The 230,686-nt window shown below is 39.8% G+C and carries 221 protein-coding genes, 5 pseudogenes and 2 riboswitches (2 of these 228 cut by a window edge); of the genes and pseudogenes, 70 read left to right on the top strand and 156 right to left on the bottom strand.

What is annotated here, in order from left to right; genetic code table 11:
* Together CZ382_RS04590 and CZ382_RS04585 are read right to left on the bottom strand one after the other, a co-directional pair.
* Nucleotides 1-760, bottom strand: partial view of an inositol monophosphatase family protein gene (locus CZ382_RS04590; protein WP_088050038.1) — the 5' portion only. The gene continues 50 nt to the left of window position 1, outside the view; only the first 760 of its 810 coding nucleotides appear in the window; its start codon is at nucleotides 758-760; its stop codon lies off the left edge, out of view.
* A 153-nt stretch (nucleotides 761-913) separates the two neighbouring features.
* On the bottom strand, nucleotides 914-1,105 hold the full coding sequence (locus tag CZ382_RS04585) for a hypothetical protein (RefSeq protein WP_088050037.1): 192 nt from the start codon (nucleotides 1,103-1,105) through the stop codon (nucleotides 914-916).
* Nucleotides 1,106-1,315: 210 nt separating this feature from the next.
* On the opposite strand from CZ382_RS04585, the gene CZ382_RS04580 reads away from it, so the two are divergent.
* Nucleotides 1,316-1,936, top strand: a complete 621-nt coding sequence (locus CZ382_RS04580) for a DUF1054 domain-containing protein (protein ID WP_088050036.1) — start codon at nucleotides 1,316-1,318, stop codon at nucleotides 1,934-1,936.
* Between the two features lie 16 nt (nucleotides 1,937-1,952).
* Here CZ382_RS04580 and CZ382_RS04575 read toward each other — a convergent pair whose 3' ends face one another.
* The 5 genes from CZ382_RS04575 to CZ382_RS04555 all read right to left on the bottom strand — a co-directional run bounded on the left by CZ382_RS04575 (nucleotide 1,953) and on the right by CZ382_RS04555 (nucleotide 6,616).
* Nucleotides 1,953-2,231: a UPF0223 family protein gene (locus CZ382_RS04575; RefSeq protein WP_088050035.1), complete on the bottom strand. Its 279-nt coding sequence runs from the start codon at nucleotides 2,229-2,231 to the stop codon at nucleotides 1,953-1,955.
* 19 nt (nucleotides 2,232-2,250) lie between these two features.
* On the bottom strand, nucleotides 2,251-3,207 hold the full coding sequence (locus tag CZ382_RS04570) for an NAD(P)H-dependent flavin oxidoreductase (protein ID WP_088050034.1): 957 nt from the start codon (nucleotides 3,205-3,207) through the stop codon (nucleotides 2,251-2,253).
* Nucleotides 3,208-3,909: 702 nt separating this feature from the next.
* Complete coding sequence (locus CZ382_RS04565; RefSeq protein ID WP_088050033.1) at nucleotides 3,910-4,014, bottom strand: GapA-binding peptide SR1P; 105 nt, start codon at nucleotides 4,012-4,014, stop codon at nucleotides 3,910-3,912.
* 212 nt (nucleotides 4,015-4,226) lie between these two features.
* On the bottom strand, nucleotides 4,227-5,630 hold the full coding sequence (locus CZ382_RS04560) for an IS4 family transposase (RefSeq protein ID WP_230856030.1): 1,404 nt from the start codon (nucleotides 5,628-5,630) through the stop codon (nucleotides 4,227-4,229).
* A 134-nt stretch (nucleotides 5,631-5,764) separates the two neighbouring features.
* Complete coding sequence (locus CZ382_RS04555) at nucleotides 5,765-6,616, bottom strand: polysaccharide deacetylase family protein (RefSeq protein WP_088050976.1); 852 nt, start codon at nucleotides 6,614-6,616, stop codon at nucleotides 5,765-5,767.
* Between the two features lie 287 nt (nucleotides 6,617-6,903).
* Here CZ382_RS04555 and CZ382_RS04550 point away from each other — a divergent pair, with 287 nt between their 5' ends.
* Nucleotides 6,904-8,427: a glycine betaine uptake BCCT transporter gene (locus tag CZ382_RS04550; protein ID WP_088050031.1), complete on the top strand. Its 1,524-nt coding sequence runs from the start codon at nucleotides 6,904-6,906 to the stop codon at nucleotides 8,425-8,427.
* Between the two features lie 707 nt (nucleotides 8,428-9,134).
* On the opposite strand, the gene lpdA is transcribed toward CZ382_RS04550, so the two are convergent.
* From lpdA to CZ382_RS04525, 5 genes are all read right to left on the bottom strand, one after another.
* A complete protein-coding gene (lpdA, locus tag CZ382_RS04545; protein ID WP_088050030.1) occupies nucleotides 9,135-10,541 on the bottom strand; it encodes a dihydrolipoyl dehydrogenase in 1,407 nt (468 codons plus the stop codon).
* Between the two features lie 4 nt (nucleotides 10,542-10,545).
* Nucleotides 10,546-11,844, bottom strand: a complete 1,299-nt coding sequence (locus tag CZ382_RS04540) for a dihydrolipoamide acetyltransferase family protein (RefSeq protein WP_088050029.1) — start codon at nucleotides 11,842-11,844, stop codon at nucleotides 10,546-10,548.
* A gap of 24 nt (nucleotides 11,845-11,868) precedes the next feature.
* A complete protein-coding gene (locus tag CZ382_RS04535; RefSeq protein ID WP_088050028.1) occupies nucleotides 11,869-12,846 on the bottom strand; it encodes an alpha-ketoacid dehydrogenase subunit beta in 978 nt (325 codons plus the stop codon).
* A gap of 3 nt (nucleotides 12,847-12,849) precedes the next feature.
* A complete protein-coding gene (gene pdhA / locus CZ382_RS04530; protein ID WP_200809517.1) occupies nucleotides 12,850-13,893 on the bottom strand; it encodes a pyruvate dehydrogenase (acetyl-transferring) E1 component subunit alpha in 1,044 nt (347 codons plus the stop codon).
* A gap of 402 nt (nucleotides 13,894-14,295) precedes the next feature.
* On the bottom strand, nucleotides 14,296-15,000 hold the full coding sequence (locus CZ382_RS04525) for a YkyA family protein (RefSeq protein ID WP_230856049.1): 705 nt from the start codon (nucleotides 14,998-15,000) through the stop codon (nucleotides 14,296-14,298).
* A 232-nt stretch (nucleotides 15,001-15,232) separates the two neighbouring features.
* Here CZ382_RS04525 and def point away from each other — a divergent pair, with 232 nt between their 5' ends.
* Nucleotides 15,233-15,784, top strand: a complete 552-nt coding sequence (gene def, locus CZ382_RS04520; protein WP_088050026.1) for a peptide deformylase — start codon at nucleotides 15,233-15,235, stop codon at nucleotides 15,782-15,784.
* Nucleotides 15,785-15,836: 52 nt separating this feature from the next.
* On the opposite strand, the gene CZ382_RS04515 is transcribed toward def, so the two are convergent.
* Nucleotides 15,837-16,610, bottom strand: coding sequence for a Cof-type HAD-IIB family hydrolase (locus CZ382_RS04515; protein WP_088050025.1), 774 nt, complete (start codon nucleotides 16,608-16,610; stop codon nucleotides 15,837-15,839).
* A gap of 625 nt (nucleotides 16,611-17,235) precedes the next feature.
* Between CZ382_RS04515 and CZ382_RS04510 the strand changes: the two genes are divergently transcribed.
* Nucleotides 17,236-17,445, top strand: coding sequence for a DNA-dependent RNA polymerase subunit epsilon (locus CZ382_RS04510; protein ID WP_088050024.1), 210 nt, complete (start codon nucleotides 17,236-17,238; stop codon nucleotides 17,443-17,445).
* Nucleotides 17,446-17,449: 4 nt separating this feature from the next.
* Entirely contained in the window at nucleotides 17,450-19,117 is a 1,668-nt protein-coding gene (gene rnjA, locus CZ382_RS04505; RefSeq protein WP_088050023.1) for a ribonuclease J1, read from the top strand.
* Nucleotides 19,118-19,272: 155 nt separating this feature from the next.
* Here the strand turns inward: rnjA and CZ382_RS04500 are convergent, their stop codons facing one another.
* The 12 genes and pseudogenes from CZ382_RS04500 to cbpB form a co-directional block, all read right to left on the bottom strand.
* A complete protein-coding gene (locus CZ382_RS04500; protein ID WP_088050022.1) occupies nucleotides 19,273-20,994 on the bottom strand; it encodes a pyruvate oxidase in 1,722 nt (573 codons plus the stop codon).
* 86 nt (nucleotides 20,995-21,080) lie between these two features.
* Nucleotides 21,081-21,746, bottom strand: coding sequence for a potassium channel family protein (locus tag CZ382_RS04495; RefSeq protein WP_088050021.1), 666 nt, complete (start codon nucleotides 21,744-21,746; stop codon nucleotides 21,081-21,083).
* Between the two features lie 187 nt (nucleotides 21,747-21,933).
* Nucleotides 21,934-23,778, bottom strand: a complete 1,845-nt coding sequence (locus CZ382_RS04490) for an ABC transporter ATP-binding protein (RefSeq protein WP_088050020.1) — start codon at nucleotides 23,776-23,778, stop codon at nucleotides 21,934-21,936.
* 24 nt (nucleotides 23,779-23,802) lie between these two features.
* Nucleotides 23,803-24,690 carry an ABC transporter ATP-binding protein gene (locus CZ382_RS24755; RefSeq protein ID WP_371871381.1) on the bottom strand — a complete coding sequence of 296 codons (888 nt, stop codon included), beginning with the start codon at nucleotides 24,688-24,690 and terminating at the stop codon, nucleotides 23,803-23,805.
* A 12-nt stretch (nucleotides 24,691-24,702) separates the two neighbouring features.
* Nucleotides 24,703-25,575: pseudogene (locus CZ382_RS24750) on the bottom strand (ABC transporter transmembrane domain-containing protein); the annotation flags it as partial.
* 839 nt (nucleotides 25,576-26,414) lie between these two features.
* Nucleotides 26,415-26,870 carry a TlpA family protein disulfide reductase gene (locus CZ382_RS04480; RefSeq protein WP_088050018.1) on the bottom strand — a complete coding sequence of 152 codons (456 nt, stop codon included), beginning with the start codon at nucleotides 26,868-26,870 and terminating at the stop codon, nucleotides 26,415-26,417.
* 203 nt (nucleotides 26,871-27,073) lie between these two features.
* Complete coding sequence (locus tag CZ382_RS04475) at nucleotides 27,074-27,616, bottom strand: peroxiredoxin (RefSeq protein ID WP_088050017.1); 543 nt, start codon at nucleotides 27,614-27,616, stop codon at nucleotides 27,074-27,076.
* Between the two features lie 457 nt (nucleotides 27,617-28,073).
* The gene (locus tag CZ382_RS04470; RefSeq protein ID WP_088050016.1) at nucleotides 28,074-28,325 is read right to left on the bottom strand and encodes a YkuS family protein; all 252 of its coding nucleotides are present in this window, start codon (nucleotides 28,323-28,325) and stop codon (nucleotides 28,074-28,076) included.
* 112 nt (nucleotides 28,326-28,437) lie between these two features.
* Nucleotides 28,438-29,556 (bottom strand): N-acetyldiaminopimelate deacetylase, encoded by a 1,119-nt coding sequence (locus CZ382_RS04465; protein ID WP_088050015.1) that lies wholly within the window; start codon nucleotides 29,554-29,556, stop codon nucleotides 28,438-28,440.
* A gap of 14 nt (nucleotides 29,557-29,570) precedes the next feature.
* Entirely contained in the window at nucleotides 29,571-30,290 is a 720-nt protein-coding gene (dapD, locus tag CZ382_RS04460; RefSeq protein WP_088050014.1) for a 2,3,4,5-tetrahydropyridine-2,6-dicarboxylate N-acetyltransferase, read from the bottom strand.
* Between the two features lie 106 nt (nucleotides 30,291-30,396).
* Nucleotides 30,397-31,890 carry an MDR family MFS transporter gene (locus tag CZ382_RS04455; RefSeq protein WP_088050013.1) on the bottom strand — a complete coding sequence of 498 codons (1,494 nt, stop codon included), beginning with the start codon at nucleotides 31,888-31,890 and terminating at the stop codon, nucleotides 30,397-30,399.
* A 276-nt stretch (nucleotides 31,891-32,166) separates the two neighbouring features.
* Nucleotides 32,167-32,610 (bottom strand): cyclic-di-AMP-binding protein CbpB, encoded by a 444-nt coding sequence (gene cbpB / locus CZ382_RS04450; RefSeq protein ID WP_088050012.1) that lies wholly within the window; start codon nucleotides 32,608-32,610, stop codon nucleotides 32,167-32,169.
* A 206-nt stretch (nucleotides 32,611-32,816) separates the two neighbouring features.
* On the opposite strand from cbpB, the gene trhA reads away from it, so the two are divergent.
* On the top strand, nucleotides 32,817-33,452 hold the full coding sequence (trhA, locus tag CZ382_RS04445) for a PAQR family membrane homeostasis protein TrhA (protein WP_088050011.1): 636 nt from the start codon (nucleotides 32,817-32,819) through the stop codon (nucleotides 33,450-33,452).
* A 75-nt stretch (nucleotides 33,453-33,527) separates the two neighbouring features.
* Here the strand turns inward: trhA and fadH are convergent, their stop codons facing one another.
* Nucleotides 33,528-34,295 (bottom strand): 2,4-dienoyl-CoA reductase, encoded by a 768-nt coding sequence (gene fadH / locus CZ382_RS04440; RefSeq protein ID WP_088050010.1) that lies wholly within the window; start codon nucleotides 34,293-34,295, stop codon nucleotides 33,528-33,530.
* Between the two features lie 269 nt (nucleotides 34,296-34,564).
* Between fadH and CZ382_RS04435 the strand changes: the two genes are divergently transcribed.
* Nucleotides 34,565-35,416, top strand: a complete 852-nt coding sequence (locus CZ382_RS04435; protein WP_088050009.1) for a metallophosphoesterase — start codon at nucleotides 34,565-34,567, stop codon at nucleotides 35,414-35,416.
* 19 nt (nucleotides 35,417-35,435) lie between these two features.
* Here CZ382_RS04435 and CZ382_RS04430 read toward each other — a convergent pair whose 3' ends face one another.
* The 3 genes from CZ382_RS04430 to CZ382_RS24135 form a co-directional block, all read right to left on the bottom strand.
* The gene (locus tag CZ382_RS04430) at nucleotides 35,436-35,681 is read right to left on the bottom strand and encodes a hypothetical protein (protein WP_088050008.1); all 246 of its coding nucleotides are present in this window, start codon (nucleotides 35,679-35,681) and stop codon (nucleotides 35,436-35,438) included.
* A gap of 288 nt (nucleotides 35,682-35,969) precedes the next feature.
* Nucleotides 35,970-36,962, bottom strand: coding sequence for an IS4 family transposase (locus CZ382_RS04425; RefSeq protein WP_327365203.1), 993 nt, complete (start codon nucleotides 36,960-36,962; stop codon nucleotides 35,970-35,972).
* Nucleotides 36,955-37,221, bottom strand: a complete 267-nt coding sequence (locus CZ382_RS24135; RefSeq protein ID WP_088050006.1) for a DUF4372 domain-containing protein — start codon at nucleotides 37,219-37,221, stop codon at nucleotides 36,955-36,957. Before CZ382_RS24135 ends, CZ382_RS04425 begins: the two co-directional genes overlap by 8 nt.
* Before the next feature lie 515 nt (nucleotides 37,222-37,736).
* Here CZ382_RS24135 and CZ382_RS04415 point away from each other — a divergent pair.
* From CZ382_RS04415 to CZ382_RS04405, 3 genes are all read left to right on the top strand, one after another.
* Entirely contained in the window at nucleotides 37,737-38,318 is a 582-nt protein-coding gene (locus CZ382_RS04415; protein WP_088050005.1) for an SCO family protein, read from the top strand.
* A gap of 124 nt (nucleotides 38,319-38,442) precedes the next feature.
* Entirely contained in the window at nucleotides 38,443-38,922 is a 480-nt protein-coding gene (locus CZ382_RS04410) for a YkyB family protein (protein ID WP_088050004.1), read from the top strand.
* A gap of 100 nt (nucleotides 38,923-39,022) precedes the next feature.
* On the top strand, nucleotides 39,023-39,241 hold the full coding sequence (locus CZ382_RS04405) for a hypothetical protein (protein ID WP_088050003.1): 219 nt from the start codon (nucleotides 39,023-39,025) through the stop codon (nucleotides 39,239-39,241).
* Nucleotides 39,242-39,255: 14 nt separating this feature from the next.
* On the opposite strand, the gene CZ382_RS04400 is transcribed toward CZ382_RS04405, so the two are convergent.
* Nucleotides 39,256-39,609 (bottom strand): hypothetical protein, encoded by a 354-nt coding sequence (locus tag CZ382_RS04400; RefSeq protein WP_088050002.1) that lies wholly within the window; start codon nucleotides 39,607-39,609, stop codon nucleotides 39,256-39,258.
* Between the two features lie 564 nt (nucleotides 39,610-40,173).
* Nucleotides 40,174-40,608 (bottom strand): DJ-1/PfpI family protein, encoded by a 435-nt coding sequence (locus CZ382_RS04395; RefSeq protein ID WP_159457763.1) that lies wholly within the window; start codon nucleotides 40,606-40,608, stop codon nucleotides 40,174-40,176.
* A gap of 67 nt (nucleotides 40,609-40,675) precedes the next feature.
* On the opposite strand from CZ382_RS04395, the gene CZ382_RS04390 reads away from it, so the two are divergent.
* Entirely contained in the window at nucleotides 40,676-41,791 is a 1,116-nt protein-coding gene (locus CZ382_RS04390) for an IS4 family transposase (protein ID WP_088049901.1), read from the top strand.
* 147 nt (nucleotides 41,792-41,938) lie between these two features.
* Here CZ382_RS04390 and CZ382_RS04385 read toward each other — a convergent pair whose 3' ends face one another.
* The 3 genes from CZ382_RS04385 to CZ382_RS04375 all read right to left on the bottom strand — a co-directional run bounded on the left by CZ382_RS04385 (nucleotide 41,939) and on the right by CZ382_RS04375 (nucleotide 43,195).
* A complete protein-coding gene (locus CZ382_RS04385; RefSeq protein ID WP_088050000.1) occupies nucleotides 41,939-42,196 on the bottom strand; it encodes a type 1 glutamine amidotransferase family protein in 258 nt (85 codons plus the stop codon).
* Between the two features lie 278 nt (nucleotides 42,197-42,474).
* Entirely contained in the window at nucleotides 42,475-42,822 is a 348-nt protein-coding gene (locus CZ382_RS04380; RefSeq protein ID WP_088049999.1) for a hypothetical protein, read from the bottom strand.
* A 184-nt stretch (nucleotides 42,823-43,006) separates the two neighbouring features.
* Nucleotides 43,007-43,195, bottom strand: a complete 189-nt coding sequence (locus CZ382_RS04375) for a hypothetical protein (RefSeq protein WP_088049998.1) — start codon at nucleotides 43,193-43,195, stop codon at nucleotides 43,007-43,009.
* A 323-nt stretch (nucleotides 43,196-43,518) separates the two neighbouring features.
* On the opposite strand from CZ382_RS04375, the gene CZ382_RS04370 reads away from it, so the two are divergent.
* From CZ382_RS04370 to ric, 4 genes are all read left to right on the top strand, one after another.
* The gene (locus CZ382_RS04370; RefSeq protein ID WP_088049997.1) at nucleotides 43,519-44,610 is read left to right on the top strand and encodes an N-acetylmuramoyl-L-alanine amidase; all 1,092 of its coding nucleotides are present in this window, start codon (nucleotides 43,519-43,521) and stop codon (nucleotides 44,608-44,610) included.
* A 158-nt stretch (nucleotides 44,611-44,768) separates the two neighbouring features.
* Entirely contained in the window at nucleotides 44,769-45,695 is a 927-nt protein-coding gene (locus CZ382_RS04365; protein WP_088049996.1) for a DMT family transporter, read from the top strand.
* A 329-nt stretch (nucleotides 45,696-46,024) separates the two neighbouring features.
* Nucleotides 46,025-47,239 (top strand): MFS transporter, encoded by a 1,215-nt coding sequence (locus CZ382_RS04360; RefSeq protein WP_088049995.1) that lies wholly within the window; start codon nucleotides 46,025-46,027, stop codon nucleotides 47,237-47,239.
* 114 nt (nucleotides 47,240-47,353) lie between these two features.
* Nucleotides 47,354-48,052 carry an iron-sulfur cluster repair di-iron protein gene (ric, locus tag CZ382_RS04355; protein WP_371871339.1) on the top strand — a complete coding sequence of 233 codons (699 nt, stop codon included), beginning with the start codon at nucleotides 47,354-47,356 and terminating at the stop codon, nucleotides 48,050-48,052.
* 142 nt (nucleotides 48,053-48,194) lie between these two features.
* On the opposite strand, the gene CZ382_RS04350 is transcribed toward ric, so the two are convergent.
* Nucleotides 48,195-48,359 (bottom strand): FbpB family small basic protein, encoded by a 165-nt coding sequence (locus CZ382_RS04350; protein WP_088049993.1) that lies wholly within the window; start codon nucleotides 48,357-48,359, stop codon nucleotides 48,195-48,197.
* Nucleotides 48,360-48,468: 109 nt separating this feature from the next.
* On the opposite strand from CZ382_RS04350, the gene CZ382_RS04345 reads away from it, so the two are divergent.
* A complete protein-coding gene (locus CZ382_RS04345; protein WP_088049992.1) occupies nucleotides 48,469-49,629 on the top strand; it encodes an aminotransferase A in 1,161 nt (386 codons plus the stop codon).
* A gap of 58 nt (nucleotides 49,630-49,687) precedes the next feature.
* Here the strand turns inward: CZ382_RS04345 and CZ382_RS04340 are convergent, their stop codons facing one another.
* Nucleotides 49,688-49,861 (bottom strand): aspartyl-phosphate phosphatase Spo0E family protein, encoded by a 174-nt coding sequence (locus tag CZ382_RS04340; RefSeq protein WP_088049991.1) that lies wholly within the window; start codon nucleotides 49,859-49,861, stop codon nucleotides 49,688-49,690.
* A gap of 253 nt (nucleotides 49,862-50,114) precedes the next feature.
* On the opposite strand from CZ382_RS04340, the gene lepB reads away from it, so the two are divergent.
* Together lepB and CZ382_RS04330 are read left to right on the top strand one after the other, a co-directional pair.
* Entirely contained in the window at nucleotides 50,115-50,639 is a 525-nt protein-coding gene (gene lepB, locus CZ382_RS04335; protein ID WP_088049990.1) for a signal peptidase I, read from the top strand.
* A gap of 544 nt (nucleotides 50,640-51,183) precedes the next feature.
* A complete protein-coding gene (locus CZ382_RS04330) occupies nucleotides 51,184-51,336 on the top strand; it encodes a YjcZ family sporulation protein (protein ID WP_088049989.1) in 153 nt (50 codons plus the stop codon).
* 63 nt (nucleotides 51,337-51,399) lie between these two features.
* Here CZ382_RS04330 and rpoN read toward each other — a convergent pair whose 3' ends face one another.
* Both rpoN and CZ382_RS04320 read right to left on the bottom strand, forming a co-directional pair.
* Nucleotides 51,400-52,698 carry an RNA polymerase factor sigma-54 gene (gene rpoN, locus CZ382_RS04325; RefSeq protein ID WP_088049988.1) on the bottom strand — a complete coding sequence of 433 codons (1,299 nt, stop codon included), beginning with the start codon at nucleotides 52,696-52,698 and terminating at the stop codon, nucleotides 51,400-51,402.
* A 250-nt stretch (nucleotides 52,699-52,948) separates the two neighbouring features.
* Complete coding sequence (locus tag CZ382_RS04320) at nucleotides 52,949-54,211, bottom strand: transposase (protein ID WP_159457745.1); 1,263 nt, start codon at nucleotides 54,209-54,211, stop codon at nucleotides 52,949-52,951.
* Between the two features lie 645 nt (nucleotides 54,212-54,856).
* Between CZ382_RS04320 and CZ382_RS04315 the strand changes: the two genes are divergently transcribed.
* Nucleotides 54,857-55,834: a proline dehydrogenase family protein gene (locus CZ382_RS04315; protein ID WP_088049987.1), complete on the top strand. Its 978-nt coding sequence runs from the start codon at nucleotides 54,857-54,859 to the stop codon at nucleotides 55,832-55,834.
* Between the two features lie 151 nt (nucleotides 55,835-55,985).
* Here CZ382_RS04315 and CZ382_RS04310 read toward each other — a convergent pair whose 3' ends face one another.
* Entirely contained in the window at nucleotides 55,986-57,350 is a 1,365-nt protein-coding gene (locus tag CZ382_RS04310; RefSeq protein WP_088049986.1) for a TrkH family potassium uptake protein, read from the bottom strand.
* Nucleotides 57,351-57,603: 253 nt separating this feature from the next.
* Between CZ382_RS04310 and CZ382_RS04305 the strand changes: the two genes are divergently transcribed.
* Entirely contained in the window at nucleotides 57,604-59,337 is a 1,734-nt protein-coding gene (locus CZ382_RS04305; protein ID WP_088049985.1) for an ABC transporter ATP-binding protein, read from the top strand.
* Nucleotides 59,338-59,388: 51 nt separating this feature from the next.
* Here the strand turns inward: CZ382_RS04305 and clpP are convergent, their stop codons facing one another.
* Both clpP and CZ382_RS04295 read right to left on the bottom strand, forming a co-directional pair.
* Entirely contained in the window at nucleotides 59,389-59,964 is a 576-nt protein-coding gene (gene clpP, locus CZ382_RS04300; protein ID WP_088049984.1) for an ATP-dependent Clp endopeptidase proteolytic subunit ClpP, read from the bottom strand.
* A gap of 14 nt (nucleotides 59,965-59,978) precedes the next feature.
* Nucleotides 59,979-60,794, bottom strand: a complete 816-nt coding sequence (locus tag CZ382_RS04295; protein ID WP_088049983.1) for an RNA polymerase sigma factor — start codon at nucleotides 60,792-60,794, stop codon at nucleotides 59,979-59,981.
* Nucleotides 60,795-61,057: 263 nt separating this feature from the next.
* Between CZ382_RS04295 and CZ382_RS04290 the strand changes: the two genes are divergently transcribed.
* Nucleotides 61,058-61,684: a metal-dependent hydrolase gene (locus tag CZ382_RS04290; protein WP_088049982.1), complete on the top strand. Its 627-nt coding sequence runs from the start codon at nucleotides 61,058-61,060 to the stop codon at nucleotides 61,682-61,684.
* 47 nt (nucleotides 61,685-61,731) lie between these two features.
* On the opposite strand, the gene CZ382_RS04285 is transcribed toward CZ382_RS04290, so the two are convergent.
* Genes CZ382_RS04285 through CZ382_RS04275 form a run of 3 tightly spaced genes read right to left on the bottom strand, consistent with a single transcriptional unit; the run spans nucleotide 61,732 to nucleotide 64,471 of the window.
* On the bottom strand, nucleotides 61,732-62,142 hold the full coding sequence (locus tag CZ382_RS04285) for a YwpF family protein (RefSeq protein ID WP_088049981.1): 411 nt from the start codon (nucleotides 62,140-62,142) through the stop codon (nucleotides 61,732-61,734).
* A 29-nt stretch (nucleotides 62,143-62,171) separates the two neighbouring features.
* Nucleotides 62,172-63,194 (bottom strand): GTP 3',8-cyclase MoaA, encoded by a 1,023-nt coding sequence (gene moaA, locus CZ382_RS04280; RefSeq protein WP_088049980.1) that lies wholly within the window; start codon nucleotides 63,192-63,194, stop codon nucleotides 62,172-62,174.
* A 14-nt stretch (nucleotides 63,195-63,208) separates the two neighbouring features.
* A complete protein-coding gene (locus CZ382_RS04275) occupies nucleotides 63,209-64,471 on the bottom strand; it encodes a molybdopterin molybdotransferase MoeA (protein WP_088049979.1) in 1,263 nt (420 codons plus the stop codon).
* 295 nt (nucleotides 64,472-64,766) lie between these two features.
* Here CZ382_RS04275 and CZ382_RS04270 point away from each other — a divergent pair, with 295 nt between their 5' ends.
* Nucleotides 64,767-64,961 (top strand): hypothetical protein, encoded by a 195-nt coding sequence (locus CZ382_RS04270; protein ID WP_088049978.1) that lies wholly within the window; start codon nucleotides 64,767-64,769, stop codon nucleotides 64,959-64,961.
* Entirely contained in the window at nucleotides 64,949-65,482 is a 534-nt protein-coding gene (locus CZ382_RS04265; protein ID WP_088049977.1) for a hypothetical protein, read from the top strand. Before CZ382_RS04270 ends, CZ382_RS04265 begins: the two co-directional genes overlap by 13 nt.
* Nucleotides 65,483-65,608: 126 nt before the next feature.
* Here the strand turns inward: CZ382_RS04265 and CZ382_RS04260 are convergent, their stop codons facing one another.
* On the bottom strand, nucleotides 65,609-66,052 hold the full coding sequence (locus CZ382_RS04260) for a hypothetical protein (RefSeq protein ID WP_088049976.1): 444 nt from the start codon (nucleotides 66,050-66,052) through the stop codon (nucleotides 65,609-65,611).
* A gap of 166 nt (nucleotides 66,053-66,218) precedes the next feature.
* On the opposite strand from CZ382_RS04260, the gene CZ382_RS04255 reads away from it, so the two are divergent.
* The 8 genes from CZ382_RS04255 to CZ382_RS04215 all read left to right on the top strand — a co-directional run bounded on the left by CZ382_RS04255 (nucleotide 66,219) and on the right by CZ382_RS04215 (nucleotide 71,955).
* Nucleotides 66,219-66,422, top strand: coding sequence for a DUF1657 domain-containing protein (locus tag CZ382_RS04255; RefSeq protein WP_088049975.1), 204 nt, complete (start codon nucleotides 66,219-66,221; stop codon nucleotides 66,420-66,422).
* A gap of 106 nt (nucleotides 66,423-66,528) precedes the next feature.
* Nucleotides 66,529-66,999 carry a hypothetical protein gene (locus CZ382_RS04250; protein WP_088049974.1) on the top strand — a complete coding sequence of 157 codons (471 nt, stop codon included), beginning with the start codon at nucleotides 66,529-66,531 and terminating at the stop codon, nucleotides 66,997-66,999.
* Nucleotides 67,000-67,052: 53 nt separating this feature from the next.
* A complete protein-coding gene (gene spoVAC / locus CZ382_RS04245; RefSeq protein ID WP_088049973.1) occupies nucleotides 67,053-67,532 on the top strand; it encodes a stage V sporulation protein AC in 480 nt (159 codons plus the stop codon).
* Entirely contained in the window at nucleotides 67,532-68,548 is a 1,017-nt protein-coding gene (gene spoVAD, locus CZ382_RS04240; protein ID WP_088049972.1) for a stage V sporulation protein AD, read from the top strand. Before spoVAC ends, spoVAD begins: the two co-directional genes overlap by 1 nt.
* A complete protein-coding gene (spoVAE, locus tag CZ382_RS04235; protein WP_088049971.1) occupies nucleotides 68,545-68,895 on the top strand; it encodes a stage V sporulation protein AE in 351 nt (116 codons plus the stop codon). Before spoVAD ends, spoVAE begins: the two co-directional genes overlap by 4 nt.
* A 133-nt stretch (nucleotides 68,896-69,028) precedes the next feature.
* On the top strand, nucleotides 69,029-69,232 hold the full coding sequence (locus tag CZ382_RS04230) for a DUF1657 domain-containing protein (RefSeq protein ID WP_088049970.1): 204 nt from the start codon (nucleotides 69,029-69,031) through the stop codon (nucleotides 69,230-69,232).
* 539 nt (nucleotides 69,233-69,771) lie between these two features.
* Nucleotides 69,772-70,629, top strand: a complete 858-nt coding sequence (locus CZ382_RS04220; RefSeq protein ID WP_088049968.1) for a DUF421 domain-containing protein — start codon at nucleotides 69,772-69,774, stop codon at nucleotides 70,627-70,629.
* A 96-nt stretch (nucleotides 70,630-70,725) separates the two neighbouring features.
* A complete protein-coding gene (locus CZ382_RS04215; protein ID WP_088049967.1) occupies nucleotides 70,726-71,955 on the top strand; it encodes a dicarboxylate/amino acid:cation symporter in 1,230 nt (409 codons plus the stop codon).
* Between the two features lie 70 nt (nucleotides 71,956-72,025).
* Here the strand turns inward: CZ382_RS04215 and CZ382_RS04210 are convergent, their stop codons facing one another.
* Nucleotides 72,026-73,030 carry a DUF3231 family protein gene (locus CZ382_RS04210; protein ID WP_088049966.1) on the bottom strand — a complete coding sequence of 335 codons (1,005 nt, stop codon included), beginning with the start codon at nucleotides 73,028-73,030 and terminating at the stop codon, nucleotides 72,026-72,028.
* Nucleotides 73,031-73,262: 232 nt separating this feature from the next.
* Here CZ382_RS04210 and CZ382_RS23650 point away from each other — a divergent pair, with 232 nt between their 5' ends.
* Together CZ382_RS23650 and sda are read left to right on the top strand one after the other, a co-directional pair.
* Nucleotides 73,263-73,436: a hypothetical protein gene (locus tag CZ382_RS23650; protein ID WP_159457762.1), complete on the top strand. Its 174-nt coding sequence runs from the start codon at nucleotides 73,263-73,265 to the stop codon at nucleotides 73,434-73,436.
* A gap of 203 nt (nucleotides 73,437-73,639) precedes the next feature.
* Entirely contained in the window at nucleotides 73,640-73,795 is a 156-nt protein-coding gene (gene sda / locus CZ382_RS04205) for a sporulation histidine kinase inhibitor Sda (RefSeq protein WP_088049965.1), read from the top strand.
* 249 nt (nucleotides 73,796-74,044) lie between these two features.
* On the opposite strand, the gene CZ382_RS24505 is transcribed toward sda, so the two are convergent.
* The gene (locus tag CZ382_RS24505; RefSeq protein ID WP_268811310.1) at nucleotides 74,045-74,173 is read right to left on the bottom strand and encodes a hypothetical protein; all 129 of its coding nucleotides are present in this window, start codon (nucleotides 74,171-74,173) and stop codon (nucleotides 74,045-74,047) included.
* A gap of 711 nt (nucleotides 74,174-74,884) precedes the next feature.
* On the opposite strand from CZ382_RS24505, the gene CZ382_RS04200 reads away from it, so the two are divergent.
* Entirely contained in the window at nucleotides 74,885-75,400 is a 516-nt protein-coding gene (locus CZ382_RS04200) for a hypothetical protein (RefSeq protein WP_088049964.1), read from the top strand.
* A 204-nt stretch (nucleotides 75,401-75,604) separates the two neighbouring features.
* Here the strand turns inward: CZ382_RS04200 and CZ382_RS04195 are convergent, their stop codons facing one another.
* The 12 genes from CZ382_RS04195 to CZ382_RS04145 all read right to left on the bottom strand — a co-directional run bounded on the left by CZ382_RS04195 (nucleotide 75,605) and on the right by CZ382_RS04145 (nucleotide 87,587).
* Nucleotides 75,605-76,594 (bottom strand): zinc-binding dehydrogenase, encoded by a 990-nt coding sequence (locus CZ382_RS04195; protein ID WP_088049963.1) that lies wholly within the window; start codon nucleotides 76,592-76,594, stop codon nucleotides 75,605-75,607.
* 212 nt (nucleotides 76,595-76,806) lie between these two features.
* Entirely contained in the window at nucleotides 76,807-77,733 is a 927-nt protein-coding gene (locus tag CZ382_RS04190) for an ArsA family ATPase (RefSeq protein WP_088049962.1), read from the bottom strand.
* A gap of 135 nt (nucleotides 77,734-77,868) precedes the next feature.
* Nucleotides 77,869-78,126 carry a cory-CC-star protein gene (locus CZ382_RS04185; RefSeq protein ID WP_088049961.1) on the bottom strand — a complete coding sequence of 86 codons (258 nt, stop codon included), beginning with the start codon at nucleotides 78,124-78,126 and terminating at the stop codon, nucleotides 77,869-77,871.
* 81 nt (nucleotides 78,127-78,207) lie between these two features.
* Nucleotides 78,208-79,953, bottom strand: coding sequence for a carbon starvation CstA family protein (locus CZ382_RS04180; protein ID WP_088049960.1), 1,746 nt, complete (start codon nucleotides 79,951-79,953; stop codon nucleotides 78,208-78,210).
* A 326-nt stretch (nucleotides 79,954-80,279) separates the two neighbouring features.
* On the bottom strand, nucleotides 80,280-81,701 hold the full coding sequence (locus CZ382_RS04175) for a hypothetical protein (RefSeq protein ID WP_088049959.1): 1,422 nt from the start codon (nucleotides 81,699-81,701) through the stop codon (nucleotides 80,280-80,282).
* Nucleotides 81,702-81,853: 152 nt separating this feature from the next.
* Nucleotides 81,854-82,003, bottom strand: coding sequence for a hypothetical protein (locus CZ382_RS23930; RefSeq protein ID WP_188725560.1), 150 nt, complete (start codon nucleotides 82,001-82,003; stop codon nucleotides 81,854-81,856).
* Nucleotides 82,004-82,357: 354 nt separating this feature from the next.
* Nucleotides 82,358-82,930: an energy-coupled thiamine transporter ThiT gene (gene thiT / locus CZ382_RS04170; RefSeq protein ID WP_088050974.1), complete on the bottom strand. Its 573-nt coding sequence runs from the start codon at nucleotides 82,928-82,930 to the stop codon at nucleotides 82,358-82,360.
* Nucleotides 82,931-83,054: 124 nt separating this feature from the next.
* Nucleotides 83,055-83,159, bottom strand: a riboswitch (TPP riboswitch).
* Between the two features lie 75 nt (nucleotides 83,160-83,234).
* Nucleotides 83,235-85,019, bottom strand: coding sequence for a M3 family oligoendopeptidase (locus CZ382_RS04165; RefSeq protein ID WP_088049958.1), 1,785 nt, complete (start codon nucleotides 85,017-85,019; stop codon nucleotides 83,235-83,237).
* A 211-nt stretch (nucleotides 85,020-85,230) separates the two neighbouring features.
* Nucleotides 85,231-85,473, bottom strand: coding sequence for a phage holin (locus CZ382_RS04160; protein ID WP_088049957.1), 243 nt, complete (start codon nucleotides 85,471-85,473; stop codon nucleotides 85,231-85,233).
* Nucleotides 85,474-85,778: 305 nt separating this feature from the next.
* A complete protein-coding gene (locus CZ382_RS04155) occupies nucleotides 85,779-86,102 on the bottom strand; it encodes a hypothetical protein (RefSeq protein ID WP_088049956.1) in 324 nt (107 codons plus the stop codon).
* 22 nt (nucleotides 86,103-86,124) lie between these two features.
* On the bottom strand, nucleotides 86,125-86,580 hold the full coding sequence (locus CZ382_RS04150; protein ID WP_088049955.1) for a DUF6884 domain-containing protein: 456 nt from the start codon (nucleotides 86,578-86,580) through the stop codon (nucleotides 86,125-86,127).
* 23 nt (nucleotides 86,581-86,603) lie between these two features.
* Nucleotides 86,604-87,587, bottom strand: a complete 984-nt coding sequence (locus CZ382_RS04145; RefSeq protein ID WP_159457761.1) for a DUF2628 domain-containing protein — start codon at nucleotides 87,585-87,587, stop codon at nucleotides 86,604-86,606.
* Nucleotides 87,588-87,784: 197 nt separating this feature from the next.
* Between CZ382_RS04145 and CZ382_RS04140 the strand changes: the two genes are divergently transcribed.
* Entirely contained in the window at nucleotides 87,785-88,321 is a 537-nt protein-coding gene (locus tag CZ382_RS04140; protein ID WP_088049954.1) for a YceI family protein, read from the top strand.
* A 49-nt stretch (nucleotides 88,322-88,370) separates the two neighbouring features.
* Here the strand turns inward: CZ382_RS04140 and CZ382_RS04135 are convergent, their stop codons facing one another.
* From CZ382_RS04135 to CZ382_RS04125, 3 genes are all read right to left on the bottom strand, one after another.
* Nucleotides 88,371-90,395 carry an iron ABC transporter permease gene (locus tag CZ382_RS04135; RefSeq protein ID WP_088049953.1) on the bottom strand — a complete coding sequence of 675 codons (2,025 nt, stop codon included), beginning with the start codon at nucleotides 90,393-90,395 and terminating at the stop codon, nucleotides 88,371-88,373.
* A 4-nt stretch (nucleotides 90,396-90,399) separates the two neighbouring features.
* Nucleotides 90,400-91,395 carry an ABC transporter substrate-binding protein gene (locus CZ382_RS04130; protein WP_088049952.1) on the bottom strand — a complete coding sequence of 332 codons (996 nt, stop codon included), beginning with the start codon at nucleotides 91,393-91,395 and terminating at the stop codon, nucleotides 90,400-90,402.
* Between the two features lie 666 nt (nucleotides 91,396-92,061).
* Nucleotides 92,062-93,183 carry a tetratricopeptide repeat protein gene (locus tag CZ382_RS04125; RefSeq protein WP_159457760.1) on the bottom strand — a complete coding sequence of 374 codons (1,122 nt, stop codon included), beginning with the start codon at nucleotides 93,181-93,183 and terminating at the stop codon, nucleotides 92,062-92,064.
* A 150-nt stretch (nucleotides 93,184-93,333) separates the two neighbouring features.
* Here CZ382_RS04125 and CZ382_RS04120 point away from each other — a divergent pair, with 150 nt between their 5' ends.
* Nucleotides 93,334-93,690 carry a thiol-disulfide oxidoreductase DCC family protein gene (locus CZ382_RS04120; protein ID WP_088049950.1) on the top strand — a complete coding sequence of 119 codons (357 nt, stop codon included), beginning with the start codon at nucleotides 93,334-93,336 and terminating at the stop codon, nucleotides 93,688-93,690.
* On the opposite strand, the gene CZ382_RS04115 is transcribed toward CZ382_RS04120, so the two are convergent.
* From CZ382_RS04115 to CZ382_RS04105, 3 genes are all read right to left on the bottom strand, one after another.
* Nucleotides 93,691-94,551 (bottom strand): VanW family protein, encoded by an 861-nt coding sequence (locus tag CZ382_RS04115; RefSeq protein ID WP_088049949.1) that lies wholly within the window; start codon nucleotides 94,549-94,551, stop codon nucleotides 93,691-93,693.
* A 135-nt stretch (nucleotides 94,552-94,686) separates the two neighbouring features.
* Nucleotides 94,687-94,938, bottom strand: a complete 252-nt coding sequence (locus tag CZ382_RS04110; RefSeq protein ID WP_088049948.1) for a hypothetical protein — start codon at nucleotides 94,936-94,938, stop codon at nucleotides 94,687-94,689.
* A gap of 439 nt (nucleotides 94,939-95,377) precedes the next feature.
* On the bottom strand, nucleotides 95,378-96,586 hold the full coding sequence (locus tag CZ382_RS04105; protein ID WP_088049947.1) for an NAD(P)/FAD-dependent oxidoreductase: 1,209 nt from the start codon (nucleotides 96,584-96,586) through the stop codon (nucleotides 95,378-95,380).
* A 213-nt stretch (nucleotides 96,587-96,799) separates the two neighbouring features.
* Here CZ382_RS04105 and CZ382_RS04100 point away from each other — a divergent pair, with 213 nt between their 5' ends.
* Nucleotides 96,800-97,483: a DNA-3-methyladenine glycosylase family protein gene (locus CZ382_RS04100; RefSeq protein WP_159457759.1), complete on the top strand. Its 684-nt coding sequence runs from the start codon at nucleotides 96,800-96,802 to the stop codon at nucleotides 97,481-97,483.
* A 20-nt stretch (nucleotides 97,484-97,503) separates the two neighbouring features.
* Here the strand turns inward: CZ382_RS04100 and CZ382_RS04095 are convergent, their stop codons facing one another.
* On the bottom strand, nucleotides 97,504-98,205 hold the full coding sequence (locus CZ382_RS04095) for an SDR family oxidoreductase (protein ID WP_088049945.1): 702 nt from the start codon (nucleotides 98,203-98,205) through the stop codon (nucleotides 97,504-97,506).
* Between the two features lie 203 nt (nucleotides 98,206-98,408).
* Here CZ382_RS04095 and CZ382_RS04090 point away from each other — a divergent pair, with 203 nt between their 5' ends.
* Together CZ382_RS04090 and CZ382_RS04085 are read left to right on the top strand one after the other, a co-directional pair.
* On the top strand, nucleotides 98,409-98,714 hold the full coding sequence (locus tag CZ382_RS04090) for an ArsR/SmtB family transcription factor (RefSeq protein ID WP_088049944.1): 306 nt from the start codon (nucleotides 98,409-98,411) through the stop codon (nucleotides 98,712-98,714).
* Nucleotides 98,702-99,679: a cation diffusion facilitator family transporter gene (locus CZ382_RS04085; RefSeq protein WP_088049943.1), complete on the top strand. Its 978-nt coding sequence runs from the start codon at nucleotides 98,702-98,704 to the stop codon at nucleotides 99,677-99,679. Before CZ382_RS04090 ends, CZ382_RS04085 begins: the two co-directional genes overlap by 13 nt.
* A 28-nt stretch (nucleotides 99,680-99,707) precedes the next feature.
* On the opposite strand, the gene CZ382_RS04080 is transcribed toward CZ382_RS04085, so the two are convergent.
* On the bottom strand, nucleotides 99,708-100,082 hold the full coding sequence (locus CZ382_RS04080) for a VOC family protein (protein ID WP_088049942.1): 375 nt from the start codon (nucleotides 100,080-100,082) through the stop codon (nucleotides 99,708-99,710).
* A gap of 186 nt (nucleotides 100,083-100,268) precedes the next feature.
* On the opposite strand from CZ382_RS04080, the gene CZ382_RS04075 reads away from it, so the two are divergent.
* Nucleotides 100,269-100,769, top strand: coding sequence for a DinB family protein (locus tag CZ382_RS04075; protein ID WP_230856202.1), 501 nt, complete (start codon nucleotides 100,269-100,271; stop codon nucleotides 100,767-100,769).
* Nucleotides 100,770-101,295: 526 nt separating this feature from the next.
* On the opposite strand, the gene CZ382_RS04065 is transcribed toward CZ382_RS04075, so the two are convergent.
* Together CZ382_RS04065 and CZ382_RS04060 are read right to left on the bottom strand one after the other, a co-directional pair.
* Nucleotides 101,296-102,840, bottom strand: a complete 1,545-nt coding sequence (locus CZ382_RS04065; protein WP_088049939.1) for a flotillin family protein — start codon at nucleotides 102,838-102,840, stop codon at nucleotides 101,296-101,298.
* 59 nt (nucleotides 102,841-102,899) lie between these two features.
* Entirely contained in the window at nucleotides 102,900-103,427 is a 528-nt protein-coding gene (locus CZ382_RS04060) for an NfeD family protein (RefSeq protein WP_088049938.1), read from the bottom strand.
* 368 nt (nucleotides 103,428-103,795) lie between these two features.
* On the opposite strand from CZ382_RS04060, the gene uraA reads away from it, so the two are divergent.
* A complete protein-coding gene (gene uraA / locus CZ382_RS04055) occupies nucleotides 103,796-105,076 on the top strand; it encodes a uracil permease (protein ID WP_088049937.1) in 1,281 nt (426 codons plus the stop codon).
* Between the two features lie 191 nt (nucleotides 105,077-105,267).
* Here uraA and CZ382_RS04050 read toward each other — a convergent pair whose 3' ends face one another.
* Nucleotides 105,268-107,403 (bottom strand): type IA DNA topoisomerase, encoded by a 2,136-nt coding sequence (locus CZ382_RS04050; RefSeq protein WP_088049936.1) that lies wholly within the window; start codon nucleotides 107,401-107,403, stop codon nucleotides 105,268-105,270.
* A gap of 66 nt (nucleotides 107,404-107,469) precedes the next feature.
* On the opposite strand from CZ382_RS04050, the gene CZ382_RS23645 reads away from it, so the two are divergent.
* Together CZ382_RS23645 and CZ382_RS04045 are read left to right on the top strand one after the other, a co-directional pair.
* Nucleotides 107,470-107,637 carry a hypothetical protein gene (locus CZ382_RS23645; RefSeq protein ID WP_159457758.1) on the top strand — a complete coding sequence of 56 codons (168 nt, stop codon included), beginning with the start codon at nucleotides 107,470-107,472 and terminating at the stop codon, nucleotides 107,635-107,637.
* A 543-nt stretch (nucleotides 107,638-108,180) separates the two neighbouring features.
* Nucleotides 108,181-108,483 (top strand): hypothetical protein, encoded by a 303-nt coding sequence (locus tag CZ382_RS04045; RefSeq protein WP_088049935.1) that lies wholly within the window; start codon nucleotides 108,181-108,183, stop codon nucleotides 108,481-108,483.
* A gap of 111 nt (nucleotides 108,484-108,594) precedes the next feature.
* Here the strand turns inward: CZ382_RS04045 and dacB are convergent, their stop codons facing one another.
* From dacB to CZ382_RS04030, 3 genes are all read right to left on the bottom strand, one after another.
* Nucleotides 108,595-110,118 (bottom strand): D-alanyl-D-alanine carboxypeptidase/D-alanyl-D-alanine endopeptidase, encoded by a 1,524-nt coding sequence (gene dacB / locus CZ382_RS04040; protein ID WP_088050972.1) that lies wholly within the window; start codon nucleotides 110,116-110,118, stop codon nucleotides 108,595-108,597.
* Nucleotides 110,119-110,439: 321 nt separating this feature from the next.
* Nucleotides 110,440-112,155 carry a GMC family oxidoreductase gene (locus CZ382_RS04035; RefSeq protein ID WP_088049934.1) on the bottom strand — a complete coding sequence of 572 codons (1,716 nt, stop codon included), beginning with the start codon at nucleotides 112,153-112,155 and terminating at the stop codon, nucleotides 110,440-110,442.
* 322 nt (nucleotides 112,156-112,477) lie between these two features.
* Nucleotides 112,478-113,224 carry a gluconate 2-dehydrogenase subunit 3 family protein gene (locus tag CZ382_RS04030; RefSeq protein WP_235000390.1) on the bottom strand — a complete coding sequence of 249 codons (747 nt, stop codon included), beginning with the start codon at nucleotides 113,222-113,224 and terminating at the stop codon, nucleotides 112,478-112,480.
* A 200-nt stretch (nucleotides 113,225-113,424) separates the two neighbouring features.
* Here CZ382_RS04030 and CZ382_RS04025 point away from each other — a divergent pair, with 200 nt between their 5' ends.
* On the top strand, nucleotides 113,425-114,117 hold the full coding sequence (locus tag CZ382_RS04025; protein WP_088049933.1) for a hypothetical protein: 693 nt from the start codon (nucleotides 113,425-113,427) through the stop codon (nucleotides 114,115-114,117).
* A gap of 144 nt (nucleotides 114,118-114,261) precedes the next feature.
* Here the strand turns inward: CZ382_RS04025 and CZ382_RS04020 are convergent, their stop codons facing one another.
* The 3 genes from CZ382_RS04020 to CZ382_RS04010 all read right to left on the bottom strand — a co-directional run bounded on the left by CZ382_RS04020 (nucleotide 114,262) and on the right by CZ382_RS04010 (nucleotide 116,829).
* Nucleotides 114,262-115,413 (bottom strand): thiolase family protein, encoded by a 1,152-nt coding sequence (locus CZ382_RS04020; protein ID WP_088049932.1) that lies wholly within the window; start codon nucleotides 115,411-115,413, stop codon nucleotides 114,262-114,264.
* Between the two features lie 341 nt (nucleotides 115,414-115,754).
* Nucleotides 115,755-116,144: a spore coat protein gene (locus tag CZ382_RS04015; protein WP_230856209.1), complete on the bottom strand. Its 390-nt coding sequence runs from the start codon at nucleotides 116,142-116,144 to the stop codon at nucleotides 115,755-115,757.
* 466 nt (nucleotides 116,145-116,610) lie between these two features.
* The gene (locus CZ382_RS04010; protein ID WP_088049930.1) at nucleotides 116,611-116,829 is read right to left on the bottom strand and encodes a hypothetical protein; all 219 of its coding nucleotides are present in this window, start codon (nucleotides 116,827-116,829) and stop codon (nucleotides 116,611-116,613) included.
* A 311-nt stretch (nucleotides 116,830-117,140) separates the two neighbouring features.
* Here CZ382_RS04010 and CZ382_RS04005 point away from each other — a divergent pair, with 311 nt between their 5' ends.
* Nucleotides 117,141-117,533: a DUF2642 domain-containing protein gene (locus tag CZ382_RS04005; RefSeq protein WP_088049929.1), complete on the top strand. Its 393-nt coding sequence runs from the start codon at nucleotides 117,141-117,143 to the stop codon at nucleotides 117,531-117,533.
* Between the two features lie 12 nt (nucleotides 117,534-117,545).
* Nucleotides 117,546-117,755, top strand: a complete 210-nt coding sequence (locus CZ382_RS04000; RefSeq protein WP_088049928.1) for a hypothetical protein — start codon at nucleotides 117,546-117,548, stop codon at nucleotides 117,753-117,755.
* A gap of 218 nt (nucleotides 117,756-117,973) precedes the next feature.
* Here CZ382_RS04000 and CZ382_RS03995 read toward each other — a convergent pair whose 3' ends face one another.
* Nucleotides 117,974-118,915, bottom strand: coding sequence for a Gfo/Idh/MocA family protein (locus CZ382_RS03995; protein WP_088049927.1), 942 nt, complete (start codon nucleotides 118,913-118,915; stop codon nucleotides 117,974-117,976).
* 144 nt (nucleotides 118,916-119,059) lie between these two features.
* Between CZ382_RS03995 and CZ382_RS03990 the strand changes: the two genes are divergently transcribed.
* Genes CZ382_RS03990 through CZ382_RS03970 form a run of 5 tightly spaced genes read left to right on the top strand, consistent with a single transcriptional unit; the run spans nucleotide 119,060 to nucleotide 124,045 of the window.
* Nucleotides 119,060-119,983, top strand: a complete 924-nt coding sequence (locus CZ382_RS03990) for a glycosyltransferase family protein (RefSeq protein ID WP_088049926.1) — start codon at nucleotides 119,060-119,062, stop codon at nucleotides 119,981-119,983.
* Between the two features lie 16 nt (nucleotides 119,984-119,999).
* Nucleotides 120,000-120,680 carry an acyltransferase gene (locus CZ382_RS03985; protein WP_230856210.1) on the top strand — a complete coding sequence of 227 codons (681 nt, stop codon included), beginning with the start codon at nucleotides 120,000-120,002 and terminating at the stop codon, nucleotides 120,678-120,680.
* Between the two features lie 44 nt (nucleotides 120,681-120,724).
* Entirely contained in the window at nucleotides 120,725-121,945 is a 1,221-nt protein-coding gene (locus CZ382_RS03980; protein ID WP_235000389.1) for a glycosyltransferase, read from the top strand.
* Nucleotides 121,946-121,981: 36 nt separating this feature from the next.
* On the top strand, nucleotides 121,982-122,986 hold the full coding sequence (locus CZ382_RS03975) for a glycosyltransferase family 4 protein (protein WP_088049925.1): 1,005 nt from the start codon (nucleotides 121,982-121,984) through the stop codon (nucleotides 122,984-122,986).
* A 36-nt stretch (nucleotides 122,987-123,022) separates the two neighbouring features.
* Nucleotides 123,023-124,045 carry a D-glucuronyl C5-epimerase family protein gene (locus tag CZ382_RS03970; RefSeq protein WP_088049924.1) on the top strand — a complete coding sequence of 341 codons (1,023 nt, stop codon included), beginning with the start codon at nucleotides 123,023-123,025 and terminating at the stop codon, nucleotides 124,043-124,045.
* Between the two features lie 75 nt (nucleotides 124,046-124,120).
* On the opposite strand, the gene CZ382_RS03965 is transcribed toward CZ382_RS03970, so the two are convergent.
* Entirely contained in the window at nucleotides 124,121-125,101 is a 981-nt protein-coding gene (locus tag CZ382_RS03965) for a dTDP-glucose 4,6-dehydratase (RefSeq protein ID WP_088049923.1), read from the bottom strand.
* A 29-nt stretch (nucleotides 125,102-125,130) separates the two neighbouring features.
* Nucleotides 125,131-125,886 (bottom strand): SDR family NAD(P)-dependent oxidoreductase, encoded by a 756-nt coding sequence (locus CZ382_RS03960; RefSeq protein ID WP_088049922.1) that lies wholly within the window; start codon nucleotides 125,884-125,886, stop codon nucleotides 125,131-125,133.
* A 151-nt stretch (nucleotides 125,887-126,037) separates the two neighbouring features.
* Between CZ382_RS03960 and CZ382_RS03955 the strand changes: the two genes are divergently transcribed.
* Nucleotides 126,038-127,039, top strand: a complete 1,002-nt coding sequence (locus CZ382_RS03955; protein ID WP_088049921.1) for a glycosyltransferase family 4 protein — start codon at nucleotides 126,038-126,040, stop codon at nucleotides 127,037-127,039.
* A gap of 46 nt (nucleotides 127,040-127,085) precedes the next feature.
* Here CZ382_RS03955 and wecB read toward each other — a convergent pair whose 3' ends face one another.
* The gene (wecB, locus tag CZ382_RS03950) at nucleotides 127,086-128,168 is read right to left on the bottom strand and encodes a non-hydrolyzing UDP-N-acetylglucosamine 2-epimerase (RefSeq protein ID WP_088049920.1); all 1,083 of its coding nucleotides are present in this window, start codon (nucleotides 128,166-128,168) and stop codon (nucleotides 127,086-127,088) included.
* A gap of 405 nt (nucleotides 128,169-128,573) precedes the next feature.
* On the opposite strand from wecB, the gene CZ382_RS03945 reads away from it, so the two are divergent.
* The 3 genes from CZ382_RS03945 to CZ382_RS03935 all read left to right on the top strand — a co-directional run bounded on the left by CZ382_RS03945 (nucleotide 128,574) and on the right by CZ382_RS03935 (nucleotide 132,388).
* Nucleotides 128,574-129,794 (top strand): glycosyltransferase, encoded by a 1,221-nt coding sequence (locus CZ382_RS03945; protein WP_088049919.1) that lies wholly within the window; start codon nucleotides 128,574-128,576, stop codon nucleotides 129,792-129,794.
* 150 nt (nucleotides 129,795-129,944) lie between these two features.
* Nucleotides 129,945-131,261 carry a nucleotide sugar dehydrogenase gene (locus CZ382_RS03940; protein WP_088049918.1) on the top strand — a complete coding sequence of 439 codons (1,317 nt, stop codon included), beginning with the start codon at nucleotides 129,945-129,947 and terminating at the stop codon, nucleotides 131,259-131,261.
* A gap of 2 nt (nucleotides 131,262-131,263) precedes the next feature.
* Nucleotides 131,264-132,388 carry a DegT/DnrJ/EryC1/StrS family aminotransferase gene (locus CZ382_RS03935; RefSeq protein WP_088049917.1) on the top strand — a complete coding sequence of 375 codons (1,125 nt, stop codon included), beginning with the start codon at nucleotides 131,264-131,266 and terminating at the stop codon, nucleotides 132,386-132,388.
* A 21-nt stretch (nucleotides 132,389-132,409) separates the two neighbouring features.
* On the opposite strand, the gene CZ382_RS03930 is transcribed toward CZ382_RS03935, so the two are convergent.
* The 4 genes from CZ382_RS03930 to CZ382_RS03910 form a co-directional block, all read right to left on the bottom strand.
* On the bottom strand, nucleotides 132,410-133,693 hold the full coding sequence (locus CZ382_RS03930) for a glycosyltransferase family 2 protein (RefSeq protein WP_088049916.1): 1,284 nt from the start codon (nucleotides 133,691-133,693) through the stop codon (nucleotides 132,410-132,412).
* 357 nt (nucleotides 133,694-134,050) lie between these two features.
* Entirely contained in the window at nucleotides 134,051-134,566 is a 516-nt protein-coding gene (locus CZ382_RS03925; RefSeq protein WP_088049915.1) for a hypothetical protein, read from the bottom strand.
* 153 nt (nucleotides 134,567-134,719) lie between these two features.
* A complete protein-coding gene (locus CZ382_RS03920) occupies nucleotides 134,720-135,205 on the bottom strand; it encodes a CBO0543 family protein (protein WP_088049914.1) in 486 nt (161 codons plus the stop codon).
* Nucleotides 135,206-135,772: 567 nt separating this feature from the next.
* On the bottom strand, nucleotides 135,773-136,699 hold the full coding sequence (locus tag CZ382_RS03910) for a phosphotransferase (protein ID WP_088049912.1): 927 nt from the start codon (nucleotides 136,697-136,699) through the stop codon (nucleotides 135,773-135,775).
* A 320-nt stretch (nucleotides 136,700-137,019) separates the two neighbouring features.
* On the opposite strand from CZ382_RS03910, the gene CZ382_RS03905 reads away from it, so the two are divergent.
* Entirely contained in the window at nucleotides 137,020-138,324 is a 1,305-nt protein-coding gene (locus CZ382_RS03905) for a S8 family peptidase (RefSeq protein ID WP_088049911.1), read from the top strand.
* Between the two features lie 108 nt (nucleotides 138,325-138,432).
* Here the strand turns inward: CZ382_RS03905 and CZ382_RS03900 are convergent, their stop codons facing one another.
* The 6 genes and pseudogenes from CZ382_RS03900 to CZ382_RS24130 all read right to left on the bottom strand — a co-directional run.
* A complete protein-coding gene (locus CZ382_RS03900) occupies nucleotides 138,433-139,257 on the bottom strand; it encodes an HAD family hydrolase (protein WP_088049910.1) in 825 nt (274 codons plus the stop codon).
* A 279-nt stretch (nucleotides 139,258-139,536) separates the two neighbouring features.
* Entirely contained in the window at nucleotides 139,537-142,179 is a 2,643-nt protein-coding gene (locus CZ382_RS03895; RefSeq protein WP_088049909.1) for a YfhO family protein, read from the bottom strand.
* Between the two features lie 12 nt (nucleotides 142,180-142,191).
* Nucleotides 142,192-142,566: a GtrA family protein gene (locus tag CZ382_RS03890; protein ID WP_088049908.1), complete on the bottom strand. Its 375-nt coding sequence runs from the start codon at nucleotides 142,564-142,566 to the stop codon at nucleotides 142,192-142,194.
* Nucleotides 142,514-143,506: a glycosyltransferase family 2 protein gene (locus CZ382_RS03885; RefSeq protein ID WP_088049907.1), complete on the bottom strand. Its 993-nt coding sequence runs from the start codon at nucleotides 143,504-143,506 to the stop codon at nucleotides 142,514-142,516. Before CZ382_RS03885 ends, CZ382_RS03890 begins: the two co-directional genes overlap by 53 nt.
* A gap of 432 nt (nucleotides 143,507-143,938) precedes the next feature.
* The gene (locus tag CZ382_RS03880; RefSeq protein WP_088049906.1) at nucleotides 143,939-144,643 is read right to left on the bottom strand and encodes a DUF421 domain-containing protein; all 705 of its coding nucleotides are present in this window, start codon (nucleotides 144,641-144,643) and stop codon (nucleotides 143,939-143,941) included.
* Between the two features lie 217 nt (nucleotides 144,644-144,860).
* A pseudogene (locus CZ382_RS24130) lies at nucleotides 144,861-145,058 on the bottom strand (hypothetical protein); the annotation flags it as partial.
* A 123-nt stretch (nucleotides 145,059-145,181) separates the two neighbouring features.
* Between CZ382_RS24130 and CZ382_RS03870 the strand changes: the two are divergent.
* Complete coding sequence (locus tag CZ382_RS03870) at nucleotides 145,182-146,045, top strand: EamA family transporter (protein WP_088049904.1); 864 nt, start codon at nucleotides 145,182-145,184, stop codon at nucleotides 146,043-146,045.
* A 740-nt stretch (nucleotides 146,046-146,785) separates the two neighbouring features.
* Here CZ382_RS03870 and CZ382_RS03865 read toward each other — a convergent pair.
* Nucleotides 146,786-148,084, bottom strand: a complete 1,299-nt coding sequence (locus CZ382_RS03865; protein WP_088049903.1) for a M20 family metallo-hydrolase — start codon at nucleotides 148,082-148,084, stop codon at nucleotides 146,786-146,788.
* A 220-nt stretch (nucleotides 148,085-148,304) separates the two neighbouring features.
* Here CZ382_RS03865 and CZ382_RS03860 point away from each other — a divergent pair, with 220 nt between their 5' ends.
* Nucleotides 148,305-150,023: an IS1634 family transposase gene (locus CZ382_RS03860; RefSeq protein WP_088049902.1), complete on the top strand. Its 1,719-nt coding sequence runs from the start codon at nucleotides 148,305-148,307 to the stop codon at nucleotides 150,021-150,023.
* A 437-nt stretch (nucleotides 150,024-150,460) separates the two neighbouring features.
* Here CZ382_RS03860 and ltrA (CZ382_RS03855) read toward each other — a convergent pair whose 3' ends face one another.
* The 4 genes and pseudogenes from ltrA (CZ382_RS03855) to CZ382_RS03845 all read right to left on the bottom strand — a co-directional run.
* Nucleotides 150,461-151,759, bottom strand: a complete 1,299-nt coding sequence (gene ltrA / locus CZ382_RS03855) for a group II intron reverse transcriptase/maturase (protein WP_088049344.1) — start codon at nucleotides 151,757-151,759, stop codon at nucleotides 150,461-150,463.
* 822 nt (nucleotides 151,760-152,581) lie between these two features.
* Nucleotides 152,582-152,956, bottom strand: coding sequence for a transposase (locus CZ382_RS24125; protein ID WP_235000388.1), 375 nt, complete (start codon nucleotides 152,954-152,956; stop codon nucleotides 152,582-152,584).
* A gap of 4 nt (nucleotides 152,957-152,960) precedes the next feature.
* Entirely contained in the window at nucleotides 152,961-153,818 is an 858-nt protein-coding gene (locus CZ382_RS03850; protein WP_235000387.1) for an IS110 family RNA-guided transposase, read from the bottom strand.
* A 383-nt stretch (nucleotides 153,819-154,201) separates the two neighbouring features.
* Nucleotides 154,202-154,402: pseudogene (locus CZ382_RS03845) on the bottom strand (hypothetical protein); the annotation flags it as partial.
* Nucleotides 154,403-154,564: 162 nt separating this feature from the next.
* Here CZ382_RS03845 and CZ382_RS03840 point away from each other — a divergent pair.
* Nucleotides 154,565-155,680, top strand: coding sequence for an IS4 family transposase (locus CZ382_RS03840; RefSeq protein ID WP_088049901.1), 1,116 nt, complete (start codon nucleotides 154,565-154,567; stop codon nucleotides 155,678-155,680).
* Nucleotides 155,681-155,872: 192 nt separating this feature from the next.
* On the opposite strand, the gene CZ382_RS03835 is transcribed toward CZ382_RS03840, so the two are convergent.
* The 9 genes and pseudogenes from CZ382_RS03835 to CZ382_RS03790 form a co-directional block, all read right to left on the bottom strand.
* Nucleotides 155,873-156,613 carry an ABC transporter permease gene (locus CZ382_RS03835; RefSeq protein WP_088049900.1) on the bottom strand — a complete coding sequence of 247 codons (741 nt, stop codon included), beginning with the start codon at nucleotides 156,611-156,613 and terminating at the stop codon, nucleotides 155,873-155,875.
* A complete protein-coding gene (locus tag CZ382_RS03830; RefSeq protein WP_088049899.1) occupies nucleotides 156,610-157,524 on the bottom strand; it encodes an ABC transporter ATP-binding protein in 915 nt (304 codons plus the stop codon). The genes CZ382_RS03835 and CZ382_RS03830 overlap by 4 nt, the downstream gene beginning before the upstream one ends.
* 66 nt (nucleotides 157,525-157,590) lie before the next feature.
* Complete coding sequence (locus CZ382_RS03825) at nucleotides 157,591-158,208, bottom strand: response regulator transcription factor (protein ID WP_088049898.1); 618 nt, start codon at nucleotides 158,206-158,208, stop codon at nucleotides 157,591-157,593.
* Nucleotides 158,205-159,308 carry a sensor histidine kinase gene (locus CZ382_RS03820; RefSeq protein WP_088049897.1) on the bottom strand — a complete coding sequence of 368 codons (1,104 nt, stop codon included), beginning with the start codon at nucleotides 159,306-159,308 and terminating at the stop codon, nucleotides 158,205-158,207. Before CZ382_RS03820 ends, CZ382_RS03825 begins: the two co-directional genes overlap by 4 nt.
* 57 nt (nucleotides 159,309-159,365) lie before the next feature.
* Complete coding sequence (locus tag CZ382_RS03815; protein WP_088049896.1) at nucleotides 159,366-159,776, bottom strand: hypothetical protein; 411 nt, start codon at nucleotides 159,774-159,776, stop codon at nucleotides 159,366-159,368.
* Nucleotides 159,777-160,139: 363 nt separating this feature from the next.
* Nucleotides 160,140-160,258: pseudogene (locus CZ382_RS03810) on the bottom strand (DinB family protein); the annotation flags it as partial.
* 649 nt (nucleotides 160,259-160,907) lie between these two features.
* The gene (locus CZ382_RS03805) at nucleotides 160,908-162,146 is read right to left on the bottom strand and encodes a metal-dependent hydrolase family protein (RefSeq protein ID WP_088049895.1); all 1,239 of its coding nucleotides are present in this window, start codon (nucleotides 162,144-162,146) and stop codon (nucleotides 160,908-160,910) included.
* Nucleotides 162,147-162,162: 16 nt separating this feature from the next.
* Nucleotides 162,163-163,332, bottom strand: a complete 1,170-nt coding sequence (locus CZ382_RS03800; protein WP_088049894.1) for a hypothetical protein — start codon at nucleotides 163,330-163,332, stop codon at nucleotides 162,163-162,165.
* 580 nt (nucleotides 163,333-163,912) lie between these two features.
* Nucleotides 163,913-164,461, bottom strand: a complete 549-nt coding sequence (locus CZ382_RS03790) for a CBO0543 family protein (protein WP_088049892.1) — start codon at nucleotides 164,459-164,461, stop codon at nucleotides 163,913-163,915.
* Nucleotides 164,462-164,600: 139 nt separating this feature from the next.
* Here CZ382_RS03790 and CZ382_RS03785 point away from each other — a divergent pair, with 139 nt between their 5' ends.
* Both CZ382_RS03785 and CZ382_RS03780 read left to right on the top strand, forming a co-directional pair.
* Nucleotides 164,601-165,389: a hypothetical protein gene (locus CZ382_RS03785; protein ID WP_088049891.1), complete on the top strand. Its 789-nt coding sequence runs from the start codon at nucleotides 164,601-164,603 to the stop codon at nucleotides 165,387-165,389.
* A gap of 6 nt (nucleotides 165,390-165,395) precedes the next feature.
* Entirely contained in the window at nucleotides 165,396-165,854 is a 459-nt protein-coding gene (locus CZ382_RS03780) for a hypothetical protein (protein WP_088049890.1), read from the top strand.
* 49 nt (nucleotides 165,855-165,903) lie between these two features.
* Here CZ382_RS03780 and CZ382_RS03775 read toward each other — a convergent pair whose 3' ends face one another.
* The 9 genes from CZ382_RS03775 to CZ382_RS03735 form a co-directional block, all read right to left on the bottom strand.
* The gene (locus tag CZ382_RS03775) at nucleotides 165,904-167,583 is read right to left on the bottom strand and encodes a CocE/NonD family hydrolase (protein ID WP_235000386.1); all 1,680 of its coding nucleotides are present in this window, start codon (nucleotides 167,581-167,583) and stop codon (nucleotides 165,904-165,906) included.
* 312 nt (nucleotides 167,584-167,895) lie between these two features.
* Nucleotides 167,896-168,558: an ABC transporter permease gene (locus CZ382_RS03770; RefSeq protein ID WP_088049888.1), complete on the bottom strand. Its 663-nt coding sequence runs from the start codon at nucleotides 168,556-168,558 to the stop codon at nucleotides 167,896-167,898.
* Complete coding sequence (locus CZ382_RS03765; protein ID WP_230856123.1) at nucleotides 168,559-169,461, bottom strand: osmoprotectant ABC transporter substrate-binding protein; 903 nt, start codon at nucleotides 169,459-169,461, stop codon at nucleotides 168,559-168,561.
* Between the two features lie 36 nt (nucleotides 169,462-169,497).
* Complete coding sequence (locus CZ382_RS03760) at nucleotides 169,498-170,142, bottom strand: ABC transporter permease (RefSeq protein WP_088049886.1); 645 nt, start codon at nucleotides 170,140-170,142, stop codon at nucleotides 169,498-169,500.
* Between the two features lie 13 nt (nucleotides 170,143-170,155).
* The gene (locus CZ382_RS03755; RefSeq protein ID WP_088049885.1) at nucleotides 170,156-171,310 is read right to left on the bottom strand and encodes a betaine/proline/choline family ABC transporter ATP-binding protein; all 1,155 of its coding nucleotides are present in this window, start codon (nucleotides 171,308-171,310) and stop codon (nucleotides 170,156-170,158) included.
* A 242-nt stretch (nucleotides 171,311-171,552) separates the two neighbouring features.
* On the bottom strand, nucleotides 171,553-171,939 hold the full coding sequence (locus tag CZ382_RS03750) for an ectoine synthase (protein ID WP_088049884.1): 387 nt from the start codon (nucleotides 171,937-171,939) through the stop codon (nucleotides 171,553-171,555).
* 40 nt (nucleotides 171,940-171,979) lie between these two features.
* Nucleotides 171,980-173,227: a diaminobutyrate--2-oxoglutarate transaminase gene (gene ectB, locus CZ382_RS03745; RefSeq protein WP_088050969.1), complete on the bottom strand. Its 1,248-nt coding sequence runs from the start codon at nucleotides 173,225-173,227 to the stop codon at nucleotides 171,980-171,982.
* Between the two features lie 30 nt (nucleotides 173,228-173,257).
* The gene (gene ectA / locus CZ382_RS03740) at nucleotides 173,258-173,848 is read right to left on the bottom strand and encodes a diaminobutyrate acetyltransferase (protein ID WP_308778122.1); all 591 of its coding nucleotides are present in this window, start codon (nucleotides 173,846-173,848) and stop codon (nucleotides 173,258-173,260) included.
* A 226-nt stretch (nucleotides 173,849-174,074) separates the two neighbouring features.
* Entirely contained in the window at nucleotides 174,075-174,512 is a 438-nt protein-coding gene (locus CZ382_RS03735) for a GNAT family N-acetyltransferase (RefSeq protein ID WP_088049883.1), read from the bottom strand.
* Between the two features lie 155 nt (nucleotides 174,513-174,667).
* Here CZ382_RS03735 and CZ382_RS03730 point away from each other — a divergent pair, with 155 nt between their 5' ends.
* Nucleotides 174,668-175,132 carry an Hsp20/alpha crystallin family protein gene (locus CZ382_RS03730; protein WP_159457756.1) on the top strand — a complete coding sequence of 155 codons (465 nt, stop codon included), beginning with the start codon at nucleotides 174,668-174,670 and terminating at the stop codon, nucleotides 175,130-175,132.
* A gap of 140 nt (nucleotides 175,133-175,272) precedes the next feature.
* Here CZ382_RS03730 and CZ382_RS03725 read toward each other — a convergent pair whose 3' ends face one another.
* From CZ382_RS03725 to CZ382_RS03705, 5 genes are all read right to left on the bottom strand, one after another.
* Nucleotides 175,273-175,719 (bottom strand): GNAT family N-acetyltransferase, encoded by a 447-nt coding sequence (locus tag CZ382_RS03725; protein WP_088049881.1) that lies wholly within the window; start codon nucleotides 175,717-175,719, stop codon nucleotides 175,273-175,275.
* Between the two features lie 64 nt (nucleotides 175,720-175,783).
* Nucleotides 175,784-176,020: a YppG family protein gene (locus tag CZ382_RS03720; protein WP_088049880.1), complete on the bottom strand. Its 237-nt coding sequence runs from the start codon at nucleotides 176,018-176,020 to the stop codon at nucleotides 175,784-175,786.
* Nucleotides 176,021-176,281: 261 nt separating this feature from the next.
* Nucleotides 176,282-177,754 (bottom strand): nicotinate phosphoribosyltransferase, encoded by a 1,473-nt coding sequence (locus CZ382_RS03715; RefSeq protein ID WP_088049879.1) that lies wholly within the window; start codon nucleotides 177,752-177,754, stop codon nucleotides 176,282-176,284.
* Between the two features lie 424 nt (nucleotides 177,755-178,178).
* Entirely contained in the window at nucleotides 178,179-179,711 is a 1,533-nt protein-coding gene (locus tag CZ382_RS03710) for a solute symporter family protein (protein WP_088049878.1), read from the bottom strand.
* Nucleotides 179,708-180,064 carry a DUF485 domain-containing protein gene (locus CZ382_RS03705; protein WP_088049877.1) on the bottom strand — a complete coding sequence of 119 codons (357 nt, stop codon included), beginning with the start codon at nucleotides 180,062-180,064 and terminating at the stop codon, nucleotides 179,708-179,710. The genes CZ382_RS03710 and CZ382_RS03705 overlap by 4 nt, the downstream gene beginning before the upstream one ends.
* Before the next feature lie 463 nt (nucleotides 180,065-180,527).
* Here CZ382_RS03705 and CZ382_RS03700 point away from each other — a divergent pair, with 463 nt between their 5' ends.
* Both CZ382_RS03700 and CZ382_RS03695 read left to right on the top strand, forming a co-directional pair.
* Nucleotides 180,528-182,114, top strand: coding sequence for a peptide chain release factor 3 (locus CZ382_RS03700; protein WP_088049876.1), 1,587 nt, complete (start codon nucleotides 180,528-180,530; stop codon nucleotides 182,112-182,114).
* A 157-nt stretch (nucleotides 182,115-182,271) separates the two neighbouring features.
* Nucleotides 182,272-182,556 (top strand): hypothetical protein, encoded by a 285-nt coding sequence (locus tag CZ382_RS03695; protein ID WP_088049875.1) that lies wholly within the window; start codon nucleotides 182,272-182,274, stop codon nucleotides 182,554-182,556.
* 279 nt (nucleotides 182,557-182,835) lie between these two features.
* Here the strand turns inward: CZ382_RS03695 and qoxD are convergent, their stop codons facing one another.
* The 7 genes from qoxD to CZ382_RS03660 all read right to left on the bottom strand — a co-directional run bounded on the left by qoxD (nucleotide 182,836) and on the right by CZ382_RS03660 (nucleotide 188,598).
* Nucleotides 182,836-183,195 carry a cytochrome aa3 quinol oxidase subunit IV gene (gene qoxD, locus CZ382_RS03685; RefSeq protein WP_088049873.1) on the bottom strand — a complete coding sequence of 120 codons (360 nt, stop codon included), beginning with the start codon at nucleotides 183,193-183,195 and terminating at the stop codon, nucleotides 182,836-182,838.
* Between the two features lies 1 nt (nucleotide 183,196).
* Nucleotides 183,197-183,802 carry a cytochrome aa3 quinol oxidase subunit III gene (gene qoxC, locus CZ382_RS03680; protein ID WP_088049872.1) on the bottom strand — a complete coding sequence of 202 codons (606 nt, stop codon included), beginning with the start codon at nucleotides 183,800-183,802 and terminating at the stop codon, nucleotides 183,197-183,199.
* Nucleotides 183,795-185,738 carry a cytochrome aa3 quinol oxidase subunit I gene (gene qoxB, locus CZ382_RS03675; protein ID WP_088049871.1) on the bottom strand — a complete coding sequence of 648 codons (1,944 nt, stop codon included), beginning with the start codon at nucleotides 185,736-185,738 and terminating at the stop codon, nucleotides 183,795-183,797. Before qoxB ends, qoxC begins: the two co-directional genes overlap by 8 nt.
* 21 nt (nucleotides 185,739-185,759) lie before the next feature.
* The gene (qoxA, locus tag CZ382_RS03670) at nucleotides 185,760-186,716 is read right to left on the bottom strand and encodes a cytochrome aa3 quinol oxidase subunit II (RefSeq protein WP_235000385.1); all 957 of its coding nucleotides are present in this window, start codon (nucleotides 186,714-186,716) and stop codon (nucleotides 185,760-185,762) included.
* Between the two features lie 765 nt (nucleotides 186,717-187,481).
* Nucleotides 187,482-187,619 carry a hypothetical protein gene (locus CZ382_RS23920; protein ID WP_196406336.1) on the bottom strand — a complete coding sequence of 46 codons (138 nt, stop codon included), beginning with the start codon at nucleotides 187,617-187,619 and terminating at the stop codon, nucleotides 187,482-187,484.
* A 121-nt stretch (nucleotides 187,620-187,740) separates the two neighbouring features.
* A complete protein-coding gene (locus CZ382_RS03665) occupies nucleotides 187,741-188,004 on the bottom strand; it encodes a YciI family protein (protein ID WP_088049870.1) in 264 nt (87 codons plus the stop codon).
* Between the two features lie 81 nt (nucleotides 188,005-188,085).
* Nucleotides 188,086-188,598, bottom strand: coding sequence for a GNAT family N-acetyltransferase (locus CZ382_RS03660; RefSeq protein ID WP_088049869.1), 513 nt, complete (start codon nucleotides 188,596-188,598; stop codon nucleotides 188,086-188,088).
* Between the two features lie 123 nt (nucleotides 188,599-188,721).
* Between CZ382_RS03660 and CZ382_RS03655 the strand changes: the two genes are divergently transcribed.
* Nucleotides 188,722-189,198, top strand: a complete 477-nt coding sequence (locus tag CZ382_RS03655; protein WP_088049868.1) for a hypothetical protein — start codon at nucleotides 188,722-188,724, stop codon at nucleotides 189,196-189,198.
* 302 nt (nucleotides 189,199-189,500) lie between these two features.
* Here CZ382_RS03655 and CZ382_RS03650 read toward each other — a convergent pair whose 3' ends face one another.
* From CZ382_RS03650 to CZ382_RS03570, 16 genes are all read right to left on the bottom strand, one after another.
* The gene (locus tag CZ382_RS03650) at nucleotides 189,501-191,444 is read right to left on the bottom strand and encodes a BglG family transcription antiterminator (protein ID WP_088049867.1); all 1,944 of its coding nucleotides are present in this window, start codon (nucleotides 191,442-191,444) and stop codon (nucleotides 189,501-189,503) included.
* 183 nt (nucleotides 191,445-191,627) lie between these two features.
* Nucleotides 191,628-193,016 carry a glycoside hydrolase family 1 protein gene (locus CZ382_RS03645; protein ID WP_088049866.1) on the bottom strand — a complete coding sequence of 463 codons (1,389 nt, stop codon included), beginning with the start codon at nucleotides 193,014-193,016 and terminating at the stop codon, nucleotides 191,628-191,630.
* 35 nt (nucleotides 193,017-193,051) lie between these two features.
* Nucleotides 193,052-193,357 carry a PTS lactose/cellobiose transporter subunit IIA gene (locus CZ382_RS03640; RefSeq protein WP_088049865.1) on the bottom strand — a complete coding sequence of 102 codons (306 nt, stop codon included), beginning with the start codon at nucleotides 193,355-193,357 and terminating at the stop codon, nucleotides 193,052-193,054.
* A gap of 101 nt (nucleotides 193,358-193,458) precedes the next feature.
* Nucleotides 193,459-194,772 carry a PTS cellobiose transporter subunit IIC gene (gene celB, locus CZ382_RS03635; protein ID WP_088049864.1) on the bottom strand — a complete coding sequence of 438 codons (1,314 nt, stop codon included), beginning with the start codon at nucleotides 194,770-194,772 and terminating at the stop codon, nucleotides 193,459-193,461.
* Nucleotides 194,773-194,793: 21 nt separating this feature from the next.
* Complete coding sequence (locus CZ382_RS03630; protein WP_088049863.1) at nucleotides 194,794-195,102, bottom strand: PTS sugar transporter subunit IIB; 309 nt, start codon at nucleotides 195,100-195,102, stop codon at nucleotides 194,794-194,796.
* A 226-nt stretch (nucleotides 195,103-195,328) separates the two neighbouring features.
* Nucleotides 195,329-196,243, bottom strand: a complete 915-nt coding sequence (locus tag CZ382_RS03625; RefSeq protein ID WP_088049862.1) for a Gfo/Idh/MocA family protein — start codon at nucleotides 196,241-196,243, stop codon at nucleotides 195,329-195,331.
* A gap of 693 nt (nucleotides 196,244-196,936) precedes the next feature.
* Nucleotides 196,937-197,572 carry an adenylyl-sulfate kinase gene (cysC, locus tag CZ382_RS03615; RefSeq protein WP_088049860.1) on the bottom strand — a complete coding sequence of 212 codons (636 nt, stop codon included), beginning with the start codon at nucleotides 197,570-197,572 and terminating at the stop codon, nucleotides 196,937-196,939.
* Nucleotides 197,573-197,582: 10 nt separating this feature from the next.
* Nucleotides 197,583-199,361 carry an SLC13 family permease gene (locus CZ382_RS03610; protein WP_088049859.1) on the bottom strand — a complete coding sequence of 593 codons (1,779 nt, stop codon included), beginning with the start codon at nucleotides 199,359-199,361 and terminating at the stop codon, nucleotides 197,583-197,585.
* Between the two features lie 17 nt (nucleotides 199,362-199,378).
* Nucleotides 199,379-200,560, bottom strand: coding sequence for a sulfate adenylyltransferase (gene sat / locus CZ382_RS03605; RefSeq protein ID WP_088049858.1), 1,182 nt, complete (start codon nucleotides 200,558-200,560; stop codon nucleotides 199,379-199,381).
* 44 nt (nucleotides 200,561-200,604) lie between these two features.
* Nucleotides 200,605-201,423 carry a uroporphyrinogen-III synthase gene (locus CZ382_RS03600; RefSeq protein ID WP_235000384.1) on the bottom strand — a complete coding sequence of 273 codons (819 nt, stop codon included), beginning with the start codon at nucleotides 201,421-201,423 and terminating at the stop codon, nucleotides 200,605-200,607.
* Complete coding sequence (locus CZ382_RS03595) at nucleotides 201,401-202,045, bottom strand: NAD(P)-binding protein (RefSeq protein ID WP_088049856.1); 645 nt, start codon at nucleotides 202,043-202,045, stop codon at nucleotides 201,401-201,403. Before CZ382_RS03595 ends, CZ382_RS03600 begins: the two co-directional genes overlap by 23 nt.
* A gap of 31 nt (nucleotides 202,046-202,076) precedes the next feature.
* Nucleotides 202,077-202,808 (bottom strand): sirohydrochlorin chelatase, encoded by a 732-nt coding sequence (locus CZ382_RS03590; protein WP_088049855.1) that lies wholly within the window; start codon nucleotides 202,806-202,808, stop codon nucleotides 202,077-202,079.
* Nucleotides 202,809-202,822: 14 nt separating this feature from the next.
* Nucleotides 202,823-203,599, bottom strand: a complete 777-nt coding sequence (gene cobA / locus CZ382_RS03585) for a uroporphyrinogen-III C-methyltransferase (protein ID WP_088050966.1) — start codon at nucleotides 203,597-203,599, stop codon at nucleotides 202,823-202,825.
* 64 nt (nucleotides 203,600-203,663) lie between these two features.
* Nucleotides 203,664-205,397 carry an assimilatory sulfite reductase (NADPH) hemoprotein subunit gene (cysI, locus tag CZ382_RS03580; RefSeq protein ID WP_088049854.1) on the bottom strand — a complete coding sequence of 578 codons (1,734 nt, stop codon included), beginning with the start codon at nucleotides 205,395-205,397 and terminating at the stop codon, nucleotides 203,664-203,666.
* 39 nt (nucleotides 205,398-205,436) lie between these two features.
* The gene (locus tag CZ382_RS03575; RefSeq protein ID WP_088049853.1) at nucleotides 205,437-207,272 is read right to left on the bottom strand and encodes an assimilatory sulfite reductase (NADPH) flavoprotein subunit; all 1,836 of its coding nucleotides are present in this window, start codon (nucleotides 207,270-207,272) and stop codon (nucleotides 205,437-205,439) included.
* Between the two features lie 500 nt (nucleotides 207,273-207,772).
* Complete coding sequence (locus CZ382_RS03570; RefSeq protein WP_088049852.1) at nucleotides 207,773-208,507, bottom strand: phosphoadenylyl-sulfate reductase; 735 nt, start codon at nucleotides 208,505-208,507, stop codon at nucleotides 207,773-207,775.
* Nucleotides 208,508-208,615: 108 nt separating this feature from the next.
* Nucleotides 208,616-208,719, bottom strand: a riboswitch (SAM riboswitch).
* Between the two features lie 97 nt (nucleotides 208,720-208,816).
* On the opposite strand from CZ382_RS03570, the gene CZ382_RS23635 reads away from it, so the two are divergent.
* Nucleotides 208,817-208,975: a hypothetical protein gene (locus tag CZ382_RS23635; protein WP_155554966.1), complete on the top strand. Its 159-nt coding sequence runs from the start codon at nucleotides 208,817-208,819 to the stop codon at nucleotides 208,973-208,975.
* Nucleotides 208,976-209,017: 42 nt separating this feature from the next.
* On the opposite strand, the gene CZ382_RS03565 is transcribed toward CZ382_RS23635, so the two are convergent.
* The 4 genes from CZ382_RS03565 to CZ382_RS03555 form a co-directional block, all read right to left on the bottom strand.
* A complete protein-coding gene (locus CZ382_RS03565) occupies nucleotides 209,018-210,001 on the bottom strand; it encodes a Gfo/Idh/MocA family protein (protein ID WP_088049851.1) in 984 nt (327 codons plus the stop codon).
* 442 nt (nucleotides 210,002-210,443) lie between these two features.
* Complete coding sequence (locus tag CZ382_RS24645; RefSeq protein ID WP_327365022.1) at nucleotides 210,444-210,881, bottom strand: MFS transporter; 438 nt, start codon at nucleotides 210,879-210,881, stop codon at nucleotides 210,444-210,446.
* Nucleotides 210,817-211,653, bottom strand: a complete 837-nt coding sequence (locus tag CZ382_RS03560; protein WP_235000383.1) for an MFS transporter — start codon at nucleotides 211,651-211,653, stop codon at nucleotides 210,817-210,819. The genes CZ382_RS24645 and CZ382_RS03560 overlap by 65 nt, the downstream gene beginning before the upstream one ends.
* Nucleotide 211,654: 1 nt before the next feature.
* Complete coding sequence (locus tag CZ382_RS03555; protein WP_088049850.1) at nucleotides 211,655-212,233, bottom strand: flavodoxin family protein; 579 nt, start codon at nucleotides 212,231-212,233, stop codon at nucleotides 211,655-211,657.
* Between the two features lie 127 nt (nucleotides 212,234-212,360).
* Here CZ382_RS03555 and CZ382_RS03550 point away from each other — a divergent pair, with 127 nt between their 5' ends.
* Both CZ382_RS03550 and guaC read left to right on the top strand, forming a co-directional pair.
* Nucleotides 212,361-213,299, top strand: a complete 939-nt coding sequence (locus CZ382_RS03550) for a LysR family transcriptional regulator (RefSeq protein WP_088049849.1) — start codon at nucleotides 212,361-212,363, stop codon at nucleotides 213,297-213,299.
* A 347-nt stretch (nucleotides 213,300-213,646) separates the two neighbouring features.
* Complete coding sequence (gene guaC, locus CZ382_RS03545) at nucleotides 213,647-214,630, top strand: GMP reductase (RefSeq protein ID WP_088049848.1); 984 nt, start codon at nucleotides 213,647-213,649, stop codon at nucleotides 214,628-214,630.
* 101 nt (nucleotides 214,631-214,731) lie between these two features.
* On the opposite strand, the gene CZ382_RS03540 is transcribed toward guaC, so the two are convergent.
* Complete coding sequence (locus tag CZ382_RS03540; RefSeq protein WP_088049847.1) at nucleotides 214,732-215,718, bottom strand: ABC transporter substrate-binding protein; 987 nt, start codon at nucleotides 215,716-215,718, stop codon at nucleotides 214,732-214,734.
* Nucleotides 215,719-216,002: 284 nt separating this feature from the next.
* Here CZ382_RS03540 and CZ382_RS03535 point away from each other — a divergent pair, with 284 nt between their 5' ends.
* Nucleotides 216,003-217,055, top strand: a complete 1,053-nt coding sequence (locus CZ382_RS03535; protein WP_088049846.1) for an NAD(P)/FAD-dependent oxidoreductase — start codon at nucleotides 216,003-216,005, stop codon at nucleotides 217,053-217,055.
* A 157-nt stretch (nucleotides 217,056-217,212) separates the two neighbouring features.
* Here CZ382_RS03535 and celB (CZ382_RS03530) read toward each other — a convergent pair whose 3' ends face one another.
* The 10 genes and pseudogenes from celB (CZ382_RS03530) to CZ382_RS03490 form a co-directional block, all read right to left on the bottom strand.
* Nucleotides 217,213-218,502 (bottom strand): PTS cellobiose transporter subunit IIC, encoded by a 1,290-nt coding sequence (celB, locus tag CZ382_RS03530; RefSeq protein ID WP_088050965.1) that lies wholly within the window; start codon nucleotides 218,500-218,502, stop codon nucleotides 217,213-217,215.
* Nucleotides 218,503-218,518: 16 nt separating this feature from the next.
* Nucleotides 218,519-218,830: a PTS sugar transporter subunit IIB gene (locus tag CZ382_RS03525; protein ID WP_088049845.1), complete on the bottom strand. Its 312-nt coding sequence runs from the start codon at nucleotides 218,828-218,830 to the stop codon at nucleotides 218,519-218,521.
* A 465-nt stretch (nucleotides 218,831-219,295) separates the two neighbouring features.
* On the bottom strand, nucleotides 219,296-220,594 hold the full coding sequence (ltrA, locus tag CZ382_RS03520; RefSeq protein ID WP_088049344.1) for a group II intron reverse transcriptase/maturase: 1,299 nt from the start codon (nucleotides 220,592-220,594) through the stop codon (nucleotides 219,296-219,298).
* 790 nt (nucleotides 220,595-221,384) lie between these two features.
* Nucleotides 221,385-223,235, bottom strand: coding sequence for an exo-beta-N-acetylmuramidase NamZ family protein (locus CZ382_RS03515; RefSeq protein WP_088049844.1), 1,851 nt, complete (start codon nucleotides 223,233-223,235; stop codon nucleotides 221,385-221,387).
* Nucleotides 223,236-223,275: 40 nt separating this feature from the next.
* Entirely contained in the window at nucleotides 223,276-223,488 is a 213-nt protein-coding gene (locus CZ382_RS03510; protein ID WP_088049843.1) for a hypothetical protein, read from the bottom strand.
* Between the two features lie 61 nt (nucleotides 223,489-223,549).
* On the bottom strand, nucleotides 223,550-223,798 hold the full coding sequence (locus tag CZ382_RS24745; RefSeq protein WP_371871386.1) for an FIMAH domain-containing protein: 249 nt from the start codon (nucleotides 223,796-223,798) through the stop codon (nucleotides 223,550-223,552).
* 18 nt (nucleotides 223,799-223,816) lie between these two features.
* Nucleotides 223,817-225,079 (bottom strand): annotated as a pseudogene (locus CZ382_RS03505) (exo-beta-N-acetylmuramidase NamZ family protein); the annotation flags it as partial.
* A 124-nt stretch (nucleotides 225,080-225,203) separates the two neighbouring features.
* On the bottom strand, nucleotides 225,204-225,791 hold the full coding sequence (locus CZ382_RS03500; RefSeq protein WP_088049841.1) for a CalY family protein: 588 nt from the start codon (nucleotides 225,789-225,791) through the stop codon (nucleotides 225,204-225,206).
* An 18-nt stretch (nucleotides 225,792-225,809) separates the two neighbouring features.
* Complete coding sequence (locus tag CZ382_RS03495) at nucleotides 225,810-227,867, bottom strand: glycoside hydrolase family 3 protein (RefSeq protein ID WP_235000382.1); 2,058 nt, start codon at nucleotides 227,865-227,867, stop codon at nucleotides 225,810-225,812.
* 689 nt (nucleotides 227,868-228,556) lie between these two features.
* Nucleotides 228,557-229,066, bottom strand: a complete 510-nt coding sequence (locus CZ382_RS03490; protein ID WP_088049840.1) for a GNAT family N-acetyltransferase — start codon at nucleotides 229,064-229,066, stop codon at nucleotides 228,557-228,559.
* 274 nt (nucleotides 229,067-229,340) lie between these two features.
* On the opposite strand from CZ382_RS03490, the gene CZ382_RS03485 reads away from it, so the two are divergent.
* Nucleotides 229,341-230,686 carry the 5' portion of an ISLre2 family transposase gene (locus CZ382_RS03485; protein WP_088049839.1) on the top strand. 64 nt of this gene lie beyond the right edge of the window, so only the first 1,346 of its 1,410 coding nucleotides appear in the window; it begins with the start codon at nucleotides 229,341-229,343; its stop codon lies beyond the right edge, outside the window.

The raw sequence follows: 230,686 nt of genomic DNA, 5'->3' as shown, positions 1-230,686 counted from the left end.
CTGGATTGCCGGTAAATACGGAATTACGTCCCAGCATGTCAACTGGTTCTCCGGAAATAGTTGTGGTTACCCCGCCAACTTCATTCACGATCACAATTCCTGCCGCCACATCCCACGGAGCAAGACTTAACGTTAAATAGCCGTCCAGGATCCCTTCCGCCACATAAGCAAACTCCAATGCAGCGGATCCATAAGTTCTCGTTCCCCGGACTGTCTTAACCAGATGCTGCATTCTTGTTTCGTCAACTAAGCGGTTTTCACAAAGCCAAAAGTGATTCAAGCTCAATATTGCTTCATGCAGTTGCACATTTTCCCGTAAATGGGCTAACCTGTCATCATTCTTATATGCCCCTTCACCGCGTTTTGCACTATACAGAATATCATCCATCACATTATAAATAAGACCGATTTCCCCAATGCCATCATGATAAATACCAATTGAAATAGCAAAATTACGTTTTTGATGGACAAAATTCATCGTTCCGTCAATTGGATCAACTATCCAGACAGTGTCGACCAAAGACTGGAGATCGTCACCAAAACCCTCTTCACTCAATAATGAATGATCTGGATATGTTTCTTTTATTAACGATGCAAAAAACTGCTCCGTTTCTTTATCCATATGTGTTACGAGATCATTCGGGTTTGATTTTGTCTCCACTGTTAATGGATCATTAATTTTTTCCCTAATTATCGTACCAGCTTGAAGCACCCAGGCTCTTGCCTGATTGTAGATTTCTTCACGTGTTTCCACATTCATATGTACTCCTCCAATGCTCTGATTATTACTATACTATCAAACCCATAACCCATAGTCATTAAAAACGAACATCCCAAGGAACCAAAAAACAGACAAAAATGACCGCTATGTAAAGAATGTAAAACATAGGCGGTCAACTATACCTTACAGCTGTTATTCATTTTCAATCTCAAGTAATTGTTTTCGCAGTTGTTCTAATCGCTCTTTTGTCTTTATGATTTGAACAGTATCATTGGCTTTCAACGCATCGTGAAGTGTAACAAGCTCATAATCGATTTCCATGCGAATGACAGGAAGTTTTTCCTGAGCTTCTTTTCGCCTTAATGCTTCCATTACATACTTCATGTCCCTACATCCTTTCAGATGGCTTTTATTATATATATGATAAAACAGCAATTTCGTTCAACATTTTCCAATTATCTATATTCTTTATTATCAATACCCACTTCCATTCCTTTTTAAACGGTTTAACTTGACTGTATTTCATCTATACTTAATAATTATTATAATCTTAATAAATCCAATGTAGGTTACATAAAGAAAGGATGATGCATCATGACGTTTAACGGCTTTACTGCACAGGACTTTGCTACATTTTCAATTGACGGGTTAGAGGAAAGGATGGAGGCTATTCAAAACCGGATTCAGCCAAAATTCCAGGAAATCGGTAGCGAATTAGTCGATCATTTGCAATCGAAATTAGGGAATGAAATGTTTTTGCATATCGCCAAGCATGCAAGAAGATCCGTCAACCCACCAAAGGATACGTGGCTTGCCATCGCAAATAATAAACGGGGCTATAAAAAACATCCGCATTTCCAGGTCGGATTGTGGGACGATCGCGTTTTCGTATGGCTGGCATATATTTATGAACTACCGAACAAAAACGAAATGGCTGAAGTATTTCTGCAACACCTGGATCAGCTTGAACAAATACTGCCACAAGATTATGACCTCTCGCTGGATCATATGAAGAAGTCCAATGAGCAAATTAAAGATGTAGCCATAAAGGACGTTTTAGACCGCTTTAAAAATGTCAAAAGCTCCGAGTTATTAATCGGAAAACAATTTGAAGCAAGTGATCCAATTTTGACAGACGGCAGTAAATTTTTAAATGAAGTAAAATCTATCTATGATAAGTTGATCCCGATTTATCAAATGTCTCTTGAAAAATGATAAAAGAGCGGCTCATTTAGGAGCTGCTCTTTTTCATTCTGATTAGTCTATCATTTTCTTTCGCCTGCTTAACAACATGATAGCTTGAATAACCGGAAGCTTTTTCGAAATCGGAAAACAGCTTCTTCTCTTCACTTTTCGATGGGACAATCTGCTTGAATCGTTTGTAAGCAAGCATAATGTCATTACTTTTTGCATTTTTTTCGTATGCCCTCTCTATCATCGTAAAAAAATTTACGACATCAACAATTTCTTCTTTCGACCATGTTTCATCAATCGGATAATGATAATTCAAGGTGTTTTCCTCCTGTTGGTTACTTCCATTTATTGCGAATATCCGCTGCTTCTTTTATTAAATCAGTTATCAGTTCACTTACAGCTGGAACTGTATGAATCCTGGCAGCAATTTGTCCTGCCCAGCCAAAACCAGCCGCTGCTTCACCATCATAAATATATCGTTTATTTGCTTGCCCGCTAATGAAATCCTTCATCTCCTCATATGTAGCTTGCTTTTGTTCCATTTCAAGTATACGGTCTGTCCACTCATTTCTTAATGCCCTTGCTGGCGCTCCTAATGTTTGCTTAATCACTGTTGTGGCGTTTTCATCAGCGTCAAGTAATGCTTGCTTGTATGCAGGATGCGCATCAACACATTCCTTTGTCGCAATAAATCGCGTACCCATTTCAATTCCCTCAGCGCCGAGTGCAAGCGCAGCCATCAGCCCCCGGCCATCACCAATTCCACCTGATGCAATAACAGGAATAGAAACGTGATCAACTACTTGTGGGGTCAATACAAGTGTCCCGACATCCCCGCGTCCGAGATGCCCGCCACCTTCCTGACCAACCACCATAACTGCGTCAGCACCTAATTCTTCTGCCTTCTCCGCCTGTCTTCTTGCGGCTACTAACACAAGTTTTTTAATTGGATGTGGATTAACCATGTCGAGTACGCCCTTTGGATTCCCTCCAGTAACTGAAATAACTGGTACTTTTTCGTCTATTGCCATCTGGACCATATGCTCAAATGGCCGTCCATGCTGGCCAATCGCAAAATTTACGCCAAATGGTTTATCTGTTAGCGTTTTTACCCGACGTATTTCTTTCTGTAGTTCATCTGGGCTCCCTAAACTCATGGCTGTAATCTGCCCTAATCCGCCAGCGTTTGATACGGCTGCGGCTAAATCAGCATAAGCAAGATATGCCAAACCGCCCTGAATAATCGGATAATCAATGTGGAGTAATTCTGTTATTTTCGTCGCCCATTTCATAAAAAATCCCCTTAAATGATTATTAATCTTAGCCTATCATGTCCGATTGCTTCTGGCTAATACAACATACTACAGTAATAGGTAAAGGAACATCATAATGCTTTCTTAGAAAACTTGGCATTCGCCAAGCCTTTGGGCGAATGACTTAGTTGCACTTATGCAGGATAAGAAAGTTAATACTTTTGTATGAAAACACTTATCGAGAAAAGCCAATACAAAGCTAGACCCTTCATCATTCAATTTTTTGAAGGGGTTAAATTATCTACGGGCTTTATTTGTGATCTAAAGATAAAATACTATGTCCTTTCTTTGAACAAATTTAGCAATTTTGGTTAGGGTCTCCTTTATATTATAGTTAATGGAGGATGACCACATTACCAATATAACAATACAAATGACAGTAGTATTATTGAAAAACTTTTGTATACGTGTTCTAGTCACAATAGATGGTACTTCTATACTGTCACAACCCGTTTCTTATACAGGGTATCCCCTTTCAGGATCCACCAGAGTATTTTCGGCCTTGTTGTATTGTTATTAAACTGTATTGGCAATAAATGAATGTGATATACCTCCTATCCAGGCTAGAAATTCTTTTTCATCATAGATGGTGGCTGCGCGAATGCGGAGCCATGTTGGTTTCTTATCTGCCAAGCAAAAAGAGCTGTCATTCACCCCTGACAGCTCTTACTATCTGCATTATTATTTTTCGTTACAATTAGGACATGTTCCATAAAGGGTTGTTACTTTTTCATCATCAAAATGTTCAATAACCTGCTGACAGTCCTGACATATGATCGTGCCCATCTGGCCCAGCTCCTTTTCCATAATTGTAATATCTTATTTTCATTATAGTATGTCACAATCAGGATTTCAAGCTGTAATTAGTATAACATATTTATTTTAGGTTATAGGTTATTGGTTTTCTTTACGAATCATTTTATCATTATCTACTCAAGTATCGGACATGATAAATAAACCTCAACCTATGGTATAAATAGAACAGAGGTGATTTTATATCATGCTGCACCTGGATTAAGTAACGGGTTACGTAAGAATCCAGGTAATTTGTTAAAAAAGCGATCCAGAAATTCATTAATTTGTTCATCCGTTAGAAGACATTCTTCCGCAAGCATGGATCCTAATACTTCCAGTATGGTCATTAATGCTTCGGCAAAGCGAAGATCATCAAGCTCATCACAGCACATATAGAACAGCTGTCCAAGAGTTTTGGGATCTTCTTCCTCACGGGCGCTCAATGACAACATCATGTAACGCAGAAAGACAATCGTTGTATGTGCAGTCATGGAATCGTAGCTTTGACATTGAAACTCCTTGGCCAGTCGCAAATGAGATTTGACCACCTTGAAAAAGCACTCAATTTCCCAGCGCTTTCCATAAATTCGGATGGCATCTTCTTCCGTATGGGCGAGGTTGGTTGTTAAAAGTGCAAGCCACTTTTTGGAACGGTTTCGATCACGTACGAAAACAATCCGCGCCTGAATTTCATTGCCATTTTCGTCATCGTGACCAAGTCCAACTACGATGCTTGCAAGAATTTTGGCGCGACCACGCTTTTTGCGAACCTTTTTGTAAAGTTGGTTCAATGTGTAAGACTCTCCTTCATATGTATAGTGAATCTTTGGAGAACGTTTAATCATACAAACAACATGGAGAGGGTAGTTTTTCACGATTTTCGATATGATTGCCGGATAAGCAAACCAGCTATCAAAAAGAACGGTTTTCGCGCCAAGCTTTTTTGGATGAATGGAGTCCAAAAGATTGAACATTGTTTCGGTGCTCTTTTGTGTTGCCTCTTGGCGTCTATGATAACCGACTGTTCGCTTGTCTATTTTCGAGTCCATCTCTCGATAACGAGAGGCAACATTTTTGGAGCTTAAAAGCGAAAAAGCAAGTGGCATAAACGTAGCTCCATCAGACCAACCGAGTGTAAGCATACGGAAGCCTTTGAAATATCTCCCGGTTGTGTGATCTTTAACACGTGCAAGCAATTCAACGACCTTACTCCGATTGCGACTAAATAGAGAATCATCAAAGATCAGCACACGATCCCGGTCCTTGGACGTTAATGGGAGAATGTACTTTATAACGAGGTATGATCCAACACATGCAAGAAACTTACGCCAGTTATACGTAGGGTTTTTCAAAAGGTCGTATACAGTATCCTTTTGAAAATGCTTTGGAATTCGTTCGGATTCGAGTGCCCGGGAAAAGCCCATGCCATGAAGAACGAGTGCAAAAATGAATTGAACAATAATACGAGCAGAAACTCCCTTTTCCTTATGAATATTGGACTGATGCAGGAAAGTTCCAATTTTTGCTTGGGTGAAAAAACGCAGCATACGTGAATTTGATTTTTCATTTTCATTAGAATTTGGTAAAATAGTAGACAAGGAAAACATCCTTTCTTTGGTTGGTGTCGTTACCTATATTTTACCAAAGAATAGGGTGTTTTTTGTATTTTTTTGATTTGTTTTTGATAGTAAACCCTGATTTGATATGGGTTTGAACGGATTTTTTTACTCCGAAACTTGAGTTATCTAGTTTTAATCAACTTCGGATCGACCATTTCATATCCTTTATCACGTAAACCTGTAACGATGTCCTTTAGTGCAGCAGCTGTCCACTCCCGGTCATGCATTAATAAATTAACACCATTTGCTAATAAGTCCGTGTTAAGCATGATATCTGTAAGCGCCTCTTTGGACATGTATTCTTTATTCCAATCATAACCGTACGACCAATTCATCAGGATCATGCCTTGTTCTTCGGCAATCTTCTTTGTATAATCCGTATTTGCTCCATTCGGCGCCCGAAAAAATTCAGGCTTCTCACCGGTAATTTTTTCGACCATGTCGCTAACACGAACAATCTCTGCTCTTTGCTCTTGTTCCGGTAAATCTGGCAAATAAGCATGGCTGTATGTATGGTTGCCGATCATAAACCCCATATCGTGAATTTCCTTTAGCATTTCTTTTTTTTCGGGAGATTCAAGAAAATGACCGTTTACAAAGAAGATTGCACCTGCATCCAGACTCTTTAATGTTTTAGCCATTTCTAATGCATGCTCATCAGGCGCATCGTCAAATGTTAACAACACTACTTTTTCATTCGTATTTTGATCAATGGGAACGATCGAGAAAACATCGGATACTTTATATTTTGGTTCCAGCGTTTCTGCTTTCTTTTTTTCTTCCCCCCTCTTATCGTTCTTATCCTGCTTGTCTTTGTTTTCATTATCTTTCTTTTGCTCGTTGCTTGCTGCTTTTTCATTTGTCTGACTGTCCGCAGCGTTACCATCCTCTGTCTGCTGATTTACTGTCTGGTTACTGCATGCTGCCAACAATACACCCAATATAAATAAAGAAATCAGTATTATTTTTTTCATCGTTTGTCCATCCCTTTGCTGCAAAATTTTCCTCATTATCATTGTATCGAAGCAAATAAGGGCTTGTATATAGTTAAAAAGTAGATATTTTTGGTTTATGCTGAAATGTTATAGGGTATATAATTTAGAATCCACCCACTCGTATTTAAGGAATCATATCCTCTTTTTTGTAAATAGTAAGAGCATAAGAACATCAGATTATTTGAGATGATAACGAGAATATGTTTAAATACATAAATGTGCAAAATTTTTATCAACATTACATAGATTAGAAAGGAATTGTGATAATGAATAAAGTTACACGCGTCTTTTATATTTCTGCAGTTGTTGCTATTCTCTTTATCATATGGGGAATCATCCCCAAAGATGTTTTGCCTAATGGGAACCTTGATCATGTAACGACTATCATTCAAACTTTTTTAGTCGATAAATTTGGCTGGTTTTATTTATTAAGTATGACGGGGTTTGTAGTATTCGCGCTTTATCTCATTTTTTCAAAATATGGAAACATAAAACTTGGTAGACCCGGAGATAAACCCGAATATTCGTATATAACATGGTTTGCCATGCTTTTTAGTGCGGGTATGGGAATCGGTTTAGTGTTCTGGGGAGCCGCTGAACCGATCTCCCACTTTCACGAACCTCCGTACGGCGAACCAGGAACCGCGGAAACCGCAAAAACCGCCATGCAATACAGTTTATTTCATTGGGGACTGCATCCATGGGCTGTATATGCTACACTCGCTCTGGCACTCGCTTATTTTAAATTCCGTAAACAGGCACCAGGGGTTATTAGTGCCGTTTTACAGCCGATTTTCGGTGATAGGGTAAAGGGACCGCTTGGAACAGTAATTGATATTATTGTTGTATTTGCCACTGTGTTTGGGGTTGCGACCTCACTCGGATTTGGCGCAATTCAAATCAGCGGCGGTCTATCTTTTGTTTTTGGCTTTGACCAAACGATAATATTGCAATTTGTCATTATCATATTAGTGACAATCCTTTACTTAATTTCGGCCATGACCGGGCTGAATAAAGGGATTAAATACTTGAGTAATGCCAATATTATTCTGGCAATTGCACTGATGTTGTTTATGCTATTTGCAGGGCCAACGAAGTTTATTATGAATTTATTTACAAATTCTTTTGGTGCATACATTCAAAATCTGCCTGAAATGAGCTTCCGGATGACGCCATTTAATCCGGAAAATGGCTGGGCTAAACAATGGACATTTTTTTATTGGGCATGGTGGATTGCTTGGGCACCATTCGTAGGAACATTTATTGCGCGTGTTTCAAGAGGGAGAACCATACGGGAATTCGTATCAGGTGTGTTACTTGTGCCGACTATTTTCGGTGCATTATGGTTTTCCGTACTGGGAGGATCCGCACTTAATTTTGAGTTTTTCAAAGGTGTAAATATCTCTCATTTTATTAACGATATTGGTGAAGAAGTTGCGTTATTTGCTGTATTGGATCATTTCCCGCTAGGAACCTTTATATCCGCCATTGCCATTTTGTTAATATGTACCTTTTTTATTACATCTGCCGATTCAGCAACCTTTGTATTAGGTATGCAAACAACTGGAGGAAGTTTGTATCCGCCAAATGTCGTGAAGCTTGTCTGGGGGCTGATTCAATCCGGAGCGGCTGCAATTTTGTTATGGCAGGGCGGTTTACAGGCGTTACAGACGGCATCCATCATTGTCGCCTTTCCATTTGCCATCATTATGATATTGGTGGTATTCTCCCTAATAAAATCGTTTAAAGAAGAAGCAAGGCAATATGAATTGAAACGTAAAAAGACGTAAAAGTTTAAGCCGTACTATCCAATATGATGGTACGGCTTTTTACAGGTTATATTTTTTTGATATGACTGATCTAACAGGAACCGAATAATTATGTACTATGAACACCATTAAACATTAGAAAACTTGGCATTCGCCAAGCCTTTGGGCGAATGCCTTAGTTGCACTTATGCAGGATAAGAAAGTTTATACTTTTGTATGAAAACACTTATCGAGAAAAGCCAATACAAAGCTAGACCCTTCATCATTCAATTTTTTGAAGGGGTTAAATTATCTACGGGCTTTATTTGTGATCTAAAGATAAAATACTATGTCCTTTCTTTGAACAAATTTAGCAATTTTGGTTAGGGTCTCCTTTATATTATAGTTAATGGAGGATGACCACATTACCAATATAACAATACAAATGACAGTAGTATTATTGAAAAACTTTTGTATACGTGTTCTAGTCACAATAGATGGTACTTCTATACTGTCACAACCCGTTTCTTATACAGGGTACCCCCTTTCAGGATCCACCAGAGTATTTTCGGCCTTGTTGTATTGTTATTAAACTGTATTGGCAATAAATGAATGTGATATACCTCCTATCCAGGCTAGAAATTCTTTTTCATCATAGATGGTGGCTGCGCGAATGCGGAGCCATGTTGGTTTCTTATCTGCCAAAAAGAGAGCTGTATTTAAAACAGCTCCCTTTTCCCTATTCAAATTTACATTGTATGAATTGGCATTCCTAATGCTTTTTCTGCTGCTTCCATGGTGATTTCACCTAAGCTTGGATGTGCATGAACAGTAAGCGCAATATCCTCTGCTGTCATTCCTGCCTCGATCGCCAAGCCAATTTCGGCAATCATGTCACTAGCGTTTGGTCCAGCAATTTGTGCTCCAATTACAAGTCCATCTTCTTCCCTTGTAATCAGTTTTAGGAATCCATCACTATCATTAAGCGACAATGCACGGCCATTAGCCGCAAATGGGAATTTTGCTGCTTTTGCTTTATAGCCCGCTTCTTTGGCTGCTTTTTCCGTCAACCCAACAGTTGCCAATTCCGGATCCGAGAATACGACTGCCGGCATACCAATGTAATCAATTTCTGCCTTTTCACCACTGATCGCTTCCGCTGCAACCTTTCCTTCATAGGATGCTTTGTGAGCAAGCGGCATTCCTGGAACGATGTCGCCGATCGCATAAATGTTCGGTACATTTGTACGGCATTGTTTATCAATCTTAATAAGTCCTTTGTCATCAACTTCAATGCCAAGCTGCTCCAGACCAATTTCTTGCGTGTTTGGACGACGGCCAACGGTAACTAGTACGTAATCCGCTTCAATTGTTTCTTCCTTGCCTTTAGCTTCATATGTTACTTTAACACCGTCTTTTGACTCTTCTACCCCTTTAGCCATTGCTTCTGTAATAATGGTCACGGGTTTCTTTTTAAGGCGTTTTTTAACGACCTGGGTCATTTGTTTTTCGAACCCGCCAAGAATGTCTTTAGCACCTTCCAAGACCGTTACTTCTGTACCGAAGTTTGCATAGGCTGAACCTAATTCTGTTCCGATATAACCGCCGCCAATGACGACCATTTTTTTCGGAATCTCCTTAAGGTTCAATGCCCCGGTTGAATCAAGTACACGATCGGAAAACTTAAAGCTAGGAATTTCGATTGGAGCAGAACCAGTAGCAATAATACAATTATTAAATTTGTATGTTTGTGATTGCTTTTCATCCATGATTTTTGCCGTGTTCTGATCAACAAAATAAACCTCGCCTTTCACGATGTCCACTTTATTTCCCTTCAACAATCCTTCTACACCGGAAGTGAGTTTGTTTACTACTTTTCCTTTCCATTCCTGTACCTTGGAAAAATCGACTGAAACATTCTCTGTTTTAATCCCCAATTCTTCATTGCCATGTGCTTTTTCGGTTAAATGACCTGCTTGAATTAATGCTTTAGACGGGATACATCCAACATTTAAGCAAACGCCGCCCAAATTACCTTTATCAGCAATTGTTACCTTTTGACCGAGTTGAGCAGCCCGGATGGCAGCTACATAGCCACCAGGTCCGGCTCCAACTACCAATGTGTCAACCTCTACCGGAAAATCTCCTACTACCATCGTTTTACGCCTCCATCATGATTAATTGTGGATCATGCAGTAATCGTTTAATTTGATTTAGTGCCAATTGTGCGGTTGCACCATCAACGATACGATGATCAAAGCTTAATGATAACGCCAGTACTGGTGCAACAACGACCTCTCCATCACGTACTACGGCTTGTTCAGCGATACGGCCAATTCCTAATATTGCTGCTTCCGGATAGTTTAATACTGGTGTGAACCACTGACCACCCGCAGAACCAATATTTGTAATTGTACTTGATGCACCTTTCATTTCATCCGGTGCTAGTTTACCACTTCTAGCTTTGTCTGCCAATTCATTAATCTCCTGTGATATAGCAAAAATAGATTTTCGATCAGCATCTTTTACAACCGGTACGAGCAGACCTTTTTCAGTATCAGCAGCAATACCTATATTGTAATAATGTTTGTAAATGATTTCATCCGTATCATCGTCGACAGATGCATTCAATATTGGATAGTTTTTCAATGCCGATACAAGCGCTTTTGCAACATATGGCAAGTAGGTTAATTTAATATCCTGCTCAGCGGCAACGGCTTTAAATTTCTTGCGGTGTGCTACTAGTTCGGTAACGTCAATATCGTCCATTAATGTAACATGAGGAGCTTTTGTTTTCGAATTAACCATTGCCTTAGCGATTGATTTGCGGATTCCACTCATTTTTTCACGTGTTTCCGGATATTCAGCTTTTGGTGCTGCAGTTTCTTTTGGTGCTTGAGTTTTGCTCTCTTGTTTATCTGTTTGTTCTTCTCCCGTATCAGCTTGTTGCTGATCACCGCTTAAGTAATGGTCAACATCATCTTTTAGCACCCGTCCATTTTTACCTGAACCTGTTACTTTTTGAATGTTCACCTCATGATCACGTGCGTATTTTCGAACAGATGGCATCGCGATAACTCGTTTAGTATCTGCTGTATCGTCTTCTTGTGCTTTATTCTTTTCTTGTTTCTTCTCTTCCTTCGCCGGTTCAGCTTTTTCCTCATGTTTTGCTTCTTCCTGATTATCATTGTTGTCGGAACTGCTTTCTTCATCCTCATAGCCTTCCGCGTCAAACGTAATAATCGTATCTCCTACAACGGCAACCTCGCCTTCACCAACATGAACCTTTTTTACTGTTCCATCTACCGGAGACGGAATTTCGACAACAGCCTTATCGTTTTGTACTTCACAAAGTACGTCATCTTCTTTTACTTCGTCACCATCTTTCACGAACCATTTGGCAATTTCGCCTTCATGGATCCCTTCACCAATGTCAGGCAATTTAAATTCATATGCCATTTGTTACGACCTCCCATCCATTAATTAAAAATTGATTACCTCGTTAACTTTCTCTACGATGTCTTTATGATTTGGCAGCCATACTTCCTCAGCCTGTGAAAATGAATAAACAGTGTCTGGTGCTGTCACACGCAAAATCGGTGCTTCCAAATGCAGAATTGCCCGTTCTTGAATTTCCGAAATAACATGTGCAGCAACACCCGCTTGACGTTGTGCTTCCTGAACGAACACAACACGATTTGTTTTTTGTACCGATTCCAGTATTGTATCGATATCGATAGGTGAAACGGTGCGCAGATCAATAACCTCTGCCTCAACATTGTTTTTTTCCAGATCTTCTGCAGCTTTAAGTGCGGAATGAACCATTGCACCATAGGAAATAATCGTAACATCCTTGCCTTCCCGTTTTACATCTGCCTTACCTAGTTCAATTGTATATTCTTCTTCAGGTACTTCATCACGGAATGATCGGTAAAGTTTCATATGCTCTAAAAACATTACCGGGTCATTGTCACGAATAGCGGAAATTAATAACCCTTTAGCATCTTTTGGTGTAGACGGAATGACAACTTTAATACCCGGTTGTTGGGCAATTAGCCCTTCAAGTGAATCCGCATGCAATTCCGGTGTGTGCACGCCACCGCCAAATGGGGAACGAATTGTAATTGGCGCATGACGGGTATCTCCCGAGCGATAACGAATCCGTGCCATTTGCCCGTTAATCGAATCCATTGCCTCATATACGAAGCCGAAGAATTGAATTTCCGGCACAGGGCGGAACCCTTGTAAAGCCAGACCAATAGAAAGGCCGCCAATTGCCGATTCTGCGAGTGGTGTATCAAATACACGATCTTCGCCAAATTCCTTTTGCAATCCTTCTGTAGCACGGAACACGCCACCATTTTGACCGACATCTTCACCAAATACCAGTACATTTTCGTCATTTTTCAGTTCTGTACGCAGTGCGTCGGTGATTGCTTGAATCATAGTCATTTGTGCCATGATTTACTTCGACTCCTTCTCTTTATATTCTTCCATTTGTTCCTCAAGATTCATTGGAAGTTCTTCAAACATATGGGAAATAAGCTCTGTTACTTTTTGTTTTGGATAGCCATCCGCTTTTTTAATTGCCTGTTTAATATCATCTTTCGCCTCTTCAATGACTTTATTTTCCTCTTCTTCAGACCATAAGTTTTTGCCTTCCAAAAATTTGCGGAAGCGTACGAGCGGATCTTTCTTTTCCCACTCATTATCGAGCTCCTCCGTACGATAACGCGTCGGGTCATCACCTGCTGTCGTGTGTGGTCCATAACGGTAGGTCAGCGTCTCAATCAATGTTGGCCCCTCGCCATTTATTGCTCGTTCACGGGCATTTTTTGTTGCTGCATATACAGCAAGCACGTCCATGCCATCAACTTGAATACCTTCAATACCTGCAGCTACCGCTTTTTGTGCAAGTGTTTTTGCCTTTGTTTGTTTTTCCACTGGTACAGAAATTGCGAAATAGTTATTTTGTACTACGAAAATTGCCGGAGCACCAAATGCACCTGCAAAGTTGATTCCTTCGTAAAAATCTCCCTGTGATGTGCCACCGTCACCTGTATACGTTATCGCAACTGATTTCTTGCCGCGTTTTTTCATGCCAAGTGCAACACCTGCCGTCTGGGTATACTGAGCACCAATAATAATTTGTGGGCTTAAGGCATTGACCCCTTCTGGCATTTGGTTTCCATGGAAATGTCCCTTGGAGAATAAGAATGCCTGGTAAAGTGGGAGTCCATGCCAAATTAGCTGTGGTACGTCGCGATATCCAGGCAGTACAAAGTCTTCTGTTTCCAAAGCGAAGTGACTTCCCAGCTGTGATGCTTCTTGTCCTGCTGTTGGCGCATAGAAACCTAAGCGTCCTTGACGATTCAATGCCATTGAACGCTGATCCAAAATGCGGGTATAAACCATTCTGCGCATTAGTTCTTTTAAATTATCATCCGAAAGATCAGGCATTGCATCTTTATTTACAACTTTCCCATTTTCATCAAGAATCTGGAACATTTCGAACTGACTTTCAACACTTTCAAGTACGTGTTTCAAAATAGTTCACCTCTTCCTTTCTATTTCCGTTTAATATTTTCCTTTCTAGCCTTCCCAAAACTTGAAAAAATCTGTACCGATCTGCTTTTATTCTTGTACCCGTAATTGATTTTTATTAATCTTGCCCTTCCCTTTCTCAAAAACTGTTACATTAATAAAGCAAAAATAATTGGTACAATAATTTATCTAGTTCGAGTTTAGCTCATTTGCACCATTTTGGTCAATTACTTTGTTTTTATTTCTGTATTTTATTTATCATTCTTTCATTCAGGACAGAATACTGATGCATAAACTGTTATAGTTTTGCTTTAAAACTGTATTATTGTGTTATAGTGAAATATAAAAAGGACTGGCCACCTGAGCTCAGTCCTTTTTATCATCCTTTGTATCTTTTTTGTCAGCAGACGTATCATTGTCATATTCGACTTCTATTTCTGCCGCTTGATAAAATTCCTTTTTTAACGCATTGTACGTTGTTGTACACGTGTTAAACTTTTTATTTGCTTCTAATACGTTCTGATAGCTGTCATTAATTTTGGAAATATGATCGGTTAAAGTTTCTTGTTCTACATCTTCTTTTTGCAACATCGTATAAAGTTCTTTTTCCAATTTTAGCGAGTTTCTATAAGCTTTGTTCAGGCTGTCATAAGCTTTATACCGTTTCATCATGGCATCATACATTTCTTTTGCCTTATCCTTTACCTTTTTATCTTCAAGCTTATCAACCAGGTCCTCCATTTTAACAAATTCATCTTTAGATGCTTCAATACTTTCTTTTTCTTTCCCTATCTTATCTGAGCGTTTCTCAATTGTTTCAATAGCCTGCTGGGAAAGGTCTTTTATTTTATCAAAATCATCCATTCCCAAATCAATAATTTGTGCGTATAGCTCCTGTTCCTTTTTTTCCAAATCAACAATTGGCTTCTGCTGTTCTTCAAAAGCAGCTTCCAAAGTTACTGCTTCCTCCAGATGATCATAAATTTTTTCCTCCGTTGACGCTCCGTTGCATGCTGATAAAACGGCAATAACTGATAATGAGAACATAATCATCGTTTTTTTCAATGACACGTGAGTGTTTCCTCCTTAATAAGCGGCTGGTTATGTAGTAATACTTCCATTCATAAATAGTATAACACAAGAATTTTATATGTCAGAAAATAGCTTGTACTATAGGTAAATTTATGAACTAATACTGCCAATTATGTTAAAATAGGAAAATGAATTCAATCGTAACGGATGTTTAGTTCCGCTTTTAATGAATTAAATAATGGGGATTTTACAGATGAGGAGTGTAATACGAATGCTAACGATGAAGGATATTGTAAGGGAAGGACATCCGGCGTTAAGAGAAGTATCGGAAGAAGTTAACCTTCCTGCGAGCGAACAAGAGCATAAACTACTGGAAGATATGCTTGAATTTCTAAAAAATAGTCAGGATGAAAAAATTTGTGATAAATATAATTTGCGTCCGGGGGTAGGCTTAGCAGCTCCACAGCTCGGTCTTAATAAACGAATGATCGCCATTCATTTTCAGGATCTGAAAGGCAAATGGTATACGCATGGACTGTTTAACCCGCGGATTGTCAGTCATTCCGTTGAAAAAGCGTATTTGACCAGCGGGGAAGGATGTCTTTCCGTTGATCGGAATGTGGAAGGTTATGTCCCAAGGTATGCTCGTATCACCCTGAAGGCAACTGATTTGGAAGGTAATGAATTAAAACTGCGATTACGGGATTATGCGGCCATCGTTTTCCAGCATGAGATTGATCATCTAAACGGCATCATGTTCTATGACCATATTAATAAAGATAACCCTTATGCCATTCCGGAAAACGCCAAACCGATTGAGTAAACACTGTAAACACCATAAACAACCAGCTGCGAGGAACACAGCTGGTTGTTTTTTATATTAACTTATATCGCTTTAACCCCTTCATAATACCATCTCTGTCAACTGCATCTGTTACATGGTCCGCAACTTGCTTTAATTCCGGAACAGCATTTCCCATTGCAATACCCGTACCAATTTCAGTTAGCATCTCCATATCATTTAATCCATCCCCAAATGCATACGTCTCATCTATGTCCAAGCCACACGCACTAATCAGCTGCCGGATACCAATTGCTTTCGAACCACCTTCCGGCAATACATCACAAGAAAAATCATGCCAGCGAATGAAGCGGAATTCATCATATTCATCTTTCATCGCCTCCTCTTCGCCCTTCCCACAAAATAACAGAGCCTGATAAATCGTGTGATGTTTATAATATTCATCATCAATTTCCGGATAAGCAAATTTCAAACTGTTCAAGCTTTCTTTTATATAGGTACTCCCTTCTGTCGATGCACGCATTTCCTTGTTCCCCATAAAAACCATCGGATAATTGCACGACAAGGAATGGTTAAATAGCCGGCTTAATCCTTGTGCACTCAAGGGACTCTGATAAACGGTCTCCCCTTCAAAGACGACATATTGACCATTATAGCTGACAAATGATTCAATCTCCAGCTGCTTTCGGATAGCTTCAAACATAAATGGCGCTCGTCCTGTTGCAATTGCTACATAAACGCCATTCTCCTTTAATTGCCGGATAGCTTCTTTCGTGCTGGCTGGAACCTTCTTCTCATGATTAAGCAGCGTCCCATCAATATCAAAAAAAACCATTTTTTTACTCATTTTCCATACTCCCTTTTCTGTATTATCTATAATATGGCTTGCATAATAAATCACGTTCAGGCAAAAAATAGGATAAAGAACATACAGTAATTCAAACTTATATTATAGTATGAAAAAACTTTTTTCGCACAAATATAGTATTTTTATTTCATTATTGCCCGAACAATACTATACTATAAATAAGAGGGATTGGATCGGTAGAATGTTTTTGCTTTTCTTAACTATCTGAAAGGAGATGCAACTCATCATGTTGAAACGCCTAAAAGAAAAGCTCAAAAAACGCTGGAAGGATTTTTTAGGCCGAGGACGTGTACCAACTACTTGTGAAAAAGACTACCAATGATGGAACCAATCAAAACCATAATCTGAAACTTCAAATTGGAAGTTAATATTGAATTGAAAATCTGGGAAATACCATAAATGGAATCACCATGCTGCGGAATTTTAACAACAAATGCAGACAATCGGTTTAACACTTGCTTGCTATTATTTCATTTCGTGTGTGTTCAAAAAGAAGGATGCCACGCTTTTGAACATTCCTTTAATAGCCAGCTGTTCATCCTATTGTCCGCCTTATTAATTATTTCAACAAACAAAGACAACGGAAAAAGTTAGGAGAGATGTAATGATTTTTAAAGTTTTTTACCAGGAAGATCAAAGTGAAATTCCTGTACGGGAACGCACAAAAAGTCTATTTATCGAGGCTGAAACAGAACGGGAAGTACGCAATAAACTCGTTGATCGCAAATTAAATATTGAGTTTATCCAAAAATTAGATGATGCACATTTAGAATATGAAAAACAATCCGGAAATTTTGTATTGGAGACCGCATAAACATATGAAATTCGTAAAAAATGATCAAACAGCGGTTTTTGCATTAGGCGGACTGGGCGAAATCGGGAAAAACACGTATGGAGTGCAATTCCAGGACGAAATTATCTTAATTGATGCCGGGATCAAGTTTCCTGAAGATGAATTACTTGGTATCGATTATGTTATTCCTGACTACACCTACCTAGTCCAAAATCAGGACAAAATTAAAGGATTAGTTATAACTCACGGACATGAAGATCATATTGGAGGCATTCCTTTCCTTTTACGTGAGATAAATGTGCCAATTTACGCTGGTAAACTTGCGATCGGTTTAATCAGAAACAAATTAGACGAGCATGGTCTATTAAGGAATGCCAAATTAAACGTTATCGGAGAAGATGATGTCATTAAATTCCGCAAAACATCTGTAGCATTTTTCCGGACAACGCATAGCATTCCTGATTCTTATGGTATTGTAATAAAAACACCTCCAGGCAATATTGTTCATACAGGTGACTTTAAATTTGATTTTACACCAGTTGGCGAACCAGCCAATTTAACCAAAATGGCTGAAATTGGAGAAGAAGGCGTTCTTTGCTTGCTTTCCGATAGTACAAATAGCGAAGTTCCTGGATTTACAATGTCTGAACGGGTTGTTGGTGAGACCATCCATGATATCTTTGGTAAAACGGAAGGCCGGTTAATTTTTGCTACATTTGCATCCAATATTTACCGCCTCCAACAAGTAGTTGAAGCTGCCGTGAAGCATAATCGAAAAATAGCTGTTTTCGGTCGCAGTATGGAATCTTCCATCACTATCGGACAAGAATTAGGCTACATTAGTGCACCGAAGGATACATTCATTGATGCCAATCAACTTAACCGTCTTCCGGCAAATGAAGTAACAATTCTATGCACCGGTTCACAAGGCGAGGCGATGGCCGCATTGTCACGAATTGCCAATGGTACACACAGACAGATCCAAATCATACCTGGCGACACAGTTGTATTTTCGTCATCCCCAATCCCTGGGAATACAATTAGTGTAAGTCGAACGATTAATAAGTTATATCGAGCTGGTGCCGATGTTATTCACGGTAAGCTTACGAATATCCATACATCAGGCCACGGAAGTCGGGAAGAGCAAAAACTAATGCTCCGCCTGATTAAACCGAAATATTTCATGCCAATCCATGGCGAGTTTCGTATGCAGAAAGAACATGCCAAACTTGCTATAGCGTGTGGTATTGACCCAGCTTATACTTTCCTGATGGATAATGGTGATGTTCTTGCATTAGGAAACGACAATGCAATGATTGCCGGTAAAATCCCTTCTGGTTCCATATATGTTGATGGCAGCGGAATTGGTGATATTGGCAACATCGTATTACGTGACCGCCGTATTCTATCTGAAGAGGGACTTGTCATTGTTGTCGTAAGTATCAATATGAAAGAATTCAAAATTGCATCGGGGCCAGACATTATTTCGCGTGGTTTTGTTTACATGAGAGAATCTGAAGACCTGATTAATGAGGCGCAAAAGCTTGTTTCTGCTCATCTGGCAAAAGTGATGGAGCGTCGAACAACACAATGGTCGGAAATTAAAAATGAAATAACCGATTGCATCGCACCGTTTCTTTATGACAAAACAAAACGCAGACCAATGATACTGCCGATAATAATGGAAGTGTGAGTCAGAGGTCAGAGTCAAAGCAAAGGACTGACATGAAAGTCAGTCCTTTTTTCGTTATCTGAATGAGTTTGGGCACTCATTACCATGATGAGTACCCTTTTTTCGTTATCTGAACGTGTTTGAGCACTCATTACCATGATGAGTGATCTTTTTCACTACAGTAGCCTTGCAATGGATTTTTCAACATCAGGAAACTCAATCTTACCATTTGTGAAAAATTCTTTTATTAAATACTCCCCATAGTTTACCGCCTGGTCATATGTTATTTTTCCTGGCAGTGGCGCCTGATCATCAATTACGACATCAATAATCGCTGGTTTATTCGAAAGGAAAGCTTGTTTCATCATATCGGCCATCTCTTCCTGCTTTTCAATACGATAACCAACACCACCACAGCTTTTTGCAAATGCTGCAAAGTCTATTTCAGCTAATTCGGTTTCATAATTGAGATTTCCGAGCTCCTGCTGTTCATATTTAATCATCCCGATTTTGCTATTGTTTAATACAACGATTTTAATAGGCAAATCATATTTTACGGCTGTAACAAAATCTTGCATAACCATGGTAAGACCGCCATCCCCGCAAATCCCAACAACTTGTTTGTCCGGATAGGCAATTTGTGCGGCAATAGCCCCGGGAAGACCGGATCCCATCGTTGCGAGCCTTCCCGAAACAACAAACTTTTGCTGGGTAAACGGGAAAAAGCGGGTTGTCCATACCGTAACATTCCCCACATCGCAGGAAATAACAGCATCCTTATCCGTAACCTGCTCGAGGGCATACATGACTTGTGGAGCGTGAAGCGGATTTTTTTCCACTCTTTTCTCCTGTTGGACATGAATGTGCCAGTTTTTCATTTTTTCCTGGTATTTCTTGAGAAAATCACTGTCCTCCCGTTCTGTAACCATTGATGTTAGGGCTGGTAATACTTGTTTCACGTCACCACAAAGACCTTCCGAAATCGGATAAATGTTGCCTATTTTCGCCGGTTTTAATTCAATTTGAATGGCTTTTGTCTTTTTAGGTAAAAATTCACGGTATGGGAATGATGTTCCGATCAACAGCAGCAAATCCGTATCCATTATTGCCTCGTAAGCTGGCTTTGTCCCGATTTGTCCGTGCTGTCCAAGATTAAGCTCGTGATAATCAGGTATCGTTCCTTTTCCCAGCAGGCTTAAGACGATCGGTGCCTGTATGGTTTGTGCGAATTGAATCAGCTCACGCCGGGCATCGCTTGCCCCTCTACCCGCCAGGATCACTGGTTTTTCCGCGTGATTGATGAGATGAACCGCATTTTCCATTGCTCCTTGATCCGGTGTTATTGTCGGTTTAACAAATGCAGGAGCCGTCATAGGCTTATCATTTTTTTGTTTAACAGCGAATAAATCATCTGGAACGATCAGCACTGCTACACCACTTTTCGCGTAGGCAGTTCGAATGGCCATATTTAGCAAGTCAGGTAATTGTTCGGCTGACACTACCTGTTCATTAAAAACGGCGACATCCTCAAACATGCGAGCCAGATTGATTTCCTGAAACGCATTTGTACCTACTTTTGTACTTGACACTTGTCCTACCAGTGCAAGCACCGGTGCTCCATCCTGTTTTGCGTCATATAGTCCATTTAATAGATGAATGGCACCCGGTCCGGCAATCGATAAACAAACCCCAAGCTTTCCGGTTAACTTGGCATAGGCGCTTGCAGCAAGTGCCCCTGCTTCTTCATGTCGAATCTGGATAAAGTTGATCTCCGCTTGCTTTTTCCGTAAATCATCGACCAATTCATTAATCGAATCACCAGGCATTCCATAAATATGGTTAATTTTCCATTGTATCAGTAACTCGGTTATGATTTCTCCAGTTCGTTTTTCAAACATCCCATGCACCCTTTCCAAAAAAAATGTCTCTTTAATATATAACCTGCTATTCCATTAAAAAAACCTGTATCTGTCATGATACAGGTTCATTCATCTACTACCAGGTGTTTTTCAAAGCGGGAAATATCTTTATCCGCTCCGATAACAATCAAAATATCATCTTCCTTTAGCTTATCCTCAGCACTTGGGGAAACATTAATATCCTTTCCTTGCTTAATTGCCACAACATTACAGCCGTAATTTGCCCGGATATCCAAGTCAATCAGTGATTTACCAAGCATTTTTGCCCCGACCTTTACTTCGACAATACTATGATCGTCCGACAGCTCCAAATAATCCAGAATATTGTTCGAAATAATATTATGGGCAATCCGTTTCCCCATATCCCGTTCGGGGTGAACAACCTGATCCGCACCAATTTTATTTAGTATCTTTTCATGATAATCATTTTGGGCCTTAACTGTAATTTTCTTTATATTAAAATCCGTGAGTACAACGGTTGTTAAAATACTCGCTTGGATATTATCACCAATTGCTACAATGACATGGTCGATATTTTTTATCCCTAAATCCTTTAATGTAGCCTCATCAGTAGAATCAGCAATAACAGCATGGGAGGCAATATTTTTAAATTCATTTACTTTGTCCTCGTCAATATCAATTGCCAATACTTCCATACCTTCCATGCTTAGTTCACGGCAAATACTGCCTCCAAACCGCCCAAGACCAATTACTGCGAAATCACGTTTCATAATATATCCTCCATCATCCAAAATACGTCTTTTTAATCATCATACAGTATATTCGGTTTGATTACGATTATTTTTCTCTTTAATATATTTGCTACGCGGAAATATTGCGTATAAAAACAGCCTCCCCACGTATGAAAGAGACTGTATTCTTGCAGTAAAGAAGCTTACGCCAATTGCCGTTTTACCCTTAAATTGCGTCCAGCATCTGAAATTGTGATTTAACCAGCTCAAAATATTCACCACGGGACTTCATTAGCTGTTCGTGGTTTCCATATTCAAGAATTTTGCCCTGCTGTAGGACAAAAATCGTGTCGGATTCTCGGATCGTTGACAAACGGTGGGCGATAATAATGGCGGTGCGTCCTTTTAGCAACCTGCGTAAAGCGGCCTGGATTTTGACTTCTGTTTCCGTATCGATGCTGGCCGTTGCCTCATCAAGAATTAAAATCCTTGGATTAGCAAGCAATGCCCTGGCAAATGATAATAACTGCCGCTCCCCTGCTGACAAAATGTTTCCCCGCTCCTCCACCTCAGTTTCATACCCATTTGCCAGCCGCTGAATAAATTCATCAGCACCAACAACTTTTGCTGCCTCGATTACTTCCTCATCCGCAGCGTCCGGCCGGCCAAAGCGGATATTTTCCATAATTGTTCCTGAGAAAATAAACGTATCCTGCAGTACAACACTAATTTGCTGACGTAAGCTGTCTAGTTTGACATCGCGTAAATCATGACCATCGATCCGTACCGTACCCTTTGTAGGATCATAAAAACGGCTGATTAGGTTGGCAATGGTTGATTTCCCGCTTCCGGTATGCCCTACGAGTGCAATTGTTTCCCCAGCTTTGATATCAAGCGAAACTTCATGAAGCGCAATCCGTTCATCATCATAGGAGAACTGAACATGGTCAAATTCAATATGACCTTTCATATCTGCAAATTCAAATGCATTCGCTCTTTCTTCCACATTTGGCTGTTCATCCAAAAATTCAAAAATCCGTTCTGATGAAGCCATTGCCATCAACAACTGGTTATACATTTGTCCAAGTCTTGAAATTGGCTCCCAAAACATTCCCAGGAAAAAAGCAAACGATACAAACGTACCAATCTCAATTCCTCCATTTTCAGGTCCTTGCAAAATTAAATAGGCACCATACGTAATTAGGATAATCGTTCCAACCGCATTACTCAGATCAACAAACGGGCGAAACAATGCACTTTTCTTCGTTGCTATCTGCCAGCTTTCAAAGTTATCCGAATTGATCCCGTCAAAAAATTGTGCATTTTCCTTCTCCTGGGTAAATGATTGGGTAATCCGGATCCCCTGAATACTTTCATTTAAATGTGAATTCAAACGCGACTGCTGAATGCGGGTATTTTGCCATGCCCGGCGAATCGTTCGTCGCAATTTCGTTGAGATATAAAACATGATCGGAATGACAACCATAATCGCGAGGGCCAATTTTGGACTTAGTACTAGCAAAATGACAACAATTCCAGCCAGGGTGACAACGTCCATCAATAAATTAATGATTCCATTTGTGAAAAGCTCCTGCAACGAATTAATATCGTTCATAATACGGACAAGAATGGAGCCTGCAGAACGGGAATCGAAAAATCGATGTGATAACCGCTGGACATGGGAAAATAAATGTCTTCGCAAATCATAAATAACATTTTGCCCTAAAATATTCACCCATTTTATCCGAAATATGTTCCCGATATAGTTCAGCAAATAAAGAATACCAATTCCAATGACCAGATAGGTTAACAAGTTTGTATCTTTGTTGCTGATTGCGACATCAATAGCCACTTTACCGATTAATATCGGAACCACTAGCCGTACAGCCGTTGATACAAGCATGGCAATAATGGCACCCGGCAAATAGGTAGTAGCATATGGTTTTAAATAAACGAGCAGCCGCCACAGCTGCTGCCAGTTAAATGGTTTTTCAACCGCATGATCGACTGTGTAATAGAACCGTTTTAAATGGCGGTTTTTTGTTACTCGTTCTTCCTTTGACTTTGCCATTTTACTCCCCCCTTTGAAGATCCCTCAAGAACCTGCAGCCCTATTCATAATAGCTTCCCGATCCTGATACTGAATATCATAGATTCGTTGATATGGTCCGTGATTGGTGATTAATTCGTCATGTTTACCCCGTTCAACGATTTCACCATCCTCTAGAACCAGAATCTCATCGGCATGTTTTAATGAAGAAATTCGATGTGCAATAATAAATGTTGTTCTGCCGCGCATGACTTCTTTTAACGCTTTTTGAATCTTAAATTCTGTTTCCATATCAACAGCTGATGTTGCATCATCCAGCACGAGAATACTTGGGTTGATACAAATTGCCCGGGCGATGGCGATACGCTGTTTCTGTCCTCCAGACAATCCCATCCCCCGTTCGCCAAGCAACGTGTCATATCCTTTAGGCATTTCCATAATAAAGTCATGGGCTTGCGCTCGTTTTGCCGCATCAATAATTTGTTCCTCGCGAATATCCGGATTACCATAGGCAATATTTGCCCGAATAGTTGTCGAGAATAAAAATGACTCCTGCAAAACAAACCCGATATGCTTTCGTAATGCTTTTAATTTGTAGTCTGCAACAGGCCTGTTATCAACAAGCACCTCACCAGTTTCTGGCTCATAAAAACGGGTAATCAACTGGGTTATGCTAGTTTTTCCTGAACCGGTTGCCCCAATTAAGCCAATTACTTTCCCTGGTGGCGCATCAAAGCTAATATGCTTTAATGCTGTATCATCATTTTCTGTATACGTAAGTGTAACATCACGAAACGTAACATGTCCGTTAATCACAGTGTCAATGGCATCTTCCTGCTCTGCTATGTCCTCTTTTGCTTCCAATATCTCCAGTAATCGTTCACCAGATGCTTTTGACTGGGAAAAAAGATTGATAACAAATCCTAAGTTCATCAACGGTCCCAGGATGTACCAGACCAAACTGAAGAAAGCAACAAGCTCGCCCAGTCCAATTTTTTCATTGATTACGAGATACCCGCCAAACGCTAATAGTGCAACTGCACAAACATTTCCAATGAACTCCATAAGTGGAAAGAATTTCGCCCAAATTTCTGATGTCCTTATATAGTTTTGGCGGTAATTATCATTGTTCGTTGAGAATCGGCCAATTTCAAAATCTTCCCGGGATAACGATTTTACTGTATTCATCCCGCTGATATTCTCCTGAACCCTTGTATTTAATCGTCCGAATGATTTTCTGATCCCTTTAAAAGCGGGATGTGCCCGTTTTTCAAACTGAAACACTACGATTGCCAAAAAAGGCATAGCCGCCATCGTTACAAGTGCAAGCGGCGCCGAATAATAGAACATAACCGCCAAGCTAAAGACAATTAATAATGTGATGCGAAGCAGTTCAGCAAATCCGACAGAAAGGAAAAACCGGAATCCTTCCACGTCTGCCGTTAACCGAGACATTAAATCACCAGTCTTGGCATTATCATAGTATTTGAATGATAATACCTGGAGTTTTTCATATAATGCCTCCCTGAGTTTGTACACCGATATAATTCCAAATAATTCCCCTAAATATTGATGAAAAAAAGTCGCAAAGCCTTTTATTATCATGACAACCAAAAAGGCGACGGATAAGTAAGGGATTAAAGAATAACGATCTTTAAGTACAACTTCATCAATTGTCTTCTGCAATATGATTGGATACACAACCGTTATCGCCGTAACAAACAGCAAAAAGAACAGCGATATAAAAAAATACTTTTTATAAGGCCAATAAAACCGCTTTAATTTTTTAAATGTATCCAAATATTTCCCCCTCCTCATGTTTTCGTAATTACTAATATAACGGGTTCCGAAATAAATTGCCACTCTTTTTGCTCAATTTTTTAAAATTTTTTTGGATTCGACAGGGACAAAATATTTGGTTATTTTAGTATCACTCATTACGGGCTGTGACACCCTCAAGCTTGAGTACACCAAAAACGTAAAGGTGGGGGAGGAAGGAAAAGCCTCACTGAATGAAGTTTCACTTTATCAAATCGAGTAGGCGCTGATCAAGCTATGAGTGACCAAACTCGTTCGAATTTCAAGAAAAAAAGCACTCATCAAGCTTATGAGTGACCAAACTCGTTCGAATTTCAAGAAAAAAAGCACTCATCAAGCTTATGAGTGACCAAACTCGTTCGAATTTCAAGAGAAAAGGTACTCATCAAGCTTATGAGTGACCAAACTCATTCGGATTTCAAGAGAAAAGGCACTCATCAAGCTTATGAGTGACCAAACTCGTTCGAATTTCAAGAGAAAAGGTACTCATCAAGCTTATGAGTGACCAAACTCATTCGGATTTCAAGAAAAAAGGCACTCATCAAGCTTATGAGTGACCAAACTCGTTCGGATTTCAAGAGAAAAGGCACTCATCAAGCTTATGAGTGACCAAACTCGTTCGAATTTCAAGAAAAAAGGCACTCATCAAGCTTATGAGTGACCAAACTCGTTCGAATTTCAAGAAAAAAGGCACTCATCAAGCTTATGAGTGACCAAGATCGTTCGAATTTCAAGAAAAAAGGCACTCATTAAGCTTATGAGTGATCAAACTCGTCCGGATTACAAAAAAACCATACCATTAAAAAATGATACAGTTCTTATATCAAAATAACATATTCTTACTTCTTCTCTGTTATTCCCAATACACGGTTAACCCGTTTGCGCAGCATTTTCATGCCACCACCGCCAGCTTGAAAGTGTCTTAACTTCCCTTCCTCATCAAACACATAGTAGGCAGGTACGTATTTATTATCGAATGCATCGGTTAGCTTATGTTCATTGTCCACAAATATTGGTTGTGTTATGTCATGCTCGTCGGCAATTTCCTTAATTTGCCCAAGATCCAAATCTTTTTCCGAGCGCGGCATATGAACCGCAATGACATTCAGATCATCCTTATACTCATCTCTAAATTCATTTACATTTGGCATTGCTTCCTTGCAAAGCCCGCAGCTTACTGACCAAAAATGAATTAAAGTAGGTCTGTTGCCAATCAGATCACTTTTTTGGATCGGTTTACTATTAAACCATTCCGTTGCACCCTTGAGTTCTGGCATTTGGTCTCTTAATTTCATTTTGCTTCCTCCTCCGTTCACTTACTCAACTTCCTAAGTAAAAAGAAGCCAACCCAAAGAAAGACATATCTTATTTAAAGGGGCGGCTCCCATTTACTATTTATATGTTAAAAAATCCTATATGCGCGTTCAAAAGCCTACCAAATTAGAATAAGGTAACGAAGATTAGCCGCTTATCAATTGGTGACTTTTTGAACATCCTCTTATAGCGTTTCTTGGCCTGGTTTCCAGTTAGCCGGGCATAAACCGCCAGTTTGCAGCGCTTGTAAAACACGCAATGTTTCATCAACATCACGGCCAATGTTGTTATGGAAAACCGTTTGATATTGCAATTCGCCTTCTGGATTAATGATGAATAATCCGCGTAATGCAACACCTTCCTCTTCGATCAGCACACCATAGTCTTTCGAAACAGCATGATTATGGTCTGCTGCTAACGGATATTGCAGTTCGCCTAACCCATTATCTTCACGGGATGTATTGATCCATGCTTTATGTGTATGAATCGTATCGGTTGATACACCAATTACCTCTGCATCAAGGTCCTCAAACTCATCATAACGATCAGACATTGCGGTAATTTCTGTCGGACATACGAATGTAAAGTCCATTGGATAGAAGAAAAGAACTGTCCATTTATCTTCTTTCATAATTTCTTCCAAGTTCACTTTTCCGAATTCTTTATTTGGCATTACTGCTTCCATTTCAAAGCGTGGTGCTTGTTTTCCTACCATTCTTTCTGCCATATGTAATCCCTCCATTATGTTAGTTAGTTGATCCTCATTCACATTATAGATAATCAATTATTTCAAGTCAATATCACCTAATAATTGATCTAAAATAGACAATTATTTGTCATACAATCGACACAACATGTTACCATTCTATCCAATTGTTATCCAATCTAACCCTAACAATCCGCACATTTTCTACACATGAAGGACGATCCTTTACTATTTTTCACAACTATTACCATAACATTGCAAATGAATAATGTCCACTAATTGAGAATTAAATCGAGAAGAGCAATCCATGCTTGTCTATATTAAAGCAGGCTAAAACAAAAGTACTTTTGGAACATCGTCTTTAGAAGCATTTGACTAAGCAAATTTACAAGCACCATTTCCACAGCAAATTGTTATTGAGAAAAAGGCGTAAATGATGAACACCCAACTCGGGGGAACCTTGAGCTGGGTGTTATCTTTATGCCTCATAATTTAATTTTTGCTCGACCAGCTGACATATATCCTCTGCATTATATCCACGGGCATCGATAACCGGTCCTGCGATACTGGTAGTCGACATTCCCATCATATTTTCATCCTGCCCGGTAATCACACAGCAGTCACAGTAGGCAACATCGTCATTTGTTTTTAAGTCTACTACCTCGTGTCCCTTTTCCATTAGTGCTTCTTTAACATCCGTCAATGACTGTTCAACACCAATACGCGCCATAGCTACTTTCCTCCTCTACATGGAAAAAATATTCTCTCGTAGTTTTTCCCAAAAGAAGAAAGCTATGCAAAACAGATGTCAGAGGTCAGAAGTCGGAAGTAAGAGCAGTATGTTATGAAAGGTGACGAATAGTTCTGGTTACTGCTTGTACTCCTGTTTCTAATGCCGCCTCGTCCGGTTTTAGCTGGGCACTGTGCAGACCATGCGGGGAATCGACACCAAGCCAAAACATAAAACCAGGAATTTCTTTCAGCATATAACCAAAGTCTTCCCCAGTCATGGCGGGGCTCGCTTCCTTATATGTTATGCTGCTGTCTCGCAGTGCATCCTGGAAAAGGTTTACATATTTTTCCTGATTATAAACCTGATAGTAATTCGATCCGTAATCAATTGCAATTGAACAATCATGACTGATCTCGAATCCTTTTGCCATCATTGCAATTTTTTGTTTAATAACAGCGATGGTTGCTGCATGCAATGTCCGAATCGTTCCTTCCAGCCGTGCTGTTTCGGCAATCGCGTTTTGGACAACCCCACTTTCCATTTTACCGATTGTGACAACAGCACTTTCCAGCGGATCAATTCCACGAGCAACGATTTGCTGAAGCTGAATTACAAAGTTACTGGCGGCAACCGTCATATCCTTTGTCAAATGAGGGTAGGCTGCATGACCGCCAACCCCTTTAAAATCAAGAAATAATTCACTCGTATTCGCGAATAATAGACCCGGCCTGCTTGAAACTGTACCTACCGGAAGTTCGGGGGCAATGTGCAAAGCAAAAAGACAATTCGGTTTCCACTCCAAAAACTCAGAAGATCGGAGTAATGGCAGTGCGCCACCAGGCCCCTCCTCTGCAGGTTGAAAAATAAATAATACATGGTCATCAATCGGATTTTCAATAAGCTGCTTCAGCGCTCCTAAGGCAATTGTCATGTGAAAGTCATGGCCGCATGCATGCATTTTTCCCTGATGTACGGAGGCAAAACTAAAGCCTGTTTCCTCTGCAATAGGCAGGCCATCAATATCTGCGCGGAATCCAATCGTTTTTTCCGGTTTTTTCCCGGTCACCCGTACCAATATACCTGTCCGCCATGTTTTTATTTCAACACTGTCTGTTTGCATTTCCTTTATTTTGTCCAATAAAAATGCCCCGGTTTTCACCTCTTGAAAACCTAACTCAGGAATTTGATGTAATGTCCGTCTAATCTCTTTTAAAGCAGCTAAATTCATCTTGAATCCCCACTTTAATTTTCTAATTTACGAAGTTCTTGTTTGATTTCTGTTTTCGATTTTGTATTTTCATCTATTTCTTTTAAAACTTTCGCGGGTGTTCCAGCCACAAGTGTATTTGGTGCGACATCCTTCGTTACGACCGCACCAGCCGCAATAATCGCACCTCTTCCAACGGTTACACCTTCCAGCACAACGACATTCGCACCAATAACTACATCGTCCTCAATAACTACAGGTTTTGCTGATGGTGGCTCAATAACTCCAGCTAATACAGTACCCGCACCAATGTGACAGTTTTTACCAACTGTTGCACGTCCTCCCAATACAGCATTCATATCAATCATCGTGCCTTCCCCAACAACAGAACCAATATTGATCATGGAACCCATCATAATTACGGCACCATCCCCAATAGTCACTTGATCACGAATAACTGCACCAGGCTCAATTCTTGCATTTATCCCTTTTAAATCAAGCAGCGGAATGGCGGAATTACGGCGATCATTTTCTACAACAAAATCAGTAATAGAATCTTCATTGCTGATTAAAAACGGTTGAATTTCGCTCCATTCACCGAATAGAACACCACTTTGTTTTTCAGCAAATGCCTGAATGGATTCTGGATAATCTAATGTATCAAGTTCTAGTCCCTTTATGTACACTTTTACTGGTGTAGACTTTTTACTGTTCGAAATAAAATTAATAATCTCGTTCGCATCCATCATTTTCATTCGTTTAATTCCTCCTAATCATGTCCGTATAGCTGTCGCTTTTGAACATCCGTAATATGATATTGCATTTACTTTAGCAGACACAGCAACAATCCGCAACAATCAACTATTCCTCTTCCGCCTTCTTCGGCATAAAAAAGATGATTAATAGACTCAAGATAGCCAGAATTAGTAAACCGGTATAAACAAGATGGAGACCTGTCGTTAACCCCTCCTGTAACACTTTTCTTATTCCGGCAGACAACGAGGCGTTACGATTGGGATCAAGCAAGTTATTTGCTGTATCAACAGAAATTTTGCCAGATAAACCTTTCTGCTCAATGTATGCCTTTATTTGCCCATTTAGCAAACCGCCCAATAATGCGGCGCCCAGCGCACTGCCAAGCGATCGCATAAACATATTGGCTGCCGTTGCGATTCCGCGCATTTTCCAGCCAACTGCACTTTGAATCCCGACAATGAAGGAAGTATTGGTTAGCCCCATGCCGATACCAATAAAAAATGAGCCCATTCCAGCCCAAAAAGGACCCAGCTCTGGAGTTAATAGAAAGAAGAAAACACCTCCAATAATTAGAGAAGTCCCACCGATTAATGATGTGTTTCGATACCCGATGATCAATAAAAGTTTTCCTGCTATTGTGGAAGCGATTGGCCAGCCAATTGACATCGTTGTTAAGGTAAATCCCGCTACAGTTGCTGATTGACCCATTACCCCTTGAACAAAGGCTGGTAAATAACTGGATACTCCAATCATAATCATTCCGGTTGTTAGTGATGTTACATTAGCGGTAGTTATAATACGGTATTTCCAAATAGTAAACGGCATCATCGGATCGGCTGCCTGCCGCTCCTGATAGAAAAATAGGAAAAAGCCGAATGCTGAAACACAAATTAACCCGTACATCAGCATGGAATTCCACGCTATACTAATACCGCCTTCAACTAATATAAACATGAAAGAACTGACGGCCAGCACAATCCAAAACGATCCGGCATAATCAATGGACCGTTTTTGTTTTTCAATATCTTCATGTAAAAAGAAGATGATGCCCAGCATGGACAGGAGCCCAAGCGGAATGTTCATCCAAAACACATACCGCCAGCTTAATATATCAACAAAAAAGCCGCCTAAGAGCGGACCAGTTACAGCAGAAATTCCCCAGACGCTTGATAAGTAACCTTGTATTTTGGCACGTTCCTGTCTGTTGTAGATGTCCCCGACAATCGTTGTTGCAATCGGCATCAACGCACCAGCACCAAAGCCCTGAATGAATCTGGCAATAATCAGCATGATCATCGAACTACTAAAACCGGAAAGACTTGACCCAATTAAAAAAAGAGTAACTCCCGTAATAAATATTGGTTTCCTTCCAAATATATCAGCTAGTTTACCAAAGATTAATACCGTTGCAGCATTTGTCAGTAAATATGCCGAAAACACCCAGCTGTAGAGTGAAAAACCACCAAGGTCGGCAACAATACTCGGCATGGCAGTCGCGACAATTGTTGCTTCAATTGCCGCCAGAAACATACCAAGCATGACTGATGCCAATATAAGCGGCCGTTTCAGTTTTTTTGTTTTCTCATTGCGATGTTCCATACGTTACCCCCATGACACAGGACGGCTGTTTAACCTAACCTTTGACAATATGGAATCTGACTTAAGGAAAGATCCTTATTTTTTCGTAAGATAAGAAAGTATAAAATTTAGGCTCTATTCTGCTCTCAGCAGAGTAAGCCACGTCCGGCTCCAGCGCCCAGCGGCTAGTGTGCAACACCCGCCTCCGTACGATAAGTCAACATCGACTCCCTCCGGTCGTCGTGTTTCCTTTATCTCCTACGGCTCAGTCCAGCACATACGCCGCTAAACGGGCGCTTACGCCTTTGTTCTATATTGATCCCGTTTTAATTGCTTTAGTATCGCCCGTCTGGTAACAATGCCATCAAAATAACCTTCTTCATCTGCAACGCAAACAAATGGATAATTAATCACCGTGTTTAATCCATCCATAAACGTTTTTTCTTTAGTTAAACGCGGAATATCAACATTCATCACTTCGTGCACACGCATATCGGCAAGCTTTTCAAATTCAAAACGTTCCAGCCCTAAAATTTGATTTAATATAATCGTTTTCCCTATCGTACCAGCCAATTTATACTCCGCATCCAAAACAGGCACAGCAGAATAACCCGATTTAACCAGCACTAATAAGGCATGCTCCAATGGATTATTCACTTGCACATGTGCTACCTTTTCAGAAGGGATCATAACCTCTTCAATCATAATATCTGTTAATTGTTTATCCTGTATAGTACTCATAAAAAAACGCTCCTTTACATGGTAATAATAAGGAGAAAGCATTCATCTACAAATTCAGTTTACCATAATTTACGTATAGAAACATGGTTTACCGAATATCACTTACCGCTATTTGCTGATCATGTTTAAAAGACATTTATAATTTTGGCATATCGTAGTATACTTAAAATAAACTATGTCACAAAGAACGGGTTGAGGGAAAATTCATGACAACACACACGTATACAAAACAAGAAGAAATCGCCCACGCTATTACACACGGGATCGGTGCATTACTAAGTATTGCAGGATTGGTTTTGCTGATCATATATGCCTCGTTAAACGGAAGTCCATGGCAGATTGTTTCCGTAACGATCTTTGGTGTTACCATGCTATTCATGTATTCAACATCAACGATTGTGCACAGCCTGCCTGAGGGAAAATGGAAGGACATTTTTCAAATTTTTGATCATTCGTCCATATATCTGTTTATTGCTGGAACATATACACCCTTATTACTTGTACTGCTCAGAGGCGAAATAGGCTGGATTTTATTCGGTATCGTTTGGGGAATCGCGATCTGCGGAATCGTATTTAAAATATTTTTCGTAAAAAAATTCCTTGTTTTATCAACAATTTTTTATATTGCAATGGGCTGGCTCATTATCCTTGTCTGGGGGCCGCTAACATCGGTCATGCATGAAAATGGTATTCTTCTGTTAATTACAGGTGGCATTTTCTATACAGTTGGTGCAATATTTTACGTATGGCGCAGTTTTCCATATCACCATGCTGTATGGCATTTGTTCGTCATTGCTGGATCAGCTTTTCACTTCTTTTCAATATTTTATTACGTCATCTGAAAAAACGCGTGTTATCTTAGCCCAGTTAACACGCGTTTTTTCCACGTATTACGTGCGTCGGAAGCCCGAATCAATCTAAAAAGGAAACTTATTCAACCATTGTCCCCCATCCATTGTTACAACTTCACCGTTAATATAGGCCGCTTTGTCCGACAATAAAAAATGAGCTAAGTCGGCAATTTCCTCCGGCGTGCCAAGCCGCTTTAACGGAACAGAATGGATGGTACGGTTTGCCGCCTGCTCCGATTCAAATAATTTACCAGCACCACCCGTTCGTTCAATTGGACCCGGAGCAACCGCATTCACACGTATCCCGTACTTCATTCCCCATTCAACCGCCAGCGTTCGGGTCATATTTAGCACACCCGCTTTTGCTGCTGAGGAGTGAATAACCCCTGCACCGGCATTCCACGCGTAAGTTGCTACCATGTTTAAAATGGAACCTTTTTCGCCGTTATCAATCCAGTATTTGCCAACTGCACGACTGCAATAAAATGTACCATTTAGCACAATATCAATAACTGCATTCCATCCATTTACGGACAAATCCTCTGCTGGGCAAATAAAGTTTCCAGCAGCATTATTTACTAAATGATCAATGGTACCAAACTTCTCAATGGTTTCATTAACCATCCGTTCGACATCTTCCGGATTTCTTACATCCATATGTACAATAAGTACATCACCTGTTGCGCCGCCCATTATTTCTTCTCTCGCAGCATGCAGCCGTTCTTCATTTCTTCCCGTTAGTACAACATTTGCCCCATCTGAAGCAAATTTTTTTGCCATATGTTTTCCCATACCGCTGGAACTTCCTGTTACAATGACTGTCTGATTTTTCATAACGTCCCCCCTGTAAGCGTTTTATTCCCTTCCCACCTACAATATTATTCTTGTGACAACAATAAGTCAAAAAATTTGCAGATTACAATAGCCCAGCGATCAGAAAATTTTCATATAAAAATATGCCTTATACGTGCTATAATTTTAGAAAGATATTTTTTAAGTATACTAACCACTTGGCGCTGGACTGGACGTCGCATTTCTGTCAATGAATTAATATAGTTAAAATTTAAATCTTTTCTTTACCACCGTAGAAAGGTTTGACCTTGATGAATAGAAGATCGTTTTTGAAAAAAATGTTTGGCAGCATACTTGCTATCTTTGGTATTGGCGGCGGAACCTATTATTATGCCCGTGATATCGAACCAAAAATGCTTCATATCAATAATAAAACAATTACATCTGCAAAAATCCCAAATGCTTTTCACGGTTTTAAAATTGTCCAATTTTCCGATACCCATATCGGCTTTCATTATACACTTGATCAACTAAAAGATCTTGTAGCGCAAATAAACAAACAAAATCCGGATCTGATTGTTTTCACAGGTGATCTTGTTGATGAACCGAATACGTATAATTGGAATCATCAGCTGATTACTGTTTTACGAACTTTAACCGCGAAGCAAGGGAAATATTGGATATATGGAAATCATGATCATGGCGGTTATGGAACAAACGTTGTAAAGGATACGATGGAACAGGCAGACTTCCAGCTTTTGCAAAATCAGCATGTCACACTTAATAAGGATAATGACGGGATTATCCTGGCTGGCATTGATGACCTTATGCTCGGAAGACCTGACTTGACGAAAACGTTAAAACAGGCAAATCCTGATCTCTTTACGATCTTACTTGCCCATGAACCAGATTTTGCCGATACATCGGTCAAGTACCCTGTCAATATTCAGCTTTCGGGGCACAGTCATGGCGGACAAGTCAGATTTCCATTTATTGGTGACTTATATACACCAGCATACGCCGAAAAATATGTTCAAGGTAAGTATTCATTTAACAATGGCGATTTATTATTGTATGTCAGCAGAGGGATCGGTACAACACGGTTGCCTTATCGATTTTTATGCAAACCGGAATTCAATATCTATACATTAAAAAAAATATAACAAACCTTCATTGCCGGATTTACAGGATAAACACTAACGATACATGCTCTCTTCCCGGGGCATTCGCATATATTTTAATGAGAATGTTTAGAAAGGAAGATTCCATTGAATTATCCGGTGAATTACCAAGTTGGCCAACCATACCGTTATCCAGCCGAATCACACGATGACCAACGGCAGTTTCCTGTCCTGCCATTTCTGTCTGGTCTTGCCTTTGCACCATTTTTTTACGGAGCAATACACCCCGGCGGCTATTATTACCCATACCCGCCTTATCCCCCATATTACCCGTACGGATATGGTTATCCACGTGAAGGCTATTATTAAGGTGAAAGGTTTGATCCGGAAAGTTTGGATCAGACCTTTTATTATTGTCTAGGAAATTATCACTTGCGTTGCATAAAAAACTTTCTAGCTTGTCAACCATTTTAATTTTGGGGTAATTACCATTTATTCCCTATAAGGAATATTCAGACTTGAATTTCTTTGCTATTAAAGAAAAAAGGACAACAGGGTTTTTGAGGTAGTCCTTCATCCATTTTTTGTAAATTATTTAAATGATTGGATCGTAGGTTAGATCATCTAAATGATAAACATCTCCTGATTCATATTGTGCTAGGGTCTCTTCAAAAATACGCTGATGTTGCAGTTTTCGCCGACCATTGGATGATCGGTCGGGTTCCTTGAATATTTCTGAAATAAAGGTTGTTAGTTTTACTGAACAGAAATCGGAAATCCAGTTCAGCATTTCTAGTAAGGTACCTTTATAACCTAATTGATGATTCAATAATAGGGTTAAGCAAAATGTGATCATTGCGATGTAAATTTGATTGTATACAGCGTTCTCGCTTTGTCCATAAAGCTTTGTCAAAACTAAATGTTGTTTCACCCATTTAAAAAATAATTCAATTTGCCAACGTGTCCGGTATAGATCACCAATTTCTTGTGCACTTCGTTTTGCGTCATTGCACACAATAGAAATGTTGTTTCCTTCGTTATCCTGTGTTTCTACTAAACGTAGAGGATATTTCATTTTGCCGATTTTCACAATTGCCTCTCGAATAATGGGAGAGCAAGGGTTGACAGGTAATTCCTCTATCACATGTACAACGGTATTGGTTTTAATTCGAGTGACAAAGTGAATTCCTTCCGCACAGTAGGTATCGAATTTTTCAAAGTTGAAATAACCTCGATCGAATACGTGAAGTGTATTTTTGTCGGCTACGATTAACGAATCCAGTTGTGTTTCATCTGCAGGTCTTGCAGGAGTAACAATCACATCATTTGGGTAAGAAACGCCATCGCAAAAATGGATGGATGTATGTAGCTTTACCCCGGATTTAGTATCACGAAAATCCGCCCATTCATACTGACTAAGACACATGGAAATAGTAGAGGAATCAATCAAATGAATCTTCTCGAGGGCTTTATCAGCCTTTTGCGGACCCAGTGCCTGGTGCAACTTTTGAACCAAATGATGCATCATAACTTGGAATATTTCAGATGGTATAGCACCAAGCTTTCGGGAAAGTTGCGACTTACTGATATCTTCGATGCCGACCAGTCGTATCTTCGATGCCGACCAGTCGTTGTATACTTTTCTTGCGCTTTACTTTTTCACTTATACGCCCTAGACTAGGTAATCCTTGGAGCTGGGCATAGATGAAAAGATTAGTAAATGTTAGCACGTCAAGCTTTTTAACATACCTATCGATTTGGGCATGGTCAATCATCTTTTGAATAACTTTTGAATCTAATGGATGAATGTATTCCTTGAATACAGTTTTTATGGTATTATAGTCCATGGATGACTCCTTATAATTAGGGATTTGGACAGGACTACCATACTCTAATTATAAGGGTTTTTTTATGGTTTTTAAAGGTTAAATTGCAATTATTCCCAATTTTACATAAATTATATTTCTTGACTTTTTTATTTTATTTTCCTGCAACGCAAGTGGGAAATTATAAAATTTTGCGGCTGTGGATAACTTAATAACCGGATAAGCCACGTCCGGCTCCAGCGCCCAGCGGCTAGTGTGCAACACCCGCCTCCGTACGATAAGTCAACATCGACTCCCTCCGGTCGTCGTGTTTTCTTTATCTCCTACGGCTCAGTCCAGCACATACGCCGCTAAACGGGCGCTTCCACCTTTGTTCTTGGCACTTCGGACGATGTTCTTGATCCCCGAGTTGACGCTACCTGAGTTTCCACTCGATGCTTCCCTTACCCTCCTCATTTTCGTAACACTTTATCCATAGTATTTAAGTTGAAATCATGCTACACTAAGTACGATTTTACTGATATGGAGGATTACATATGATAAAAGGATTCAAGTTGCTTTTCCCCGTAGCCTTATTGGTCCTGTTTTTAAGCGCTTGCGGTGATAAATATGAAGGTGATTTTTCATACGAAATTAAGGATTTCACCTTTACTAATCAGGATGGGAAGGAAATTAGTAAAAGTGATTTGGAAGGGAAATTCTGGGTTGCAGACCTTGTTTTCACAAATTGTGAGACGGTATGCCCGCCTATGACCTCCAATATGGCAAAATTACAAAAGCAATTAAGTGATGCTGGTCTTGATGATGTTCAATTAGTTTCCTTTAGTGTCGATCCAAAAAGAGATACGCCAGATGCATTGAAAGAATATGCCATGTCAAGAGGTGCAGCAAACCTTGATAATTGGCATTTATTCACAGGATACGATTTCGATACGATTAAAGAGTTTTCTATAAAATCGTTTAAATCACCACTAGAAAAGGATCCCGACTCAGACCAGGTTTTACATGCAACAAGTTTTTTTCTCGTTTCTCCTGAAGGAAACGCCATCAAACGATATGACGGCAGAAAACCTGGTGACATGGAGAAAATAGTCCAGGACATAAAGGATATGCAATAGGCTGCAAACGGAGCAGAAATTTACTGCTTCGTTTTATTTTTTTGTACGATCGGATCTTGAAAATGGACAGGCTTTCCTGTACGATATAGACAAGCTACCCGAAAGACCGAAAGGAGGGAAAACGATGGATGATAAATCGATTTCATTAAGTGAACTGGCAAAAGCACTATATACCATTAATCGCCATGCTAAAACTGCACCTGATCCAAAACACCTATATTTTATTAAGAAGGAAACCATTAAACAGCTTTTACAGAAGAAACATGCAATAAAAGTTGGCCTTCACTTTTCCGATCATCCAAAACTCAGCAATCAGCATTCAACACTACTTGTTAAAGTGGATAATTACTATTTTCATATACCCCCGACGAAAGAAGACTTCAAAGAGCTTGAGCACCTTGGTACACTTGATCAGGACTTTCGAAATCCTCGAACAAAAATGTCACTTTCACAAGCAAAAAAAATAATCTATCGTTATATTGATTGGAAGCCAAAAAATGAGTCAAAGCAGACCCGGAGAAAACAGTATACCTCTTCCTACTATACTCCGTCATCTCTCGGGAAAATGGAGTGGCCTCCAAAAAAAGCACACCGTAATTACTAATGGAAATCAGGAAAAGAGCGCATGTAAATTAAATACATGCGTTTTTCATGTTTTAAACGGTTCTGAATAAGGAATTGGTATTATATGAGGAGAGGATAACATGCGGATAGAATTAAAAGATTTTTTGTATGAGCTTGGTAAATACGCTGACCAAACCCATATTTTAAAGGACAAATATGAAAAACTGGCAGATGATGAAAAGGTATTCGTTTTACAGCATTCCCCTGATAATCAGCTCTCACCAATCGTACAGGACAAACTGGCATTTGACTGGTTATCAACAATGCAGCAGGAAATTGGAGCAGCGGACGAAAAATAGCGTATGAACCGAAATCATACGCTTTTTTTCTTGCCCCTTTTTACGATTACTTCAAAAATCCGGACAATAAATAACATACAACCAAAAGCTGCCAAACTTTGCAAGGCTGTCCGAATCAGACTACTTATTACATCATCCGACTGATGGACACTAAAGCCCAGCATACATATTAAAACAAGCATGCTTGTAATCAGATAACTTATAACCTTAGTCGACTGTAACGCAACAAACCAATGAATAATTGGCTGTATTATATAATAACAGGTAAAAATTCCGATAAAAATGACAATAAAATAGAGTTGCTCTTTCGTTAAGCCTAGAGATAGCAGCTGCGTCAGACGAATCCAGCTGAAGCCGGTAAATATCATGACACTTGTCCCTCCCCGTTTTTATTAGTAACCAGCTTTAACGAATAGTTGCTGTTATATACAAGGACTTCCCACTTCTGTTAGCAAGGATGGATTGTGTGTTGTCTAACTCTATCAACGCTACCTTTCCGGCAAAGAGTGGACAGCATCATTCTTACAATTAATCATTAATCAATCTACATATAGATTGAACGATATGACTTTTCATATCGATTAAAACCAATTTTGAATGTAAATCACTTAAAATGCTTTGTTTCGCATCTCCCTTCCCCATCCAGCTCCCCCCTTCTAGTCATATAAACATGTTCAAATCATGAAAACAAAATCTGTACCAAACCGCTCTATTAAGGATGAGTCTATAATCAATTGAAGCTAAACAACACTTACCACTATTTTCCAATTCGTTCATATAGTATTTACAGTTATTTTAATATGGCAGGATGGCGGATCTTGTAACAGTATCTCTCTAATCTCGTCAATGTTCACTTCTTTAAAAATTTTGGGCTTGGTGAAATGAATAAAAAGTCGTTATACATTCGAGAAAATCTCCCATTAGTGAAATTATTAATGTACAAATTCAATATTTTTAGCTGTCCGTTTAGCAATAGATTTCCCCATTATTTGCTCAACAAGATAGAGAGTCATATTAATCCCCGAAGAAACCCTACTATCATGCACGACTTTGCTGTCTGAAACAACTCTAATATCAGGGTGTTTTTTTTGTAATATTTTCAATGCTAAATGATGAGTTGTTGCCTTCTTCCCATCTAACAAACCGGTTTTCCCCAATATAAATGCTCCTGTACAGATAGAGCATATGTATTCAATACTACTATGTTTAATAATCCAGTCTTGTATCTTTTGATTTTTAACCACAGATTGTACTGCCCTTAAGGGGCCACCTGGAATTATTAGTATATCTAATTCCACTAGCGTTGCATTAATTATAACTAATAATAAAAAATGTTGGTAATGTTCAATTTTTAACTGTCTAGACAACAAAAAATCCTTTATAATGAATAGGTCAGGTGGTTTCCTGTCCAAATCCAATATAAAGGACCATATCATGGACAAGAATACACTAAAATCAGCATTTGGTAAATGGATTGCACCTATAAATTCTAAAAAGCTTTTTGACCAAGTTAAAAATCTAAAACAAGATAGCTATACCAAAAAACTTACGACTGAAGCCTATATTAAACTGATGCTTTATGCACAAGTACATGAAACGGAAGGGCTTCAAGCACTAAGTGATGCTTTATTGGATGCGGACTTTCAGAGAGCTGTTGGTTTTGAATCGATTAGCGCATCTCAGCTCTCACGCAAGAATAGAGAAATAGATCCATCCATATTAGCAACCCTATTTTTAGATCTTGTTTACCAGATACGCGGATATCACAATAAAGCCTACAAGCATATGCCGTTAAAAATCATTGATTCGAGTACATTGCCTCTTAATTTAACCAATTATAAGTGGGCGAAATTCCGCAAAACAAAGGCTGGTGTCAAGTTACATTTGCGCCTTGTTTTCATGGATAAAGAAACGGTTTATCCTGAAAAGGCTGTCATTACAGTAGCGAAAGAACATGATCGTAATCAACTTGAAGTCCTTGTTGATGACAAGGAAGCCATGTATGTCTTTGATCGCGGCTATATGGACTACGAACGTTTTGATCGGATGACGGATGATGGATACTTCTTCGTATCCAGACTAAAGAAAAATGCCGTCATTCGTGAAGTATGTTCATTCTCGGTTCCAGCTGAATCAATGGTTTTAACCGATAGAATGGTTTACATAGGCTCCACACAAAAACGTTGTGAAAACGTTTTTCGTCTTCTCGAAGTGATGGATACGAAAGGAAATATCCTTCGATTGATTACCAATCGATTTGACTTGGAACCACAAGAAATTAGTGATATTTATCGATCACGCTGGGCAATTGAACTGTTTTTCAAATGGTTAAAGCAGCACGTGGAAATCAAACATTTTTACGGAATGAGTGAAACAGCTTTACAAAATCAAATCTATATAGCACTCATCACCTATTGTTTACATGTGCTTATCCAACTGGAAACGAAAAGCAAGAAATCGTTGCTTCGAATTACCCGTTGGTTAAAGGCTGCACTATGGAAGCCAGCTTACATTTGGCTTCACAGATTTGAAAACAAAACAGTTCCGTAATAAGTAACAGTGTTGTAGGTCGTATCAATTCGTATTAATTGTATAATTTTACCAAATGGACGGTGCCACCTTTGATTGGACTTTGACTTTTTGGCAAAAATTACGGGAATAGTAGTTACTGAACATTTTGACTATATTTATGCAATGCTAGTGATCTAATTCAGGGCTATTACCGATACTAAAATCAGGTTCTACTTTTATCCCTGAATGAGTTTTTATTTGCATTCCTGTGTCTGTAATTGTAAATACCTCAAATGGTCTCGTATGTAACAAATGCTTTTTGTAAAGGGTAAACGCTTCTTCAACTTTGCTATTGCTGGTTAAGGATAACACTTCTGCCGGACCAGCAAAGTCTAAAATATCTACAAAATCATAAAGTAAAATTCCCACTTTTCTTTTTTTCATATTATTTCTCCCCGTATCAAAACACTTTACTTAAGCGTATTATACAACCTATTCATGTCCCCGATTACTTAACCTCTTTTCTCTACAGATAAGGGTTTGAAGTTATCGCTCCCTTTTCCAAGCTCACACACTACTTACGACTTTTATCGTACACGGTGTTCCAACTAATCCAATCGATATGTATGGCCGGAACACCAACAGGTCACTTCAATGAGATAAACCCTAGACATTTTATCCAGCCTACTTTCAGCTATGCGGACAATTAGGGTTCACGTTTCTCATGAACCCAATTGAAACACAATATCCTCTACTTTAATGGCCATTATTTGCAAGTCATTATTCTTTTTTACCTTTGAAAAATTTTGCTTTTCGAAAAACCCGACCGATCTTTTCAAAGCCTCTAATACCACAAAATTGAAACCGACATAATTGGATATATAGATACAATCATCAAGGGCAAATAATAAAAGTAACTCAATTAATCCTTTATTTCTATATTTATCATCAATTCCTATGTAATGTAGCCTTATGGCGGGAAAATGTTGATTACCTAATAATGTTGAAACATCCCCCCAACCCTCACTATTTCTTTTTGACCTCGTCAAATTAACGTAATCCGTAAACAATGTATAATACCCTAGAAGATTATCCTTATAGTAATATAAATGTGTTTTGCAAGCATGGTGCTTTTCTAATCTGATCGCTTCTTTTTTAAAAACTGTTCTACTTTGGGCTCTGAACATTTAAAAAGGTCAACATCTCTCATATGTTCTTCGCCAAGAGATGTTGACCAAATAAATTCGGTACTTATTATTTTTTCGGCCATGATTTCGGCATCCTTTTTTTCATTTGACGGGCTTTTTTTATTTTTTTTCTCATTTCAATCATTCCATCTTCATCCACTGTACTTTTGTCATTCGCCCAACGAACAAATTCCTTATAATCTTCTTCATTATCGAATCTTATATCCATAGGCTTATACTCTGCTACCTTTGGCATATTTATTCGTCCCCCTTCGCAGCATAAGCTCACCTCCATTAAAGCCTATGCCAACTTATATCTTCATTATGCATGGATATAGTCATTGTTTCAATTTAAATTAATTTTTTTCAGAAAACTCGCCTTATATTATCGGATTTACCTGGGGCAACTATATTCCGGGAGTTACTCATGCCATTCATAAGAAAAATTTCCGCCAAAGCATCTGGTCTAGCACCTTCGCAAACTTTTAATCTAATTTTTTTGGACAATCATGTATATTACTAGATTTTCTTGGCAAGCCTTGCAATATAGCAATCTACCAATTCAGGAGGACGAACGATATGAAAAACAAACTTATTATTGGCATTGGTTTTTTTATTTGCCTATTTATCTTTATTCCAACAGTAAATGCGGAAAGTGGTCAATTGTACAAAGTCGAAACGTCAACAGCAGAACTGCGGGCCGAACCTGGGCAGGAGGCGGAGATCATTGCCGAATTGGAAGGTGGAGACGATATTACGGTGTTCCAGCAATCGTTTGGCTGGGGAAGGACCTTTTATAATGGCAAGGAAGCGTGGGTAGCATTATATAAACTCACCGAAATCAAAGAGGAGAAGGAGACTACGGATACAGAGAAGTCGGCGGAGAAAAAAGCGGATCACGAAAAAGTCCCCGGTGGAACGAAAATGAAACCCGAAGATTCAGACTCACCTTCAAGTCAAGTGAGCGTCGAAAATAATAAGCCAGTTAAAGAAACCAAAGTGGATCAAGACCAGTCTGATTCACCGGCTGCAGCTGAAGCGTGGGATGTTGCCAATGGAGCGGAAGGACGGCTTTTATCCCCCGTGCAAATAGAAAATAAAGACAAGCAGAAGGATCAACGTGATAATAAAGCACTGGCTGGTCATCATGTTGTGATCGATCCCGGCCACGGCGGAAAAGATTCGGGAGCAATTGCCCAAGACGTATATGAAAAAACACTGACACTGGCCACCGCAAAAGAAGTAGCAGATAAATTGCATGATGAAGGAGCGTCTGTTACCTTAACTAGAACAGATGATACTTTTATCTCCTTGGATGAACGGGTACAGATTAGCACTAACCATGATACCGATGCCTTTATCAGCCTGCATTACAACGCATTTACCAAACCGGCTGTCAAGGGGATCAGTTCCTATTATTATGCAGGTGATAACGACCAGAAACTTGCCCGCTCCATTCAATCATCATTGACCAAAAACGTCGGCCTTCATGATCGTGGAGTAAATCAAGCCAATTTTCAAGTATTGCGGGAAAACAGTGATCCTGCCGTACTAATCGAACTTGGGTTTATTAGTAACCCTGACGAACGAAAGACTATCCAAACGGCAGCCTATCAGAAAAAAGCAGCAGATGCCATTACATCCGGATTGGAGAATTATTTTACAGACTGATATTGAAATCGGCTAATAGCCGATTTCAATATCAGCCTTTTTTACAGATTTATATACCCCCTAGCGTTGATAAACGATTTTAATTTATGATTAAATACAGATTATTTGCTATACTCTAGAGGTAGACGTTGACTATTGATTGAAGGGAGCATAATAATTTGAATAAAGCGTTTATCTACATTATTCTCGGGGCGGCACTTTGGGGGACAATTGGCTGGTATGTAAAGCACTTATATACATTTGGTTTTACACCAATGGAGGTCGTCACATTACGCGCCTGGTCAACCGCCATTCTGATGCTGCTTTACATGATGATGACAACCCCAAAGAAATTAAAACTAAAATCGATTTCTGATATAAAATATTTTTTGGGTACCGGTATTTTAAGTATCATTTTTTTCAATTATTGTATGTTCACAGCAATTGAGCTATCGACAATTCCTGTTGCCACTGCCCTGCTCTATACAGCACCGGCGTTTGTAACCATTTTATCATTCCTATTATTTAAAGAACCATTAACAAAAGTAAAGCTGATGGCATTATTCATTACCCTGATCGGTACCTGTTTTGTTGTTGGCCTGATTCCGCTTCAATTAGCATCCCTTCAATTAGGTAGTTTATTATTCGGAATCGGCTCCGGGGTCGGCTATGCCCTGTATAGCATTTTCAGTAAGTTTGCACTAAAAAAATACTCCAGTTTGATCATTACGACTTACACATTTGTGGTCGCAGCCATTGTCTTATTGCCGTTTTTTCCATACAGCGAAATGGGGCATTTGCTGCTGGAGCCAGCGGTGCTTTTCTATGCATTTGGTCTGGGATTTCTCCCGACGGCGTTAGCTTATATTATTTATACATATGGATTAAACCAGACAGAGGCATCGAAAGCATCCATTTTAACAACGGTTGAACCGGTTGTCGCAACACTGATCGGTATCTTCATTTTTCATGAAGCATTTTCCTTTTTCCAAATGGTCGGGATGGTTTGTATTATTGGAGCAGTAATAATAATGCAAGTATATGCCAAGTCCCCAAAAATTGCTGCTGAAATAGAGGAACACTACTCAGCAAAGCAGCATTATTAAAAGTGAGTGTTCAAAAAGTCGCCGAATGAGCAGGCCGGCTAAGGTCTCAGGCGTCCTGTTACAACGCCGGCACTAGCACTTCCTGTGCGTCGCAAGAAGGTCGAGGCGGCGTAGCTCCCGGCACTGGGCTTGTACAGGAAGTGCTAACTTCTGCTGTTAGCGATTGTCGTGGGCGGTTTTAGCAGAAGATCCCCTAATGTCAACTCTAGAGTTAGCCGCTTATCATTTGATGAATTTTTGAACATCCTCTAAAAGTTTCTCGTCCACATGTATTTTCCCTCCTCGATTAGAGGATACTAATCGGAAAGTCAGGTATTGGGGGCATACGTATGGAAGAGAAAAAGAAACTGGATTTGCTTTCAATTGCTTCAGTTCCTTTGGTGATGACATTGGGGAATTCCATGCTAATCCCGGTATTGCCGATGATGGAGAAAGAATTGAAGATTACCTCGTTCGAGTCCAGTTTAATTATTACTGTTTATTCCATTATCGCAATTATTCTTATCCCAGTTACCGGTTATTTGTCAGACCGGTTTGGCAGGAAAAAAGTAATGATCCCAAGTCTGATTATTACTGCGATTGGCGGACTTATCAGTGGTCTGACTGCCATGCTGCTGGAAAATTCGTATTACTGGATTTTAATCGGCAGGTTTATCCAGGGAATTGGTGCGTCTGGCGCATTTCCAGTTGTACTTCCATTAATTGGTGATATGTTTAAAGATGACCGGAAAGTTAGCAGCAGCTTAGGGCTGGTGGAAACTTCAAATACGGCTGGAAAGGTACTAAGTCCCGTTATCGGTGCAATACTGGCAATGATTGTCTGGTATGTACCGCTCTTGGCTATTCCCGTTTTCAGCTTTATCTCGCTTATTCTTGTTTTCTTTTTACTAAAAGCACCAAAACAACAGGAAAATCCGGTTGCCTTCCGTGAATTTCTGAACACGACCAAAAAGCTGCTGGCCGAAAAAGGAAGATGGCTTTATGCAATCTTTGTAATCGGTGGAATTCTCATGTACGTCTTATTTGGCGTTTTATTTTATTTATCCACACTGCTTGAGGACACGTACAATATAACAGGAGTAATGAAGGGGCTTATTCTTGCTGTTCCCCTGCTTGCATTGTCTTCAGCCTCCTTTTTGACTGGAAAAAAGATTGGCAAGAACAAACAAGTGATGAAATGGCTTTCTTTTTCGGGTTGCTTATTATTATCGTGTTCCGTGTTTGTTATCAGTTTTTCAGAGCATATTGATCTGCTTATCGGTAGTTTAATTTTTAGTGGAATTGGGATTGGGATAACCCTTCCATGTCTTGATACTTTTATTACGGGCGGCATAGAAAAAGAACAAAGGGGAACAATCAGTTCCATCTACAGCAGCATGCGATTTATCGGTGTTGCACTAGGTCCCCCGCTATTTGCTGTCATTATAAAAACATCACATCAAATTCTTTTTCTATCAACTGCAGGTGTTTGTGTGGTTGCCTCGGTTCTTGCGCTTTTATCCATTAGACCAGCGAACCTGCAAAAGGCCAAGTCAAGCAAATAAGTTTTTAGGTACGTTACGATGTAAACAAACATTTCCTTGATACGTGTGATTTTGATCACGACATGAATCATTGAAAAGCATTATCATGTAAGCAAATCCACTAAGGAGGAAATGATAATGGGTACATTTACTGCTGAACATACACCAGCTGAGATTGTAAAGCTATTTCCAAAAGCAAGTGATTTATTCAAACGACGTCGTATCGATTTTTGCTGTGGTGGCGACAAACCGCTAAGTGAAACATTCACAAAAAGGAATTTGAATGAAACAGCTGTTTTAACCGAATTAAATGATGCATACGATACATGGCAAAACAGTGATCATGACGTAGTCGACTGGAGTGCTGTTCACCCATCAGAACTGATTGATCATATCGTTTCTACACACCATGCATACCTGAACGAAGAGCTTCCCGCTTTAGGGAAATTTGTAACGAAAATCCTGCGTGTTCACGGTGAAAAGCATAAACATTTACAAGAATTACATCGTCTGTATAACGAATTTAAAGTGGAAATGGAAGAACATATGATCAAGGAAGAAAATGAAGTATTCCCGCTTATTAAGGAATACGAAAAAAACCCAAGCGAGGAACTTCTGAATCATATTCGGAAGGCGAATGGCGGGTTGGGTGACGAACATGTAGCAGCTGGCAACTTTTTAAAGCGCATGAATGAAATTACAAATGGGTTTGAACCCCCAATAGACGCCTGCAATTCCTACCGCATTACCTATGCAAGGCTTGCCGATATGGAATCAGACACATACGAGCATGTTCATTTAGAGAATAACGTGTTATTTAAAAACTTGGCGTAAAGACTTTTCGCTCTCATGATAACAAAACTCCCCCCTTTTCCTTACAGGGGGGAGTTTTTATCTTTGTTCCTGCATATCATAGTACAGAAACATTTTGTGTCACTTTTTATTTATCTTTTTATCTTGTATCTTAAGTTACGTTTTAACCTATGTTATTATTGGATAAAGCTTTTTGTTTTGCTAGTACCAATTTTGCTTGTTTTTTTTCTAAGCGCATTTCAATTTGGTTGATACTTTTTTGATCTTGCAATAGTTCTTGTCTATTTTGCTTTACAAGTTGTTCAAAAGTTTGTGATTTCGGTCTCATTTTGCTACACTCCTTATTTATTGTTAACTCTATTATACCCTATTTTCTGCATTACAAATCGAAATTGTATGAACTTTTTGTTAACATTTTTTGAAAAGGTGGTAATAATTTGCAGCAGTTAATTAATCAGCAAGTAAAAAACATTGAAATATCCGGGATCAGAAAATTTTTTAACATGGTGGCAGATGAAACAGATGTTATATCCTTAACGATTGGGCAACCCGATTTTTATACTCCAGAACATATAAAGAAAGCAGCAACACATGCTATCGATCAAAACAGGACAACATATACACATAATGCAGGTATTTTAGAACTAAGAAAAGCAATTGCCGCCTTTAATGAGGCAAATTACGGGATCAGTTACAACCCCGAAACAGAAATCATCGTAACAACTGGTGCTTCCCAGGCGATTGACATAACCTTTCGTACGCTTCTGAACCCTGGTGATGAAGTTATTCTTCCTGGTCCGATTTATCCAGGCTATGAGCCTTTAATTACGTTGGCAGGTGCAAATGTGATTTATGCCGATACAACAAAAGATAATTTCAAGCTAACCAAGGATAACTTGAGCAACCATATTACAGATAAGACAAAATGTGTTGTACTGCCATATCCGTCAAATCCTACAGGGGCCTCTTTTACCAAAGATGAACTGCAGGAGCTGGTAACTGTTTTAAAACAGCATAACATTTTTATTGTCGCCGATGAAATATACAGTGAATTAGTTTATGATTACCGGCATGTTTCGATCGCAAGCTTCCCCGAAGTCCGTGATAAAACAATTGTTATCAATGGATTATCCAAATCACATGCCATGACAGGATTTCGGATTGGTTATGTCCTTGCGCCTTTTTGGCTCCGGGAACATATGCTGAAGGTTCATCAATATAATGTCTCCTGCGCATCATCCATTAGCCAGTATGCCGCACTTGAAGCATTAACCACTGGTGCAAACGACTCTGCTGCCATGCGTGATGAATATCGCAGGAGACGTGATTATGTTTATGAAAAATTAATCCATATGGGGTTACATGTAAATAGACCTGACGGGGCATTCTACTTCTTCCCGAAATTCCCGAATGCTGCGGTAAATTCATTTGAGTTGGGAATCCGTTTAGTTCGTCAAGGAAAAGTTGCGTTAGTACCCGGGGATTCGTTTTCCTACTTAGGTGAAGGATACATGCGGCTGTCATATGCGTACGATTTACCTACAATAAAAAAAGGATTAGCCAATCTTGAGACTTTTTTGAAAACGGGGAATTTATAGTTCAACGTGGGCACCTTTTGGGTAAAAGGTTGTCCAGGTTGGATATTCATCCATCGTTTCAATACTTAACCTTCTCTTTTTGTTTTATTTGTTCGTACAAATTTAAAAGTTTATCCAATTCCTGACTGGTTGTTATCGATTCCATACTAGTGAACCCTTTTGTCATAGCAACTTCAGTCATTTTTTTTCGTAAAAATTCGATGCGTTCCAGCAGATTCTCGATATCATTCATTTTTGCTCAAACGTACCTCCTTAATAAAGTTGATCAGCCATTTAACTTTAGCATAGTTATACAAATATTGACAAGTCTAAATAATTTTGTAACGGTTCATTCGAAAACAATGTTGCAAAAGGAGGTAGTCTAAAAGCAACAACACCACCTGTCATATGGATCTTTTGAACATTTTCACAAAGTTATTTCTCGTCCCTCCAGCAACGTTATGTTACCATATTATTAGGTGTGCAACAAAGAAAGGATGTTTCCATTGGTTGAGACAAAAAAGAAAAATGAATGGGTTGAATGGGGCAAAGCCATTTTTATTGCCATCCTACTTGCATTTTTTTTACGGACTTTTGTATTTGCTACTTCCATTGTCGAAGGAGAAAGCATGGAGCCTACTTTAGAAAATGGTGAGCGGGTAGTTTTTAATAAATTTATTTACCTTTTCGGTGAACCTGCACGTGGAGATATCGTCATTATTCAACGTCCAATCAAAAATTATGTAAAAAGGGTTATCGCATTACCAGGTGAGACAGTTAAAATGCAGGAACATCAGTTATATATCAATGGAGAGAAATACGAAGACACTTTTGTCAGCCAGGAAGCCATAAACCATACAGGCAACTTTGGACCTGTTCAGGTACCTGAAGATTGTTATTTCGTGATGGGAGATAACCGTGCAATAAGCAAAGACAGCCGAAATGGTTTGGGTTTTATTAATAAAGATACCATTATCGGGAAGTCTGAGTTTATCATCTATCCATTTGAGGAATGGTCAAGAACAAAATAAGAAAAAGTTTTAGCCTTTTTTAGCTTAAGGCGGGAAGCAGAAAACAGGGTCAGTCACAAAGCGTGGCTGACCCTTAATCCACGTATAGCTCCAGCGCCCAGAATCTTTTGTTTCTTCTTACTCATTATCAAAAATACAGTACCCGATATTCAGCAGTACGAGTACTAAGCATATAATTCCAAAGGCTGTTTCCCACATGAGCACGTACCCCCTCTATGTAATTTAAAACAAGCGGCAAAACATAACATAACAGCTTTTCATTATTAGCATACCAATAATTCAAGAAGAAATAAAGTGAAACTTCATTAAGTGACGGTTTCAACTAAATGCTAGTTGAACAACTCGGACTTTTACAGGTAGTTGTCCCCTACTCACCTTCCTATATTCTTTTACAGTCCGCAAGTGGGAATCTTACTGCCCGTTAAGGCGGGATAAAGCAGCATAATTGTATTGTTCCCTTTTTTTATGAACTAATGAAAACGTCCATACATTTTGTGTACATTTACATATAGTATAACTGTAAACGTCCAGGAGGTGAAATACGATGTCATTTGGTTATGGCGGCTTCGGCGGCGGTTGTGGCTGTGGCGGTGGCTACGGGTACGGTGGCTACGGATATGGCGGCGGTAATAACTTCGCGTTAATTGTAGTACTTTTCATTCTTCTAATCATAGTCGGAACAGCCTTCTATTGCTAACAAACAATTCCAGCTTGTGCTAATGCACTTAGCACAAGCGTTTTGTTATGATGAAATATGCCCTCATATATCAATCTCCTTCCGTTTGCTTGACGAAGGAATCTTCAGTTCTTCACGATATTTCGCAACTGTTCTTCTTGAAATAGTAATTCCTTTTTTTGTTTTGAAATAATCGGCTATCTTTTGATCGGAGAATGGCTTTTGTTTGCTCTCATTTTCAACGATATCCTTTAATAATAATTTAACCTTTGTCTGTGATGCCGAATTCCCATCACTTGTTGCCAGTTTGGAAGCAAATAATGATCGAATATCGTATGCGCCTTTTGGGGTTTGAATTACCTTATTCATGGTTGCTCTTGAAACAGTTGATTCATGCATATTAATTTCATCGGCTACCTCCTTCAAGGTTAGCGGCTGCAGGGCTTGAAATCCATTCATCAGAAAACGGTACTGCTTACGTACGATGACATTGACAATCTTTAAAATAGTTGATCGGCGCTGTTCCAAACTGTTAACCAGCCATTGGTAGCTTTTATAGTTTTCCTGAATGTAGCTGGATACCTCGTTTTTGCTTGTTAAAAAGTCTGCATACTGACTATTCAATCGAATTTGCGGTAAATACCCATCATTTAAATAAACGGAAAACCCGTTTCCTGCAGGCTCGACAATAATGTCCGGGTTTAAATAGTCAGCCTGAAAGTTGGATATACAACTACAAGGCTTTGGATCAAGATTCTGAAGACAATCGTTAACTATTTTCACCTCAGATAAAGATACGTCCAACTGTTTGGCAATCGTATTCCATTTTTTATTCGCCAATAGATCCAAATGCTCCCTAATCACACATTCCAGTAAAGGTTCTTCAGGATAATAATGGGTTGCCTGCAGCAGCAAGCATTCCTGTAAATTCCTTGCACCAACCCCAACCGGTTCCAACTGCTGTAACAGCTTAATCCCATTGTCTATTTCTTTTTTATCAATAGAACTATTTTCGGCGATTTCTTCTGTGTTTAATGGCAAATAACCATTTTCATCTAAATTCAGGATAAGATAATGGACTACTCTTCGTTCATCTTCCGTAATATCAAGCCACTGCATTTGTTCAATTAAGTTTTCCCGCATCCCTTTTTCCTGATTTGCAATATAATCAAATGTATCTGCGGTTTTATTGTTTCGATTGGGTTTATGATAAGGGACATCAGGGACTTTTTCCTCTAATTCGATTAAGGGATTTTCCAATTGCTGATCCTGCAGAAACTGATATAACTCATATGTGGAATACTGTAATAACTGTATAGCCTGTCGCAATTCAGTTGTCATTACTAGATTCAGTGTTTGTTTCTGTTGAAGTACAAGTTCCATTTTATTCTCCCCCCTGATAGCTTCATCAACATAGTGAATCCGCTTTCAATATATTATAATACTTTTTAGGGAAATAATCGATGGGTATGTAATTTAAGTTTACCTTTTTTCGCCGCATAAAACGGAATTATTTCACCTTAAGAGTCCTTTAGAAGGTTTTTTTTCGTTTTTATTGAAGGAAGCAAATTTTTAACCAGCACAAATAGACATACTTATCAGTATGTTTTTTCTTACTATTCAATTAATAAATTCAGAGTTGTAATGTTAGCTGCCGTGAACTTACTGGTTTCTCTATGTATTTAAAATGCCGAATGCCATGTTTGTCTTTTATCAATATGGCTTCCATCCCCGCTGAAAAACGATATAGAAACATCTTAATTTTATCCTTTGCTTTAATCCCTTTTGCCCGTTCAATCACGTCATGGAAAAATCCATTCTGCTTTTCTACTTTCAGCGTCATAAACGTTATCATAATGGAAACGAGTAAAAACATTCTTTTCAGTCTTGGCAATGTACGAACCCGAACATTTTCTAAGTCAAATTCCTGCTTTTGAACGCGAAACATTTCTTCGATACGCCATCTAGTAATATAAGCTTTCAAAATAGACAGGACCTCTTCCTTTTTTTGAACCCGTTTATTTGTAAGCAGCACCATCGGCTCTTTTCCGTATCCATACACCACAACCATAGTGAATTTTTGACCCTTTAGCGAAGGAATTTCCACAGTAAGATGAGAGACTTTCAAATCATATACGGTTCCCTTTATTTCAGAACGAAAATTGATTTTCCCTTTCCTTCTGATCGCTAAGTTGTGTACAGGGAATTTTTTATTCTGGTACAATAAATTCCGATTTTTCTTCAAACGAATGATAAAGTTATTTTTCTGCTTGAGGATCTTTTTCATGACTTCTATATTGTCATACCCACGATCCATCACAAAGGTTGCCTTCTTTGCCTCTACAAGTTGATTCACGTAATCCAAGCCCTTGTATGTTTCTTCATTTTCGCTGACAAATCCCTTTTCGGCGGCGGAGTACAGATGGGAATAAATTGAAATCGGGTGCTTTGTTTTCGGAGCCACGGCAATCATGTTGGTTGTCCAATATCCATTGCCTATCTTTCCTGTTGAACCATCTCTCACTTGTCCAAGTGCTTCCATTTTACTGGCAGTAGATTTCACAATCTCGGAATTATCGACTAAAACCAGATTATCTTCCTCTTGTAGAAAAGGTTTTACCATTTCCTCATAGTTCTCCAACAGCTCGGATGTTTCGTGAAATTCGTCCATGCGATTGGACAGTCGCTTGACGGTTTGTATCGCTTCAATGGGTTCTTCCAGAGCGCGTGCAATTTTAGTAAGCAAAACAGATCTGCCTTTTGCTAGTCCAAATAACATGTCCAGGATAAAGTTTTTGTTGGGTTTTTGCAGCCCTTGGGTTAATTTGGACGCAAAATGAAAAATGGAACGTTTTGTGGTATAAATTGATTGGTTAAATGTGTTATGATTAGACATAAAGAGTCTCCTTTTTGTGTTCATATATTTTGTTTTAACCCAATAAAATTTTAACACATTTAGGGAGGCTTTTTATTTTTCTTTTTCAATAAATGACGTACATTTTAAGCAAAAAACGTTAAAATAGGCATCAAAAAGTTCATTTATCACTAGAACTTTTCGATGCCTATTTTTTGTTGGAAGTCAATCATTATTTTTAGGTAAACTTAAAGTATGTAAAGTTTTTTAACAAAAAATCGAGTTTGGCAAGGTAATTTTCCAATTACATTCATAGCAGGTGTTCCGAATATTAATTAAAAAAATAGGTAGTCCCTGATCGCCGAACCACAACCCAGAAGTTGCATCGTTGCAAGGTTTTTTAGGGCTTTTTTTATTTAGAAACTCAAAGGATATTCACAAGGCGCAAATTTAGTTATAGTGCGTGTTCAAAAATTCGCCGGATGAGAAGGCCGTTTTTTTATTATCGTCTCCAACGACTTATGAATATCTACCTGGAAAATTTGAATAGCTAAAGGATTGCGCTTTCAAGTAAATCATTAAAACAGGAGGCAACACGTTTTAATTCCCCCATGGGGCGTTTAAAATATATCTAATTTTAATAGGTTTCTGCTATAATAAAAGAAAAAAGATAAAGAGGGATCAAGCATGTTGTTAAAAAATTTCTTCATTGGTCTATCACAAAACCAGCTTCTAAATAGTCTCGCCAAAAAATATGGTACCCGTCTCGGAGCACAATCTGTTGTTGCTGGAACCAATATGGAAGAGATGATCCAAAGTGTGAAAGAGCTAAATGCGCAAGGCATCTCTGCAACAATCGACAATCTGGGGGAATTTGTTTCAGAGAAAAAGGAAGCGACAGAAGCAAAGGAACAGATCATTGATGTAATTGAAGCAATCCATGAAAATAACGTTGATGCTCATATTTCCTTAAAACCGACACAGCTCGGACTTGATATTGATTACAATTTCTGTTTTGACAATTTAAAAGAGATTGTGACTAAGGCGGATCAATATGAGATATTTATCAATTTTGACATGGAGGATTATGACCATTTACAGCCATCCTTTGATCTTATCGATGAATTGTCGAAGGAGCACAACAATATTGGCACAGTCATTCAATCCTATTTCTTTGAGTCAGAAGCGAATATTAAAAAATATAAAGATTATCGTTTGCGTATTGTAAAAGGTGCATATAAAGAGTCCGAGAATTTGGCCTATCAGGACAAGCAAGATATTGATCATAACTTTATCCAATTGATTGAATATCACTTGTTAAACGGAAAATTCACGTCGATTGCAACTCATGATCATCATATTATTAATCATGTTAAGCAGTTTGTGAAAGATAACAATATTGCAAAAGACAAATTTGAATTTCAAATGCTGTATGGGTTTAGGAAAGATTTGCAGCTTCAACTAGCAAACGAAGGCTATAATTTTTGCACCTATGTACCGTTTGGCAGTGACTGGTACGGCTATTTCATGCGCCGCCTTGCCGAACGCCCGCAAAATATCAATCTGGTAGTCAGACAGGCATTCAACAAAAAAACCAACACTGTTATTGGTGTTGGGATTGGAGCGTTTTTACTTGGAAGGCTTAGTAAAAAAATAAATAGGTGATGATAGAAAGATGCGCCCCGCATCTTTCTTTCTTAATAAACACCGTTTTCGTGTACAATTAATATTGCTTCCCGCAAATGGACTAACACCTGATGATGTATAGGTTCTGTAAATTTAACCAGATAGATAACCCTCCTCCTAAGTCAAACCGCTATCCAATAATAATCCGCTCTTTTGGATAATGATATTTTCCTGACTTCTTATTTTTCTTGAACATAAGTAAAAATGTTATTATACCGACCCTGCCGATAAACATAAGGATCATGAGAATTATTTTGCTTAAAACGGTTAGTTCGCTTGTAATTCCGAGTGACAGACCGACCGTTCCGAATGCAGAAGTTACCTCAAATAAAAGCGCTGATAACGAAAACGGCTCCATGATCGACAACACAAGCAAAGAACTATAGACAAAGATGATAGCCATTAATGTGACGGTTACCGCCTTTAACAGATCTTCTTCGTGGACTTCCCGTCTGAATAAACGAATACTGTTACCGCCGCGGGCAAATGTGATCAGAAAGATAATCACCAGCGCGAAAGTGGTCGTACGTATCCCCCCACCAGCACTGCTTGGTGATGCACCGATAAACATTAAAAAAGACATAAAGAGATGATTTTGTTCCGTCAACTGGCTAACATCCATCGTTGCTAACCCGCCACTTCTCGTTGTTACAGATTGAAACAAAGAAAAGAAAAGAATTTCATGCCATGATTTATCGGCAAAAAAATGTCTGAAATCAAACAAGGTAATAAAAATAGTACCGATTACAATTAAAGCAAAAAAGGTGATTGTTGTGACTTTCGTAAACAGGGAAAATCGAAAGCGCTGATGATTTCCTGTTTTTGAAAACAAGTACTGCTTCACCTCTACCAAAACCGGATAGCCAATTGCACCAAATATGATGAGCAGCATATTGATAAACTGGACAAAATAATCATCCTGAAATCGAATCAGCGACTCACCGGTAATATCAAATCCTCCGTTTGTTGTCGCACTAATCGAACCAAAAAAACCATTCAAATATGCTTCGCCTGCTGTTGGGAAATATTGGAGAAAATACGTCCCCAAGATAATAAATCCAATAAATTCGATTGTTAAGATAACTAACAGAATTTGCTTGATTAATCGAACCATTCCTTCAAAAGTTGTCTGATTTTGGTCCGTCATAATTAGCCGACGTTCTTTCAAGCCAATTTTTTTCCCTAACAATAGCCAGATGAATGTGCCGATCGCCATTACGCCTACCCCACCTAATTGCAGAATCAGGGCAAGCAGAATAATTCCAGTTGTGCTAAACGTGTCTACTATGCTTATCGTACTAAGACCTGTAACACTCATTGCACTGACAGCGGTAAACAGAACATCTATCAGCGGGACATCAACCCCATCTTTATGCGCTACTGGTAATGCCAGCAGAATGGTTGAAATGACAACGGCAAGAAAATAAAACACCAGGATAAGCTGTACCGGTGATAATTTATTTACTAACTGGATTAATGGATGTTTCGAAAGCATGATGTAGTTACTCCTTATTACTTCAATTATTATATCAGTTGTTTCTTAAAAACTTAATCTCATTATAGCAGGCGTATTTCATTAATGCTTGCTTTTTCGGTAATTTTATATTTTTACCTGTTCCAAAAAAGGTGTCCAAGCGCAACTACTTTACCAATTCTATTTTAGCTGAAATGAAACCTTCCAATGATTTCAAACGTACCTATTTAAGGGAACAGTTCCAACATCGTATTATGGATAGGAGTAACGAAATATGAAAAATAAACAAAACAGCCTGAAAACCTTTATCTCACTCTTATTATCAACCAAGATTCCAAAACTGGCACTGACTATTGGTTTAATTGCAAGTGTTCTTACGACATTTGCGGGGTTAGCTGTTCCATTGCTCACAAAAAATTTGGTAGATGGCTTTTCGGTATCCTCGCTAAGTGCTCCACTTATCATCGCTATTGTTTCAGCTTTTATTATTCAAGCGGTTGTCAATGGGTTATCAATTTACCTTTTGACCGCTGTTGGACAAAAGATTGTTGCTAAGCTGCGTGAAAATATGTGGGTGAAGCTTATTCGATTACCTGTCAGTTATTTCGATAAAACGTCCAGTGGAGAAACGGTAAGTCGTGTTGTAAATGATACGAGTATCGTAAAAGACCTGATCTCGGACCATTTCCCACAATTTGTTACAGGAATTATTTCAATTATAGGTGCAATTACAATTTTACTAATTATGGACTGGAAAATGACATTGATGATGCTGCTTTCTGTTCCAGTAACCATTTTAATTATGATCCCATTGGGACACAAAATGGCGAAGATATCCCGTGGCCTTCAGGATGAGACGGCTTTATTTACAGGTCATATTCAACAAACACTAGGCGAAATTCGTTTAATGAAAGCATCTACCGCGGAACAAACCGAGAAAACGAAAGGTCTATCCGGAATTGAAAAACTACTAGGATTTGGATTAAAGGAGGCTCGTATCTTTGCGCTAATTGCTCCGATTATGTATCTAGTCATCATGGTCGTTATCGTCATGATTATTGGATATGGAGGAATGCGGGTTGCAAGTGGAACCATGTCAACAGGTTCACTCGTAGCCTTTTTACTCTATCTTTTCCAAATCATTATGCCAATAACTACATTTGCTATGTTTTTCACCCAATTACAAAAGGCAAAAGGAGCAACCGAACGTATTATTGATATTTTAGAATTACCATTAGAAGAAGGGAGAGATGGGTTGGACATCGATGTCGCAAACAAATCGATTTATGTTTCGAATGTGTCGTTTGCGTATAGTAAAGATGAACCTGTCTTGGAAAATGTGACTTTTACAGCCCAGCCTGGAGAAAAGATCGCTTTTGCGGGACCTAGTGGCGGTGGAAAAACAACATTATTCGGTTTACTAGAACGATTTTATAAGCCGACTACAGGAGAAATCCGAATCGGCAATACCTTTATCCAGGACTTATCCATGGAATCCTGGCGCAGTCAAATTGGTTATGTTTCTCAGGAAAGCGCCATGATGGCAGGTACGATTCGCGCCAATTTATGTTATGGTTTAAAGGATTGGGAAACGATACCGGACGAACGCTTGTGGGAAGTAGCTACAATGGCTTATGCAGATCAATTTATCAAGTCATTTTCAAATGGATTAGATACAGAAATTGGTGAACGCGGTGTCAAACTGTCAGGTGGACAAAGACAACGCATTGCCATTGCACGTGCCTTCTTGCGCGATCCCAAAATCCTTATGATGGATGAAGCAACCGCAAGTCTGGACAGCCAATCCGAAAGTGTTGTCCAGCAAGCATTAGCCCGGCTAATGGAAGGAAGAACCACATTTGTCATCGCTCACCGATTATCGACCATCGTGGATGCAGATAAAATTATATTTATTGAAAATGGGAAGGTAACTGGAAGCGGCACTCATCAGGAATTGACACAATCACATCCATTGTACCGCGAATTTGCCGAACAGCAGTTACAATAAATACAGGGAAGTTCCCGAGGTAATTGGGGACTTCCCTGTATTTATGATGCTTTATATAATTTTATCGATAACCCCGTAATCTTTAGCCTCTTGTGCTGACATGAAATAATCGCGGTCTGTATCTTTCTCAACCCTCTCTAATGGTTGCTCGGTACGTTCGGAGATGATTTCGTTCAGATGCTTCCTCAATCGGATAATACGCCTTGCATTGATTTCAAGATCACTTGCTTGCCCCTTTGCACCTCCAAGCGGTTGATGAATCATTACCTCACTATTTGGTAAAGCAAGTCGTTTCCCCCTCGCCCCCGCTAAAAGCAGCATCGCACCAAAAGAAGCAGCCATCCCCGTACAAATGGTTTGGACATCCGGCTTAATAAATTGCATCGTGTCGTAAATAGCAAAACCGGCTGAGGTTGATCCTCCTGGACTATTGATGTATAACGAGATCTCCTTATCAGAATCCTCCGCTGCAAGGAATAACAACTGTGCGACAATGCTGTTGGCTATCTCATCATTAATTTCTGAACCAAGCATAATAACTCGATCCTTTAACAAGCGTGAATAGATATCATACGACCGTTCTCCACGATTCGTTTGCTCCACTACGTATGGAATAACATTAGACATAATTAAACTCCCTCCTATGCCGCAAAGGAGATACCGCGTTTAAGCCCTTCCAGCCGTGATAATAATGCAGCTAGTTCTATCTGATAAAATGGAACCCACATCGTTTGCCCATCTTTCATTAAAATTGTGATCAGCACATAGGTTAAACTACTACCTGCAACAGGCTGAACAACAGGGCTTATCTCAGAACTCAGTCGCGAACTCGGATCTGCCATTTGCGGCTCCATCACTTCATTTTGATAAAGACGGACAATGGTGATTGGATCTCCATTGCGCAGTGCTGTCACATACGTTGACGTTTTATCTTCTTCCGGGTAAAAAACAGGACTATCATAGGTGATTGATTCTAACCTTTTCCGTGCACGATGGAGTGATGCTTTAACAGCACCCTCACTAGCATCGATCATAAATGCTATTTCCTTTGCAGTGTAACCAAACACGTCAGCGAGCAACAATGCTACTCGTTGTTTCGGTGTCAATTCACTCAGCGCAACCTCCATTGCCTTAAACGTGGCATCCGGCAAGACATTCTCTTCTTGCCCAACTTCAGTTAAATCCGGATTTATTTCTACATTTAATTTTCGTTTACGATACCCATCAATCCATGTATTGGAAGCAATACGAAACAAATATGCCTTGGAAATCGATTTTGGTTTTTTTAACAAATCTTTATACGCCTTCGCTAGGGTCTCCTGCATTAAATCATCGCCGTCCCATCTGGATTTTGTCAGTGAAGCGCAATAATTTCGCAGTACATGCATGTAAGGTTGAATCAAATCAGTAAATTCTTCATTCATTTCAATGGGAGTGCTCTTAACAAGCGGCCGCATGTTTTCCCTCCTCTAAAATCACCTTTCATTTATATAAACGAAAAAAGAATCATAAAAGATACGGGTATGTAAAATTTGTTTATATGCCTACATTATAATACAAATCTCATTTAATTACCTGGCACCCTGGGTTTTGATCATTACTATAAACTCCTCGTTCTGTTACAAATATTTTGCACTACCTCTAAACAGAACAGACATTTTGTTGTAAACTATAGCATAGTGTTTGGAAATACATAAAAATTTTTAGAGGAGAAATGAAAGTGAATGGTACCGCACACGCAGCAATTGGAGCAGCAACAGGATTTATTATCGCCAACACGTATCACACTACCCCTACTGAGACACTTTTTTTAGTTGGAATAGGGACTGTCTCAGCATTAATCCCTGATCTTGATATTGATGGGAAGCTTCGCGGCAAGATTACTTTATCGCATAAAATGATTCAGACTGTTGCGCAGCTGATCGGGATTCTAATGGTATTTTACAGTTTTTATGAGGGAGTCGATCAAGAAAGATATGTCGGTATCGGAATCGGGTTAGGAATGATCGTCATATCGTCCGCTATTAAACAAAAGCACATGTTAATCATTACCGGGATTGGTGTTTTAGCAGGCGGATATTCCCTGCAAGAAACGTGGTTGATGCTCCTTGGTATTTATATCTTAATCGCGTCCGTTGTTTCGCATCGCAGTTACACGCACTCGCTAGCAGGGATTATTTTTTTCGGGGTTATTGCCTCTAAATTGGAAGCATCATTTGGGATGGACGGTATTTTTTATACCTGTCTTGCCGGATATATCAGCCATTTGCTTACCGACAGTAAATTATTACCATTTAATAAACGAGGAATTAAGCTGTTTTTGCCGGTCTCGTCAAAAGAAATATAGTTTGGGACAGGCCCCCGGCGCTTCTACTTAAAGCGGCGAGGTCTGTCCTAAATCAATTCTTTAAATTTATTAATTAGCGACTCCCCCTGATACCCTTCCTCAACCAGTTCTTGCAGCATGTCTTTAATAATTCCTTTTTGCCGGTCGACAATTGTTCCCATAAATAACACATTGATATGTTCGCCAATCAAGTTTATGCCAATTATGGATGTAATAAACGTTGCAGGTGCATTGCTTTCTTTTGTAATTTTAACCTGAATCATAATTTGGTCTTTATTTTCCTGCAAACCCTCGAAAAATGTTTGATACGTATGATCCAAATAAGCTTCGATAACCCAACGATTCAGATCATCTTCCCGGTTAATAACCAAGCCGTCTAGTAAAGGGATCTCGTGCTGGATGATGTCTTCTTCAACGCTTTCAAGAATCTCCAATTTTTTTAATTTGAATGTTTTCATCCATCCACCACCTTCCCTTTGTGTACATTTTACCCGCCAATGTAGGACATTTCAATTTTTTTCCGATTCTCATTTTTCTTTTCTGCTCGTTCATCGGAATAACGATCTGTTCTGCGATGCCACAGAGAAGCCAAATTCCGTTCAAGTTGTTCTTCTGTAAGTCCTTCCCGTAATTTTCCCCGAATGTCATAACCACTTGATGCAAATAAACAAGTATATAATTTTCCATCCGCGGAAAGCCGGATTCGCGTACATGTACCACAGAACGAATCGGTAACCGATGAAATAACCCCTATTTCTCCCCCACCATCTTTATAACGGAACCTGGAGGCAACTTCACCATAATAATTTTCTTCAGCAGCTTCAAGTGGCATTTCCTCGTTAATTTGTTTGATAATCTGTTTTTTGGAAATAACGTTTTTCAAATCCCAACCATTGTGATTGCCCACATCCATAAATTCAATATAACGGAGGATAATGTCTTTCCCTTTAAAAAAACGAGCCATCGGTAAGATTTGACTTTCATTCATCCCCTTTTTGACAACCATATTGATTTTTACCTGCAACCCAGCCTTTTGTGCCGCTTCAATTCCCTTTAATACGGGACGAATTGGCACACCCCTTCCATTTATTTCAGTAAATACGTCATCATCAATTGCATCCAGGCTAATGTTTACTCGCTTTAGACCGGCCTCTTTTAATTTTACCGCTCGTTTCGGTAATAATATACCATTTGTTGTTAATGCAATATCCTTAATTCCTGGTATTTCGGTTAACGCCGCAATCAATTGATCGAGGTTTTTTCGCAGTAATGGTTCCCCACCGGTAATCCGAATTTTTTCGACCCCGAGCTTGGCAAAAGCATTGGTAATTCGGATAATTTCATCAAAACTTAATAATTCCGTTTCAGGTAAAAAGGCGTAATCATTGCCAAAAATCTCCTTAGGCATACAATAGGTACAGCGAAAATTGCACTTATCAATAACGGAAATCCGTAAATCCTTCAGTGATCTGCCAAGTGCATCAGTAGTCGGTGACGTTTTCTCTGGCATTTATCTTCACTCCTTTAAAAAGTAGCCTGGCCGTCCATATCCTCGACAAGCAGCACCTCTACAACTGCTCCTCTCTGATATCCTCTTGTTCCGCCCGGCAAAACCATTAACGCATTCGTATGTGCGAGTGATGTCACCACATTTGATTTATCGATTCCGGCCAGTTTTACCCCGATATTACCACCTTCATAGGTTAAATAACTGCGAACAAACCTGGTAAATGGATTAGGTTTCGGAAAATCCTCTTGTAGTGTTGCCTTGATTCGTTTTAAAAATGGCTGCTTGTTGAACAAATAGTGCTGGATGATCGGACGGGTGAACAATTCAAATCCAACATAGCACGCCGACGGGTTCCCTGATAAGCCAAATAATAGTTGGTTTCCCCTCACTGCAACTGTGGTTACACTTCCTGGGCGCATTGCTATTTTATTAAAAAGCACCTCTGCGCCCAATTTCTCATAGATCGCCGGCATTAAATCAAAATCGCCAACAGATACTCCACCTGTTGTAATTAATATATCCACTTTACCAAGTACGTGTAAAATTGTATCATAACTGGAAGCAAATTCATCAGCTAATTTTCCAAAATAAATACACTCGCCACCGGCACGTTTGATCTGTGACATAATCATGTAAGCATTTGAGTTACGAATCTTTCCTGGCTGCAGTTCGTCTTCAACATCCAATAATTCCGTACCTGTTGCAATTATACCGACAACAGGTTTTTTCGCGACACAAACGTTATTGTAGCCAAACGTTGCCAATAACGCCTTTACCCCTGGGTTTATCAATGTTCCTGCTTCTATTAATACTTCCTCTTCTGCGACTTCTGAAGCTTTGGAAACAATATTTTGCCCTTCCTTCATTTTGCGTTTGATCGACATATAGTTTTTTCCGTTCTTTTCATATACCTTACAAACCTCAAACATAGCAACACAGTCAGCCCCATCAGGTATTTTTGCCCCGGTCATGATTCGGGTTGCTTGCCCTTTCTTTAATGTTTTCATGGGAATCTGTCCTGCTCCAATATGCTCCACCACCTCAAATTCAACCGGATGATCGATTGCGCCCTGCTTTGTATCAATGGAACGCAATGCAAACCCGTCGTATGGCGATTTATCAAATGGAGGGACAGGATGCTTGGCAACAATGGCTTCTGCAAGTCTCCTGTTATCACAATCATCTATAGAAATGATTTCCGATTCACCAAGTTTGCTGTGTTTCATAACATTTGTTACGGCATCAATCACTGGAATTGGTTTTCGCCTTTCCACCATTATATACCAATCCTTTCTACCAGATTTATCTATGTTAAGTGTAACAAAAATATTCCCTAATGGACATTTATCTTTATTATAACGCTCTTTTCCGAAATGAAAATATGATAAACATCACACTTTACCTCAAGTTCATGATTTGAAGTGGTTTTCTTTACGAGAATAAAATAAAGTGAAACTTAGTTCAGTGGGGTTATTTCCGCCTGTTAATGCGTGATAAAATTACCTGGTTACCCAAAAGTTATGTATAATTGTATATATTCAAGATTCACAATTTTATATAGGAGCGTTTTGGATGGTTAAAAAAATAGTACTTCTATTAGTGGTTTTAGCGTTCGTCACTGCTTGTTCCAAACATGAGTCGGTTGTTGTAAAAAAAGAAGCAAACGATGATCCGAACGAAAATCCTGAGCTAGTCGAACAAAATAATGATGATGACGCGAATGAGTTCATTGAATTTGCCTTGCCAGAGGAAAAATGGTTAATTTGAAAATGGTGCCAATTTTAAATTCCTATTTGGAAGCTTCAGCTAATCGGGCAGAAGCGATTAAAACCATGACTATATTACCGATTCAAGCGGGTAATGCCAATTTATATTTGCTCGAATTCTCCTGCAGCAATGATTTATGCTCCTACATATTGCTTGATCAAAGCAAGGATAATCCAGCATTACTTGTGGCAGATTTGGCAAGAACTGTCCAGTCAAAGCTTTCACCGGATAATTCAAAAATCCTTCTGCAGTTTAACCGGGAAGCATCGCTGCCAATCCCGTTAACAAACTTGGTTGTGGTTGATTTAGTGGAATGGGAACAGATTTCCTTAACAAATGAAACAAATGATTTACAGGTATTAGCCTATCATTGGCCAATTATTACAGCTGAATGGACTGACGATCAAACAATCACAGTATCATTACCAGACGTAACAGAGCCTGTCAACAAGCTTCTTCAACAATGGCAGGAAGCCGGAAAGCCGATAACTACTATAGACTTGCAACTGTCAACTAAGTAAAGAAAGATTTTTACCACTTAAAGGAAACGACCCTAAGTGTGTTCAATACGACTGAATAATATAACAATGAACAGAATAAGGCAATTGAAAATAAACCAAAAAGCAGCATGTACAACATGCTGCTTTTTATTCAAATATAAGCTTTTCCGTATGGTCTATCACCACTTTTTCTCCCTCAACTGTAAATTTAGCTTTGCAATATAAGTTATAGCTCCCCTTTTTTGTTTGTTTTATAATAGCTGCATCCTGCGGGTGATAACTGCCTCCTTCCTTTAACACTTTTGTAACCGGGCTTCCTGTATAATCATGATTTTTATAAGCTAGTGAGACAGCTATCAATGGTGTGTTGTGTTGTATTTCAATTGGTTCTTTACCCACGTACTGAATGGAACGATAAACCTTTATACCTTTATCAGCACGCTCAACCCGTACGTGCAGGATAAAATCCCCAGCCCGTTTCGAACTACTTTTATCCGTCACTAATTGTGCATTGCCTCGGGAAAATGCCCAAAGGCTAAATCCGCTTAAGCAAATAATAAATACGATAAAAAACAGCACTTTCCTATTCACCACATATCCCCCTGATCTTTATTATTTATTATGACGAAACAAGTCGTAAAAAAGTTTCATTTTTAGGAAATAAGATTAGCATATTCAGGTAAAAAATAGAACGCATATTTTAAACGAAAAAAACAATTATAACTAGTGATGGTTGAAAAAAAAGGGAGGAATTCATGTGACTGTATCTTCACAGGTAAAACAAACAATTGCTGGATTAAAAAGTGCTCAAGCGAGCTTTGAACAATTTGCATTACAAACTGAAAATAAACAGGCAAAACAGTTGTATCAGAGTGCCGCTCAACAAACACAATCGCTTTTACAACAAGTTGAACCACGAGTACAACAAATCGAGCAGGAAGAACCACAGTATAAACAGTAGGAAAAAATGGAAGTATATGTGTTTGGCTGCACTTCGCAAAAGTGTTTCCAACATTTTTCCAGGGCTGGTTCTAGCCAGCCTCCTTCCTACATAAGGGGTGATCACAATGAAGGTTAAAAAATTAATCGTGTGGTTTGGTCTTATTCTCTTTTTAACTGGTTGTACGCAGGGTACAGATACCGATTCTGCAAACAATGATCAAAATGATGAATTCACCAAATTCACCAAGATTTCCTCCGATAATTTTATTGATCAGGATCCAGCAAATCAGGCTAAAAAGGTTCTGACTAAATACGAAGAAATTAAGACAATTAAAGCGGTGAATACATCCAAATACCTTGTTGTGGGGATTGAAGTGCACCACAACAAACGATTTCAATTAACCGATTTGCGTAAAAAATTCACCAAAGCGCTGAAGAAAAAGTTTCCAAAATTCAAGACAGAATTATCCACCGATAAAAAAATGCTAATCGAACTCGACCGTCTTGAAAATGACATTAACGGAAACAAAATTTCCAACAAACAGCTGGAAAAAGAAGTGAAACACATTATCAAACTATCCAAGGAACAGACCTGACACTGGTCGAATGGGGAACCATCTTCTAATTTTCAAGGAAAAGAGTGATTGGAATGGCAGATAAGAAAAAGAAAAATTTACCTCCACAAGCACAAAGATACCAAGCATTTCAGCAGCAGCGCGAAGTAAAAAGACCATTAGTAAAAAATTGTATCAAAGCATTTTTAGTAGGTGGATTTATCTGTTTTATCGGCCAGCTCATCTCAACGTTTTATATTTATTACTTTGATTTCACCGAGCAAACTGCCGGAAATCCCACTACTGCAACACTTATTTTTCTTACGATGCTGTTAACCGGATTTGGTATTTACGACCGGATTGGTCAATTCGCCGGAGCAGGATCTGCTGTACCGGTTACTGGTTTTGGAAATGCTGTTATCTCTGCCGCAATTGAGCATCGTACAGAAGGATTTGTTTTAGGTGTTGGTGGCAATATGTTCAAACTGGCTGGCTCAGTCATCCTTTTTGGTGTATTCTCCGCTTTTATCATTGCATTGATTAAAACCATTTTAGTTCAATGGGGTGGATTGTAATGTTAACGGGGCATAGAACCTGGATTTTTGAAAACAAGCCTGTCATCCTGTCCACTGGCACTGTTGGTGGCCCATTTGAAGCAAATGGAAACATCCCGAAAGATTTTGATTTGCTTCATGATGATATGTGGCTGAAACAATCCTCATTTGAGCAGGCACAACAAATGATGCTGGAAGAGGCATGCCAATTTGCTATAAAAAATAGCCCAATTGATAAAGGGCAAGTCGAATTTTTTTTTAGCGGGGATTTGATTAACCAAATTACACCGACTAGCTTTGCCGCCAAAACAATGGGGATTCCCTATTTTGGATTATTTAATGCATGTGCAACATCGATGGAAAGTTTAGCGTTAGCTGCATTTCTGATTAATGGAAATGGTGCAAATTATATTTTAAGTGGTTGTGCCAGCCATAATGCAGCAACGGAAAAACAGTTTCGCTACCCGACAGAATACGGTGGACAAAAACCACCAACTGCACAATGGACAGTAACTGGTGCAGGTGTTGCATTAGTTGCAAAAAACGGAACCGGTCCACAGATTACGGCAGCAACCATTGGTAAAGTAGTCGATTTGGGGATGACCGATCCATTTAACATGGGCGGTGCAATGGCTCCGGCAGCGGTTGATACGATTACCGCGCATTTTAAGGAACGGGATGTCGATCCATCCTATTACGACTTAATTATCACGGGTGATTTGGGTCATGTCGGCAGGGAAGTATCGTTTGACATGTTAAAAAAACAAGGCTTGCAATTGGAAGAAACAAAATATGTTGATTGCGGGCTCACGATTTACCGGGAAGACCAGCCCGTTCAATCAGGTGCAAGTGGTGCTGCATGTTCCTCGGTCGTCACCTATGGCCACTTTTTGAACCGTATGCGAAAAGGAGAACTTAATCGTATTCTTGTTGTTGCAACTGGAGCGCTGCATTCTACATTAAGTGTACAGCAAAAAAATCCAATTCCGAGTATTGCCCATGCAGTTTCGATCGAATCAGGGAGTGATCTATCATGATATTTTTCTGGGCATTTGTTATTGGTGGAGCAATTTGTGTAATCGGTCAAATCATGCTAGATGTTTTTAAACTGTCACCCGGTCATACATTAAGTATTCTTGTCGTTGTTGGCGCCGTATTAGACGGGGTTGGTTTATATGAACCGTTAATCGATTTTGCCGGTGCAGGGGCTACAGTGCCAATTACGAGCTTTGGTAATTCCCTTGTTCATGGAGCAATGGCTGAGGCCGAAGCACATGGCCTGATTGGCGTCGTAACTGGTATGTTTGAAGTGACCAGTTCCGGGATATCCGCTGCAATCGTATTCGGCATGATTGGTGCACTGATTTTTAAACCAAAGGGATAGCGGTAGATAAGCACCCGTTTGGTCTGAAATGCGGTTCGGATGATTGCCAGTGAAGTGTGAAAAGCGTTGGATAACAGCTAGCAAGCAAGAGCATTATTTATATTGGAACTCGTCTTCAGAAAGGATGAACGTAATGACTGTTGGATCACAAGTAAAAGGCTGTTTTTCTTCAATCAAGAGTGCAGAAGCTACATTAAGCTTATTAGCGAATAAAACACAGGATCAACAAACAAAAGAAGTATTTGAAAATACACAAAAAATCTTGTCAGAAGTAAAGGAAGACCTGCAGCAGCAAGTTATCTGGCTGGGAACAGAAGAATCACAATACAAATTCTGATCGGAAGTTTGCTGTCTCGGTGATAATAGCAGGTTATACGTTCCTTGTTAAGAAAAGCGCAAGCGCCCGGTTAGCGACGTATAAACTGGACTGAACCGCAGGAGATAAAGGAAACATGCCCCTGCAAAAGGGGTAGACGTGAGTTGGACGCAAAGTCCGCTTTTAGTCGGCCCTCCTTTGTCAAGCGAGCCGATGTTGACTTATCGTAGTGAAGGAGTGTGAAGTTTGCTTGGCTTTAGCGCTGGAGCTGGACGTCGCCAACTCTGACGTAAGCAGAATAGAGCCTAAATTTTATACTTTCTTTACTTCTCAAAAAGGATCGGGCCGGCCAGGTCTCAGGTGCCCTGTTGGAACGGCTGGCGCTAGCACGTCTTGTCGCGTCGAGGTACTGGACGACACAACTTCGCGAGAAGAGCTTACCCAGATGTACTGACTTCTGCATTTGCTATTGACGTGAGCGGGTTTTAGTAGAAAATCCCATACTGCCAACTGGAAACATCCAACTTTTTGAATAACCTCTCTAGAAAGGAATATGTACTATGCCAGAATGGGTAGAGATTATTATCAGAACACTTGCCACGATCGTTGCCCTTTTTCTCATTGCAAAAGGACTTGGCAAAAAACAGTTATCAGAAATGAACATATTTGAATATATCACAGGTATCGTTATTGGGGATATAATTGCCGTACATGCAACAGAACCGGAGTCCAATCTTCTTTATGGTGCTATTGCTGCTTTTTTGTGGTTTATCGTCCCATGGGGTGCAGAGTATCTATCGATGAAAAGTAAAACATTCCGTAATTTTATCGGCGGAAAGAGTACTGTTTTTATACAGAACGGAAAAATAATGGAAGATAACCTGAAAAAAGAACGATATACTGCCGACGAATTACAGGAAGCCTTGCGTGATAAAAATATCTTCAGAGCAGCAGATGTTGAATTTGCCGTTTTGGAGCCATCCGGTACATTAAGCGTTCTGCCTAAAAAGGAAAACCGCCCGCTAACAGCAAAGTATCTTGGAATAGAGGTTCCACCGGATAAACAGCCGGAAACGGTTATTATGGACGGTAAGGTTTTACATGAACCGCTGGCAAACCTGTCATTGAATGTTAACTGGTTAGAAACAGAGCTGGATAAACTGAACGTCAGTATCGAAAACGTTTTTGTTGGTGAAGTTGATAGCGATGGCCAATTAACGGTTGATTTATACGATGATAAAATTGCAGTACCTGGCCCGACAGAAAAACCATTGCTGCTAGCAACACTGAAAAAATGTCAGGCTGACCTGGAGCTTTTTGCCTTGGCTACGGAAAATGAACAAGCGAAACAGTTGTATCAGAAGAACAGTAAAAAACTGACGTCTGCGATTACACGCATTACGCCCTACCTCAAATGATAACGTTTGAAGTAGGGCTTTTCTTGCTCATCCTTCTGTTCAACATGTATGATAAAATATGTTATACATCTTGTTACATAAAGGAGCATAACCAGTATGAGAGAAAAACTGAAAGCTTATCGTTTCCCGTTAATTCTTCTTGTCTCCATCATTGTCGGATCGGTCATCGGGCTTATTTATGGTGATAAAGCAAACGTAATTAAACCACTAGGAGACATATTCCTTAATCTTTTGTTTATGGTGGTGATGCCCCTTGTTTTCTTTTCGATTGCTTCGGCGATTGCCAACATGAATAGTATGAAGCGACTTGGGAAAATAATGGGATCCATGATTACCATTTTTATTGTTACCGGAATTATCGCGTCAGTTGTAATGTTAGTTGCAACTGTACTGTTTCCACCAGGTTCAGGGGCGGATATTCCATTGGAAACACCAGATGACGTTGAACAATCATCATTAGCTGAACAGCTTGTTCATACATTTACCGTACCGGACTTTGTTGATCTATTTTCAAAAGATAATATGCTTGTCCTCATTATTTTCGCTGTACTGGTTGGGGTTGCGACCGGCTTATCAGGCGAGCAAGGGCGCCCGTTTGCCAAATTTTTATCAAGTGGATCAGAAATTTTTATGAAGCTTGTCCAATTAATTATGTACTATGCTCCAATTGGACTCGGGGCTTACTTTGCCTCCCTGATCGGTCAGTTTGGCACCGATTTGATTGGTGATTATGCAAAAGCTGTCCTGATTTATTATCCTGTTGCTGTATTGTATTTTGCGATTGGCTTTACCTTATATGCTTTTTTATCGGGGGGCAGAAAAGGGATTGCACGCTTTTGGAAGAACATACTAAACCCTGCTGTTACCGCGCTGGGGACAGGCAGCAGTATTGCTTCTTTACCTGTTAACCTTGAAGCAACAAAAAGAATGGGTGTCCCGAAAGATATCCGGGAAACCGTATTACCGCTCGGTGCCACCATTCATATGGACGGTTCATGTCTCTCTGCCATGTTGAAAATTGCATTTGTTTTTGGCGTGTTTGATATGGATTTCACCGGAATTGACACGTTTTTAACAGCAATTGGCATCTGCCTGCTCTCCGGGATTGTCATGAGCGGGATTCCGGGTGGTGGTTTTATGGGTGAATTGATGATTGTTACCTTATACGGCCTGCCAATAGAAGCATTGCCAATCATTTCGGCAATCGGGGTTGTAGTTGACCCACCAGCAACTATGATTAATGTTACAGGGGATTCCGTATCAAGTATGCTCGTTACCAGACAGCTGGAGGGAAAAGGCTGGATGGAAAAGGCCGAAGCCGAGTAAGGTTACCAGGAGATTCCAAAGCGCACCTTGCATTTGTAAAAAGGTGCGCTATTCAATAGTTCCGCTTTTCTTATCTATCCTTTGCAATTTCTTTTCTATTTGGCACAAGTGGCGGCTGCTCAAGCCATCTGTTTTTTGTCATCATATTAAACCATTCTTTGGTAACCATCAGATTTTTCAATATGATCTTTTCATAATTAACGACAAGGTCAGTTCGCATTGCTGCTGCAAGCCCTGCTCCATGATAAGCTTGGGAGGTTTGTAATAAAAAGCCAATATGATACAACATTAACTTATCGGAAAAGGGAGATTCTTGCGAAATTGTAACCTCTGTTTCCCAGGACGTTGGGACGGGTAAATTATCATTCTGCAATATCTTACTGAATGATTGGATTTGTTCTTCCGAGGTTTTCTGTGCTGAGTTTAAAAATTTCCTGATTTCTTTTGATTGTGTAACTTGGCTAAAGGCAACAGATAGTGTTTTCTCCAGTATCTTCTTTTTCAGATTAAAGGAGATACTGATAATTTCGGTTGCAGCTAATGGACGTTGGTTCCCAAAATATCCATCCGTAAATTGCTGACTTGAGATAAATTCGGGGTTCTTATCTGGATAAAGGTATGGGTCCCTTTGAAAATGACCCTTTTCTACCAGTAATTCAATCGTTTTGTGATACATTTTCTTACCATCATCATCACAGGAATCATAAAAATGGCGTAAATCTTTTCTGACGGAAGCACTAAGCGCTGTTGTATGTCCCAATAGCCCATGCAGCGTCATAATGTGTAAGTAATGTAAACAGAATATGTCTGAAAATAACCTTTTTGCCCCTTGATTAAGATCTGACTCGGTAAACCCGATCGGAATTGGAAAACCCTCGTTATCGATGAAGGTTGTAATTTGTTTTTTTTGCTTAGCAAACGTTTCGATCGCCTCTTCAAACACACAGCTTATTTTTTCATCTTCTATAATAGACAGCATATATTTATTCATTATATCAATTGCTGTTCCATTAACATACTCGTCCCACAGTGTGCCTATCTCAGAAGATGTTAATTTTAAATCATTTTTATCCACATCATCACCTCATATTTATGGTTCCCATTAATGATGGTTTTATTGATATGTTACAGATTAATTTCCATTTCCACTATCTTATTTCATCCATACCTCGCAATACAAACTTGGCGACGAAGGGGACGGAATCGATAGGTTTATATCATTTTTCTTCCCTCCGTTTAACTGCGGATGTTTACCAGTTGGTTGAATGTGGTAAAGGATTTAAGAGAATAATGGGGGGTATACGGAAATGAAATTTAACCGAATTGAAAATGGCAAGCTGCTCGTGGAGCTGGATAAAACTGAATTAAGCGACTTATTGGATGCCCTGGAATCGTCTCAAAATGAGAAATTACTACGGGACATGGATGAAATAATTTATACCTATTATCGTATCTTAGAAAAAAGACATTCTTCTAGTTAAGGGGATGTCTTAATTATTATTCTTCTCGTACCTGCTTTTGTCCCACCCGTAGACAATTTATACTGCATTTCATCGTTTCCTGTATTACTATTAACGTATGTCCATCTCCTAATCTTTCAATTTTTAGAAACATCTTGATGGCAACACTTTTCTTGCCAATTCGCCAAAAGCACCTGTGGAAGAGTTAGGAGGATGCAAACAAAATGAAGAGCCTGAAAAATGTGTCCAACGATTTATTAATTGAGGCTTTTATGAAGGCAATTGAATTAAAGCTGGACCAGGATTTTTGCGATTTAATAAAAGAAGAAATAAATGATCGCGGATTAATGATCCAATATCAAAAAAATTCACAAGCCTAAAAAACAATGAAAATATAGAACAGAAAGGTTGGGGTAAACCAAGTTAATATTACTTTTAGGAATATCTAAATTATCTGTATAGCAGCGAATAAAATTTTTGAAGGCGTTACAGGAGTGTTTCTGGAAAAAGGGATTAAGGGGGTGGGCAGTCAGATAAAAAATCCTTGGGAAAATCCCATCACTACTGCCCGTTTAAAATAATATGTATGATATAAATGCAATTTTGGAAACCATCTTAAAACGGAACCATCAGGAATTCCAACCCTTGCCCCTTTTTTCCTGATTGACAACCCATAACACCCACTTTAATTCTTTATCGGATAATTCCCGGCCTAATTTTTCTTTAAATTCCTCAACCAGTATGTCAAACCTGTTCAAGCTGTAATTCCTCCCTGTTGTGTATAATCTGTTCTCTACATTACACTATTTTACCAGTTTATTAGTTGGAAAAATACCGATAACATACCGACCACTCCCAGTGGAATAATATCTCCTCAAACCAAAAACGACCGAATCCTTGATGCAGCTTATGAAACTGGTCAAAAAAAATTCCTGCATTATCGATTATTTCATCGTTTTTCATTATATTTCATCCTCACGCTCTTTATATATTTTGGTATTTTCTCCTGTATGACCTATAATATTCAGATCTCTTGTATTACTTCTTTCAACTTGATGAAAGTTTCTTAATTTACAGTACTGTTGTGGTTAACTGTTATGAATTGTAACGAATTTGGCAACAATAATGGAACACAGATTGCTTTCGTATGAAAAGAGGCTTCTAAACATGGCGAAAGGAGGAAGGATTCCTTATGAGAACATAACAGACGCTCAGGAAGTACTTAGCAGATTGACGGTTGAATATTGGCCTGAACAATAATTTTCTAACGTTCAAATGGTGGTTATGGATAACGTTTTCATCAAGTCAACAACAGGAAGTGCTGACTTCTACTGTTGGCGATTGTCGTGGGCGGTTTAAGCAGAAGATCCCGTGCTGCCAATTCTAGAGTTCGCTGCTTATCATTTGGTGACTTTTTGAACATCCTCTAATAATACTCAATACCCATTAACAGAAAAAGAAGGATTAAGATGAAAAACAAAAACACTTATAAATCACCAATAGCAGCCATGCTGTGGTCACTTGCTTTACCGGGGTTTGGTCAATTATATAATGGGGATTTCCTTTTAGGAATAATTTTGATGGTATGGGAAGTTATATTAAACTTGCAATCACATTTAAATCTTGGAATCATGTATACATTTAAAGGAGATTTTGAAAAAGTTGACCAATTGCTGAACTTTGAGTGGGGACTATTTTACCCGTCCGTTTTCAGCTTCTCATTATGGCAAGCGTACAATCGTGCTAAGGCGATCAATCACCGGCATCAATATAATAAAGAATTGAAGCGGGTTTACTTGACTGGTTTTTTTATTGGCCTGGTAACCGGTATGAATATGGGGATAAACTGGCATGAGGGCTTTCTTTCAACTATTTCACCAATTTTTGAGACACCAGTTTTTAGCGGGATTGTTTACGGTCTGACTTGCGCGTTTGTTGGTCATCTGCTTGAACTGGGATTTAAACGATTTAGAAGATCAGACTAACAAGCATAATGATGTAACATCATGCATAAATAAAGAAATTTCTGAAACTGGTCAGTCATTCAGACATTGGTTTAGTATTTATTTCCGGTAAGTTTTTTAACTTGATTCAATTACATTCTATCCGAGTCAGCACTATGATTTCAAACCAACAAGTACAGAACCACCATGTAAGTGATCCTGCACTCATGGATAAACTTTCTTGTCCTAGCCTTTATTACTAATCCGAATCGCTACTTTCCCAAATTGCTTTCCTTTGTCAAGATAATCCATCGCTTCCTTGGCATCTTCCAATCCAAATGCCCTGTCAACCACCGGATGGATCTCATGGGTTTCCATAAACTGCAGCATTTCATAAAGCTCTTCCCTACTCCCCATGGTCGAACCGAATAACTGGTACTGCCCATAGAAAAAGTCGCGTAAATTAAGGTCAACCGTATCCTCTGTTGATGACCCGAAGACAACAATTCTGCCGCCTTTTTTCAAGACCTCAAGTGATCTGTTAAATGTTGCCCGTCCAACACTGTCAATAACGAGATCGACCGTTTCATCTTTTAATGCCTCTAGCCAGTCACTTGCCGTATCAAGAACGTGATCAGCACCTAATTTTTCTGCCGCTTGACGTTTTGCTTCACTGCGGGAGGTTACAATCACACGTGCACCTATATTTTTCGCGAATTGAATAAGGTATGTCGCAACACCACTGCCGGCGCCAGGGATAAATACCGTTTCCCCCGCTTTTAATTCACCTTTCGTAAACATCGCCCGATAACCTGTCAACGCAGACAATGTTAATACTCCTGCTTCATCCCACGTTACGTGTGCAGGCTTTTTCTCCAGTTGTTCAGCTGACAGGACAATTTTTTCAGCAAACGTACCATTATCAGGCATTCCTAAAATATCAAATTCCTTTGGTGGCGCAACACTATTTTTATTCCAGCGTAAACTAGGGTTAACGATCACTTCATCGCCAACCGACAACTGTGGGACATTACTACCGACAGATTCAATGACACCGGCGCCATCTGAACCGATCACAAGAGCTGGGACACCCTCCTCCCGGCGACTCGCGATGAACAGGTCACGATGATTAAGACCAGCAGCTTGAAGGGCAACAACTACCTCCCCATCACCTGCCTGTGGGTCAGCGATATCTTTTACTACCAGATTACCATATTCATGTACAAAAGCTTTCATCAGAATCATCCTTTCCAACTATGTATACTACTTGTTTAACTTTCATTTTACCGTTCACCTTTTGCAGCACCGAAAAACCAATTCAACCCCGATCAGCATTGTGTGCTCCGATGTTTGTACTTTCAAGTTTCCGCTCTGGAATTGTTTAACCAATGTATAAGCACCAATCATGCTAGAAAGTAGTAAGGAATAACTGTAAAGTATACTTACCGCTAACCAAACCTCCTGAGAAACGTCTCCAGCTGCTCCTGATTCGTAATATCATGGGATAACAACGGCACATAAAAGCGTTGCTTATCGGGAAATGTTGCTGCAATCATTTTTAGGTATTGCTTTTCATGCTCTTTCCGCCTCGAGAAAAAGTCCCCATCAACGTCATTGGGCAACACCTTGTTTACAATTAATGTTCGCACATGTAAATGATATTTATCAAGCAATTCAATGGCTTTTTTTGTTTCCAAAATGGGAAGCCGTTCGGGATTTAAAACAAACACAAATCCTGTCACGTTTCCATCCAATAAAAGATCCCTCGCCTGCGAAAAACGCTGCTGTCTCGTTTTTAATACATCGTAAATCGGATCCTCAACCGGTTCGCCATCATTCAGCAGCTGGGTATAATTGTCATTTGTCTTTTTCCGTTTTTCCAGCATACCTTCAATCCAAATACCCATCAGCTCAGGCAATGATAACAGGCGAATGGTGTGACCCGTTGGCGCCGTATCAAAAATAAGTTTATCAAAATGCTTGCTCTCTTCCAAAATGATTGTAATTAACTTATCAAATAACGCTGCTTCATCGGCACCCGGTGATGCTTTTGCGGTATCCAGCTGCCGATGAACCTCCGCAATCATTCCGGAATGAACTACACCTTTAATATTTTCCTTTACTCCTTTTATATAATTGTTTGTTTCGATCACGGGATCAATTTCTAATGCTTGGAGCCGGTCTGTTATCCTTGTTATTGTCCCACCGATTTTATGATTAAAAATATCCCCCAAATTGTGTGCTGGATCTGTCGAGACCAACAACGTTTTATACCCATCCTTGGCTGCTTTCCAAGCAATTGCAGCAGCGGATGTTGATTTCCCAACCCCTCCTTTACCACCGACGAAGATAATTTTTTTCGTGAATTCCTGCATGATAAAAACTCCTTTTTACGGGCCTTTCCCAATGTACTAACATAATAAAACGATTGAAAACAGACGCTGGATAGCCTTAAATCGTTCACAACCATGATGCTTACACGTTTAAGCAGCGGGTTTTTGTCCCTTTTTCTAGCAGCAGCGGATTCCGGTCAGCGGTGATTTTTCTATACCCATCCGCAAATGCCAATCATGGAATTTTTCGATCATATACGGATATAACTCCAGTGTATAATAATAGACTGGATTAGGGATACCAATCATCTCTGAATAAAGCAGCAATAAAAATAAATCATCCTGATCTCTTAATTCCCGGGCTATTTCCTGGCGGTGCGGCATACTTAAAACTTCTTCATAATAGGCAGCCAGTTTTTTTAATTTATCGATCATATTTTCACCCTCCTCTTTCTCGATACCGAAAAGGGATCATATCGTTCATGATCCCTTTCATCATCATTGGAATAAACCTCACTATTTCACATTGATATTATCACCCGGAATATCATCCCTTTTACCTGACAATGCCGCAAACGCTGTCAAGGTAATCCAGACGGCGAATACAAAAATGATTGCACCAAACACAAACAATAATGTGTTTGATTCAGTCCCGAACCATGACCATTGAAAGACAACCTGCTGAAACATGGCATATAGCGTCATAAACATTAAAAAAATCATTGGAATCAACGCGATTGCATAATTTCGGCCCAAACGTTTTAACCAAATTGCAATCATTAATAAGCTAATTCCTGCCAACAACTGGTTGGACGTTCCGAATAACGGCCAAAGGAGATATCCGCCTGAGCCAAACCCTTTTGGTCCCTCCGGTATAAGTACTAGCGCTGCACTCGATACAACCGAAATCGTTGTTGCAACATGCGTTTTTGTTAAAACCGGCATTTTGTATTCGGATCCTAGTTCAGCCACGATATACCGCATAAGCCGTACGGATGTATCCAGTGTTGTTGCTGCAAAGCTTACAACAATGATGGATACAATTGTTGTCGCAACCTCAGGCGGGATCATCAACCCTGCCGCAAGCTTACTCGCACCTTCAACAAAAACATTCAGTCCAGCCCCGTTTGCAGCTGTGAAACTACTGTAGGTGGCCAGGAATTCATCTGTATTGGCAAAGAATGTTACAACTGCAATAATCGCAACTAATGCCAAAGCTCCTTCACCGACTGCCCCTAAATAACCAACCATACGCGCATCTGTCTCTCTATTTAGCTGTTTAGAGGATGTTCCGGAAGACACAAGCCCATGAAAACCGGATATGGCTCCACAGGCAATCGTAATGAATAATAATGGGAACCAGGAAACGTCTGTACCTGTATGTGTCACCGGAGCCGTAATATCCGGATTTGTGAAAATAAGTCCTAAATACAAGATTGCCAGCCCAACGACGAGCTGATGGGAATTAATGAAGTCGCGCGGCTGCAATAACTTCCATACCGGTAATGTGGATGCAATGTATACGTAAACCATTAAAATAATGATCCAAATGAAAAACGCGGTCGAGATAGAACCCAAACCAAATAAACCGCTTCCATCTTCTCCGCCCATGTACTGTACCAAATCGATTTGCAGAAAATCTACCTTACTTGCGACGACCGCTGCAATATACATAATGGCTAGCGCTATTAACGACGGTACAAGCATTTTCTGTTTCCGCTTATAAACAGCATAACCAATCCACACAGCTAAAGGAATTTGGATAAATACAGGCAGCACACTAGCCGGGAATGAAATAAACAAATTGGCAATGACCCAGGCAAACACGGCGTTTACCATTAAAACGAGAATAAGAATAATAAACAAAAATAAGATCTTTGCCCGCTGCCCAATTAGTTTGTTGGCGAGCGTACCAATTGATTGCCCTTTATTGCGGACAGACAGTACCAATGTACCAAAATCGTGGACGCCAGCAGCAAAAACGGTGCCTAAAATAACCCATAAAAAAGCTGGCAGCCATCCCCAATATACTGCTATAGCTGGTCCAACAATCGGAGCTGCACCTGCAACAGATGTAAAGTGATGCCCCCAAAGCACAAACTTATTCGTAGGGACAAAGTCGACGCCATCTTCATATTTATGTGCAGGCGTCTGATAATTCGGATCCAAACGAAAAATCTTTTCCGCGACAAATTTTGAATAGTACCGATAGCCTAAAGCAAAAACAATAATTCCGATAATCGCAACCAAAATACCATTCACTTAACCTACCTCCCCATATTTTAGAAATTTAACCCCTGCATTTGAAAAAGGAGCTTATCCTATTAGAAGCTATGTAATAGGAACATATTTTAGTATCTATTTTAACTGATAATTATGGAAGTGTAAATATTTCGATTCTTAGTTCCTGTTAAAAGAGGAATACTTTTCTTGTGTAGATTTAGGGCGGGCCAATTTATTCATGGATCATTCCAATCATTTCGGTCACACTCCTGCTTATGGCATTGTTGATGTTCGAGTTTCCGGCTAACCGGAAACGGCGAACATCAATGATATCGGGGAATACTAAACCGGTATTTTCAGGCAAGTCACAGTATATACACTGCGAGTAGTGTAGAAATGACGAGTCCGAGGATAACTGGAATAAAGTTTTTGCGAACTAGATCCATCACGGAAACGCCGCAAAAGCCGGCAATCGCAATCAGAGAAGACCAGGCGACAATTGTGCCCCCTCCAGTCCAGATTGCCCCCAATTGACCAATTGCTGCAAGTGTTCCCGTATCAATTCCACTATTATCCAGAGATGCTGCCAGTGCTCCTGTTAACGGCAGCCCGGAAAATCCAGAACCATCCAATCCAGTAATGATACCAATAACCAGTACACTGAATGCAGCAAGCAGTGCACTTTGCGGTAAGAACTCCTGTGTCGATTGAACAATATCAAATAAAAAAGCAGGCGGATTTTCCTCGATTCCCAAAATACTTCCGGAAAAATCAGCACTGCCTAAAAAGAAAAACCCAGCAATCGGGATGACTGGCCCCATAGCCTTAAAGGCGAAGACAAATCCATTAGTTATGTGGTTGCTAATATAATCCAAAGCGTGCTGTCTGCCAAACGCAACAGTGGATAATAGCAGCAAAATAACGGCAACACCTCCGATAAACGCAGCACCGTCACCACCTTCCAGACCACTCATTCGTCCAGATGAAAGCTTTGTATAAATCATATAAATAACAACACATAACAATGCCGACGGAACTAGAATGGCAAATATCCTACTCCAGGTTGGCAAGTGATTAGCCCGAGGTTTATGGCTCGATTCTGTTTCTGTCTGCAGTGCTTGAAGATCCTCTTCAATTAATATGCTGTCTTTTGGCCGGATTGTTTTTCGATAAAGCAAATATGCAACAGTAATTGCTATTCCCCCTGCTATCAGTGATAATAATAAGGCTTGATCCGAAACAATCCCGACATCAATTCCGGCAGATTTGGCTGACAAGCTTGGAGCCACCTGTACTATATAATCAGATGAAAGTGCCATGCCCTGGCCAGAAAGTGCAATCGCAACTGCTGCAGTAACAGCTGGCAATCCTGCACGTACTGCTGCCGGAACAAGTAATGCACAAATTAACGGTACAGCTGGTGTTGGCCAGAAAAATAAGGAAATAACATACGTTACAACAACAAGGACGAAATACGAAACATGTCCATTGACCATTATCCTCTGAATCGGCTGAATCATCATCCGATCCGCACCAAGATCACGTAACGAATGCAATAAAGCCATCATAAATGTAATAATCAGGAAAATGCTGAAAAGCTCTTTCGCTGCAACCAAGTTGGCGTTAAAGATAGACGTAAATCCATCAACAATACTCCCGTTGTAAACCCAGGCAATCACAAACGTCCCCAGTAAGGTTGGCAGTACAACACCACGTTTAAAAATCATCGTCAAAATAATAATAAGTGTAAAGATCCCGTACAACCAATGCGATAATGTCAGCTCCACTTGAACCTTCCTTTCTTTCCTGCATGTGTTATAGCCTATGCATATTGTAAATACAGGTGAAAGAAAGATAGTGATAATGACAGATTTGCTAATGATTTGAACCAGCATATATTCTTGGAACACAGCCGATCATTAAAAAACGGGCAGATACATTACGTTTGCCCGTTCTCTTCAGTCGATTCGATTTTCTCGGCACAGCTGTTACATGTCAGTTTACCATTCATTTGTTCCCCGTCAAAAAAACCGTTCTCACAATAAACAGGTTTTCCACATAATTGGCATTCTCCTATTAATTCGCGCAAGACGATTACCTCCCTGTTTTTATTATATTGCAAGTATTAAGTGGATGCAAAACAGCTTCAGCTCGATCGGAGCGCTTGCCGTTCGATCGGGACTTTTGCTCGCTTGATCAATCGGAGTTTTTGCGCGTGTTCGATCGGAGCTCGTGTCTTCGGTCGGGAGGTAGACTTATGGAATCGGGTTACTACTCCTAAACACAGAAATTTCCCGTATGCTCTGGAAATCTGGCTGCTACACTCACCGTCGAGCAATACTCCATTATGTCCATTTCTTTTTATCCTCTTTCCCCGTTTGGCTCAATCCCTATACCAAAAAAACCGCACCATCAGGTACGGTTTTAAAAGATGCAAAATTACCTATGCAGCACTTAACAATGTCTTTGGCTGTTTGTTGAACAAGAAAAATATGCCAATGGTACAAATAACGAATGATGGTAAAATATATGAGCTGTTATAGAGTAAAGAATATATCCATACGTTCATTCCATCGATTGCCGATCCGAAGAATACAACCCCTGCAGCAAAGTGTGCGGCAAAACGTAATATTGAACCAAGAAACACACCTGCCATAATATAAGCTAACGAACGCTTCGTATTCCCTTCTTTTACAGCCCGTTGAATACGCTTAGCAAAAACACCGGCAAAACCGATTACAGTAAAGGCAACGCCATAATCAAGTACGCCTTGCCACGGAACCAAAATATAAGCGGATCCTACCGCAACCTGCAAAACACCCCAAAGGAATCCTGACAACAATCCGCCTTTCAACCCCCAGCGAAACGCAACAATAAAGATTGGAATCATGGCAAGTGAAATCGACCCGCCCTGCGCCCAAATTTTAAACGACAAAAATGGAACGAGATCAAGCATTAAAGCAAGTGCCGTAAAAATGGCCACCTCAATCAAAAATAATGTTCGTTTAGTCCGCATACGAAACTCCTCCCCTTTTCCAGCAGTAAAAAACAGCCGAAAGCGAATATTTTTTGCACACAAAAAAAGCAATGACAAAGGGGAAGCTTCCTGATGGGGAATCCGCTCACATTGCTTTTTATTCCATCAAAAAAGCCACCATCCCTACGCTAGTATTAACTAACAGGTTCAAAGGGTAAGAACTAAATTACTGTTCACTCTCAGCCATATGGCTCCCCCTGCAGACTTTTCTTTCTATGCTTTTTTCGTTACGTGTATTATAGCCTATTTATCATCTGGTGACAATGCCCTGATCCAGCAATTCCTACAGTGCTAAAAATTCCTCAACATCATTCACACACAATTGGATGGCACTTTCCCAGAAGTCCGGCTTCGTTAAATCAACTCCCAAATGAATCTCCGCCAATTCTTCCACGGTCATCCTACCTGTATCACGTAACAGTTCAATATATTCATCTTCAAAACTGCCGCCTTTTTCAAGGGCATATGCATAAATGCCCAGACTAAACAGATAGCCAAACGTATACGGAAAATTGTAAAACGGTGTACCTGTAATATGAAAATGCAGTTTTGACGCCCAAAAATTCGGATCATATTCTTCAAGCGCCCCGCAATAGGCTTCCTTTTGCGCCTCAACCATCAGTTCATTCAATCTCGGAACTGGTACCATCCCTTGTTTCCGCTCCTCATAAAACCGTTGTTCAAAAATAAACCGTGCATGAATATTCATAAAAAAGGCAACACTACGCTGAATTTTATCTTCCAGCACAGATAATTTTTCCTCTTTATTTCGAGCGTTTTTTACCGATGCATCGGCAATAATCATTTCTGCAAACGTTGACGCCGTTTCCGCAACATTCATTGCATACCGCTGATTTAGTCCATTCACATCATTCATCACGTGTTGATGATAGGCGTGGCCTAATTCATGTGCCAAGGTTGCAATATTCGAGGTTGTTCCCGAATAGGTCATAAAAATACGAGTTTGTCCACTATCTGGAAAGCTCGTGCAAAATCCACCCGGGCGTTTGCCAGCACGATCTTCTGCTTCGATCCAGCGTTTGTCAAAAGCCATTCGGGCAAAGCCTGCCATCTTCGGACTGAATTTACGAAAGTTCTCAACGATAAAGTTCGCTCCTTCAGTATAACTCGACGTTGTTACCGAATTCGTCAGTGGCGCCCCGATATCGTACATACTTAGTTTCTCTTGCCCTAATAATCCAGCTTTCTTTTGTAAATACTGAACAAATGGCTGTTTTTTGTTCGTTATGGCATTCCACATTGCATCCAATGTTGCTTTCTTCATCCGATTTATTGCCAGTGGCTCCTTTAATACACAGTTCCAATCACGATGTTTATATGTTTGCAGCCGGAAACCCGCTAAATGATTTAACGTTTGGCCAAACAGCGCAGCATTCCCAGTCCATGCTTCTCCCAACTTTTCAAATACATGTTTGCGAACAGAACGATCCGGATTACTTAATTTATTCGCTGCTTGTCCAACTGAATAGGACGTAATTCTCCCATTCTCTTCCAGATTAACATGCATATTCCCAACAACGGTTTCGTACATTTGTCCCCAGCCATGATAACCGTCGATTTGCAGGTCATTCATCAGTACTTCTTGTTCTGCTGGTAACAATTCTTTCGCCTTTTCCCTGTTTTCATTCAGGATAAAGGAAACTTCCCGCAGTCCAGGACGTTTAAGCAGCTCTTGCCAGGTTTGATCATCAATACTGATAAATTTTTGTTCCAAATTTGTTTTTATCGCACTCATTTTCGCTGATAATTCGCTGCGTTTACCAACTAAAACAGCCGCTTTTTCATCTTTGACATCCTGCGCACTTAAGCAACTGACAAAGGCAGATGCTTCCCGCAGTTTTTTCATCGTTCGTTCAAGTAATTCAACAATTCTTTCCAGTTTAACAGCGTCCACAGTTTCTTTCGCTGGATCAAAATCCGTTATCTCGGCAGCTAAATTTGCCATCTCTTCCTCTATCGTTGCTACATATGTATGAAACGCCGCTGACTCACTTCCACCGGAAAAAATAACATCCAAATCCCATGTAGGTTCATATGTTGTTTGCATCAAACCTCTCCTTTTTATAACAATTTCTACTCCTTTCATTATATCGATAAATGTGAATATTTTCATCCTATTTGTTCAAAAACGGAAAAAACTGGATTGTCAATTTTAACCACTTTTCCAAATTGTTGAGCAAATAGTCAACCCTTTTATTGCAAAACACCTTCCCACCTCTACCAGCAGGAAGGTTCTCTTCTCCAGGTTACCCAGGTGCCTATTTCCCTTTCTTTACCAGCCCATTGTCGAACAACACTTTCTTTTGCTGTTTTCCTCTCGTTGTAACGTAATTATTTTTAAACCATGCGATAATCGATGTCACGATGGTAAACAACAATGCAGCGAATTCCTTAACGATTTCAGAATCAATTGGCAAGGGGGATTTTCCAAATAGAACAAGAATCTGATTTGTTAATGCCAAAACCAATGCAGCAGTACGGATAATAGTTCCTTTATCCAACTAAACCACCTCCCCAAGTGGAATAAGCTTCCTACACTATTATTTTCAGTTAGTTAACATTATGTAACGGCTTATTAATTAGAACAAAAATGGACGGCCAATAGAAAAGCAAATAAAAACAACCCTGCCACGTATAAACGACGTGAACAGGGTTGCTGCTTATCTTGCATTAGCGGGAAATTAAGCACCCCCTCTTAAAGAATGAAAAACAATTGAAGAAAGAAAAGCGGCGGTAAACCGTATAGTCTAATTCATTCCAACCGATACATTCAGAGAGGAAAAGGCCTGATGAATGAAGTTTCCCTTTAGCTCGGGGGTCGTTTGACCGGCAAGACCCCATTGGTAATTTTAGAAACAATAATGTTAAAGACAACGACACCAAAAATAATGACAATTATTGCACTAATAAACTGCATCAAAATGCTGACAATTTCGTTTGGAATCGTATCCATCAAAAGGCGGGAACTATAGTATAAAAACGTGCCACCAATTCCCATCATAATCAAAAATGTCAGCAATACACCGATTATTTGTTTAAGCGTAAGTTTCCGCCACACTTCCTTATGTTTAAAAGCCGCATAAATTACATAGGCAAGTAAAACAATTACCATCATAACTGCACGATTCATATTATTTTCTCCTTATTTAAGTCTAGTGAATTGGTTTTCCCTGATTGACAGCTCTTTTCAGTACTTGCTGCATATACCCGATCCCGCTGCATTTAAGCAGGGGAAACGTGATCGGTATGGATTCACCAAAACTTCCATATACAACCCGCTTATATTTTTTACCTGTTAACACAATTATTTCATCGTATTTATCTAGTTGTTTCATCCTAACCTGTTCCCGCAGTTGCTCCATCGAAATGATTTCATCGCTTTTTTGATTAAACGTTACATCATATGGACCGTCCACGATATCTTCCGCAAACAGGAAACCATGCTTTGCCGATAAAATCACCCAATTATCTGTAAAAGTTTTTGCGTAATTTCGGCATAACGTATGAAATGTGCCAATATAAGCTTCCATTGCTGGCACTGCACCTAATTCTGGATACTTATCCCAGACTTTCTTAATCCCACACGGAATAATACCTAGTTGTTTCATGACAACACCCCCAATTTATTCTGTCACCACATATAGCTGTCTGATGGCCCACCGCCATCAAACGAATCATCTCCATGAAGTTGACCATTGCTGAAAACATATTCCAGAAAACTAGTTGTCTCACTCAACGACAACGCTTCATCATCAACAACAATACGCTGGATATCAAATGCCTCACTATCCTTTTCCTTATAAAATTCAATCCGAATATCATAATTGTGGTTATCAATCTGTTTTTCACCATGGTACGCCACAACAATGGATTTGCTATCATTGGTAACCTCTTGCCAATCTCCACGTGCAAAAAAATCATCAAATGTCTCGCCAACCGTTTTATCGGGGTATTGTTCAAATGTTCCATATTTGATCAGCTCCACCTGATCAACATTCATCGGAATAAACGACGCTGGGAGAATATATATAACTACTGAAATGAGGACTGAAAGCAATACACCAAGAAAACTTGCTTCCCCACGTTTTTTCAATTCCATTTGTTTTACCTCTTCCGTCAAACCCTGATTACGGATTAAGGATACTTTTTTCAGCGTATGTTTTTGATAGAAGTAATTGCCAAAAAGTCCCATCATGACTGCGACACCCATATTGATTGACCTGTCTACCGGATCCCATAGCGATTGGGCCGTGTATTGATAACCAACCAGATAAAGAATAAAATCAAATGCCAAGAAAATCAGTGCAAGAATAGCAACTTCCCGATACATCTTCCGGTACCCAAGCCAAAATATGCTTAAAAAGAAAGCCGGGAAATTTAGCGATGTCGGATTCCCCTTTTCCTTCATACGCTTCCATTTCGATTCATAGAAAGGATATTTCTCACCAACAAAATAACGCACATCCTCATCAAAAGAACTAGTTTCATAGGATGCATTCTGAACTGGCTCCGAATCCATGCTCGTTGCAGAAACAGGCTGCATCACCTTATGGCCGCAATTCATACAAAAGCTTGCATCTGCATCCAGTTCTGATCCACAATTGGCACAATACATAATAGTCCTCCCCACTTTTTTCATCTTAGCATCATTATAGCATTATCCAGGATCGATTTGCGATCCCTGACCTGATTGGTTTAAGGATGAATGACTACGGGAATGCTAAAAATTAACTTGACAATATTAATTTATGATTTTATACTTAGTATTGAAAAGTAACTAACATATAAAAAATACCTTATGGAGGGATTAAGATGGCAAAATCAACTTGGCTAATCGATCCAGTACACAGTTCACTAGAGTTTGTCGTAAAACACATGATGGTTTCAAAAGCAAAAGGAGTTTTCCAAGACTTTGAAGCCACTGTTGTTGCAGATCCAGAAGACTTAACGAATGCAGAAATAGAATTTGTAATTGATGTAAATAGTATTAACACGCGGAAAGAAGACCGGGACAATCATTTGCGCTCTGCTGACTTTTTCGACGTGGAAAATCATCCAAAAATGACATACAAAGTTACAGATATCACAAAAAAATCTGCGCATCATTATGATGTAACTGGAGACTTAACGATTCGCGGCACAACAAAACCCGTTACATTTGATGTGACTTTCGAAGGTCAGCACAAAGATCCGATGAGTGGTAATATAGTTGCCGGATTCAGCGGCACCGCGGAAATCAACCGTAAGGACTTTGGCTTAACATGGAATGCTGCCCTTGAAACCGGTGGCGTAGTTGTTGGTGAAAAGGTAAAACTCAATGTTGAAATTGAAGCACAAAAAGAAGCATAATTGCATTTTTGAAAGAGACTTTCCTGATGGAGAGTCTCTTTTCAAACGATCACGCCCGTTTCTTCATCAGCCATAAAAAGTAAGGAGCGCCAATGATTGCAACAAGAACCCCTGAAGGAATTTCATTTGGTGCGAGCAATGTCCGGCTGAACAAGTCCGCCACGACTAATAACGCTCCCCCAATCAAAATAGTAACCGGCAATAATCGCTGATTCGCTGGACCGACTAGCAATCTGGCAATATGCGGTGCGATAAGCCCGACAAACCCAATAGCCCCAACCGCTGCCACGCTTAGTGCCGCTAATAAAGTTGCCAAAAATGCCAATTGAAATCTGGCAGACATCACCCGCATTCCAAGTCCCTTAGCAGTATCGTCTCCTAAAGCTAATGTATCCAGTACCCGCATACGTATAACAAGCAAAGGAAAAATGATTACAACCGGCCAAACTAAATAGTTTACCAATTCTGACCAGCCTTTTGCATAGGTCGTACCAGATAACCATGTCAACGCTGATGCTACACCAATATCTGCACGAACGACCAATATCTGAACAATTGCTGAGCCAAAGGCGGAGACACCAATTCCTAACAACGCTAAAATTGTTGGTTTGAACTCCGCACGAATAGCAAAAATCATAACCATTAAAAAGAACACAAACGATCCGATAATTGCACCAACCGGAATCCAAGCTGCCGAAACACCAAAAACATACATCGTTAATAATGCACCTACTCCGGCACCGGAAGTGATTCCGATTACAGATGGGTCCGCCAGCGGATTCCGTAATACTCCTTGGAAAATCAACCCGCTTACAGCAAGCACCATGCCGCTTAACAACGCAACAAGCGCTCTTGGCAATCGCAGGTCGACAATTAAGCCCTTCATAAAGTCGTTTGATTCACCGAATAACGCCTGCAGTGTTACCATCGGCTCAAAACCGTAATTTCCAGATGCAAGGCTAATACAAAACACTAATACTATTAGTACAATTAGCATAGGAATAACAACTTTTAAGGACATATCCATCGTTGTTTTCCCAGCTGTAACCGACGTTACTTCATCGCCGTATTTTGCCCTTTTCAGCCGCAGTACTAACCAGATAAGCCATGGTGCCCCGATCAATGCAGTTATTGCACCGACCGGCAACTCGGAAAAGGACGGGTCAATTATTCGAGCCAGTATATCGGCAAAAAGCAGGACATTTCCACCCCAAATAAAGGATGCAATAATAAGTGGTAAATGCTTGCGATAGCCAATCAGTTTGATAATGTGCGGGGCAACTAGCCCGACAAACCCGATAGGACCAACAACACTTACCGTCACCGATGTCAGCATAACGGCGGCGATAACCGATATGAACTTGACGGTATTTACATTTTGTCCTAAAGCAATTGCGACATCATCACCTAATGATAATGTGTCAAGCCTAAAGGCCATGAATAATAGCACAATGAATCCAGCCAAAATAAATGGCCAAGAAAAATGTACACCACTCCAGTCATTTTGCACCAACGTTCCTGATCCCCATAAAAACAATCCAGCCGTTTCGTTTTCATAAAAAATCTGCAGGACACTAGTTAATGAAGAAAATAGGAAAGTAACAATCATACCAGCTAACACCATCCGTACAGGTGTCGCACTATTTCCTCCAGATAAGATAAAGACAATTAAAAACGTAATAATACCACCAAGAAATGCAGCGATGATCCCGTTTCCAACCAATACAGCAGGAAAAAAGACCGTCGTTGCTACTACTGCAAAATATGTCCCGGAATGAATCCCCAGTGTGCTTGCCGAGGCTAGCGGATTTTTTGTTACGGTTTGCAATACTACCCCTGCAACAGCAAGGGCTCCACCGGCCAGAATTCCCATTACCGCCCGGGGCAAGCGTAAAACACGCACTGTATGATGTGCAAGTGTATCTTCAGGTGCAAAAATTGCGTCCCTGACAGTAGAAACAGGAATAGAAACATTTCCTTGATTAATATGAATAAAAACGAATATGCACAAAAGCGCGATTCCACCTCCAAAGGTGAGAACCGCAACTAATGTCTTTTGAAAGGTATTCTCCATAACATCACTCTTTTACCATAGCATCGACTAATTGTTCTGTTAAAACTTCGGCAGATAAAACACCGCCAAATGGCCATGTATTGCCTGGAAGCTGATGTGTGTTACCTTTTTTCACAAAGCTCAGATTCTCCCAGACCGGATTTCCTTTCAGCTGGTTTGCAAAGATATTATCCTCATCCTGAACAATATATAAAAACTGTAAATTCCCTTCCTGGAAGTTTTGCAGCGCTTCAACCGTTACCTCACTGTATCCATACGTTTCAGTTTTGCCCGATTGATAGGCATTTTCAAATCCTAATTCACGCATTACCTGCGAAACAATGGAATTGTCCGTAAACAATCGTAATGTCGGTGTATCCTGTACTGTATACGCTTGTGTAGCAATATATTTCGATCCTTCAAGACCTGCATCAGTAACACGTTGCTTCTGATCCTTGATAAAACTGTCTAAGTCGGCCAAAGCATTATCTGCCTCTTGTTTCTTATTAACGATTTTTGCAATTGTTTTAAATTCGTCTTTCATATTTTGATAATGATCCCTTGCTGCTTCCTTACTATACGGATCAAATGTGACAGTTGGGGCGATTTCCTTCAAACTGTCCAAAATTTGCTCATGCCGGAATTTCACAGCAATGATTAAGTCCGGATTCAGACGAGAGATAGCTTCTAAATTAGGTTCTTGGCGTGTACCAACATCCTTTACACTATCAGCAAAATCTTTCTCAACATTAACAAATTGATGATAACCATCGAGGTCTGCAACACCGGCCGGCTGAATTCCAAGCGCTAATAAATCTTCAGCGTATGACCACTCAAGAACAACAATCTTCTTCGGAGTCCCTTTAATCGTCTGCTCTCCCATTGCGTCCTCAAACGTAACCTGGCGTCCATCGTCAGCTGACTTCGTATCATTTTCGTCATTTTTGTTATCCTCACTGCTACTGCATGCAGCCAATAATGAAAGCAATAAAATAAATACTGTTAGCCCTATTTTCTTCATGTTACATCTCCTCGTTTGTTTAGGTATCCAATCAAGCGAACTTTCCATTGGTGTCCGAGTTTTGCACGTGACGCTTTATTTAGACATCCAATCTGACAACCGCTATTAGTTGTGCTCAATCAGCGATAAACCAATATCGCGAATGAACGTACCAACCGCTGCAACGCTCTCATTATCTATGTAACCGCAGTCATCTTCCTTACCCAAATAAAGTAAAACTCCAATCAGAAGGGGTATTACAGCCCGTTAATGCGTAATAAAATAATGCATGAATGTGGTACAGAACTAAAAAATCGATCATAGGATTCCCTTGCCTATTGAAGCTTTTGTTCCTCAAATGACTTTAACTAACCTAATCGTAGATAACTGCCGGCAATTTTCTCCCCCAGAAAGGATCGTGCCTCATCCTCATTGATTCTCATTTCCCACGGCTCTCTCATGTGATGGTTTAGTACCTGCCAAATTCGGGATGATCAAACAACCTGGTTACCTCACCAGTCAATTTTCTCAGAGGTTATAATCAAGAATTGTTCGACACGTCTTGATTGCTTCAGCTAAGACGACTGTCATGACCTGTTTCCTGACCAAATTTTTAATTGAAAAAGATTCTCATTATCATTTGTAATGATAACGGAGCAGGATAATGCTGTCAATACTTTTTTAAATTTACCCATTCACCATTTTCACAAATTTATTTTCATACATACGTTTCTTTTTCGTATTATTTGTCGCATCGAAAAAAGCAATAACATCAGCGTATGCATTTTCCAGCAGCTCACGATCCTTTGTTTTCTCCAATTGTTCAATCGCCTTCTCATAACTAACCCCTGCCTGGTGCTTGTCCGCCTTTTTCTTATGCTCCAGGCAATAGGCATATTGCATGTATACCATTCCCACTTTACGATTATCTCTTCCAGGCAGTTTTTTATACAGATTAATTGCACGTTGATAATAAGGAGCAGCTTCGTCCAATTTTGCTTGATCAAAATGATAAAAAGCCATTTCGATCAAAGCCTCAGCGTGAATGAATGATTCAGACAGGCTTGATTCCTCCAGAAGCGAAAGTGACTCCTGTAAATAAGGGTATGCCTTTTCATTTTCACTCTTACTTCCGTAGATTTTTGCCAGACTAACCAGGCTGTTGATTTTCATCTCGAAATTTTCACCTGCAAGTTCAACCGCCTTTTCCAAATAATCGATCGCTTCTTCATGCTCATTTTTGGCAGAATAAAGCATGCCAATTTTAAAATGCAAATAAAGAATCATATACTTATCGCGGATATCGTCCTCCTGAAAATAGGTTAAACCTTGCTTATAATATTTAATCGCCCGGGTAAACTTCTCCAGTTTTTCCTCCGCTTCCCCTAACACCAAATATCCTCGGGCAAGTTTTATCCGGTCAGCCTCTGCTTCAGCTTCCATTCGTCTGACTGCATCCGATAAAATTTTGCGCGCGAGCTTATAATCGCTCATAAAAGCCAGTTCACCATATGTTACAAGCTCACTACCAGTCATACCCTCTGCTTTCGCATATAGCGTTTGTAAAATTGCAGAGGATTGCTTGTATTCCCCAATTTGCGCATGGCAAACCGCTTCCAGAAGCAATAACAGGTTGACAAGCTGTTTCTGATCACGATATTTTTTACGGTATTCCGCAGATTTTGTCAGCACATTAGGAAAATGATTACGTTTAAATTCTTTGACCAACAAGAGCAGATCTTCTTTGTTCGTCTCATCCTTCAATTGTTCGAATCGTTCTTCCAAGTTTAAAATATCCATATTTGGCATTGCATTATCCCCTATCCAGTCGTCTTTATTAATGATCCCAGCCTTATTGTAACTAAAAAACCAGGATTTTTCTCCCATTTTATCACAGTTTCATGAAATGATCATATTTTCACTTTCGTGTTATAATGACAATAAGGAGCGTGATCAAGCATGATTGTCTATTACGATAGTTTTTGCAAGATCTGCACGAATAGTTCCATTCTCTGGAAAAAATTCGACTGGAATAACCGGCTTACCTTTGCATCATTTCGTGACTTGGAAGATTATCCTAAGGCGATGGAAGAAAGTCTGCATGTTCATCAGAAAGGAAAATGGTATACAGGATATAACGCCTTGATGCAAATTACCAAACAACTGCCGTTACTATGGGTTATGGTTCCGTTCATGTATATTTTTAAAGCGATCGGTATAGGGGACTTCATTTATAAAAAGGTTGCCAAAAACAGAAAGCTCATCCCGGTTAACCAATGTCGTGATGGGGCATGTCAAATTTCTAAAAAAAGCTAATTATGATGATTTGTATTCCACTGTTTCAGAAGAATAAATATTGATCATCATTTTTCCATTACGAGCCTTTGCCCGAATTAAAATCGGCTGATTGTAATCATTTTTGAACACAAAATCCGGTCCATACCAGCTTACCGTCGCATCACGACCCGGTGGAACATATGGTACACTTCTGCTATGTGAGTAGCGTTCTACAATTTTGATTCCAACAAGATTTACAGCATTATACAATGTTGATGATACCTGACAAATTCCTCCACCAATATCCTCGGCCAACTCACCCTTTACGATAACCGGAGCGCGCATGTATCCTTTTTCTTTCGTCCGCTTTCCAACTACCTTATTAAAGGAAAATGTCTCCCCAGGAAATAGAACGTAATTATTGATTGCATCTGACGCTAGTTCAATGTTATGGGAACGCTCTTTGTTACCTGGTTTGAAATGGGTCACATAACTGCCAATTTTCTTTTCCCGTATATCCGCTAACAGTTCACTATCTATCCTTGGATATACCGGCTTTTTCGGCACTTCTATTTTTGTCGGTTCACCATGATAAAAGAATTTTCGAAACTGGACATTGAATTTTTGCCGATCAAGTGTAAATCCTGGTTCTTCTTTAATAATTTCCCCTTGATCATCCAGTTTGGCATTAACTGGCGATTTACTTATTTTTTGCTCAATGGTATCAAACATCAGGTTTAGTCTCTCCTTCCCGATAAATGGCCCATCCAAAAATGGCACAGCATAATGATCACGCGTAACGGTTGTAACAATTTTTCCTTGATCAGTCACGGTTAATTCATTGGGTATTATAGCTAGTGGGGAAATGGCTAACAGAAATGAAAAAATGATGGACTTCATCTATTCCAACCTCCTGCTAGTAGTATTGGTAAAAGAAGAAAATACATGAGAAAAACATACGCCGAAGATTTTCTGACGTATGTTTAAAATAAATTATAAAATCCGAAAAACATGCTGTAGAACCGTACTGTCGTTCTAAAAAAGATAAATAACAAACACCAGTAATGATAAAGTAATTGTTAATGCATAAATGGCAATTAGTAGCGGGATGTTTGATTTTAAAGAACTTGTTTCATATTCATGCGAACGCCTCAGTTGATCCTCTATACTGTCACCTACTTCTTCGTATTTCTTCATCTTATTTTCCTCTTGCTTGAAAACAAACATTGTTCCTATCAGTGCTGCAAGACACAATACAATTAAAAATACAATAAGTCCAATACTCATGTAATCTTCCTCCTAATATGTTGTAATTCTAACAAACACAAGAGCAAAACGATAAGTGCTTATTATCAATACAATCACCTACTTCTATCATGATACGAAACGAGGAGGAATTCCACTAGTAAATCTGAACTTTTTGTGAAATTTTCAGTGAATTTCGCCTTTGTAATCGACCCGCTGCTAGTACTGTTTATTACATTTAAAAAAGCACCAAAAAAAGCCCCTTGAAGACTCAAGGGAGCTTATTATTTTATCTATTAACGGAAGTCACGTGTATTTTCCATGCTCCGGCTAGCACATGCGTAACCGACAACCGTTGCCAGTGCCGCCAAAATAAAATATAATATTCCTTTTTTCATTCCATAAACCCTCCCCTTCGTTGTTTTAAAATAGTTAAAACGAAAACCGTCACGTTAGGAAAAGCATTCGTATACGGTCAGATTTAAAACGGGCGCACTTTTCCTTTTTTAAGAAGCAGTCTTGGGCCACCTTGCAAGAATAACGAACGATTGTCAATTACTTTTTTCATCGCCGCAGCTGATTTGCCATACAATTTTGTACCTGAGAATACAGTACCCATTGCATCTGTAACCCCAAGAGAGGCAACGGTACCTTTATCATCAAATACAAAGTTTGTTAATGGTTCATTATGAAGCAGCGCCTTGATATTATTTGCACAAGTTGTTGCGTGTTGCATTGCTGCCTGCGCTGTTGGCGGGAATGGACGTCCTTCCGCTTCGTTCATCACCCATGCACAGTCACCAAGAATGAAAATATTGTCCTCACCAGGTGCACGTAAATCACCGTTTACCGTAACTTTTCCTTTTGTCAATTCAAAACCGGATTTACTTAGGACTGGGCTGCCTGTTACACCACCCGTCCAAACAATGGTGCCTGCCTTAATTTCCTCATTGTCCTCACCAACAACGAAACAATCGGCTTTACACTCTTTAATCGCAGCACCTTCACGAAATTCCACACCGCGCTCCTGCAAAGACTTTTTAGCATAAGTAACCAAGTCTTTATCAAAGCCAGGCATAATCGATGGTGCAGCCTCCACATTGATGATGCGAACCTTGCTGCGGTCAATATCATATTTCTTGCATAACTGTGGTACTTTTTCAGCAAGTTCCCCAACAAATTCAATTCCTGTGAAACCACCACCACCAACTAGAATGGTTAAACTATCGTCGTCCTTTTCTTCACCGTTTTTGTATTGAGCGAATTGGTATTCGATATGCTCACGGATCAATTGACAGGAATCGATATCCTGAATAAAGAATGCATTTTCTTCCATCCCTTTAATGCCAAATGTGTTTGTCACAAAACCAAGTGAAATGACTAAATAATCATAGGAAATTTCACTGTTTTCCAGCACAACAAGATTTTCATCCCGTTTCACTTCTACAACAGAATCGTAAATTAAACGAACGCGATTTGGACTAATCACATCGCTAATCATAAAACGTGCCCTGTTATGATTAATGGTTCCTGCCGCTACCTCGTGCAACCAAGTCGTTTCATAATGGTAATTGTGTTTGTTGACAAGTACAATTTCCGCCTCATCAATACCAAGATTTTGTGTCAGTTTTTTCGTTGTCATCATTCCGGCATAGCCTGCACCAAGGACAACAATTTTTGGTTTGTTCATGATCAAATCCACCTTCCCATTTCATTCATTTGCAATAAATACTATAATTACAAACCAGTTATGTAACAATATATCCATAATAGCAAAGTTTTTATAAATAGGCTAATGAAATAATATTGTCATGGAATTGTCAGAATTTCTTTGATACTGATCACATGTATTCTTTGCAAATCTTACCCGGTTCATTCTAAACTTGGGATGAGGTGGCGAATTATGGAGAAGTTAATTATTCAAAAAAATGATCAAGCTGTTGTCGAGTTATCTAAGCAAGACCCGGTTATGGGAAAATTAATAACGATTGTCGGAAATATGGAAGTAGCTCTGAGACCGGACTTATTTAATTCGTTGATTAGATCAATGATTGGTCAGCAAATTTCTGTTGCAGCTGCAAACGCGATATATAACCGACTACAAACATTAATGGATAATCATATGACACCGGAAAAAATTATCGGTGCAAGTGATGAATCATTGCGCTCCATCGGATTGTCTGCAAGAAAAATACTGTATATACGCGACCTGGCAAATAAAGTGATAAGTTCCGAACTCAATTTGGAAACACTTTATGAATTGGATAACAAACAAATTATGAAGAAGCTCACTGGCATTAAGGGGATCGGAAAATGGACCGCTGAAATGTTTTTAATCTTTTCGCTTGGCAGAATGAATGTCCTGTCCCTGGATGATATCGGTCTGCAGCGCGGGGCAAGATGGCTATACAAGACAGATAAAGCACGCCGCAGGAAAGTATTGGAAGAAAAGCAACACATTTGGGATCCACATTTAACCATTGCCTCGTTTTATTTGTGGGAAGTGGTTCATTTGGATTTTGAAAGACGATATGAATCCATCGACGAGATGGATAGTATAATCAATATCCAACCCCCACAACGCTAAGGCATTCTGGGGGATTCCTGTTACACTGGTCTTACGGTTATCTCGTTCACGTTCACATAATCCGGCTGTGTTACTGCATAAACAACCGCCCGCGCAATATCTCCTGCCTCAAGTGGTTTCCGATCACTGGAATTGTTCGTCATAATGTCGGTATTGACCATTCCTGGTGAAATATTCGTTACACGGACACCAGTCCGGGCCAATTCCTTTTCCATGCTCATTGACAATGCCCTGACAGCAAATTTCGTTGCGCTGTAAACCGCTCCCGTTTTCGCAACTTCCTGACCAGATACAGAGGAAATGTTGACAATATGACCGCGAGATCGCTCCAGCATACTTGATAATACGGCATTGATTCCATAAAGTGTCCCTTTAATATTAACATCGATCATTGTGTCCCACTCGTCGACTTTACCTTCCTGCAGTTTGGAGTTAAGTACTGCGCCCGCATTGTTGACATAGATATCGATTTCACCAAAACTATTCAAGGCTTTTCGGATCAGCGCATCTATATCATTTCGTTTCGCAACATCCGTCACGACAGCTAACGCCTTACCATACCCTTGTTCATTAATTGACGCCGCAACTTCATCCAATTCAGCCTGTCTGCGAGCTGCTAAAACAACATTCGCCCCTTCACGTGCAAGATGCTTGGCAATCGCTGCCCCTATGCCACTGCTGGCTCCTGTTACAACTGCGTTTTTCCCAGTTAGTTTTTCCATTTCATTTCCCCCCCTTGTATATTATGTTTGAACCTAATTTTAATAGATTTTTTAGGAACAAACTTGAACCTTGAGTGTTTAGTTTAACACTGATAAGAGATAAAGGCTTTTTATCTGTTTTATTTTTGACAAAAATCCAATGTATGTATACAATATTAATATATGAAAATATACGCATATATTAACAAAGCGAGGGATTTCTTATGGATGAACAGCATAATGACCTTGACGAAGAAACATTATTCGTCGTGTCACAGACATTTAAAGCTTTATGCGACCCGACACGAATTCGGATTCTGTATTTATTATTTGACAAGGAGTATTCGGTAAATGATATTGCAGATAATTTGCATCTTAGACAATCAACCGTATCACATCAGCTGCGCTTTTTGAAAAATTTACGATTGGTGAAATATCGCCGGGAAGGAACAACCCTGTATTATTCGCACGATGATGAACATGTTATGGATATGTTGAAACAAACAATTGAACACGCATGTCACAATTAAGATGGAGGGAGGAACTGAGTTTGGGACACGACCACAGCCATGATCATACACATGGCGCAAACAAAAAAGCTTTAACAGTTAGTTTCATCATTACAACTACCTATATGGTCATAGAAGCAATCGGCGGGTTTCTCACCAACAGTCTTGCCTTGATATCCGACGCAGGGCACATGTTAAGTGACTCTATTTCCCTAGGTGTTGGGGTAATAGCCTTTATTATGGGTGAAAAAGTTGCTAATTACAGCAAGACATATGGTTACAAACGCTTTGAAATACTTGCAGCACTTTTTAATGGGGTTACCCTCATATTAATAGCATTGTATATTTTTTATGAAGCATACGAACGATTTATGGCCCCACCTCAAGTTGCATCAACAGGAATGTTAATCATAGCCTGTATTGGCCTTGCTGTTAATATCCTGGTTGCGTGGATTTTGATGCGTGGAGATACGGAAGAAAACCTTAATTTACGCGCAGCATTTCTTCACGTGCTAGGGGATCTCCTTGGTTCTGTAGGAGCAATTATCGCAGCATTGTTAATTATGTTCTTTGGCTGGAGCTTTGCGGATCCGCTTGCGAGTGTCATTGTAGCTGTTCTTGTTTTAATTAGCGGATGGCGAGTCGCAAAAGATGCTATCCACGTATTAATGGAAGGCACGCCGAAAAATATTGATTTAAATGATGTTATTGCAACGATTGAAAACGTTTCTGGCATCGCAAGCATACATGACTTACATGTATGGAGCATAACGAGTGGACAAAACGCTCTTTCATGTCATGCTGTCGTCGATGACAATTTGTCGATACAGGATAGTCAACAATTACTGAGATCCATTGAACATGAGCTAGAACACAGGGGTATAGGTCATGTAACCATTCAGTTAGAAAATAATGATCACCCACATGAAAATTCACTCATGTGTGAATCTAACCAAAAACCACAGCAGCATGGACATCATCATTGATATAGAGAGAGGCTGTTCGTCCAGCCTCTTAACCTGTGCAGATCATAATAATATTATCATCCGGATCTCTAACAGTAAAAAACGAAAAATCATTAAAATCAACTATTTCGGATTGAATCGAAAAACCCAATTCCTTTACATACGTATATGCCTTATGAATATCATCTGTATGAAAGTTAAACAAAGGATATGTGGAAGAACTTTTTTCTTTGACCACACCAACCGGTCCTGCATCCAGGGTTAATCCCGTATGATGATTAAGCTGGATATTATAAACCGGGTCGGACACCGCATTTATATCATATTCCTTCCCTAGTATTCTCGAATACCACTTTACTGAGTTTTTCAAATCGCTGACATGCACAAAAATAGTATTGACCTGATTCTCGATTGGACTAAGCAATTTTAATACTCCTTCAATTTTAAACTTATTATTCACATTATAGCATGGTTATATAAGAATATTCATTCCATTAAAAAAATCATTATCTACAATAGCTATCCCTTTAATGAAGTATTTTTAAAAGGATTATCTGGTTATTATGTCGAAATAATCTAGTAGAATATAAAAATATATGGAGGAATGATTTTGAATAATACAAAAGAACTGATTGATGAACTGGAACAATTTAACACATGGATTACTTCACTAAAAAATATGAAAGAGGATCTTTTCTTTACACCTATTAAGGAGGGGAAATGGTCTCCAGCGGAAATCATCAGCCATATTACATTCTGGGATCGATACATATTGGATGAAACGCTACCTCAAATGAAAACTGATGCTGACATTACAAGTATTGCATTCGAACCTTTAAACAAAAAAGCTGCAATCTATGCTTTATCCGGTGTTTCGATGAATCATTTACTAGAAACTCAAATCGAGACGAGAAAAGAACTTGTATCAGAACTAAGAAAAAAGGCAGAAGAAGAATTTTTTGCGACATTCACATTAAACGGGGAAACAATTGATGAGTACTCAGGCTATCCGCATACCATGTATAACTATTTCGCCAGTTTTGCCTGGCATGATAAACATCATAAGCAGCAAATAGAGAATTTTTTGGAAGTAAATAAAGTTCAACTATAGAAAAAAGTCACCTCTTGTGGTGACTTTTTCGTTAAGATTCAAGCAATCAACTTTCCAGCGTTTCTCCGTTTACCACTGACCATGAACCCAAACACAATAATAAAACTTAATGAGACCACCGGATACCGGCCGCTTATTGCCACGAGTACCAGAAACAAAAAACCTAACCATGAGTTTGCACCAATTTGGGGTTGTTTTGACAACTCGGAAATTGTTTTATCTATTTTCATTTGACAAGCGAACAAAAACGTTCCAGCATAGAAAAGCACGAAGACCATGATACGGATAGTATTTGGGCGATTCCGGTCGATATTCCTGCAATTCCGATTGATGTTTTGTGTCTCCGGTCGATGTTTCTACGATTCTAGTCGATGTTTCCAAATTTCGATCGATACCCGTCCCATTCTGGTTGATGTTCTATCCTCTCCGGTTGATACTCCAACCCTTTTACATGAAGCTAACCCGAAAATTACGAGAAGCTTTTCCGGGCTGGTTATAAATGCTCAGTATAAGGACTTTTTTTCACTTACTTACCTGATGACATTAATTCTTCTTCCTTACCTGACTCCAAACTAGTTTTTCCTTCAGTCATTTGCGGCAAATTTTCTCTAATATTCCCCTTCCCGGAGAAGTTTTCAATCAGTTCCTTCACATCAATTCCCGATGATGCTTTTAATGATTCTTGCAGTGTTGACATCAGATTAGTTGCATAGCCTGACACTTTGTTGGCACCGCCATTTTCACTGCTTGCGCCAGTGTCAACAACAGTAATTTTATCAATATTTGCCATTGGGCTTGCGACTTCTTTTGCATAATCAGGTAACATTTTCAAGATCATATCCAGAATTGCTGCTTGCCCATATTGGTCAAAGGCTTCAGCAACCTTTTGTTTTGCCTCCGCTTCGGCCAGACCCTTCAGACGAATAACTTCTGCCTCGGATTGACCCTGAGCTCTTTCTGCTTCGGCCTGTGCAAGACCATCGATGCGAACCTTCTCCGCTTCTGCTTTCGCCATTGCTTCTACATGATATTGATGGGCATCTGCTTCCGTAAGCTGTTTTCTCTTTTGTGCTTCAGCAGCCTGCTCGACTGCATAACGATCGGCATCCGCTTTTTTCTTAACTTCGGAATCATACTGTCGTTCACGGCGGGCGATTTCTTTTTCCTCCAGCTCAATTTGCTTCTGCCGCTCAATGATTTTAATTTGCATTTGCTGTTCCGTAACTTCCTGCTTCGAACGGGCTTCCTCAAGATGATACGCCTGATCGGCACGTGCTTTTGCCGTATCCTGCTCCCTTGTGTATTCAGCAATTTTTAGCTTGTTTGCCTTTTCTGCCTCGGCAATTTCTGTTTCCCGCTCCAACTCCGCTTTTGTTGCATCTTTATTTGCTTCCGCCTGTTTAATTCGTGTTTCTTTTACTGCTTCTGCTGTCGCTATATCCGCGTCCCGTTTTACTTGCGCAATGCGCGGCTTCCCAAGTGATTCCAGGTAACCATTTTTATCACGGACATCTTTAATCGTAAATGAGACAATAACAAGCCCCATTTTTGCTAAATCCTGCGTTGCTACACGCTGTACTTCCTGTGAAAATTTATCGCGATTTTTATAAATTTCCTCGACTGTCATCGACCCTAAAATCGACCGCAAATGGCCTTCAAGAACCTCTCTTGCTTCATTTTCGCGATCCTCTTTTGATTTTCCCAAAAATTGTTCTGCCGCTGTGGCAATTTCATTAATGGAACCACCAATTTTAATAATTGCTGTACCATCCGCCATGACGGGAACGCCTTGCTCGGTATATACCTCTGGGGTTTGCACATCAAGCTTGCTGGAAAGCAAACTTAATGGTTCAGCCTGTTGAAATACTGGCAGGATGAAGGTTCCCCCACCACGGACAATTTTTATTTTGTTTCCTGACTCATCCATATTTACGTTTTTTGACCCTAAATAACTTCCCGTCACAATCAATGCTTCATCAGGACCAGCAGTCCGGTATTTTGAAACGAATACTCCTATTAGAACAAGTAATAATACAAGAACAATTCCAATTACAATAAAGATTGGCGCCATACTACATCTCCCCCTGTTTTTCAAATGGTTAATTCACAAATTTGGCTGCATTTTAAGAGCTAATGCTCATAAACAGACACATAAACAACCCCTCCCTTAATATCAATAACCAATACCTCTGTCCCAACTGCTATCGGCTGTCCTTCAAAACTTTTAGCAGATTTCGCTATATTGCCGCCTTTTCCAGACAGCACAACCTCTCCATACCCTTCTTCTGGAATCGAAGTGATCACTTTGCCGACTCTTCCTATTAAATCTTCTTCTGTATATGCCAGAGATGCTTCTGCTGAAGAAAGCGGAATGAGTACAAATACATTCAATAACACGACGAGTACAAAGGCTAGGACAAGTGAAATAATAAATATGATTAAGCTGTGAAGCGAAGTAGAAATTTCCAGTATGTAACCGGCTGCACTCAAGATCGTAACGTAAGCCAGTATCAGCGTTGGGTTGAATATACTACTGGAAAGAAATTCGAACATACCTTCCAGGACATCCGATAACAAGATAAAAATAAAAACTAAGCCGCCGCCAATAATTAAACCAAACAGATAAACTGTTTCCAGCGGGTATCCAAGCACCTCCATTAATATCCCCCCTTGTCAATATACTATTTTCATAACGTTCCTTTCATTATTCAATACGAATTCAAAACAAAAAAGGTTTCAATTTTATGAAAAAATACGTTGAAAAAATGATTGACACATCACCAATATATTGTAATAATAGCTTATGAAAAGTTTATACGGTTACCTTTAATTCAGTCCTGTGAGGCTGGCAAGGTGGAACAGATGTAGGTCTGTTGATATCGGACAAAACCTGTAACTAGCAGTTTAGTAGTTTTTGTCTGTCCAGAAACACCTTGCGAAATTGCAGCAAGGTGTTTTTTTGTGGCATTTTTGATTTTCCAACTAGCGGTAACCGATAAACCAAATTTCATAAGGGAGAGAAAGATATGGCACATAATGAGATCCAGGTTCACGAGCGGTTACCATTTATCCAAAGCCTTCCATTAGGTATCCAGCATTTGTTTGCAATGTTTGGTTCCAATGTTTTGGTACCTGTATTATTTGGAATTGATCCAGCAACCATTCTCTTAATGAATGGGTTTGGAACATTATTATATATTTTTATAACAAAAGGTAAAATTCCTGCATTTCTCGGCTCCAGCTTTGCCTTCATATCCCCTGTCTTTGTCGTCTTAGGTCAACATGCAGGTGGATCCGGTTATAGTTATGTATTAGGCGGCTTCCTCATGGTTGGAATTGTTTTATCTATTGTGGCACTAATCGTCAAATTCGTTGGAACAGCATGGATTGACGTCATTTTCCCACCAGCCGCAATGGGGGCAATTGTTGCCGTCATCGGCCTTGAGCTTGTACCGACAGCGGCAGAAATGGCCGGGTGGATCGCCCCGGCAGATGCTGATGCAGCCTGGGCAATTGACCCAAAAGTTGCACTGGTTTCCTTTCTGACCCTAAGCATTACCGTTATTTGCTGGGTTACCCTTAGGGGCTTTTTGAAAATTATTCCTATCTTAATCGGTATTATTGCGGGATATATGATTGCCTATGCAGTCGGTTTAGTCGATTTAACAAAAGTGCAGGAAGCAGCCTGGATCTCGGCGCCAACCTTTTACCAAATGAAAATAGATTGGTCAGCGATTCTGGTTATACTGCCTGCAGCACTCGTTATCATACCTGAGCACATCGGCCATTTATTTGTAACAGGAAATATCGTGAAAAGTGATTTGACAAAAGACCCGGGACTTGATCGTTCGTTAGCCGGAAATGGTATTTCTACCATTATTTCCAGTTTTATTGGCTCAACACCAAATACAACATACGGAGAAAATATCGGTGTGCTTGCAATTACCCGCGTTTATTCAACCTGGATTATCGGTATGGCTGCTGTTATGGCTATTATCCTATCGTTTTGCGGAAAATTGGCAGCCTTGATTTCATCCATTCCAACACCGGTGATGGGCGGAGTTTCATTGTTATTGTTCGGTATTATTGCAGCAAGCGGGCTTAGGATGCTAGTAGAGTCAAAAGTCGATTACAATCGGTCGCAAAATTTAATCCTGACCTGTGTTGTTCTCGTTATCGGTATCAGTGGGGCAACTGTTCAAATTGGTTCCGTTGCTTTAACCGGAATGGGACTAGCAACAATTGTGGCGATCATTCTTGGCTTATTCTTTAAACTGCTTGATGTGTTAAGGTTATCGAACGAATAATTCATGTCTTTCAATCGATTTTGGTGGTGGGTAGAAGTAAGAATTAAATTGCAGGGTTTTTCAGCAGTGTTAACACAACTTTTGAACTTGTGTTCGGGAGCATTTAATGATTTCTCAGCAGTTCAGTTTTTCGGTAACCATAAATAGAGGTCGTTCACCAAGAACGATCTCTATTCATGTGTAAATCGTTGTCATTTCCCAAAATCCATCTTCCAGCTATAATATGCATTATCCGGATTTTTCTCATATTGCAAATAAGCGTTAAACTTTTTCCCTTTTTTGCTTGTTAATCCTTTTACATGCACTCGTTTATTTTTTAATAACTGCTTCACCATTGTTTTGGTAACTCGTTTTTTCATCGTCTGCAAGTATTTATCATTTTTCCAGATCACAAACTTGCAGCCATTTTTCCAATTACTGCAGCCGAAACCTTTCTTTCCTTCCATTACTTTACCGCCACAATTTGGACAAGAACCGAGCACTTCGATTGGTTTTGGTGTGGATGATACTTCATTAATAACTGCATCCTGCCCTGTTTTAATAGTTGCAACCGATTCGTTGGTAAACGTAAAAATGACATTTAGAAAATCCTGTCTCTTCACCTTGCCTTTCTGAATATCGGCCAACATTTTTTCAAGCCTGCCAGTAAACTCCAGATCAAACAATTCATTTACCGGAAAGGTTTCAACAAGCCTTCCGCCAAGACCTGTACACGAGAGATTTTTCCCTTTGCTGGTGATATACCCGATATCCTTTAACTTTTTAATCGTCTCTGCCCTTGTTGCAGGGGTACCAATGCTAAACCCTGTTAAAATCTGGTCCATTTCCTCTTCTTTATAATTCTTTCCACATGTCTCCATTACCCGCAATAATGTTTTTTCGGTATGTTTTTTTGGTGGCTTTGTAACATGAGAAGTAACCTTTGAATCTAGCAGACTTACAATATCGTTTATTTGCACACTTGGTAAAAGATTATCCTTTGATTGGATATTTTCAACCTTTTTCCACCCCTCTACAAGCTGTACTCTGCCCTTTGATAAAAAATAACCCTTAACCGTGTCGATTTTAGTCACAAGTTTTGTCTCTTCATATTCCGCAATCGGCATAAACTGCATAATGAAACGATTTTTAATTGCTGTATAAACAATTTGTTCATCGCTGGACAGACGTTTCGGTTTTTCATATGTAGGTATGATTGCACTGTGGCTTTCTACTTTGGCGTTGTTAAATACTCGCCTCGATTTCCGGAATATGATTTCATCTTTATATGGCAAATCCTCCGCCATTACTTTTAATACCTTGGCCGTTTTTCCAACAAGGCTTTCTTCTAATGCAACACTGGATGTCCGTGGATAGGTGATGTATTTCTTCTCGTATAAACTCTGAGCAATTTTTAATACTTTATCCGAAGTCCAGCCTTTAAATTTGTTCGTTACGTACCCTTGTAAATTGGAAAGGTTAAATAAAGGCGGGGCCAACTCCTTTTTCTTTTCCACTTGTTTGTTTATTATGGTGCCTTGCTTACCTTGCATCTGCTGCTGGACATTTTCAAGTTTTTCCTTATGCTTAAATTTTTCCTCTTTTTCTTCTACATATGTTCCTTCATATTCCTCGTTGTCTTTCGTGTGAAAAATTGCCGTTAATTTAAAATAATCCTCCGGCACGAAGGTTTCAATTTCCTTATCGCGATCATAAATAATTTTCAGTGTTGGTAATAACACCCGGCCGATATTGAGTGCTTTCCCCTTTCCTCGTTGATATTTCAAAGTAGCAACAGAAGTTAAATTAATGCCGATCACCCAATCAGCCCATTGTCTGGAAACACCGGCATCCTGCAATGGTCGCATGGAATCATTTGGTTTCATCGTTTCCATCCCCCGAATTACCTCATCCCGTGTCCATTCGTTCAGTAATAATCGATAGACAGGCTTATTAGGCTTTGCCCGATAAATAATACTATCCCCAATCAACTGCCCTTCCCTGTCATAGTCACAAGCCGAAATAATCATGTCAACATCATGTCGCTTCATTAAATTATGAATGGTTTTTAACTGCTTTGCCGCTCCTTTGTCTGTCTGCTGTCTATTTCTGGGATCACTTTTTACTTTATATTTAAAGTCTTCCGGGATAAATGGAAAATTGTCCAGCTTCCAACGGGACATTTTACTATCGTAATCTTTCGCATCGTATAGCTGAACAAGATGACCGAACGCCCAAGTAATAAGATAGTTATTTCCTTCAAAATATCCATCTCGTTTATGCGTACTATTTAATACATCCGCAATATTTTTCGCAACAGATGGCTTTTCGGCCAGTATTAATTGCATTCCTATCACCTATTTTCATAATTTATGTGGGTTTTGCAAAGAATAAAATGGACTGGAGGGATAATAGTGGATAAAAAAAGAAAAAAATCGGATGCCTACGATAATGTGATCGCACCTGGGATTGATCCAGATGATTCATTCGGAAAAGATGCCACAAAATCCGAAATCGAAAGCGGCGAATCAACAAAGGTTACGAAACTGACGTACGACGAGTATGACCCAAGTGAAAAATAGTTCACTCCTGTGCATAAAAGATGTTGTTAACTAGTGAAAAACGATTTTTATCCCATACGATAACTATAGCATATCATCTTGAAATTCACGAACATTTGTTTTAAAACCATCTGCTGTGGATGGTTTTTTCTTGTTCAATTTTGTGAGAGCGAAAGTAAAAAAACATATATTGCAGCCTTTGCAAATTGAACAAAAAGTGAGTCGATTTATTTACTCAGGTAAACGTTAAGGAGTGAAAAAACGGATAGCACGCGATAACCGCAACTTGGTTCACTTGTAATCAGCGTTACCGATTTATTGGAAACGACGATGGCCACCATTCGCCCCGAGTCACTGGAGCATCCATGCAACTGCTATCTTCCTTATGGTGTATGATACCGATATTGCTGCTGGTTCGTTTGTTTGGGTCTGGAAAACGCTATCCTTTTATTTGCTCTTAGAAGAGGGTGTTCAAAAAACAAAAATTATATACATAACAAGATACGAATAGCGGAACCTAATTAAAGAGCGTTATGCTCAAAAAATCGCGGGAGGTTATATTCTATGGCTCAACAAAATTCACAGCAACAATTACAACAGGCATTGCAGCAAGCGCAACAAGCTCAGCAAGCGGTTCAGCAGGCTCAAACAAGCGCGAATCCGCAAGCTGTCCAACAAGCACAACAGCAACTGCAGCAGGCTCAGCAAGGTTTGCAAAATGCTCAAGCCCAGGCTGGTGCTAGCGGACAACAAAACGCCCAGTTGCAGCAGGCACAGCAGCAATTACAGCAAGCGTACCAGCAAATGCAACAGGCACAGCAGTCCCAACAAGCACAAAGCAACCAGCAAAACAATAGCTTTCAGTAAGGACAAACTTACAAAAAAGGAATCTCAAAACGGGATTCCTTTTTTAAATGCTTCTCCATTTTTTTTGCCGATTTTGCACGGATTTCACTGCTATTCATACATTCCAAATTACTACTGCTCATATCCCTCAGCAATTATTTTGACAATCCGATCCTCGATATCAGGTCCTTCCTCTTCATCCAACAGGTTATTAAGCATAATGGAAAAGATCAGCATTTCTCCAACAGCTGTTTTGACATAGCCGGACAGCGTACTAACGCCGTGAATGGTCCCCGTTTTTGCTTGTACCTTTCCCTTCATATCCGCTAGCCGATTCCGCAATGTCCCGCCAACCATCCGGCCTTCTTCTCCGGAAACCGGCAATGCCTGCAGATATGAGGAAAACCAGTCTTCTTCCTGTATATTGTATAGTAATCTGGTGATCTGATTGGGTGGGATTAAATCAATGTGTGATATTCCCGAACCATCGCGAATCAGTAATGTGTCTGTATTCATTCCCATTTTCTCCAGTTCGGCTTCTGCCACTTCCAACCCCTTTTCCCAACTTCCTTCATCATGAACAACTTTGCCCATTTCTTTAACAAAAATTTCTGCATGTGTGTTGTTGCTTAATTTCATGAAAGGAACGAATATCGCTGACAACGGCATCGATTGATGAGAAATAAGTTTCTCTGCCTTGTCCGGTGTATCACCCGCCTGTATTTTTCCAGATAAGTAAATATCATTTTTATCCAATGACTGCCGAAAAAGATCCAAGGTATAACCAGTGGGCTCCCACACCGCCATCCATTCTTTTATAGTTGACGATTCGACCGGAATTTCCCCTTCTATTGTAAAAACATTCGTTCCGTGCTTGCGCTCAATCGTAATATCCTCTTCCTCACCAGACGCTACGGTTTTTGCATTATTCACAATGCGTACGTAATCTGTTTCAGGTGTCACGGTATAGTTTACTTCCTCCCCAGCCGAACTACCCGGGCTAGCCTCGATAATAACGGTCCCAGCATCATAATCCTCATTCGGCGAAACGGTTAATGCGGAAATTTGTGCCCCATAATAATAATGTTCATCACTCCAAATTAAATCAGGTGATAGCCGTACATCATCATACCATGTATCATCACCAATAAGATCTCCATCAATTGTTTTGATGCCACTTTCCCGCAGTTTCTGAGCAAACACATCAAAATCGCTTGGTAATAATGTCGGATCACCTTTTCCTTTCAGATAGAGGCTTCCCTTTAGCTTACTCCCTTTTACGGATCCATCCGTCAAAATATCCGTCGTAAATGTATAATCTTCACCTAAAACCGAAAGTGCGGATGCTGCAGTCAGTAATTTCATGTTGGAAGCAGGTCTTAAGCGTGTGTCACCCATATGTTCGTATACTATTTCACCAGTTATAGATGAACGAATACTTATTCCAATTAAAGCCCCCTGTAAAAAAGGCTCATTTTGGATAAATTTATCCAATTCGTGCTTTAGTTTAATCGTTTTAACCGGTTCTGTTTTCATAACGCTTGCCTCCTCCCCCTCGGGAACTGATTCCCTATCATTGTCAGAAGGTACAGAAGCTGTAACAAGGATGAGTAAAAGTATCATGAAACTGCATAACCCGATTTTTAAATAGTGCATTTTAGCACCCTTTCTGAGCAGCTTTCCCTTCCTAATCAGTAATTCCACATAGAGATGCCAGATTCCTTCATTTACGAGAAACAAAGTCACCCTTAAGGGTGACTTTGTTTGCGGTTTAACTGAATTATCTTCGTCGTTCATTCATGAATTCGTTGTCCGTTGTGTTGTTCCAAATGCTGAACAATTTCACGGATTTTTTTCGGGTCAAAAATTAACCTGAAAAAACCATACAAAAAACATACATTCCGACCGACACGCAGGATTTATATTATAACCGACGTTTGTAAGCATTTTCCTACCTTCTTCAGGATAATACAGTAGTTAAGCAAGCATACCGCCATTTTTATGGTATTTCATGATTCCTTCAGCAGCTCGATACGCTAAAGCACCAACAGTTCCGGTTGGATTGTAGCCGCCATTGTGCGGAAACGCCGTGGCACCAACAACAAACAGGTTATCCATATCCCACATTTGCGAATAATTATTAACGGCTGAAGTTTCCGGATCCGCACCCATAATAACCCCTCCTGTATTATGAGTGGACTGATAAACTGTTATATCATATGGACCTAATTCTTCCATTGCATCAATCTTATCTGCACCCATCTCCTTAAGGATTTCACTACACTTTTGGGCTGTGAATTTCGCAAGGCTTCGATCCTGATCTTCAAAATCAAAGGTCATACGAACAAGTGGATCGCCAAATGTATCCTTGTAGACGGGATCAAGGTCTAGATAATGGTGTTTATACGGCATACTGGCTCCTTGTACACCAATTGATAATGTTCGATTTATATAATTTAGCGAGTTTTCCTTAAATTCCTTGCCCCATGTTGGGGAACCTTTTGGAATGGGATTATTCGCTATTGGTCTTTTCCCTGTTTGAGTTAGAGAAAGATAACCACCATGAATAAAATCAAGATCAGTATGGTCAAAATTGTCGCCGTTAAAGTCATCGATAACCATACCAAGTGCCCCTGCCCCAGCAAAATTATTGAACTGTTTATCTTTGAAGTAACCAGAAGCTGCACCTTTTACAACTTGATAGGCATAGTTTTTACCGATAACGCCAGTTCCGGTTGAAGGGTCATACGGGCGTCCAATTTTGGAGTTTAATAAAGTCTTTACATTATTGAAGACGTAACTTGTCAAAACGACTACATCTGCAGGCTGCTCAATTTCTTCTCCAGTAGTAAGGTCCGTATAAAGGACACCGGTAGCTTTACCATCCTTATGTAAAACTCTGCGCACCCATGAATGTGTACGTAAATCAAATTTCCCTGTCTTATTGGCAACTGGAATGACGGTGACAACAGGATCAGCTTTCGCCCCATATTCACAACCAAACCGCTCACAAAATGCACAATACTGGCATGCCGCTCTTGCTATGCCATCCGGATTTGTGTAGTTTTCCGATAAATTGGCGGATGGTAAGGTGTATGGATGATATTTCAAATTCTCCGTTGCTTTCTTAAACAATTTCATTTGCGGGGAATGTTTCATTGGACCTGTCGGGTATTTATCGGAGCGTTTTCCACCCAGTGGATTTTCTTCCCCTGATATACCAGCCATTTTCTCAAATTGATCGTAGTACGGCTCCAGCTCATCATACGTAATCCCCCAATCCTGAATGGTCATATCGGCCGGAACTTTATTATTCCCATATTTTTCAATCGTTCTGCTGCGTATTTCGAAATCATAAGGCAAGAAACGAAATGTCATCCCATTCCAATGAACGCCTGCACCTCCAAGCCCTTCTCCTAAGAGAAATGATCCATATTGCCGCATTGGTAATGCCCGTATTTTTTCATTTCTGCGAAAGGTAAGCGTATCCTTTGACAAATCCTGCATTAATTCATAGCGAATCGCATAGCGCAATTCATCGTGGACCATGTAATAATCTTCCGTATGTCTTTCTTCCCCTTTTTCCAGCCCTACGACGTTAAGGCCTTTCTTTGTCAGTTCGGATGCAATAATACCACCACCCCAACCGACTCCAACAATTACGACATCCGTTTTCGGCAATTTTTTCGCCATTCTTTCATCCTCCTCATTTCATTTATGCTACGATAAGAAAATATAAATCAAGCACATATTCTACACGTCAGGGTAGGCCTCATCCGGCTCCAGCGCCCAGCGACTAGTGGACAACACCCGCTCGTACGATAAGCCAACATCGGTGAAAGGAGAAGTTCGACTAAGATCGCCACGTCAATAGCCAACGTCGAATGACCTGCATCCTGCAGTCCCCAAGCTCACCGTGTTTCCTTTATCTTCTACGGTTGTTTGTTCGCTTAAAACCGCCACTTTGCGCAGCAACACTGCGGGCGCAGTCCATAAGTCGCTAAACGGGCGTTTTTTACATATGATCACGTAAACTACTTGGCTCCATTTTCTTGAAATCTCCTTCAATAATGTCCGTGTAGCCCATCTGATCTCCCGGATAATTTCTCATCCTCCATCCTTCCATATCAATATTACCGCCATAAAGAGGATCACTATACAAACCTTCCAATGTCATACTTCGAAGCAAATCAAAAAAACCGCTTGGTGATATTGTGCTTAATTTAACCTTATCTTCCTGAAAGTCTTTTAGAATGTTATCTTGTTGGTCCTCTGTAATCTCTGTAAACCCCTTTTTATGTTTCTGATGGCTATAGTTTTGCATTTCCCGTAAGCCAACCCTGAAAATTTCCCGGCGTTTTAACCTGCCCTGATATCCTTGAACTTTTTCTCCATGGAAGAATGGAGGTTCCATGTAGTCCCTTGCATTAAACCCATAAGATCCGGCTAGCTGATGGTCAATATAATAGGCTACACCTAAGTCACCTGCTCCAGGACCGTGTTCATCCTTTGGAAAAATACGTTCTGTCGCGGCTTCCGTTGTTTTAAATTCAGCCTGGCTGAGATACATGAGTGCTTGATTATAGCTTTTGGTTTTTACGTTTTTAGTAGCCTTTTGTTCTTCTTTATCGCCAACGTCCCACGGAATCATGCTGCCAATTACTCCACCAACAGCAAGACCACCAACGGCTATCCCGGAATTTTTTAAAAATTTTCGACGTGATACATCTTCTCCGTGTTTACTCTGATTTTCGTCTGCCAATCCATAGACCTCCTTACGAATAGTATTTTTAGTCATTTTATCCTGAATTAACGGGCAGTAAGACCCCACTGAATGAAGTTTCATTTTATTATGTCACCAAAATTAGCCATTCATGCATAAAAAAACATAATTATCCACTCATGCCAAAAACTAAATTGGGTAAAATAAACAAGATCATAAAATGATGGAGGGAAAAAATAATGACAAGAATCAGCAAGGGAATAACAATGGCGTTATTGCTTAGTATTGCAATCATTGTTTCTGCCTGTAACAATCAAGATCAAGGAGCAGCAAATGCAAATCGGCTGGATGAAGAGAACACAACAAATGTTTCCGACCATTCCCATAACAACAACCAGGAGGGGTTAAATAATCCTGATGTTATCCCGAGTGAGATAGGTGATAAAACAAGCACAACTAATAAAGATGGGACTACATATTCTGGTATGGGAAATAGTATTTATGGCTCAATCGGTAGTTCCGGAATCCATGAAGGGGGCGTTTCTTCTTATTTTGAATCGATTTTGGAGGGTCAAGGAATTACAGGTGTAAAAGTATTTGTTATTGACGACTCTGTTGTATTAGCAAGAAATAAGGAGGAAACAACTAGCCATAGATACGATAATATCCAAAATGATTTATTAAGCGGCAATGAAGGAATGTCCGGAAAAGGCGAACCTGAGGGAGTAAAAGATGGGAAAGAGGAAAGCCTTGATAATTTGGAGCAGGCCAAAAAAGAGGTAAACGACATGTTTAATGGCAATGTCAAAATATTGACCGTTACCAATCCAGGAGCAGTGGATCTGATCGAAAGCATTAAAGATAATATTATGGCTTCCTCTTATCAAGATGCCTCAAAGGAAGTACTACAACTTTTGCAAATGGCGGAGTAATGAACATCCCCTGTTCAAGGACAGGGGATGCTCTCATTAGAGATGGAACGAAATATAAACAAAATCATTATAATTTTCCTTTTATATTCATTTGATGTTGATTTCTATAACGAAAACGGGCTAACGGGCTAATTAAGGAGCTGCTTACTCCAACCGCTCAATTATCGTTGCATTAGCCATACCATGGCCTTCGCACATGGTCTGCAATCCGTAACGTCCCCCCGTCCGTTCCAGTTCATGCATCATCGTTACCATTAACCGCCCACCGCTTGCTCCGAGCGGATGACCTAGTGCTATTGCTCCCCCATTTGGATTCAGTTTTTCCGGATCAGCACCGGTTTCGTCCAACCAAGCGAGCGGTACCGAAGCGAACGCCTCATTTACTTCAAAGATATCGATGTCGTTAATCGAGAGTCCTGCCTTTTTTAGCACCTTTTCCGTCGCTGGGATCGGGCCTGTCAGCATCAATGTCGGATCGGATCCAATCACAGAACGGGCGATCACACGAAATCTTGGTCTAAGTCCAAGTCCCTCCGCTTTTTCACGTGACATTAGGAGAATCGCAACCGCACCGTCACTAATTTGACTGGAATTTCCCGCTGTTATGCTTCCGTCTTCTTTAAACGCAGGTTTTAATGTCTCAAGCTTCTCCAATGTCGTATCAGCTCTTGGCCCTTCATCATCCTTCACAACCGTTTTTGTGCCATCTGGAAGGGGTATTTCCAGCGGCAATATTTCTTTTGCGAAACGCCCATCCTGACGTGCAGCAATTGCCTTTCTGTGGCTTTCCAGGGAAAATTCATCCATTTGCTCCCGACTGAACCCCCATTTCGTTGCAATACGGTCTGCAGATAAGCCCTGGTTAATGATTTCATACTTGGTTGTGAGCGACTCACTTAATTTAACCCCCTGCGTATTTGACCCCATTGGTACCCGCGACATGCTTTCGATCCCCCCAGCGACGACAACATCCATATCCCCACTGATGATCGCTTGCGCAGCAAAATGGACAGCTTGTTGACTTGAACCACATTGTCGATCAATCGTCGTTCCGGGAACCTCAATTGGATAATTCGCAATTAATGCAGCTTGCCTGGCGATATCAAATGCTTGCTCTCCTACCTGGGAAACGCAGCCAAAGATCACATCCTCCACCAATGACGGACTAATACCAGCTCTTTTCACGACCTCCTCCAATGGCTTCGCGGCCAGTTCCTCTGCTCTGATACCACTTAGAATTCCGTTTCGTTTTCCTACAGGTGTCCTAACCGCTTCAACAATTACTGCTTCATGCATAGCTAACTTCCTTTCATCATAAATCCTGAATTTAAATTCAGCTTTTCCGGAATGTATAGGTACTTACAAATATGATAATTTATTAGTTAACCGCTTACAAGAGTAATTTTATAATAATTAAATAAATATGCCGATACCGGTCTTTGGCTACGGCGTCACCATAGCATTAGTTCCCTATTAGCATCTGTTGGAAGCACTGTAAGAAGAATAAAAGAAAAACTCCTATACTGGCAACTATATCTTCTGCCTTCACAATAGGAGTTTTCTATGTTTCTAGTCTATTTTAAAAGGAGTAATTGGGTTGTTTGCGGAAATCTGCCTCTTGTACACCACTGTAAAAACTAAAGTACGTCTAGTCTAACAACTAATGCAATTAAAACTTGTAACAGGATTTGGGCATTAACGGCGATATCAGTGTCAGTTGTCGTTACATTTACACCACGTGAATTTTCAATATAAAGCTGTTGTTTGTTTACCTGGCTGGACTTTAATTTTGCAAAAAGATCTTGTGTGATCTCATCTCCAGCATTGGTATCAGCAATTGAAATGCTGATAACTAAAGCAATCGCAGCTTGCAGGGCAACTTGAATATTAACAGCAGCCTGGGTATCTGTTGATTGAACATCAACATCGCATGAATCTTTTATCACAATGCATTCACTAGACTGTTGAACATTTTTCAATTGTCCGCTCGCTTCCTGATTAATAGTACTATCATTATCAAAATGCATAGGATGATCCATTGTTGGGTCTAGTGCACTCCACTTGTGGCATGGATCCTTTTTGTCACACGGATCTTGCTTATGGCATGAATCCTCTTTGCAGTGCGATTCACAATGATGACACTGATTGTCACATAGATCTACCTTGCGACAATGACTCTTAGACCTTTCCCTTTCTAGTAAAAAGTTTCTTTGGTTGTGCATTAAATCTCTCCTCCTTCTTGCCGTTTACTTTATGTTATGTATAACGTTTTAATTAGTAAGGGTGATTGTCTTATCATAGTAACCTATTTTCTCATTTTCTAATGAAATAGTTGAAAATGATAAACTATCCCAATAATGATAGGCATATAATACCCCGGACACTTGACTGCCCGGGGTATTACAACTATTTTAATAGACATATAACTGAATGTGCTTCACCGATGTGGAAAGTGACGGAAAATGATATAGATTACTCAATTGTACAGAATAATTAACCTTTTTCTTTTTCCTGATTCTCTTCCTCCTTCCGAACCCGTGTTAAATCATCCACACTCTGTTTCAAGCTTTCCACTAAATTTCTAATTCTTTCTTTATCTTGGGAATCGAGTTTTTCTGGATCTAATTTTGTACCGTGCTTTTTTAATGTTGTATCCACAAGCATATCGATAATTTGAGTTGAAAAGTTTTCAAACCCATTATTATTACTCAAAAAATCCACCTCCAGCACTTATTTTTATATAGTATATTCATAAGAAGTGTCTGTGTTAGGAATAATAGTCTATTTCCATACATTTTGTGCACCTGTTTAGTGCAATATCCGTTAATCTATTAAAAATGTGCTTTCAACTAGGACAAGGGCCGTTTCTTTTCTTGCAATCTTCAACCTGGTTAACTAGCTGAGATAAGATTCTAGGATATTGGTGGAATTATCTATCTTTAGACTTAAACGCCCTTACAGAAAGTTTAGCTGAGAATATAGTAAATAGAGAAAAGATTATATTACAGAAAGGATGAGTACAATTGGCACTAACAAGTCGTCAGGCTAATTTATTAAGAGTTCTTAACCAATTGTCACAAAATATCGCAGCTAACAGCGGGTTAAACACTGATCTTTCAGTTGATTTACCAGGCTTAGACGTAGATTTGAATGTTGGAATAGGAGACGGTTCAGGTAATGGTTCAGGTAACGGTTCAGATAACGGTTCAGAAACCTGCCCACCTACCACACCTACGACAATTCGAGAAGTATTATGCAATGCATTAAATGAACAGGTACAAGTGACAACGCCTTTTGGTATGGTTTCAGGTCTACTAATCGCAGTAAGAAACGACTATATTGTTTTAATCGAAAGTGGTACCGGTGATCAAGTATTGGTTCGCATCGATAAAATTGAATTTATCAGTCAAATGTAAGGAGGGATACGAATGTTTGAAGATACGTTTGCAGCAGAACTAGCAACCAGGGTCGGTTCGAATGTAGAGGTCGCTACCGATAACAATTTGGTAGAAGGAATTCTTTCAACAGTAACCGATGAATTGGTTCTCGTTATTGATGTTACCAGCGGTTATGACAGTACCAGATTATATATCTCACTGGATGCGATAAACTTTATTCGCTTTCCTGTAGCAGCCTAACAAACAGAAAGCACCGGAAAATAGATTTTATATCTCATTTTCCGGTTTTTTTATGTTTCATATCAATAGATCATCCATCCCCTTAATACTTCTGCCCCCACTTATCTTAAAAGCTCACGAATAAATGCATAAAACATGGCATACAATCATTACAATAAAAAACAAAAAAAGAGTACATGAATGAATGTACTCTGAACTAGATAACGGTTATAAAACGATCACTGTTTCCCATTTCGGATTGTCTTGCTTATTTCATTGGTAATCATTAATACTTTCGCTCCGTCTTTCCCGGTAACGGAAGGCTCTGTATCGGACATAATACAATTCAGAAAATCCAACAACTGAATTTCTAATGGCTGGATGGAACTATCAATTTGAATATTTTCGGTTACAGTTATTGGAGCATGGCTTGTATGCTCAATCATAGGGTAGGTTCGCCTTATTTTATTGTTAAGGATATCGGCTTCAATAAAAGCATCTTCAGTCAAAATTTGCATGGTTCTGATTTTTCTTTTCGCCTTAAAACTGGCCGTCAGCTGGGCTGTAACCCCTTGTGATGATCTGGAAATGACTGCTGCGTGTTTTGGTGTATTTTCCATAATATTGCCAAGCGCATAAAATTCTACGATTTCATCATCAAGCAATTCAGGTAAAATATATAGATCATGAATCATTAAATCCTTTACCACATCAACATTTTTAATCCTCTCATCATACGGATTCATTCTTAGAAAATCAATACCAATAATAGACTCTTTCTTCAGTTCCTTGATCAGATATCGAATGAATGGGTTAAAAAGTTCGATGTGTCCTATCTGAAGTTTTATACCTGCTGCTGCAGCTTTATGGTGTAAATCTTCAGCCTGAACGGCTGTACTCGTAATTGGCTTTTCCATCAACATGTGTACCTTGTGCCTGATACAAGTTAGACCGATATCATAATGAAATTCAGTTGGTACAGCAATACTGACGGCATCAACTGACTGTAGCAGATCAGGCATGGATTGAAATTGTTTCACCTTATATTTCTTGGCAATTTGCTGTCCTTTTTTTTCATCACTATCGTATATACCAACAAGCTGGCAATGATCATGTAACGATAAGTATGTTCGTACATGATTTTCTCCCATATTACCTGTTCCAATTACGCCTACTTTCATAAAATATCTCCTCACTCTTTGTACTGCTCATAAATATCCTATGCACTAGCTTTTCGGTGAGGTAGACGTTCATAACGAAAAAATAAATTTGGCGCTTGTACGATGACCAAAATACTAGATTCTTGGAAAAAAGGAGGCGGGAAAATGTTAAATGTGTTGTTTGTTACAGAAGACACTTCACAGTTCATACATAGAATTTATTATGATCTGGAACAAGAGCTAAAGGAAAGAGCAAACGTAATGATATGGCGAAAATCTGGCCATATTGATTTTATTTTGAAGCAGCTCCCCACCAAACCGGACTTTATCTTATTATTAAATGACATAGACCAACAAATGTCCCCGATGATTAAGGGCCTGTCCCATTCCGGTATCCCCACTGGGTTATTCATAAATGATGTACACCGCTTCATCAATTTGCGGAGAAATTTCATCACCAAAAATAATATTAACCATTTATTTACAGTCATACGCGATAAATTTATCCAAACTTATCCCGAATTTGTTGATAAAATGGAATGGTTTCCACATTTTGTTCAAACAGAAATATTCCGTGATTACGGCATAGATAAGAATATCAACCTGTTGATGATGGGAGCAGTTAGCGATCATTACCCATTACGGCAAAAAATCATCAAGACATATAAAGGGAATCCAGATTTTATTTATCACAAGCATCCTGGATATCGGAACTTTAATAAAGATGAAAAAAACCAACATTTTATTGGTGAAAGATATGCAAGAGAAATAAACCAGGCGAAAATTGTATTCACCTGTCCATCCGTATTCCAATATCCTGTCATAAAATATTTTGAAGTGCTTGCTTGCAAAACCTTACTGTTAGCTCCAACCTTCAAAGAATTAGAGGATCTTGGCTTTGTCCCTGACTATCATTTCATACCAATTGATGAAAATAATTTTATGGATAAAGCAGCCTACTATTTGGCTAATGAAACCGAACGACAAACTATAGCGGAACAGGGTTACCGGTTTATCCGGAAAAGGCATTCCGTTAAACAACGATCAGACCAGCTTATTAAAAAAATCGAAAGCGTCATTCAAAAATAATAAAGGAGGTTTTCAGTTGTCTACTATTCCAAAAAGCGTCAAGCTAGGAAATCATGTGGCTATTGAACAAGATGTGATGATTGGTGAAAATGTTGTGATCGGACATCATACTACCATTTTAAGGGGGACAGAAATTGGTGATAACGTTACCATTGGCTGTAACTGTGTGCTAGGCATCGAACCTAGCGTTAATGAGCGAATGCGAAAGACTTTTAAAGCTAACAATGGGCTTGTTATACAATGTGGTACTCGTATTGGCCATTTGGTATCTATCTATTCCGGCACCTCTATTGGTGAAAATGTTTTTATTGGCGATCATGCTGGTATTAGGGAGAACGTTAGCATCGGTGCAGAATCAGTGATCGGAAGAGCTGCCATTGTGGAATTAAATACGACCATTGGTAAATCCTGTACCGTTCAAACAAATGCTTATATAACTGGTGATACAACACTAGAGGATCGCGTTTTCATTGGTCCTTGCGTCTCCATGTCTAATGATAAATATATGGGGGCAAAACCGTATTCCTTAAAAGGACCGTACATTAAAACGGGAGCCAAGATTGGCAATAACGCATCCCTGTTACCCGGCATTACAATTGGTGTGAACACTGTTATTGGGGCAGGAGCTGTTGTTACCAGGAATATGGAAGATGGTATTGTAGCAGCCGGTGTTCCCGCAAGGAAGATACCTTCGTAAGAATAGTGGGAGCAAACATCTTACTAGAGAAAGGATGAATAATTGTGTCAAAAAAGGTTTGCATGGTTGTTGCTTATCATCCATTTCTGGACGCAAGGATTTTTAAGAAGGAAGCAAAAAGCTTACAAAAAAAGGGATATAATGTGACAATGATAGTTCCGAGAAAAAATGGACATTTATTCGATATTGATGGTACCCCATTTACAAAAAGCTTCAGAAATAAAGTTTTCACCCATGAGGGAATTAAGATTGTCACTTATGATTCGGAGAGTTGCAGGAACCACTTAAATAAAGTCCTAAACACCGAAGACGTTTGGGAAAAACAGGGGTTTAACAATCCCTTAACCAAACTCGCTATCCAAGAAGACGCAGATATCTATCATACCCACGAATACCTTTCCCTCTTTGCAGGAATTGGTATAAAACGATTGATAAAGAAAAGAAAAGGAAAACATGTAAAGTTAATTTATGATAGCCATGAGTTGACACCTGACCCTTTAGACCCTCGCTATTCCGAGGAAAAAAGAAAGATTTTGGAACAAAAACTTCTTTACATGCTTGAAGAAGTAGATTATATCATTACTGTTTCTGATTCAATTAAATCATGGTATATAGCTCATAAACCGAACGTGCCTGTGGAAGTAATCTATAATTCCCCCCCACTTACCAAAGACTATGCACCTAAAAAGTTCGATAACGCCGAATTCATTACTTGTTATGTAGGGAACGTTGATGCTAAAAGAGGAAACAAAGATAAGGTTATAGGCATTTCTGAAATATGCTCAAAAGCAATCGATTTCCAATTCAAAATTATTGGAGGAACTCGATTTGGTGATTCCTTTTTAATACCGAAACACCTTCAAAATGTCATCCAGTTAACCGGATGGGTTGATTATCATTCTATTCCCAAGCATATGAAAGATGCTGATGTTGGCTGGATTGATATAGATGATGTTAATCAATCCCTTAATCGAGACTACTCATTGCCAAACAAATTTTTTAGCTATCTAAATAACGGGATACCCGTCTTAGTAAATAAATGTCATGAAATGGAAGACTTTATCCGTAAGCATCAATGTGGGTTTGTTGTCGACAAAACGCAGGCTACAGCTCAGGATTTCGCAGACGCTTTAATTTTTCTTCATAATAATAAAAGCAAATTAACACAAATGAGTCAAAATGCTCGCAAAGTAATGGAGCGTCTATATTCGTGGGAAAAGATGGAGGATCGATTATTTCAAATTTATCAACATCTGGGGAACTGACAACCGTAACTTGTCATGAAGGAAAGGGGGGAAAAGGTGCGCGTATTGCATATTCCTGAAGGCGGATTACCAATGATTAATTTATGTCGGGCATTAAGATCAACAGGTGTTACTGCTACCGCGTGTCACTTTTACGCAAATCATTTTAACTTCCAATCAGATGTTTGTCTAAACTTGCAAGACATACCAGAACATTTACGGGAAAAAAAAATTAACCAGTATTTTAAAAAAGTTATAAAGGAATATGATATCTTTCATTTTCATTTTGGCGGGACCTTTTTCCCTGATAAAAGGGATTTAAAAATATTGAAACGAGCGGGTAAGAAAATGGTTGTCCATCACCGCGGTTCCGATGTGCGTCTATTATCGGCAGCAAAAAGCCAAAATCAATTCGTCCGTGTTAAACCAGAATGGACAGAGGAAAAAATCAAAGAAAACTTAGCACAACTATCCAAATATATTGACCATGCTATTGTGCAGGATTATGAATTAGAAACCTATATTAATGATTATTATAAGGAAACGCACGTTATTCCACATATCATTGATCATAATGAGCTTCAACCAAATTATCCAAAAGGTAAGGCAACACCTCTTATTGTTCACGCTCCTACAAAACGTGATTTAAAAGGAACAGAATTTATTTTGGAAGCTGTGAAACAATTGAAAAATTCCGGAGTTTCCCTTGAATTTAAATTAATTGAAGGCATGGATCATCAGGAAACAATAAAACTTTTAGCAAAGGCTGATATCGTTATTGATCAGCTAAGAATTGGTTCCTATGGTTATCTCAGTACAGAGGCGATGGCATTGGGAAAACCGGTAATATGCTATATAAGGGAAGATCTAATAGATAAATATCCTGCAAAACTTCCAATTGTTAACGCAAACCCGGATAGCATTACCACTGTTTTGGGGAATTTGATCAATACCCCTAATCAATGGAAGAGTTTGGGTGTTAAAGGAAGAGCTTATGCTAAACAACATCATAGTGCACAGAAGGTAATTAATCAGTATATTGAGGTTTACAAAAAATTATAAGGAACTGTTTTTCAATATAAGGTGAGGTGAAATATTTTGGAATCAAAATCAATCAATAATTTTAAAGTAGTAATACATGATCGGTTTGAAGCTGTAGGGAAAAAGATTGAGGATGAATTATTTATACCGCTCTCATTAATAGAAAAGGGATTCAATATCGTAAAATTATGGAATGAAAAAGAGAAAATGTTAAAATTAAACGTGACCAACTCAAAGGTATCAGATATTGAATCCTATAATCATAACGGAAATTACTTGAGTTATGATAAAAACAGGGTTGAAAGCTGGAATGTAAAATTCACTTCTGAAGGAATACCGAAAACAGTTTATTCCCATGGTACACATTATAATCCATCTACTATCGCTCAATATGGTTTACAACATTATAGCCTATATTTAAAAAATAATGACCAGGATAGTAAAAACAAATTCTTAAAAGTGGCTAATTGGTTTGTAAATCACCAAGATTCCAGAGGCGGTTGGGCATATATATTTGATCATAACTTTTTTTCCAGCAGACTAAATAAACTAAAAGCCCCATGGTATTCAGCCATCGGTTTAGGTATGGCAATGTCGGTTTTATCTCGAGCAACTTTTCTAACAGAAGATAATAAATATAGTATTTGTGCATTAAAAGCTAAGACCCTTTTTAAAACGCCATCAACTAACAATGGTGTGCAAGCCAAATTTGAAAATAAATTTCTATTCTATGAGGAATGTCCAACAGATCCTCCAAGTTATATTTTAAACGGTTTCATGTTTGCCTTGATTGGCTTATATGATTTGTATAAAACAACAGGCGATAAGGAAGCAAAATGGTTATATAAAGAGGGAATCACTTCACTAAAAAGAATGCTTCCTTTGTATGATTTAGGGAATCGGTCAGCATATGACTTAACCCATTATACAACGGATGGAGGATTTCCAAATGTTGCAAAGTGGGGATATCATATTATGCATATTCATCAGCTATCTGCATTAAATTCAATCGAGAAAGACGCGAAAATCAATGCAACATTACTAAGATGGAAAGGGTATTTGCAAGGAGAAGTAAAATAAGGTCATATGTAAAATGAGGTGAGACTTAGTCACCTCATTTTCATTGTGATAAATTCTTTTTGTGTCTGAACAAATTTAATGATCAATGGGTATTCCCTTTACTTCTTTTAACCAATTTACAGTATTCACTATGCCATCTTTAAAGGAAGTTTTTTGAACCTTACCAACCATATCTTGCAGTTTTTTTACCGAACCTCGATGGCTTTGAACATCGGCCGTTCGGGCGGACCTTTTAAGAACAGTTCCTTGATAATTCATAACATCAATTATGGTTTCCACAACCGTCTTAATCGTGGTTTGCTGGTCTGTTGTAATGTTTACACATTCACCGGGAGGAATAATAGGAAAGACCTTTAACACGATATTAGCTGTATCTTCAACATAAATAAAGTCTCTTGTTTGCCTGCCGTCTCCATGAATCTCCGGAGCATCACCTTCAAGAATCTTTTTAATTGTAGTCGGGATTACCCCAGCCAGCTCTCCTTCAAAGTTTTGCCTCGGTCCATAGTTATTAAAAGGACGAACAATAAAGGCATCTAAATCGAACATTCTTACATAAGATTGCAACATCAAATCGGCCGAAGCCTTCCCTGCTGCATATGTGGTCAAAGGAACAAGCGGATGTCCTTCATCCATAGGTTGATATTGGGCTGAACCATATGCCTCTGAAGAAGAAAAATGACATAATGTTTGAAAGGCATTCTTTCTCTGCAGCTCCAATAAGTTTTTCATGACAATTACGTTTGTCAAAAAAGCATTGGAAGGATTAATAAAAGAATAATTTAATGGTTTGGTAGCACAGTTAAATACAATGTCAATATCATATTTTTCCATGATGTAGTCAAGCACTTCTTGATTCTCGGCATCATCCACATGAAAAATTGCTCCTTTATTTAAGGCGTGGTTTAAGTTTTCCTTTTTTCCAATAAAAAGATTATCAATAATTATTACTCTTTTTGCCCCCTCTGTTATTAGATTATCTACCAAATGACTACTAATAAAACCGGCGCCACCAACGACTAATACAGTGCTATTCTCAATTGATTGTCGCTTCAATCTTTGTCCATTCCTTTCTACTATTTTATCTAAAAGTTTAATCGAGATTGCCCGCCATCTACAGTTACCGTTGTTCCGACTACCCATGAAGCCTTATCGGAAGCTAAGAATACTGCAACATTTCCAATCTCTTCTGTTTTTCCAAGTCTTTCTGCTGGTATTTTATCGTGGGCGTATTTATCAAGAAAGTTGGAATCAAGTGCTAACCTCCGTTGCCATTCCTCATTTGGATGGTAAATGGCACCCGGAGAAATTCCAACTACCCGAACATTATTTTTTATTGCCTCCGAACTAAATGCTTTTGTAAAACTGATTAAAGCAGCTTTTGAAGCGTTATATGAAGGTAAACCTCCGGATTCTTTTCCATAAATTGAGGAAATATTTATAATAACCCCTCCCCCATTACCTATCATGTGTTTACTTGACAATTGGCATAAATGAACCCCAGCAATAAAATTTAGTTCCATCGCTTCCTCAAATATATATGGGGGTGTATTAAGAACCGTACTGCCATGGCTAGCCCCCATATTATTAACAAGAATGTCAATGCCATTAAACTCATTAATAAATTCCTTTATTAGCTGCTCTCTATTTTCATATTTTGAAAGGTCTTTTTGGTAGATTTCTACTCCTAATTCTTGCTTAGCTAGTAAAAGTTCTTTGTTATTTCTAGCTACAATTCCGACCTTTGCCCCCTCGTCAAGAAAAGCCTTAGCGATCCCCTTTCCAATCCCTCTTGATCCTCCAGTAATTAACACCTTTTTCCCTTTAAGATTTAAATCCACCTTTGTCTCCTCCTAAAATGGACATATCTATTTATATCTGTATGAATAATTCAATAAAGTTGTTAATACGTTAATACTATGTGGTGAAGAGAAAATAAGTTTTATCTGTACAGTGTTTCACCTTTATAATCAAAAGAAAGGACAGGTACATTTGAGAGTACTTCATATTTCTTATGGTTCTCCTATGATTGAATTGTCAAAGGCATTACGATCAATGGGAGTGCAGTCTACATCTTGTCATTTTAATGAACATCCTTTTAAATTCAAACCTGATATATGTTTGAAACTCAATTTACTTCCAGAAACGGAAAGGTATACCAAAATAAAACAGTTTTTACAAGAATCGATACAAACGTATGACATCTTTCACTTTCATTTTGGAGAAACATTTTTCCCCGATAAAAAGGACTTGGAAATTTTGAAACAAGCTGGCAAGAAAATGGTTGTCCATCATCACGGTTCAGACATTCGGCTTCTTTCGGTAGCCAAAAAAAACAACCCCTATGTTCGGGTAAAACCTGGGTGGACAGAAGGAAAAATAAATAATAGCTTAGCTGTTTTGTCCAAATATATTGATCATGCAATTGTCCAGGATCATGAGTTAGAGAGATATATCTCAGATTCATATAAGTATATCCATGTGATTCCACATATCATTGATCACAATGAACTACAACCAAATTATCCAAAAGGTAAGGCAACACCTCTTATTGTTCACGCTCCCACAAAACGTGATTTAAAAGGAACAGAATTTATTTTGGAAGCTGTGAAACAATTGAAAAATTCCGGAGTTTCCCTTGAATTTAAATTAATTGAAGGCATGGATCATCAGGAAACAATGAAACTTTTAGCAAAGGCTGATATCGTTATTGATCAGCTAAGAATTGGTTCCTACGGTTATCTCAGTACAGAGGCGATGGCATTGGGAAAACCGGTAATATGCTATATAAGGGAAGATCTAATAGATAAATATCCCGCAAAAATTCCAATTGTTAACGCAAACCCGGATACCATTACCACTGTTTTGGGCAATTTGATCAATACCCCTAACCAATGGAAGAGTTTGGGTGTTAAAGGAAGAGCTTATGCCAAACAACATCATAGTGCACAGAAGGTAATTAATCAGTATATCGAGGTTTATAAAAAATTATAAGCCCATAAATGATTTAGCAGAAAGGAGGTGAGTTTTTCTCACCCCATCAATTTTCTCCAAAGCTTTTCATGAGGATATCAACTATTTTTTTTGAAGTACTTCCATCCCCAAAAAGCGGTACATATTCCTTGGGGACTTGAAGTGCCTTTACTGTATTGACGATTTGCTGCGTATCTGTACCGACCAAGTGATTCCAGCCTGCCATTACAGTTTCTACCCACTCTGTCTCATCTCGTAGCGTAATACAAGGAACCTGAAGCATGTAGGCCTCTTTCTGTAATCCTCCAGAGTCCGTTAAAATAGCATTTGCCTGCGAAGCAACAGCTAACATGTCAAAATAGTGTAGCGGCTCTACGATTTTAATAGACGAAGACGAAATGAAATCGGTAAAATTGAATTGGTTTATTTTACTTTTGGTCCTGGGGTGTAGCGGGAGGACAACCTCCATGTTTACCTTTTGAAAAGCTTCAAGTATCGATTTTAAGCGTTCGGGGTCATCCGTGTTTTCACCCCGATGAATGGTTGCCAGATAGTAGTTATTTTTGGAAAGTGATAACTCGTTTAGTATGGACGATTGTTTTAAGGCATGATGTTTAAAATGCAGAACAGCATCATACATGATATCGCCCGTGAGATATACTCCCTTTTCGATCCCTTCCCTTTTTAAGTTCTCAATAGCAGTATTCGAAGGACAAAACAACCAATCAGAGAGATGATCCGTGACAATTCGATTAATCTCTTCAGGCATACTTTTATTAAAACTGCGCAATCCGGACTCTACATGCGCTATTGGAATATGAAGCTTTGAAGCTGTCAGGGATCCGGCTAGCGTTGAATTGGTATCGCCATATAGCAATACGATATCTGGTCTAACAAGGAGCATCACCTTCTCCAAATCCATTAACATTTTACCTGTTTGTTTTCCATGAGATCCAGACCCTACCCCTAAATAATAATCTGGTTTTGGCAGCTTTAATTGGTTAAAGAAAATGGCCGACATATTATCATCGTAATGTTGTCCAGTGTGTACGATAATTTCTTCCATTTTCGAATCAGATCTTATCATTCTAGACAACATACATGCCTTTATAAATTGCGGTCTTGCTCCGATAACCGTTAAAATTTTCATTTTTTTCTCCTTTCCATAAAACGTTTAATCCATTTTATTCGCCATTCTATTTGTGGTTCATTAACTTGAATTTGGTCTTACTTATTATCACTTTCCGAACATGATTTTACATGGACGCAAATATCATAGAGAGTAGGTAATGAATTACACATGAACAAAGGCGCAAGCGCCCGTTTAGCGACGTATGGACTGGACTGAGCCGTAGGAGATAAAGGAAACACGGTGAGCTGAAAGCGAACCGATGTTGACTTATCGTACGGAGGTGAGGGAAGTCCACTAGTCGCTGGGCGCTGGAGCCGGACGTGGCTTACCCTGCTGAGAGCAGAATAAAGCCAAAATTTATATACTTTCTTAGCTTTTAAAGAAAGTGCAGGAAAAACGTAAAGCGTGAGTTGGAGGATCATAATGCCTAAAAATGTTTGTATTCTTGTATCGGAACATCCTTTTTTAGACGCACGAATTTTTAAAAAGGAAGCCAAAAGTCTTAACAAACGAGGTTATCGGGTAACAATGATTGTGCCCAGAAAAGATGGTTACCTGTTTGACGTAGATGGAACTATCTTTCACGACCGTTTTCGCTCCCCTACGTTTTTTCATGAAGGTATTAAAGTGGTTACTTATGAACAGATAGATCCAGAAAAAAATATCAAAGGTCTGCATCACAATCTCCGTTCTGGAAGCGATTCACGTTTTAATGATCCGTTAACACAATTGGGAATAAAGCAACAGGCAGATATCTATCATGCTCATGAATTTTTCTCACTTTATTCTGGCGTCGGAATAAAGCGTGCCCTAACAGCAAAAGGGAAGAACTGCAAATTAATCTACGATAGCCATGAATTAGAACCAGACCCGCTGGTTAAACAGGCGCAAAGCACACAAAAGCTGAAACGTGAAATGCTTGCGTATATGTTAAAAGAGGTAGACTACGTGATTACGGTATCCGAATCGATTAAATCATGGTTTCATTCGATAAACCCCAAGACTCCGGTTGAAGTAATCTATAATTCCCCGCCATTAACATCCGAATATAACCCAGGTCAAGGCAAAGGAAAGGATCTGCTCATCGGATTTGAAGGTGTACTCAATGCGAAACGTGGGAGTTTTAAAAAGCTGATGAATATTGCCGAAACGTGTAACAAGGACTTTGACCTGAGAGTAAGGATTATAGGCGGACGAAAAAATCCAGCCAAAGATAAGGCCCATCCTGTTCCTTCTCGGTTAGAAAGCAAAGTGGAATTTACTGGATGGGTAAATTATGATGCCATTCCGAAAGCTATGCAAGACGTTGATATTGGGTGGATCGATCTGGATGCGGGATATTCCCTAAATAATCGCTATGCTATGCCAAATAAATTCTTCAGCTATTTGAATAATGGCATACCCGTACTGGTTAACCAATGCAAGGATATGGAAAATTTCATCCAAACCTATCATTGTGGCTATATAGTCAAAAAACAGCAGGCAACAGCTGCTGATTATGCTCATGCACTGAGCGAGCTTCACAGCAATCGCAGGGAAATTATCAAAATGAGTACAAATGCCCGCAAGATAATGGAAACACATTTCAGCTGGGGACATATGGAAAAAAAGCTGTTTTCCATTTACAGCCGATTTAAGCAATAACGTATACATATACTACCCGGCTCGTAAAACTTACTTGATATTGTCAATAAATCAAGCTACACCCCAACAAAACAGTCCAATCATTTTATTTTTCAACTACATAAACTGTTAATAAATTTGTTACGATCATAGAAATGAGGTTGAAATAGAATGATAGATCAAAGCCAGTCACTGTCGAATGTGGCAGTTATCGGGCTCGGCAAGATTGGGCTGCCATTAGCTGCTGTGTTTGCCAATCATGGATGCCATGTTTTTGGTGCAGATATTAACAATGACGTCGTAAATGCTGTCAATCAAGGCAGATCCCATATTAACAATGAGCCAGGATTAGATCAGCTAGTCGCAAATGCGCATAAAGATAAAACATTAACGGCTACGACCAAAAGCACAGAAGCCGTTTCCCAAGCAAATATAATTGTTGTGATTGTTCCCGTATTAATTGATCAGCAAAATAATACCGATTACCGCTTTATTGATCAAGCGGTTGAAGACATAGCCAGGGGGATCAAAAAAGGCTCGTTAGTCATTTTTGAAACAACACTTCCACCAGGGGATACACAAAATCGGTTCGGAAAAAAAATAGAGGAAGTTGCCGGATTGCGTTTAGGCGAGGACTTCTATCTTGCTTATAGTCCCGAAAGAGTTTACTCCAATCGAATTATTGAAGATTTACAGCACTATCCGAAAATCATTGGCGGAATTAACGAGAAAAGTGTTGAACTTGCTGCAAACTTTTACAAAAAAACACTTCGTGGCGAATTAATCAAAGTAAGTTCATTGGAAACGGCAGAATTCGCCAAGGTAGCAGAGTGTGTGTATCGTGATGTGAATATTGCACTCGCAAATGAACTTGCCCAGTTTGCCGATGAAAAAGGAGTGAATATCTCAGAAGTGATCGCAGCTAGCAATAGTCAACCCTATTCACATATACATTCCCCTGGTATTGGGGTTGGCGGACACTGTATCCCAATTTATCCCTACTTTTTTATCAACAAAGGCTTAGACCAGGGGCTAACGACTCTGTCACGACAAATCAATGATAACATGGCAAATGATGCAATTTTAAAAATTGAAAAAGAGCTCGGATCCCTGACGAATAAAAATGTGCTTATTTTAGGGTTATCCTATCGGGAAAATGTCAAGGAGCCAACCAAGTCTACCACATTGTTATTAATTGATTTACTGCAAGATAGAAATGCAAATCTTTTCGTAAATGATCCACAGTTTTCCGATCATGAAATTACCGAATTTGGTGTTCGTCCGTTATCATTGGATGATCCTGTTGTTTCCAAAATAGATGTAGTGATTCTCCAAGCCTTTCATTCAGAATACGCCGATCTTGGGTTTAGGCAATTTAGCAACTGTCAGCTGGTTTTTGATGGAAGAAATAAACTAAACAAAGAACAGATTACCACGTTGGGCATTGATTATCAAAGTATCGGAAATGCAAGTAAAGGGATGAATTAAACATGCAAAATAATAAATTTGAACAGATACCAATGGTTGATTTGAAAGAAGAGGCTAAATTGTTAAGAAATCCCCTCTTAACCGAATTAACCGAGGTTTTAAATAGTGGCGGATATATATTAGGGGAAAAGGGGAAAAAACTGGAAGAGGTAACCTCCAGCTATTTAGGAACATCTTATAGTCTTGGAGTAGGAAATGGTACCGATGCCCTTATATTAGCTTTAAAAGCATTAGATATTGGACCAGGAGATGAGGTCATCACCACCCCATTTACCTTCTTTGCGACTGCCGAGGCAATTGCACAAACTGGGGCAAAACCGGTGTTTGTTGATATTGAGGAAACCACTTACAACATTGACCCCGAAAAATTGGAAGAAAAAATAACCCATCATACAAAAGCAATTATGGTCGTTCATTTATTCGGGCAGGCGGCTAATATGCAGGAAATAAAGCGAATTGCAAGTGACAATAACTTGTATGTCATCGAGGATGCCTGTCAAGCCTTTGGAACCGAGTACCATGGAAAAAAAGCAGGCGCAATTGGGGACATCGGCTGTTTCTCCTTTTTTCCGTCCAAAAATTTCGGTGCATTTGGTGATGGCGGGCTTGTCACAACAAATCAGAAGGTATGGTATGAAAAAATAAATATACTCAGGAATCATGGGAGCGAACAGAAATATCATCATGCAGCAATTGGTATGAACAGCCGGCTTGATGAATTTCAGGCAGCAATTTTGCTTACCAAATTTATTTATTTAGACTCCTATTTGCATAAGCGAATAGAAATCGCCAGAAGATACACGCACAGCTTCAACAATCTTTTTAAAACACCAGCTATCCCGGAAAATCGAAGGCACACCTTCCATCAGTACTGTATCGAATTAGACAAACGGGATGAGCTTGCAAAGGAACTAAATAATAACGGCATCGCCTCCGCTATTTATTATCCGATTCCGCTGCATTTGCAAAAGGCTTTTCACTATCTTGACTATCAGAAGGGTGATTTCCCGATTGCCGAAAAAGCAGCTCAAAGAATATTAGCGTTGCCAATTTCCCCCACCCTTTCCGTTGAGAAACAGGACTATATTATTTCAGTAGTCAAAAAGTTTGCCGAGAACAATGGGTAAAACACATATCCATTGTTCTCCTCAGTCAATGACTATTGATTTTATAAAGTCATTCCACTTCTTATTGTTGATTTTCGTAATGCTATCCTGATGTTCCCGTATGTTGTACACGGTAAAGTCACGGTAGCTAAATCGGGAATCCTTTATTAAACGGCATAATACACTTACATCTTCATACAGCCTGCCATTTTCAAAAGTGATGACAGGAAATCCCCCTGCCTTTTGTAAAAACGATGTTCGGTATATTCGAGGACCAAGGGGAAAACGATACCCTAACAAATCGTTTAGGCCATTGACAGCTTTTCCTTTGGCAACACCTTTAAAAAGTACATCCACTTCATTTTTTAACTGTTTCCATCTCCGCAAATTGCCGTACAACACCGAAACATCGTTCGGAAGGTCTGATAAATTTTGCTTTATAACAGAAATGGCGTCAGGATCAAGCCAATCATCAGCATCAAGCTCCAATATAAAATCAGATGTAACATGCGGTAACAAATCGTTTAATGCCCTTGCTTTTCCCTCATTTGTTTTACGAAATACAAGCACTTGCTTTCCATTATCCCAGCGCTTTAGTTGTTCAAGTGAATTATCCGTTGATCCATCGTCCATGACTAGAACCTGTTGAGGTTGTTCACTTTGCATGAAACAGGAAGCAATAGCTGTTTCTACATATTTCCTCATATTATAATTTGCTAGCAAAACAGTAATGGCCGGGTGATCCGTTTTTATTTTTTGTTGCTGATATTTCTGGATAAATTGCTGCTTCTCTATTGTATTTGCAGCATTATTTTTCCTTGCTTGTTTGATGATACCTTCCTTCTTAATTATAAAGGCAGTGTCCATTTTGCTAAGCCAAGCAGGTAAAAGTGCCTCCTTAAAAGGCAGCTGATAGCTGGACATAAAACGTTCCTGTTTTAGCAACACTGTGGGGACTAATAATGGCCAATGGGTAACAATGTTGCGATGACAATGTAGTGTTGCTAAAATCGCTTTTTTGTTTGGGATGTGGAGGGATCCATCATTAATGTTAGCAGTCAGGTAGTCTGAATCATGAAGAAATAACACATATGGACTTGTTACCCCGTCAATAACCGTATTCAAGGTTTCCCCAAGGTCGTTATTTTTGATTGTAACAAGCTGAACTTGCTCAAACCAATTTTGTTGATTTTGGAAGGAACTATTTTGCGCTTGGACAATGATAATGGATTCCAACCTGGAGCGTATTTCTTTTAAAGAGACGAGCGCCTTTTGCAATAATGCCTGATCGGTATATTGAACAAGAATAGCAGTAATGTCTTTCAATTATAAAACTCCCTCTTCTACATCGTTTTAGCTAAACCGTATACATTTTATTGTATTCTCCTTATCAAAAGGCGTTCCGATAAGAGCCCCCTCTATATGGAAAAGTCGGTTTAACGTTTGGTGCGCAGGGATGGAACTACATGTCAGCCATAATCAGTTGAATCACTCAACATCTCAATCAAACTTGCAAACAGTTTTCATTGCTACCCCCTTTCCTAATTCTCTTCTACATCTGTCACCTAAAAAGACATCGCGGTTGCTTTTTGCTAGTATCACTTTTCCAAATTGGTCAAATCCACCTGCAACTTGTAACATGGGTAGGAAAATCTAATGTTGCTATAGTAACCTGTCTTTGATTTAATTCCATTTATGTTTTATGTACTTTTCCAAAAAGTGCCCAACGATACCGCAAATAATTCCAAAAAGAAGCCCATTGAATATAGGACTGGATAAGAATGTAAAAAACCGGATATGGACGAGGAAGTAGTGGTGATAATAAACGCCAACATTCATCCCAACGACAAATGCAATAAAAAAACCCGTTAAGTACGTCTCTTTAGGAGGATCTTTCTCCTCTTGCTGATAATTTATAATAATTGCTTTGTTATAAGCATGCCAAATTGAAAAAGCATACGTAGACGGATAAAATAACCCCCATTGATGATCGAAAATATCATGAGCCCTTTGTGCCTCTCCATGAAAAGAATGAAGAATAGACATATTTAAACTGGAAAAACCATTAAAAACAATTTCCAATATTAAAAGCAGTGTACCAAAAAAATACTGTCCGTTATAAAACTGGCCGAAACCAGCCATTATGATCGACCACAATAAAGCTGCCACAGGAGATTTATATTCTTTATTCGGTTTCATACAATCCCTTCTATCGCTATGCCTCATTCAAAGTAATGTCGCTATCCATAGTTCTGTGTTTAAGGATCGTTACATCAATAGAGATCATCTTTGGCTGTTGTCGGGGGAAGCTATATCTGCAGCTTCTTTACTAGCTTATTTAGGCTTACATGTCTAATCATCATCCTCTTTATTTAGTAAGTCCATTCCTGAATACGTATTGATACCCCCTATAAAGCCGCGTGCCCCAAGAAAATAAAGCGTAAGCGAAATGAGATTATGTACTACGGACCATCGAATCCATCGAATGAGACGCGTTTTTCGTTCCAACAACCATTCAAAAGCAGTCATCGGTACACTAAATAAAAATGCTTTACCAATAATGGAAGAACATTTCGACTTTGATGTTGCTTTTATAAAAAGCGTACAGGCAATGGGTAGCATTAAAAAATCAAACAAGATGCTTTTATCACTAAATCGTTTAAACAGCCGGACAGGATACTTTACTCGACGGGTTTTGACCATAAATTCATCAAGTAAATTCGCTAAAAACCCAGTCAAAAAGAAAGTGATCAGCAAATTCTTTGAAGGCTTCCTAAATAAAATAGGTAACAGACCGAGCCCCAATGCAAAAAATCCTCGTAAAATAATTTTTTCCATGATGACAATCCTTTCTTACTTGGATCATTTTTACTTGTTGATCATTCCATAATATGCCCAATAAGAAGGAACAGTATGAATAACATAGTGTTTGTATCGTTGTATGAAGTCAAAAGAATGGAATATGGATACGAAAGATAAGCGTAAATCTGTGGTGTGTACATCCTTAGATTATCATTTATAGTGGTGATTTCCTGAATAGCAATATCCTTTACAGCCATATCCTCCATAATGTAAAACAGCACCCTGTGATGTTTCTCCTGGGGTTAGTCTTATTTGTTTTCCCTGTTCCATCAAAAAACCTCCGTTAACTTTTTTGCTAGTTATCTTTGTAACCTGGGTTCCCGGAAAATTATACCTAGGATTCTTTAAAGCCGTATAAATAAAGGATCCTTGAATTATTTTCGTCAACACATAGGTTAATTTATACCTATGGAGCCAAATGAAGAATCCAGTGTTATTAAGGGTTTCAAGCGCCTAGGTATAAAAAACCGGGAATCCAGGTTGTAATTAAATGCAAATTATGCAGAAGGAGAATATCCTAGTATTGAACAATCTTATTCAATACTACATATCAAGTCCATAATCAACTGGATCCATCAACATCTTTATCAAACTTTCAAACAGTTTTCGCTGCTCCACTCTCTCCCAATCCTCCTCAACATCAGCCATCAGCCACATCACCTCATCTAAAAAGACATGCTCAATTGCTTCTTGCCAGAATTGCTTTTCTAAATTGGTCAACTGGACGTTTGCCTTATATCCATTCAGAAAAAGCTTCCATTGCCGAGGTGTAAAGATTGTATCCGGGGCAGTCGACAGTTCATTATGAAATAACAAAAGGGCTAATGCCAAGTCAAAAATACGGGGAATCCATATTGCATTATCGGGATCAATTAAATAGGGTTCTGGTGTATAAATCAGGTTATTTGCCTTGAAATCGTGTGGTGTTGCAATAGACGGCAAATTGCTGTTTTTAAAATTATTTTGTTGTCTGACGATTTCCAGCAGCTTTTGTTTTAATTCCATGCTGTCGATAATAATGTTATGTTGTTCGGCACTACGTTCAATATCTTGCATACTTTCTTCTACTTCGTCGTCCGTAAAATCAAAGACATCATATTCTGCCAAAGAAAACGTGTTTTCCTTTGGAGACAAAGAATGAATACGTCCCAGTAATTCACCTGCCTCTACAATTTCCTGGTCTTTACCGGAATAGGTAAACCCCTTGATGAACGGATAAACGACATATGTATCATTACCGATTTTTTGCGGATTTGCTGTAGCCAGCGGGACAGGGGTTACGACCTGAATCCCGTTTTCTTTTATTGAGGTGGTATAGTTTGTCAAACATTTTGCACGCCTTTGCGTTCGCTTAACAATGACATCTCCCTTTTGATAAGGGACACGAAAAACGGGCGAAAAAGGATAGATACTTACTGGTTCCTCTTTTATCTGCAAACCAAATCGTTTTACTATATCCTTTGCATTCATCTTAATCCCCCTTTTTATAAGTCTATAGTAATTATATTACTACAAGATTCAGACATTTCAACCTAACCACTTTACAAATTCTAGTTTTAAAGTAACATGATACTTTTCTAAAAAATTGATTAATTCGGCATATTGTTAACCTTGTCCAGGCCTGCTATGCTAGTATCAAATGAATCATCACCTATCAGATTGGCAAACTCTTAGAAAACGAACAAGATATGTGAATGGACAGCCCAGATGATGGTTAGCATACCTTGTTCAACATCATTGTTGTTTCGCAAGTAGATTTTAAAAATATAAAATCACAAGGAGGAAACAAAATGAGCAGTCGAAAAAGAGTATGGTATGATGAAGCCGGCCGGAAACTGGATCCTGGATTAGTGGAAGAACTACGGTACAAACGAAAAAAAGATCCTTATGAAACAGACGACGAGAACATCCCAGTTATTGTTTATTTTGCGAAGAGCATGGAAAGGAGCAAGGTGGATGATCTTATAAAAACCTGTCATCAGGAAGCGAACAACAAGATTGGCAATGATTTGGGAATGGACAATACGGTCTGTGGTCATCTTACACCAAAAATGATACGGAAAATCAAAGATCATGAAGCAATTGATCGGATCTTTTACGATCGTCAAGTTACAGCCCTGCTTGACATTGCTACGGAACAAATTGGTGCAATTAACGTACAGGAACAGTCCGGTTTTACTGGAAAAGACGTTGGCATTGCCATAATTGATACAGGAATTTTTCCTCATGATGATTTAACAAAGCAAGCGAATCGTATTGTTGCTTTTAAAGATTTTATTAATGATAATAAAGAAGCATATGATGATAATGGACATGGAACGCATTGCGCTGGCGATGCAGCGGGTGATGGCTATCAGTCAGACGGAAAATATACTGGTCCCGCACCAGAAGCATCGCTAATTGGGGTAAAAGTGCTGGATCAGAATGGAAGCGGCAGATTATCGACCATTATAAAAGGCATTTCCTGGTGTATACAACATAAAGAAGACTACAACATCCGGGTCATTTCTCTTTCTTTAGGTGCCGAGGCTTATGAATCCTATCGGGATGACCCGTTAGCCCAAGCAGCTCAAGAAGCATGGCATCAAGGAATTGTTGTTTGTGCTGCTGCCGGGAATGACGGACCAAAGCCTATGACAATCAGTACGCCAGCAATCGATCCGTTCATTATCACTGTTGGATCAGCAGTGGATCAAAATACCGAGTCACGTTCCGACGACGAAATTGCTGATTATTCCAGCCGAGGACCTACAATTGATTCACTGATTAAGCCTGATATTTATGCACCCGGGACCGATATAATTTCGCTGCTGGCACCAGATTCAGAGTTGGAAAAACAAGTGCCGGAACAAATTATCGACGACTATTATTTGCAGCTATCCGGTACGTCGATGGCAACCCCAATATGTGCAGGTGTTGTCGCATTGATGCTTGAGGCAAATCCTGCACTTAGCCCAAACGATGTAAAGAGCATTTTGCAAACTACTGCCCCACCAATGTTTGATGATCATTGGGGATATATTGAAGCAAAAAATGCAGTCGCAATGGCGCAAAATTATGCCCATAACCAGCTTGAGGTTAGTGAGGCGAAGTAAATTATGGTATTAGCGGCCTTCATTTAAATGGAGGCCGTTTTTTTCGTCATATAATTTCCTTGTTGCTGTGCCGAAATGGGTTTTCTTTTTAATACCTTTGCATATTGATCAGCATTGCCGCACCGAGTGCTTAGCCAATTTACCTGATTGCAAGCCCTCTACAATCGGCAAAAGCCCTTCCAAATCAGCTATTTCATAGGTCGGCATTACTTCCCCTTGTTTTAAGCCACCATTACGATTTACCCAGACAGAATCAACCCCTGCCCTTGATGCTCCAAGGATATCAGTCATAAGATTATCCCCTACCATGATCACTTCTTCTTTCTTCGCGGCAAGTCGTTTTAGGGCATAATTAAAAATGGCTGGATCCGGTTTGCCCTTACCAAAAGCACCGGAAACTACAATATGATCAAAATACGTTGCCAATTTTGGTGTCAAACCCAGCTTAGTTTGCTGTAAATCCGGAGAACCATTTGTCAACAGCAGCAACTGGTATTTACCTTTTAGTTGATCCAGTACAGTGTACGTATCTTCAAAAACAAATGGCATTTTCTTACGCATCGTTGGAAATGTTTCCGCGAGCCTAGCCCCGAAACTGGAATCATCAATCCCCATTGCTTTCAAGCCACAGGTCCATGATTCCCGCCGATATGTCGGAACAATTGCCTTTAATTTACGAAACGATTCTCCTTCATCAGCGAAATTTCCCCAAAGTCCTTCAAAAGGATTGATGCCAATATCCTTGGTAAAAGCATATGTATCATAAGAGGCGTACAATTCACGGGCATTTTCCCGCACTTTTTCCTCCAGCAGACCTGAGTCGATATGATATTTTGCTTTTGCCAGTTCACATGTAGCTTTAAACGCTTCTTTAATACTTTTCTTATCCCATAACAATGTATCGTCCAAATCAAATAAAATTGCCTTTACCATTTTCCAGCTCCCTTTCATACCCATTCTTACTTATATAATTCGCTATAAGCTGCGCTGTTTCCTGTTATGTTTACAAAAATAAGTATGGGAAAGGAAATATAGCCTTCATTATAATCACTATTTCCTTTCTTGTCGTCTAGGAAATTATAAAATTTTGCGGCTGTGGATAACTTAATAACCGGATAAGCCACGTCCGGCTCCAGCGCCCAGCGGCTAGTGTGCTTCCTTCACCTCCGTACGATAAGTCAACATCGACTCCCTCCGGTCGTCGTGTTTCCTTTATCTCCTACGGCTCAGTCCAGCACATACGCCGCTAATCGGGCGCTTGCGCCTTTGTTCTTTCTTACCCTTTCCTCGTCTTATAATTAAAAGGGTCAGCAGGATACTTATCAATGTCACCGCTAAAGAGATCTTGAAAAATGGCGGGTAATATACTAATTTAATCTCATTGATCCCATCTTTTATAGGAAACCCCAGGAACGCATAATTCACTTTTTTCAATGGTTGCTGTTCATCATTTATGCTTAACTCCCACCCTTTTTCAAATGGAATCGGCAGCATCATATAGCGATCATTGTTCTGGTTATTATAGGTTATCGTTAATTTATTATCGACCCAGTTCACCTGTGACTTTTTTGTTGCGGTTTTTTTTGCAGTTTCCAATGTATGATAATTTTCTTTATACAATGCAAGGTCTCGCAAAATGTACTTTCCTTTTGGTACACGGATCGAAATCTTATTTGCTTTTGGAACACGAATAACTAGATCATCTACAAAGGTTTTATAGATGGATTGATTATGCTTGCGGGTTGTCCTGTAGTCATTTACTTTTAACGCAAACCCTTGACTTTTGGCCAAACTTTCAAGATGAAAGCTGACGTAATAATCCCTTGTAGCCATATCAGGTTTATCGATAATAAGATCAATTCCTCCCTCTTTTTCATTGACGGACAGTTTATTGTTTTTAAATGATGCACCAACCGTTTCAATCGATGTCTTGTTTATGATGTTAGGTACATCACGCAGGTTAGCGTTTGTTCGGTCCAAATTTGCTACAATAACCCCTTCGAGCATGGCACGTTCTCTTTTTAAAACAGGAGTATTTTTCAGGTCCTTTTCAGAAAAGACTTGCTTTGTTGTGCGTACAAATGGCAATACATTTGAATTTTGATATACAGTATAGTGTTCCGATTCCATTAATTCTTTAAAACCATACGGAACACTCGCTGGGTTGCCTTTTTCCCGTATCATGTATTTGCCTTGAAACAGGCTGTACAAGTTTGCTCGATTTCCCAGTGTCGCATAACGGCTGACACTTTCCCGGCCCATGTCAATATTTAAATCATACAGGTAGAAAAACAGAATATCTTGGTTCAGAATACTTGAATAGGCGCTTATCCCATTAAAGTTTTGAACAATGGGGGTGTTATTTAAGTAACCGACCTTCCAATCAATCCGGTAAAAGGAACCAGCGTCCTGTTCTTTCACTTTTTGCAACAATTCACGTTGTTCTTTTCCATTATATCGATCACTGAGCAAATAGCTTTTGGTAACTTTCTGAACTGATCCCGCCTCTGAAATAGCGTATTGATAAACATTGGCGAGCAGAACACAGGTAAGTAAAACCCCAATGTGTAATAAGAGATACCTTGGCCTGTTTCGCTTCCAAATAAAAAGAAACAGTAGTGTAATGGTTGCAATTAGCAGACATAATATGGAGATGACCGGAAAAGAAGCGATGTGCAGTGACTCATCGAGATAACAAACAACAAGATAAAGGCTGATCACAATAATACTTGATAGCCCAATTCCTTTCTTGCTTATCTTGTTTACATATTGCAACCCTACCGCAACAGCTCCGCCCATCGTGAATGACAGCAGGTATTCCCAGCGATATTGAGGTGCAGAAAAACCATTAAATGCACTTGCCACGAACGGACTAAAGTGAAAAAGAATAAATACAGCACTCATGATGGCAAACAATCGGAAAGTTTTCATTTTATATAAGGAAAATGTAAAAAGAAAAAGTAAAACAAGGGCAGGCACAATAACATAAGCACTTAAAAATAAAATATTATCCGAAAAATCGAAGCTTTTAATGGCGTAAGGATAGGATGGTCGATAATTGTTTAAAAAACCATAAACAGCAGGAATAAATGCCACCGCACTTATACCAAAGCTGATCAGTCCACCACTGACATATAATTTTAATTGACTCCGTCTGCTTGTTTCATTCGACTCCAATTGAATAAGCCATCTAAATATAATATAAATGACAATAAAAATGATATTGACATAAGCAAAGTAAAAATTGTTAAAAAGCGTTATTGCCATAGCAACAATAAACCATCCGACCCGTCCCTCACGGATGATTTTTTCCACGCCAAACACAAGCAACGGAACCCAGAGAAACGCGTCAGAAAAAAACTCCCAATACGTTACGTGACGGTAATACATAATAGATAAACCATATACACCGGCCCCGATAAACGCAGACAGCCAATTACATTTCATATAGCGAAAAACATATGTCGTCATAAAAATAATGAGTGTTAACCGGCAGATGCTTATAAAAACAGCTGCCTTAGCCCAAAAAACAATATCCGGTGTTTCAATCAGGTGAATCCATTCCAATAAAAAAACAATAACTGCAGTGATGATGAATACAAATGACGTCGAGAAGTAAAAGGCTAATTGACTGTATGTCCCGCCACCTAAACCATATTGATACGCGTAAAAGAAATTTCCGCTTGTATATTGCTCATAAAGGAGCTTTTTGAATGTCATCATCTGCTGCAAGCCGTCATTTGGCCCTACCATGTATTGCCCTTGGGTCCATTCCTTCAAAAAAAACAGATGGGCAAGGATTGCAAGAACAAGGCTTGCTCCAAAAAGGATGGAAAGGTTACGTTTTTTTTTCATATCAAATCCCCGTTATTTTTTTAAGATTTTTCCCGTTATTATAAAAGTAAGTGGAGTAGTAATAAAAATAGACAGGATTGGCGCGATTGTACTATCCATTTGGAAATGCTCAACAAACACATACATAAATAAAGAGGAAACGGCTACATTAAAAGCTTGAGTCAAAGGAAATTGCAAAAACTTCGATAACGTTGGTTTCACCATAAACGTAAAATAGGAATTCAGGAAAAATGAAATGATGAAACTAATCAGGAAGCCACAGATATGAGCCATCATATAATTGATTTCCAAAATCGTAAGTAAAAATAAGTAGACGATATAATAATTAGCTGTATTAATGATCCCTACCAGGATAAATTTTATAAACTCTCTGCTGATTACTTTCATTGTTTTCTCCGTTATTTATATTTGTTTCCTGAATGAGATAATGAGGCCGTTTTTTTGTTTCATAATAAATTCTGCCGATATATTCACCGATCACACCAAGGCTGAGCAATTGAACCCCACCAAGGAAAAGCACCGCGGAAATGGTCGTAAAGTAGCCCGGTTCCGTAATGCCATCCCTGATAATCATGATTAAATTAACAAAGATATAAACTAGTGACAGTAATAAAATGAAAGCCCCTGTATAAAAACAAAGTCGAAGTGGTTTGTTATTAAATGAAATGACACCATCAATTCCATAATTAAATAATTTCGAAAATGACCATTTTGACTTGCCGTTTTGTCGTGCAACATTATCATAATAAATAATTTTTTGATTTAAACCAATCCAGGAAAATAACCCTTTGGAAAAACGATTTCCTTCGTTTAACATGAGAAGCGCCTCAACTGCTTTGCGGCTTAATAGTCTAAAATCACCAATTCCATCTCGCAGATCTACCTCGACAATTTTATTGATAATGCAATAGTAAAGAGAAGAGAGACAGGAACGGATTCGACCGTCGCCTTTCCTGTTCCGCTTTGCAATTACCTGGTGATACCCTTCCTCGAATCCTTTAATAAACGGTTTGATCAACGAACAGGGGTGCTGCAAATCTGCATCCATAACGATCGTTGCGTCACCATTAACATGTTGAAAACCGGCCAACAGCGCTACTTCTTTACCAAAATTTCTTGTAAACGAAATATATTTTACCCTTGGGTTATTGGATGCCAGCTTTTTAATATAATGTAACGTATCATCCGTACTGCCATCATTAATAAAAAGAACTTCATAATCATAATGGATGTTTGCAAATTCCTTATCCAACGCTTTATAAATAAGTTCAATGTTACTTGCTTCATTAAAAGAGGGAATGATGATCGAAATGAGACCAGATTTCATTACTGCACCTTCTTTTACTTGGTAAGATAAGAAAGCATATAAATTTAGGCTCTATTCTGCTCTCAGCAGAGTAAGCCACGTCCGGCTCCAGCACTAAAGCTGTAGTGGACTTCCCTCGCCTCCGTACGATAAGTCAACATCGACTCGGGTAAGAAGGAAGGCCGACTAAAAGCGGACTTTGCGTCCAACTCACGTCTACCCCTTTTGCAGGGGCATGTTTCCTTTATCTCCTACGGTAGGAATGTTCGGTTAAAACCGCCGCTTTGCGCGGCAACACCGAACCACCCTGCTTGGCAGGGCGCAGCATATACGCCGCTAAACGGGCGCTTGTGCCTTTGTTCGTAAAATATACTCAATTCTGTACATAAAAGAATTATATCTACAGTGTCTTACTATTCCCTGTTCCTTTTAACATATACAGGATGCGTCCTGCTATTTATGAAGAAATACATTAAGGTTTTCATTCTTATCAACGGTTGCAAGCAGAACATCTTTAACTTTTGCTTTATATGTTAGTGATAACTGATTCAGCAGCCATTCTTCATCCTTTCCAATACTTTGCAATTCTTGATAATCAATTTTTCGATCCTTAATAACTGGCTTAGGGATATGAAAAGGTTTTAATGGATTGGTAAGAGTAGAATGTGTTACAGGCTGGTACTGTGGATATAAAAATATGGAAATCGTTCCTCCAGGTTCCCACAATGCAAGTACTACATTTTGAATATCTTCCGTTTTTTCTTTCCGTAGCTCGGACAATAAAAAATCAATGGAAATACGTGCTTTTTTTAAATTAAGATAATTTATCTTGCCATTTTCGATCAGAGGCATTGGAGCGAGATCAAAAAAATTCCGCAGTGTTCCCCATTTCAAACTCAAAAACACCTCACCAAGATACAAGATAACCAATACGACAATAGTAATCATCGAGCCCTTTAATCCTAACCCTTCGTCCGATAAGGGATGTGCAATAATATTTCCGATTAATAATGCAATGACAAAATCCAAAAATCTTAATTGGGAAATGGACCGCTGTCCCATTAATTTTGCAATGATTACTAAGAAAAAGAACGCGACAACTGCTCTTAACCCCCATTGGACAGTGCTAAGCGACTCTTGGCTGCTAAAGAAGTCCATCAATCTCACACCTTTACCGTTTACTGTTATTATGTTGTGCGATTTCGATGCTATTATAAAATAATAAATAATTTTAACAACTTCTTAATTGAAACATGAATTCGGGTATAACGAGTAAAAAGTCTTGTTATGGAACGGGAAAAGGATGTGGTAAAATGATGGCAAGCAATATAGTCCTTGAAGAGCAGCCTCCATACTCAGCTAGTTCACTACCTGATTATGATGGGCTATGGAAAAAATTAATTGAAGAATTATTTGAAGAATTGATGGAATTTCTTGCTCCTGATTTATACAGGGAGATTGACTTTTCAATAGCACCTGCCAGGTAGATGGTATAGTCGGCGATTTCCTGTACATCAAGCAAGCGTTTTTGCGGTATCAGCGGATAAAGGACTTCTTCTAACACCTTCTCAACCTGTGGAGACTCTCGATCATTTTTACGCTGCGCTCGATCGAATTTTGGATGCACTCGATCGACTTTGCGCTGCTCTCGATCGTTTTTGCAATTAATCCTTCATTAAAAGGGAGTTTTTCAAACATGTCATTATTAGCATTTTCTTTGATCTTTCTGTCTGCGTGTATGCATGCCACATGGAATTACCTGGCTAAGAAATCGGATAGTGGCTCTACCTTTGTTTGGCTTTACCTAACCGTAAGTACTATCGTTTATGCACCTGTTATTATCATTTTCTCTTTCTTCCAGCATTTCAACATCGGCTGGACCGAAGTATTATTTATTATTGGCAGTGCGATCCTCCATTTGGTCTATTCGGTTACGCTGCAGAAAGGATACAAAGTTGGCGATCTTTCCGTCATATATCCCATCGCCCGGGGAACTGGACCGTTACTTGTCGCCATTTTTGCCATTTTTCTGTTTGATGAACAGCTCAATTGGATTGGCGTCGTTGGAGTAGCCTTAATTGTAATAAGTGTCTTTATTCTCTCCGGCGGGTTCCAAGTAATAAAAAAAGCAAATTCACTTCTCCCCATCGGGTATGGATTGTTGATTGGTATAATGATTGCCGGGTATACACTTCTGGATAAAGGTGCAGTCAGTATTGTCTTCGTTTCCCCGCTGCTATTAAATTATGCAAGCATTCTTGGGCAATTTTTGTTATTAAGCCCCGTCGCCAAAAAGCAGTGGAGCCAGGTCAAATCTGATTGGCAACAGCACCGTAAAGAAGCTATTGGCGTCGGCATCTTAAATCCATTGGCGTACATCCTGATTTTGACCACGATGATGTTTACACCAGTCAGTCATGTGGCTCCAGTCCGGGAAGTCAGCATTCTCATTGGTGCGATCATGGGTACCTATCTATTACGTGAAGGATTTGGCATACGCAGGGTCATCGCATCTGGCACGATGGTACTTGGTATCATTGCCTTGACATTGTCTGGCTGATCTTGATCTTTTTACTATCTAATCTGAAAAAAATACGTCTTTAAAATACATCACTTTTCAACAAATCTAATATACATTACATACAACAAATTTGGTTCATTACGATTCATAATGAGTAGGTGATAAAAGAATCATGGATAACGATAAACAGGGAAAGGCATCAAGCTCACAAGTGTGGAATTTTGTTTCGGCTCCCCACTTGCATCCGATGAAGGTTACGATAAATGTAAATCTGCCAATAACTTTTCCGTCTGACTGCAATGCATTTACTAACAAGGAAAGAGGCACTCATCATGGATATGAGTGACCAAACCTGCTCGCAATAACAAGAAAAAAGGAACTCATCATAGATATGAGTGACTAAAATCGTTCGGATCACAGCGAAAAGGCTTTCATTCACACAATTGAACTATCTAAAATAGAAATGGATTTTTACAAATTAGATCTATCACGCATCTGCCAGTCATTTAAATCTATTTTAACGTAGTAAATAGAAACATGGGAATAGTTGTTCTCACATTGCTATTACGTATGTATTTTCTAATGCAATTTGGAGACGATTACGCTGTAAACCTGATAAACCAATAAAAATAGCACGCGAAAATCTATACAATTTCACATGCTATTTAGTTTGTCAATTAGGGTTGCACTCATAAAGTGAACCCGTTAAGATCCTACGATGACCTTTTCCCCATAAATAAAAGTCGTTTTGAAAAACTTCATTTATTAACTGTGCTTTATTACTGCAATCTTTCCAGGAAATCCTTCAATACATGTACAGCCTGTACGCAGTCATTCAAATCCGACCATTCTGCCGGGTTGTGGCTTATCCCTGCTTTACTGCGTACAAATAGCATGGCAATTGGCAGCTTCTCTCCGATAATCATTGCGTCATGTCCAGCTCCGCTTGGCAATTTGTAAGGCTTGATCCTTTTTTCTTTTAACGATTGCTCTAATATATGCTGTGTTTCTTCATGAATTGGGACGGGCTCTACACGCATCTTTTCTGCGTATTCTACTTCAACATGGTGTTCCCCCGCAATTCTTTCACCTAATGTCAGTACACGATTAACAACTTCATCTCTTGTTTCACGGTGGATGTCACGGATATCAACGTAAAATTTGACCTGCCCCGGTATAACGTTAACGCCATTTGGTTCGACTAATTGTTTGCCCACTGTTGCAACAGCTGTTTCACTTATTTGACGAGGCAGCTTATTGATTTCAAAAATAAATTCACTTGCCGCAACCAGTGCATCCTGCCGATCATCCATTGGCGTGTTTCCAGCATGTCCTGCTTCACCTGTTATCGTAAATTCCAGCCAGCACGGGCCGGCAATTCCTGTAACGATACCACATGGCAAGTTTTCTTTCTCCAGACGCCTGCCTTGTTCAATGTGCACTTCAACAAATATATCAAGCTCATCCGGATTTCGCTTAGCCGACTTGTAGCTGTCCACGCTTAATTCCACATCCTGTAATACTTTAGCAAAACTCATACCATCTTTATCAATGAGCTCTAGCTTTGCTTGTAAATCGCCTTTGCCAATCATTGCTTCACTGCCATTTAACCCACCATTGAAACGCGACCCTTCTTCATCAGTAAAAACGACAACCTCAAATGGTTTCTTGGGCTGATAACCCGATTGTTTCCAAGCCTCTACAACTTCCAAGGCCGACAATACCCCAAGTGTTCCATCAAAATGCCCGCCATTTGGTACACTATCGACATGTGAACCACTCATGATGGCGGGTAATTCATTATTCTTCCCTGCTAATCTGCCAATAATATTTCCAGCACCATCTTCGCGTACGGAAAGACCCGCTTCCCGCATCCAGCCAGATACAAGCTCTCGTGCAGCCTTCTCCTCCTTGGAAAATCCGGGGCGATTTGAGCCATTATCATCCGTCAACCCGATTTGAGCTAATGCATCCAATCGCGATGCCAGCCGTTTTCCAGAAACGCCTTCATAATCATATCTATCATTGTAATCTTCCAATAATTTTTCCCGCAATAAAAACTGTTTTTCCTTTTGCATGTATAATCCTCCCCAAATTTCAATATCGCGGTAGTTTATACGATAGTATTTTCCCTAGTTTTGCAGAACCTCTAATCAATCGCTAACCCGTAATCATTGATTTTATTGATGATTACGGGTGTTTTTATTTTATTTTATTGTCATATTTATGTTGACTATGGTTGTATATAACGATATAATGGTAGTATACATAAGGAATCGACAAGAAGGAGGTGCGTGGATGTTTCTCAAAAAAGTGAAAAACAAAAGAACGGGTCGTACTTATTTGTCCATTGTTCATGGCTATCGTGACAAGGTTACCAAAAAATCAAAGTCCAAAACGATTGAATCCCTTGGGTATCTTGATGAATTGGAAAAAAAGTACGATGATCCAATTGCCTTTTTTGAAACAAAGGTAAAACAGATGAATCAACAACAAAATGAAGATAAGTTCACGATGACCTTTCGCGTCAGTAATGAGGATAGGCTCGAAAAGGATGAATCCAACCGAAAGAACTTTGGCTATGCCGCGTTAAGTAAGATCTATCACGAGCTTGGCATCCATACCTTTCTTACAAATCGTCAGCGCCATATCAAAAGTGGCTACGATGCGAACAGCATTATGAAACTTCTTGTATTTGCCCGATTACTTTATCCTGGCTCCAAAAAGAAAACATACGAAAACAAGGACACGTTCTTTGAAAATACTAATTTCTCGTTGGATGATGTCTATCGGTGCTTACCCTTCTTCAACAAACATAAAGATGCACTACAATTATGGATTCATGAACGGATAAAGGAACAATATGACCGAAATACAAGCCTTGTCTATTATGATGTGACAAATTATTACTTTGAAATTGATGATCCTGATGATTTACGAAAAAAGGGAGTTTCTAAAGAACACCGCCCCGATCCAATTGTTCAGATGGGATTATTTATAGACACGAACGGTATTCCCATTACATACGGTCTTCATCCAGGAAACATGCTTGACAAACAAACGTTAATCCCGATGCTTGGAAATATCCAACGTCATTTCTCACTTGGTCGGACAATTGTAGTGGCAGATAAAGGAATGACTACTGGTGACAATATTTGGTACACCCTTTCGGCCAAAAATGGATACGTCCTTAGTTATTCTGTCCGTGGTGCCAATAAGAAATTCAAAGATTATGTCCTTGATCAGAATAATTACCGCACTATTGGTAAAGGTTTCAAAATCAAATCAAGGCTCTATCCACGAGAGATTACCGTCACATCAAGAAATGGGAAGAAACTGAAGAAAAGAGTCGATGAAAAACAAGTTATTTTCTATAGCGAAAAATATGCACAGAAAGCAAAAGCAGATCGTGCTCCTGCGCTGAAAAAGGCGAAAGATCTTATCGATTCTCCTTCTAGGTTTAATAAGGCGACATCTGTTGGTGCTGCCAAATACGTGAAAAATTTGACCTTTGACAAGAAAACAGGCGAGATACTGAAAGATGCCAAAGAGGCACTGCTTCTTGATGAAGAAAAGCTAAGAAAGGAAGAAGCATTTGACGGTTATTATGCCATCATAACCAGTGAGTTTGAAGAATCGGATGAGCGAATCATTGAAATATATAGAGGTCTCTGGAAAATAGAAGAATCATTCAGAGTGACTAAAAGCGATTTGGAAAGCCGACCGGTATACCTATCAAGACCGGAACATATTGAAGCCCATTTCCTTACTTGTTTCGTATCACTCGTAATTGCACGGGTACTGGAACATCGCCTGAAAGGAAAACATTCCATTACAGCTATAATAGAAAGCCTGAAAAAGGCATCGTGTAGCCATATCCAGGAAAATTACTATCTGTTTGATCATTATGACGAAATACTTGCAGCTATTGGAAAAGAATTAAATTTAGATTTTGGGAAGAAATACATGTCTCTAGGGGAAATTAAAAAAATTTTAGGTGAGGTCAAAAAGGGGTAGAAAACACAACAACTTTATGACAAACAGAAACAGCCAAGAAACCAGTATTCACATAGATTCAAGGCTGTTTTTTCATCAATTCAACTGCAAAATTCAGGATACGATAGTATTTTCTTTTACTTTATCAAAAAGAGCCTTAATCCAACAAGAAAAGCAAATTGAATTAAGACCCCTTCGCCTTTAATATTATTCGACTAAATCTGGGAAGTAACAGGCACCACCCATGATTACCAAGACCTAAATCGTAAAAAGTCAGAAGTAGAGTAGAAAACAGGAGTTAGATATTGCCTTCTTGTCCTCGGGTTTCAGGGTTTTCCACCTTACTAAGCCAGACTTGAGGGCAATTCCTCTTCCTGTTCCCCCTCATCAAACCGTACATGAGGTTTTCCCTCATACGGCTTTCCGACGTTCTTCTTTCTTTGGCATTACGTACTTGTCTAACTCGCCAATTTCACTAATTTATATTTGGTCATTTCTATTACCTCGCCCATTTTACTGTGTTTGTGGCGTTTATTTCGTTTCCTGTTCCAAAATATTGTAAGTCGTTCAAGTACATACCAGTCGATACGATTAAGCCATTTCTTAGCTATCGGGGAAGTAAGATAGTAGTTCTTAAACCCTTGCAGCTTTCGATTCAGCCCTATTATGAGATCTTCTATGTCTAGGGACAATTTATTGTTCTTTCCCACATATTCCTTGATCTTCTCTCGCATTTTCTTCATTGCCTTTTTACTCGGTATGTGCGACATCACATGTATTTTGTAACCGCCTTTAATAAGAATAGGGAATTTTCTGTGATGAAGTCCCAAGAAGTCAAATCCATCTGTATTATCCCATATATTGACAAGCCTTGATTTCTCAGGACTAAGTGTAAGGTTCAGTTTCTTCATGATACCTCTTAATACCTGAATACTTTCCAACGCTTGTTGCTTCGTAGAGCACATAATAACAAAGTCGTCTGCATAGCGAACAATTTGCCCCAGGTGTGCAAACTTCTTATTCCAGAGTGAGTCCAATACATTTAGATAGATGTTCGATAATAGTGGCGAGATCACACCACCCTGCGGAACCCCGGTTACAGAATCACGAAAATGGCCATCTTCCATGATTCCTGCTCGCAACCATTTGCGAATGAGTTTTAGTACTCTTCTATCGCTAATTCTCATTTTCACTAGCCTCATCAGTTTATCTTGGTTGATGTTATCAAAATACCCTTTAATATCGGCATCTACCACCCAAGCAGACTTCTTACTGGCTTTCTTGATTTTCGCTATGGCTTGATGGGCATTGCGTTTTGGTCTGAATCCATACGAGCAATCTTGAAAATCTGTTTCGAATATGGGTTCTAGTACCAGTTTTGTTGCCATCTGTGCCACTCTGTCCTTAATGGTTGGGATTCCCAGTGGTCTTGTTTTCCCATTTCCTTTTGAAATATAGGTTCTTCTGACTGGATTTGGACGGAATTGATTTTCCTTTAGTTCAAGGTATAACTCATTTAAGAATTCCCTTTCCCCATAGTCATATACAATCTCATCGATTGTTTGCCTGTCGATTCCACCACTTCCATTCTTGGATTTGACTCTTTTCCATGCTTCCGCCAGTATATCAGGACGATAGATCTTATCATATAGTGCGTGAAATCGTCTCGTAGGACTTTCCTTGGCACAAAGATATAAAGTTGATCGGAGTCGTTGAGCTTTTCCATTGGTGTAGTTAGCCAGTTTTCCGGCATTCACTTACTCGTACCTCCTTTCAAACTTGTGAACGAAGTAGGGTATTGGCTTATGCCGTCCTTCCCTAGACAATGTTGTGTTGTCATCGTCATCATCGGTACTATGACCCCCTCCGACTCCCTCTCAGCCCTTCCACCACTTCACCATCGGCTTATAGGTTTCTGTTTTACTCCGTAGAGTGACCGAGGAGGGTATCCCCAGTTCCGTTAATTACTTTCCTAACATGTCGCTCCCCTTACCCCGAGAGATTCTTCAGTGCTGCTCTTCCAAGTTCTTGACACCTTCCATGGTCTTCTCCTTCCTTTGCCAGGATCGACTTCTCCTTGTCCACGTGTGGGTCTGCTGACGAGGCGGCAGGATTCACTTTTATGTTACGACCTGTTAGGTTGCTCGCACTACTGAGTGTGCTTTGTCACAAGGCTTCAACCTTAGGATTTCTCCACCAGTCACTTGTCAGCTACCAAGCGTCTTGGTACTTACTTGGGTTGGACTTTCACCAACTCGCAATTAACAGCGTGCTGGGCACGCCAAAGGCGTAAGCGCCCGTTTAGCGGCGTATGTGCTGGACTGAGCCGTAGGAGATAAAGGAAACACGACGACCTGAGGGAGTCGATGTTGACTTATCGTACGGAGGTGAAGGAAGCACACTAGCCGCTGGGCGCTGGAGCCGGACGTGGCTTACTCTGCTGAGAGCAGAATAGAGCCTAAATTTTATACTTTTGTATGAAAACAATTTTCCAAAGAAGACAACACCTAACTAGGCCCTTTCGTTACTCATTTTTTTGGAGGGCTTTATTTATTTTTTTATTAACTGTATGATGCCATTTAAGCCGTTTTTTGATCAGAGGGTGAAATATTATATCCCTTCCTTTTTAGGTATTCAATCATTTTTAATTCCTTATTTTTTTGTTCCTTCTTCATATAATTTGCACCTAGTTCTTGATATGGTTCTCCTGTTTTTAGTATATTGAATGCAATGGTTAAAATTAAATGAGCTGAAGCTATCGTTCCTTTTTTCTTGCCTTGTCGCTTGGTAATCCGTTTTCGGTGTGCATTTATTCGATTGTTTTGTCCTGAAGTTCCTAGTACACATTCTACTGCCATTGTTTTTAATGCTTTATTACCTTTTGTTGTTTTACTGGAGTTTTTTTTTCCAGCACTTTCGTTATTTCCCGGACTTACACCAACCCATGATGCCATACGCTTAGAAGAATTCTCCAAAGACAGACATATCAACCCCCAGTTCTGCAACGAAAACAGCTGCTGCATCCTTGTTTACACCAGGAATGGTATCCAGTAATTCAACCTCTTTGCGATAAGGAGTTAAGCATTGGTCAATTTGTTCTTCCAGTTCCTCTATTACTTGTTCTATATAAATCATGTGTTCCCAATGATAGCGCAACATATCGCGATGGTGACGACGTATCCGCCCGTTGACGGTTTCTGCTATTTCAGACAGGCTCGCCTTTACACGCCAATGCACCATCTTCTGAAGGTCCTTCTCTTCTATTTTTTCACCATTAATGATGGCTTCTAAAATTTGACGTCCAGATTGGCCAAAAATGTTGGATAGCACAGAAGTAAGTTTGATATTCGCATCTTGGAGAATTTTGTGGATGCGGTTTTGTTCGGCTGTACGATTATGAACCAACTTTTTTCGATACCGTGTTAGATCCCGCAAATCACGAATATCCTCTGGCGGTACAAAACTGCCTTCAATAAGCCCACACCGTAATAATTGGGCAAGCCATTCGGCATCTTTGAAATCTGTTTTCCTGCCCGGGACGTTTTTTACATGTTTGGCATTGGCAAGCACTAGTTGAAAATTACTTTCTAGAACATTCCACACCGGCTTCCAGTAAACACCGGTACTTTCCATCACAACGTCCGTTACCTGCATGGATGTCAGCCAATCGTTTAATTCTAATAAGCCTTTCGTTGTAGTTCGAAAAGTTTCAATGGACTTTTTTGGCTTTTTATCCAATGGACCGAATAAGACACAAGCGACTACTGTTTTTTGATGCACGTCTAGACCCGCACATCTTTCAATCATTGCTTCCATAGGAGACTCACCTCATCATTAAATTAACAATACAAATGACAGTAATTTTCTTGTAAAACTTTTGTATACGTGCTCGAGGCACAATAGATGGTGCTTCCGTACTGCCACAGCCCGTTTCTTACACAGGGTATCCCCTTTCAGGATCCACCAAAGTATTTTCGACCTGGTCGTATTGTCATTAACTGTATTGCCATAAATCAATGAGATAATCCTCCCATTTAGATTAGAAATTCTTTTTCATCATAGATGGTGGCTGCGCGAATGCGGAGCCATGGTGGTTTCTTATCTCATAAAAAATAAAAGGTGATACATATTGTACATGCACAATATGTATCACCTTCTACTGTTGGTTCATAAAAAATTTGATTATTTGTTTCAGAAAGAAGATCTATTCCATTAATCTCTAAAAAATCCTTGACAAATGTTGTTGTATCCCCCAATTCATTTATACTATCTTGGCCGTGTTCATGAGATTCTTGAATATGCTCTAAAAGTTGTTGTTTAATATCTTTTCTATTCTTTGAACTTATCTGATATTGCTTTAACTCTTCGAGAACTTCGTTTAAAAATTGTTTTTCTTCCATGGTCAATTTAATATAAAAAACGTCACTAGCGTTGCATTAATTATAACTAATAATAAAAAATGTTGGTAATGTTCAATTTTTAACTGTCTAGACAACAAAAAATCCTTTATAATGAATAGGTCAGGTGGTTTCCTGTCCAAATCCAATATAAAGGACCATATCATGGACAAGAATACACTAAAATCAGCATTTGGTAAATGGATTGCACCTATAAATTCTAAAAAGCTTTTTGACCAAGTTAAAAATCTAAAACAAGATAGCTATACCAAAAAACTTACGACTGAAGCCTATATTAAACTGATGCTTTATGCACAAGTACATGAAACGGAAGGGCTTCAAGCACTAAGTGATGCTTTATTGGATGCGGACTTTCAGAGAGCTGTTGGTTTTGAATCGATTAGCGCATCTCAGCTCTCACGCAAGAATAGAGAAATAGATCCATCCATATTAGCAACCCTATTTTTAGATCTTGTTTACCAGATACGCGGATATCACAATAAAGCCTACAAGCATATGCCGTTAAAAATCATTGATTCGAGTACATTGCCTCTTAATTTAACCAATTATAAGTGGGCGAAATTCCGCAAAACAAAGGCTGGTGTCAAGTTACATTTGCGCCTTGTTTTCATGGATAAAGAAACGGTTTATCCTGAAAAGGCTGTCATTACAGTAGCGAAAGAACATGATCGTAATCAACTTGAAGTCCTTGTTGATGACAAGGAAGCCATGTATGTCTTTGATCGCGGCTATATGGACTACGAACGTTTTGATCGGATGACGGATGATGGATACTTCTTCGTATCCAGACTAAAGAAAAATGCCGTCATTCGTGAAGTATGTTCATTCTCGGTTCCAGCTGAATCAATGGTTTTAACCGATAGAATGGTTTACATAGGCTCCACACAAAAACGTTGTGAAAACGTTTTTCGTCTTCTCGAAGTGATGGATACGAAAGGAAATATCCTTCGATTGATTACCAATCGATTTGACTTGGAACCACAAGAAATTAGTGATATTTATCGATCACGCTGGGCAATTGAACTGTTTTTCAAATGGTTAAAGCAGCACGTGGAAATCAAACATTTTTACGGAATGAGTGAAACAGCTTTACAAAATCAAATCTATATAGCACTCATCACCTATTGTTTACATGTGCTTATCCAACTGGAAACGAAAAGCAAGAAATCGTTGCTTCGAATTACCCGTTGGTTAAAGGCTGCACTATGGAAGCCAGCTTACATTTGGCTTCACAGATTTGAAAACAAAACAGTTCCGTAATAAGTAACAGTGTTGTAGGTCGTATCAATTCGTATTAATTGTATAATTTTACCAAATGGACGGTGCCACCTTTGATTGGACTTTGACTTTTTGGCAAAAATTACGGGAATAGTAGTTACTGAACATTTTGACTATATTTATGCAATGCTAGTGAAAAAACGTATTTTTGTAAATTTCTCAAACATGATCATCTTATTCCCCGCTCCAGCGGAAAAACCGTGAGGACAAAATGATCGATATAATGGCGACACCTACAAGAACCGCAACATCCACGCCATTCTCCCAAATCGGTGTAAAATTCCAGGTTTGCCTTGTTAAATCAATGACATAGTAAAGCGGAATGAGGTGAGCGATCATACGTAACACGTCTGGCATCCATTCAATCGGCATGGTCGCTCCCGATAGAAAAATCATCAAATTCAAGGCAAGTGAACTGATGGCTGAGGCAGTCCGAACGTTTTTGGCAATTGAATTGATCAACAGTCCGAACGGGAAGAAGGCAATCAGGCTTAATAGGATTGCCAACAAGGTACTTCCCAAATATTTCGGTACATGTAAATTGAAGACGAGGTATCCAAAAACGAGAATAATTACGGCGCTGATGGTAAAAATGACGGTTCCCTGCACGGTTTGCGCCGTTAACACCATCCAAGGCCTTACTGTTGTGACCTGATAGCGTCGCAAAATGCCTTTTTCACGATAGTTGGCCATCACCGTTCCGATTCCGAAAAACGCAGTGGTCAAGATGTTCACGGCAATCCAGGACGGGATGTAAGCATTGCTGTAAGTCATCCCACCGATTTTTGCGCTTCCGAACATCGCCCCGAATAGCCAGATCATCAGAACCGGAAACAAAAAGGTCCAGAACACGGCCATTTTTTCTCGAAAAAATAACTTTGTTTCCATTACCGACAGTTTCACAATTTTATTCATGCTGATCGCTCCTTTAACAGGTGGACAAACAAATCATCCAGCGTGCCTCGCTCGAAACGGAATGCGGTCACTTTCCAATCACGTTCTTCACATTCTTTTAAAACCAAATAGGCGGAACGCTGTAGATTCTCCGTTTGAATTCTCACCCGATTTCTGGATTTCTCCATGTGAATCACGCTGGGCAGGGCGATCAAAACATCGGGATCCACATCGAAACTCTCAAACGCTAGGTAGTTTGTCGCCAGGTCTTCGAGCAACACATTCGGTTTTCCAAGTGCCCGGATTCGGCCATCGTACACCATGGCGATCCGATCGCAAAGTTTTTCGGCTTCTTCCATATAATGCGTTGTCACCAGGATGGTGGTTCCTTGTTCCTTAAGGGTATGGATGACTTCCCACAACTTGCGGCGTGCTTGCGGATCAAGCCCCATGCTCGGTTCATCCAAAAACACGATTTCGGGTTGATGCAAAACAGATAAAGCGAGCGTTACCCGTTGCTTCCAGCCACCGGAAAGATCCTTGAAATACGAATTGAGTTTGTCTTCCAAATGTAACTGTTCAATGATGGCCTTCAGTTCTTGATGTGTGTTGTAAAAAGATGCAAACAGATTCAACGCTTCTTTGACCTTCATTAACTCCTGAATGGATGTGTCCTGGAACTGTACCCCAATTTTTTTATTTAATTGATAGCGGTCGGATTCCTTGCCGGGGTCAAGGTCGAGTACGTGTACCTTTCCGGAATCTCTTTTCCGCAGTCCTTCCAGAATCTCAATAGTTGTAGTTTTACCAGATCCGTTCGGACCAACAATCCCGAAAATTTCGCCTTTTTCGGCAGTAAAAGAAATCCCCTGTACCGCTCGAGTTTCCCCGTACTGTTTCATTAAGCCTTCAACTTCAATGACATGTGGCACTTTTTTCTCCTTCTCTCATAAATAAATTTTTACTCTTCAGACTTGCATCATAAAATCAGTTTTGTTTTACAAAAATGGTTCTTCCGGCAGCCACCCTTTGTTTTCAGCAATGGCGACGGCATCCATCCGGTTTCTCGCTTCCAGCTTCTGAATAATTTCGGAGATGTAGTTGCGGATCGTAGCTGGAGAGAGATAGAGAGTTTTACTGACTTCTTTGACCGAATCTCCCTTCTTCAGGTGCAACAAAATCTCGGATTCTCGTTTCGTGAGTGGGTTTATTTCTTCCATCATGGAAAAAGTAAGGTGCGGGCTAAAGACACGCTTGCCCGCGTGAATTTTTCGCAGTGCTTCCGCCAATTCGGACACGGGCATATCTTTTAGCAAATAACCCATTACTCCGGCCTTCACGGCACGTTGCAGGTACCCGCTTCGAGCGAAGGTAGTCACGATGGCGACCCGGCATTTACTGCCTTCATCCCTCAACTTTTCCGCTACCTCCAGCCCGCTTAACAGCGGCATCTCAATATCGAGAACGGAAATATCGGCGGTTTTTTCCCGAATCAGCCGGAGGGCCTGTTTACCATTGTCGGCTTCCCCGACAATTTCAATATCTTCTTCCAGGGCAAGCAACTGGCTGACCGCGCCCCGAAGCATTCCCTGATCTTCCGCAATGACAATTCTCATTGGATTCCCTCCTTCGTGATCGTCGGTTTCTTGACTTTCGGCACGATAATCGTGATTTTCGTTCCTTTTGTTTCCCCGGTTGTCATTTCGAGTTTTCCCTCGATCAGCAATAACCGTTCTTTCATGCCCAACAGGCCGCTGTGAAACTGGTCGTGATTTTCCTTCGCAATGCCGACCCCATCATCCTCCACCTGAAGAATGTATCTTCCAGGTTCTTCTTCAAGGCGGATTGTGCATCTGTGCGCGCCGCTGTGTTTCACGACATTGGTAACACATTCACGAAGACACAGGCTCAGGATATTCCGGATAATCGGCGGGGCTCCTGAAAGTTCATCATTCCGTTCCACTTTGAATGAAATCCCGGCAGACTCGCAAATTTGAGCCGCCTGTTGGCACTCCTCACCGAGATCGATGGACTGCATATCACTTATCAGTTCCCGCACCTGCAACAAAACGGATCTTGAAATATTCTGGATCTCACGGGCTTCTTTTGAGGCTTGATCGGGATTCTGGGGAATCAGCCGCTCCACCAATTCACCTTTCAACGTAAGCAGAGACAGGGTATGGCCCAGCGTGTCATGAAGATCACGGGCGATTCGCTGGCGCTCTTCATTTTTTATCAACCGGGAAATTTCATCATTGGCATATTGTAACCCCAATTTCATCTCATGTGATTTCCGGATCATTCTCACCATATAGGGCAACAGGAAAAGAATAAGAAGAATCGAATACCAGCCGAGGTACAATGGATTCGACTCTCGCAAGAAATAGAACCCAGTCGACCCGGCAAAGAGCACAGCCATGAGTACAGTCATCCCAGTAATTTTACGGAAGGATGAGTACTTGCCGATCACCAAAGCGGGATAAAAGCCGAAGCTCAATTCCCACGGGTTCAAGAAAGCCCCCCATAAAGCAATCGCGACCAGTTGAACAATGATGAAAAAGGTTCGGTGTTTCGCATTCAAAATGCTGATCAAATGAGCTGTTGCGATTATAAAAAACAAAAGATAGTTGTACCCAGTCTGTTGTGGAAAGATAATCAGAGAAATCAACGGGGGAAGCAACATCATCGTTTCCCACGGGAGTCTGATACGAGCCATTTTTTACCCCCTTCTTCATTTTGGTCTATCATACCATATGGTTTTGAGTCAGTGACCCTAACCTTTATTATTTGTTATCGGGGTTCCGGAAATTTGGGCTTGTTTCCCGCGTTTCAGCCACATCGGAACCAACCAGATCGAAAGTAAGAAGACCACCACATGGACCGGCTGTGCAATAACTCCGAATTTATCTGCCGGAGGATTGGCCAAAACATTGAGCGACGACAACAGAGTGACACCTCCGGTCAGCAGAACATAATAGACTGAAGGTCTTGCAGTTTTTTGAAACCACTTTACGAAAATCATTGCCCCGGCGATATTTGCGATGATCGAAGCAACCGCAATGGAGATCCAATTTAACTGGGAGAACCACAGGCCTGTTACAGCACCTAACAGGTAAGCCGTGGCAACACCGGCAGCTCCTGAAATAACTCCCACATATAAACCGACTAATAAACCTTTTTTCATTATTACTTGTGCCTCCTTGATTTATTGTATTAAAAGTATATCGAAAAGCCGACGGGGCCGGTAGTTATGTATATCACTTCTTTGAAATGATAAATATCATTTTTTTAGAAGGTTTTTCGGATGGATTCATGTTATTAAAAATGACTTTTTAAGGAAAAATGGCAGCAAAATCTACGGATGCTACCTTTTACCCCTTTAGTAGAGGGAAAACATTTTTGTGGATGGGATCAATTGTAGTCCCACTAGCCCGTTCGTTCCCCTCAGGCTTCCTCTGTTAAACCATTAAAAATGGCCAACCAGAAAATAAATTCCGATTGACCTCATTATACAAACGCGCCCTTTAATGAAATTGGCAAGGGCTATCTAATTGTCAAACAATCCTCTTCTAATCAAATTCGCAGTCACAGGTTTTTTCCTAATTCACGAGACCATATAGATAACTGACCTATATGATGTATTTCGTGAGCAATGATATGGCGCATACCTCTCCGTATAGGTAAGGGGTTGACGTTATCGCTCCCTTTTCCCTTCGTTCACACCGTACTTGAAACTTTCATCTCATACGGCGTTCCAACTAATCCAATTCATTCAATCCTATGTATCTAATGAAGTAAATTTGCAATTCTAAAATCAGATTACAGTATTTTTGCATTGTTTTCGCAGTTCATTGACCTTTTCTTTCTGTTTTTGATCAAGTTGGAAAGAATGAAGTAAGGTTTTAATTTTTTCAGTATCTTCTAAATGAACAAGTCGGCTTGTAGTACCTGTTCTTTCGTAAGTGTCTTTCATATTTTACCAGATTCCTTTATTTTTAGTATATTTCGAATAGAGGGCTTATCTTTGTTTACATGATATAAGAAATCTTTTATTACAGGAAGAACAGGTAAGCGGTAAGCCAGCATAATCTAAAAGTATGTAGCGTTTTGACTGGTTCTCTAATAATACTTCTTGAACCTTCATTTTTCGTTCCTCCTTTTAAATATATTAGCAGAATAAAGAAATATCTTATCTTATATTATACAATTAATACTAAATAGAAATCGTACATAAAACGAGTATAAAATAAAAAATAATAGTGGATAATCCATGTTATATTAAACATAGAGTCCACTATTATTATAGTATGGTTAACTAAAAGAGGGTTTTTTCGATTTTACCGTTTTTCATGACAATTTGGATAGTGTCGTTATTGGCTAGTGAATCAATATCTTCCAATGGGTTCCCTTTTACGACGATAATGTCTGCTAATTTTCCTTGTTCGATCGTACCAAGTTTATCATCCCAGCCTAGACATTCTGCTGCTGTCTTTGTTGAAGCAACAATTGTTTCCATTGGGGTCATACCACCATTGGCCATTAAGCCAAGCTCCCGTAAATTTGTGCCATGCTTCATCACACCAGCATCGGTGCCCATTGCAATTTTCACTCCTGCTTTATAAGCCTTTGTGAAGCTTTCCTTGTGTTGTTCAATAACTTCCTTGGACTTTTGCACAGCAGTTGACGGCATTCCAACTTGTTCAGCCGTTTCCAGCACGGCAACCGGCGCAAGTAAGGTCGGTACTAAATAGGTGCCATTTTCAAGCATTAATTCAATTGCCTCTTCATCGATAAAAATACCATGTTCAATCGAATGAACGCCTGCTTTTACTGCATTTTTAATTCCCTCAGCACCTTGCGCATGAGCCATTACTTTTACCCCTTTACGAAAACGGCCTTCCTCGACAATTGTTTTTAATTCTTCCAACGAAAATTGCGTGAATTCCGGATGGTCTGTTGCACTTAACACACCGCCTGTCGCATGGACTTTAATCACTTCGGCACCAGCACGTAGCATTTCGCGTGTTTTTTTGCGAACTTCCTCAACACCATCACATTTTCCATTTGGCATCCCTGGAAAGTCGGATGGCAAAATATCCATTACATTGCCAGAAACAGTATAGCCATCTCCATGTCCACCTGTAATCGTCAAGGCATTAATACTTAATTGCAATCGAGGTCCGGGGATTAGTCCCTCTTCAACTGCTTTTTTCACCCCTAGATCCGTTCCCAGGGCATCACGAACCGAAGTGATTCCGGCATGAAGTGTTGCCTTCAAATATTCAGCCGCCTTATAGTACATGAAGGAAAACGGTGTTGCCAGTTTTTCAGCGACCGGCTGATATTCCATCATCATATGCACATGTGAATCTATTAACCCTGGTAGAATAGTTCCACCCTGGGCGTCAATTATTGTTTCTTCACCAGTAGCGGCATAAGCCTTTTCCGGTCCTGCATAAGTAATTTTCTCCCCATCAACAACTACTACATGATCCTTCTTTACCTCTCCGCCATTTCCATCAATTAGCAATCCATTTTTTATAAGTTGTTTCATTTCACAGTCTCTCCCTCTACAATGTTTGAACTAGTATACCTGCTATCACAACCGACGCGACGGTAACCGTGGTAAAACCACCAACAAGCATCGGTGCCAATAATTCATCAAAAATCTGCTTTTCCTCTTGTTTATTTCTGGATACACTTCTTGCAACTTCTTCACAGAGAAGATAGTCACCAGGGAAACCAAAAAGCGCTGTTAATGCGACAGGCATGCCTTTATATGGATGCCATTTGAACAATTTTGATGTAATATATCCACCAAGGGCTATTCCGAATGTACCGATCACTAGGATTAAAATGATCTCAGGCAAATTATCCAGTACTTCTGATGGTGTTACTCCTGCCATTTGACCGATTACAACAAAAATGATACCAATCATCACAATCGTAAACGAATTTGCCTTTTCAAGTGATTTCGCTTCAAAGAATCCAAGTGTGTGACCAATAATCCCAAATACCAGGCACCACAAACTGTAATGTATCGGTGTTATTTCCCCAAGCGCAACACCGATCGCTGCTCCAACAAAAACAATGAATAATTTAAGTGTCATACTGGATTTTATCGGACTTGACTTTTTCGTTTCCGCGGGCTCTGTAGTCGCCGCAGCTTCATCAGCCATCGAAACAAATGTCCCATGATCCATTTCACCCTGAATGCGCAATGCATATTTCCGCATAAAATTCATCGCCAATGGCATCCCAAATACCCCCTGAAAAGCGACAACTAATGCTGGGATAATGATTAGCGACTGCAGGCCGATTTCCGTCAATTTTTCAGACGTAATAATTACCGCAATAATTCCTCCATTAATCGGCCCAACTCCAGCAACTGCAGTTGGATAATCAAAAATGAATGGAATAATTCCCAAAATTAATATCCCCGAAACAATAATGCCCCCTAAAGCAATCCCAACCGCTTTTATTTGTTGTTTCAGTAGAGAAAAGGGAATCATCGTACCCATATGCAAAATAGCGGGACCAATAAGAATGGCGCCCAAAGCAGGAAATTGTGATTTTTCGAGAATGTCATCAGGGAAGATGCCTGTCCAGACACAAACTAAAAACCCAACCATCGCGGTTAACAGCATTGGAATCCTGGCTCTGGAAATAATGGATAGCCACTCACCTAGTGCGATTAGAGAGAAGATCATAACTGTAGCAATTATCGGATTATTTAACATATTAGTCCCTCCTTTTTCTATAATGTTTGATAATATATCACATTGAAAATTGTTTGTCTACAAACTTTTTTGACATTTAAATAAAATTAATTGAATAGTTGAACGACAAAATTAAATTAAGATTTCAACATTATTGTTCTAACAATAAAGAAAGCGATTACCAGTGAGGATACTTCTTTGATGGGAATGGAATAAATTACAAATAAAAAATTTTGTAATACGTATATTACTGACCATGAGAACCATTAATAGCGACGTTAGAACCGCAAAAAAATATAACTGGTAAATATGGCACCAATAATGAACTAAGAATCATCACGATTCCAGCGGCCGTAATTGGAATTCCGTAAAAAGCACCATCAAACTCTTTAACATTGTAACGTGCTAATCGAACTGCAACACACAGAATAAAAGGATAGTCTTTTTGAATATCCTTCTGAACCAAAAAAGGATCTGCATCGAGCAAATCCTTTTTGATTGCGCCCCTGAAATAATAGGACAGTAGGACGGCCTTGAAATACTATATTTTTTCGCCCTTCTCTTTTCCAAGGTTCCCAGTTGTCATTCCAGAAATGTCCTTTTAAAAAGTATCATTATTTTTAACCAGCCTGTCAACCAGCCACTTAACAAAGATGCCTATCAACATATAAAAAGGGATGGAATATAAATGCTCCCATCGGATTAACATGTATATGTCCATTTTTGCGAATAGTGGCTCGGCTACTATAACCGCAAATAAAAGCAACAGCACAAGTGTCAGCAAGTACGATACCCACGTTGTTCTGTATTGGTATAAAAGCATATAAAACACTGGAATGATGGCAATATCAACGGAATACAATTGGTTTGTGAAAAAGGCAATCTGATAGGGATAGAACCAAAATACTAGCGAAAGCCCGATGTCATCCAAAACAACTGCGGTTAAACTGGTAAATAAGCCTACAAGCAGAATGCGATTCAAGTTTTTTTTGTCAACTAATATTGCCCAAACTATCCACACAAATACCGTTACAAAAATCAAAAACCACCACTGATATGAGAAAATCACATGTTCAAAAAAGTAAAGTTTTTTTAACTCAGCAAACTTTTCCTGCGTTTTAATCATTTCATCAACAATTGCAAACATCATTTCTGGTCAACACCTTCAACTGAAATGCATTATATGTATAATTTGTTTTTCGGCAATATATATACATAACACTTCTATCAGAATAAACTCCCCTTTTCGGGCAACCCTATGGATAAATTAGTAAATCGGAGTTTTCTAGATGGATAATTATACAAACGACAATACCGCGAGACGATATATAGCACATGTAAGTATATTTGGCACAACGCAAATCCACCTAAGAAATCCTTATATTATTGCCTGGTGGAGTGCAGCATTTCCCGGATTTGGTCATCTGCTTTTATCAAAGTATATTCGTGGATTTGTGTTATTCATTTGGGAAGTTATCGTAAATCTGAATGCAAATATAAATTTAGGTATCATTTATTCTTTTCAAGGTGATATTGAAAAAGTAATACAAGTATTGGATACGCGCTGGCTTCTGTTGTACATGCCGGTATATTTATTTGCCATTTGGGATAGTTACCGAACAACGGTTGACATGAACAAGGTTTTCATCCTCGCCGACCGTGAAAATCATCGTTTTAATACTTTTAGCATAGGGGCGTTGGAGATTAACTATTTAGATAAAAGGAATCCCTTGCTTGCAGTTGTCTGGTCCCTTTGTGTACCTGGGTTGGGACAGCTCTATATTCATCGAATAGGAGTTGCTTTCTATGTTATCATTTGGACGATAATCTTTTTCTACTTTTCCCATATACTGGAGGCTATCCCTTTTTTGTTTCTAGGTGAGATTGATAAAGCTACCTCTTTAGTAAAACCCGAATGGCTCCTGTTCTTGCCATCTGTTTACGGGTTTTCGCTCTTTGATTCGTATATGAATACCGTTGAAAATAATAAGCTTTTTGAAAAAGAACAACGTGATTTTTTACAAAAAAATTATCAGCATTCTAAGTTTACGCTTTTAAAAGGGAAAAAAGTGAAGTGATCAATCATGCAGCTGTATGCAACCTTCGAAAGTAACATTTTTCTGGAACTGGCTCTTTCTCAATTAGAGCAAAAAGGTATCCATAAGGAAAATATCTTTGCGGTTCCCCTTGACAACCGAACGGAAAAACGCCGAGTGTTTGATAGCATTCATCGAGCGGATGGAATTTCATTAATTGATATAGGAGTGGCACTTGCAACAGCTTTCTCCGTAGTAGGGATAAGCATCGGTTTTAAGTTGGCGTGGGGGCCGATATTCTGGGGTTTAATCAGTGCTTTTACCGGATTTGCCCTTGGATTTGCGATAAAATTATTTATTGTATTTTTTGTTGAGAAACGAAAACGGGTTCTAATCGGAAAGCATTCTGAAGTTATACTCATTATTGATTGTGAAGAAACACAGAGTGAACTTGTTGAAGAAATTCTGTGGAATCACTTTGCATTAGGTGTCGCAAAAATAAAATAGAGGTGGGTCCCAACCAATGGAACCCGTTTCGGTATATGTCCCGAGATTGTTACACCCCAACATTAGTCGAAAGTGGCAATGTAATTTTTGATGGAAGATTTCCACCTTGATAGACCTGTTGAAACTGCGGATTTCCCGACGATGCTGTTCTGGTTGTTTGCCCATTATTCAGGTTAACATCATAAAGGGGGGCATTACTTGCCGTTATATCAAGGCGCAATTGATGTCCCTTCTTTATTGTGTATGCCGTATGCCCGATCACCAATTCCACACAAAATGGCATGTCTAGCTCTGTCACCTTTTGGCGGTAGAATGTGTCGATAATGTTATAAACATCTCCAGTTGGCTCAACATCTGACAAACGGACAGCAAGATCAAGAAGCGGTGAAAAAGCAGAAACCCAGATACTTGCTTTAACGGTACCTAAAATATGGATATCTTTTTCTTGGAATGGATAATTGTAAACAAGTACATCCTCTCTGTCCTGGATATCCCCAATCTGAAACATGCCTGAATTATGTCCAGCAATTAAAACACCACCACCCCGTGTTGGCACGGGTTTACCGGGATCTAAACACAATTGACATTTCGTTTCCGAAGCTTCCGGAGTATCAAGCAATTTCCCATCCCCATTACGTGTTTGCGCATTTCCATTACTAGCGAGATACAGTTCTTTTTTACGAGAAACCGGTGACCATTCTACATAAGCCTCCCATCTCTTCTGTTGCATAAGGTAAAGATGAACCGGTTTTTCCATTGACAATGGTTTATCCTTTAACCATTTGTCAAACCAGTTAATATGAATCTCCGTTGGGTCTTCCAGCTTATCAACACCGATGTTTGTTTTAGCATTAGCAAAATATTTATCACCAGCCTGACCAGTCATTTGCTCGTGTGTCCAGGGCCCGATCCACAGCATTCTCGGTCCATGATATATTTGATATGCTTCTAATGTCGAACCGAGTAATGAATCAAACCAGCCACCCATAAATAAGGCTGGAATTTCTATATCAGCTAACTTCTCCTTCACTTGCATTTTTGCGATATGGTCAGAAGCAAGCTTTTCATTGATAACATCAAAATAAAATGAATCCGGATCAAGATCTTTCATCGGCGTCCAGTCTTTGGCTGGTTTTTCGTAAAGCCATTCAGTAAGTTTGTTGATATATTCCGGAGCCTTAGCTGCTCTCGGATCATTACGCCGTTTTAACTGATCGAATATGATAGAGCCAAGTGTCCATGTTTGCAAATTGGCTGAACTGCTTGCAGCTTCATATCCGCTCAACAAATCTTGCCAAGGATCTGCCATTGTCATAACAGGAGCGATGGCTTTCAAAGAAGGCGGCTTCTCCACCGCTGCGGCTAATTGTGTATAACCGTGATACGACATACCGAACAGTCCGACTTTCCCGTTGGCATATGGTAATTTTGCCGCCCATTCTACTGCATCATAGCCATCGTTTCTTTCATGGATAAACGGATAAAATTCCCCATCCGATGCAAAGCGGCCACGAACATCTTGTAAAATAACAATATATCCTGCTGCAACCATCCGTGGTACTTCCACATATTCATCGTAATAACGCTTTGTCTTTTTATCATAAGGTAGTCGCAACATTAAAACAGGATAGTACCCACCTTCATTCGGACGGTATATATCGGAACGCAAAATTGTACCGTCTCTTAATTCGCACGGAACATTTTCCTCTACAATCATTTTTTCATTCACAACATTAAGCCCCTTTCCTGTAAATGCAGCACTTAAAACTACCAAGTGCTGCATTTACATACTAAGTTGTTATCAAAAGGAGGATAAAAAAGGCCGAGGTCGGCTAAAGTCTCAGGCGTCCTGTTGCCACACCGACACTAGCACGTCCTGTGCGTTGAAGTTCGAGGCGCATAGATTCCAGCAGTACAGAAACAAGCCAACGAGCTTCACAGGGTGTGGTGACTTCGACGTTCGACACAGAACTTGTTGGTACTTAGTCGAAGATCCCCTATCCCGATGTGTCGTTTTACCGGACTTTTTGAACATTCTATATTAGGTTGTTTGTGGTTTGGATGATTTAACAGGGTGCAGCTTACGTTCAATCCATCCCATAAGCAGATCTGCAACAATCGCCATTAGCGCAGTAGGAATGGCACCTGCAAGAATAATTGCCGTTCCATCCGTGGCATTTGTCCCACGTAAAATAATCGCACCAAGTCCACCAGCTCCAACAAATGCGCCAATTGCAGCAATTCCGATTCCTACTACAAGAGCAGTTCTAAGTCCCGCCATAATAACACTAATGGCCAGTGGCAATTCAACCATTCGAAGCAGTTGAAAACGTGTCATGCCTGAAGCAAACCCAGCTTCTATTACTGTTTTGTCTACCTCTTTCATCCCGACATACGTATTTTGTGTAATTGGCAGTATAGAATAAAGCATCAAAGTCACGATAACTGTATTCGTACCAAGTCCCATCACAATCATAATTACTGCCAGTGCACCCAAGGCAGGGATTGTCTGAATAATACTGCCAAAAGCAAGTACCCAGCTGCTTAGTTTACTATATCTAGCAATCAAAATGCCTAGCGGTATCGAAAATAAAGCTGCAAAGAATACACCATATGCAGCCATCAGAAAATGCCGGTAAAATTGCTCCCAGATATACCCCGAGTTATTACCGACAAACGTGATAAGCTGATCCCATGTTTCCATTTACTTTCCCTCCCCTTCTGCTTCAAAATAATCGTTCTCTTCCAGGAATTCTTTTGCTACTTTCCTTGGATTCATTAATTTCACATCTGCTTTATAGTTCAATTCCTGCATCTTCTCAGTGGAAATCGTTCCAGCCAACCGTTTTGTAATATCTTTTATTTCCGGATATTTTTCTAAAATATCATTTTGAATAACAGGTGATGCATCATAAGGCGGAAAGAACTGCTTATCATCTTCCAGCACTTTTAAATCAAACTCTTGGATTCGGCCATCAGATGAATACGCTAAAACAACATCCATATGACCACTGGCAGCAGCCTGATAAACAAGGCCAATGTTCATCGGATACACTTCATTAAATGGAAAGTAGGTTTCTTTAAATCCTTCATAGCCGTCCCCTTTCCGATTGATCCAAGCATTATCAACACCAAAACGTAATTCATCCGCATAAGGTGCCAAGTCGGAAATAGTCTTAATATCGTTTTCTTCGGCAAATTCCTTTGTAACAGCTACTGAATAGCTATTTTCAAATCCATACGAATCCGTCCATGCTTGGTCAAAGCGCTTCGGAAATTCCCGTTTCACTATTTTCATCGCTTTTTCCGGATCTGTGATCGGATCCATTCCTAATGCACCTGAAATATCCGTTCCTGTATAACGTGTAGATGTGATATCAAGATCTCCTCTTGTCATGCCTTGATGCTGAACGATCGATGAACCAAGATGCGTGACAAGTTCTGTATCCAGATCGGTTTCCCGTTCAATCATAATCGATAAAACTTCCCCAAGGATTTCGGATTCTGATGTCCCAAGTGTGCCGATTGTAATCGTATGTTTCGTTGTACTGGCAAGGCCAGGAAGTGAACACCCTGATACCAGCAATACCATTACTGTACTAATCATTTTGATAATCGTTTTATTCACGTAGGTCACCTCCATTTACGTAGTTTGATATGTTTCTTTAAATCCGCTCGGTGTCAACTTCCTCTCGAGAAGTGCAAGCAGCCTGTCTGCAATTAAAGCAAGGATCGTTGCCGGAACCGTTCCAGCAACAATTAATGCAGGCTGATAAAGATTCAATCCATCAAAAATAAAATCTCCGAGTCCCCCACCGCCAATGAAAGCAGCAAGGGTCGCCCATCCGATCAGATAGACAGTTGATAACCGAATTCCTGCCATAATTACTGGAAGTGCCAATGGAAGTTCGATTTTAGAAATCGATTGCCAGTTACTCATGCCCATCCCTTTTCCAGCTTCACGCACTCCACTATCAACGCCGCGGACACCAATATACGTATTCCGCAATATCGGCAGCAAGGAATAAAAGAACAGGGCAATGATAGCAGGTAATTTACCAACCCCCATTATGGGAATAAAGAATGCGAGAATAGCAAGACTTGGTATAGTCTGCAGGATGCCAATGAATGATATAAGCCGATCAGCTATTTTAGGAATCCGGGAAAACAGGACCCCAAGGGGAACCGCAACAATGACACCTAACAAAATTGCAGCTAATGAAATATATAAATGTTCCCATGTCTTAATAACGAGCTCACTGCCATGCAATGATAAAAATTCAGCCATATTTTTCTACCTCCTATTCTGCCGATGCAGTAGTTTCCTCTATGTCAAATCCATCTCCCCAGATCGTATCGTAGACGAGGGTTGCTAGCGTTGCTCTCGTTACGATGCCTACAACCCGATGTTCCTTATCAACGACAGGCACGTATTTTACGCCTCGCCGCAGGATTTTATAAACTGTATCCCTTAACAGACTGTCTTTAGAAACGAACAGAAATTCTGTCTCCATTGCTTCTTCCACTTTATCCGCTTTTTTGTATGCCAGATTAATAATTTCAATATCAATATAGCCTTTTAAGACATGCTCGGAATCTATTACAAGCAAGGAATCGACATGTTTATCACGCATCGTAGAAATGGCCGATTTAAGGGATTCACCTACCTGAACAGTAACTGGGGATGTCTCCATAATCTGTCCGACGGTTGTCACATCAGGACGGCCTTGAATCAATCGTTCTTTACCAAGAAATTCTTCCACAAAATCGTTGGCGGGATGGCGCAGAATTTCATCCGGGGTATCCACCTGAACGATTTCCCCATCTCGCATAATGACAACACGATCCGCCAATTTCAATGCTTCATCCATGTCATGTGTAACGAATACAATCGTTTTATCCAATTCCTTTTGCAGCTTTTTAAATTCATCCTGTAATGAGTCGCGGGTAATTGGGTCAAGTGCACCAAATGGCTCGTCCATTAATATTAACGGCGGATTGACAGCAAGTGCCCTTAGTACACCAATTCGCTGCTGTTGTCCACCACTCAATTCATGTGGATATTTTTCCAAATACTCCTCAGGTAAATCTACTAATTTGAGCAATTCCCTTGCACGTTCATCTTTTTTCTCCTTCGACCATTTTAAAAGTGTCCCAACCAGAACAATATTCTCTTTTATCGTCATATGTGGCATCAGCCCGATTTGCTGAATAACATAGCCAATCGAACGGCGTAATTCAACGGGATCCTGATCATTAATATCTTTACCGTCTACCAATATTGTCCCTTCCGTAATATCAATTAATCGGTTGACCATTTTCATCGTCGTAGTCTTTCCACATCCACTTGGTCCGATAAAACAAACAAATTCTCCCTTTTCAATTTTAAGATTTAATTTGTTAACAGCAGGTTTATCCCTGCCATAATTTTTCGTTACATTTTTAAATTCTAGCAAAGTACCAAACACCTCCGTGTTAATTTTTGTCGAAATATCCTGTTTAAGTATAATGAAAAAAATTCAATCCGTAAACTTTAGAAAATACGTGTAATTTTTATTTTATAAACTTTATAAACTGTATATCTAGGTTTTTCTTCGGTTTTCTTGATTTTAGGGCATGATTTGTTTTTGGAATACGTTTATTCCCAATAAAAAACAGGCACCAGCAAATGCTGATGCCTGTTTTTTATTGGAAAACACTATTCAGTTAATAGTGGATAGTAACCTTCCTCGTTATGTGTTTCTTTGCCGACAAGCGGTGGGTTAAATACACAAACCATGCGCATTTCAGTTCTGGCTCTGAGAAGATGCTTGTCATGATCATTCAAAATATACATAGTACCTGGTTTCAACTGGTAAATATCACCAGTTTCTACTTTTTCAATTTCCCCTTCTCCTTCAATACAGTAAACAGCCTCAATATGGTTTTTGTACCAAAAATAATTTTCTGTCCCTGCTTTAATCAGTGTATCATTCATGCTAAAACCGACATTATCCTTTTTCAATAAAAACCGGCGACTTGTCCAGTTTTCTCCAGATGTTTCATCCTCTGTTCCGATGATATCTTCCAATGATTTTACGATCATTTGCATATCTCCTCTCTATCGTTAATCTGCTGCCAGTATATTAATCTAAAACGTGGTTAATGCTTTCTTCCAGAATCATTAACCCTTTTTTTAATCCTGCTTCATCAATAATGAGTGGGGGTAAAAATTTGACAACCTCGTCATTGGGCCCTGAGGTTTCCACAATTAAGCCGCGTTTAAATGCCTCCGCACAAATTTTGCCGGAAAGATTGTCAGTGTTCTCCACTGCGATCCCTTGCATTAATCCCCTGCCACGGGCTTCTCCGCCAAGTTCCGGGTATTTTTGGATAATTGTTTTGATTGCGTTGTGTAGAAGGCTTGCTTTTTCTTGGATGGCTATACTGAATTCATCTGTTTCCCAATAGGTTAGTGCTTCTGTTGCCGCCAGAAAGGCAAGGTTGTTACCGCGGAATGTTCCGTTGTGTTCTCCCGGTCCCCATTTGTCATACTCATGTCTAATAAGCGTAATCGCCATTGGCAGGCCAATTCCGCCAATTGACTTTGACAAGCAGATAATGTCTGGAACAATACCTGCAGGTTCAAAGCTGAAGAAAGTTCCGGTTCTGCCGCATCCTGCCTGCACATCGTCAACGATCAGCAGAATATCCCAGCGGCGGCAGATGTTCTCAATCTTTTTCAACCATTCCATACGAGCAGCATTAATGCCACCTTCCCCTTGAACGGTTTCTAAAATAATTGCTGCCGGCAGTGCGACACCACTGCCGCTATCTTCTAAAAATCGTTCCAAATAGCGGATCGAATCCTGATCTTCTACATACTCATCGAATGGCATCGACACAGTATGATGAAGCGGAATTCCGGCACCATGGCGTTTAAATGAATTTCCTGTTACGGAAAGCGAACCGATCGTCATACCGTGGAATGCATTGGTAAAACTGATGACAGTATCGCGTTCAGTTACCTTTCTGGCAATCTTCAATGCGCTTTCAACGGTATTGGTTCCAGTTGGTCCGGGAAACATAACCTTGTAATCCAGTTCGCGAGGGGTAAGGATTACTTCTTTGAAACGCTGCAAAAATTCTTGTCGTGGGGTTGTACCCATATCAAGACTATGAATGATTCCGTCGTTTCGAATATAGTCAATCAATTTTTCCTGCATGGCAGCATCGTTATGGCCATAATTCAACGCCCCTGCCCCTGCAAAAAAATCAATATACTCTTTGTCATCGATGTCCCACAGCTTATATCCTTTGGCCTTGGTGAAAATAGTCGGCCAGCTACGACTGTAGCTTCTAACTGTTGATTCCAATTCTTCAAACGTTTTCATTTTCGTATCGGTTAGTACTGCCGTTGTCAATTACATCATCCTTTTCATTAATTTTTTCTCTTCGAACGGCCCAATCTTGTACAATAGCTCATTTTCGTGTCCCGTTCGTGGAAAGTCTATTGACACAAAATAATTAGAAATGGAATATTTCGTATCAAGCTTTTTTGCAAGACCTAAAAACAAATGCTGTGATGGTATGTTTGATGGTGATACGGTTGCTTCCACATAGCGAACATCGGTACAGTACTCCCGTTCGAGCAGCTGGAACAGCATCCGTGTTCCCAGTCCATTGCCTCTTACAGATTCATGTACAGCCACTTGCCAGATAAATAGACTATCCGGTGTTTTCGGATGGATAAACCCGGATATAAATCCGACAATATCACCTTGTTTTTCCACTACAATGGATGTTTCCGAAAAAATTTCACACCACATAAGATAACTGTATGATGAGTTGAGATCCAAAACACCAGTATGTTTAACTAGCTCCCAAACAGCAGCCCCATCGTCTTTCGTGGGCTTACGAAAATGAAATTCCTTAGTCAGTTCTGTTGGTTTCACCAATTCCTTCGTTCCACTTTTAATAATGCTTTCACCTCCGGATTGATTTTTCAAAAACAATGGTACGTTTCATAGCTTATACGACTGCCATTTGTTCGTCAAAAGGCATTAAACGTGATATACCGCAGTTAAACACGATCAGTAACGATGAAGCGTGTTTAATGAACAATGCTTATAAATAGCTGTAAAATAGTATGGAATAATCGGAATTTTAATCACTTGACAAATTAAAGCAATAAAAAACTGCGCCATTCGTAAATTTTGCGGCACAGTCATTTTATTAACGTTATGAAAATATAGTTTTAAATACATAACTGACTTTATCATAGCCCATTTTTTTCTCATAAAACCGATGGGCAGCTTTACGCTGTAATCCTGACGACAGCGCAACACTTGTATAATGATGCTCTTTTGCCCACTCTTGAACGAATGAAAGCAGTTTTTCACCATAACCATTCGACCGCTTGCTAGTATCTGTAACCAAATCACAGACCCAGACAAACCTGCCATAATAGAGGGTTATCATTGGTTTAAATCCAGTAACTGCAACGATTTTCTGGTCATTAAATAAAGCAACTAGTTTATAATTGTCATTTTTCTGGGCATCCACAACCAGGTCAAGGTATGTATGTTTATCGAGATGTGTTCGCAGCTGGTTCATAATTGGGAATGCCTCTATTATTTCTTCTCTTGTTTGAAGTTCTCTTATTGTCAATGTGTCCATACAAAAACTCCTTCCTGTTCTGTTGATTAGTCTCTAAGTATATATTTTTTGGCAAAATTCGCGGGGTGACAATGATGTGCTGCTGCCCACTACACTTATCCTATTTTAGCATACTTTATTAGTGTAATTTTGGTATGAGCGAGGTGAATCAAAAATTGAGTGAGAAAAAAGATAATCAGCCAAGAAGATTTGAACGGCCGCAATTCAATCATTTACTGGATCAAATCGATTCGTTTTTTAATGATTCCCTTAATCACTTCAACTCATTTATTAACAAACGATCGATTAGAGTTAACATGCGTGAAACGAAATCCAATGTCATCGTTGAAGCGGAATTACCTGGGTATAAACGGGATCAGATTCAGTTGGAGATCATCGGCAATCAATTACGAATTACGGCCGAGGACACTTCTACCTATGAAGAAAAAAATGATAAAAGTATGTTCTATAACAAAGAACATTCCTTTCAAAGAGCAGAACGTCTGATCACACTGCCATTTACCGTTTCCGAAAAAGACACAAAAGCCGCATTAAACAATGGCATCCTCAAAATAACGATCCCCAAAAAGAATGAAAGCAGAAAGTTTATTGATATAAACGATCCTAAAGAAAAACGGTAACGATGTGGGGGTTAGGAAAGTGAATCGGTCGATTTTTCCGGTGAACCAGCTTTGCGTAGTTTGATGCATGCCTAAAAGCCGGGTCCTTCTAGTCAGTCGAACCCGGCTTTTACTAAAAATGTACATGTTTATTTTACAAATTAACCATGGTCCAGCTTCTTTCTCATTAGCACAGAAACATCCTGGAAGCCCAGTCTTTCATAAAGTCGTTTAGCAGGGTTGCCGGAAAACATCTGTAATTGAACACTTTTGAATCCTTGTTCTTCTAACCGTTTAAACGCTGCTTTGCATAATCGCTCTGCTATTCCATGGTTACGGAATTTAGGTAGTACATAAACCTCCGAAATAAAACCGACCATTTCATCATTATAAAAATCAAAATTTCGACCAACACCGATCCAGCCCTGTACTGCACTGTTTTCCATCTGGACGAGATAAGTTCCGCCGTTGGATAATAATTGAGAAACATTTTGCAGCGCTTTTTCCCGTGAAGTTTTTACATTACCGGTAACGGAATCTTTCATTACATCTTCGGCGTGCTGCATAATAAACTGCAGTTCTTTTTTTCCGGCTTGGCGAATTGGCATCATTTCACATCCTTTTCCCGCTTCTAAACAGGGCAGATATTTATCTGCCGCTGTAGAACCGATCTTAACGATTGAAAAACTTGGAAACCATCGGACTAATCATAGGACTTACTTGACGATAAATATCATTTACCTGTTTGGCTGTCGATGAAATTTTTTCAAAGTCAAAATTCCCATCAGGTGTCTGGAACATCGACAATAGTCCAGGCCGGTTTTGCATCTGCTGTCGCTGCATTGGTCCAGGCCCAAATCCAAACGGTGATGGTGGCGGAACTGGTCGTCTTGGTCTGCCAGGAAACATACAAGCACCTCCTGTAAAAGATGTCTGTTGTATGTTATTCAAAAGCGGGGGGTTATGGAAAGATAACTGTCCTGGATGTGCAGATTATTATTTTGGAAAAAATAATAATAAACCGTCTTCTAACATAATGCATTCACTGGATAGTGCCATCAATAAAAAGCGATAAACCAAATAGATTCATCGCTTCTGCAAACATTTTTTCTCATTCACTATACTCTAGTATAATGCGGCCATTTCCTTGCAACTCATAGCAAAGTATATTCATTCCTTCTCCGGTTGTTCCATCTGCTTAACCTTTTCCCGCACTTCCCGGATGTTCTCCATTTTGTTGTCCCATGTCCGCTGGCTCAGGTCAACTGCATATTCTTCCGGATTGGTTGTCCGTTTAAATTCCTCCCATAACAGCTTCAATTGCTGCTTCGCATAGTCCTGCATGTCAAAAATACTCGGATTTTCATAGATTAATTTACCACCCCGGAAAATATCCTCATGCAAATTAACCGCTCTGAAATTGGTCACAAATTTGCTTATATAGGTATGAACCGGATGAAACATCTTTAAACGTTTCTCCTCTTCAGGTGCTTCATCGTCCAATGTAATATAATCTCCCTCCGCATGACTATTTATCGTATTCACAATCCGGTACAGTTTCTTCATTCCCGGTGTTGTTACCTTTTCTGGATTACCGGATATTTTAATCGTATCAACCATCTCACCATTCTCGTCTTCGATTGCAACCAGTTTGTACACCGCACCCAATGCTGGCTGGTCAAAAGCCGTAATCAGTTTTGTACCGATTCCCCAGACATCGATTTTTGCTCCTTGTGCCTGCAAGCTCATGATAGTGGACTCATCCAAATCGTTGGAAGCATAAATTTTGGCATTAGGAAAGCCTGCTTCGTCAAGCATTTTGCGGGCACCTTTTGATAAGTAAGCCAAGTCACCACTATCCAGACGAATACCTAAGAAATTGATGGAATCACCTAATTCTTTGGCAACTTTAATCGCATTTGGTACCCCGGATTTCAGCGTGTCGTATGTGTCCACCAAAAAAACGCAATTCTTATGGCTTGCCGCATATTTTTTAAATGCTGTGTATTCATCCCTGTATGCCTGAATCATGGAATGTGCATGGGTTCCAGCTACTGGGATACCAAATATTTTCCCTGCCCTGACATTACTTGTTGCCTCAAACCCACCAATAAACGCTGCGCGCGTTCCCCATATGGCTGCATCTAATTCATGTGCACGCCTCGTTCCAAACTCCATCACTAGCTGATCTTCGACAATTTGCTTCATCCTCGATGCTTTTGTTGCAATCAATGTTTGGTAATTGACAATGTTAAGCAATGCACTCTCTACCAATTGAGCTTCTGCCAAATTTGCCTCTACCCGTAAAATAGGTTCATTTCCAAAAACAATTTCCCCTTCCCTTAACGACTTGATATTGCCACTAAAACGAACCTGTTTTAAATATCCGATGAAATCAGCATCATAAGCTAACTCCTCCTGCAAGTATGCCAAATCTGACTCACTGAACCGGAAATTTTTAATGTAGTCGATAATTCGCTCGAGCCCTGCGAATACACCATATCCATTCCCAAATGGTAATTTCCGAAAATATAAATCGAATACGGCGCGGCGATTATGGATATGATCATCCCAATATGTTTTTGCCATATTAATTTGATATAAATCAGTATGTAGAGCTAAGCTGTCATCCGTAAAAGTCATACTCAAACCTCCGATAATGGTGATACATTTACAAATTTTTCCGTCAAGCGCAAGAATGCTGCTTGTGCCAAAGGGCTACCTAAAACCATCCAATACACGCTTTTATCACGTGTGCTTTTTCACTTATATTACCCTTTTCACCAAAATTAATTGAACTATGGTATAGATATTACCACTATTGCTCACTAAAATCATATAATATGTTGCCGTAATCCAAACATCCGTCGTCACGCTGTACTTCATGTGTTATCTGCTGAAGTTCACATGATTTATGCTGAAGTTTACAATTACTAATGTTGAAATTCACAATATTTACGACAAAGTTCACAGTAGCACGGCCAAACCCAATTCCCGTATCTCCTCGGGCAAAAAGAAAACCCCAGGCTAATGCCCAGGATCATACTTCGAACGAGCCAATTAAATCTTACGTTTCCCGATATCCCGTATTTGCTTTCACCTTCACTTCGGCATATCGTTTTGCATTCGTTTCCTTTGATAAGATCGTACCAAGATACCCGCCAAGAAAACCTAATGGCACAGAAACTAATGCTGGGTTGGCCAGTGGGAAAATCGGTTCGCCAACAAATAATGCTGCACCCTCGACCGGCGAGAAAACACTTGGACTCACAGAAACAAGAATTAATGCCGATAGCAGTCCCGACAGCATTGCGGTAATCGCTCCTGCCGTATTAAATTTTTTCCAGTACACAGTATAAAGTATAACAGGCAAATTTGCGCTTGCGGCGATACAGAATGCAAGTGAAACGAGGAACGCTACATTTAAGTTCTGTGCAAACAAGGCAAGAATAATTGCAAGCACGGAAACAGCAAGCGCCGCATAGCGTGCTGCCATCATTTGTTCCTTATCTGATGCTTTTCCCTTTTTAAAAATTTGACCGTATAGATCATGAGCGAATGCCGAAGCACCTGATAGAACAAGGCCAGCCACAACCGCTAAAATGGTAGCAAATGCAACCGCAGAAATGAAAGCAAATAAGATTTCCCCGCCTAACGCTTCCGCCAATAATGGTGCCGCCATATTTCCACCCGGATTTGCCGCAAGAATATTCTTCTCTCCAACGAAAGCCGCTGCACCAAACCCAAGAAATAATGTCAGTATGTAAAATATACCGATTGTCCATGTTGCCGTGATAACGGAACTTCTAGCCGTCTTGGCATCCTTCACGGTGAAGAAGCGCATTAAAATATGCGGTAAGCCGGAAGTTCCAAACACCAAGGCGATCATTAGTGATATCGTCCCCAGCCCCTCTTTGTACTTTAATCCAGGTTTCAGGTAATCCGCCCCATGGCTTGTCACGGTTTTTACCTCACTGAACATCTCCCCAAGATTAAAATTGAATTTTAATAAAACGAGGAAAGAAATAATGATCATGCCAGCCATTAACAAGACAGCTTTGACAATCTGCACCCAGCTTGTCGCGATCATACCGCCGAATAAGACATAAATCGTCATCATGACACCAACGATTAATACCGCAAGCCAATAGTCCAAGCCAAACAGCAGCTGGATAAGGGCACCTGCACCAACAAGCTGTGCAATCATATAAAAAATACTGATTGTAATCGTGCTTAGCGCAGCTGTCCCTCTAACCTTCTTCGCGTCAAAACGGGAATTAATCATATCAGCAAGTGTATATTTACCGAGATTTCGAAGTGGTTCCGCAACCAAAAATAAAACGACCAAGTAAGCAATCAGAAATCCAATACTGTAAAAGAAACCATCAAATCCAAATAAGGCGATTGCACCAGCAATTCCAAGAAAGGATGCTGCCGATAAATAGTCTCCGGCAATAGCAATCCCATTTTGGAAGCCAGTTAATCCCCCGCCTGCCGTATAGAAGTCACCGGTTGTTTGCGTCCGTTTAGCTGCATAGTAGGTAATAACCAGTGTTATTATTACAATTAACAGAAATAGAACAACGACAGTCATATTCATGAGGCTTTTCCTCCCTTTTTAAGCTCTTCACTAATTATTTCCTCTGCTTGCCGGTCGAAGGAGGCAGCCTTTTTTACATAAACTGTACATAAAACCCATGTCATAATAAATTGGGCAAACGCAAACAGCCATACCCAGGAAATATCACCAATCACTGGGGTATTAAGAAATGTTGTATAGGATGTTAAAACAGGAAGTAAAAAATAAAATAACAGAAAAAAGACGGTTAACGGCACGATGAACTTTTTTCTTTCCTGCATTAACGTCTTAAATCGACTGCTGTTTGCTACACGGACATAATCAATCGCATTATTTTCACCTTCATTTGCTTGAATTTTCTTTTCTGCATCCATACGCATCCTCCTAAATTTTTTCTAGTGTTTGCACCCAAGTTCTCTCTTTTCAGCTACTGTTCGTCCCTCCCTTCGTCGAAAACGCTTACGTAAGAGTATAAATATTTCTTAAAAATTGAATGACAATTTTGCCTCAATGGTTCAATCCAATGTCCGAATAGTCTTGATTAATGTGTTAGTGGTTACACTTCAATAGTTTAAAAGTACCTTTCTAGCTCTCTATATTATAATATTCGATACGGAGGTTAATTTTCCTGTTAGAAAGTAATTAATTTTAAATAATCTTATTTTATTTCATAATATTTTCTCAATCAAGGGCACGCATTGACTTCAAATCTGAAGTTGAATATGATAAAAGGTGCGATAAAATTATGTAGAAGGAGAATCATTCCGATGTAAAAAATCCCCGTTAAGCAGACAATGACAAGCAAATAAACGAAATATGATATGGAAGGGATTTTTTATGAGTCTGTATGAAGAAGTAAATAAACGTAGAACCTTTGCGATTATTTCGCACCCTGATGCTGGAAAAACAACATTAACCGAGAAATTGCTGTTGTATGGTAATTTAATTCGATCAGCCGGGACAGTAAAAGGCAAGAAATCGGGTAAATTTGCTACATCTGACTGGATGGAATTAGAAAAGCAGCGCGGTATTTCAATTACCTCCAGTGTAATGAATTTTCCGTATGAAGGTTATGAAGTCAACATTTTGGATACGCCAGGTCATGAGGATTTCAGTGAAGATACGTACAGGACACTGACTGCTGTTGACAGTGTAGTAATGATTATTGATGCGACAAAAGGTATTGAAGCACAAACGATTAAACTATTTAAAGTCTGCCGAATGCGCGGCATTCCCATTTTTACGTTTATCAATAAATTGGACCGGGAAGGAAAAGAACCGTTTGCGCTTTTGGAGGAAATTGAGCAGGTCTTGGATATTGCCACGTATCCAATGAACTGGCCAGTAGGAATGGGGAAGCGATTTTTAGGTATTTTTGACCGTAAGAACAAACAATTTGTGCAATTTAACGGGAATGAGGAAGAGACATATATTCCATTCGCCGAGTTGGAAAATCCTGCTTATCGGGAATTACTGTCCCAGGAATCCTATCAAACAGCAGCGGAGGAGCTCTCCTTATTAGATGAAGCCGGAGATACGTTTTCATTGGATGACATCCTGGCAGGAAAGCAAACACCGGTATTTTTTGGCAGTGCCCTGGCGCCGTTTGGGGTGCATACATTCTTTAATACCTTTATTTCAATGGCACCAGCTCCTACACCAAGAAAATCAACCAACGGAGCTATTTCACCTGATAACTCAGATTTTTCCGGATTTATTTTTAAAATTCAAGCAAACATGAATCCTGCCCATCGTGATCGAGTTGCGTTTTTACGGGTATGCTCCGGTAAATTTGAGCGTGGTATGACGGTGAAGCTTTCGAGAACAGATAAACCGATTAAGCTCTCCCAGTCACAACAATTCGTGGCATCTTCAAGAGATACGGTCGAGGAAGCGTATGCCGGGGACATTATTGGTATTTACGATCCAAATGCCTATCGAATTGGTGATACATTAATCGAAGGAAAAGGGAATTTCGAATATGATGAACTACCGCAATTCCCACCAGAACTATTTAAAAAGGTTACAGCAAAAAACGTCATGAAGTCCAAACAATTTAAAAAAGGAATTGAACAGCTTGTACAAGAAGGGGCAATTCAACTATATAAAGGACATCGAACAGATGCCAATATCTTAGGTGCAGTCGGTGAGCTGCAATATGAGGTATTCCAGTATCGCATGAAAAACGAGTATAATGCAGAAGTTATGTTTGAATCAATTGGAGAGCGAATTCCGCGATGGTTGACAATAGACAAGATTGATGAATCGCTTTTTGACGAGCGAAGCATGCTGACCCGTGACAGGGAAGGGAATTTCGTCGTTCTGTTCAAAAACGATTTTTCCTTACGTTTATTCAAGGAGAAGCACCCTGATATTAAATTGATTGATTTACTCGAGACGAAACGATACGGACAAATACGTTAAATAGTCATGGATGCCGTGATGGCATCCATGATTTATTTTTACCAGCACTTTTTCCAGAAAAAATATGAACTTTTTGTGTCTTTTTTTCAACATATCTGTTACAATAAATATATAGAAAACGTTTGCATCATTTTTGAACAACTAGGAGATGATTTAAATGGGTATTATAGTGATGTTTATGTTACTGGCAACACTAACCCCATTCCTGTTTATTCATTTGCATAGGAAAATACTTGCTGTAGTGCAAACCGTTATGCTTGTGGGAATGTGGCTGTATTATATTGAGGCCCAATTTCATACTGCACCAATTGCTTTTTCGATTATGTGGATTATGTTTTACGTAAGCATGATTCTCGCTGAGGTTGCCTGGGTTATGTTTATCATCCGAATCGTTAAAACATCCTATACAAACACAAGAACTACAAAAACCTTTAATCATTAATAAAAATCACCTTTTCTTCAGATGAGAAAAGGTGATTTTTGATTATTGTTCAGAGGTCGGAACCCTAAACAATTGAATGATTGCCTCAATAAAGGCTAGTACCGATAACACAGCATATATTGCTTTAAATGAGTATCCAGAGAACATTGCCGCCCAAAGTGAAAAAGCAGTCAATATAATGCATAGGGAAAACCCAATGATACACCTTGCCTGCAGACTGAATATACTACGCTTAGAAGGTTGCTTGTTTAACTCCATTTCTGCCACATCCCATTCCAATTAATCATGCATATGTTCCCCGTGTTGCTGCTGGTGTGCCGGACTGTCGTTGTGATGGTGACCAAAGCCATATGACATCGTAAATAACGATCCAGCAACAACAATTGCGACAATCACAAACCCATGGAACATCATATTCCAGGGAATGTGCCCATTTCCACTGGCTGACTCGGTCATATGCATGAACATGAATAACTGGATCGCTGCTTGAATAACAGCTAAAACCATGATACCCGTAATAACCCACCCTTTCGGTAAATCAGACCCAAGTGCAGCCCAGGCAGCGACGATTGTTAATGCTAGTGACAGAATAAAACCGATTATATGCTTTACGGGGATTCTTTTGGTTTTGTGTTCCATGCTACATCACCATCCCGATTAAATAAACACTTGTAAAAATGAAAATCCAAACAACATCTAAAAAGTGCCAGTACAAGCTAACAATAAATACTTTTCGGCTTGTTACCCTGGTAATTCCGCGCTGCATCAGCTGAATGACGAGTAAAATCATCCAACCTGCTCCCAGCGTAACGTGCAACCCATGTGTACCCGCCAGAATGAAGAAAGCTGACCAATATGCACTGGACTGTAATGTCGCACCTTCATGGACGTACGTGATAAATTCATCAATTTCGAAACCCAGGAAGGCAAACCCTAATATTAATGTAACAATTAACCAAGTAAGCAGCCCCTTTTTAGAACCGTTCCGCATTTCATGAACGGCAATCCCGCACGTAAAACTACTTGTTAATAACAGAAATGTCATGATCAGTGTACTTGTCGGCTCAAACAGTTCAAAAGGTGCAGGTGCATCAGCGGTACGGCCAGATAACACAGCATAAGTTGCAAACAGGGTCGAAAATAAAGCAAGCTCTGCGGCAAGGAATATCCAAAATCCGAGAATATTCAGCCTGCTTTGTTCCGTCTGATATTCCAGTGGCCCTGAACTAAAGTTTTGCTCACTCATGATCTAGCCCCCTTCTGCTTTGTTCGATTTGTTTTATTTCATTTACACTGAAATGATACCCTTCATCATAATCAAATGACCGGATGATCATCATGATGAGCCCGCCTGCTAATCCAATCGCTGCAAGTGTTATCCATTCAAAGACAAGTGCAAAACTGGCAAAAAACAGGATAGCCATCATAATAAATGGTTTACCAGAGTTGCTTGGCATATGGATTGGCTGCAGCTTTTTCTCATCAAAGGTTGTTTCGCCCTTTTCTTTCATTTCCATAAAGGCATCAATATCGTTCACTTCCGGTAGTGTTGCAAAATTGTATGGTGGTACCGGTGTTGGTGTTGCCCATTCCAATGTCCGACCGCCCCAAGCATCACCAGTTGTTTCCCGTTTACTATACCGGAAACTATAGTAAATGTTATAGACAAAAATTGCAAAACCAATTCCCATCCCGAACGCACCGATCGTTGAAAGGAAGTTGAGTGTAAACCATTCTGGTCCGATATGGAATATTCTTCGTGGCATTCCATCAAGTCCAATAAAGTATTGCGGTAAGAAACAAACATGGAAACCGATTAGGAACAACCAGAAACTCCATTTTCCGAGCCGCTCATTCAATTTGTGTCCAAACATTTTCGGATACCAGTAGGTTAAACCGGCAAAGCACGCAAATACGGTTCCGGCGATTAATACGTAATGGAAGTGTGCAACTAGAAAGTACGAATTATGAAACTGGTAATCCGCCGCTGCCATGCCTAACATAACGCCAGTCACACCGCCGATCACAAAGCTTGGTATAAACGAAAGTGCCCATAGCATAGCGGTGCTAAATTCAATTTTTGATTTATGCAACGTCCCAAGCCAGTTGAATATTTTTACACCGGTCGGTACAGCTATCAGCATCGTCGAAACCGAAAATACGGAATTGACAAATGCCCCTGCCCCCATTGTAAAGAAATGATGCACCCATACAAGGAAGCTAAGTCCCGCGATAATGATAATCGACCAGACCATCGCACTGTAACCAAAGATTCGTTTATGCGCAAATGTTGCAATCACCTCGGAAAAAATACCGAATGCTGGCAAGACAACAATATATACTTCCGGATGTCCCCACATCCAAAACAGATTCGCCCACATCATCGGCAAGCCTTCCCCTGTAAGGGTGAAAAACTGCGAACCAAAAATCCGGTCAATCGTTAATAATGCTAATGCAACCGTCAGAATTGGGAAGGCAAAAATAATAATAAAACAAGTTATTAATGACGACCAGGTGAAAATAGGCATTTTAAACATTTTCATTCCTGGTGCGCGCATTTTCAAAATCGTCACCATCAAATTGATTCCAGTAGCTAACGTCCCAATACCGGCGAGCTGCAGTCCCATCAGGTAAAAGTTTTGACCTGGTCCCGGACTCAGTGCTGCCCCCGATAATGGCGTGTAGCTGGTCCATCCTGCATCTGGTGACCCGCCGATAACAAAGGAAACATTGAATAGCAAAGCGCCAAAGAAAAACGACCAGAAGCTTAACGCGTTAACAAATGGAAACGCGAAATCCCTTGCCCCGATCTGTAATGGAACAACTATATTCATCAAACCAATCAAAAACGGCATTGCCATGAAAATAATCATAACCGTACCATGTGTTGTAAAAATTTCATCATAATGCTGTGCACTTAAAAAATTCAAGTCCGGCACAGCCAGCTGTGTTCGCATCATCAAGGCGTCCATCCCACCGCGAAACAGCATGGCAAGTGCACTTAAAATATACATGATCCCGATTTTTTTATGATCAACGGTCGTCAGCCATTCCCGCCAGAGCCACTTCCATTTTTTAAAGTAAGTAAGGAGAAAGATGATCGCTGATGTAACAAGTACAATCGCAACCATTCCACCATAAATCAGCGGTTCCCCGGTAACAAAAAATTCATCAAGTTTCATGGTTTCACCAACTTCCCCACGTTAATTTTCAATGTGTTCTTCAATACTTTCGTCTATATTCCCAACTTCCAAATGCAATAACGTTTCATACTCTTTCCAGTGACGGATAATGTCATAATCCATTCCTTTATGTGTACCATGGTTTACCCAATCCAAATGCGTCGATGAAAATGTATGGCGATCAGTTAGACCAGGTTTCAGCAGTTTGTCATATTGCTCCTGGGTCAATTTTGGTGCATTCGTTTGTTTGTCTCTTACCCATTGCCCGAACTTATCCGCACTTTCTGCATGTACCTTAAATGTCTGCTCGGCAAAACCTTCTCCATTAAAATTGGAATTTCGTCCATCGTAGATACCAGGTTCATCTGCCTGTAAATAAAGGATGGTTTCCATGCCGGCCATATTGTACTTTTGCCCGCCAAGCCTCGGGATCCAGAGTGCCGCCATCGATGCCGTAGATGAGAGCCGGAATTCAATCGGTCGGTCTGTTGGAATGTGTAAGTAATTTACCGTTTCTATATCCTGCTCCGGATAGCTAAAAAACCATTTCCAATCTGCTGATGTAGCATAGATAACCAGTGGTTCCTTCTGCTCTTTTGCAGCAGTTGTTTCTGGCGGCTTTTCCAGATCAAACAATGTCGTTACGGTTGGAATAGACAGTGCAGTAACAATTAAAATTGGAATGATCGTCCAAATCGCCTCAATAGTCTTGCTTCCGTGGAAGTTAGGCTTATAACTGTTTTCCTTACGCTTTGGGTGATCACGATATTTTATAATAATTATGGTAAATGCCACGTAGACAACAAGAATGATTCCTGCCATAAAGAAAAGGGAATAAACAATTAGATCCCTTTGACTTTCCGCAACCGGCCCTTTCGGATCAAAAACAGCCATTTGATCACAGCCGCCGAGCAAGAGCACAATGCCAAATAACAACAAGATTAATCCTTTTTTGCGAAAAGGCATAAAATCAAGCATGTGTAACCCTCCCAATGTTTCGCTAAATTTGAATTCACTATTAACAACATGTATAACTTGTAAACCAATGATGATTAGTTTAACAAATTACAATAAGAAACATAAGTAGTTTCAAGGCTAATTATAAAAAGTTCACGTTATTGTTAAATCATCGACACAAAAAGTATAAATTTATGTGAAATAAATCACAGAAACCGTTTTCCCGAGATAACAATCGGCGATTCAAATCATCTTATGATTTCATACCTAAGATTACCCGTAAATAGCTGTTTTAACACCTTTTCTTGCATAATGACGTGGATACAGGTATTTCCAAATGGTAAGAAAAGTGTTAAATAAATGGCAAAGAAAGCCACTCATCAAGCTATGAGCGACCAAACTCGGTCGGATTTCAAAAGAAAAGCCACTCATCAAGCTTATGAGTGACCAAACTCAGTCGGATTTCAAAAGAAAAGCCACTCATCAAGCTTATTAGTGACCAAACTCGGTCCGATTTCAAAAGAAAAGCCACTCATCAAGCTTATGAGTGACCAAACTCAGTCGGATTTCAAAAGAAAAGCCACTCATCAAGCTTATGAGTGACCAAACTCAGTCGGATTTCAAAAGAAAAGCCACTCATCAAGCTTATGAGTGACCAAACTCAGTCGGATTTCAAAAGAAAAGCCACTCATCAAGCTTATGAGTGACCAAACTCAGTCGGATTTCAAGAGAAAAAAGACTGCATATCACAGCGGCCTTGCCCATTTTTATATGTTATTTCCGTTCTCACTTATTCTTTTTATTGTCCAGATTTAGAAATTCGCTATCATTAGCAATTCCAACATCATTTCCCAGTTTTTGGTGGTTGTCTTTGTTGTTCTGCCGATTCTTGTCTTTGTTACGGTTTTTATTTTGTTCCGACAAAATGAACCCTCCTGTTATGATTCTTTATGAGTATGTTGTCCATTTGAGAAAAAATTATTGATCGACATTCAGTTAAAACCGGATGCCATTGTAACAAGGTGGCATCCGGTTTTAACTTGCGCTAGTTTTGTGTCATTTCCCACTCATGAATTTCGTAACTACGTGCTCCCTTTACGACATAAGGATCCTGCTTCACAACCTTCTCCACTTCTGCGAGATTATCAGCCTTGTAAATCACTAAACCGCCCGTTCCATCAGCAAAGCGGCCTTTTGCAAAGATACGTCCTTCCTCCTGCAGTTTCTGGATATAGTTTAAATGATCTGGGCGATACAGCTTGCTTTTTTCCTCATCCAGCATCGGTGAAAAAGCGGCAAAATATTTCATGTGAATCAATCCTTTCCATGATTATGTAAGATTAATTTGTTTCTTTCCTGCCTATTCTAATACTTTTTACTAGTATTCTCATTAATCATCTTGAACAGAGTAAACAAAGACAGCTTTCCCTAACAGAATAATTTCCTTTTCGATGGTCATGCCAATTTTCTTGGCGACTTGTTGGGATTTAATATTGTCGGTCTGAATCAGAGCAATAAATCGTTGTCTACCAAGCTGATGAATACCATAATTCCGGAGTGTTTTTGCTGCCTCGGTCGCATAACCATGTCCCCAGAAATCACGGGCAATCCAGTAGCCTATTTCTATTTCTTCTTTCCCATCTACTGTTTGTGGAACAAGACCAGCATGCCCAATCCTCACGTTATCCTCTTTCCGAACAAGAACCTTTAATCCCAAATTAGCATCGGATTCGTATGTGCGATATATCCAGTCTAAAAATTGCTTTACTCCTTCACGATCCCTTGTCTGTCCATTTCCAATGTAGCGCATCATTTCCGGATCCTGCAATAAGGAGATCAAAAACATGAAATCATTATCACAATAAGGACGGAAGAAAAATCTTTCTGAATCAATGATATTCATACAAGGCATCCTTTCTTCATGCATATTTTTACATTTCTATTCCTTTTATTTCTATTGTACGTTATATTTATAGTCGGGTGAAGATGAAAAGGAGCATAAAGTATTTAATCAAGAGGCGATGAGATGAGCAAGTGGTTTTACTTTAATCTATTATTGTTAATAGCAGCGGTTTGGCAGGTTGTCAAAACCTTCTCTTTTCAGGGAATTCAATTACACATCACCATTGGATTTGCCGGTCTATTGTTCTTTCTCTTCAATTGGACCCGTCATGCGGTATATTCCACGATCCGTAATACTCCAGAAAGAAAAACAAAAATCAGGTTAGCTAATCTGTCAAAAAAAATTGTGCCGTATCATCGTTGGATTGGCACGACAGCACTCATAGCTATTGTCATTCATGCTATATTTGTGATCAATCGTTATGGTTTGCATCTCTATTGGCTGAAAATGACAGCAGGACTAGTTGCGGGTATTCTCTTAATTGGGATGGTTACAACTGGATGGCTGCGGTTATTTAAGCCGACAGTACGAAAACGGAAGCTTCATATATATATTGGTATAATATTGTTTTTTGTTATTTTTGCTCATGTGCTGCTTTAACGACAGAAAAGCTCGTTAACTTAGTTCGATAATCATCCCAGTTTTCAATAGCTTTTATGATTAACTGTTTAACATCCTGCAGCCAATTTGAATTTCTGATGCCGCCCCTAAAAGACGAGCGGATAGCAGCCTTTTTGCTGGTATAAAGGACTTCAGCATCTCCTTAACTTCTCCTTCAGCCAATGAATAATGCGGCTTCATTCTTTCCCAGTTCTTTTTTCATGAATTCTCCCCCATCTTCATTGGACCTTTGAGTTAATTTCTAAATAAAGTTGCATCCCAGTACAACCGTTTCGTTGAAATCAAATTGCCGATCCAACCAACACATCCATAAATTCGTCGAATGTTTTTGCCTTGATCAACTGGTGAACAACTGAACCATTATCAATTATTTTTCCTAATACATCATACATGGATTGCAAATCTTCCTGACTATTTTTCTTGACACTAAGTAAACAAACCAGCTGCACTGATTTATTATTCCAGATGATTGGTTTTTTTAATGTGCATACAGCCAGAAAGGTATGGTTTGATTCAGGAGTAATGGGATGGGGAATGGCAACTAAGTTCCCAAATGAAGTTGGCGCAACCTTCTCACGTTCATAAATAGCGTCAAGGAATGGCGCCTCAACTAGCCCTTTGCTAAGCAATTGCAAATGTAAAAATTCCAATACTTCATCCATTGAGGAGAAATCTTCCCCTAAATACATCAGATCTTTTTTAAAAAATGAATGGATATCCCGTTTTTTATTTACAATAAATTGCTCTATTTTTGCCAGATCGTTATCCCCTACAATAGCATTAACCTCAATGATTGGAACTGGCAATTCCTCTGAAATTGGAATTGAACTAACAATAAAATCAATATTGTGCAAATGGTGTTGACTCAGGTTGTAAAATTCGGTTGTGCCAATAACGTCGAGACTCTTGCCAAAATGATTTTTTAATTTATAATAGATCAATCGTGCCGTTCCCAATCCTGAAGCACAAACAATCAGGCATTGTTTGGGGCCTGACTCCATCTTTTTCCTTTCTATGGCAGCACCGATATGCAATGCTATGTATCCTACCTCATTCTCGTTGATTTCCTTACCTGTTTTTCCTTCAATGGTCAGGCCGGCGATAACACCTGCTTCAAAAGCTAATGGATAATTTTTTTTAATGTCTGTTAGCATTGGATTTCTAATATTCATACCATATTTATACCGGTTTATGGCTGGTTTCAAATGCAGACATAGCCCCATTACCAGCTCCTGATCACCTTTCAGTTCAAGATTTAGCTTGGATTCAATTTTATCCAGCGCAGCCATTACAAGGTTTAAAATATCCTCATCCATGACATGTTCGACAAGTTTATCGCCGGTACTTGTTTGCGTAAGCATTTTTGTCCCGAGCAGGTGTATTGCTATATATGCGACCTCTGACTGCGGAAATATAACCCCAAATGCATCTTCCACTTCTCTAACCATTTTTTGGGCAACCCTATATTCCACCTGCTCCATAATTTCTTGCACTTCGGCTTTGATTAACGTAACATGATTGCCATTCTTTATCCGCTTATAGGCAATCGAAATATGGATAAATAGATTATTAATCGCTATATCGGATAATGTAATATGATTTGCTTTAATTTGTTTTAAAATAATATCATGAATTATTTCCAGGTTCTTTTTTGGCAAAAGTTGTAAATTTCCTTCTATCATATGATTTCTGCTTCTGTCGTTACGGTCAAATATATATTCTGCCATGCAGAAACGCAGTTTAAGTTCACTGCCCACTACTTTAACTCCGTAGTTGGGCCGTGATATTAATTTAATATCAAAATTACCCAGTATTTGTTTTACATGCTTTAAGTCATTTTGAATAGTCGATTTACTAATAAACATTTCATCTGCCAAATCATCCAGTTTTACATACGTTTCACATAATAATAAACGTTTGATCGTATAAAAAATCCGCTCCTCCGGTGATTCGGGAACAAAATCACCATCCGTCATATCTTCGCTAAAATTCGATTGTAAATATTTTCGAAAACCCTGATTATCCAATATCGTCAATTTATACCCTTTTCCCATGATAGATTCAATTTGAGCGCCATTATCAGCCAACAATAAATCAAGGCTTTTGATATCTTCCCTTATGGTCCGGGTTGTAACCTGATTTAAATTAGCTAGATAGGTACTTGTAATTGGTGTATGGGCAGTCATTAATTCACGTAAAATTGTCCGCATTCTGGAGTTCAACATATCGTTTTTCTCCTTAATATTATGACCTGTTTCATTTTTACTCCTTATTTCCATTACAGTAGCAACAAAGGTCTTTACTCAAAGACGTTCCAGTGGCCGTGACAAAGACCTTTGTTAGAAAACTAGCGTTTACCCAAAAAGGTTCTCGTCCCAAATAGAACCAGAACCTCGAGCTTATGCCAATTAAAACCCGTTATTCTGGGAAACTTCTTTTATCCAATGTGCACTTTTTTTCGGAGTCCTTTGCTTCGTCCTGAGATCAACCGAGAAGAATCCATACCGATTTTTATAGGCATTCATCCACGACCAGTTATCCATGAATGACCATAAATGATAGCCCTTCACATTACAGCCTTCTTCAATTGCTTTATGCAGCCACTTTAAATGCTCCCGGATAAAATCAATCCGGTAATCATCTTGAATCTCTTTATCCACAACAAATCGTTCTTCATCTTGGACACCCATTCCGTTTTCAGAAACAAAAGATTCAATGTTACCATAGTTTTCTTTTAAGTTTTGCATGATATCATAGATTCCTTTTTCATAGATTTCCCATCCACGATATTTGTTCATTTTTCTACCCGGCATTTCATAGTTATCAAAGAACCAATCGGGCATAAATGGACTATATGGATTTGGCAAATACTCCTTTGCCTTTACCCGGCGCGGCTGATAATAGTTGACGCCGAGAATATCTGCCGTGTTAGCTTTTAGAAGTTCCCTGTCTCCCCTTTCAGTAACAGGTAATAGGCCATGCTCGTTTAAAATATCTATTAATTCTTGCGGATATTCGCCCAATACTGCTGGATCAAGAAAACTGCGGTTGAAAAATAAATCAGCAATTCGGGATGCTCTCAAATCAGCCGGATTTTGACTTCTTGGATAGGATGGCGTCAAGTTTAAAATGATGCCTATTTTTCCATCCGCAACATTGGATTCATGAAATGCTCGAACAGCCTTCGCATGTGCGATCATCGTATGATAAGCGACTTGGGCTGCTCGTCTGGCATCAACGACATTTGGATAATGAAAATCATATAGGTAACCACCCTCGACCGGAACAATTGGCTCATTAAATGTAAACCATTTTTTTACACGATCACCAAACAAACGAAATGCTTCTCGTGCATATTCTGTAAAAGCATCGACCACCGCCCTGATTTCCCAGCCACCCTGATTTTGTAATTCCAATGGCATGTCAAAATGAAAAAGCGTCACGAATGGCTCAATATCATTTGTAATTAATTCATCAATGACATTATTGTAAAATGAAACAGCAGCTGGATTTAGTTCCCCACGTCCATCGGGAATTAAGCGAGCCCAGGAAATGGACATACGAAATGTATTATGACCAATATCTTTCATTAATTGAATATCTTCTTTATATCGATGATAGAAATCAGACGTCGTTTCAGGGCCAATATTTTCATAGAACCGATTTGGTTCCGTTTCGTACCAATGATCCCAAATATTTTTTCCCTTTCCATCTTCATTTGCTGCCCCTTCGATTTGTGTTGCAGAAGTTGCGCTTCCCCACCAGAAGTTTTCCGGAAACTTATATTGTAAAGCCATCAAAAATTCCTCCATCTCTTTTTGTTAAGAATACCCTACTTATTGCGATAAATTTCAATAATCTCAACAGCAAGGTCCCTTACCGTCATTGCTGTCATTAAATGATCTTGAGAATGAACCAATATTACGTTAACGGATGTTCCTTCCCCACTTGCTTCTTCCTGAAGAAACTTTGTCTGAAAGTCATGTGCTTTCCCAAGCTCCGTTCCCGCTTCTTCAATTAACTTTTCCGCCTTATCGAAATTGCCAGTCTTCGCTTCCTGGATAGCCTCCATTGCATTTGACTTTCCATTTCCGGCATATAAAATAATCTGAAAAGCGGTCTCTGTAATCGTATCCATGTGCACGTCACCTCTGAAGTCTATAAAATATTGAAAATGCAGCTGGCCCCAGAGGTTTAAACCGGAGCCAAATTAATTTAGTAATCAATGAAAATGGCTTACTATGCTTCTTTCCTTTTACTATCGGAATCATTTTTCTTATCGTTTTTCTCGCTTTCGTAGTAGCTTTTATCCAGTATTTTTAAGAATGGCCACCAAATGCCCATTACGACAACTAGATTAAATGCCTGTAGCACCGCACCTTGCCATGCATTACCGGTTGCCAAAAACCCGTTCAATATTACTGGTGTTGTCCAAGGCACAATAATTCCTGCCGGTCTCGGTACCATCCCTGTAGCCATTGAGAAATAAGTAATAATCGTAATAACAACCGGAGCTAATAACCACGGAATAAGAATTAACGGATTCATAATAATTGGCAAGCCGAAGATTATCGGCTCATTAACATTAAACAAACCGGAGGGGCCTCCCAATTTCCCCAATTCCTTCGTCTGCCTGCTTTTCCCTATGATAAAAATGAGTATGACGACTGCAAGTGTCATACCTGACCCGCCCATACCGACGAGAAATGAATCAACAAATTGTTTTGTAATAATATTTGGCAGCTCGGAACCTGCCTGGAATGCTTGGAGGTTTTCATCATTTAATGCATACCAGATTGGATCAAACACGGAGTTAATAATGATTTGTCCATGCAAACCGAAAAACCAGAATATTTGTATCAACAATACCGCAACGATAGTAGCAATTAGACCACTTCCCAATTCTGTTAACGGTTGCTGAATAATGGTGTAAATAAAGTTTTGTACAGTATCATATTTAGTATAGCTGAAAACAACGCGGATAACTAAGAATACAGTTAGTGTTAAGGTAATTGGAATCAAAGCACTAAATGATCTAGATACAGAGTCTGGAACACCAGCTGGCATCTTAATTGTCCAATTTTTATTTACAAAAAATCGATAAAGTTCAGCGGAAATAAATGCTGTAAATATCCCAAGAAACATTCCTTCTGCACCTAAGGTTGACGTTGGAATGACGCCGGAGACATCTTCCAATACCTGTGGTGTCAAAATCAAAAATGCTGCTATGGCAACAACGCCACCATAAATAGCATCCAACCCGTAATGCTGTGTTAGTTTATAACCAATTCCAACAATGACGAACAACCCCATAATACTTAACGTTGCAGCCGATGCCGGACCTAATGCATTTTGGTATGCTGCATAGGCATCCTCCGAAATAATTCGATCTAAAAATGGAAAGTTTGCGATGACCACAAAGATTGAACCAAAGATAATTAATGGTAATGCTACCATGAAGCCATCTCTTAGTGCCGTTAAATATCGGTTATTGTTTAATTTGTCGGCAATTGGCAACAGAAAATTTTCCAAAACCTCCATAAACTTGTTCATTACAATTCCCCCTTGTAATTTCTAATCCCCAATTAATTCCAGGGCTTTATCCAATACAGCTTCTCCATCAATCCGGCCGTATGCAATCGGATCAATAACATCCAATGAGATACCCGCTTGATCTGCAGCCTTGGCAAGCTTTTTCTTTAAAAACCGCATTTGTGGACCAATCAGCAAGACATCTGCTTTTTTCATATCTTCTAGTGCTTTGTCCTGTGCCACAGCCCATATTTCCGTTTCAATCCCTTTTGCCGCTGCTACCTCCTTCATTTTTGTAACTAGTAAACTTGTAGACATTCCTGATGAACAGGCCAATAAAATTCGTTTCATGTATAATTCCTCCTTTGATGTAAGTGGCTTGTAAATCTGATCTTATACCATTATTTTAAAGTACAAGCGCTTACAACTGAATACATTGTTTTTCCGGGAGGTGGGGGAAATGATTGAATAGATAATACATTTTCAAAAAAAAAGAGCCTGTTACCCGCACGTGTTCGCAGCAAGAAACAGCTCTAGACTTTTCCCAAATTATGAAAAGAAATAGTTTATGATGAGTCTATCGATTCAATAAGTTTTCCATAGCAATTTGCGACTTTAACCCTTCTTCCCCATCCACCACAGGTCGTACATCGTTATGAACACAATCAATAAAACTCCCAATCGCTCCCTCAAATCCTCGTAATTTTAAGATCGTTTCCCATGAGGATGGTTGTTTTACCACTCTCATGTCATTTTGTTCTACCTCCATCGTTTGCATGTTCTTAACCCTGATTGTTTTCTCCTCACAAAAAAGTTCCAATTGTTCCAAGTTTATCCCCGCATTGCGATGCATTGCTGTATGAAAAGCTACCTTGTGAGAAGTCTCATATGTATGTTGCGCGTATATGAGCTGATTCTTGTTATTAAGGTGTATATTGTTATACAGCACCTGCAGGTTTTCATCTGCTAGCCAACGAACCGTATCTATCAAATGAATATAGTCATCCAGCATAGTATAGCTATAGGAGTCGATACCGATCCCACTTATTCTGTGTTTTTCGAAACGTACCCAAGCTAAATCATTGCATTTCTCCTTTGCTTCGACATACATCGGTGCAAAACGTCGGTTAAATCCTACCATTAGCCTTCTACCGTTCTTTTCACTTAAATTCACTAGTTTTTCCGCTTCCGATACAGTTGCTGCCAGTGGCTTATCAACATAAACATCTTTCCCTTTGTTTAAAAGCTCCGACACAACATCATAGTGAGAAGCAGTTGAACTATGTACAAAAACGGCATCACAATGTTGCGTTAGAGCTGTTAAACTGGCAAACTCCTGAATACGGTATTGCTTGCAAATATGTTGCCTCTTCTTAACACTTGGTGAAAATGCTCCAGCAAATATCCAATCGGTTTCCTTTGTAAGAACAGGTAAATACGCCTTTTGGGCTATTCCACCCAATCCTATCATACCAATCCGTGGTTTTTTCATTGTCCATCTATCCACCTTTGAAAAATAGATCTAGAGAAATTTTAAACTCGTCCATCAGTTATAATGCATTCTTTTTATTTACAAATATCCATTCTTTCAGTGAACAACTATACCATTTATCCGTGATCTTGTTAAACTTTGACACACCACTAGAAAGGAGAACGAAGGTTAGGCTTGCGAATCTATCCAAAAAAATTGTCCCGTATCATCGTTGGACCGGTACAATTGCACTCCTTGTTATTATCGTTCACGCTATATTCGTGACCCATCGTTATGGATTGCATCTTCACTGGCCGAAAATGGCTGTAGGACTGATTGCAGGTTTTCTCTTAGTCGGGATGGTTACCACCGGATGGCTCCGTTTATTTCACCCAACAGTACGAAAGCGCAAGTTACACCTATATATAGGTATGACCTTATTTTTTCTCGTTTTTATTCATTTACTGCTTTAAGGAATGGCAAAACAGTGCTGCATTTAAAAAATGAAATGGAAAACAATCATTCAAAATTATTTTCCATTCCAATTCTTTTTATATACATGGTTGGACAAGCATCCTATCCCATTGTCTGAAGGAACTCCCCTGCTGAATTGCGCAAGACGACTCACTGTACATCTATAGCGTTTTTGCTTCAATCTACAGCGAATTTCAGGCAATCTACAGCGAGTCCGGCTCATTCTACAGCGATTATCCATCAATCTATAGCGCACCGCTCAAGTATACTGTACGGCTGGATATACCCATGTTCTTGGAGGTAGTTTTTAATGATTTGTGTTGATTGTTCTAGTGTTTGTTGTTCCGTGTCGATGATGATTTCTGGGTTTTCGGGTATTTCATAAGGAGCGTCAATGCCAGTAAACCCTTTGATTTCACCAGCACGGGCTTTTTGGTACAACCCTTTTGGATCGCGTGCTTCACATGCTTCCAGCCCGCATTTCACATACACTTCAATAAATTCCTTGTCATCAAGCAATGCGCGCACATTATCTCGATCCTCACGATACGGGGAAATAAAAGCTGTTAGGGTCACCAATCCTGCATCAACCATTAAATTTGCGACTTCTCCTATCCGACGAATATTTTCTGTACGATCTTCCGGACTAAAGCCTAAATTTTTATTCAGCCCGTGGCGCACATTATCCCCATCTAATCGATACGTGTGGACTCCCAATTCATGCAGCTGCTTCTCTAATGCAACCGATACAGTTGATTTTCCAGAACCAGATAACCCGGTAAACCAGATGACCGCACTTCGATGATTGTTGCGTTTTTGTCTTGCTTCCTTCGTCACTTCAGATCGATGCCAAACTAAGTTCGTTGAAGCACTCATCGTTGCCCTCCTAAAACCACCAATAGTAGACGATGGTAACGGTTATAGCCATTACAAGTAAACTAAGTGGTGTTCCAATTTTTATATAATCCGAAAATTTGTATCCACCTGGACCATAAACAATCATGTTTGTCTGATAGCCAATTGGCGTAATAAAGCTAGCCGATGCAGCAATCGTAATGGTAACAGCAAACCCCATCGGATCCAGATGTAAATTAGCCGCCGTCTCCAACCCAATTGGCAGCATCAATACCGCAGCAGCACTATTCGTAATCAGCTCGGTAAAGATATTGGTTAATAGATATATCAATAAAAGAATCGCAAATAATCCGAACGGTTCCCCGACCGCTAATAATCCCCTGGCAATCCATTCTGCCAAGCCCGATTTCATGATGGCAATCCCAACACCAAAAGAACTGGCAATCAGGAGCAACACATGAAAATGGATATACCCTTTGGCTTCTCTCGCTGTAATCGTATTGGTTGCGAGCAGCAAAATGACAGCTACGGCCATGGCTTTAAACATACTCAACACACTAAATGTTACCAAGATAATCATCAGGAAAAAGATCCCGACCGGCAACCAGCCATTTCTTGCATTGCGCTTTAGTGATTCCGGCGTCCCTAATGACGTAAGGACATAGAAATCGTTTGATTGCTGATATTTTTCTACAAAACCCTTTCCAGCGAGTAAAAGCAAGGAATCTCCTGGTTTAAGATGAATGTCACCTACTTTCGATTGAATTCGCTCATTTTTACGGTGAACCGCGATAACGCCAGCGTCATATTTGGAGCGAAACTGGTTTTGTTTAATCGACTTCGATAATAACGAAGATTGATGCGAAACCACTGCTTCGACAAGCTGGGTATTGCCATTTTTTAATTCGTCCAAATCCAATTTCGTACCCGTTCTCAAGGATAGTCCCTTCGTCATCTGTACTTCTGTCAGGGTCGACATTAATCCGGTAAAATTCAACCGGTCCCCCTCTTGGATAACTGTTGACGAACGGACAGGGGAGAGACGTTCCTCTCCGCGGATTATCTCAACCAAATATAGTCCCTTTAATTCCCTCAATCCAGCTTGCTCTATACTTTGATTAATGTGCGGAAACGTTTCTCCAACGATTACCTCCGCAATATATTCTTTAGCATCCTCCTTAATCGTTTGCTTGAACCCCTTATATTCCGGCAATAATTGATAACCAATTGTAAAGATATAGACCAAACCAACCACCATGATCGGAATGCCGATAATCGCCAATTGAAACAAGGAATACCCTTCATAACCATAATCAAGCAACATGCCGTGCACAACCAGATTGGTAGAAGTTCCCATCAACGTTATCGTACCACCTAAAATCGTTACGTATGATAACGGAATTAAAAATTTGGATGGTGTGATGTCACGCTCTTCGCACCAATTTTTTATCAACGGAGCAAGCGTTACGACAATGGGGGTATTATTTAAAAAACCGGAAAGAATTGAGGTTGGTATGAAAAAACGTGCCATCGATTCTAATAAACTCTTACTTTTAGCTAGCCAAGATGTAATAAACCGTTCCATGATACCACTATTTTGTACTGCACCAGCTACTATAAACAAGAGTGCGATGGTCAGCATACCTTCGTTGGAAAATCCTTGTAGTGCTTCTTCAGGCGTTAAAATGCCGGTTACCAAAAAAATTGTAAGTACTGCAAAAACAATGATTTCTGGTCGGGTGATTTCGGCTAATAATCCGATTAACATGGCTGTCACCATTACGAGAACAAATACCAATTCAAATGTCATGGAGGACATCCCTCTGTTTAATTTTCTCTCAACCCTTTTATTAACACTGCCGCTACCTCAGGACGGGAAAATTCTTTTGGCAAGGACTCTCCATTGCGAAGCTTCTCCCGGACCTTTGTACCGCTTAGATGAACATGAAACGACTGCTCATGCGGGCACGTTTTTTTCGTTGCCATATTCTCACATTTCGTGCAATAGAATGCATGTTCAAATTTGAATAGTTGAATGCCAAGCTCCGCCTCGTATTGGGAAATTAATTCCTGCGCCTCGTAAGTACCATAATAGTTCCCTACTCCAGCGTGGTCACGCCCAATAATAAAGTGGGTGCAGCCGTAATTCTTTCGGACAATCGCATGCAGGATTGCTTCTCTTGGGCCTGCATAACGCATCGCTGCAGGATAAATCACCAACCTTGTTCGATCATGAGGATAATACTTCTCTAATATAACCTGATAGCTTTCCATCCGGATCTCAGCAGGTATATCATCGGCTTTTGTCTCCCCGACTAATGGATTTAACAGCAATCCATCGACCGATTCCAATGCACTTTTCTGGATATATTCATGCGCACGATGGACCGGATTACGTGTTTGAAAGCCAACAATCGTTTTCCAGCCTAAGTCCGCAAACATCTTCCTTGTTTCCGCTGGATCAAAGTAAAAATCTGCAAATTGGTCATGCGGTGGACGGTGCAGCAGCTCAATAGAACCAGCGAGATAAACCTCTCCCTTTTCATAAATCTTTTTAACACCAGGGTGTGCCTCGTCTGTCGTGCCGTAAACAAGTCTCGCCTCCTTTTCTTTATCATAGGAATAGATTTCTTCTACATGAAGGACGCCATATTTGACTTTGTCTTCTCCTGCAAGTGCAAGCGTCTCCCCAATTACCAATGTACTCGCCTGTTCTTGACTCACTGGAAGCGTAATCGGAATGCTCCAAATGGTGCCATCTGCCAACCTCATTTCCTCAACGACCCTTAGGTAATCCTTCTGTCCCATGAACCCTGTTAATGGACTAAAGCCGCCAATCGCAATAAGCTCCAGATCCGATAGACTCCAAGCATCCAATGTCAGCGACTGCATCGTCTCCACATCATTCAAAAGTATTTCCCGTCTAGAACCAGAAGCTTCCCGTTGGATAAGCTCTCCGCCATGCGGGAGAATTGCTGCTGCTGGTGTTGTTCCTTTTGTTAATGTCATACGACAAACCACCTTTCCTCATTATTAATCCAAAAACTATCCATTTACTTATCTGCGTCTTTGGTTTCATTTCTAGCAAAATAGCGTTCCAGTTCAACCATCATCGTGCCCATCTTCGGTTTACCAGGATAAAAAATACGCGAAACATGATGGTTTGCCAGTTCCTGTGCCGTTACATTCCCCACCGCAACAGCTAACACATCCTCAGGGAAAACGGCGTCTATGTTCTGCTTTGCCTGGAATAGATTCTGCACCTGGGTTTTACTTGTAAAAATAACGCTGTCAAGCGATCGTTCGCTAATTTCTTGCCATAGACGATGGACAGTATTAACATCCGGTTGCTTATACTGATAAGGTTTTGATAGATAAACAGTATACCCGTGCGCTTCCAGGTGTACTTTTAGCTCCACATCATCCTGATTATAGGCTTGTAAAAAGAGTCGCTTTCTATCGTCCAGATCCTGATCAGTTGGTAAAACAGTCAAAAGACCATTCATCGTGCCATCTGGGGATACATAGGTTGCGGTCAAGGAGTGCTTCTTCAGCCATTTCACCGTTTTACTACCACGAACCACCAATTTCGTATTCGCTAATTTTTGGATGAAACGCTCATGCTCGTTCAGATGAAGGGCTGCTTCCTCCAATGTTTCCATGCCGACTCCGGTAGTTAAGAGAGCCATATCAAACGGCTTCATCAGCAATGCTTTAACATTCTGGATACTTGTTTCCTTATTTAACACTTGTTCACCCTGGGTTGGAAAATGATAGGGTGTCCCTCCACGCTGTTGGATCATTTTGGCAATGATATTTGCTTTACGAGAGGCTGCAATGCCAATTTTTTTACCTTCCAAGCCGCTCATCATGTTCCTCTCCTTTTACCAGGCTTTTCAGCCAATTAATGATGGCCATTTGCTTTTGTTTGTTTTTAAAGCTTTCGTCCAGCAGTTCCCGAAGCAGAAGGGTCTGAGTCTGTTTCGTTAACAACGACCGTTTGATCAGCTGGCGACTTTCATATAAAAAGTCAACATAATCCCCATAGTTTCGGTCGTATGTCGTAGCTAGCCTGTTTTTTATTTTTGCTGCAAGCATGGGACTTGCCCCATTTGTAGCAATACTGATCGACAGCTTTCCTTGCTGTAAATGAGCTGGAAACTGGATATTCCCTTGTTCCGCATCTGCCGCAACGTTTACTAAGGAAGTTTCCGGCGCCGCTTCGATGACTGTCTGATTTGTTGCAGGATCATTTGTTGCAACGATAATCAGGAAAGCGTCGGCAACATCATCTGCTTCAAAATGCCTCTGCTTCCAGTTTACGTACCCTTCTTCCCAAAGTGCGCGAATCCCTTCACCTATTTCCGGACTGATCACCGTCACGCATGCGCCACTTTCCAGCAAACATCGCATCCTTCGCTCAGCAACAAGTCCCCCTCCAACGATAACAACCCTTTTATTTACTAAATCAATCATGAACGGTGTAAGAGCCAATTTTTAACATCCTTTTTGCTACGAACTGTAATTATCGAACAGCTTCATAGACACGCTGTTCAAGTGCACGTTTCATAATTGGGTGATCCCCAAGTTGTCGGCACACGATTATATTCGTATCAATTTTGGCTTGTTCCTGTACTTTTTGCTGTATCGAATGCATCAGGACCCCTGTAAACCACAAGTATGGAACAATGAACAACTTAGAGCACCCTTCTTTTAGAGAAGCATCAAGCTGATGCTCAAAGGAAGGATCACAGGCAGCCAAAAAACAGCAATCCACCCGCCCACCAGATAAATTTTTTTGCAGCTTTGTCCTGACCGTCTCCATATCGGTTTTGGTTTGGGGATTACGGCTGCCCCGCCCAACGAGCAAAATTTTCGAACCTTGATCAACCGATGTGTTTGTTTCTGCGATTCGTTCCAGCAAAACGTGGATAAAGCGATCCTGTACGCCCAATGGCTGCCCATAGGTGAACGTGATAGAAGGGTATTTCTTCCTGGTCTGGGTTAGCTGTTCCGGAATATCCTTGTAGTAATGCCCCGCGCTTAACAGCAACACTGGTACGACCGCTATCTTGGACGCTCCTTGGTTTACCAGTTTTTCAATCCCCTGTTCCACATCTGGCTCTGCCAGCTCCAGGAAGCAAATTTCCTGAAGCGGAACATCCACTTGTTCTTTTACGCCTGTTATGCACGTAACGGCTTCAGCAGTTGCTTCAGCCATTCTGCTTCCATGGCTTATATAAAGGATTCCTTGCATGCTTATTCCTCCAATCAACCGATGACAGCATGCACCGGGAATTCTTTTTCCACTGACAGCTGTTCAAACCAATGCAGCTGTTCGCGTAACCGGACAACCTCGCCAATAATAATCATGGCAGGATTTTTAACCGTACTAGCCTTTCCTACAATGTTAGCCAATGTTCCGGTTACCGTTTGTTGTTGTTCCGTTGTTCCACAGTGTACCAACGCAACTGGCGTATCCGCATTACGACCATATCGAATCAATTTCTCGCAAATAAGCGGAAGATTCTTCACTCCCATATATATACAAAGCGTATCCATTCCTTGTGCAAGATGCTGCCAATACTTTTCCGTTTGTTCGATACTTTTGTTTACGCCGGAAATAAACGTCACCGAGGAGCTATAATCCCGATGTGTCAACGGGATACCGGCATAAGCTGGTGCTGCCGATCCTGACGTGATACCTGGGACAATTTCAAAGGCAATTCCATTCGCACGTAAAAATGCTGCCTCTTCACCACCCCTTCCAAAAATAAACGGGTCTCCACCCTTTAATCGGCTGACAACCTTCCCCTCGCTCGTAAATTGATAAAGCAAGTCATTAATCGCTTCTTGGGTAAACGAATGCTGATTGGGCCCTTTTCCGCAATAAATCAAGTCTGCTTTTTCAGAAACATGTGCAAGCAATTCTGTATTGACTAGACGGTCATATAAAATAACATCTGATTGTTGGAGTACTTTGACTCCTTTTACCGTAATCAAATCAGGATCACCAGGACCTGCACCTACCAAATAAACCTTCCCCATCATTTCACCTCATTCTCCTTCTGCACCCACAAACGTATATCTTGTTCGTCTTTGGTCAACTGCTTCACACTTTGGATAGATTATCCTTATGAAAATCAAGTCCATTCCGCACCTCATTTACATAGCCGGCACGGATCGCATAATCACCAAAATGCTCCCCTTCCTGACGATTGTTGGCATAATCAGTCAGGATAAAACGCAGATTTTCCAAAATTTCCTTCTCTCCAATATTTTCTCGGTAAAGACTGTTCAAACGATCCCCAGTAAATCCACCGCCAAGATACATATTATATTTTCCTGGTGCTTTCCCAACAAAGGCGATCTCTGCAAGAGCTGGTCGTGAACAGCCGTTAGGGCAACCCGACATACGGATGACAATCTCTTCTTCACGTAAGCCAACCTCATCCAAAATTGCTTCTATTTTCTCAATAAGAACGGGGAGATACCGTTCCGATTCAGCCATTGCTAAACCACATGTTGGAAGAGCAACACAAGCCATCGAATTCCGTTTTAGTGCCGAATGTTGTTTTCCTTCCGTCAAGCCGTACGTTTTTGCCAGGTCAGCAATTTCTTGCATCTTTTCCTCAGTTACGTTCGCAATAATCAAGTTCTGGTTTGGAGTAAGCCGGAAATCCCCAGTATGCACCTTGGCTATTTCTCTTAATCCAGTTTTCAGTGCATCATTCTCCGTATCCTTTACGCGGCCATTTTGCAGGAATAACGTTAGATGCCATTTGCCGTCGCCCTTTACCCACCCATAGCGATCGCCATTATGATCAAACTGATAAGCACGCGCTGTTTCCAGCTCCCAGCCCAGACGCTCCGTTAACTCCGCCTTAAACCAATCAAGTCCGCGTGCATCGATCGTATACTTGAAGCGAGCATTCTTTCGATTCGAACGGTTACCATAATCTCGTTGAATCGCCATCACACTCTCTGCTACCTCGATAACATTGTCTTTTGGACAAAAGCCAATCACCCGTGCAACCTGTGGATAAGTCTCTGGCTCACCATGGGTGCTCCCCATACCTCCGCCAACCGCTACATTAAACCCCTGCAGCTTTCCATCCTCCAATATCGCGATAAATCCAAGATCCTGTGAAAACACATCGATATCGTTGGAAGGGGGAACTGCTAAACCAATTTTAAATTTCCGCGGTAAGTAGAAGCGACCGTACAATGGTTCCGCTTCTTCTTCCTCCCGCGTGTCAACAACCTTTCTATCATCAAGCCAAATCTCATGATACGCTTTCGTTTTTGGGGATAGATGGGTGCTAAGTTGTTTTGCCAACCCGTAAACCTCTTCATGTACTGCTGATTGGTATGGGTTGGGATTGCACATTACATTCCGGTTTACATCACCACAAGCGGCTAAAGTATCCATCAGTACCTCATTTACTTCTTTGATCGTCTGCTTTAAATTCCACTTGAGGATTCCATGCATTTGAAACGATTGCCGTGTTGTAAGTTTTAGCGTTGCATCGCCGTATTTAGTCGCCAAATCGTCCATGACCAACCATTGTTCGGGAGTCGCAACACCCCCGGGTGCACGCACACGCAACATAAATTGGTAAGCCGGCTCCAGCTTTTTACGTCGCCGTTCATCGCGGATGTCCCGATCATCCTGCTGGTAGCTTCCATGAAATTTTAACAGCTTTGTATCATCATCCGAAATGGCTCCGGTGATCCGATCTTCTAATCCCTGTTGAATTGTACCCCGCAAATAGTTGCTTTCATCTTTAATTCGCTCCAGATCACTTGGTGGTCCATCCTGTTTCAACACGTCATGCTTTGCCATCATCAAGCTCCTTTCCATTTATCATCCTTTTTAGGAACGCTAATAGACATCCCGCTGGTATCGCTTTTGCCTTCGCATATCCTTCAAATACTGTTCCGCATCCTCATGACGTATACCGCCCTCTTTTTCCATGATGGTTATCAATGTTTGATGTACATCTTTAGCCATTCGCTTTTCATCACCACAGACATAAACGTATGCCCCCTCTTGAAGCCATTGATAAAGATCTTGACTATTCTCCAGCATTAGATGCTGCACATATACCTTTTTCTCGAAATCACGGGAAAATGCTACATCCATTCTGGTCAGAATGCCTTCCTTCAACCAATTTTGCCATTCCACCTGATATAGGAAGTCGCTGGAAAAATGCTGATCCCCAAAGAATAACCACGTTTTCCCTTTTATATCCAACTCTTCCCGTTCTTCCATAAAGGCCCGATAAGGTGCAACTCCAGTACCTGGCCCAATCATAATGACAGGAATCTCCGGATCGCGAGGAAGCTTAAAATTTGGATTGCGTTGAATATAAATCGGTAATAGATTGCCAGGTTCCGCCCGTTCTGCTGACTGACCGGAGCATACACCGAGGCGTTCACGACCGTGGGCTTTATAGCGAACGGTTCCAATCGTTAAGTGCACCTCATCGGGGTTCGCTTTATGACTGCTTGTGATCGAATAAAGCCGAGGCGGAATCTTTCTGAGAATCTGGACAAATTCATCTGGTGTCAATTCACGCGTTGGCGGAAAATCCTTGATCAAATCGAGCAGATCCCTGCCAGTGATATAATCTTTTAACGCTTCTTTTTGCACTGGTGCGACAAGCTCTAATAACTTATCATTCGCGAAGATCTCTGCCGCCTTGTTCATTAATGGTTTTGTCAGACAGGTAATCTCCAAGTTTGTGTGCAACGCATCAAATATGGAACGCATGTCACCTTTTTTGTTGACCGGAACGGCTTCTTCCGGATCCCATTTCATCTCACTAATCAGTTGACTTACCAGGTTTGGATCGTTTTCCGGGATAATCCCTAAACTATCGCCAGGTTCAAAGGAAAGGTTGGATCCCGCAAGCGATAATTCCAGATGACGTGTTTCCTTATTGGAGCCGCGACCATTAAGATTAAGATTTTCCAAGATCTCTGCTTTAAACGGATTGGTTCTGGAATAGGCTGGTAGATCAAGTTCTTGCGCATGAATCCCTGCTTGTTGGTTAAGCTGGTTATCCGGTTGCGAAACAGCTTCTTTCGCCTCGGATATTTTTTCTACTACACCATTGATCCATTCTTCCGCAGGTTCATCGAAATCGACATCACAATCGATCCGAGGATAAAGTCTTTCTCCCCCCAATTCTTCCAATCGTTTATCAAAATCCTTGCCGGTTTGACAGAAAAACTCATACGACTGGTCTCCCAGGGAAAGCACAGAAAATCGCAAATCCTTCAGTTTCGGGGCCCGCCTGCTATGCAAATATTCATAAAAGGAAATGGCATTATCTGGTGGATCTCCTTCCCCATGCGTAGCTGTTACAATCAGCAAATCCTGAACATCCTTTATTTTTTTCACTTTAAAATCATCTAACGCTGAACAGGTTGCCTTAAAGCCCTGTTCTTTAATCTTTTTGGTTAGCTCTTCCGCCAACGTCTGCCCATTACTTGTCTCGGATCCAAATAGGATTGTTACTTCCCTTAAAACAGGTTGAGCGGCATTTGTTGAGACTGCTTCCTGATTCGGCACAACTGTTCCTGCTTGTGCTTGGAAAGCCGCCAAGTATCCACTGAGCCAGGCCTTTTGTGTCTCTGTCAAGGATGGAAGAAGACGTTGCAATGTATCGATTTGTTCTTGACTAAACGGACTATTATTTACTTGTAATTCCAAAAGGTATCCACCTCACAAAGAAAATTTTGATCATTGTATTCCAGCATGCATCACGTTCATGAATCTACTCTTTTCGATTACCGTCACCCCTTTCGCCAGCAGATACCCCCCGAGTCCGTTGTTGCTCCCCAGGCATTCGTTTTTTTCATAAGATAAGAAAGTATATAAATTTAGGCTCTATTCTGCTCTCAGCAGAGTAAGCCACGTCCGGCTCCAGCGCTAAAGCTATAGTGGACTTCCCTCGCCTCCGTACGATAAGTCAACATCGACTCCCTTTGGTCGTCGTGTTTCCTTTATCTCCTACGGTAAGAATGTTCGGTTAAAACCGCCGCTTTGCGCGGCAACACCGAACCACCCTGCTTGGCAGGGCGCAGCATATACGCCGCTAATCGGGCGCTTGCGCCTTTGTTCTTTTTTAAACGTTATAAATATAATTAAACTAATCGTTTTACTCATATTTGAAAATAAACGTTTCCCTTGTCTGTTACGTATAAGGAAAGCTACTGTGCGCTATTCCCGGAAGTATGCAGACCACATTCTGTTTTATTGAATCCTTCCCATCTGCCAGCACGGGAATTACTGGAATCAATAACTTGGGAGGTACAAGGGATACAGCCAATACTTGGATAACCACGATCATGTAATTCATTGTATGCTAAGTTGTTTACGTTGATATATGTCCAAACATCTTCCCACGTCCAATGGATTAGCGGACAAACCTTAATGGACTTAAACCGGTCATCCTTATTTACAAAATCCGTATGTTTTCTACCGGCAGACTGTTCTCTGCGAAGACCCGATATCCAAGCGGGATAACCGTCCAGTACCTCTTCCAACGGTTTTATTTTCCGAATAAAACAACACTGGTCAGGGTTTCGCTTCCATAAAGCAGAACCATAAGCTGCTGCTTGTTCTTCCAAAGTTATATCCGGTTTTTTTAGTTGGATATTGAGATCAGGGTACTTTTCTTTTACCTTTTCAATCAGATCATAGGTTTCCTGAAAATGAATTCCCGTATCCAAAAAAACGATTTTTGCATCCTTTTTCACTTTGGAAATTAGATCGATTAATACAACTCCTTCTGCACCGAAGCTACAAGCGTAAACAACATTGTTTCCGTATGACTCGTAAGCCCATTCTACTACCGCAGATGCTCCTTTTGAGTCATCAACTGGATTAAAATTTTTAAAAGGATCACCCGGGAAATGATCATACGTAACCGAAAACTTTCCCATTAACCTTCCCTCCCGTAAAAATGATTGTTGAAAAGAAAGTAGCGTGTTCAACTAGAGCAAAAACCCCTTCTTACTGCATAAGAAGAGGGTTTTCGGGTACCTGTTCTCTTCTTATCTTCCAGACATGTAGCCTGCAGGATTTGGCACAGCGTTTCATGTAACCTGTTGCCGAAGTTTCATAGGGCCTTTCCCTCCACTTCTCTTGATAAGAAAACTCAAATCATACTATTTTGATAGGAATTGTATATTATATAAGAGCTTATGTCAATACTATTTACAAAAACAGGTCTTTAGACACAGAGGTTGGAAATGGCACGGAACAAACTTCTCGTCCCAGCAGCTAACTTATATACAGCATTAAAGCTGAAGTGCCCGACACTAGGTGAAGAGGGGACAGATTCCTTGTTCGAGTGGCGAATGAGTGTGTTCCATTATATCTGGTATGCAAAAAGAGCATTCCCAAACTGAGAGATGCTCTTCCTACATTTTATAGTACATGGATACTTTTTGTTATTGTTTATTTTTATACACTATTTTGTTTTCTTTTCTAGCTGCTTCGGTTATGGTGAGGATATCGCAGCTTAATTGTTTTAGTCTTTTATATTCTGCTTGGTTATTTGTTTTGATCATTTGGACGAAATGTTCGATTTCATAAAACATATCTTTTTCTTCATGCTTACTGGCAATCCGTTCTTTATGTCCGGAGTGAATATCAATGAACGCTATATTAGCAACCGTACCGATATCATCAATGGTAAACGTTCCTTGTTCCCCTTGAATTTCGGATGGATTATAGGAAGTGGAAATTTTAGAGCAAAAGATCGTACACGTGAAATCCGAATAGTTAAGTACAAGGGTGCCACTGCCATCCACACCTGTCCGAATTAGTACTGGCGCATAGGTAATCCGTTCTGGTTTTCCGAATAAGAAAATGGCTATTGCAATTGGATAGACACCTAAATCTACTAGCGCCCCACCTGAATAATGTAATGAAAATATATTGGGTTCTTCGCCATTTAAAACTGCATCATACCGGGAAGAATATTTCGCATAATTCAAGACAACATTCCTTAGTTGTCCAGCCTTTTCTATTCTTTCCTTTAGTACTAGCAGGTTTGGCATATGTACATTACGCATCGCTTCAACTAAAAATACACCATTTTTTTCAGCAATTTGATACGCTTTTTCCAATTCTGTTATATTGGAAAAAATGGGTTTCTCACAAATTACGTGCTTGTTATGGTTTAAAAACGTGAGCGCCTGTTCGTAATGTAATGCGTTTGGGGAAGCAATATACACACAATCAATCTGTTCGCTTTCTGCCATTTCCTCTATATCCGTAAAAACATTACATGCACCGTGCGTCTCTGCAAATTGTTTTGCTTTCTGTTCTGACCGCGAATAGACAGCGGTAAGTCTCATATCCGTTACATCTTGTGCCGCTTCAATAAATGCTGCTGTAATCCAGCTCGTACCAATTGTTCCAAAATTCATATCGCACCTTCTTTTTTCCTTGTTAATCCGCAGAAGTACGCTTCATTTCGACAGCTGCTTCATCCGGATTTTCCAATTTCATTATCGTACTTTCCAATAACTATTATAGCAGATTTCTGCGAAGCGATGGAAGGAAACGGATCTATAGTAACCGCTCCCTCCGAAAAACAGCCACTTCGCGATCGTACCCATTGCCAGGAAAAAATAAGCCTGAAAATTATCCTTCTGTTACTGATCCTATTAAATCAACGCTATGCTTTAGTTCAGCAATATGCTTCTAGTAATTAGTTCAATTCACGGTTTGCAATTTTAGTTAAATTACTTTCTTTTATTAAAGGATTTTCAAAAAGTCGCTAATGAAAGGCAGCGACTTTTTGAAAATCTAAATCGTTAAATATAATGTTTTAGATTGTTAACATTAATCTATGACCCTCGTCAAGGTTTATATTTCCATTCTTTTTTGTATATTACTTAAATTGGCTCTTACTACACTCCGATGGATAACAAATCCAATAATCATTACACTACTCAAACAGATAAAACCAGCCCCAGGGGAAAAGCTATCGATTAAAACACCTAAACCAGGGGAAACAACCGCCTGGAGCATCAGGGATATTGCCATCCAAACGGACATTGCCCTTCCCATAAACGACTTAGGTACGTTCTCCATCAATGCAGTGTTCATTAATATTCTTAGTGACGAGTTACAAAGCCCGAATAGAAGACTGCCTAAAAATAGAATCAGTGTAAAGTTATTCCATGCCAGAGAAAACAAAATACCGATAGATAGGAGAAAAAACAGTGTCACTGTTCCATTATTCGATATTTTTTTGGCAAGGGGGGGCTGCGAGAAGACCAGATAAAAACCCTCCAACTCCATAAAACATATCTGCTAATCCAAAATCAACGGAACTACCATGTACTGTTTCGCTTACATATTCAGGTAGAACGACATTATACATCATTGTAGCAACTAAAGGAACAATTGCTGCAACACCTAATAAGAAAGTCTTTGGCTTATTAATCAGATAGTTAATTCCGTTTTTAAAACTAGCGTAAAATGGCTCATATTTATTTTCCCTTATGATCGAATTATGTTTCACCCTCGAAATGAAAATACTGCTAAGAATAAATGCAGCTGAATTAGCAATAAGAATGAATTCAAAGCCGGCATATTGGTAAAAAACTCCGGATATACCGCCTGCAGTAAACATGCCAACTTGCAAACTTATTTCAATTAATGAATTACCATCTATCAATTCCCTTTCCGGTAAAATCTCTTGCACCAAACTTCTGGATGTAGACATATAGGTAGTCCACCCCATTCCATTTACAATCGCAAACAGGTAAAGATATCCAAGCCTAAATCCGTCGAATATAAGCAGACAAGCAATGATTATTACTGCTACAGCTTGGATTAAATAAGTCCCAAAAATAATGGCCTTTCTATTGAATTTATCTGTTAATGTCCCAATAATCGGAGAGATAAGAAATCCTGCTAAAACATTAATGGCAAGCATGAATCCTACAGTTGCAGTGGAGTTTGTTTGATCAATTACATACCAATTCGCACCTACCGTACTTATCCCTATTCCAAATGCATATATAATTTCCGAAAAGAAAAAATTACGAAAGTTACTTGTTTTTAACATGCTAAAAACCATTCTCGTACCTCCTATTTGTCTCTAATTGTCTGATTAGCGTTTTTTGGATTTGAGAGGCAGCAACTATTGCTTCTCTATCCTGAACAATTTCATTAGGTTTATTTCCCTTTCCAAGTACATATCCTTCAAAGGACATTCCAATAAAATTAAATATAAATTGAAACTGCTGAATGAGGGGAAGTCCTTTTAGGAAGGGCTGATCACCTCCCACTGCAATCACATATGCCTTTTTGGAAGACATGGCAGCTTTAAAATAAGGATACTTTGGATCTTTCAATGTCTGCGACCAACGATCAATAAATAGTTTCATTGTTCCCGACATAGAAAACCAATAAATGGGTGTAGCAAAAATTAGAATGTCATGGCATAGGATTCGTTCCAAAATATAGTTATAATCATCATTTAAATCCTGAAACCCACCTTCCGTATGTCGTTGATCTTTTATAGGAGAAATTTGATAATTCTTTAAATAAATTTTTTCCACTGATATATTTTGGACTGCTTGCTCAGTTAAAATCTCTGTATTGCCACATTCCCTTGTCCCACCATAAATAACCGCAACTGTCATCACTTATTCGCCCTTTCATTTTAGTTTGCTGTTTCTTTATTAATATCTTATAATTAAATTGTTAATCAATAAAGACGATTATTTTGATTAATTCAATCGGAAATTACGATTTATAGAGGTGAGTAGATTGGAGATAAAACAGCTAATAACGTTTAAGACAGCTGCAGAAAATCTAAACTTTACACAAACTGCAAAACGATTAAAATACGCTCAATCCAGCGTGACTGCGCAAATTAAATCCCTTGAAAAGGAACTAGATACACAGTTGTTTGAACGTTTAGGGAAAAAATTATATTTGACAGAATCGGGACGTCAGTTTAAAAATTATGCTGATAAATTGATTGCACTTTCAGAGGAAGCCAAATTGGTTACCAGCGGCTTAACAGAGCCAGCGGGGACCCTTATCATTGGCGCGCAAGAAAGCCAATGCACATACCGACTTCCTCCTTTATTAAAAGAATTTAAGGATCAGTTTCCCAATGTTAAACTTATTTTTAAACCTGCACATTCAGATGAGATGGCTAAAGAACAACTCCTAAATGGGGAACTCGACGCAGCTTTTATTATGGATGTATTAAAAACAGAAGAAACGTTAACCGTAGAACCACTTATGCAAGATGAAATGAAATTGGTTGCCTCGCCTGATCACCCTTTAGTAAATAAAGAGAAGGTTTTCTCTTATGATTTGGAACAAGAAACCCTTCTGCTTACCGAGAAAGGATGTTCATATCGTAAAATATTGGAAGAATCCTTGCGTGAAGACGATGTGTATCCTGTTAACCAATTTGAATTTGTTAGCATCGAGGCGATCAAACAATGTGTAATTGCCGGACTTGGCATAGCTATTTTACCCGCCATGGTAGTAGAAAAGGATATTAATCACGGCCTAATGAAAGAACTCAAGTGGGAACATTCTACCCCTTCTCTTTTTACGCAAATTGCTTGGCATAAGGATAAACTATTGACAGTTCCCTTAATGTCTTTTGTTGAGTTAACTCGCAGGACACTTAAAGGTGAAAACATGAAGGAAATGAATGGACAAAACAACCAGCAGCTAAATGTTTAAGTTACAGCTAGATCGAGTTGCAGGGATTACCATATGTTAGAATCTGTTAGAAATGCCTAAACTTTTAATGTAAAGTGGTTTAGGCATCATTTCACTTTACCCTTCCAAGAGGCATTATTTTTATGGCTGTATATCATCATCTGATTCGGACAGTATTTATTTGGATTTGGACAGTATTATATTCGTTTTGGATAGTATTGTCCTGTTTTGAACAGTATTGCTACTCAGCCGATTAATATTTACTCTTCCATAAACCTTTGACACGCAAACAAAAATAAGCTATATTACCAATAGGCGAACAATAACTTTAAATCCAAAATTAATATTCGTATTTAGGAGTGTAAAACATGGAAAATGTGTTTGATTATGAAGATATCCAGCTAATTCCGGCAAAATGTGTTGTTAATAGCCGGTCGGAGTGTGATACTGCAGTAACATTTGGTGGACATACATTTAAACTGCCGGTAGTACCGGCAAATATGCAAACGATTATCGACGAAAAGATAGCGCTTTATTTGGCAGAACATAATTATTTTTATATTATGCATCGGTTTACACCTGAAAAAAGATTAGCTTTTGTAAAAGATATGCAGGCACGCGGACTATTTGCGTCGATAAGCGTTGGTGTTAAGGAAGAAGAATATCAATTCATTGAACAGTTATCAGATGAAGAGCTGTCACCAGAATACATTACGATTGATATCGCTCACGGGCATTCTGATTCAGTGATTAAGATGATTCAGCATATTAAGAAACACCTTCCTAACAGCTTTGTAATCGCTGGAAATGTTGGAACACCAGAAGCAGTCAGGGAATTAGAACATGCTGGTGCGGATGCGACAAAAGTGGGCATTGGTCCTGGAAAAGTATGCATCACGAAAATCAAAACCGGGTTTGGAACTGGCGGCTGGCAATTAGCCGCACTAAGATGGTGTGCTAAAGCTGCAAGTAAGCCGATCATCGCGGACGGTGGCATTCGTACACATGGAGATATTGCAAAATCAATCCGCTTTGGTGCCTCCATGGTCATGATTGGCTCCTTATTTGCCGGCCATGAAGAATCCCCAGGCGAAACCGTAAAAAAAGACGGCAAGCTTTATAAGGAATACTTTGGTTCAGCCTCAGAATTTCAAAAAGGCGAAAAGAAAAATGTAGAAGGCAAGAAAATGTTTGTCGACTATAAGGGTCCATTACAGGATACATTGAATGAAATGGAACAGGATTTACAGTCCTCCATCTCTTATGCAGGAGGAAACAAGCTGGAAGCAATCCGCAATGTCGACTATGTTGTGGTGAAGAATTCCATTTTTAATGGGGATAAGGTTTATTAAGAAAAGTAAAAGAGCTAAAGAAGGGAGATATCCCTCCTTCTTTGGCGCTTTTTATTCTTCATATCCCTTAAAAGTACCTGTATCCTGATAAAATCAATTTCTTATTCCTCCTGCATCGAAGTTATTAACTGATCAGCCAAAACTTTGGCAGACAATACCCCACCGAAAACCGGGGTATCCCCTGGTATTTGATGTACATTACCAGACTTCACAAAGCTTAAATTCTCCCAAACAGGATTTTCTTTCAGCTGATTTTCAAAAACATTATCATCTTCTTGCACAATATACAAGAATTGGAGATTATCTTTCTGGAAATTCTGAAGTGCTTCTATACCAACTTCACTAAATCCATATTGCTCCGGTTTTTCGGTTTGATAGGCGTTTTTAAAACCAAGTCTCTTCATCACCTGTGCCACAATCGAATTATCTGTATACAATCGTAAAACTGGAGAATTTTGCACAGAAAAGGCCAATGTTGCAATATATTCCTTTCCATCCATTCCAAGCTCAGCAACACGTTCTTTTTGTTCGTCATAAAATGCATTCAAATCGGCAATTTCTTGCTTCGCTTTGTCCTCTTTATCTACAATTTTGGCTATTGTTTTAAATTCATTCATCATCTCATCATGTAGATTTTCGGATCCATTACCATAGGGTGCGAAGGTTACGGTAGGTGCGATTTTATTTAGCTGATCCAATAATTCCCCATGTCTGAACTTTGCTGCAATAATTAAATCGGGGTTCAAACGCGAAATCGCTTCTAGATTTGGTTCTTGTCGTGTACCAACATCTTGAACACTGTCTGCCAATTCTTCATCAATATTAATCCACTTATTGTATTCATCAATATTCGGTACTCCTGCAGGCTGGATGCCTAATGCCAGCAAATGTTCCGCATAGAACCATTCCAGTACAACAATTTTTTTCGGTGTCCCTTTAATTGTTTTTTCCCCAATACCATCCTCAATCTTGATGGTTCTTTCTGTATCGTTCTCAGATTTACCAGAATTTTCATCCCCCGAATCATCACTGCAAGCGGTTAATAAAAAAAGCATGATGGCACTAACTAGAAAAATCCACCTTTTCATATCCATCCTCCTCATAAACTGTAAATCAGGAAATTGATAATCATGTTTCAAACGTGAACAAATAGTGCTGTGGTGCCTATATGTATGCCTAATTTAACGGTGCATTGATTAAATTTCCAGAGGGCACAGCCATTTATTTTTATTTAAATGAAAAACACACTTGATAATGATTATCAGTTTCAGTTACAATATAACTATAAAAACAGAAATGATTTATGTCAACTATATTTTCAAAATAGTTGTGCGGAGAGGTACATACTACATTACATTTTGAGGTGATCCATTTGCATCGTTCCAATGAATGCTTTGATATTACTATAGTCGGTGGTGGACCTGCAGGCTTGTTCTCAGCCTTTTATAGCGGTTTAAGGGAAATGAAAACAAAGATCTTGGAATACCAGCCACATCTCGGCGGAAAGGTCCACGTTTATCCAGAAAAAATCATTTGGGATGTCGGCGGACTGACTCCTGCTCCTGCCTCCCAGCTTATTAACCAAATGATCAAGCAGGGGCTTACATTTGATCCGGAAGTAATATTGGGAACAAAAGTAACGTCCATTTCTAAGAATGAGGATGGGCTATTTGTACTAGATACCAATTCCGGCGAAAAGCATCTTTCTAAAACCGTCGTATTGGCAGTAGGCGGCGGTATTCTTAATCCAGTGAAAATCCCAATTGTAGGAGCCGAGAAATTTGAGCTGACAAACCTGCACTATACGGTGAAGTCACTAAACCGGTTCTGCAGAAAAACAATCATCATTTCCGGCGGTGGCAATACAGCAATCGACTGGGCCAACGAACTTGCGCCAATTGCTGAAAAGGTATATCTAACCTATCGAAAGGAAAAATTAAAGGGGCATGAAGCCCAAATATCCCAGCTTGAAAACAATGCTGTGACATGTTTGTTAAATACGTCGATAACGAAATTGATTCCAGGCCAAAACCACGAACAAATTGAAATGGTTGAACTAACAAACAAAGACAATGGAATGAAACACGAAATAGCCATAGATGAGGTAGTGATCAACCATGGCTATGAACGTGATACGGATTTACTAGATAATAGTCCGCTTTCAATTAAACGAAAGGATAACTACTTTATCTTAGGTAACGCAATGAGTGAGACATCAATTGACGGACTATATGCTGCAGGAGATATTCTTCATCATGAAGGGAAGCTTCATTTAATTGCCGGTGCATTCCAGGATGCAGCGAATGCGGTTAACCGAGCAAAGCAATATATTCACTCAGACGCAGAACAAATTGCAATGGTTTCCTCCCACAATGAAATTTTTAAAGAACGAAATAAGAAAATTGTACGGGAACTGATCAAGTAAAATCCATGAAAACAGGAAAGGACTACACTTCCTTTCCTGCCTTGTTCAAAGCAGTTCATCTCCCCTGCTAATTTTTTATAATGGTATTTTCCAAGCTCATTTCCGAAAATAACCTGCTAGGTTTATACGATTCTGCTAGAACAAAAAATTGCTTCCATCATTCTGATCCATTACCAGTAATGACAGAATTAGGCTCTTCCTTGTGTTTTTCCTCTCTTAAAAGCTGTTTATCATATAACCTGAAAAATGGATAATAAATAGCCATTGACACAAAAAGATTTACGATCATTAGTGCCCCGCCACGAAGGTCTCCCGTCGTAAGCACACCGGAAAATGGAGGCGGAGTAGTCCAAGGAATAATGACGTACGGTTTACCTACGAGACCAATTGACATTGAGATCCATGTGATAACGCCGACAACCAACGGAACAATAATAAACGGAATAATAATTAAAGGATTTAATACAACCGGTGCTCCAAATATGACCGGCTCACTTATGTTAAAGAAACTCGACCAAATAGAAGCCTTGCCTAAGCTTTTAAGATGCTTTGATCGTGCACGCCATAAAAACAAAATCGTCAAAGCAAGCGCCATTCCAGATCCGCCAACTGCAAACCAAATCGCCATGAACGGCTGACCAATAATATGAGGCAGTTCTTCTCCAGCTTTTTGTGCTGCAACATTCTCTTCCGTTAAGCTGTACCAGATTGGCGCCATGACGCTGGCAACAATAGAAATTCCGTGAATTCCAAATGACCAAAGCAAATGTATAAGGAAAATTGCAATAAGTGCCCCCCATAAACTGCCACCAATCATTTGCAATGGTTCACGAAGCAATGTGGCTACCAAATCATGTAAAGATAAATCAAACAAGCTATTTAATAGAATGTTTATTCCCCAAACAATAAAAATAATAACTGCCCCTGGTATTAATGCAGTAAACGCTCGCCAAACTGACGGAGGGACACTGTCCGGCATACGAATAACAATTTTTTTCTCTTCAAAGAAGCGGTACACTTCAACCGTAAAAAGTGCTAAAATAATTGCAATAAATAATCCTTCACTACCCATCAGATTTAAAGGGATATTGCCATTCTCGGTATGTGGTGTGGCGACAAAAAAGGCAGCTACACTCAAAACCCCTGCTGACAAAGCATCCATTTTATAACTCCCAGCAAGGTTATACGCAATTGAAAACACGGCAATGAGTCCAATAAGCCCAAATGTTGCATCAACAGGAATCGTCAATGTTGCCGCATACGGCTTCATGAATTCTGCCCATGACTTGATTGGTGGGTAAGCAATAATCAAAAAAATACTTCCGATTATTAACAAAGGCATCGTAGCAATGATCCCATCCCTTATTGCTTTTAAATGACGCTGCTCCGCCATTTTTCCCGCAACAGGCATAAAATAACGTTCCATAAGCGTACTAAATCTATTCATTCTGATCTCCCCTTTTTTAGGAATCATTATCCATTAAGGCCATGGCCTGATCCAGCACCCTCCCACCGTCCCCAATTCCATAAGCTTTCATATCAATGATATCTATTGGCTTACGTGCTGCTTCTGCCTTCGGGAAAAATGTATTTTTCTTGTACCGTATTTGCGGCCCTAGCAAAATGACATCCGCTGTCTCTAGCTGTTCATCAAAGGAATCAATCGAAAGGGCCTCAATTTCTACCTCCATATCTTTATCAATTGCAGCCTTCTTCATTTTCTCTACTAGTAAACTAGTACTCATTCCCAATGCACACAATAAGATAATTTTCATTTACATACACATCCCTTCCGTTAATTAAGCTTTGGTAGGCAGGTTGATTAACTAGCAGTATTTAAACTAGTTTTGGCTTTTTTTCACAAAAATGATATAAAATAATGCAACTATAGTTTATAAACCTAAACTTTTTTCATTATATGTATGAAAACGCTATATATTACAAACTAGAATGGATATATATCGATCAAAACATTAGAAAAACTCGGCATTCGCCCCGTCTATAATAACGGATGCTAAAGTTTTTTCTTATACTTTAATCCTATAAACGCTTTAAGTGGAAGTAGAGTAGAAAACAGGAGTTAGATATTGCCTTCTTGTCCTCGGGTTTCAGGGTTTTCCACCTTACTAAGCCAGACTTGAGGGCAATTCCTCTTCCTGTTCCCCCTCATCAAACCGTACATGAGGTTTTCCCTCATACGGCTTTCCGACGTTCTTCTTTCTTTGGCATTACGTACTTGTCTAACTCGCCAATTTCACTAATTTATATTTGGTCATTTCTATTACCTCGCCCATTTTACTGTGTTTGTGGCGTTTATTTCGTTTCCTGTTCCAAAATATTGTAAGTCGTTCAAGTACATACCAGTCGATACGATTAAGCCATTTCTTAGCTATCGGGGAAGTAAGATAGTAGTTCTTAAACCCTTGCAGCTTTCGATTCAGCCCTATTATGAGATCTTCTATGTCTAGGGACAATTTATTGTTCTTTCCCACATATTCCTTGATCTTCTCTCGCATTTTCTTCATTGCCTTTTTACTCGGTATGTGCGACATCACATGTATTTTGTAACCGCCTTTAATAAGAATAGGGAATTTTCTGTGATGAAGTCCCAAGAAGTCAAATCCATCTGTATTATCCCATATATTGACAAGCCTTGATTTCTCAGGACTAAGTGTAAGGTTCAGTTTCTTCATGATACCTCTTAATACCTGAATACTTTCCAACGCTTGTTGCTTCGTAGAGCACATAATAACAAAGTCGTCTGCATAGCGAACAATTTGCCCCAGGTGTGCAAACTTCTTATTCCAGAGTGAGTCCAATACATTTAGATAGATGTTCGATAATAGTGGCGAGATCACACCACCCTGCGGAACCCCGGTTACAGAATCACGAAAATGGCCATCTTCCATGATTCCTGCTCGCAACCATTTGCGAATGAGTTTTAGTACTCTTCTATCGCTAATTCTCATTTTCACTAGCCTCATCAGTTTATCTTGGTTGATGTTATCAAAATACCCTTTAATATCGGCATCTACCACCCAAGCAGACTTCTTACTGGCTTTCTTGATTTTCGCTATGGCTTGATGGGCATTGCGTTTTGGTCTGAATCCATACGAGCAATCTTGAAAATCTGTTTCGAATATGGGTTCTAGTACCAGTTTTGTTGCCATCTGTGCCACTCTGTCCTTAATGGTTGGGATTCCCAGTGGTCTTGTTTTCCCATTTCCTTTTGAAATATAGGTTCTTCTGACTGGATTTGGACGGAATTGATTTTCCTTTAGTTCAAGGTATAACTCATTTAAGAATTCCCTTTCCCCATAGTCATATACAATCTCATCGATTGTTTGCCTGTCGATTCCACCACTTCCATTCTTGGATTTGACTCTTTTCCATGCTTCCGCCAGTATATCAGGACGATAGATCTTATCATATAGTGCGTGAAATCGTCTCGTAGGACTTTCCTTGGCACAAAGATATAAAGTTGATCGGAGTCGTTGAGCTTTTCCATTGGTGTAGTTAGCCAGTTTTCCGGCATTCACTTACTCGTACCTCCTTTCAAACTTGTGAACGAAGTAGGGTATTGGCTTATGCCGTCCTTCCCTAGACAATGTTGTGTTGTCATCGTCATCATCGGTACTATGACCCCCTCCGACTCCCTCTCAGCCCTTCCACCACTTCACCATCGGCTTATAGGTTTCTGTTTTACTCCGTAGAGTGACCGAGGAGGGTATCCCCAGTTCCGTTAATTACTTTCCTAACATGTCGCTCCCCTTACCCCGAGAGATTCTTCAGTGCTGCTCTTCCAAGTTCTTGACACCTTCCATGGTCTTCTCCTTCCTTTGCCAGGATCGACTTCTCCTTGTCCACGTGTGGGTCTGCTGACGAGGCGGCAGGATTCACTTTTATGTTACGACCTGTTAGGTTGCTCGCACTACTGAGTGTGCTTTGTCACAAGGCTTCAACCTTAGGATTTCTCCACCAGTTACTTGTCAGCTACCAAGCGTCTTGGTACTTACTTGGGTTGGACTTTCACCAACTCGCAATTAACAGCGTGCTGGGCACGCCAAAGGCGCAAGCGCCCGTTTAGCGACGTATGGACTGGACTGAGCCGTAGGAGATAAAGGAAACACGGTGAGCTGAAAGCGAACCGATGTTGACTTATCGTACGGAGGTGAGGGAAGTCCACTAGTCGCTGGGCGCTGGAGCCGGACGTGGCTTACCCTGCTGAGAGCAGAATAGAGCCTAAATTTATATACTTTCTTATCTTTCAAAAAAGAATCAGAATTGATCTGATTCCTGGACTCTTAGGCTATATTGTCTCTTCAAAACCTAATGCATAACGTCGATTACAATCCGGTTAGAGAAATATGGTGTTTCATGGATAACCGATTCTTCCTTTAAATAAAGATCCGCTTTAAATTCACCTTCCTGAAACTGGTATTCAATCTTGGAAATGACCGGACTGTTTGATATAGTTATCTCTCCAGATTCTTCTAGCTCGCCACCATTTTCTGCATGAGGTACATGCAATATCAGCCTCCGATTTTCTTTTTCAATGTCGTATTGCGTGTTTTTATTCAGGTCAAAAACCGTTCGAGTAAAGTCACCGTGAACACCATATCGAATGTTCTTGATTATATTCGTATCTACCGTTACGTTTCGCTCCACACTTATCCCGTTATAGGTTGCTATTAACGTTCCTTCACCCTGTTCAGTTGGAATAAATACACCGTTTTCAACCCTGCCAATGTCTCCTTCTATCTGCCAATCGACCTCATTCTGTGCAATATCCAGATCTTCACCATTTTCATCAACTCCATGTACAGTTAAATTTATTTTTTCTCCTGGTGCCACTTCTATATCAAGAGGTAAAATGCCAAGAACCGACTGCTTTTTATAAGGTGGTGTCTGATTGGGATACGGCGGATATAATAAGTACTTGTTACGTACATTGTCTTTCCAGTATTCCAATTCATCTTCCCAGCTTTCGATAATTTCATCTACCGGCTGATTTTGAAGAATCATTTCTCGCACATTTGCATCACCAATTAATTGGTTATATGAAGTATCGATTGTAAACTTCCCTGGGTTTTGATCACGCATTGCATCTACTAGATGAAGCCCTAACGCGACAAGATTAATAGCCTGCGGATCATCGACGTGAACTTGAACACCGGCGACAAGCTCACCTTTATATTTGCTAAATTGTGGGGTGAAATAGGCTGAACGGAAGCGAACACCTGGGATGTCCCTGTTTCTCAATTCATCAACAAGATCCTCTGCATTTAGCCAGGGAGCTCCAAGTAATTCAAATGGTTTGGTTGTTCCTAAGCCTGTCGTTAAATTCGTATCTTCAACCAGTTCGGTGCCAGCATATAAATCAGCCGAAGTTGGTGTCGGGATATTTGGTGACGGCTGTATCCATGGCAGGCCTGTATCCTCATAATGCATTGTTCGCTTCCAGCCCTTCATTTTTGCTACCTTTAAGTCAATACCTAATCCGTATTCATGGTTCCACATCGTTGCAAGTTCACCAACGGTCATACCATGTCTGACAGGAAGTAAAAACCTGCCCATAAAACTAACCGAATCAGCATCTCTAACAGGTCCTTCTACCCTATCACCGCCGATAGCATTCGGCCGGTCAAGTACAATTAATTCCTTATCATATTCAGCAGCAGCTTCCATGGCAAAGCCAAGTGTATAGATATACGTATAGACATTCGAACCGATATCCTGAATATCAAACAATAGTACATCCACATCTTCTACCATTTCTTCAGTAGGCTTCCAGGTTGGACCATATAAGCTATACACAGGTAACCCCGTTTCTTCATCTATATACGATTCGACATACTCTCCCGCTTCACGATCACCCCGAATACCGTGTTCCGGGCCAAATAATGCGGTTAAATGAACATCGTTGTTTTGATAAAGCAGATTAATGTCACTTTCCAATTGCCGATTAATACCAGTAGGATTGGTAATCAATCCAACCCTTTTATTCTTTACCCAATCTAAATGTTTCTCCAGGAAAACCTCAATACCGGGGACAACATTTCCTTTTGGTGGATGATCCGCTTTTGCAGCTTGCGTTAATTTTGTCTCCGTTGAGGAAATAAGTAAGAAAACAGAAATACTAACAATTGATAGAAGCAGCCAGCTCCATCTGTGTTTCATCAACATCTCCTCCCAATTAGTTTCTTTCAATCGTTATTTATCATCCCACTTCTTCATTAAATACTCCGCTTCCCATTGCTTTACTTAACGAGTCGTTTATATCAATCAATGGTTGTTGTAACACCTGAACATTCTCCGCTTCCCCAGGAACAAGCTCAATAGTTTGCACATAGCTTTTCCCTTCATGATTGATAAATATTGAAGCGAATATGATCGTAGTGAAAACGACAGCTAATGTAAATTTTCTTTTCATCACTTTCCCCTCATACTAAACAGAATCCCCTTTTGTCTCCAAAAGGGGGTCTAGTAAACGCTTATTGCCATATTTGAATCATGGCATCTGCTTTGGTTTGCAGCATTTTGTGGGCTTTATCAGAAATCAGTTCATTTTCTTTCTGGTAATCTAGCAGCGCTTTAAAACTTTTCATATGTTTGATAACTTTGTCCGCCTCATTCTTTTGCTCATACTGGCTTACGGCGGTTACATGAAGCTCTAATTTATGCACAGCATCATCATCCATAATTTCTCCACTTTCCTCCAGCGATGCTATAATACTTTTTATATCTGCTGCAGTAACGGTGTAAAGAAGATAATCTCTTCTTACCTCCTTGAATGCCTGTAAATCTGCTTGCCATTCATTTGTAATTTCGTCAACCGATGCACCCTGCTCTATTTTCTCGCGTACCCAGCCGTTTCCAATCAAATTATCAAAAAATGAAATTCCATCATTATTCTCTGCCCGAAAGGCAAAATCGTCCTGATACATATCATGAATTGTCTTCACAATGGTGAGCCCCGTCTTGATGGATTGGTAGGCTGCCCGATCGGTTACGTAGATTTCAATTCCACCAGACAGTTCACCAGCATGTTTCGAGAATTGTGGTGTAAAGTAGGCGGCTCTAAAACGGACACCAGGCAGATCAGCGGCATTAAGCTGTTCCGCCAGTGCATCTGCATCAATGAATGGTGCCCCAATTAACTCAAATGGCTTAGTTGTTCCCCTGCCCTCTGAGACATTGGTTCCCTCAATTAAAGCAGCACCCGGATAAACAATGGCCGTATCTAATGTTGGCATGTTTGGTGATGGCAGCACCCATGCCAGTGGAGTATCATCATAATACATCGAACGTTCCCATCCATGCATGTTAACAACCGTAAGCTCTGCATTAATATCAAATTCTTCATTAAATAATAACGCGAGCTCACCTACCGTCATTCCGTGCCGCTGTGGAATCGGGTACAAGCCTACAAATGAGGAATAATCAGGATCAAGCACTGGTCCTTGTACATTCAAACCGGAAATCGGATTTGGACGATCGAGTACAATTATTTCAATATCATTTTCCGCAGCTGCTTCCATGGCATAGGCCATCGTATAGATGTAAGTGTAAAACCGTGCTCCAACATCTTGAATGTCAAATAGTAGCACATCCACACCCTCTAACATTTCCGGTGTCGGCTTTTTCGTATCACCATATAAGCTATAGACGGGCAACCCCGTTTTCTCATCAATATAAAAATCAACACCTTCACCAGCCTGTGCCCCCCCACGAACCCCATGTTCCGGTCCGTAAAGTGCAACAAGATTCACATCTTCGTGATGAAACAATACATCAACAATACTATTTAAATTTTGGTCAACACCTGTTGGATTCGTAATCAAACCGACATTTTTTCCTTTTATCTTATCAATTTTTTCATTAAGTAATACGTCGACACCAAGCTCAAATGGGTCCTCATTTTCTGTCGGCTTCTTCCCGGTCTCTTTTCCACTAGCTGATATAATCGTCCAGGATGACAATATGAAACATATTGCAAGCAACACAACATACCATTTTTTCATATGAAAGTCCCTCCATTTTTAGGAATGACAAACGATTTTATATCCGATTTGGACAATATTCTGCTCATTCAGGACAGTATGACTGACTTAGGGGAGGTTGGACCATCCCTCCCCTTTTAACAGGTTACTTTTCCTCACCCGTTGCTTGCTGTCCACTAAATGTCCACTCTAATTGCAGTGAGTCACCTTGGAATTGGTTTTGATCCTCACCGTTATCGACAAAATTAAATTTAACCACAAGATCATCTAGTGTACCGGCTGGAAGACCCTTCTCACCGAGATCCGGATAAAAAATATGCTTGTTGATAGCTTCCGGACTCATGTCTTTCAACTGATCCAATGTTGTCTTGTAAATGACTTCATCAAGCTTGTCCGCATTATATAGAAATTCTACTTCTATATACTTTCCAAAATCGTCCGTATTGTCACCATTTGCATCGGTAATATGATAATCTGTGTCCAATGTCACCTTTTCAATATCCAATGTCCCGTTATTTTGTAATTCAAAATCACGAATCACCCAATCACCCGGTTTCAAATTTTCCACTTCAATAAGTGCTGTCGGTTCAACAGCTAAATCGAGCGTACCAGCCGCAAAGGTATTATTAGTCGTTTCACTGGAACTAAAATATGCATACGTCCCGCCTCCGATTAACGATATTCCTAGTGCGGCTGACAGGATTCCCATACTCAATTGTTTTTTTATACCCATTCTGTTTCCTCCTCGTATCTATTGGTTTGACCATTGTTCAATCAGTCGTACTGTTTCGGTTTCCAAATAACTATAGGCTTTAGCAGAAATGACTCCGTTCTCCTTCTGCTGCTCAAGCATTAGCTTAAAGCTTTCCATATGTTTCACAACCTTGTCAGCCAGCTCTTTTTGTTCGTAATGATTTACGGCGGTTAAATGAAGTGTTAACTCGTGAGCAGCATCATCACCCGTAATTTCTCCTGCTTCGTCTAACTGTCCAACAAGTGTCTTCATCCCATTTGCACTCAGCGGTGTATCAATATAATCCAAGCCATGACCATTTTCATACAAGCCTGGGATGGTGACAGGTAATTTACCAAATGGATTAATGTCACCAACAATCGCTTTAGCTAGTGCATGAACGGAAACATCCAGGTAACTGTACGTATTGATATATGCATCAACTTCAGGGAAGACCATCAAATCATACGGGTTACGCATTGCTGCAACAATGACCGGTTTTCCAGCCGCTTGGATTCGTTCTACCATTTGCTGCTGGTTTTCATTTGTATTCGCTGTATAGGTTGTAACAATAATCTTATCTGCTGCTTGTGCTTTCTCGACGGCCTCATCAATCTGTTCTTGTGTTGGACTTGTACCTGTTGCAAAACTGCTTGTCATAAGCCCCTTTTCATTTAACAGGTTTGACAGCAAATTGGGCTGTGCTGCACTTGGACCGGTTATTAGAATATCCCCTGATTGCGGCTGCAACGGCAATATTGCGTCATCATTTTTCACAAGCGTAATACTTTTTTCGGCAATCTCATCTGCTTTCTGCAAGTTCTCATTAGTACCGATATTTTCAATCGCATCCGGGCTTGTATATGGATTTTCAAACAATCCTTTTTTCATTTTTGCTGATAAAATCCGGTAAACAGACTCATCTAATCGCGCTTCACTAATCTCTCCACTTTGAACCGCATCAAGCACCCCATTATATGCCACCTCAACATTTGGCGGATTTAACAGGATATCCGCACCCGCTTTAAATGCTTCAACGGGGACTCGGTCTTGCGGATAGACATTTGCACCGGACATACCAAGACTATCGGTAATGATTAATCCGTCATATCCCATTTCCTCCCTTAGCAAATCGGTAAGAATCGGTTTTGAAAGAGTTGCTGGCAATCCTGAATCATCAAGGGCGGGCACGACAATATGTGCCGTCATAATCGAATCAATCCCCGCATCTATCGCCGCCTTAAATGGTTTCAAATCAATCTCATGCAATGTCTCAAGGTCATGGTCGATAATTGGCAGTCCAGTGTGGGAGTCTACTGCTGTGTCTCCATGACCAGGGAAATGTTTAGCCGAAGCAATAACGTTCTCATCCTGGTATGCAGTAATTTGCGCAATGCCCAGGCGTGATACCAGATCAGGATCTTCACCGAACGAGCGCACACCGATAACCGGATTTTCCGGATTCATATTTACGTCGAGAACGGGGGCAAAATTCATGTTAATCCCGAGACTGCTTAATTCAGTCCCCAGAATGGCCGCCGTTTGGGAAGCATATTCCTCAGATTGCGTAGCACCAAGCGCCATGTTTCCGGAAAAAACGGTTCCAGGGCTTGTAACCCGCTGAACAATCCCACCCTCCTGATCGGTGGAAACGAATAAAGGGATTGGGTTGTCCTGAACCATCGCAATATCCTGTAAACCGTTCGATAAGCTGTTTACCTGTGCTGCATCAAGCGGTGTGCCAATATTATCCGTCCAATTAAAATAAATCACGCCACCTACATGATAGTTTTCGATAACCTCTTGAAAGTTCTCCCCGCCACGATTGTTTCGTAAATTGATATCTTCATAGTCCGGGTCTGTTGGGGTTTTTCCATACACATGGACAATGAATAGCTGGCCAACCTTTTCTTCAATTGTCATATCATCCATAATGTCCAGGATTGCTGCGCGATTGTTGTCGCTATCTTTCCCTTCCGAAGTTGTTTTGTCATTTTTACTGGCAAAGCCATATTGCGGAAATGCCAGCATAAGCAAGATTATCGACAGAAGCGCCGTCAAACGTCGAAGTTTCAATGGAATTCCTCCTTTAGAAAATGTAACTTCCCGCCAAAAATACCGAAGCGCTTACAAAGGGAATTTACCGTTTCTTCATTGGTACCGACCTCCCACATGAAATGTATTTCCGTATACTACAGAATGAGGGGCATTCTCTCCCTTCCATAAAGGTTTTTTACCATTCCTATCGATGTCCGCTAGCCATTTGTAGTATCTATTTTCTAATGTAAGTATACTCGATTCCATTCGCAAAAAGTGTCGTATTATGTCGTATATATCAGATTATTTAAAAAATGAATCGTTCGCACTAGCATAAATGAGGGTTCATAGGTGAAAAGATCGTTAAAAATAAGTTTAAGGTGACTGCTTGCAGGGTTTTTGACCTAGTATTTTATGTTTTATCTTTGGAGTCTCATTCGTTCATTAGTAATTAACACATAAAATAATAGTGGGTGTTCAAAAAGTCGCCTAATTGGGTTTGGAGGTCAAGGTGGCATAGTCTTGACCGGGCACGCCAAGACGTACCGACCTCTACTATTGATGATTATAATGGGCTGTTTAAGTAGAGATACCCTATGCCAACTCTAGCTCGCCGTTTATCATTCGGTGACTTTTTGAACCACCTCTAATAGTTCAACTTTTAGATAAACAAGTAAAGTTACACTATCGTTATTCGTATAAGAAAGAGAATCTGGCAGCCTGACATTTTATAGTTCCCTGATAAATAGCTTTATTGGATCGGCATCTTGGAATAATTTCGTTAATGAGTCAAATTGAAAGCCTATTTTTAATAAAAGTTTTTCCGATGCTTTATTGCTCGGGGTGGTGATGGCAGCGAGCCTATTTAAACGTAATTCCTCTTTAGCATAGATCATGACTGCTCGGGCTGACTCGTTCCCATATCCTTTTCCTGTGTAGTCGCTCAGAAAGGCAAAACCAAGATCAACATCTTTTAATCCATCTCTTTTGACCAAGCCACACATCCCCATAGGTGTCCCGCTCCCTTTTAATGCCACTAAATACAAACCAAACCCCAGTTCATCATACATTTTTATAATGCTGTTTTTAATATATTCTTCAGCATCCTCAATTGTTTTAATCCCTTTATCACCTATATAGTTTATCCAATCAGGATCATTGAGAAGATTGAGAATAAACGCAGCATCTTCTTTTGTGAATCTTCGAATTAACAGTCTCTCCGTTTTGATCATCGTCATCACCTTTTCTTCTGTAAGAGTAGCGGCACGTTTTAATGGTGAATGCCCTAGTTTTGCTTATACTTTCCTTTATCGCTTTAGTGAAGTTAAACTAAAAGTATAAATAAATAATAGTGACTATGATCTTATCAACACATTCTAAAGCAATTCGGTATGTGTAAAATTATACTCGGTAGTAATTGCGGTACTTTTTGATAGCCAAAAAAGAGAAGGCGCTCTATCATTAAAATGTATGCTTTGCACGGCATAATACATTTTAGAAAGAAGCCTTCTCATGGATCATATTATATCAAAGCTGTATGAATTAATAAAGAATACCACGAATCTGGTGGAGTTTGAAGAGAGAGCTCAAATTTTAATGTATAACTTCTTTTCCTCTTTGGTGGGGCGTATGTTCAGTGAATTAAATCAAGTCATTGTGGCACAAAGACGTGCAGATGACTGGAAAGTGGAAACCACAGATTCAAGAAGTGTACAATTTATGTTTGGGACGGTTACCTTTGATCATACGTTGATGTGGGATAAAAAGGGAAAAGCAGTCTATCCATTGGATGAGTGGATTGGTCTGCGGGATAGGCAGCGATACAGTCCATTGGTGGAACTGAAAGTAGCTGAAATGGCGAGTGAAAGTACATACCGGCAAGTGGCCCGTACTCTCAAGGAATGGACACCTGTAAGTTTAAGTCACCAAACAGTAGGAAATATGGTAAAGACTGTGGGTAAAGCCCAGGCAGAGATGGATCAAGAGATGGTGAAAGAGTTGGATGAAGCAGCGTCCCTGCCAGAAGGAAAAAAGGTTGATTTCTTTTATGCCGAGGCAGATGGTGTTTTTGTCCGCGGACTCCAAAAAAAACAGAGTATGGAAGTGCACCATGCGATCATGTATGAAGGATGGGAGAAAAACGGGAAACGTGTATCCCTTAAGGAACCGACAGTAATTATGACAACGCAATCTACAGATGCATTTTGGGATGAAACGCAGGCGATGGCATCCAGCCGATATACACTGGAAGACGCACAGGTTGTTACTAACAGTGACGGTGGCCCGGGTTATACAGTTGAAAGGTTTCAAGCTGCTTTTTCCCAATCGAATAAACCGATTTTAAACCAACTGGATGACTATCATATCTCACAAGGATTTAACCGTGCATTTGGCAGTGCAGGAAATGCCTATAAAGATGCAGGAAGAAAGGCACTGAAGGAACATGATTTAGAAGCATTCAAGCTTCAATTAGATACATACGAAAGCACATTGGAAGACGATAAGCAGATGGAGAAAATCAACGTCTTTCGCAGTTACATTCTCAACAATTGGGAACGCATTTACGACTGGCGGGATATTGTAACAGACAGCCCTAGAGATGCCAGGAAACTCGGTGCTATGGAATCCAACCAGCGGCATGTGTCTTTTCGTATGAAAAAGCGTGGAATGCATTGGAGTAATGATGGTGCGGAGGCAATGGTGAAAATCAAACAAGGCATGTTGAATAATACATTGCGTAACGCTTATCTGAAATGCAATGAACGGAGTACCAGGAAACAACGGGATGTAAAAAAAGCTGTCAGAGTGGCCCAATTATTACGTCAGCCAACACAACCATCTATTGGTGTAAAACAAGG

It is taken from the genome of Virgibacillus dakarensis, assembly GCF_900155625.1.
Taxonomy (GTDB): Bacteria; Bacillota; Bacilli; order Bacillales; family Amphibacillaceae; genus Lentibacillus_C; species Lentibacillus_C populi.
This window is presented reverse-complemented; position numbering and strand designations above follow the sequence as displayed.

Bases quoted from the DNA above. Each gene is read 5' to 3' on its own strand.
- CZ382_RS04585 (WP_088050037.1), bottom strand. From the start codon at position 1,105: ATGAAGTATGTAATGGAAGCATTAAGGCGAAAAGAAGCTCAGGAAAAA.
- CZ382_RS04580 (WP_088050036.1), top strand. From the start codon at position 1,316: ATGACGTTTAACGGCTTTACTGCACAGGACTTTGCTACATTTTCAATT.
- CZ382_RS04570 (WP_088050034.1), bottom strand. From the start codon at position 3,207: ATGAAATGGGCGACGAAAATAACAGAATTACTCCACATTGATTATCCG.
- CZ382_RS04565 (WP_088050033.1), bottom strand. From the start codon at position 4,014: ATGGGCACGATCATATGTCAGGACTGTCAGCAGGTTATTGAACATTTT.
- CZ382_RS04560 (WP_230856030.1), bottom strand. From the start codon at position 5,630: ATGTTTTCCTTGTCTACTATTTTACCAAATTCTAATGAAAATGAAAAA.
- CZ382_RS04555 (WP_088050976.1), bottom strand. From the start codon at position 6,616: ATGAAAAAAATAATACTGATTTCTTTATTTATATTGGGTGTATTGTTG.
- CZ382_RS04550 (WP_088050031.1), top strand. From the start codon at position 6,904: ATGAATAAAGTTACACGCGTCTTTTATATTTCTGCAGTTGTTGCTATT.
- lpdA (WP_088050030.1), bottom strand. From the start codon at position 10,541: ATGGTAGTAGGAGATTTTCCGGTAGAGGTTGACACATTGGTAGTTGGA.
- CZ382_RS04540 (WP_088050029.1), bottom strand. From the start codon at position 11,844: ATGGCATATGAATTTAAATTGCCTGACATTGGTGAAGGGATCCATGAA.
- CZ382_RS04535 (WP_088050028.1), bottom strand. From the start codon at position 12,846: ATGGCACAAATGACTATGATTCAAGCAATCACCGACGCACTGCGTACA.
- pdhA (WP_200809517.1), bottom strand. From the start codon at position 13,893: ATGTTCCAGATTCTTGATGAAAATGGGAAAGTTGTAAATAAAGATGCA.
- def (WP_088050026.1), top strand. From the start codon at position 15,233: ATGCTAACGATGAAGGATATTGTAAGGGAAGGACATCCGGCGTTAAGA.
- CZ382_RS04515 (WP_088050025.1), bottom strand. From the start codon at position 16,610: ATGAGTAAAAAAATGGTTTTTTTTGATATTGATGGGACGCTGCTTAAT.
- CZ382_RS04510 (WP_088050024.1), top strand. From the start codon at position 17,236: ATGATTTTTAAAGTTTTTTACCAGGAAGATCAAAGTGAAATTCCTGTA.
- rnjA (WP_088050023.1), top strand. From the start codon at position 17,450: ATGAAATTCGTAAAAAATGATCAAACAGCGGTTTTTGCATTAGGCGGA.
- CZ382_RS04500 (WP_088050022.1), bottom strand. From the start codon at position 20,994: ATGTTTGAAAAACGAACTGGAGAAATCATAACCGAGTTACTGATACAA.
- CZ382_RS04495 (WP_088050021.1), bottom strand. From the start codon at position 21,746: ATGAAACGTGATTTCGCAGTAATTGGTCTTGGGCGGTTTGGAGGCAGT.
- CZ382_RS04490 (WP_088050020.1), bottom strand. From the start codon at position 23,778: ATGGCAAAGTCAAAGGAAGAACGAGTAACAAAAAACCGCCATTTAAAA.
- CZ382_RS24755 (WP_371871381.1), bottom strand. From the start codon at position 24,690: ATGAACTTAGGATTTGTTATCAATCTTTTTTCCCAGTCAAAAGCATCT.
- CZ382_RS04480 (WP_088050018.1), bottom strand. From the start codon at position 26,870: ATGAAATTAAGAGACCAAATGCCAGAACTCAAGGGTGCAACGGAATGG.
- CZ382_RS04475 (WP_088050017.1), bottom strand. From the start codon at position 27,616: ATGGCAGAAAGAATGGTAGGAAAACAAGCACCACGCTTTGAAATGGAA.
- CZ382_RS04470 (WP_088050016.1), bottom strand. From the start codon at position 28,325: ATGGCGCGTATTGGTGTTGAACAGTCATTGACGGATGTTAAAGAAGCA.
- CZ382_RS04465 (WP_088050015.1), bottom strand. From the start codon at position 29,556: ATGAATTTAGCTGCTTTAAAAGAGATTAGACGGACATTACATCAAATT.
- dapD (WP_088050014.1), bottom strand. From the start codon at position 30,290: ATGAAAATGATGGATGCGAACGAGATTATTAATTTTATTTCGAACAGT.
- CZ382_RS04455 (WP_088050013.1), bottom strand. From the start codon at position 31,890: ATGGAACATCGCAATGAGAAAACAAAAAAACTGAAACGGCCGCTTATA.
- cbpB (WP_088050012.1), bottom strand. From the start codon at position 32,610: ATGAGTACTATACAGGATAAACAATTAACAGATATTATGATTGAAGAG.
- trhA (WP_088050011.1), top strand. From the start codon at position 32,817: ATGACAACACACACGTATACAAAACAAGAAGAAATCGCCCACGCTATT.
- fadH (WP_088050010.1), bottom strand. From the start codon at position 34,295: ATGAAAAATCAGACAGTCATTGTAACAGGAAGTTCCAGCGGTATGGGA.
- CZ382_RS04435 (WP_088050009.1), top strand. From the start codon at position 34,565: ATGAATAGAAGATCGTTTTTGAAAAAAATGTTTGGCAGCATACTTGCT.
- CZ382_RS04430 (WP_088050008.1), bottom strand. From the start codon at position 35,681: ATGGGTAATAATAGCCGCCGGGGTGTATTGCTCCGTAAAAAAATGGTG.
- CZ382_RS24135 (WP_088050006.1), bottom strand. From the start codon at position 37,221: ATGGACTATAATACCATAAAAACTGTATTCAAGGAATACATTCATCCA.
- CZ382_RS04415 (WP_088050005.1), top strand. From the start codon at position 37,737: ATGATAAAAGGATTCAAGTTGCTTTTCCCCGTAGCCTTATTGGTCCTG.
- CZ382_RS04410 (WP_088050004.1), top strand. From the start codon at position 38,443: ATGGATGATAAATCGATTTCATTAAGTGAACTGGCAAAAGCACTATAT.
- CZ382_RS04405 (WP_088050003.1), top strand. From the start codon at position 39,023: ATGCGGATAGAATTAAAAGATTTTTTGTATGAGCTTGGTAAATACGCT.
- CZ382_RS04400 (WP_088050002.1), bottom strand. From the start codon at position 39,609: ATGATATTTACCGGCTTCAGCTGGATTCGTCTGACGCAGCTGCTATCT.
- CZ382_RS04390 (WP_088049901.1), top strand. From the start codon at position 40,676: ATGGACAAGAATACACTAAAATCAGCATTTGGTAAATGGATTGCACCT.
- CZ382_RS04385 (WP_088050000.1), bottom strand. From the start codon at position 42,196: ATGAAAAAAAGAAAAGTGGGAATTTTACTTTATGATTTTGTAGATATT.
- CZ382_RS04375 (WP_088049998.1), bottom strand. From the start codon at position 43,195: ATGCCAAAGGTAGCAGAGTATAAGCCTATGGATATAAGATTCGATAAT.
- CZ382_RS04370 (WP_088049997.1), top strand. From the start codon at position 43,519: ATGAAAAACAAACTTATTATTGGCATTGGTTTTTTTATTTGCCTATTT.
- CZ382_RS04360 (WP_088049995.1), top strand. From the start codon at position 46,025: ATGGAAGAGAAAAAGAAACTGGATTTGCTTTCAATTGCTTCAGTTCCT.
- CZ382_RS04350 (WP_088049993.1), bottom strand. From the start codon at position 48,359: ATGAGACCGAAATCACAAACTTTTGAACAACTTGTAAAGCAAAATAGA.
- CZ382_RS04340 (WP_088049991.1), bottom strand. From the start codon at position 49,861: ATGAATGATATCGAGAATCTGCTGGAACGCATCGAATTTTTACGAAAA.
- CZ382_RS04330 (WP_088049989.1), top strand. From the start codon at position 51,184: ATGTCATTTGGTTATGGCGGCTTCGGCGGCGGTTGTGGCTGTGGCGGT.
- rpoN (WP_088049988.1), bottom strand. From the start codon at position 52,698: ATGGAACTTGTACTTCAACAGAAACAAACACTGAATCTAGTAATGACA.
- CZ382_RS04320 (WP_159457745.1), bottom strand. From the start codon at position 54,211: ATGTCTAATCATAACACATTTAACCAATCAATTTATACCACAAAACGT.
- CZ382_RS04315 (WP_088049987.1), top strand. From the start codon at position 54,857: ATGTTGTTAAAAAATTTCTTCATTGGTCTATCACAAAACCAGCTTCTA.
- CZ382_RS04310 (WP_088049986.1), bottom strand. From the start codon at position 57,350: ATGCTTTCGAAACATCCATTAATCCAGTTAGTAAATAAATTATCACCG.
- CZ382_RS04305 (WP_088049985.1), top strand. From the start codon at position 57,604: ATGAAAAATAAACAAAACAGCCTGAAAACCTTTATCTCACTCTTATTA.
- clpP (WP_088049984.1), bottom strand. From the start codon at position 59,964: ATGTCTAATGTTATTCCATACGTAGTGGAGCAAACGAATCGTGGAGAA.
- CZ382_RS04295 (WP_088049983.1), bottom strand. From the start codon at position 60,794: ATGCGGCCGCTTGTTAAGAGCACTCCCATTGAAATGAATGAAGAATTT.
- CZ382_RS04285 (WP_088049981.1), bottom strand. From the start codon at position 62,142: ATGAAAACATTCAAATTAAAAAAATTGGAGATTCTTGAAAGCGTTGAA.
- moaA (WP_088049980.1), bottom strand. From the start codon at position 63,194: ATGCCAGAGAAAACGTCACCGACTACTGATGCACTTGGCAGATCACTG.
- CZ382_RS04275 (WP_088049979.1), bottom strand. From the start codon at position 64,471: ATGGTGGAAAGGCGAAAACCAATTCCAGTGATTGATGCCGTAACAAAT.
- CZ382_RS04270 (WP_088049978.1), top strand. From the start codon at position 64,767: ATGGTTAAAAAAATAGTACTTCTATTAGTGGTTTTAGCGTTCGTCACT.
- CZ382_RS04265 (WP_088049977.1), top strand. From the start codon at position 64,949: ATGGTTAATTTGAAAATGGTGCCAATTTTAAATTCCTATTTGGAAGCT.
- CZ382_RS04250 (WP_088049974.1), top strand. From the start codon at position 66,529: ATGAAGGTTAAAAAATTAATCGTGTGGTTTGGTCTTATTCTCTTTTTA.
- spoVAC (WP_088049973.1), top strand. From the start codon at position 67,053: ATGGCAGATAAGAAAAAGAAAAATTTACCTCCACAAGCACAAAGATAC.
- spoVAD (WP_088049972.1), top strand. From the start codon at position 67,532: ATGTTAACGGGGCATAGAACCTGGATTTTTGAAAACAAGCCTGTCATC.
- spoVAE (WP_088049971.1), top strand. From the start codon at position 68,545: ATGATATTTTTCTGGGCATTTGTTATTGGTGGAGCAATTTGTGTAATC.
- CZ382_RS04230 (WP_088049970.1), top strand. From the start codon at position 69,029: ATGACTGTTGGATCACAAGTAAAAGGCTGTTTTTCTTCAATCAAGAGT.
- CZ382_RS04220 (WP_088049968.1), top strand. From the start codon at position 69,772: ATGCCAGAATGGGTAGAGATTATTATCAGAACACTTGCCACGATCGTT.
- CZ382_RS04215 (WP_088049967.1), top strand. From the start codon at position 70,726: ATGAGAGAAAAACTGAAAGCTTATCGTTTCCCGTTAATTCTTCTTGTC.
- CZ382_RS23650 (WP_159457762.1), top strand. From the start codon at position 73,263: ATGAAATTTAACCGAATTGAAAATGGCAAGCTGCTCGTGGAGCTGGAT.
- sda (WP_088049965.1), top strand. From the start codon at position 73,640: ATGAAGAGCCTGAAAAATGTGTCCAACGATTTATTAATTGAGGCTTTT.
- CZ382_RS04200 (WP_088049964.1), top strand. From the start codon at position 74,885: ATGAAAAACAAAAACACTTATAAATCACCAATAGCAGCCATGCTGTGG.
- CZ382_RS04195 (WP_088049963.1), bottom strand. From the start codon at position 76,594: ATGAAAGCTTTTGTACATGAATATGGTAATCTGGTAGTAAAAGATATC.
- CZ382_RS04190 (WP_088049962.1), bottom strand. From the start codon at position 77,733: ATGCAGGAATTCACGAAAAAAATTATCTTCGTCGGTGGTAAAGGAGGG.
- CZ382_RS04185 (WP_088049961.1), bottom strand. From the start codon at position 78,126: ATGATCGATAAATTAAAAAAACTGGCTGCCTATTATGAAGAAGTTTTA.
- thiT (WP_088050974.1), bottom strand. From the start codon at position 82,930: ATGCGGACTAAACGAACATTATTTTTGATTGAGGTGGCCATTTTTACG.
- CZ382_RS04165 (WP_088049958.1), bottom strand. From the start codon at position 85,019: ATGCAAACAACATATGAACCTACATGGGATTTGGATGTTATTTTTTCC.
- CZ382_RS04155 (WP_088049956.1), bottom strand. From the start codon at position 86,102: ATGAATCGTGCAGTTATGATGGTAATTGTTTTACTTGCCTATGTAATT.
- CZ382_RS04150 (WP_088049955.1), bottom strand. From the start codon at position 86,580: ATGAAACAACTAGGTATTATTCCGTGTGGGATTAAGAAAGTCTGGGAT.
- CZ382_RS04145 (WP_159457761.1), bottom strand. From the start codon at position 87,587: ATGTATTGTGCCAATTGTGGATCAGAACTGGATGCAGATGCAAGCTTT.
- CZ382_RS04140 (WP_088049954.1), top strand. From the start codon at position 87,785: ATGGCAAAATCAACTTGGCTAATCGATCCAGTACACAGTTCACTAGAG.
- CZ382_RS04135 (WP_088049953.1), bottom strand. From the start codon at position 90,395: ATGGAGAATACCTTTCAAAAGACATTAGTTGCGGTTCTCACCTTTGGA.
- CZ382_RS04130 (WP_088049952.1), bottom strand. From the start codon at position 91,395: ATGAAGAAAATAGGGCTAACAGTATTTATTTTATTGCTTTCATTATTG.
- CZ382_RS04125 (WP_159457760.1), bottom strand. From the start codon at position 93,183: ATGCCAAATATGGATATTTTAAACTTGGAAGAACGATTCGAACAATTG.
- CZ382_RS04120 (WP_088049950.1), top strand. From the start codon at position 93,334: ATGATTGTCTATTACGATAGTTTTTGCAAGATCTGCACGAATAGTTCC.
- CZ382_RS04115 (WP_088049949.1), bottom strand. From the start codon at position 94,551: ATGAAGTCCATCATTTTTTCATTTCTGTTAGCCATTTCCCCACTAGCT.
- CZ382_RS04110 (WP_088049948.1), bottom strand. From the start codon at position 94,938: ATGAGTATTGGACTTATTGTATTTTTAATTGTATTGTGTCTTGCAGCA.
- CZ382_RS04105 (WP_088049947.1), bottom strand. From the start codon at position 96,586: ATGAACAAACCAAAAATTGTTGTCCTTGGTGCAGGCTATGCCGGAATG.
- CZ382_RS04100 (WP_159457759.1), top strand. From the start codon at position 96,800: ATGGAGAAGTTAATTATTCAAAAAAATGATCAAGCTGTTGTCGAGTTA.
- CZ382_RS04095 (WP_088049945.1), bottom strand. From the start codon at position 98,205: ATGGAAAAACTAACTGGGAAAAACGCAGTTGTAACAGGAGCCAGCAGT.
- CZ382_RS04090 (WP_088049944.1), top strand. From the start codon at position 98,409: ATGGATGAACAGCATAATGACCTTGACGAAGAAACATTATTCGTCGTG.
- CZ382_RS04085 (WP_088049943.1), top strand. From the start codon at position 98,702: ATGTCACAATTAAGATGGAGGGAGGAACTGAGTTTGGGACACGACCAC.
- CZ382_RS04065 (WP_088049939.1), bottom strand. From the start codon at position 102,840: ATGGCGCCAATCTTTATTGTAATTGGAATTGTTCTTGTATTATTACTT.
- CZ382_RS04060 (WP_088049938.1), bottom strand. From the start codon at position 103,427: ATGGAGGTGCTTGGATACCCGCTGGAAACAGTTTATCTGTTTGGTTTA.
- uraA (WP_088049937.1), top strand. From the start codon at position 103,796: ATGGCACATAATGAGATCCAGGTTCACGAGCGGTTACCATTTATCCAA.
- CZ382_RS04050 (WP_088049936.1), bottom strand. From the start codon at position 107,403: ATGCAATTAATACTGGCCGAAAAGCCATCTGTTGCGAAAAATATTGCG.
- CZ382_RS04045 (WP_088049935.1), top strand. From the start codon at position 108,181: ATGGCTCAACAAAATTCACAGCAACAATTACAACAGGCATTGCAGCAA.
- dacB (WP_088050972.1), bottom strand. From the start codon at position 110,118: ATGCACTATTTAAAAATCGGGTTATGCAGTTTCATGATACTTTTACTC.
- CZ382_RS04035 (WP_088049934.1), bottom strand. From the start codon at position 112,155: ATGGCGAAAAAATTGCCGAAAACGGATGTCGTAATTGTTGGAGTCGGT.
- CZ382_RS04025 (WP_088049933.1), top strand. From the start codon at position 113,425: ATGACAAGAATCAGCAAGGGAATAACAATGGCGTTATTGCTTAGTATT.
- CZ382_RS04020 (WP_088049932.1), bottom strand. From the start codon at position 115,413: ATGCATGAAGCAGTAATTGTTGAAGCGGTTAGGACACCTGTAGGAAAA.
- CZ382_RS04015 (WP_230856209.1), bottom strand. From the start codon at position 116,144: ATGCATTTTGATAATGATAGTACTATTAATCAGGAAGCGAGCGGACAA.
- CZ382_RS04000 (WP_088049928.1), top strand. From the start codon at position 117,546: ATGTTTGAAGATACGTTTGCAGCAGAACTAGCAACCAGGGTCGGTTCG.
- CZ382_RS03995 (WP_088049927.1), bottom strand. From the start codon at position 118,915: ATGAAAGTAGGCGTAATTGGAACAGGTAATATGGGAGAAAATCATGTA.
- CZ382_RS03990 (WP_088049926.1), top strand. From the start codon at position 119,060: ATGTTAAATGTGTTGTTTGTTACAGAAGACACTTCACAGTTCATACAT.
- wecB (WP_088049920.1), bottom strand. From the start codon at position 128,168: ATGAAAATTTTAACGGTTATCGGAGCAAGACCGCAATTTATAAAGGCA.
- CZ382_RS03945 (WP_088049919.1), top strand. From the start codon at position 128,574: ATGCCTAAAAATGTTTGTATTCTTGTATCGGAACATCCTTTTTTAGAC.
- CZ382_RS03940 (WP_088049918.1), top strand. From the start codon at position 129,945: ATGATAGATCAAAGCCAGTCACTGTCGAATGTGGCAGTTATCGGGCTC.
- CZ382_RS03935 (WP_088049917.1), top strand. From the start codon at position 131,264: ATGCAAAATAATAAATTTGAACAGATACCAATGGTTGATTTGAAAGAA.
- CZ382_RS03925 (WP_088049915.1), bottom strand. From the start codon at position 134,566: ATGAAACCGAATAAAGAATATAAATCTCCTGTGGCAGCTTTATTGTGG.
- CZ382_RS03920 (WP_088049914.1), bottom strand. From the start codon at position 135,205: ATGGAAAAAATTATTTTACGAGGATTTTTTGCATTGGGGCTCGGTCTG.
- CZ382_RS03910 (WP_088049912.1), bottom strand. From the start codon at position 136,699: ATGAATGCAAAGGATATAGTAAAACGATTTGGTTTGCAGATAAAAGAG.
- CZ382_RS03905 (WP_088049911.1), top strand. From the start codon at position 137,020: ATGAGCAGTCGAAAAAGAGTATGGTATGATGAAGCCGGCCGGAAACTG.
- CZ382_RS03900 (WP_088049910.1), bottom strand. From the start codon at position 139,257: ATGGTAAAGGCAATTTTATTTGATTTGGACGATACATTGTTATGGGAT.
- CZ382_RS03895 (WP_088049909.1), bottom strand. From the start codon at position 142,179: ATGAAAAAAAAACGTAACCTTTCCATCCTTTTTGGAGCAAGCCTTGTT.
- CZ382_RS03890 (WP_088049908.1), bottom strand. From the start codon at position 142,566: ATGAAAGTAATCAGCAGAGAGTTTATAAAATTTATCCTGGTAGGGATC.
- CZ382_RS03885 (WP_088049907.1), bottom strand. From the start codon at position 143,506: ATGAAATCTGGTCTCATTTCGATCATCATTCCCTCTTTTAATGAAGCA.
- CZ382_RS03880 (WP_088049906.1), bottom strand. From the start codon at position 144,643: ATGGACTTCTTTAGCAGCCAAGAGTCGCTTAGCACTGTCCAATGGGGG.
- CZ382_RS03870 (WP_088049904.1), top strand. From the start codon at position 145,182: ATGTCATTATTAGCATTTTCTTTGATCTTTCTGTCTGCGTGTATGCAT.
- CZ382_RS03865 (WP_088049903.1), bottom strand. From the start codon at position 148,084: ATGCAAAAGGAAAAACAGTTTTTATTGCGGGAAAAATTATTGGAAGAT.
- CZ382_RS03860 (WP_088049902.1), top strand. From the start codon at position 148,305: ATGTTTCTCAAAAAAGTGAAAAACAAAAGAACGGGTCGTACTTATTTG.
- CZ382_RS24125 (WP_235000388.1), bottom strand. From the start codon at position 152,956: ATGGCATCATGGGTTGGTGTAAGTCCGGGAAATAACGAAAGTGCTGGA.
- CZ382_RS03850 (WP_235000387.1), bottom strand. From the start codon at position 153,818: ATGGAAGCAATGATTGAAAGATGTGCGGGTCTAGACGTGCATCAAAAA.
- CZ382_RS03840 (WP_088049901.1), top strand. From the start codon at position 154,565: ATGGACAAGAATACACTAAAATCAGCATTTGGTAAATGGATTGCACCT.
- CZ382_RS03835 (WP_088049900.1), bottom strand. From the start codon at position 156,613: ATGAATAAAATTGTGAAACTGTCGGTAATGGAAACAAAGTTATTTTTT.
- CZ382_RS03825 (WP_088049898.1), bottom strand. From the start codon at position 158,208: ATGAGAATTGTCATTGCGGAAGATCAGGGAATGCTTCGGGGCGCGGTC.
- CZ382_RS03820 (WP_088049897.1), bottom strand. From the start codon at position 159,308: ATGGCTCGTATCAGACTCCCGTGGGAAACGATGATGTTGCTTCCCCCG.
- CZ382_RS03815 (WP_088049896.1), bottom strand. From the start codon at position 159,776: ATGAAAAAAGGTTTATTAGTCGGTTTATATGTGGGAGTTATTTCAGGA.
- CZ382_RS03805 (WP_088049895.1), bottom strand. From the start codon at position 162,146: ATGAAACAACTTATAAAAAATGGATTGCTAATTGATGGAAATGGCGGA.
- CZ382_RS03800 (WP_088049894.1), bottom strand. From the start codon at position 163,332: ATGTTAAATAATCCGATAATTGCTACAGTTATGATCTTCTCTCTAATC.
- CZ382_RS03790 (WP_088049892.1), bottom strand. From the start codon at position 164,461: ATGATGTTTGCAATTGTTGATGAAATGATTAAAACGCAGGAAAAGTTT.
- CZ382_RS03785 (WP_088049891.1), top strand. From the start codon at position 164,601: ATGGATAATTATACAAACGACAATACCGCGAGACGATATATAGCACAT.
- CZ382_RS03780 (WP_088049890.1), top strand. From the start codon at position 165,396: ATGCAGCTGTATGCAACCTTCGAAAGTAACATTTTTCTGGAACTGGCT.
- CZ382_RS03770 (WP_088049888.1), bottom strand. From the start codon at position 168,558: ATGGAAACATGGGATCAGCTTATCACGTTTGTCGGTAATAACTCGGGG.
- CZ382_RS03765 (WP_230856123.1), bottom strand. From the start codon at position 169,461: ATGATTAGTACAGTAATGGTATTGCTGGTATCAGGGTGTTCACTTCCT.
- CZ382_RS03760 (WP_088049886.1), bottom strand. From the start codon at position 170,142: ATGGCTGAATTTTTATCATTGCATGGCAGTGAGCTCGTTATTAAGACA.
- CZ382_RS03750 (WP_088049884.1), bottom strand. From the start codon at position 171,939: ATGATCGTAAAATCATTGGAAGATATCATCGGAACAGAGGATGAAACA.
- ectB (WP_088050969.1), bottom strand. From the start codon at position 173,227: ATGAAAACGTTTGAAGAATTGGAATCAACAGTTAGAAGCTACAGTCGT.
- CZ382_RS03735 (WP_088049883.1), bottom strand. From the start codon at position 174,512: ATGGACACATTGACAATAAGAGAACTTCAAACAAGAGAAGAAATAATA.
- CZ382_RS03725 (WP_088049881.1), bottom strand. From the start codon at position 175,719: ATGCCAATTCGCCAAGCCGGAAAAAAAGAACTGCAGTTTATTATGCAG.
- CZ382_RS03720 (WP_088049880.1), bottom strand. From the start codon at position 176,020: ATGTTTCCTGGCAGACCAAGACGACCAGTTCCGCCACCATCACCGTTT.
- CZ382_RS03715 (WP_088049879.1), bottom strand. From the start codon at position 177,754: ATGACTTTTACGGATGACAGCTTAGCTCTACATACTGATTTATATCAA.
- CZ382_RS03710 (WP_088049878.1), bottom strand. From the start codon at position 179,711: ATGAATATGACTGTCGTTGTTCTATTTCTGTTAATTGTAATAATAACA.
- CZ382_RS03705 (WP_088049877.1), bottom strand. From the start codon at position 180,064: ATGGATGCAGAAAAGAAAATTCAAGCAAATGAAGGTGAAAATAATGCG.
- CZ382_RS03700 (WP_088049876.1), top strand. From the start codon at position 180,528: ATGAGTCTGTATGAAGAAGTAAATAAACGTAGAACCTTTGCGATTATT.
- CZ382_RS03695 (WP_088049875.1), top strand. From the start codon at position 182,272: ATGGGTATTATAGTGATGTTTATGTTACTGGCAACACTAACCCCATTC.
- qoxD (WP_088049873.1), bottom strand. From the start codon at position 183,195: ATGGAACACAAAACCAAAAGAATCCCCGTAAAGCATATAATCGGTTTT.
- qoxC (WP_088049872.1), bottom strand. From the start codon at position 183,802: ATGAGTGAGCAAAACTTTAGTTCAGGGCCACTGGAATATCAGACGGAA.
- qoxB (WP_088049871.1), bottom strand. From the start codon at position 185,738: ATGAAACTTGATGAATTTTTTGTTACCGGGGAACCGCTGATTTATGGT.
- qoxA (WP_235000385.1), bottom strand. From the start codon at position 186,716: ATGCTTGATTTTATGCCTTTTCGCAAAAAAGGATTAATCTTGTTGTTA.
- CZ382_RS03665 (WP_088049870.1), bottom strand. From the start codon at position 188,004: ATGAAATATTTTGCCGCTTTTTCACCGATGCTGGATGAGGAAAAAAGC.
- CZ382_RS03660 (WP_088049869.1), bottom strand. From the start codon at position 188,598: ATGAATATCATTGATTCAGAAAGATTTTTCTTCCGTCCTTATTGTGAT.
- CZ382_RS03655 (WP_088049868.1), top strand. From the start codon at position 188,722: ATGAGCAAGTGGTTTTACTTTAATCTATTATTGTTAATAGCAGCGGTT.
- CZ382_RS03650 (WP_088049867.1), bottom strand. From the start codon at position 191,444: ATGTTGAACTCCAGAATGCGGACAATTTTACGTGAATTAATGACTGCC.
- CZ382_RS03645 (WP_088049866.1), bottom strand. From the start codon at position 193,016: ATGGCTTTACAATATAAGTTTCCGGAAAACTTCTGGTGGGGAAGCGCA.
- CZ382_RS03640 (WP_088049865.1), bottom strand. From the start codon at position 193,357: ATGGATACGATTACAGAGACCGCTTTTCAGATTATTTTATATGCCGGA.
- celB (WP_088049864.1), bottom strand. From the start codon at position 194,772: ATGAACAAGTTTATGGAGGTTTTGGAAAATTTTCTGTTGCCAATTGCC.
- CZ382_RS03630 (WP_088049863.1), bottom strand. From the start codon at position 195,102: ATGAAACGAATTTTATTGGCCTGTTCATCAGGAATGTCTACAAGTTTA.
- CZ382_RS03625 (WP_088049862.1), bottom strand. From the start codon at position 196,243: ATGAAAAAACCACGGATTGGTATGATAGGATTGGGTGGAATAGCCCAA.
- cysC (WP_088049860.1), bottom strand. From the start codon at position 197,572: ATGAGTGCTTCAACGAACTTAGTTTGGCATCGATCTGAAGTGACGAAG.
- CZ382_RS03610 (WP_088049859.1), bottom strand. From the start codon at position 199,361: ATGACATTTGAATTGGTATTTGTTCTCGTAATGGTGACAGCCATGTTA.
- sat (WP_088049858.1), bottom strand. From the start codon at position 200,560: ATGACATTAACAAAAGGAACAACACCAGCAGCAGCAATTCTCCCGCAT.
- CZ382_RS03600 (WP_235000384.1), bottom strand. From the start codon at position 201,423: ATGATGAGCGGCTTGGAAGGTAAAAAAATTGGCATTGCAGCCTCTCGT.
- CZ382_RS03590 (WP_088049855.1), bottom strand. From the start codon at position 202,808: ATGCAAGGAATCCTTTATATAAGCCATGGAAGCAGAATGGCTGAAGCA.
- cobA (WP_088050966.1), bottom strand. From the start codon at position 203,599: ATGGGGAAGGTTTATTTGGTAGGTGCAGGTCCTGGTGATCCTGATTTG.
- cysI (WP_088049854.1), bottom strand. From the start codon at position 205,397: ATGGCAAAGCATGACGTGTTGAAACAGGATGGACCACCAAGTGATCTG.
- CZ382_RS03570 (WP_088049852.1), bottom strand. From the start codon at position 208,507: ATGGGAAAGTTTTCGGTTACGTATGATCATTTCCCGGGTGATCCTTTT.
- CZ382_RS23635 (WP_155554966.1), top strand. From the start codon at position 208,817: ATGGCACGGAACAAACTTCTCGTCCCAGCAGCTAACTTATATACAGCA.
- CZ382_RS03565 (WP_088049851.1), bottom strand. From the start codon at position 210,001: ATGAATTTTGGAACAATTGGTACGAGCTGGATTACAGCAGCATTTATT.
- CZ382_RS24645 (WP_327365022.1), bottom strand. From the start codon at position 210,881: ATGGAGTTGGAGGGTTTTTATCTGGTCTTCTCGCAGCCCCCCCTTGCC.
- CZ382_RS03560 (WP_235000383.1), bottom strand. From the start codon at position 211,653: ATGTTAAAAACAAGTAACTTTCGTAATTTTTTCTTTTCGGAAATTATA.
- CZ382_RS03555 (WP_088049850.1), bottom strand. From the start codon at position 212,233: ATGACAGTTGCGGTTATTTATGGTGGGACAAGGGAATGTGGCAATACA.
- guaC (WP_088049848.1), top strand. From the start codon at position 213,647: ATGGAAAATGTGTTTGATTATGAAGATATCCAGCTAATTCCGGCAAAA.
- CZ382_RS03540 (WP_088049847.1), bottom strand. From the start codon at position 215,718: ATGAAAAGGTGGATTTTTCTAGTTAGTGCCATCATGCTTTTTTTATTA.
- celB (WP_088050965.1), bottom strand. From the start codon at position 218,502: ATGAATAGATTTAGTACGCTTATGGAACGTTATTTTATGCCTGTTGCG.
- CZ382_RS03525 (WP_088049845.1), bottom strand. From the start codon at position 218,830: ATGAAAATTATCTTATTGTGTGCATTGGGAATGAGTACTAGTTTACTA.
- CZ382_RS03515 (WP_088049844.1), bottom strand. From the start codon at position 223,235: ATGAAACACAGATGGAGCTGGCTGCTTCTATCAATTGTTAGTATTTCT.
- CZ382_RS03510 (WP_088049843.1), bottom strand. From the start codon at position 223,488: ATGAAAAGAAAATTTACATTAGCTGTCGTTTTCACTACGATCATATTC.
- CZ382_RS03500 (WP_088049841.1), bottom strand. From the start codon at position 225,791: ATGGGTATAAAAAAACAATTGAGTATGGGAATCCTGTCAGCCGCACTA.
- CZ382_RS03490 (WP_088049840.1), bottom strand. From the start codon at position 229,066: ATGACGATGATCAAAACGGAGAGACTGTTAATTCGAAGATTCACAAAA.